This is a genomic window from Rhodanobacter sp. IGA1.0, from assembly GCF_040208325.1.
Lineage (GTDB): Bacteria > Pseudomonadota > Gammaproteobacteria > Xanthomonadales > Rhodanobacteraceae > Rhodanobacter > Rhodanobacter spathiphylli.
On record NZ_CP157948.1, the window covers coordinates 1526988 to 1753368 of the forward strand.

The 226381-nt window shown below is 66.3% G+C and carries 205 protein-coding genes, 10 tRNA genes and 2 other RNA genes (1 of these 217 running past the window's edge); 153 read left to right on the top strand and 64 right to left on the bottom strand.

The genetic code is table 11. The features are described 5' to 3' along the window. Positions 1-79: 79 nt before the first annotated feature. Positions 80-1609 (bottom strand): amino acid permease, encoded by a 1530-nt coding sequence (locus ABNK63_RS06870; RefSeq protein ID WP_007805079.1) that lies wholly within the window; start codon positions 1607-1609, stop codon positions 80-82. A 176-nt stretch (positions 1610-1785) separates the two neighbouring features. Here ABNK63_RS06870 and ABNK63_RS06875 point away from each other — a divergent pair, with 176 nt between their 5' ends. Beyond that, positions 1786-2331, top strand: a complete 546-nt coding sequence (locus ABNK63_RS06875) for an NUDIX hydrolase (protein ID WP_007805081.1) — start codon at positions 1786-1788, stop codon at positions 2329-2331. 6 nt (positions 2332-2337) lie between these two features. Here the strand turns inward: ABNK63_RS06875 and ABNK63_RS06880 are convergent, their stop codons facing one another. The 4 genes from ABNK63_RS06880 to ABNK63_RS06895 all read right to left on the bottom strand — a co-directional run bounded on the left by ABNK63_RS06880 (position 2338) and on the right by ABNK63_RS06895 (position 7423). Next, positions 2338-2859 (bottom strand): 3-hydroxyanthranilate 3,4-dioxygenase, encoded by a 522-nt coding sequence (locus ABNK63_RS06880; protein ID WP_007805084.1) that lies wholly within the window; start codon positions 2857-2859, stop codon positions 2338-2340. A gap of 109 nt (positions 2860-2968) precedes the next feature. Beyond that, positions 2969-3487 carry a fasciclin domain-containing protein gene (locus ABNK63_RS06885; RefSeq protein ID WP_343123501.1) on the bottom strand — a complete coding sequence of 173 codons (519 nt, stop codon included), beginning with the start codon at positions 3485-3487 and terminating at the stop codon, positions 2969-2971. A gap of 200 nt (positions 3488-3687) precedes the next feature. Next, on the bottom strand, positions 3688-5577 hold the full coding sequence (gene parE / locus ABNK63_RS06890) for a DNA topoisomerase IV subunit B (protein ID WP_350017024.1): 1890 nt from the start codon (positions 5575-5577) through the stop codon (positions 3688-3690). A 94-nt stretch (positions 5578-5671) separates the two neighbouring features. After that, entirely contained in the window at positions 5672-7423 is a 1752-nt protein-coding gene (locus ABNK63_RS06895; protein ID WP_350017025.1) for an N-6 DNA methylase, read from the bottom strand. A gap of 169 nt (positions 7424-7592) precedes the next feature. Here ABNK63_RS06895 and ABNK63_RS06900 point away from each other — a divergent pair, with 169 nt between their 5' ends. The 3 genes from ABNK63_RS06900 to ABNK63_RS06910 are packed head-to-tail and all read left to right on the top strand — an operon-like array spanning position 7593 to position 10001. Beyond that, entirely contained in the window at positions 7593-8813 is a 1221-nt protein-coding gene (locus ABNK63_RS06900) for a DUF6861 domain-containing protein (RefSeq protein ID WP_007805092.1), read from the top strand. Beyond that, positions 8813-9538, top strand: coding sequence for a hypothetical protein (locus ABNK63_RS06905; RefSeq protein ID WP_007805095.1), 726 nt, complete (start codon positions 8813-8815; stop codon positions 9536-9538). Before ABNK63_RS06900 ends, ABNK63_RS06905 begins: the two co-directional genes overlap by 1 nt. Before the next feature lie 40 nt (positions 9539-9578). Then, positions 9579-10001 (top strand): hypothetical protein, encoded by a 423-nt coding sequence (locus ABNK63_RS06910; RefSeq protein WP_007805096.1) that lies wholly within the window; start codon positions 9579-9581, stop codon positions 9999-10001. Between the two features lie 23 nt (positions 10002-10024). Here ABNK63_RS06910 and ABNK63_RS06915 read toward each other — a convergent pair whose 3' ends face one another. Both ABNK63_RS06915 and msrA read right to left on the bottom strand, forming a co-directional pair. Then, positions 10025-11869: an ABC transporter ATP-binding protein gene (locus ABNK63_RS06915; RefSeq protein ID WP_193385044.1), complete on the bottom strand. Its 1845-nt coding sequence runs from the start codon at positions 11867-11869 to the stop codon at positions 10025-10027. Between the two features lie 112 nt (positions 11870-11981). Next, the gene (gene msrA / locus ABNK63_RS06920) at positions 11982-12692 is read right to left on the bottom strand and encodes a peptide-methionine (S)-S-oxide reductase MsrA (protein ID WP_007805100.1); all 711 of its coding nucleotides are present in this window, start codon (positions 12690-12692) and stop codon (positions 11982-11984) included. Between the two features lie 186 nt (positions 12693-12878). Here msrA and ABNK63_RS06925 point away from each other — a divergent pair, with 186 nt between their 5' ends. Further along, positions 12879-13697 (top strand): arylamine N-acetyltransferase, encoded by an 819-nt coding sequence (locus ABNK63_RS06925; RefSeq protein WP_350017026.1) that lies wholly within the window; start codon positions 12879-12881, stop codon positions 13695-13697. Position 13698: 1 nt separating this feature from the next. Here ABNK63_RS06925 and ABNK63_RS06930 read toward each other — a convergent pair whose 3' ends face one another. From ABNK63_RS06930 to ABNK63_RS06940, 3 genes are read right to left on the bottom strand one after another with little or no spacing between them, the layout of a single operon-like run. Next, positions 13699-13962 carry an RNA-binding S4 domain-containing protein gene (locus ABNK63_RS06930; protein WP_056718792.1) on the bottom strand — a complete coding sequence of 88 codons (264 nt, stop codon included), beginning with the start codon at positions 13960-13962 and terminating at the stop codon, positions 13699-13701. Positions 13963-13990: 28 nt separating this feature from the next. Further along, on the bottom strand, positions 13991-14434 hold the full coding sequence (locus ABNK63_RS06935) for a barstar family protein (RefSeq protein WP_350017027.1): 444 nt from the start codon (positions 14432-14434) through the stop codon (positions 13991-13993). Further along, positions 14431-14871, bottom strand: a complete 441-nt coding sequence (locus ABNK63_RS06940; RefSeq protein ID WP_350017028.1) for a ribonuclease domain-containing protein — start codon at positions 14869-14871, stop codon at positions 14431-14433. Before ABNK63_RS06940 ends, ABNK63_RS06935 begins: the two co-directional genes overlap by 4 nt. 149 nt (positions 14872-15020) lie before the next feature. On the opposite strand from ABNK63_RS06940, the gene ABNK63_RS06945 reads away from it, so the two are divergent. Next, on the top strand, positions 15021-16574 hold the full coding sequence (locus ABNK63_RS06945) for an oligopeptide:H+ symporter (RefSeq protein WP_350017029.1): 1554 nt from the start codon (positions 15021-15023) through the stop codon (positions 16572-16574). Here ABNK63_RS06945 and ABNK63_RS06950 read toward each other — a convergent pair. Further along, a complete protein-coding gene (locus tag ABNK63_RS06950; protein ID WP_007805114.1) occupies positions 16559-17416 on the bottom strand; it encodes a DUF72 domain-containing protein in 858 nt (285 codons plus the stop codon). The genes ABNK63_RS06945 and ABNK63_RS06950 overlap by 16 nt on opposite strands. Then, positions 17413-18195, bottom strand: a complete 783-nt coding sequence (locus ABNK63_RS06955; RefSeq protein ID WP_350017030.1) for a phosphatase PAP2 family protein — start codon at positions 18193-18195, stop codon at positions 17413-17415. The genes ABNK63_RS06950 and ABNK63_RS06955 overlap by 4 nt, the downstream gene beginning before the upstream one ends. 160 nt (positions 18196-18355) lie before the next feature. On the opposite strand from ABNK63_RS06955, the gene ABNK63_RS06960 reads away from it, so the two are divergent. After that, positions 18356-20029 carry a serine hydrolase gene (locus ABNK63_RS06960; protein ID WP_350017031.1) on the top strand — a complete coding sequence of 558 codons (1674 nt, stop codon included), beginning with the start codon at positions 18356-18358 and terminating at the stop codon, positions 20027-20029. A 63-nt stretch (positions 20030-20092) separates the two neighbouring features. Next, a complete protein-coding gene (locus ABNK63_RS06965) occupies positions 20093-21718 on the top strand; it encodes an alpha/beta hydrolase-fold protein (RefSeq protein WP_350017032.1) in 1626 nt (541 codons plus the stop codon). 67 nt (positions 21719-21785) lie between these two features. On the opposite strand, the gene ABNK63_RS06970 is transcribed toward ABNK63_RS06965, so the two are convergent. Both ABNK63_RS06970 and ABNK63_RS06975 read right to left on the bottom strand, forming a co-directional pair. Next, positions 21786-22220: a VOC family protein gene (locus ABNK63_RS06970; RefSeq protein ID WP_007805122.1), complete on the bottom strand. Its 435-nt coding sequence runs from the start codon at positions 22218-22220 to the stop codon at positions 21786-21788. 178 nt (positions 22221-22398) lie between these two features. Next, positions 22399-24804 carry a DUF3772 domain-containing protein gene (locus ABNK63_RS06975; protein WP_007805123.1) on the bottom strand — a complete coding sequence of 802 codons (2406 nt, stop codon included), beginning with the start codon at positions 24802-24804 and terminating at the stop codon, positions 22399-22401. A gap of 172 nt (positions 24805-24976) precedes the next feature. Between ABNK63_RS06975 and ABNK63_RS06980 the strand changes: the two genes are divergently transcribed. After that, positions 24977-26818 carry an ABC transporter ATP-binding protein gene (locus ABNK63_RS06980; RefSeq protein WP_040672768.1) on the top strand — a complete coding sequence of 614 codons (1842 nt, stop codon included), beginning with the start codon at positions 24977-24979 and terminating at the stop codon, positions 26816-26818. Between the two features lie 31 nt (positions 26819-26849). On the opposite strand, the gene arsH is transcribed toward ABNK63_RS06980, so the two are convergent. After that, on the bottom strand, positions 26850-27614 hold the full coding sequence (gene arsH / locus ABNK63_RS06985) for an arsenical resistance protein ArsH (RefSeq protein WP_007805125.1): 765 nt from the start codon (positions 27612-27614) through the stop codon (positions 26850-26852). 73 nt (positions 27615-27687) lie between these two features. On the opposite strand from arsH, the gene ABNK63_RS06990 reads away from it, so the two are divergent. From ABNK63_RS06990 to ABNK63_RS07005, 4 genes are all read left to right on the top strand, one after another. After that, on the top strand, positions 27688-28191 hold the full coding sequence (locus ABNK63_RS06990; RefSeq protein ID WP_040672769.1) for an arsenate reductase ArsC: 504 nt from the start codon (positions 27688-27690) through the stop codon (positions 28189-28191). Next, positions 28188-29273, top strand: coding sequence for an ACR3 family arsenite efflux transporter (arsB, locus tag ABNK63_RS06995; protein ID WP_007805127.1), 1086 nt, complete (start codon positions 28188-28190; stop codon positions 29271-29273). Before ABNK63_RS06990 ends, arsB begins: the two co-directional genes overlap by 4 nt. Before the next feature lie 4 nt (positions 29274-29277). Continuing rightward, complete coding sequence (locus tag ABNK63_RS07000; RefSeq protein ID WP_007805128.1) at positions 29278-29649, top strand: metalloregulator ArsR/SmtB family transcription factor; 372 nt, start codon at positions 29278-29280, stop codon at positions 29647-29649. 124 nt (positions 29650-29773) lie between these two features. Further along, entirely contained in the window at positions 29774-33358 is a 3585-nt protein-coding gene (locus tag ABNK63_RS07005) for a DNA methyltransferase (protein WP_007805129.1), read from the top strand. A gap of 46 nt (positions 33359-33404) precedes the next feature. On the opposite strand, the gene ABNK63_RS07010 is transcribed toward ABNK63_RS07005, so the two are convergent. The 3 genes from ABNK63_RS07010 to ABNK63_RS07020 form a co-directional block, all read right to left on the bottom strand. Then, positions 33405-33812 carry a VOC family protein gene (locus tag ABNK63_RS07010; protein ID WP_350017033.1) on the bottom strand — a complete coding sequence of 136 codons (408 nt, stop codon included), beginning with the start codon at positions 33810-33812 and terminating at the stop codon, positions 33405-33407. Positions 33813-33925: 113 nt separating this feature from the next. Further along, positions 33926-34399: a cupin domain-containing protein gene (locus tag ABNK63_RS07015; protein ID WP_350017034.1), complete on the bottom strand. Its 474-nt coding sequence runs from the start codon at positions 34397-34399 to the stop codon at positions 33926-33928. A 9-nt stretch (positions 34400-34408) separates the two neighbouring features. Then, positions 34409-35206 carry an MBL fold metallo-hydrolase gene (locus ABNK63_RS07020; RefSeq protein WP_350017035.1) on the bottom strand — a complete coding sequence of 266 codons (798 nt, stop codon included), beginning with the start codon at positions 35204-35206 and terminating at the stop codon, positions 34409-34411. Positions 35207-35300: 94 nt separating this feature from the next. On the opposite strand from ABNK63_RS07020, the gene ABNK63_RS07025 reads away from it, so the two are divergent. Next, positions 35301-36740 carry a PLP-dependent aminotransferase family protein gene (locus ABNK63_RS07025; RefSeq protein WP_350017036.1) on the top strand — a complete coding sequence of 480 codons (1440 nt, stop codon included), beginning with the start codon at positions 35301-35303 and terminating at the stop codon, positions 36738-36740. A gap of 12 nt (positions 36741-36752) precedes the next feature. Here ABNK63_RS07025 and ABNK63_RS07030 read toward each other — a convergent pair whose 3' ends face one another. Both ABNK63_RS07030 and ABNK63_RS07035 read right to left on the bottom strand, forming a co-directional pair. After that, complete coding sequence (locus tag ABNK63_RS07030) at positions 36753-38012, bottom strand: mechanosensitive ion channel domain-containing protein (RefSeq protein WP_350017037.1); 1260 nt, start codon at positions 38010-38012, stop codon at positions 36753-36755. A 52-nt stretch (positions 38013-38064) separates the two neighbouring features. Continuing rightward, positions 38065-38517, bottom strand: a complete 453-nt coding sequence (locus tag ABNK63_RS07035; protein WP_007805135.1) for a PA2169 family four-helix-bundle protein — start codon at positions 38515-38517, stop codon at positions 38065-38067. A gap of 219 nt (positions 38518-38736) precedes the next feature. On the opposite strand from ABNK63_RS07035, the gene ABNK63_RS07040 reads away from it, so the two are divergent. The 8 genes from ABNK63_RS07040 (at position 38737) to ABNK63_RS07075 (ending at position 47577) form a co-directional block, all read left to right on the top strand. Further along, positions 38737-39162: a heavy metal-responsive transcriptional regulator gene (locus ABNK63_RS07040; protein ID WP_350017038.1), complete on the top strand. Its 426-nt coding sequence runs from the start codon at positions 38737-38739 to the stop codon at positions 39160-39162. Continuing rightward, a complete protein-coding gene (locus ABNK63_RS07045) occupies positions 39159-41870 on the top strand; it encodes a heavy metal translocating P-type ATPase (RefSeq protein WP_350017039.1) in 2712 nt (903 codons plus the stop codon). The genes ABNK63_RS07040 and ABNK63_RS07045 overlap by 4 nt, the downstream gene beginning before the upstream one ends. 109 nt (positions 41871-41979) lie before the next feature. Beyond that, positions 41980-42144: a hypothetical protein gene (locus ABNK63_RS07050; protein WP_193385045.1), complete on the top strand. Its 165-nt coding sequence runs from the start codon at positions 41980-41982 to the stop codon at positions 42142-42144. Between the two features lie 75 nt (positions 42145-42219). Next, on the top strand, positions 42220-43518 hold the full coding sequence (folC, locus tag ABNK63_RS07055) for a bifunctional tetrahydrofolate synthase/dihydrofolate synthase (RefSeq protein ID WP_350017040.1): 1299 nt from the start codon (positions 42220-42222) through the stop codon (positions 43516-43518). A gap of 64 nt (positions 43519-43582) precedes the next feature. Further along, a complete protein-coding gene (locus ABNK63_RS07060; RefSeq protein WP_007805139.1) occupies positions 43583-44596 on the top strand; it encodes an SPOR domain-containing protein in 1014 nt (337 codons plus the stop codon). A 24-nt stretch (positions 44597-44620) separates the two neighbouring features. Further along, positions 44621-45250 (top strand): CvpA family protein, encoded by a 630-nt coding sequence (locus ABNK63_RS07065; protein WP_007805140.1) that lies wholly within the window; start codon positions 44621-44623, stop codon positions 45248-45250. Positions 45251-45277: 27 nt separating this feature from the next. Then, positions 45278-46753 (top strand): amidophosphoribosyltransferase, encoded by a 1476-nt coding sequence (gene purF / locus ABNK63_RS07070; protein ID WP_007805141.1) that lies wholly within the window; start codon positions 45278-45280, stop codon positions 46751-46753. Positions 46754-46764: 11 nt separating this feature from the next. Continuing rightward, positions 46765-47577, top strand: a complete 813-nt coding sequence (locus ABNK63_RS07075) for a ferritin-like domain-containing protein (RefSeq protein ID WP_007805143.1) — start codon at positions 46765-46767, stop codon at positions 47575-47577. A gap of 132 nt (positions 47578-47709) precedes the next feature. On the opposite strand, the gene ABNK63_RS07080 is transcribed toward ABNK63_RS07075, so the two are convergent. Continuing rightward, positions 47710-47786 (bottom strand) — tRNA-Pro (locus ABNK63_RS07080). A gap of 164 nt (positions 47787-47950) precedes the next feature. Between ABNK63_RS07080 and hisS the strand changes: the two genes are divergently transcribed. The 4 genes from hisS (at position 47951) to ABNK63_RS07100 (ending at position 52191) form a co-directional block, all read left to right on the top strand. After that, positions 47951-49339 carry a histidine--tRNA ligase gene (hisS, locus tag ABNK63_RS07085; RefSeq protein ID WP_007805145.1) on the top strand — a complete coding sequence of 463 codons (1389 nt, stop codon included), beginning with the start codon at positions 47951-47953 and terminating at the stop codon, positions 49337-49339. A gap of 90 nt (positions 49340-49429) precedes the next feature. Continuing rightward, entirely contained in the window at positions 49430-49780 is a 351-nt protein-coding gene (locus tag ABNK63_RS07090) for a GIY-YIG nuclease family protein (protein WP_350017041.1), read from the top strand. A gap of 40 nt (positions 49781-49820) precedes the next feature. Further along, on the top strand, positions 49821-51767 hold the full coding sequence (locus tag ABNK63_RS07095; RefSeq protein WP_350017042.1) for an aromatic amino acid lyase: 1947 nt from the start codon (positions 49821-49823) through the stop codon (positions 51765-51767). A gap of 25 nt (positions 51768-51792) precedes the next feature. After that, positions 51793-52191, top strand: coding sequence for a DUF6165 family protein (locus ABNK63_RS07100; protein ID WP_007805148.1), 399 nt, complete (start codon positions 51793-51795; stop codon positions 52189-52191). A gap of 3 nt (positions 52192-52194) precedes the next feature. Here the strand turns inward: ABNK63_RS07100 and ABNK63_RS07105 are convergent, their stop codons facing one another. Continuing rightward, positions 52195-53247: a glycosyltransferase family 9 protein gene (locus tag ABNK63_RS07105; RefSeq protein WP_350017043.1), complete on the bottom strand. Its 1053-nt coding sequence runs from the start codon at positions 53245-53247 to the stop codon at positions 52195-52197. Positions 53248-53282: 35 nt separating this feature from the next. On the opposite strand from ABNK63_RS07105, the gene ABNK63_RS07110 reads away from it, so the two are divergent. The 8 genes from ABNK63_RS07110 (at position 53283) to ABNK63_RS07145 (ending at position 58403) form a co-directional block, all read left to right on the top strand. Beyond that, positions 53283-54014, top strand: a complete 732-nt coding sequence (locus ABNK63_RS07110) for a 3-deoxy-D-manno-octulosonic acid kinase (RefSeq protein ID WP_350017044.1) — start codon at positions 53283-53285, stop codon at positions 54012-54014. Then, a complete protein-coding gene (locus ABNK63_RS07115) occupies positions 54011-54769 on the top strand; it encodes an MBL fold metallo-hydrolase (RefSeq protein ID WP_350017045.1) in 759 nt (252 codons plus the stop codon). The genes ABNK63_RS07110 and ABNK63_RS07115 overlap by 4 nt, the downstream gene beginning before the upstream one ends. A gap of 94 nt (positions 54770-54863) precedes the next feature. Next, positions 54864-54953 (top strand) — tRNA-Ser (locus ABNK63_RS07120). A gap of 217 nt (positions 54954-55170) precedes the next feature. Continuing rightward, positions 55171-55267, top strand: an RNA gene (gene ffs, locus ABNK63_RS07125) — signal recognition particle sRNA small type. An 81-nt stretch (positions 55268-55348) separates the two neighbouring features. After that, entirely contained in the window at positions 55349-57016 is a 1668-nt protein-coding gene (dnaX, locus tag ABNK63_RS07130; RefSeq protein ID WP_007805156.1) for a DNA polymerase III subunit gamma/tau, read from the top strand. Then, positions 57016-57339, top strand: coding sequence for a YbaB/EbfC family nucleoid-associated protein (locus ABNK63_RS07135; protein ID WP_040672683.1), 324 nt, complete (start codon positions 57016-57018; stop codon positions 57337-57339). The genes dnaX and ABNK63_RS07135 overlap by 1 nt, the downstream gene beginning before the upstream one ends. A gap of 94 nt (positions 57340-57433) precedes the next feature. Continuing rightward, the gene (gene recR, locus ABNK63_RS07140) at positions 57434-58033 is read left to right on the top strand and encodes a recombination mediator RecR (protein WP_007805160.1); all 600 of its coding nucleotides are present in this window, start codon (positions 57434-57436) and stop codon (positions 58031-58033) included. Positions 58034-58058: 25 nt separating this feature from the next. After that, positions 58059-58403 (top strand): histidine triad nucleotide-binding protein, encoded by a 345-nt coding sequence (locus tag ABNK63_RS07145; protein ID WP_007805161.1) that lies wholly within the window; start codon positions 58059-58061, stop codon positions 58401-58403. A gap of 60 nt (positions 58404-58463) precedes the next feature. On the opposite strand, the gene ABNK63_RS07150 is transcribed toward ABNK63_RS07145, so the two are convergent. The 6 genes from ABNK63_RS07150 to ABNK63_RS07175 all read right to left on the bottom strand — a co-directional run bounded on the left by ABNK63_RS07150 (position 58464) and on the right by ABNK63_RS07175 (position 64068). Then, complete coding sequence (locus ABNK63_RS07150; protein WP_007805163.1) at positions 58464-59042, bottom strand: Slp family lipoprotein; 579 nt, start codon at positions 59040-59042, stop codon at positions 58464-58466. Between the two features lie 48 nt (positions 59043-59090). Next, positions 59091-61055, bottom strand: a complete 1965-nt coding sequence (locus ABNK63_RS07155) for a DUF3488 and transglutaminase-like domain-containing protein (protein WP_350017046.1) — start codon at positions 61053-61055, stop codon at positions 59091-59093. Next, positions 61052-62005 (bottom strand): DUF58 domain-containing protein, encoded by a 954-nt coding sequence (locus ABNK63_RS07160; RefSeq protein ID WP_007805168.1) that lies wholly within the window; start codon positions 62003-62005, stop codon positions 61052-61054. Before ABNK63_RS07160 ends, ABNK63_RS07155 begins: the two co-directional genes overlap by 4 nt. Further along, complete coding sequence (locus ABNK63_RS07165) at positions 62005-62946, bottom strand: MoxR family ATPase (protein ID WP_040672685.1); 942 nt, start codon at positions 62944-62946, stop codon at positions 62005-62007. Before ABNK63_RS07165 ends, ABNK63_RS07160 begins: the two co-directional genes overlap by 1 nt. A 70-nt stretch (positions 62947-63016) precedes the next feature. Beyond that, the gene (locus ABNK63_RS07170; protein WP_007805172.1) at positions 63017-63616 is read right to left on the bottom strand and encodes a Maf family nucleotide pyrophosphatase; all 600 of its coding nucleotides are present in this window, start codon (positions 63614-63616) and stop codon (positions 63017-63019) included. Further along, entirely contained in the window at positions 63613-64068 is a 456-nt protein-coding gene (locus ABNK63_RS07175) for a hypothetical protein (protein ID WP_040672773.1), read from the bottom strand. Before ABNK63_RS07175 ends, ABNK63_RS07170 begins: the two co-directional genes overlap by 4 nt. A 143-nt stretch (positions 64069-64211) precedes the next feature. Between ABNK63_RS07175 and ABNK63_RS07180 the strand changes: the two genes are divergently transcribed. The 41 genes from ABNK63_RS07180 to gyrA all read left to right on the top strand — a co-directional run bounded on the left by ABNK63_RS07180 (position 64212) and on the right by gyrA (position 109887). Then, entirely contained in the window at positions 64212-64724 is a 513-nt protein-coding gene (locus ABNK63_RS07180; RefSeq protein WP_083845909.1) for a YceD family protein, read from the top strand. 63 nt (positions 64725-64787) lie between these two features. Then, positions 64788-64982 carry a 50S ribosomal protein L32 gene (rpmF, locus tag ABNK63_RS07185; protein WP_007081784.1) on the top strand — a complete coding sequence of 65 codons (195 nt, stop codon included), beginning with the start codon at positions 64788-64790 and terminating at the stop codon, positions 64980-64982. Between the two features lie 157 nt (positions 64983-65139). Continuing rightward, entirely contained in the window at positions 65140-66114 is a 975-nt protein-coding gene (locus tag ABNK63_RS07190) for a beta-ketoacyl-ACP synthase III (RefSeq protein ID WP_007805180.1), read from the top strand. A 144-nt stretch (positions 66115-66258) separates the two neighbouring features. Further along, positions 66259-67206 (top strand): ACP S-malonyltransferase, encoded by a 948-nt coding sequence (gene fabD, locus ABNK63_RS07195; protein WP_040672776.1) that lies wholly within the window; start codon positions 66259-66261, stop codon positions 67204-67206. A 39-nt stretch (positions 67207-67245) separates the two neighbouring features. Further along, positions 67246-67989, top strand: a complete 744-nt coding sequence (gene fabG, locus ABNK63_RS07200; RefSeq protein ID WP_350017047.1) for a 3-oxoacyl-ACP reductase FabG — start codon at positions 67246-67248, stop codon at positions 67987-67989. 197 nt (positions 67990-68186) lie between these two features. Continuing rightward, positions 68187-68426, top strand: a complete 240-nt coding sequence (acpP, locus tag ABNK63_RS07205; protein ID WP_007805185.1) for an acyl carrier protein — start codon at positions 68187-68189, stop codon at positions 68424-68426. A gap of 242 nt (positions 68427-68668) precedes the next feature. Beyond that, positions 68669-69907 (top strand): beta-ketoacyl-ACP synthase II, encoded by a 1239-nt coding sequence (gene fabF, locus ABNK63_RS07210; protein WP_007805186.1) that lies wholly within the window; start codon positions 68669-68671, stop codon positions 69905-69907. 10 nt (positions 69908-69917) lie between these two features. Then, entirely contained in the window at positions 69918-71264 is a 1347-nt protein-coding gene (locus ABNK63_RS07215; protein ID WP_007805188.1) for an aminodeoxychorismate synthase component I, read from the top strand. Then, entirely contained in the window at positions 71264-72091 is an 828-nt protein-coding gene (gene pabC, locus ABNK63_RS07220; protein WP_350017048.1) for an aminodeoxychorismate lyase, read from the top strand. The genes ABNK63_RS07215 and pabC overlap by 1 nt, the downstream gene beginning before the upstream one ends. Continuing rightward, positions 72088-73122 (top strand): endolytic transglycosylase MltG, encoded by a 1035-nt coding sequence (mltG, locus tag ABNK63_RS07225; RefSeq protein WP_350017049.1) that lies wholly within the window; start codon positions 72088-72090, stop codon positions 73120-73122. Before pabC ends, mltG begins: the two co-directional genes overlap by 4 nt. After that, entirely contained in the window at positions 73119-73757 is a 639-nt protein-coding gene (tmk, locus tag ABNK63_RS07230) for a dTMP kinase (protein WP_350017050.1), read from the top strand. Before mltG ends, tmk begins: the two co-directional genes overlap by 4 nt. Continuing rightward, on the top strand, positions 73754-74689 hold the full coding sequence (gene holB / locus ABNK63_RS07235; protein WP_350017051.1) for a DNA polymerase III subunit delta': 936 nt from the start codon (positions 73754-73756) through the stop codon (positions 74687-74689). Before tmk ends, holB begins: the two co-directional genes overlap by 4 nt. Next, entirely contained in the window at positions 74686-75639 is a 954-nt protein-coding gene (locus tag ABNK63_RS07240; RefSeq protein ID WP_350017052.1) for a PIG-L family deacetylase, read from the top strand. The genes holB and ABNK63_RS07240 overlap by 4 nt, the downstream gene beginning before the upstream one ends. Before the next feature lie 221 nt (positions 75640-75860). Continuing rightward, positions 75861-78680, top strand: a complete 2820-nt coding sequence (locus tag ABNK63_RS07245) for an EAL domain-containing protein (RefSeq protein WP_350017195.1) — start codon at positions 75861-75863, stop codon at positions 78678-78680. Positions 78681-78764: 84 nt separating this feature from the next. Beyond that, entirely contained in the window at positions 78765-79118 is a 354-nt protein-coding gene (locus ABNK63_RS07250; RefSeq protein WP_007805201.1) for a PilZ domain-containing protein, read from the top strand. A 284-nt stretch (positions 79119-79402) separates the two neighbouring features. Then, positions 79403-79759 carry an NADH-quinone oxidoreductase subunit A gene (locus ABNK63_RS07255; protein WP_007805203.1) on the top strand — a complete coding sequence of 119 codons (357 nt, stop codon included), beginning with the start codon at positions 79403-79405 and terminating at the stop codon, positions 79757-79759. Further along, a complete protein-coding gene (locus tag ABNK63_RS07260) occupies positions 79750-80307 on the top strand; it encodes an NADH-quinone oxidoreductase subunit B (RefSeq protein WP_007805204.1) in 558 nt (185 codons plus the stop codon). Before ABNK63_RS07255 ends, ABNK63_RS07260 begins: the two co-directional genes overlap by 10 nt. A gap of 24 nt (positions 80308-80331) precedes the next feature. After that, positions 80332-81060 (top strand): NADH-quinone oxidoreductase subunit C, encoded by a 729-nt coding sequence (locus tag ABNK63_RS07265; protein WP_350017053.1) that lies wholly within the window; start codon positions 80332-80334, stop codon positions 81058-81060. Between the two features lie 2 nt (positions 81061-81062). Further along, the gene (locus tag ABNK63_RS07270) at positions 81063-82316 is read left to right on the top strand and encodes an NADH-quinone oxidoreductase subunit D (protein ID WP_007805206.1); all 1254 of its coding nucleotides are present in this window, start codon (positions 81063-81065) and stop codon (positions 82314-82316) included. Positions 82317-82337: 21 nt separating this feature from the next. After that, on the top strand, positions 82338-82907 hold the full coding sequence (gene nuoE / locus ABNK63_RS07275; protein WP_007805207.1) for an NADH-quinone oxidoreductase subunit NuoE: 570 nt from the start codon (positions 82338-82340) through the stop codon (positions 82905-82907). Next, positions 82907-84232, top strand: coding sequence for an NADH-quinone oxidoreductase subunit NuoF (nuoF, locus tag ABNK63_RS07280; protein ID WP_007805208.1), 1326 nt, complete (start codon positions 82907-82909; stop codon positions 84230-84232). Before nuoE ends, nuoF begins: the two co-directional genes overlap by 1 nt. Continuing rightward, positions 84229-86553 carry an NADH-quinone oxidoreductase subunit NuoG gene (gene nuoG, locus ABNK63_RS07285; protein ID WP_350017054.1) on the top strand — a complete coding sequence of 775 codons (2325 nt, stop codon included), beginning with the start codon at positions 84229-84231 and terminating at the stop codon, positions 86551-86553. The genes nuoF and nuoG overlap by 4 nt, the downstream gene beginning before the upstream one ends. 4 nt (positions 86554-86557) lie before the next feature. Beyond that, positions 86558-87586, top strand: coding sequence for an NADH-quinone oxidoreductase subunit NuoH (nuoH, locus tag ABNK63_RS07290; RefSeq protein WP_007805210.1), 1029 nt, complete (start codon positions 86558-86560; stop codon positions 87584-87586). Between the two features lie 7 nt (positions 87587-87593). Beyond that, positions 87594-88085: an NADH-quinone oxidoreductase subunit NuoI gene (nuoI, locus tag ABNK63_RS07295; RefSeq protein ID WP_007805211.1), complete on the top strand. Its 492-nt coding sequence runs from the start codon at positions 87594-87596 to the stop codon at positions 88083-88085. Positions 88086-88093: 8 nt separating this feature from the next. Further along, on the top strand, positions 88094-88738 hold the full coding sequence (locus tag ABNK63_RS07300) for an NADH-quinone oxidoreductase subunit J (RefSeq protein WP_350017055.1): 645 nt from the start codon (positions 88094-88096) through the stop codon (positions 88736-88738). After that, the gene (gene nuoK / locus ABNK63_RS07305) at positions 88735-89040 is read left to right on the top strand and encodes an NADH-quinone oxidoreductase subunit NuoK (protein WP_007805214.1); all 306 of its coding nucleotides are present in this window, start codon (positions 88735-88737) and stop codon (positions 89038-89040) included. The genes ABNK63_RS07300 and nuoK overlap by 4 nt, the downstream gene beginning before the upstream one ends. A gap of 4 nt (positions 89041-89044) precedes the next feature. Further along, positions 89045-91087 carry an NADH-quinone oxidoreductase subunit L gene (gene nuoL, locus ABNK63_RS07310; protein WP_350017056.1) on the top strand — a complete coding sequence of 681 codons (2043 nt, stop codon included), beginning with the start codon at positions 89045-89047 and terminating at the stop codon, positions 91085-91087. 13 nt (positions 91088-91100) lie between these two features. Further along, complete coding sequence (locus ABNK63_RS07315; RefSeq protein WP_350017057.1) at positions 91101-92609, top strand: NADH-quinone oxidoreductase subunit M; 1509 nt, start codon at positions 91101-91103, stop codon at positions 92607-92609. A gap of 12 nt (positions 92610-92621) precedes the next feature. After that, positions 92622-94076 (top strand): NADH-quinone oxidoreductase subunit NuoN, encoded by a 1455-nt coding sequence (gene nuoN / locus ABNK63_RS07320; RefSeq protein ID WP_007805220.1) that lies wholly within the window; start codon positions 92622-92624, stop codon positions 94074-94076. 77 nt (positions 94077-94153) lie between these two features. Next, positions 94154-94230, top strand: a tRNA-Met gene (locus ABNK63_RS07325). 197 nt (positions 94231-94427) lie between these two features. Continuing rightward, on the top strand, positions 94428-94958 hold the full coding sequence (rimP, locus tag ABNK63_RS07330; protein WP_007805221.1) for a ribosome maturation factor RimP: 531 nt from the start codon (positions 94428-94430) through the stop codon (positions 94956-94958). A gap of 118 nt (positions 94959-95076) precedes the next feature. Then, complete coding sequence (nusA, locus tag ABNK63_RS07335; protein ID WP_350017058.1) at positions 95077-96582, top strand: transcription termination factor NusA; 1506 nt, start codon at positions 95077-95079, stop codon at positions 96580-96582. A 131-nt stretch (positions 96583-96713) separates the two neighbouring features. Beyond that, positions 96714-99527 (top strand): translation initiation factor IF-2, encoded by a 2814-nt coding sequence (infB, locus tag ABNK63_RS07340; protein ID WP_350017059.1) that lies wholly within the window; start codon positions 96714-96716, stop codon positions 99525-99527. Between the two features lie 147 nt (positions 99528-99674). Next, a complete protein-coding gene (gene rbfA, locus ABNK63_RS07345; RefSeq protein WP_007805227.1) occupies positions 99675-100058 on the top strand; it encodes a 30S ribosome-binding factor RbfA in 384 nt (127 codons plus the stop codon). 27 nt (positions 100059-100085) lie between these two features. Then, entirely contained in the window at positions 100086-101012 is a 927-nt protein-coding gene (gene truB, locus ABNK63_RS07350; protein WP_007805229.1) for a tRNA pseudouridine(55) synthase TruB, read from the top strand. Between the two features lie 167 nt (positions 101013-101179). Continuing rightward, a complete protein-coding gene (rpsO, locus tag ABNK63_RS07355; protein WP_007513234.1) occupies positions 101180-101449 on the top strand; it encodes a 30S ribosomal protein S15 in 270 nt (89 codons plus the stop codon). 83 nt (positions 101450-101532) lie between these two features. Next, the gene (gene pnp / locus ABNK63_RS07360) at positions 101533-103641 is read left to right on the top strand and encodes a polyribonucleotide nucleotidyltransferase (RefSeq protein ID WP_350017060.1); all 2109 of its coding nucleotides are present in this window, start codon (positions 101533-101535) and stop codon (positions 103639-103641) included. A 127-nt stretch (positions 103642-103768) separates the two neighbouring features. Then, positions 103769-104824: a poly(R)-hydroxyalkanoic acid synthase subunit PhaE gene (locus ABNK63_RS07365; protein ID WP_350017061.1), complete on the top strand. Its 1056-nt coding sequence runs from the start codon at positions 103769-103771 to the stop codon at positions 104822-104824. Positions 104825-104836: 12 nt separating this feature from the next. Further along, a complete protein-coding gene (locus ABNK63_RS07370) occupies positions 104837-105904 on the top strand; it encodes a class III poly(R)-hydroxyalkanoic acid synthase subunit PhaC (protein WP_007805236.1) in 1068 nt (355 codons plus the stop codon). A gap of 51 nt (positions 105905-105955) precedes the next feature. Beyond that, positions 105956-106972: an S-methyl-5-thioribose-1-phosphate isomerase gene (mtnA, locus tag ABNK63_RS07375; RefSeq protein WP_007805238.1), complete on the top strand. Its 1017-nt coding sequence runs from the start codon at positions 105956-105958 to the stop codon at positions 106970-106972. A 302-nt stretch (positions 106973-107274) separates the two neighbouring features. Then, a complete protein-coding gene (gene gyrA, locus ABNK63_RS07380; protein ID WP_007805239.1) occupies positions 107275-109887 on the top strand; it encodes a DNA gyrase subunit A in 2613 nt (870 codons plus the stop codon). A gap of 66 nt (positions 109888-109953) precedes the next feature. Here gyrA and ABNK63_RS07385 read toward each other — a convergent pair whose 3' ends face one another. Beyond that, positions 109954-110442 (bottom strand): peroxiredoxin, encoded by a 489-nt coding sequence (locus tag ABNK63_RS07385; RefSeq protein ID WP_350017062.1) that lies wholly within the window; start codon positions 110440-110442, stop codon positions 109954-109956. A 134-nt stretch (positions 110443-110576) separates the two neighbouring features. Between ABNK63_RS07385 and ABNK63_RS07390 the strand changes: the two genes are divergently transcribed. Both ABNK63_RS07390 and ABNK63_RS07395 read left to right on the top strand, forming a co-directional pair. Then, complete coding sequence (locus tag ABNK63_RS07390; protein ID WP_007805243.1) at positions 110577-111029, top strand: Hsp20/alpha crystallin family protein; 453 nt, start codon at positions 110577-110579, stop codon at positions 111027-111029. Positions 111030-111097: 68 nt separating this feature from the next. Further along, positions 111098-111997, top strand: a complete 900-nt coding sequence (locus ABNK63_RS07395; protein WP_350017063.1) for a J domain-containing protein — start codon at positions 111098-111100, stop codon at positions 111995-111997. A 76-nt stretch (positions 111998-112073) separates the two neighbouring features. Here the strand turns inward: ABNK63_RS07395 and pilH are convergent, their stop codons facing one another. The 9 genes from pilH to ABNK63_RS07440 all read right to left on the bottom strand — a co-directional run bounded on the left by pilH (position 112074) and on the right by ABNK63_RS07440 (position 123147). Continuing rightward, positions 112074-112439, bottom strand: a complete 366-nt coding sequence (gene pilH / locus ABNK63_RS07400) for a twitching motility response regulator PilH (RefSeq protein ID WP_007805246.1) — start codon at positions 112437-112439, stop codon at positions 112074-112076. Between the two features lie 69 nt (positions 112440-112508). Further along, positions 112509-113507, bottom strand: coding sequence for an acryloyl-CoA reductase (locus ABNK63_RS07405; RefSeq protein ID WP_007805248.1), 999 nt, complete (start codon positions 113505-113507; stop codon positions 112509-112511). A 14-nt stretch (positions 113508-113521) separates the two neighbouring features. After that, complete coding sequence (locus ABNK63_RS07410) at positions 113522-114118, bottom strand: TIGR00730 family Rossman fold protein (RefSeq protein ID WP_007805250.1); 597 nt, start codon at positions 114116-114118, stop codon at positions 113522-113524. Positions 114119-114232: 114 nt separating this feature from the next. After that, entirely contained in the window at positions 114233-115657 is a 1425-nt protein-coding gene (gene lpdA / locus ABNK63_RS07415; protein ID WP_007805252.1) for a dihydrolipoyl dehydrogenase, read from the bottom strand. A 110-nt stretch (positions 115658-115767) separates the two neighbouring features. Then, complete coding sequence (odhB, locus tag ABNK63_RS07420) at positions 115768-116970, bottom strand: 2-oxoglutarate dehydrogenase complex dihydrolipoyllysine-residue succinyltransferase (protein WP_007805254.1); 1203 nt, start codon at positions 116968-116970, stop codon at positions 115768-115770. Between the two features lie 83 nt (positions 116971-117053). Beyond that, positions 117054-119894, bottom strand: a complete 2841-nt coding sequence (locus ABNK63_RS07425) for a 2-oxoglutarate dehydrogenase E1 component (protein WP_350017064.1) — start codon at positions 119892-119894, stop codon at positions 117054-117056. A 312-nt stretch (positions 119895-120206) separates the two neighbouring features. Further along, positions 120207-121157, bottom strand: a complete 951-nt coding sequence (locus ABNK63_RS07430; protein WP_007805256.1) for a GNAT family N-acetyltransferase — start codon at positions 121155-121157, stop codon at positions 120207-120209. 10 nt (positions 121158-121167) lie between these two features. Then, positions 121168-122364 carry a cupin domain-containing protein gene (locus ABNK63_RS07435; RefSeq protein WP_350017065.1) on the bottom strand — a complete coding sequence of 399 codons (1197 nt, stop codon included), beginning with the start codon at positions 122362-122364 and terminating at the stop codon, positions 121168-121170. A gap of 30 nt (positions 122365-122394) precedes the next feature. Further along, positions 122395-123147 carry a sulfite exporter TauE/SafE family protein gene (locus tag ABNK63_RS07440; RefSeq protein ID WP_350017066.1) on the bottom strand — a complete coding sequence of 251 codons (753 nt, stop codon included), beginning with the start codon at positions 123145-123147 and terminating at the stop codon, positions 122395-122397. A gap of 159 nt (positions 123148-123306) precedes the next feature. On the opposite strand from ABNK63_RS07440, the gene ABNK63_RS07445 reads away from it, so the two are divergent. From ABNK63_RS07445 to ABNK63_RS07455, 3 genes are all read left to right on the top strand, one after another. Then, positions 123307-125166 (top strand): assimilatory sulfite reductase (NADPH) flavoprotein subunit, encoded by a 1860-nt coding sequence (locus ABNK63_RS07445; protein WP_350017067.1) that lies wholly within the window; start codon positions 123307-123309, stop codon positions 125164-125166. Positions 125167-125241: 75 nt separating this feature from the next. Further along, a complete protein-coding gene (cysI, locus tag ABNK63_RS07450) occupies positions 125242-126927 on the top strand; it encodes an assimilatory sulfite reductase (NADPH) hemoprotein subunit (protein WP_350017068.1) in 1686 nt (561 codons plus the stop codon). Further along, positions 126924-127646, top strand: coding sequence for a phosphoadenylyl-sulfate reductase (locus tag ABNK63_RS07455; RefSeq protein WP_350017069.1), 723 nt, complete (start codon positions 126924-126926; stop codon positions 127644-127646). The genes cysI and ABNK63_RS07455 overlap by 4 nt, the downstream gene beginning before the upstream one ends. A gap of 145 nt (positions 127647-127791) precedes the next feature. Here the strand turns inward: ABNK63_RS07455 and ABNK63_RS07460 are convergent, their stop codons facing one another. Next, the gene (locus ABNK63_RS07460; protein ID WP_350017070.1) at positions 127792-128781 is read right to left on the bottom strand and encodes a LysR substrate-binding domain-containing protein; all 990 of its coding nucleotides are present in this window, start codon (positions 128779-128781) and stop codon (positions 127792-127794) included. A 307-nt stretch (positions 128782-129088) separates the two neighbouring features. Between ABNK63_RS07460 and cysG the strand changes: the two genes are divergently transcribed. From cysG to ABNK63_RS07520, 12 genes are all read left to right on the top strand, one after another. Then, positions 129089-130558, top strand: coding sequence for a siroheme synthase CysG (gene cysG / locus ABNK63_RS07465; protein ID WP_350017071.1), 1470 nt, complete (start codon positions 129089-129091; stop codon positions 130556-130558). A 61-nt stretch (positions 130559-130619) separates the two neighbouring features. Continuing rightward, positions 130620-131561 carry a cysteine synthase A gene (gene cysK, locus ABNK63_RS07470; protein ID WP_350017072.1) on the top strand — a complete coding sequence of 314 codons (942 nt, stop codon included), beginning with the start codon at positions 130620-130622 and terminating at the stop codon, positions 131559-131561. A 173-nt stretch (positions 131562-131734) separates the two neighbouring features. After that, entirely contained in the window at positions 131735-132352 is a 618-nt protein-coding gene (gstA, locus tag ABNK63_RS07475; RefSeq protein WP_007805274.1) for a glutathione transferase GstA, read from the top strand. A gap of 331 nt (positions 132353-132683) precedes the next feature. Next, positions 132684-132768: transfer RNA gene (locus ABNK63_RS07480), tRNA-Leu, on the top strand. Between the two features lie 90 nt (positions 132769-132858). Beyond that, the gene (gene tig, locus ABNK63_RS07485) at positions 132859-134151 is read left to right on the top strand and encodes a trigger factor (protein ID WP_350017073.1); all 1293 of its coding nucleotides are present in this window, start codon (positions 132859-132861) and stop codon (positions 134149-134151) included. 68 nt (positions 134152-134219) lie between these two features. Further along, positions 134220-134843 (top strand): ATP-dependent Clp endopeptidase proteolytic subunit ClpP, encoded by a 624-nt coding sequence (gene clpP, locus ABNK63_RS07490; RefSeq protein ID WP_200950346.1) that lies wholly within the window; start codon positions 134220-134222, stop codon positions 134841-134843. A gap of 109 nt (positions 134844-134952) precedes the next feature. After that, positions 134953-136245: an ATP-dependent Clp protease ATP-binding subunit ClpX gene (clpX, locus tag ABNK63_RS07495; protein ID WP_007805279.1), complete on the top strand. Its 1293-nt coding sequence runs from the start codon at positions 134953-134955 to the stop codon at positions 136243-136245. Between the two features lie 169 nt (positions 136246-136414). Further along, complete coding sequence (gene lon, locus ABNK63_RS07500) at positions 136415-138886, top strand: endopeptidase La (RefSeq protein WP_350017074.1); 2472 nt, start codon at positions 136415-136417, stop codon at positions 138884-138886. 341 nt (positions 138887-139227) lie between these two features. Further along, positions 139228-139500 carry an HU family DNA-binding protein gene (locus tag ABNK63_RS07505; protein WP_007511239.1) on the top strand — a complete coding sequence of 91 codons (273 nt, stop codon included), beginning with the start codon at positions 139228-139230 and terminating at the stop codon, positions 139498-139500. 19 nt (positions 139501-139519) lie between these two features. After that, positions 139520-139594 (top strand) — tRNA-Val (locus ABNK63_RS07510). Positions 139595-139604: 10 nt separating this feature from the next. Then, positions 139605-139681, top strand: a tRNA-Asp gene (locus ABNK63_RS07515). 139 nt (positions 139682-139820) lie between these two features. After that, complete coding sequence (locus tag ABNK63_RS07520; RefSeq protein ID WP_350017075.1) at positions 139821-141722, top strand: SurA N-terminal domain-containing protein; 1902 nt, start codon at positions 139821-139823, stop codon at positions 141720-141722. Positions 141723-141828: 106 nt separating this feature from the next. Here ABNK63_RS07520 and ABNK63_RS07525 read toward each other — a convergent pair whose 3' ends face one another. Then, positions 141829-142824, bottom strand: coding sequence for a transglycosylase SLT domain-containing protein (locus ABNK63_RS07525; RefSeq protein ID WP_350017076.1), 996 nt, complete (start codon positions 142822-142824; stop codon positions 141829-141831). 200 nt (positions 142825-143024) lie between these two features. Then, positions 143025-143789 (bottom strand): hydroxyacylglutathione hydrolase, encoded by a 765-nt coding sequence (gene gloB, locus ABNK63_RS07530; protein WP_350017077.1) that lies wholly within the window; start codon positions 143787-143789, stop codon positions 143025-143027. 247 nt (positions 143790-144036) lie between these two features. Here gloB and ABNK63_RS07535 point away from each other — a divergent pair, with 247 nt between their 5' ends. The 3 genes from ABNK63_RS07535 to dnaQ are packed head-to-tail and all read left to right on the top strand — an operon-like array spanning position 144037 to position 145893. Beyond that, on the top strand, positions 144037-144756 hold the full coding sequence (locus tag ABNK63_RS07535; protein WP_007805289.1) for a methyltransferase domain-containing protein: 720 nt from the start codon (positions 144037-144039) through the stop codon (positions 144754-144756). Next, on the top strand, positions 144749-145192 hold the full coding sequence (gene rnhA / locus ABNK63_RS07540) for a ribonuclease HI (protein ID WP_350017078.1): 444 nt from the start codon (positions 144749-144751) through the stop codon (positions 145190-145192). Before ABNK63_RS07535 ends, rnhA begins: the two co-directional genes overlap by 8 nt. Continuing rightward, the gene (gene dnaQ, locus ABNK63_RS07545) at positions 145189-145893 is read left to right on the top strand and encodes a DNA polymerase III subunit epsilon (RefSeq protein ID WP_007805293.1); all 705 of its coding nucleotides are present in this window, start codon (positions 145189-145191) and stop codon (positions 145891-145893) included. The genes rnhA and dnaQ overlap by 4 nt, the downstream gene beginning before the upstream one ends. A 356-nt stretch (positions 145894-146249) precedes the next feature. Here dnaQ and ABNK63_RS07550 read toward each other — a convergent pair. Next, positions 146250-146339: transfer RNA gene (locus tag ABNK63_RS07550), tRNA-Ser, on the bottom strand. A gap of 111 nt (positions 146340-146450) precedes the next feature. Here ABNK63_RS07550 and ABNK63_RS07555 point away from each other — a divergent pair. After that, positions 146451-147152 (top strand): protein phosphatase 2C domain-containing protein, encoded by a 702-nt coding sequence (locus ABNK63_RS07555; protein WP_007805295.1) that lies wholly within the window; start codon positions 146451-146453, stop codon positions 147150-147152. A gap of 71 nt (positions 147153-147223) precedes the next feature. On the opposite strand, the gene ABNK63_RS07560 is transcribed toward ABNK63_RS07555, so the two are convergent. The 3 genes from ABNK63_RS07560 to ppsA form a co-directional block, all read right to left on the bottom strand. Next, on the bottom strand, positions 147224-148612 hold the full coding sequence (locus tag ABNK63_RS07560; protein WP_007805297.1) for an outer membrane protein transport protein: 1389 nt from the start codon (positions 148610-148612) through the stop codon (positions 147224-147226). Positions 148613-148729: 117 nt separating this feature from the next. Beyond that, a complete protein-coding gene (locus tag ABNK63_RS07565) occupies positions 148730-149536 on the bottom strand; it encodes a TetR/AcrR family transcriptional regulator (RefSeq protein ID WP_350017079.1) in 807 nt (268 codons plus the stop codon). Between the two features lie 291 nt (positions 149537-149827). Beyond that, on the bottom strand, positions 149828-152200 hold the full coding sequence (gene ppsA, locus ABNK63_RS07570) for a phosphoenolpyruvate synthase (protein ID WP_350017080.1): 2373 nt from the start codon (positions 152198-152200) through the stop codon (positions 149828-149830). Between the two features lie 304 nt (positions 152201-152504). Here ppsA and ABNK63_RS07575 point away from each other — a divergent pair, with 304 nt between their 5' ends. Both ABNK63_RS07575 and ABNK63_RS07580 read left to right on the top strand, forming a co-directional pair. Then, positions 152505-153320: a pyruvate, water dikinase regulatory protein gene (locus ABNK63_RS07575; RefSeq protein ID WP_007805301.1), complete on the top strand. Its 816-nt coding sequence runs from the start codon at positions 152505-152507 to the stop codon at positions 153318-153320. Between the two features lie 37 nt (positions 153321-153357). Continuing rightward, positions 153358-153849, top strand: coding sequence for a DUF1249 domain-containing protein (locus ABNK63_RS07580; protein WP_350017081.1), 492 nt, complete (start codon positions 153358-153360; stop codon positions 153847-153849). A 107-nt stretch (positions 153850-153956) separates the two neighbouring features. On the opposite strand, the gene ABNK63_RS07585 is transcribed toward ABNK63_RS07580, so the two are convergent. From ABNK63_RS07585 to ABNK63_RS07595, 3 genes are all read right to left on the bottom strand, one after another. Continuing rightward, positions 153957-154033, bottom strand: a tRNA-Asp gene (locus tag ABNK63_RS07585). A gap of 36 nt (positions 154034-154069) precedes the next feature. Continuing rightward, positions 154070-154145: transfer RNA gene (locus ABNK63_RS07590), tRNA-Glu, on the bottom strand. A 9-nt stretch (positions 154146-154154) separates the two neighbouring features. Beyond that, a tRNA-Ala gene (locus ABNK63_RS07595) sits at positions 154155-154230 on the bottom strand. Between the two features lie 171 nt (positions 154231-154401). Here ABNK63_RS07595 and ABNK63_RS07600 point away from each other — a divergent pair. From ABNK63_RS07600 to ABNK63_RS07620, 5 genes are all read left to right on the top strand, one after another. Continuing rightward, positions 154402-156150, top strand: coding sequence for a cation:proton antiporter (locus tag ABNK63_RS07600; RefSeq protein ID WP_350017082.1), 1749 nt, complete (start codon positions 154402-154404; stop codon positions 156148-156150). A 194-nt stretch (positions 156151-156344) separates the two neighbouring features. Continuing rightward, positions 156345-157094, top strand: a complete 750-nt coding sequence (locus tag ABNK63_RS07605) for an FKBP-type peptidyl-prolyl cis-trans isomerase (RefSeq protein ID WP_350017083.1) — start codon at positions 156345-156347, stop codon at positions 157092-157094. Between the two features lie 166 nt (positions 157095-157260). Then, complete coding sequence (locus ABNK63_RS07610; RefSeq protein ID WP_007805309.1) at positions 157261-158604, top strand: UDP-glucose/GDP-mannose dehydrogenase family protein; 1344 nt, start codon at positions 157261-157263, stop codon at positions 158602-158604. Positions 158605-158618: 14 nt separating this feature from the next. Continuing rightward, positions 158619-158825, top strand: coding sequence for a SlyX family protein (locus ABNK63_RS07615; RefSeq protein ID WP_157581839.1), 207 nt, complete (start codon positions 158619-158621; stop codon positions 158823-158825). Positions 158826-158856: 31 nt separating this feature from the next. Further along, complete coding sequence (locus ABNK63_RS07620) at positions 158857-159465, top strand: DUF2058 family protein (protein WP_007805314.1); 609 nt, start codon at positions 158857-158859, stop codon at positions 159463-159465. Between the two features lie 72 nt (positions 159466-159537). On the opposite strand, the gene ABNK63_RS07625 is transcribed toward ABNK63_RS07620, so the two are convergent. Next, complete coding sequence (locus ABNK63_RS07625; protein ID WP_350017084.1) at positions 159538-161619, bottom strand: 3-hydroxyacyl-CoA dehydrogenase NAD-binding domain-containing protein; 2082 nt, start codon at positions 161617-161619, stop codon at positions 159538-159540. A 301-nt stretch (positions 161620-161920) separates the two neighbouring features. Between ABNK63_RS07625 and ABNK63_RS07630 the strand changes: the two genes are divergently transcribed. From ABNK63_RS07630 to recO, 11 genes are all read left to right on the top strand, one after another. Further along, entirely contained in the window at positions 161921-162415 is a 495-nt protein-coding gene (locus tag ABNK63_RS07630) for a hypothetical protein (protein ID WP_040672691.1), read from the top strand. A 12-nt stretch (positions 162416-162427) separates the two neighbouring features. Next, on the top strand, positions 162428-164998 hold the full coding sequence (locus ABNK63_RS07635; protein ID WP_007805320.1) for a bifunctional diguanylate cyclase/phosphodiesterase: 2571 nt from the start codon (positions 162428-162430) through the stop codon (positions 164996-164998). Between the two features lie 214 nt (positions 164999-165212). Next, positions 165213-165806 (top strand): RNA polymerase sigma factor RpoE, encoded by a 594-nt coding sequence (gene rpoE / locus ABNK63_RS07640; RefSeq protein ID WP_007805322.1) that lies wholly within the window; start codon positions 165213-165215, stop codon positions 165804-165806. After that, complete coding sequence (locus ABNK63_RS07645; protein WP_350017085.1) at positions 165803-166495, top strand: sigma-E factor negative regulatory protein; 693 nt, start codon at positions 165803-165805, stop codon at positions 166493-166495. The genes rpoE and ABNK63_RS07645 overlap by 4 nt, the downstream gene beginning before the upstream one ends. A gap of 191 nt (positions 166496-166686) precedes the next feature. Beyond that, positions 166687-168162: a Do family serine endopeptidase gene (locus ABNK63_RS07650; RefSeq protein WP_007805326.1), complete on the top strand. Its 1476-nt coding sequence runs from the start codon at positions 166687-166689 to the stop codon at positions 168160-168162. 199 nt (positions 168163-168361) lie between these two features. After that, on the top strand, positions 168362-170155 hold the full coding sequence (gene lepA, locus ABNK63_RS07655; protein ID WP_204111178.1) for a translation elongation factor 4: 1794 nt from the start codon (positions 168362-168364) through the stop codon (positions 170153-170155). A 101-nt stretch (positions 170156-170256) separates the two neighbouring features. Beyond that, the gene (gene lepB / locus ABNK63_RS07660) at positions 170257-171153 is read left to right on the top strand and encodes a signal peptidase I (RefSeq protein ID WP_007805329.1); all 897 of its coding nucleotides are present in this window, start codon (positions 170257-170259) and stop codon (positions 171151-171153) included. A 186-nt stretch (positions 171154-171339) separates the two neighbouring features. After that, a complete protein-coding gene (locus ABNK63_RS07665; protein ID WP_007805331.1) occupies positions 171340-171723 on the top strand; it encodes a DUF4845 domain-containing protein in 384 nt (127 codons plus the stop codon). Between the two features lie 3 nt (positions 171724-171726). Beyond that, entirely contained in the window at positions 171727-172386 is a 660-nt protein-coding gene (rnc, locus tag ABNK63_RS07670; protein ID WP_007805332.1) for a ribonuclease III, read from the top strand. 120 nt (positions 172387-172506) lie between these two features. Then, a complete protein-coding gene (era, locus tag ABNK63_RS07675; protein WP_007805334.1) occupies positions 172507-173439 on the top strand; it encodes a GTPase Era in 933 nt (310 codons plus the stop codon). An 81-nt stretch (positions 173440-173520) separates the two neighbouring features. Continuing rightward, positions 173521-174270, top strand: a complete 750-nt coding sequence (gene recO / locus ABNK63_RS07680) for a DNA repair protein RecO (RefSeq protein ID WP_007805337.1) — start codon at positions 173521-173523, stop codon at positions 174268-174270. Here the strand turns inward: recO and ABNK63_RS07685 are convergent. Beyond that, complete coding sequence (locus ABNK63_RS07685) at positions 174267-175013, bottom strand: response regulator (RefSeq protein WP_238530871.1); 747 nt, start codon at positions 175011-175013, stop codon at positions 174267-174269. The genes recO and ABNK63_RS07685 overlap by 4 nt on opposite strands. A gap of 45 nt (positions 175014-175058) precedes the next feature. On the opposite strand from ABNK63_RS07685, the gene ABNK63_RS07690 reads away from it, so the two are divergent. From ABNK63_RS07690 to ABNK63_RS07755, 14 genes are all read left to right on the top strand, one after another. Further along, on the top strand, positions 175059-177080 hold the full coding sequence (locus tag ABNK63_RS07690) for a hypothetical protein (protein ID WP_350017086.1): 2022 nt from the start codon (positions 175059-175061) through the stop codon (positions 177078-177080). Positions 177081-177129: 49 nt separating this feature from the next. After that, positions 177130-177729 carry a YdbL family protein gene (locus ABNK63_RS07695; protein WP_350017087.1) on the top strand — a complete coding sequence of 200 codons (600 nt, stop codon included), beginning with the start codon at positions 177130-177132 and terminating at the stop codon, positions 177727-177729. A gap of 76 nt (positions 177730-177805) precedes the next feature. After that, entirely contained in the window at positions 177806-179149 is a 1344-nt protein-coding gene (rlmD, locus tag ABNK63_RS07700) for a 23S rRNA (uracil(1939)-C(5))-methyltransferase RlmD (RefSeq protein WP_350017088.1), read from the top strand. A gap of 93 nt (positions 179150-179242) precedes the next feature. Further along, positions 179243-179764, top strand: coding sequence for a CYTH domain-containing protein (locus ABNK63_RS07705; RefSeq protein WP_007805346.1), 522 nt, complete (start codon positions 179243-179245; stop codon positions 179762-179764). After that, the gene (gene nagZ / locus ABNK63_RS07710; RefSeq protein WP_350017089.1) at positions 179758-180774 is read left to right on the top strand and encodes a beta-N-acetylhexosaminidase; all 1017 of its coding nucleotides are present in this window, start codon (positions 179758-179760) and stop codon (positions 180772-180774) included. Before ABNK63_RS07705 ends, nagZ begins: the two co-directional genes overlap by 7 nt. After that, positions 180771-181334 (top strand): hypoxanthine-guanine phosphoribosyltransferase, encoded by a 564-nt coding sequence (locus tag ABNK63_RS07715; protein ID WP_007805349.1) that lies wholly within the window; start codon positions 180771-180773, stop codon positions 181332-181334. The genes nagZ and ABNK63_RS07715 overlap by 4 nt, the downstream gene beginning before the upstream one ends. A gap of 161 nt (positions 181335-181495) precedes the next feature. Continuing rightward, positions 181496-182257 (top strand): S-methyl-5'-thioinosine phosphorylase, encoded by a 762-nt coding sequence (locus ABNK63_RS07720; RefSeq protein ID WP_350017090.1) that lies wholly within the window; start codon positions 181496-181498, stop codon positions 182255-182257. A 153-nt stretch (positions 182258-182410) separates the two neighbouring features. Further along, positions 182411-182614, top strand: coding sequence for a cold-shock protein (locus ABNK63_RS07725; RefSeq protein WP_007805352.1), 204 nt, complete (start codon positions 182411-182413; stop codon positions 182612-182614). 81 nt (positions 182615-182695) lie between these two features. Beyond that, a complete protein-coding gene (locus ABNK63_RS07730; protein ID WP_350017091.1) occupies positions 182696-183757 on the top strand; it encodes a N(4)-(beta-N-acetylglucosaminyl)-L-asparaginase in 1062 nt (353 codons plus the stop codon). Positions 183758-183769: 12 nt separating this feature from the next. Then, positions 183770-184522: a copper homeostasis protein CutC gene (locus ABNK63_RS07735; RefSeq protein ID WP_007805357.1), complete on the top strand. Its 753-nt coding sequence runs from the start codon at positions 183770-183772 to the stop codon at positions 184520-184522. Between the two features lie 282 nt (positions 184523-184804). Further along, positions 184805-186007, top strand: a complete 1203-nt coding sequence (gene fabV / locus ABNK63_RS07740) for an enoyl-ACP reductase FabV (protein WP_350017092.1) — start codon at positions 184805-184807, stop codon at positions 186005-186007. Between the two features lie 351 nt (positions 186008-186358). Then, the gene (locus tag ABNK63_RS07745; RefSeq protein ID WP_350017093.1) at positions 186359-186784 is read left to right on the top strand and encodes a hypothetical protein; all 426 of its coding nucleotides are present in this window, start codon (positions 186359-186361) and stop codon (positions 186782-186784) included. 25 nt (positions 186785-186809) lie between these two features. After that, positions 186810-187730, top strand: coding sequence for a histone deacetylase (locus ABNK63_RS07750; RefSeq protein WP_350017094.1), 921 nt, complete (start codon positions 186810-186812; stop codon positions 187728-187730). A 194-nt stretch (positions 187731-187924) separates the two neighbouring features. Continuing rightward, positions 187925-188218 carry a hypothetical protein gene (locus tag ABNK63_RS07755; RefSeq protein ID WP_350017095.1) on the top strand — a complete coding sequence of 98 codons (294 nt, stop codon included), beginning with the start codon at positions 187925-187927 and terminating at the stop codon, positions 188216-188218. Between the two features lie 210 nt (positions 188219-188428). Here the strand turns inward: ABNK63_RS07755 and ABNK63_RS07760 are convergent, their stop codons facing one another. Further along, positions 188429-188989: a sugar O-acetyltransferase gene (locus ABNK63_RS07760; RefSeq protein WP_350017096.1), complete on the bottom strand. Its 561-nt coding sequence runs from the start codon at positions 188987-188989 to the stop codon at positions 188429-188431. A 47-nt stretch (positions 188990-189036) separates the two neighbouring features. Further along, positions 189037-190200: a 3-hydroxy-D-aspartate aldolase BhcC gene (gene bhcC / locus ABNK63_RS07765; protein WP_350017097.1), complete on the bottom strand. Its 1164-nt coding sequence runs from the start codon at positions 190198-190200 to the stop codon at positions 189037-189039. Between the two features lie 368 nt (positions 190201-190568). Here bhcC and ABNK63_RS07770 point away from each other — a divergent pair, with 368 nt between their 5' ends. Together ABNK63_RS07770 and ABNK63_RS07775 are read left to right on the top strand one after the other, a co-directional pair. Further along, a complete protein-coding gene (locus ABNK63_RS07770; protein WP_350017098.1) occupies positions 190569-190835 on the top strand; it encodes a hypothetical protein in 267 nt (88 codons plus the stop codon). A 166-nt stretch (positions 190836-191001) separates the two neighbouring features. Next, a complete protein-coding gene (locus ABNK63_RS07775) occupies positions 191002-191655 on the top strand; it encodes a response regulator (protein ID WP_007805375.1) in 654 nt (217 codons plus the stop codon). Positions 191656-191724: 69 nt separating this feature from the next. Here ABNK63_RS07775 and ABNK63_RS07780 read toward each other — a convergent pair whose 3' ends face one another. Next, complete coding sequence (locus ABNK63_RS07780) at positions 191725-194937, bottom strand: Rne/Rng family ribonuclease (RefSeq protein WP_350017196.1); 3213 nt, start codon at positions 194935-194937, stop codon at positions 191725-191727. 428 nt (positions 194938-195365) lie between these two features. On the opposite strand from ABNK63_RS07780, the gene ABNK63_RS07785 reads away from it, so the two are divergent. After that, the gene (locus ABNK63_RS07785) at positions 195366-196271 is read left to right on the top strand and encodes an RluA family pseudouridine synthase (protein ID WP_056718620.1); all 906 of its coding nucleotides are present in this window, start codon (positions 195366-195368) and stop codon (positions 196269-196271) included. On the opposite strand, the gene ABNK63_RS07790 is transcribed toward ABNK63_RS07785, so the two are convergent. Further along, on the bottom strand, positions 196272-196613 hold the full coding sequence (locus ABNK63_RS07790; protein ID WP_350017099.1) for a 4a-hydroxytetrahydrobiopterin dehydratase: 342 nt from the start codon (positions 196611-196613) through the stop codon (positions 196272-196274). A gap of 155 nt (positions 196614-196768) precedes the next feature. On the opposite strand from ABNK63_RS07790, the gene ABNK63_RS07795 reads away from it, so the two are divergent. Beyond that, positions 196769-197377 (top strand): NfuA family Fe-S biogenesis protein, encoded by a 609-nt coding sequence (locus ABNK63_RS07795; protein ID WP_040672788.1) that lies wholly within the window; start codon positions 196769-196771, stop codon positions 197375-197377. Between the two features lie 72 nt (positions 197378-197449). On the opposite strand, the gene ABNK63_RS07800 is transcribed toward ABNK63_RS07795, so the two are convergent. Both ABNK63_RS07800 and ABNK63_RS07805 read right to left on the bottom strand, forming a co-directional pair. After that, positions 197450-197803 (bottom strand): cytochrome c, encoded by a 354-nt coding sequence (locus ABNK63_RS07800; protein WP_007805385.1) that lies wholly within the window; start codon positions 197801-197803, stop codon positions 197450-197452. An 18-nt stretch (positions 197804-197821) separates the two neighbouring features. Next, positions 197822-198145, bottom strand: a complete 324-nt coding sequence (locus tag ABNK63_RS07805) for a cytochrome c (RefSeq protein ID WP_040672697.1) — start codon at positions 198143-198145, stop codon at positions 197822-197824. A 191-nt stretch (positions 198146-198336) separates the two neighbouring features. On the opposite strand from ABNK63_RS07805, the gene ssrA reads away from it, so the two are divergent. The 9 genes from ssrA (at position 198337) to ABNK63_RS07850 (ending at position 205637) form a co-directional block, all read left to right on the top strand. Further along, positions 198337-198691: a transfer-messenger RNA gene (gene ssrA / locus ABNK63_RS07810) on the top strand. A gap of 163 nt (positions 198692-198854) precedes the next feature. After that, a complete protein-coding gene (locus tag ABNK63_RS07815; protein ID WP_350017100.1) occupies positions 198855-200075 on the top strand; it encodes an integrase arm-type DNA-binding domain-containing protein in 1221 nt (406 codons plus the stop codon). Between the two features lie 157 nt (positions 200076-200232). Next, positions 200233-200817, top strand: coding sequence for a hypothetical protein (locus ABNK63_RS07820; protein WP_350017101.1), 585 nt, complete (start codon positions 200233-200235; stop codon positions 200815-200817). 100 nt (positions 200818-200917) lie between these two features. Further along, positions 200918-201145 (top strand): AlpA family phage regulatory protein, encoded by a 228-nt coding sequence (locus tag ABNK63_RS07825; protein WP_350017102.1) that lies wholly within the window; start codon positions 200918-200920, stop codon positions 201143-201145. Then, positions 201142-201537 carry a CHC2 zinc finger domain-containing protein gene (locus ABNK63_RS07830; RefSeq protein WP_350017103.1) on the top strand — a complete coding sequence of 132 codons (396 nt, stop codon included), beginning with the start codon at positions 201142-201144 and terminating at the stop codon, positions 201535-201537. The genes ABNK63_RS07825 and ABNK63_RS07830 overlap by 4 nt, the downstream gene beginning before the upstream one ends. Continuing rightward, the gene (locus ABNK63_RS07835; protein ID WP_350017104.1) at positions 201534-203636 is read left to right on the top strand and encodes a DUF3987 domain-containing protein; all 2103 of its coding nucleotides are present in this window, start codon (positions 201534-201536) and stop codon (positions 203634-203636) included. The genes ABNK63_RS07830 and ABNK63_RS07835 overlap by 4 nt, the downstream gene beginning before the upstream one ends. After that, a complete protein-coding gene (locus tag ABNK63_RS07840) occupies positions 203633-204334 on the top strand; it encodes a hypothetical protein (protein ID WP_350017105.1) in 702 nt (233 codons plus the stop codon). Before ABNK63_RS07835 ends, ABNK63_RS07840 begins: the two co-directional genes overlap by 4 nt. A gap of 29 nt (positions 204335-204363) precedes the next feature. Next, entirely contained in the window at positions 204364-205035 is a 672-nt protein-coding gene (locus ABNK63_RS07845) for a helix-hairpin-helix domain-containing protein (RefSeq protein WP_350017106.1), read from the top strand. A 173-nt stretch (positions 205036-205208) separates the two neighbouring features. Further along, positions 205209-205637 (top strand): hypothetical protein, encoded by a 429-nt coding sequence (locus ABNK63_RS07850; RefSeq protein WP_350017107.1) that lies wholly within the window; start codon positions 205209-205211, stop codon positions 205635-205637. Between the two features lie 202 nt (positions 205638-205839). Here ABNK63_RS07850 and smpB read toward each other — a convergent pair whose 3' ends face one another. Beyond that, a complete protein-coding gene (gene smpB, locus ABNK63_RS07855) occupies positions 205840-206331 on the bottom strand; it encodes an SsrA-binding protein SmpB (protein ID WP_007805388.1) in 492 nt (163 codons plus the stop codon). A 141-nt stretch (positions 206332-206472) separates the two neighbouring features. Between smpB and ABNK63_RS07860 the strand changes: the two genes are divergently transcribed. Continuing rightward, positions 206473-206904, top strand: a complete 432-nt coding sequence (locus ABNK63_RS07860; protein WP_040672790.1) for a type II toxin-antitoxin system RatA family toxin — start codon at positions 206473-206475, stop codon at positions 206902-206904. Next, entirely contained in the window at positions 206897-207175 is a 279-nt protein-coding gene (locus ABNK63_RS07865) for an RnfH family protein (protein WP_350017108.1), read from the top strand. Before ABNK63_RS07860 ends, ABNK63_RS07865 begins: the two co-directional genes overlap by 8 nt. A gap of 27 nt (positions 207176-207202) precedes the next feature. On the opposite strand, the gene bamE is transcribed toward ABNK63_RS07865, so the two are convergent. After that, entirely contained in the window at positions 207203-207661 is a 459-nt protein-coding gene (gene bamE, locus ABNK63_RS07870) for an outer membrane protein assembly factor BamE (RefSeq protein ID WP_007805393.1), read from the bottom strand. 75 nt (positions 207662-207736) lie between these two features. Between bamE and fur the strand changes: the two genes are divergently transcribed. Beyond that, positions 207737-208159: a ferric iron uptake transcriptional regulator gene (gene fur, locus ABNK63_RS07875; protein ID WP_007805394.1), complete on the top strand. Its 423-nt coding sequence runs from the start codon at positions 207737-207739 to the stop codon at positions 208157-208159. Positions 208160-208460: 301 nt separating this feature from the next. Here the strand turns inward: fur and ABNK63_RS07880 are convergent, their stop codons facing one another. Continuing rightward, the gene (locus ABNK63_RS07880) at positions 208461-210059 is read right to left on the bottom strand and encodes an MASE1 domain-containing protein (RefSeq protein ID WP_007805396.1); all 1599 of its coding nucleotides are present in this window, start codon (positions 210057-210059) and stop codon (positions 208461-208463) included. Between the two features lie 93 nt (positions 210060-210152). Between ABNK63_RS07880 and ABNK63_RS07885 the strand changes: the two genes are divergently transcribed. Further along, positions 210153-210788, top strand: coding sequence for a response regulator transcription factor (locus tag ABNK63_RS07885; RefSeq protein WP_007805399.1), 636 nt, complete (start codon positions 210153-210155; stop codon positions 210786-210788). A gap of 24 nt (positions 210789-210812) precedes the next feature. Here the strand turns inward: ABNK63_RS07885 and recN are convergent, their stop codons facing one another. After that, positions 210813-212486: a DNA repair protein RecN gene (gene recN, locus ABNK63_RS07890; protein WP_350017109.1), complete on the bottom strand. Its 1674-nt coding sequence runs from the start codon at positions 212484-212486 to the stop codon at positions 210813-210815. Between the two features lie 125 nt (positions 212487-212611). Here recN and hrcA point away from each other — a divergent pair, with 125 nt between their 5' ends. The 5 genes from hrcA to dapB all read left to right on the top strand — a co-directional run bounded on the left by hrcA (position 212612) and on the right by dapB (position 218460). After that, complete coding sequence (hrcA, locus tag ABNK63_RS07895; protein WP_007805402.1) at positions 212612-213676, top strand: heat-inducible transcriptional repressor HrcA; 1065 nt, start codon at positions 212612-212614, stop codon at positions 213674-213676. A gap of 81 nt (positions 213677-213757) precedes the next feature. Continuing rightward, positions 213758-214291 (top strand): nucleotide exchange factor GrpE, encoded by a 534-nt coding sequence (grpE, locus tag ABNK63_RS07900; RefSeq protein WP_007805404.1) that lies wholly within the window; start codon positions 213758-213760, stop codon positions 214289-214291. 154 nt (positions 214292-214445) lie between these two features. Further along, on the top strand, positions 214446-216365 hold the full coding sequence (gene dnaK / locus ABNK63_RS07905; protein WP_007805408.1) for a molecular chaperone DnaK: 1920 nt from the start codon (positions 214446-214448) through the stop codon (positions 216363-216365). A gap of 111 nt (positions 216366-216476) precedes the next feature. After that, positions 216477-217604: a molecular chaperone DnaJ gene (gene dnaJ / locus ABNK63_RS07910; protein ID WP_350017110.1), complete on the top strand. Its 1128-nt coding sequence runs from the start codon at positions 216477-216479 to the stop codon at positions 217602-217604. 55 nt (positions 217605-217659) lie between these two features. Further along, the gene (gene dapB / locus ABNK63_RS07915; RefSeq protein WP_007805411.1) at positions 217660-218460 is read left to right on the top strand and encodes a 4-hydroxy-tetrahydrodipicolinate reductase; all 801 of its coding nucleotides are present in this window, start codon (positions 217660-217662) and stop codon (positions 218458-218460) included. A 33-nt stretch (positions 218461-218493) separates the two neighbouring features. On the opposite strand, the gene ABNK63_RS07920 is transcribed toward dapB, so the two are convergent. The 4 genes from ABNK63_RS07920 to ABNK63_RS07935 are packed head-to-tail and all read right to left on the bottom strand — an operon-like array spanning position 218494 to position 221725. Then, a complete protein-coding gene (locus ABNK63_RS07920) occupies positions 218494-218847 on the bottom strand; it encodes a hypothetical protein (RefSeq protein WP_007805414.1) in 354 nt (117 codons plus the stop codon). Then, positions 218840-220279: a radical SAM protein gene (locus ABNK63_RS07925; RefSeq protein ID WP_350017111.1), complete on the bottom strand. Its 1440-nt coding sequence runs from the start codon at positions 220277-220279 to the stop codon at positions 218840-218842. Before ABNK63_RS07925 ends, ABNK63_RS07920 begins: the two co-directional genes overlap by 8 nt. Then, positions 220264-221016: a prolipoprotein diacylglyceryl transferase family protein gene (locus ABNK63_RS07930; RefSeq protein ID WP_350017112.1), complete on the bottom strand. Its 753-nt coding sequence runs from the start codon at positions 221014-221016 to the stop codon at positions 220264-220266. The genes ABNK63_RS07925 and ABNK63_RS07930 overlap by 16 nt, the downstream gene beginning before the upstream one ends. A gap of 13 nt (positions 221017-221029) precedes the next feature. Further along, positions 221030-221725 (bottom strand): 2OG-Fe(II) oxygenase, encoded by a 696-nt coding sequence (locus ABNK63_RS07935; RefSeq protein WP_007805420.1) that lies wholly within the window; start codon positions 221723-221725, stop codon positions 221030-221032. 214 nt (positions 221726-221939) lie between these two features. On the opposite strand from ABNK63_RS07935, the gene carA reads away from it, so the two are divergent. The 3 genes in view from carA to greA are tightly spaced (each overlapping or abutting the next) and all read left to right on the top strand, a layout consistent with a single transcriptional unit that may run on beyond the window. Continuing rightward, positions 221940-223076 carry a glutamine-hydrolyzing carbamoyl-phosphate synthase small subunit gene (carA, locus tag ABNK63_RS07940; protein WP_350017113.1) on the top strand — a complete coding sequence of 379 codons (1137 nt, stop codon included), beginning with the start codon at positions 221940-221942 and terminating at the stop codon, positions 223074-223076. After that, entirely contained in the window at positions 223069-226296 is a 3228-nt protein-coding gene (carB, locus tag ABNK63_RS07945; RefSeq protein ID WP_350017114.1) for a carbamoyl-phosphate synthase large subunit, read from the top strand. Before carA ends, carB begins: the two co-directional genes overlap by 8 nt. After that, positions 226293-226381, top strand: the 5' portion of a protein-coding gene (greA, locus tag ABNK63_RS07950; protein WP_007805425.1) for a transcription elongation factor GreA. It continues 388 nt past the right edge of the window; 89 of the gene's 477 nt are visible here — the first part of the coding sequence; the start codon lies at positions 226293-226295; the stop codon falls past the right edge of the window. Before carB ends, greA begins: the two co-directional genes overlap by 4 nt.

The following is a 226381-nucleotide window of genomic DNA, read 5'->3' on the forward strand; positions in this document are numbered from 1 at the left end:
TTCGAAGGCGGACATCAGGCTCCGTCGACGGAACCCCTCAAACGCGGCGGCCGGCGTGGTGGGCGCCGGCCGCCGGGTGTCACTGCGCGCTCTGGCGCAATTTGCTGTTGCGGTAGCCGTAGAAGGCGTAGACCAGGAAGCCGATGACGATCCAGCCCACCAGCAGCGGCCAGCGCACCTTGAAGGCCTGCCAGAACAGGAACAGGCAGGCGAAGGCGCCCAGCGGGCAGACCACCCACGGCAGCGGCACGCGGAAGGCGCGCGGCAGTTCCGGACGGGTACGACGCAGCACCAGCACGCCGATGCACACGGTGGCGAAGGCGAGCAGGGTGCCCATCGAGACCAGGTCGCCGAGCACGTCCACCGGGAACAGACCGGCCAGGAGACAGGCGATCACGCCCACCAGGATGGTGCCGATGTACGGGGTGCGGTGCTTCGAATGCAGCTTGCCCAGCGCCTGGGGCAACAGGCCATCGCGCGACATCGAATAGAAGATGCGCGGCTGGCCCATCAGCATCACCAGGATCACCGAGCTCAGGCCGGCGAGTGCAGCGAACACCACCAGCACCTTCAGCGAGCCCAGCAGGTAGCTGGAGGCGGAGCCGGGGGCGACATTGCCGAGCACGTAGTTGATCGCGGTGGCGACCGGCTCGGGCGTGTTGAGCATGCGGAACGGCGTGGTGCCGGTCATGACCGCAGCCATCGCGATGTACAGCACGGTGCAGATCAGCAGCGAGCCGAGGATGCCGATCGGCATGTCGCGCTGGGGATTCTTCGCTTCGCCGGCGGCCGTGGAAACCGCATCGAAGCCGATGTAGGCAAAGAACACCAGGGTGGCGCCGCGATAGATGCCGCTCCAGCCGAATTTCGAACCGCCCTCGTTCGCCGGGATGAAGGGATGCCACAGGTCGGCATTGATGTAGTTGAACATCACGATCAGGAACAGCACGATCACGGTGACCTTGATCGCGACGATGATCGCGTTGACCGTGGCCGACTGGGTGATGCCCATGTAGCACAGCCAGCTGATCGCGCCGACGATGAGGATCGCCGGAAGATTGATCAGCGCGCCGGTGAACACCAGCTTGTGACCGCCTTCGGCGAAGGTCAGCGGAGCCGACGAGAGCGCTGCGGGCAGGGTGAAGTTCACGCCCGTCATCGAGCTGAGCATTCGCAGCATCTCGCCGAAATAACCCGACCAGGCGACCGCCACGGTCGATGCGGCGAACAGGTATTCGAGCACCAGCGCCCAGCCGATGAACCAGGCCACCACTTCGCCCAGGGTCGCGTAGGAGTAGGAATAGGCGCTGCCGGATACCGGCAGCATCGCGGCGAATTCCGCGTAGCACATGCCGGCCAGGCCGCAGGCAAACGCTGCGATCAGAAAGCTGAAAATGAGTGCGGGGCCGGCGAACTGGGCCGCCGCCGTGCCGGTGATGGCGAAGATGCCGGCGCCGATCACCGCACCGATGCCGAGCATCACCAGATGCCGAGCCGTCAGCACGCGCTTGAGAGTGACTTCGCCCTCGGCGCCGCCTTCGACGGGTTCGCCAGCGTCCACATGAGGCATTGCCTCGATCGTGTGAGTGGCAAATAGACCTTTTATCATCAACTTCCCCTCAGGTGATTTGCCCGCGTCCGCTCTGCGGCGGATGGATGAAACGGCTGGGCAATGGCGGGCCAACATAGCCCATGCGGCAAAGGTTGTACAAGCTTCACTCATGTTGCGGCGAAACATGCCGCGACCGGTTTTCAGGCAGTCGTTCGACTCATCGCGGGACATCCATGCAGCAGCCGATCATCATCATGTTCGAAGCTTTCCAGCGCTACCGTGACCAATGGCAGGGGGAGTCCGCGGTCGTCGCGCAGTTCGAAAGTTTTCTGCATGCGCAGGCGGATGGATTCGAGCGCAGCAACGCCGTGGGCCACTTCACCGGCTCGGCCTGGCTGGTCAGCGGCGATGGCAGGCGCGTGCTGCTGATGCATCACCGCAAGCTCGACCGCTGGCTGCAGCCGGGTGGTCATGCCGATGGCGACACGGATCTTGCCCGGGTCGCCCTGCGCGAGGCGGAAGAGGAAACCGGCCTGACCGGTCTTCGCGTCGAAGGCGACATCTTCGACCTTGATCGACACCGCATCCCCGCCCGTGCGAACGAGCCGGAACACTGGCATTACGACGTGCGCTACGTGGTGCGCGCGGGAACCGACGAATCGTTTGTGGTCAATGCCGAATCGCATGCGCTGGCATGGCGGCCGGTGGGCGAGGTGGCCGCTGACGAGACACTCGATGCGTCGCTGCGACGGATGGCGCGCAAGTGGCTGGAGCGGTAGCCCGCCCTACGCGTATTTTTCCGGCGCCGGATGGACCTGGCCGCATTCGCTGCAGGTGCGCGCATCGATTGAGCGGTAGAAGCGTTCGAACACCGGCGGGAAATCACTCTCGATGCTGTCGAGGGTGAAGTACTCCTCGTACAGCTTGTGGTTGCACTGCTCGCAGAACCACATCAGGCCATCCTTCTCGCCGGTCATGCGGCGACGCTCGATCACCAGCCCGATCGAGCCGGCGGCGCGGTTCGGTGAATGCGGCACGCGCGGGGGCAGGTAGAAGATCTCTCCGGCGCGCAGGGGGATGTCGCGGGCCACGCCGTCGTCCTGAACTTTCAGCGTGATCTCGCCTTCAAGCTGATAGAAGAATTCGGGACCTTCGTCGTAGTGGTAGTCGGTGCGCGCATTCGGGCCGCCCACGATCATGATGATGAAGTCGCCGTCGACGATGCACTTGTTGCCCACCGGCGGTTTCAGCAGGTGGCGGTGTTCGTCGATCCAGCGCTGCAGGTCGAGGGGCGGCAACAGGGCCATGCGCAATGCTCGCGGGGAACCAGCTCGCACCATAGCGCCGCCATCGTCACAAAAGAAGCCGCCCGGGCGACCCGGGCGGCTTCTTTTTGTGGCGATCGCAACTTCGCTGTTACGGCATCAGCACCTTGTCGATCACGAAGATCTCGCCGTTGGACTGGGCGACGTCGGCGATCGTGATATTCGCGACATTGCCCTTGGCATCGGTGACGGTCCACTTGCCGTTCTTGCCGGCGACGGTGATCGAGTCGCCCTCGACCGTCTTCAGCATCGCCTTGCCGGCGTGGGCCTTGGCCAGCTTGGCCAGGTCGTGCGCGGTGTATTTGCCCGGCACCACGTGGTAGGTGAGGATATTGGTCAGCGTGGCCTTGTTTTCCGGCTTCAGCAGATTGTCCACGGTACCGGCGGGCAGGGCAGCGAACGCCTCGTTGGTGGGCGCGAACACGGTGAACGGACCCGTGCCTTCGAGCGTCTCGACCAGGCCGGCGGCCTTCACCGCGGCGACCAGGGTGGTGTGATCCTTCGAGTTCACCGCGTTCTCGATGATGTTCTTCGTGGGATACATGGCAGCGCCGCCAACCATCACGGTCTTCTGCATGCTCATCGACTCCATCTGGCCGGCCATCGCCATCGGCACCACGGCAGCGGTGGCCAGAGCCATGGAAAGGCCTATGGCCAGGGCACGCATGCGGGAAAGGGTCTTCATGAATGTTCTCCAGGTTTTCCGCTTCGCGGATTGGAAGCAACTGGAGATACGCAGCTTGCATCGGAACGGATGCACGGGAGCCGCCTGGCACCCAGTGCAGGGAAGTCAGGCCAGCGACGCTCGGTTCAGACCTCGAGTGTGGCCAGGTCGCCTTTTTCTTCCAGCCACGCCTTGCGGTCACCGGCACGCTTCTTGGCCAGCAGCATGTCCATCAGTTTCGACGTGCCGTCGTCGTCGCCGATGGTCAGCTGCACCAGCCGGCGCGTATCCGGGTGGATGGTCGATTCGCGCAACTGCGGCGGGTTCATCTCGCCCAGGCCCTTGAAGCGGGTGGTGCTGACCGCGCCCTTCATCTTCTCGCGCTCGATCCGCTGCAGCATCGCTTCCTTCTCGCCTTCGTCGAGGCAGTAGAACACCTGCTTGCCCACGTCGACGCGGAACAGCGGCGGCATCGCCACGAACACGTGGCCTTCGCTGACCAGCCTGGGGAAATGTCGCAGGAACAGCGCCGACAGCAAGGTGGCGATGTGCAGGCCGTCGGAGTCCGCATCGGCCAGGATCACCACCTTGCCGTAGCGCAGGCCGGACAGGTCGTCCTTGCCCGGATCGCAGCCGATCGCCACCGCCAGGTTGTGCACTTCCTCGGACGCCAGCACCGAGGTCGATTCGACTTCCCAGGTGTTGAGGATCTTGCCGCGCAGCGGCAGGATCGCCTGGAACTCCTTGTCGCGCGCCTGCTTGGCGCTGCCGCCGGCCGAGTCGCCCTCGACCAGGAACAGTTCGGTGCGGGTGAGGTCGGTGGCGGTGCAGTCGGCCAGCTTGCCGGGCAGCTGCGGGCCCTGGGTGATCTTCTTGCGCACGATCTGCTTGGCGGCTTTCAGTCGCGCACTGGCGCGCTCGATCGCCAGCTGGGCGATGCGCTCGCCGGTGCCCACGTTCTGGTTCAGCCACAGGCTGAAGGCGTCGTGGATGACGTTCTCGATCATGCCGGCGGCCTGGCGCGAGGACAGCCGCTCCTTGGTCTGGCCGGCGAACTGCGGGTCCTGCAGCCGTGCGGACAGCACGAACGCGATGCGCTCCCACACGTCTTCCGGCGCCAGCTTCACGCCGCGCGGCAGCAGGTTGCGGATGTCGCAGAACTCGCGGATCGCGGTGGTCAGACCGGTGCGCAGGCCGTTGACGTGGGTGCCGCCCTGGGCGGTGGGAATCAGGTTGACGTAGCTTTCCTGCACCAGCTCGCCCTCGGGCAGCCAGGCCAGGGCGACCTCCATGCCTTCGGCATCGCGCGCCATCTGGTGCACGAACAAGTCGTTGGGCAGGGCTTCGTTGCCTTCGAGCTCGCCGCGCAGGTAGTCGCGCAGGCCGTCCTCGTAATGCCACTCGATGACCTCGCCGCTGGCTTCGTCGGTGAGCTTCATGTTGAGGCCGGCGCACAGCACGGCCTTGGCCCGCAACAGGTGCTTGAGCTTGCCCAGCGACACCTTGGGCGAGTCGAAGTATTTCGCCTCGGGCCAGAAGTGCAGGGTGGTGCCGGTGCGCTTCTTGCCGACCGTGCCGATCACTTCCAGCGGGCTGACCTTGTCGCCGTGCTCGAACGCCATCGCGTACTCGGAACCGTCGCGGCGGATGGTGACTTCCACCCGATCGGACAGCGCGTTGACCACCGACACGCCCACGCCGTGCAGGCCGCCGGAAAAGCTGTAGTTCTTGCCGCTGAACTTACCGCCCGCGTGCAGCCGGGTCATGATCAGCTCGACGCCCGACACGCCCTCCTCGGGATGGATGTCCACCGGCATGCCGCGGCCGTCGTCGCTTACCGACACCGAGCCATCGGCGTGCAGCACCACCTCGATCGCACTGGCGTGGCCGGCCAGCGCCTCGTCCACCGAGTTGTCCACCACCTCCTGCACCAGATGGTTTGGCCGGGTCGTGTCGGTATACATGCCCGGTCGGCGTTTCACCGGGTCCAGGCCGGACAGGACTTCGATGTCGGCGGCGTTGTAGCGACTGCTCATGCGTGTGTTTCGATGGAGAAAAGACGGCAAAGCATGGGGTGCGCAGGTGGCGACGGTCAAGCCGCGCAGACTCGGCCCGGCGGCATGGAAGGCATCAGGACCGCCCCGCTGGCGGTGCCAGGCCGAACAATGTCCAGATCCGCGCATCGAGTTCGCGAGCCAGCCGTTCGGCGTCGTCGCCGGGCAGCCGCTCGTGAATCTGCCGCGCCAGCGCCGCCGCCTCGGCGGACTCACGGCGGGCCGGATCGGGCAGAGGAAACTGTTCCACGTACTGGGTGATGAAGCGTCGGCGGCCAGCGTAGAGCTTGTTGTTGAAGCGGTGGTCGTAGAACGCCTCGATGAAGCCCGAGTTGGCCACGGCCAGCGCAAGCCACAGCAGATCCTCCTCGTGTTCGCGTTGGCACTGCAGCCAGTAGCACTCGCCGTTGACCACGCCGCCTTTCGTATCCATCCAGAACACGGGCTTTTCCGAGATGTCCGGAAAGACCAGTTTCGGGGCGCTCCATGCGGCCGGGTCCTGGGGAACCCACAGTTCGTACCAGCGACGCCCGGCTGCAATGAGGTAGCTGCGTGCCTCTAGCGTGTCGCGATGACGTTCCAGATAGGCGCGCGCGTTCGGGCAAAGACCAAGGTCGGCAGCTTCGCGCCGGCCGTTCACGACCACATGGGGATACAGGATTTCCCGGCGCCGCGATGGTGCCGGCGACATGTCGGCCTTGAACCGGCGCGCGGCGTGGCGCGTGATCAGGGGGCGCAGCAGTTCCGGCCGCCCATCGGGCAGGCCATCCCAGTCATCGCGGATGAAGACCTTGTCGGCGGTGGATTTTACGCCCACGCGGATCTTGCCGATATGGCGGAACGTGGCCCAGGTGTGTGCGGCGACCGTGGCCAGCCAGTGCTCGCCAGCCACGCTGGCCAGGCGCCAGACACCCTCCGTCGTATCGCCATGATCGAGCACGCCATGCCGGACGCGGAAGCGGCGACCGTCGGCGAGGCCCGCCACCTCGTCATCGCCGGCCGCCAGCGCGGACAGCGCATCCGCGGCTTCGGTCGTGGCGGGCTCGCGCGTTTCGTAGAGCGAGGAAAAGCCGATCGCGGCATCGGCAGTACCGTCCGGATTTGCGCCGCGCGCCAACAGGACGGCCGGCAATACCGCGGCGCCGAACGGCTTGCTGTCGCCCATGTCCCATACCTGCGTCAAACGGAAGCGCGACAACAGCTCGCGCCGCACCACCTGGCCAGAGCGGGTGCTCATGAAGCGGTTGGAGGTTATGACGCCCGCCACGCCGTCCTCGCTGAGTACCCGCGAAATGCCCAGCAGAAACGGGTAATACATATCCACCCGGCCGGTCAGGCCGAACTGTCGCGCCAGTTGTTGCGCCTGTTGCGCGCCCATGATCTGCGTGCGCACGTAGGGCGGGTTGGCGATGACCAGGTCGAAACGCTTTGTCGTCGTGTTGTTGGACAGGCGGCTGACCACGTCGAGAAAGTCGGCTTGCTCAAGCAGGATGTCCACGTCGGGATGATCGCGACGAAGGCGCTCGTTAGCCTGCGCCAGCGCTGGCTGGTCGATGTCGTAGCCGCGCACCTGCAGGCGTTTGCGCAGCGTGGCCGGCAGTGCCGTGATCAAGGCATCGAGCAGGGCGCCATCGCCGGCTGCCGGATCAAGCACGCGGATGCTTCCGCGCCGGGGCAGGGTGGCGACGCGCAGCATCTGTTGCGCGACGAAGTCGGCGAGGGCGGCCGGCGTATAGGTGGCACCCGCGGATTTTCGAATCTCCACGCCGGCGTAGCGCGGGCGTCGCATGAGCCGTTCGTCGGTATCGTCCATGTTGCGCGTGTCCATCGGCGGGATACCCGTGTGTCGTGATGCGTCGTGGCGCGGAGCCTGCCTGCGACGCCCTGGTCCGCCGTGCGCAGCATCACACAAGGATGACGCATGTCACGCCGACGAGGCATGGATGCACGTTATCCTCTGGCCTCGATGAGATTTTGTCGACCGGGGATCAGGGACGATGACGGGACTGCAAGGTGCATGGATCGAGCTGGAACGCTGGGCTGCGCGCGGAGTTTCCGCGGTAAGGGGTGATGCCGCCCTGATCGCGGCGCGCAGCTTCTGCCTCAGGGAGGCATTGACACAATCGGCCCAGCAGGCTGCCGAACAGATCGAGCACGACTTCCATGACTTGGACGTCGCCGCGATCGCCCGGGAGATCGCCCGCTTGCTGGCCGAATGCCTGGTGATCATGGTCGCAACCACTGGCATCGGCGCGCTGCTTGGTGGCGTCGCGGGATTCTTCGGCGGTTTCGGGGCGGGCGCCGCACCGGGTGCGGTGGCGGGCGCAGCGCTGGGAGCGGAAGCCGGCGAATGGATACTCGCCGCGCTGGGTCTGAAGGCGTTGGCCGAATTCGTCGTCGAAGGCCTGCCAGCTATCGGACGTACCTATTGGAGCGGGATTCGCGAGGCGTGGCTTGCCGCCGCTCCGCCATCGTTGCCTCAGGGGCAACCGCACATCAATGCCTTCGCCATCCGGCACGCGGCCAGCCTGCTTGCCCGTGGTCACGTGGCCATGTTCGTCCTCTTGCTGATGGCGATTGTCGCCTACGTCAGCAAGGGTCGCGGCAGCATGCGGGAACTCGCCGAAAAGGCCAGCCATGGTCGTCTGGGGCGCAAGTTCGGCGAATGGTTGTTGCGAAATGAGTCGAAGCTCAGGGCAGACCCGCGGTTGCGGCCTGCCCGTCAGGAGTCGACGGCAGGAGGGCCTGGGAGAGAGCAATCGCCCGATGATTTCGCGCGCGTTCGGCGAAACGCTCCACCAAGGAATACAAGAGAGACGCCAAAGCCGGAAACAAGGACGGAGAAAAGCGTATGGGAGATGCCTCCCCGGGACCGCGGAATCGCGATTGAATCCCGATTGGCGAAATCCGAATACAGTCCTGCCAATGGCTGGTATCGCGTGGGCGCTGAGCGGGGAGGCTATTTTCCGCTGGTGGACTTTCAGCAAGGAGATACGCTGGTCAGCCTGAAAACGGTGGACACCACAGGCGCCTCATGGCTGGGACGGCTGGAAAGCCACATCGATGATCTTGCCACCAATGGTGCCACGGTTGACGGCCAACCGGCGAACATGGTGCTCGATCTGCGGGTTCAGCCCGGCGGTGCGCAAGCGGCATCGGGACTTATCGATTACGGTCAGCGCCAAGGCGTCACCGTCATAGTCAAGGAATTCCATTGATGAACAAAAATGCTGAGCAAATCGAGCTGATCTTTGCGATGGATTCGCTCGCTGCCGACGATGCAGCCAACCGACTCATCGGTGCCCTGCATCTGCGAGACAAGTCGGTCACGCTCTACGAAGAGCCGATGCCGGCCCAGGCTGCCATCGGCAGGATTGCGATGGATGGAAAGCCGTCCTTCAAGATCGGGGCGGGCGCTCTATCGATTCACTTTTCGACCATGCGTGCGTTTCAACTGCAGTCAGTGACGGTCAGCATGGGTGAACCTTGCCCGCTTGCCGCCTGGCAAGAAGTCGTGGGCGCCTTGCTTGGTTGCGAAGGGTTTGTTCAGGCGTGTCTCGTAAACAGTGACTATTCGTTCTGGCAGAACGCGGCAGATCCGCTGCAGTATCAGGCCGCAGGCAGGAGCATGGCGGGCTTGCCGATGATTTCGAACGGATTGCCGGCGCCGCTGCAAAAGCTGGTCGTCGATACGTCCGGCAACCCTGGACGAAGAAGCCTCAAACCCGGTTACGTCGAAATGGTCGGTCATGTCATGTGGTTTGGTCCCCGTTTCTGGGCACTCAGGGGTACGTTTCGACGGGACAACTTGCTCGCATGCTCCGATTTTCGAACCAGCGAGATGCGTCATGGCGTACTGCGTATGGTTGCCGCGGAAATGCCTTTCAATGACGAAAGCAGCGGGCCAACCCAGGATCGTTTGCGAAAATTGTTGTTCGAGTGATGCCGGATGCCGACCTGGCGTTGCGGGAGGCGAGCATTCGATGGAATGCGTGATCGCTTCGCACAAGGGTGTGGATCGTCTTCTTTTCGGAATGTCCGCCTCGCAAGTCAGGGCGCTGCTGCATGCCAGGTTCAACGCATTCAAGCGCAGCCCGGATGCCGCGCATCCCACTGACCACTTCGTCGAAGCGGGGTTGTTCGCCAATTACGACAGGGCCGGACAACTCGAGGCGATCGAGCTTGCCTCGCCGGCAGCGGCTGGACTCTACGGCATCAACTTGTTGGGCATGGGTTTCGACGAGGCCGTGAAATACCTGAAGTCCAGGGACCCTCAGCTGCAGCGTGAGGTCGACGGCGCGATCTCCCTGGCGCTGGGGCTAAGCCTTTACGTTCCGTATGCGAAAGACGACCCGAAAGCCCCGGCGGAAAGCGTGCTCGTGTTTGCGCCCGGCTATTACGACTGAGTCGTCCCGCGGTCCTCACGACCTCATCGATACCCCTGCGCCTGCAGCGAGAACAGATGCGCGTAATGGCCGTCCTCGGCCATCAGCTGCACGTGGTTGCCGCGCTCGATGATGCGGCCGTCCTGGATCACGATGATCTGGTCGGCCATGCGCACGGTGGAGAAGCGGTGCGAGATCAGGATCGCGATGCGGCCGCCGGACAGTTCGCGGAAGTGTTCGAAGATGGTGGCTTCCGCTTGCGCGTCCATCGCGGCGGTGGGTTCGTCCAGCACCAGGATGTCGGCGCGCGAGCGCATGAAGGCGCGGGCCAGGGCGATCTTCTGCCACTGGCCGCCGGAGAGTTCCCGCCCGTCGTTGAACCACTTGCCGAGCTGCGTATCGAAACCGGCCGGCAGGCTGTCGATGAAATCGCTGGCCATGCCCTTGTCGCTGGCCTCGCGCCAGCGCACCTCGTCGTCGAAGTGGGTGACGTCGCCGGCGCCCACGTTCTCGCCCACGCGCATCTGGTAGCGCGCGAAGTCCTGGAAGATCACCCCGATGCGCTGCAGCAGCACGCCCTCGTCCCACTCGCGCAGGTCGGTGCCGTCGAGCAGGATGCGGCCGCGGTCGGGCGTGTACAGGCGCGTGAGCAGCTTGATCAGGGTGGTCTTGCCCGAGCCGTTCTGGCCGACCAGAGCCAGCGATTCGCCGGGGCGGATGTGCAGGTCGATGTCGCGCAGCGCCGACTCGCTGGCGCCGGGGTAGGTGAAGCTGACCTGCTCGAAGCGGATGCCGTCCTCGGGCTTCGCCCCGTGCTGCGCCATGCCGGTCGCCGGCGGCACCGGGGTTTCCAGGTACTCGTACAGCGTGGAGAGGTAGAGGTTGTCCTCGTACATGCCGCCGATCGCCGACAGCATCGCCGATACAGCCGACTGGCCCTGGCGGAACAGCGCCAGGTACATCGTCATCTGGCCCAGGGTGATGCGTGCCATCACGGTGCTGGCGGCGATCCACGCATAGGCGCCGTACAGCGCCAGCGTGCCCAGCAGGCCCAGCACGAAACCCCAGCTGTCGCGGCGCACGGCGAGGTCGCGATCGGCGCGGTACAGGGTGTGGAAGATGTCGCGATAGCGTTGCAGCAGCAGCGGGCCCAGGCCGAACAGCTTCACTTCCTTGGCGTGGTCCTCGCGCGCCAGCACGGTTTCCAGATACAGCTGCATGCGCGTTTCGGGCGAGCGCCAGCGGAACAGCCGGAACGCGTCGCCGGAGAACTTGGTCTCGGCGAAAAACGAGGGCAGGCCGGCCAGCAGCAGCACCGCCACCGCCCACGGCGAGAACTGGAACAGCAGGCTGCCGTAGCTGAGCAGCGAGATCGCGTTCTGGCCCAGCCCGAACGTGCGCGTCACCAGCGACAGCGGTCGGCTCGATGCCTCGCGCCGGGCGCGGGTGAGCTTGTCGTAGAACTCCGAGTCCTCGAAGTGCGCCAACTCCAGGGTCAGCGCCTTCTCCAGGATCATCACGTTGACGCGCTGGCCCAGCTGCGCCCGCAGCAGCGACTGGCACAGCGACAAACCGCGCTGCGCGCCGGCCAGCGCCGCCACCAGCAGGCCTTCCAGCGCCACCCATTCGAAGACCGGGCGCAGCGGCGCGTGGCCGTCTGCGGTCCAGAGGCGACTGGCGGTCACCACCGCATCGACGATGTGCGCACCGACCCAGGCGATGCCGGCCGGCAGCAGGCCGGCGATCAGGGTGAGCGCGGCCAGCGCGACGGTCAGCGCGTGGCTGGTGCTCCACACCAGCTCCAGCGCGCGACCGCTGTAGCGGAACACGCCCAGGAAGCTGCGGGCGAGTTCCTTCGGTGGAGCAGGAGGGGCGGCATGAGGCGGCACGTGGGGAGGATATCGGAAGCGCGCGATGACGCGCGAAGCTTCCGAGATGGGGGCCGTGCCGCCTCATGCAACCCGAGGCGGGAAGACATCGGCAATGCAGCGCCAGATCGCTTCAGTGCAGCTGGACTTCCACCAGATGTTGCGGAGCCTGGTAGAGCTCGGGAAACAGCTGCCGCAGGTGGGCGACCTTGGGCGCATCGTTGAACACGATGTACGGGTTGTTCGGATGCAGGTCGTAATAGTGCTGGTGGTAAGCCTCGGCCGGATAGAAGGCCTTGAGCGGCACCACCCGGGTGACGATCGGTGCGCCGAACGCGTTGATGGAGGTCAGCTGGGCGATGTAGCCGGTGGCGATCTTCCGCTGCTCGTCGTTGGCGTAGAACACCACCGAGCGATACTGCGTGCCGCTGTCGGGGCCTTGCCGATTGAGCTCGGTGGGGTTGAGCGCGACGGAGAAGAACACCTGCAGCAACTGGCCGTAGCTGACCCGGGATGGATCGAATTCCACCTTCACCGACTCGGCGTGGCCGGTGTCGCCGTTGCCGACCTCTTCGTAGTGCGCGGTATTGGCGTCGCCACCGGAATAGCCGGCGGTGACCCGCTGCACGCCCTTGATGCGTTCGAACACCGCCTCGATGCCCCAGAAGCAGCCGCCGGCGAACACGGCGACTTCGTTGTGCGCGGTCGAATGGGCGGCATCGACGGCGGGAGCGGGCAGGCGTGCCAGCTCGCCGGCAACCGCCGTGGGCTGGCAGGCGGCGAGGCCGGTAAGCAGGATGGCGCCGAGAAGCGGGAACAGGCGAAACGCACGATGGCGGAACATGGGCAACCTCGCGGAGGAAAGGCATGCACAGGCACGGCATGCATGGAGGGGTACGCACAACGGACGGCAACGGATGCCTGCCGTTTCTGCGCGCTCACCTGATGATTCGCCAACCGCTCACCCGCGGTTACATGCAGGCAGGCGACGCGCTGGCTACCATGGGCGTCGACCTGACCGGAGAGCGGCGTGCCTGAAGCCATCGACCTGAACGCCTATCTGCACCGCGTGGGCTGGACCGGCCCGATTGCCGTCGACCTGGCCACGCTGGGCGGGCTGGCCATCGCGCACGTGGCCTCGATCCCGTTCGCCAACCTCGACCCGCTGATGGGCCTGCCGGTGGAGCTGGGCCTGACGGCACTGCAGCGCAAGCTGGTGGACGAAGGCCGCGGTGGCTACTGCTTCGAGCAGAACCTGCTGTTCGAGGCCGTGCTGCGCAGGATCGGCTTCGAGGTCAGCGGCCTGATCGCCCGCGTGCTGTGGGGGCATCCGGAAGACCTGGAAACCCCGCAGACCCACATGCTGCTGCACGTCGTGCTGGCTGCCGAAAGCTGGCTGGTCGACGTGGGCTTCGGTGGCCACGTGCTGACCGGCGCGCTGCGCCTGCTTCCTGATGTCGAGCAGGCCACCGGCCACGAGCCGTTCCGCCTGCTGCAGCACGACGCCGAGTGGCGCATGCAGTCGCTGTCCCGTGGCGAGTGGCGAACGTTGTACCGCTTCGACCTGCACCCGGTGCCGATGGTCGATTACGTGGTGGCCAACCACTACGTGTCGACGCATGCCGCTTCGCGCTTCGTGGGCAACCTGCTGCTCGGGCGCACCACGGCGGAGCGGCGGCTGGGCCTGCTCAATTACGACTACACCGAGCGTCGCATCGGCCAGGAACCGGTGCGCCGCCGCCTGCATGACCTGGCCGAGTTGCGCGCGGTGATGGAAGGTGAATTCCTGCTGCGGCTTCCCGTCGATGCGGACTTCGATCGCCGGCTGGACGAACTGCCGCGCGGCTGATTCAACCGGGGCGGCGGGCCTGCGGGCGGCCGTCGTCGTAGCCTTCCGGGTCGGCCAGCACGTGGATCTCCACGTCGTCGATGGTGGCCACCTGGCCTGCGTGGATCTTGCAGGTCTTGCGCAGCTCGACCTTGCCGTCCACCGATACCGCGCCGGTGGCCACGATCGCCTTGCCGGCGCCGCCGCTGTCGCACAGGCCGACCAGCTTCAACAGCATGTTGAGCTCGACGTAGTCGCCTTCCAGTTCGAATTCGATGGTTTGCATGGGTTTGCCGTGGATGGATGGTCCGCGCTCAGGCGGGAGGGTGGGGGGGCTCGAACGCGCTGTCGGGCAGCGCCAGGAACGCGAACCAGGGACGATCGTGTTCTTCGCCGAAGGTGGCGGCATCGTCGAGCATGCCCAGCAGGATGTCGTAGTCGGCGCCGGCCGCTTCGCGCAATTCGTCGACGTGCTCGAACAGCAGCACGTAGCCCCACGACGGCATCCAGCCCAGGTCGCGCAGGCAGTCGGCCAGTGCGTCCCAGTTGTAGCCGAAGCTGGCGGGCAGCTGCAGCGACACGACCAGGCGGCGCAGCAGTTCGTCCTTGTCGCGACAGCCGGCCAGGTCGGTGCGGCACACGCACAGGTCGTCGCGGGTGGCGGCGCGATCGAGCCGGTCGATGTCGTCGGCGCCGACGAAGTACACCCCGCTCTGGCTGGGCCGGGTCAGGTCCAGGTCGAAACGCTGCGCACTCATCGCGCCACCTCGAAGCGGCGGAAGCTGCGGTAGTGGTCGTCGGTGTAGTACCACTCCGCCGGCGGCGTGCCGCCGGTGACGATGCGGCGCGCACCGCGGGTGCGTGCGCCCGGTGTCTCCACCGTGTATTCGTGGTAGTAGCCGCGCGGCTGTTTCGGCAGCAGGCCTTCGTAGTTGCCGAACACGGCGCCGTCCTGGCTGTGCTCGAACGGGCCGCCCCGGTTGATCCGCTGCACCATCTCGCGCGCCTGCGCCGGCAGCGAGGCGTCGCCCGAGGTGTCGCCCGCCTCGGCGCCTTGCGGCGCGCGCGTGGCAGCCTCGCCGCCCGCATGGGTCGGGGTGGGTGCCGTCGTGCGCGGCGTGACGGCGTGGCGGTTCCACATCGTCACCGCAAAAATGACGATCGCCAGCAGGAGCAGTGGTTTGAGTCGGCGCATGGGCTCGCGGAGCAGCAGAAGGCGCGGCGAGCTTAGCAGGCGCCGGAGCGTCGGCGGACTAGCCGGCTTCCTTCATCGCAGGAAATTACGCACACTCGGGCTTCCCTGGACGCAGCCTTTGCGCCGTCCGCCCGAATCCTGGAGTCTGGATGAGCACTACCCCCGACCACGCCACGGGCCGTTTGCCGCGGCAGATTGGCTACATCATCGGCAACGAAGGCTGCGAGCGCTTCTCGTTCTACGGGATGCGCAACATCCTCACGCCGTTCCTGATCACCACCTTGCTGCTGTACATGCCCGAGGGGCAGCGCATCCTGGCGGCGAAGGACATCTTCCACACCTTCGTGATCGGCGTGTACTTCTTCCCGTTGCTGGGCGGCTGGCTCAGCGACCGCTTCTTCGGCAAGTACAACACCGTGCTGTGGATGAGCCTGATCTACTGCGCCGGCCACGCCTGCCTGGCGATCTTCGAGCACAACCGGCTGGGCTTCTTCACCGGACTGGCGCTGATCGCGCTGGGCGCGGGCGGCATCAAGCCGCTGGTGGCGTCGTTCGTGGGCGACCAGTTCGACCAGTCGAACAAGCACCTGGCGAAGATGGTGTTCGACGCGTTCTACTGGATCATCAACTTCGGCTCGTTCTTCGCCTCGCTGCTGATGCCGCTGTTCCTGCGCCACTACGGCGCGGCGGTGGCGTTCGGCATTCCCGGTGGCCTGATGTTCATCGCCACCGTGGTGTTCTGGCTGGGCCGCCGGCAATACGTGATGGTGCCGCCGGGGCCGCCCGACCGGGATGCGTTCTCGCGGGTGGTCCGCACCGCCTTGCTGACGCAGCGGCCCGGCCAGGCGCGGCCCGGTTTGTGGGTCGCGGCGGCGGCCGTGGCGCTGGCGCTGGCTTCGTTCGTGCTGGTGCCGTCGCTGGGCTTCGTGATCTGCGCCTGCATCGCGCTGGTGCTGCTGATCGGCGGCGTGGGCGGCGGCGCGTGGCTGCAGATGGATCGCGCACGCGGCCTGCATCCGGATCACGCCGTCGATGGCGCGCGCAACGTGCTGCGGGTGCTGGTGATCTTCGCGCTGACCACGCCGTTCTTCTCGCTGTTCGACCAGAAAGCCTCGACCTGGGTGGTGCAGGGTGGCGAGATGACCATGCCTTCATGGTTCGTACCCGCGCAGATGCAGGCGCTGAATCCGCTGCTGGTGATGCTGCTGATCCCGTTCAACAACTTCGTGCTGTATCCGATGTTGCGCCGGCTCGGCTACGAGCCCACCGCGCTGCGCCGGATGACCACGGGCATCGCCTTCAGCGGGCTGGCGTGGATCGCGGTGGGCGGGTTGCAGATGGTGATCGATGGCGGCGATCCGCTGTCCATCGTGTGGCAGGTGCTGCCGTATGCGCTGCTGACCTTCGGCGAGGTACTGGTGTCGGCGACCGGGCTGGAGTTTGCCTACAGCCAGGCGCCGGCCTCGATGAAGGGTGTGGTGATGAGCTTCTGGAACCTCACCACCACGGTCGGCAACCTGTGGGTGCTGCTGGCCAACGCGGCGGTGCGCAACGACACGGTAACCGGGTCGATCGCCAGCAGCGGGCTCAGCATCACCGCCTTCCAGATGTTCTTCTTCGCCGCGTTCGCGCTGCTCGCCGCGCTGGCGTTCGGCCTGTATGCGCGGCGTTATCGCGAGGTGGATTACTACCGGCCGGCCTGACCTGCGGATTGCGCCGTGGCATCGACGCGCTTTTGCAGCGCCATCGCGGCGGCCGGGTTGCGGTGCTTGGCGGCGCTGATGAAGAACACGAACACGTCGCGCGGCGAGGCCTTTTTCTGCAGCGCCCCGACGTGCGGCAGTTCGGCGATGTCGTGGCCGACGGCCCAGTCGCGCGCATGCCCGGCCCAGCGATCCAGCTCGGCAGGCGCGTAGCCGGCAGGGTGGTCGTCTTCGCTGCGCATCAGCCGGGCGTAGCTGAAATCACCGGTGAGGTCGGCCAGCGACGGGTACTTCGGCGAATCGGTGAACACGGTGGGGATGCGGTGGCTGCGCGCCAGTTCCACGTACGCGGCGTCGAGGAAGCTGGGGTGGCGCACTTCCAGCACGTGGCGCAGCGGCCGGCCGTCGAGTTCGCGGGGCAGGGTGTCGAGGAAGGCGGCCAGGTCGTCGGCGTCGAACGGCCGCGACGGCGACAACTGCCACAGGATCGGCCCCAGCCGGTCGCCCATCTCGGCTAGGCCGCCGTGGATGAAGCCGTTGGCGCCCCTGGTCGCGTCGGCCAGGCGCCGGCTTTCCACCACGTAGCGCGGCGCCTTCAGCGAGAACACGAAACCTTCCGGCGTTTCCTTCGCCCACTTCCCGTAGGTGGCGGGCTTCTGCGCGCCGTAGAAGGTGCCGTTGATCTCGATCGCGCGCAGCTGGCGGCTGGCGTATTCCAGCTCGCGCCGCTGCACCAGCTTCGGCGGATAGAAGTTGTCGCGCCACGGCGCGTAGGTCCAGCCGCCGATGCCCACGCGGACGGTCGGGCCGTGATGAGTCCTGGTGGCAAACAGGTCGTTCATGGTGATGTCTCCGGCGGCGGTTGGCGCAGGGTTTCGGCGACCACGATGCACACCACCAGCCACGCCGCGCCCGCGGCATAACCGGCCATCACGTCGCTGAAGTAATGCACCTGCAACAGGATGCGGCTGATCCCGATCATCCCGATCAGCAGCACGGCGGCGGCGATGATGGCGCGGTGGAAACGCGGCGTCAGCCGCAACAGCACATAGGCCAGCATGCCGTAGAACACCATCGCGCCGAACGCGTGGCCGCTGGGGAAGCTCCAGCCCGGCTCGATGATGAAGCCGTGGTCATGCAGCGGCCGCACCCGCTGGAACAGCGCCTTGAGCCCGCCGTTGATCGGCAGGATGCCGAACAGCGCGATGATCCACGCGCCAGCCAGTCGCCGATGTCTGCGCCACAGCAAGAACACGGCGATCACGGCGGACAGCGGCGCCACCCACAGCAGGTCGCCCAGGTGGGTGAGCATGGCGATCGCGCGCAGTACCGGCGTCGGCAACTGCGCGCGCAGTTGTTCGGCCAGCCCGGTGTCGAAACCCGGCAGCCTGCCGCCTTGCTGCGCGTTGACCGCGAAGGCAATGGCGGTGAAGGCCAGGGCCAGCACCAGCGCCAGCAGCAGGCCGACGTGCCGGCGCAGCACCACCGCCGGCTCGCCCCGATGGCGTGCGCGGTGCTGCCAGCGCGCGTTGTGCTGCCAGGCCAGGTCGCCGGCCAGCAGGGCCAGCAGCAACAGCAGCGCCCACAGCAGCAGCGCGTGCGCCGCGATCCATTCCGGCATGGCGTCCATCGTATGTGCGTTTCCGTGTCCGCTTTCGAGCGCCCATGATCGACGCTCGCCGGCGTGGCGTCGAGCCGGGCGGACCCGACATGACTTCCAGTGCTGGCCTTGCGCCGGATTTGCCGCGATAGTTGGACGATCACCACCGGCGGAGTCTTCGATGTCCCAGCGACCCCTTTCCCTGCGTCTGGCGCTTTGCTGCGCGCTGCTTGTTTCCGCCACCGCGGCCTCGGCGCAGTCGCCCGCCGCGCAGTCGCCGCCGCCGGTGTCCACCGGCGACCGCGTGCGGCCGATGCTGCCAGCCCAGCTGCAGGATTTCGGCGCCTACGTCGACAGCGCGCGCAAGACCTTCGACGTGCCCGGCATCGCGGTGGCCATCGTCAAGGACGGCAAGGTGGTGATGGAGCAGGGCTTCGGCCTGCGCCAGATCGGCAAGCCGGACCAGGTCGATGCCCGCACGCTGTTCGCGATCGCCTCCAATACCAAGGCGTTCACCGCGGCAGCGCTGCAGCAGCTGGCCGACGCGGGCAAGCTGAAGATGGACGACCGGGTGATCGATCACCTGCCGTGGTTCCGCATGTCCGATGCCTACGTGACGCACGAGATACGCATCCGCGACCTGCTGGCGCATCGCAGCGGGTTGAGCCTGGGTGCCGGCGACCTGCTGTACTGGCCGCCGACTTCGTACAGCACGAAGGAGGTGGTGCAGCGGTTGGCGAACGTGCCGATCAAGAACGGCTTCCGCAGCGGCTACGCCTACGACAACATCCTGTTCGCGGTGGCGACCCTGGTGATCGAGCAGGCCTCCGGCCAGAGCTACGCCGACTACGTGCGCGAGCACCTGTTCCAGCCGGTGGGCATGGACGAGTCGCTGGTCGACATGACCTACCTGAAGCCGGGCATGGACGTGGCGATGGGCCACGCCAAGGCCGACTTCAAGGATCTGCAGCCGGTGCCGCCGATGGCGTGGCTGAACGATCCGGGCGCCGGCGGCATCTATTCCAGCGTGCACGACCTGGCCAAGTGGATGAATGTGCAGCTGGCCGGCGGCGTGTTGCCGGGCACGGGCAACGACGGCGAGCCGCAACGCCTGTTCTCCGACAAGGCGCACCAGGAGATGTGGAGCATGCTCACGCCGATCCGGGTCGGCAAGCCCTCGGTGCCCGCACTGGCGGCGCTGACGCCAAACTTCTCCGGCTACGGTGAAAGCTGGTTCCTGTCCGACTACCGGGGCCAGAAACTGGTGTGGCACACCGGCGGCTGGCCGGGCATGGTGTCGCGGGTGACCCTGGTGCCGGGGCAGAACCTTGGCGTGGTGGTCCTGACCAATGCCGAGTCCGGCGCCGCGTTCAACGCGGTGACCTATCGCGTGCTGGATGCATATCTGAATCCGGACCAGAAGACCGACTGGGTGGCCGTGTACGACAGCGCGGTGAAGAAGTCCGAGGCGAAGGCCGACGACAGTCTGGCGAAGCACGAGGCGTCGCGCGACAAGCACAGCAAGCCGTCACTGGCGCTGGCCAGGTACGCGGGCACCTATCGCGACCCGTGGTATGGCGACGTCGTCGTCAGCCACGAGAACGGCAAGCTGCGACTGCGCTTCTCCAAGACCGCCCAACTGGTCGGCACGATGACGCCGTGGCAGCACGACACCTTCACCGTGCGCTGGGACGACCGCACGCTGAACGCCGACGCCTTCGTCAATTTCGACCTCGATGTGGACGGCCATATCACCGAAATGCGCATGCAGCCGATCTCGCCGCTGACCGATTTCAGCTTCGACTTCCAGGACCTGCGCATGGTGCCGGTCGACGGGAAGTCGGACGCCGACTGATGATGATCTGCGGCCGGGGCAATCGCGCCCCGGCTGATGCTTGGCAACCCGGGGGACATCGAGATGCGTGATTTGCGTGGCGTTGCGGCGATCGTGTTGGGCTGCGGGCTGTTCGCCAGCGTGGCGGTGGCGCGTACCGAGGCGCCGGTGGCGCATAGCCAGTTCCATGTCCAGCTGGGCGGCACACTGACCCGGCCCACCTCGGGGCGCCTGCTGTTGTTCGCCGTGGATGCGAAGGCGGCTGTGGCGGCGGCCAGGGACGGCAAGGTCGAGCAGATCGATGCCAGCCCGTTCGGCGCCACCCACGCCTCGGTGGCCGCGCGCGAGGTTGACCGGCTGGTGCCGGGGCAGGGCGTGGACATCGACGCGGACGCCCTGGCCTTCCCCGCCGGCTGGTCGCAGCTGCCGCCGGGCGATTACCTGGTCCAGGCCGTGCTGGACGTGAACCACGACTACAACTACGGCGGACGTGGCGCGGGCGACCTGGTCAGCGACGTGGTGCGCATGCATCTTCCGGCCAGCACCACGCCGACCCTGCAACTGGCCCGCGTGTTGCCGGCGGATGCGGCGTGGACGCTGTCGCCGTCCACGCCCGAAGAAGTACGCAAGGCGCTGCCCGACGCGCGCAGCCACTCCCGCCCGATCGATTTCGTCAGTCCTTCGTTGAGCGCGTTCTGGGGGCGGCCGATCCACATGCGCGGCTGGGTCGTGCTGCCGCCCGGTTACGACACGAACACGGCGTCGCGTTATCCGGTGGTCTACAGCACGCATGGCTTCGGCGGCAATGCCGACCGTTTCACCGGCAGCATCGCCCGCGTGTGGCAGGGCATGAGCAGCGGACAGATGCCGCCGATGATCTGGGTGTTCCTGGACGAGTCCAGCGCCACCGGCACTCACGAGTTTGCCGACTCGGTCAACAACGGTCCGTGGGGGCAGGCGCTGACCACCGAGCTGATTCCGCAGCTGGAATCCCGCTACCGGATGGACGGCAAGGCGAACGGCCGTTTCCTCAACGGCCACTCCTCCGGCGGCTGGGCCACCTTGTGGCTGCAGACCCGCTACCCGAAGGTCTTCGGCGGCACCTGGTCGACCTCGCCGGATTCCAGCGACTTCCATGACTTCACCGGCGTGGATCTGTACGCGCCCCATGCCAACGTCTATCGCCGCGCCGACGGCACGGCGTATCCGTTGGTGCGCGACAAGGGCAAGGTGCTGGCCAGCTTCGAGGACTTCGCCAGGCTCGAACGCGTGCTGGGCGAATACGGCGGCCAGATGGCCTCGTTCGACTGGGTGTTCTCCCCGCGCGGAGCGGATGGCCGGCCGATGCCGATGTTCGATCGCGACACCGGCGCGGTCGATCCGGCGGTGGTCGCCTACTGGCGCGACCATTACGACATCGCCCACCTTGTCCAGCTCAACTGGCCGCAGCTGAAGGCCGATCTCGACGGCAAGATCCACCTCTATGTGGGCACCGCCGACACGTTCTACCTCGACGGCGCCGCGCACCGCCTGAAGGCGGTGCTGGACGGTTTGCACGCCAGCTCGGATTTCCATTTCCTGCCTGAGCGCACCCACTTCGACCTGTACGTCGTGGGCAAGGACCGCATGGGACTGCTCAAGCAGATCAGCTGGGAAATGTATGCGATCGCACGACCGGATTCGAAACTGAAACCCGTCGCCGCACCCTGACCGGTGCCGTTGCAGCATTGAGCGAAGGCCGGCCAAGCGCCGGCCTGCGGCTACCAGGCGCCGGGCGTCAACCCGGTGCGGGCTGCCACGGATCGTAGCTGCCGAAATACCACAGATGACCTTCCGGATCGTGGCAGCTGTAGCCGGCGCCGCCGTAGTCCATTTCGGAATAGTCGTCGACGATTACCGCGCCGGCGGCCCTGGCCTGCAGATAGTGCGCCTTGCAGTCGGTCACGATCACGCAGGCGCACTGGGTCTCGCGCCCGCCGATCTCGTCCGGTTGGGCGATGTGCCGGCCGAACGCGTTGTCGCGTACCTCGCCGAGCATGACCATGCCATTGCCGTGAGTGAGCTGGGCGTGCTCCACGCCGCCCTGGTCGTTTTCGTACACGGCGTTTTTCGTGAAGCCGAACGCCTTGCACAGCCAGTCGATGGCCGCGTGCGCGTCGCGATAGCGCAGGCACGGAATGATGGTGCTGCCCGAAACAGGGGTCGAGATCATGCTGCTGACTCCGTTGCGAAGAGTGCGCTCAGGCTAGCGCGATCGAACGGTCCGCGCTTCCGTCGGCTGTCGTTCCCCGTTCCGTTCGGACCGGGCGTAGCGCCGCAGGCGCGCACGCGGGGAGCGGCCAGGGACGGCCGCGGCGTTGAGGAGCGAGGAAGTCGAAGCGGCCAGCCGCTCACCCCTGGCCGTCGATGCTCTCGTCCAGCGGCGGCAACGTGCGGACCAGCATGCTTTGCGGGCTGCTCATCGGCAGTTTCTCGCTGCGCAGGCGTTCGAGGATCTCGAACAGCAGATCGCTTTTCACGCCGCCGACCTCGCGCGGGCTGCCCACGTAGGCCACGCAGTTGAAGGTCATCGCGCCGGCGGTGACGTTTTCCAGCTGCACGTACGGCGCCGGCGTGGCCAGCGTGCCCTGGTGGGCGCGCAGGATGCCCAGCACCAGTTCGCGCACCTTGCCCGCATTGGTGTCCAGCGGCATCGGCAGCTTGATCTGCACGCGGCCCAGGGCGTTGGCCTGGGTGACGTTGCGCACGTTCTGGGTGATCAGCTGCGAGTTCGGCACGATCACGGTGGAGCGGTCCCACATCTGGATCTCGGTGGCGCGCACGTTGATGCGGCGGATGTCGCCCTCGACGTCGCTGGACAGGCTGACCCAGTCGCCCACCTTCACCGGCCGCTCGACCAGCAGGATCAGGCCGGAGATGAAGTTCTGCACGATCGCCTGCAGGCCGAAGCCGATGCCCACCGACAGCGCGCTGACGATCCAGGCGATGCTCTTGAGATCCACCTGCAGTGCGGCCAGGGTCAGCACCACCACCAGCAGCCCGCCGAGATAGCCGAGCAGGGTGGTGATGGATTCCTGCATGCCCCGATCCATCGCCGACTTGGGCAGCAACTGCTCGCGCAGCCAGCGCTTGAGCACGCGCAGCACCAGCACGCCAGCCAGCAGCACCAGTACGGCGGTGATGATGCTGGCCGGGTTGATCGCCAGCTCGCCCAACTTCAGGTTGCCAAGGGTTTGCCGGGCGCTCACCAGCAGGTCGCCCGGGCCGGCACCGAACGGGGTCAGCACGGTGGCCAGCGCCACCAGCACCAGGCCCACGCGCACGATGCCCACCAGCAGCACGTTGGCTTGTTCCAGCTTGTGCGACGGCAGGGCCAGGCTGGCCTGCAGCCGCTGGCCGCCCCGGCCGCGTGGCGACAGCAAGGTGTTGATCAGGTCGGTCAGCAGGTGGACCAGCAGGTAGGTGGTGGCGAAAATCAGGCCGACCCAGAGCATCTGCCGGGCCAGGAAGAAGGCCATCGCGATGTAGCCGGTGGCCACGCACAACCCGCTGACCACCACGCCGAGCGAGGCCGCCACGACCAGCAGGCTGACCCATACGGGCCGTGGCACGGCTTCGCCGGCGTCCCGATCCGGTTCGCTGCGGCTGCGGCGCAGGCGCCACAGCGCGGCGCCGATCAGTCCGCTGATGAGCAGGGCGAACAGCCCGCGCGTGGCCACGGTGGCGGGCAGGCTGGTGCCGATCGTGCGGGTGGTGCGCTCGACCATGCCGGCCAGCAGCGCTGCGGCGGCAAGCAGCCACGGAAACGGGCGCAGCCACTGCGCGGTGAGGTCCGACAGCGCAGGCAGGCGCCAGGACGGACGCCGTACCGACAGCAGGGCGCGACCGAGTCCGGTGATGAAGGCGGCCAGGCAGACCAGCCGCACCATGGCGGTCATCAGGTTCTGCGTGTCGTCGTCGAGAACGTCGTTCCAGTTCAGTCCCGTGTACGCGAGCTGGGCGGCGAGCCCGGTCGTCAGCACGGCTGTCAGCGCCACCGCAGTGGCCATCGCGCTGCGCCGCAGGTGTCCGTCCGGCACATGGCGGGCGGCCAGCGCCAGCAACAGGCGCTCCAGCAGCCAGCGGCCCCCGGCGAGCAGCAGCACGGCTGCGGCCAGGCACCACAGCAGCGGTTGCCGGTTTGGCGGTTGCCAGGCCTCGCTGACCGCCCCGGTGAAGCGCGTGCCCAGGCGCTTCAGGCGCACCAGGTCATCGGGAAAGGTGCGCGCGGGGCCGGCCCAGAACGCACGGCTGAACGGCGTGGGCGTGCGCGAGGCCAGCCGCGCCTGGAACTGGTCGTTGCGCAGGCCGGTGATCTGCGCGGCCAGCTGCATCGCGTTCTGGTTGAGCAGCTGCGACTGCTTGATCTGTGCGTCGAGGTCGGCCTGCGCCTTGTCCAGCTTCCGGCGTTGTGCGGCCACTTCCGGCGCTTCGGCTGGCGCGCCCTTCGCCGGCGTCGGACCCAGCACGGCCAGTTGGGCCTGCAGGGCAGTCATCTGCGGCGCGAGGCTGGCGGTGAGCTGGCGCGACTGATCCTGCACGGCCAGCGCGGTGCTGCGCAGGTCGGCCAGTGACTGGTCGGCCTCGTCACCTTTTCTCAGGGCGGCCTTGATGTCGTCGAGCTGATTGCTGAGCTGGTCCATGGTCTGCGCCGGCGACGCAGCCGAGGCACCTGGCGGGTTGCTGTCCTGGGCGTGCAGCGTGGCGGCGCCGAAGATCAGCAACAGGGTCAGGAGCAGGCGAGGGAAGGCGGGCATCCGCGCATGATCGGAGCGCGTCCGCGGGTGGTCAATCACGGCGAGCCGGCCGGCGCTCGCTGGCGCGGCTGGCGTTCAGATTGGGCTGCCCCGGGCTTCGATAGTCGCTGCTCGTAAGCGCGCCGCCGACTTGCCGCACAATACATGCCCGCCAATACCCCGGTGCTTCATGATCTTCCGCTGGTTCGAATCCCTCATCGACGCCTTCAAGGAACCGGTCGACGGCATGCCGCCGCAGTCGGTGTGGCGCTTCTATGCGTTCTACCTGCGCCAGGCGTGGCCGGTGTTCGCCGTGGCGATCGTGCTGGGTTTCGTGGTGGCGATCATCGAGGTGTCGCTGTTCGGCTTCATCGGCAGCATCGTGGACATGGCCCGGGGCGCGCCGCCGGCAGATTTCTTCCGGCAGCACGGCAACGAACTGCTGTGGATGGGCTTCGTGGCGCTGATCGCGCGACCGCTGGCGATCGGTGCGCACGACCTGCTGGTGAACCAGGCCATCGTGCCCAGCCTGACCAATCGCATCCGCTGGCAGAACCATCGCTACGTGATCCGCCAGAGCCTGGGCTTCTTCCAGAACGACTTCGCCGGGCGCATCGCCAACCGCATCATGCAGACCGGCGGTGCGCTGCGCGAATCGGCGGTGCAGATCGTCGATGCGATCTGGTACGTCACCATCTATACCGGCAGCGCCATCGTGCTGTTTGCCCAGGCGGATTTCTGGCTGGCCGCGCCGCTGTTTGCCTGGGTGTTCGCCTATGTGGGCCTGCTGGCGTTCTTCGTGCCGCGGCTGAAGCAGCGCTCCTGGAAGGCCTCGGAGGCGCGCTCGAAACTGATGGGCCGGATCGTGGACGGCTACAGCAACGTGCTCACGCTGAAGCTGTTCGCCCATACGCGCCGCGAGGAAGCCTACGTGGCCGAGGCGATGATGGATCAGACCGACAAGCTGCGCCGGATGACCCGCATCACCACCGCACTGGACGCCAGCATCACCACCCTCAACGGCTTTCTGATCGTGGGCACTTCGGCGCTGGCGCTGTGGCTGTGGAGCGAGGGGCGGGTGACGGTGGGCGCGATCGCGCTGTCGACCGGGCTGGTGATCCGCATCAACAACATGTCCGGCTGGATCATGTGGGTGGTCAACGGCATCTTCGAGGACGTGGGCACGGTGCAGGACGGCATCACCACCATCGCCCAGCCGCGCGCGGTGCAGGACCGCGACGACGCCGTGCCGCTGGCGGTGACCAACGGCGCGGTGCGCTTCGAGCAGATCCATTTCCACTACGGCAAGCAGGGCGGGGTGATCGCCGGGCTCGACCTGGCCGTGCGCGCGGGCGAGAAGATCGGCGTGGTCGGGCCGTCCGGTGCGGGCAAGTCCACCCTGGTCAACGTGCTGCTGCGGCTGTACGACCTCGAGGCCGGGCGCATCCTGATCGACGGCCAGGACATCGCCCATGTCACCCAGGAAAGCTTGCGCTCGCAGATCGGCGTGGTCACCCAGGACACCTCGCTGCTGCATCGCTCGATCCGCGACAACCTGCTGTATGGACGTCCGGACGCCAGCGAGGCGCAGGTTGCCGAAGCGGTGCGCAAGGCCCGCGCCGACGAGTTCATTCCGAACCTCAGCGACGGCGAAGGCCGCCGCGGCTACGACGCGCTGGTCGGCGAGCGCGGCGTGAAGCTTTCGGGCGGCCAGCGCCAGCGCATCGCGATCGCCCGCGTGCTGCTGAAGGATGCGCCGATCCTGGTGCTGGACGAGGCCACCAGCGCACTGGACTCCGAGGCGGAAGCGGCGATCCAGGAAAGTCTCGACCTGCTGATGCAGGGCAAGACGGTGATCGCGATCGCCCATCGCCTGTCCACCATCGCGCGGATGGATCGGCTGGTGGTGCTGGACAAGGGGCAGGTCGTCGAGACCGGCACCCACGCCGAGCTGATCGCGCACGAAGGCCTCTACGCGCGACTGTGGCGGCGACAGACCGGTGGCTTCGTGGCGGCGGAGGATGCGCCGGTCTAGCCGGCGGTTTCGGCGGACGTCCGTCGCGGGCTCAACACGCTCCGCTGCTGCAGCAGGCCGGTTTGCCTGCCGTCGCCGCGCTTTCCAGCACGTTGGCCGCGGCCGTCAGCGCCTTCGCCGCGGCGGCGCCCTTGCGTTCGCTGTAGCGGCTGACCAGATAGTCGCTGCGCCCGCGCACCAGCAGGGTGAACTTGAACAGCTCCTCCATCACGTCCACCACGCGGTCGTAGAACGGCGAGGGTTTCATCCGGCCGTCGTCGTCGAACTCCTGCCAGGCCTTGGCCACCGAGGACTGGTTCGGGATGGTCAGCATGCGCATCCAGCGGCCCAGCACGCGCAGCGCATTCACCACGTTGAACGACTGCGAGCCGCCGCTGACCTGCATCACCGCGAGCGCGCGCCCTTGGGTGGGCCGCACGCTGCCGTCCTCCAGCGGCAGCCAGTCGATCTGGTTCTTGAACACGCCGGTGATCGTGCCGTGCCGCTCGGGGCTGACCCACACCTGGCCCTCGGACCACAACGACAATGCGCGCAGTTCCTGCACCTTGGGGTGGCTGGCCGGCACGCTGTCCAGGATGGGTAGTTCGTGCGGGTCGAACACCCGCGTCTCGGCGCCGAAGTGGCGCAGGATGCGCTCGGCTTCCAGCGCCAGCTTGCGGCTGAACGACTGCGGGCGCAGCGAGCCGTACAGGATCAGGATGCGCGGCGGGTGGCCGGCGTCGGCCGGCAGGGCCAGCTTGGCCAGGCTGGGGGTGTCCAGCACGTCGGCGGCGACATGGGGCAGGTCCGGGATCACGGCGATTCCTGTTGCGTTGGTTTGATGATTCTATAATCATGGAAATATGGAAGCCAATCCGGAACCGCCGCCCATGCACCCGTGTCGTGTCCTGTTCATCTGTACCGGCAATTCGGCCCGCAGCATCCTGTCTGAGGCCACCCTCAATCACCTGGGCGCGGGGCGCTTCGCGGCGTTCAGCGCCGGCAGACAGCCGACCGGGCGCGTCAACCCCCACGCGATCGAGCAACTTCAGGCCCACGGCATCGCCACCGAGGGACTCGCCAGCAAGTCGTGGGACCGCTTCACCGAAGCGGGCGCGCCGTCGCTGGATATCGTGATCACGGTTTGCGACAACGCCGCCAGCGAGGCCTGCCCGGTGCTGTTCGGCGATTTCGTGAAAAGCCATTGGGGCCTGCCTGATCCGGCTGCCGCCCGGGACGCGGACGCTGCCGCGGCATTCCGGCGTGCGTACGCGCTGATCGTGCGGCGGATCACCGCGCTGCTGCAGCTGCCGGTGGAAACGATGGGCCGCGACGCGCTGAAACAGGCGCTCCACCGCATCGGCAGCCTCACCGGCGAGGAAGCCGACGCATGAACCAGCCATCCGCCGCACTCGCCGCCGACGCGGTTGCTCCGGACGGCGCCCGCATCGGCTTCTTCGAGCGCTGGCTCACGCTCTGGGTGCTGCTGTGCATCGTCGCCGGCACGCTGCTGGGCCACCTGCTGCCCGGCAGCTTCGCGGCGCTGGGCGGCATGCAGGTGGCCCAGGTGAACCTGCCGGTGGCCGTGCTGATCTGGCTGATGATCATCCCGATGCTGCTGAAGATCGACTTCGGTGCGCTCGGCGGCGTGCGCCGCCAGTGGAAGGGCATCGGCGTCACGCTGTTCGTCAACTGGGCGGTAAAGCCCTTCTCGATGGCGCTGCTGGGCTGGATCTTCATCCGCCACCTGTTCGCCGGCCAACTGCCGGCCGCACAGCTCGACTCCTACATCGCCGGCCTGATCCTGCTGGCCGCCGCGCCGTGCACGGCGATGGTGTTCGTGTGGAGCAACCTGTGCAACGGCGAGCCGACGTTCACGCTGAGCCAGGTCGCACTGAACGACGCCATCATGGTGGTGGCGTTCGCGCCCATCGTGGCGCTGCTGCTGGGCATCTCCTCGATCACGGTGCCGTGGAACACGTTGCTGTTGTCGGTGCTGCTGTACATCGTGGTGCCGGTGGTGCTCAGCGTGCTGCTGCGGCGCCGGGTGCTGGCGCATGGCGGCGAGGCGCGGTTGCAGCAACTGCTGCAGCGGCTGGGGCCGGTGTCCCTGTTCGCGCTGCTGGCCACCCTCGTGCTGCTGTTCGGTTTCCAGGGCCGGCAGATCATCGCGCAGCCGGCGATCATCGCGCTGCTGGCGGTGCCGATCCTGATCCAGGTGTATTTCAACGCCGGCCTGGCGTACTGGCTCAATCGCCGCTTCGGCGTGCCGCACTGCGTGGCCGGTCCCTCGGCGCTGATCGGCGCCAGCAACTTCTTCGAGCTGGCGGTGGCCACCGCGGTGGGCCTGTTCGGTGTGCATTCCGGCGCGGCGCTGGCGACCGTGGTGGGCGTGCTGATCGAGGTGCCGGTGATGCTGTCGGTGGTGCGCATCGTCAACCGCAGCAAGCGCTGGTATGAAGCAGCCCGGGAGTAGCGTCATGCAGAACAAGCAAGCCATCACCATTCTCGCCGCGCTCGCGCAGGAGTCGCGGCTGGCGGTCTACCGGCTGCTGATTGAGCATGCGCCGGAAGGACTCGCCGCCAGCGCGATCGCGGAGCAGCTGGGCCTGCCCAACGCCACGCTGTCCTTCCACCTGAAGGAGCTGTCGCACGCCGGCCTGGTGAGCAGCCGGCAGAGCGGGCGCTTCATTTATTACGCGCCGGTGATCGAGGTGATGAACGACCTGATCGGCTACCTGACCGACCACTGCTGCAGCCAGTCCGGCGGCAGCTGCGCCCCGGCCACGCGCAAGAGCGCGCCGGCCAAGGGCGTGGCTGCGACCGGCAAGCGGCGGTCGGGTTCGGCCTGAGCTTCGGCGCTGGGCAGCGCAGGCGGCGAAGTGAGGGCAGGGCGCAGAACCGGATATCCTCGGCGGCGCAGCTATCGAAAGGAATGATCGTGAAGCACCTCCTCGCCGTCACGGTGAAGCACTCATGACGACCACCAGCATGGACGCCGCCGACGCCTTCATCGCCAAGTGGCGCGGCGTCACCGCCTCGGAGCTGTCCACCGCGCAGAGCTTTGCACTGGACCTGTGCCGGCTGCTCGGCGTGGAGGCGCCACATCCGGATGCCGAGCAGCAATACATGTTCGAGCGGCCGGTCACCTTCAGCCACGGCGACGGCAGCAACTCGGCCGGGCGCATCGACCTGTACAAGCGCGGCTGCTTCGTGCTCGAAGCGAAGAAGCTCAAGGCGCCCACCCACACCAAGGGCTTCGACGACGCGATGCTGCGTGCACGCAGCCAGGCCGAGCAGTACGCCCGCGCGCTGCCAGCCAGCGAGGGCCGCCCGCCGTTCCTGCTGGTGGTGGACGTAGGCAACCGCATCGAGCTGTATGCGGAGTTCAGCCGCTCCGGCGCCACCTACACGCCGTTCCCCGACCCGCGCAGCCACCGCATCGCGCTCGACGAGCTGCGCGAGGAAAAGATCCGCGCGCGCCTGCGCACGATCTGGACCGACCCGCTCGCGCTCGACCCCAGCCGCGAATCCGCCCGCGTCACTCGCGAGATCGCCGCGCGGCTCGCCACCCTCGCCCGCAGCCTGGAAGCGGCCGGACACCGCGCCGAGGCGGTCGCGCAGTTCCTGATGCGCTGCCTGTTCACCATGTTCGCCGAAGACGTGAAGCTGCTGCCGAGCGACAGCTTCCGCGACCTGCTGCTGAAACATGCCGACCAGCCCGACATCGCCATGCGCATGCTCGGCCTGCTCTGGCACGTCATGGACACCGGCGGCTTCAGCGGCGCCATCGCCAGCGAGGTACTGCGCTTCAACGGCAAGTTGTTCAAGCAGCCCGACACCTTGCCGCTCACCCGCGAGCAGGTCGCGCTACTGATCGAGGCGGCCAAGGCCAAGTGGGAGCACGTTGAGCCGGCCATCTTCGGCACCCTGCTCGAACGCGCGCTCGACCCCGGCGAGCGGCATAAGCTCGGCGCGCACTACACCCCGCGCGCCTACGTCGAGCGGCTGGTGCTGCCCACCGTGATCGAACCGCTGCGCGGCGAATGGAGCGACGCCCACGCCGCCGCGCTCACCCTCGCCGCCGAAGGCAAGGCCGACGAGGCGGTGGAGACCCTGCGCGCGTTCCACCATCGTCTGTGCACGGTCAATGTGCTCGACCCCGCCTGCGGCAGCGGCAACTTCCTCTATGTCACGCTGGAACACTTGAAGCGCCTCGAAGGCGAAGTGCTCAACGCGCTGGACGAACTCGGCTACCGCCAGACCGGCCTGGCGCTCGGCGGCGAACGCGCCGACGCGATGGGCGGCGAAACCGTCGACCCGCACCAGCTGCTCGGCATCGAGCTGAACCCGCGCGCCGCTGCCATCGCCGAAGTGGTGCTGTGGATCGGCTACCTGCAATGGCACTACCGCACCCGCGGCGACATCAACCCGCCGCAGCCGGTGATCCGCGACTTCCGCAACATCGAGAACCGCGATGCGGTGCTGGCCTACGACCGCATGGAGTACGTGCTCGACGAACGCGGCGTGCCGGTCAGTCGCTGGGACGGCGTGAGCATGAAGAAGTCCGCCGTCACCGGCGAGGACGTGCCTGACGACAGCAAGCGGTTGCCGCTGGAAAGATATGTGAATCCGCGCAAGGCGGCGTGGCCCGAAGCGGATTTCGTGGTGGGGAATCCGCCGTTTATTGGCGCCCGCCTTATGAGAACTTCGTTGGGCGATGGCTACACCGAAGCGTTACGCAGTGCTTGGCCAGATGTTCCTGACTCCGCGGATTTCGTCATGTACTGGTGGCACCACGCCGCCGTGCTGACCCAGCGCGGCGCACTGCAGCGCTTCGGCTTCATCACCACCAACTCGATCCGCCAGACCTTCAACCGCCGCGTCCTTGAAGCCGCACTCGGCTCCTCCCCCTGCTCGCAGGGGGAGGCTGGGAGGGGGTTGCCCCCGGTCGCCGCCAAGTCAAAAGCACCCCACCCCAACCCTCCCCTGCGAGCAGGGGAGGGAGCAAAAGCGCGGCCGCTGTCGCTGGTGTTCGCGATTCCCGATCACCCGTGGGTCGACGCAGCCGACGGAGCGTCCGTACGTATCGCGATGACGGTTGGCAGTGGCGAAGATGCGCTTGGCACTCTGTCGACCGTCACGAGCGAACGTGGCACTGATGACGAATCAGCGAATGTTTCGGTTGTCGAAAAACACGGCGTCCTTGCTTCCGACTTGACGCTCGGTGTTGATAAAACCCGGGCAAAGCCGCTCATGGCAAACACCGGGATGATCCACATGGGCGTGAAGCTTCATGGAATGGGGTTTGTTGTGACGCAAATGGAAGCCGAGGAACTCGGTCTCGATGCGATTCCCGAACTGAGGCGGCATATCGTCCCTTACCGCAACGGACGCGACCTCACGGACAAATCGAGAAACGCGCTCGTGATCGACCTCTACGGCGTCGAGCACGACGCCGTTCGTCGGCAATTTCCCGCCGTCTATCAGCGCGTCCTGAACCACGTGAAGCCGGAACGCGATCAAAACAAGCGCGAAACGTACAAACGAAACTGGTGGATCTTCGCCGAGCCTAGAAGTGAGATGCGGAAGGCGTTGGCCGGTTTGACCAGATACATCGCCACGGTTGAAACCGCGAAACATCGCGTGTTCCAGTTTCTGTCGGCCGAAATTTTGCCCGATCAAAAACTGAGGGTCATCGCGTCTGACGATGCACTGCACTTGGCTGTCTGTTCCTCGGAACCCCACGTTGCATGGGCAAAGGCGAATGGGAGCACATTGGAAGATCGCCCGGTCTACGTGAATTCACGATCCTTCCTTCCATTTCCGTTTCCCTGCACCACCGACGAACAACAAACCCACTTCCGCACCCTCGCCGAACAACTCGACGCCCACCGCAAACGCCAGCAAGCCGCGCACTCTGAGCTCACCCTCACCGGCATGTACAACGTGCTGGACAAGCTGCGCAGCGGCGAGCCGCTGACGGCGAAGGAGCGGGTGATCCACGAGCATGGCCTGGTCTCGGTGCTGCGCCAGCTGCATGACGAGATCGACGCGGCGGTGCTCGATGCCTACGGCTGGGGCGACCTGCTGCCGCTGCTGCGCGTGGCACACGGTAACGACGCACCTGCCGATGGCGCCAGCCGTGACGACGCGAAACGTGCCTTCGACGAGGCGATCCTCGAACGGCTGGTGGCGCTCAATGCCGAGCGCGCGGCGGAGGAAGCGCGTGGCCTGGTCCGTTGGCTGCGCCCCGCGTTCCAGCACCCGACCGCGCAGGCCGCACCGGAGCAGGCCGAACTTGCCGCCGGCCAGGCCGGCGACGAAGCCGCCGCGCCCGTCGCCGCGGCCAAGCCGCTGCCGTGGCCGAAGGACGCGGTGGCCCAGGTGCGCGCCGTGGCCGACGCCCTCGCCGCCAGCCCGGTCGCACTCGATGCGGACGCGCTCGCGACCCGCTTCACCGCCCGCGGCCCGTGGAAGAAACGCCTGCCGCAGCTGCTCGACATGCTGGTGGCGCTGGGCCGCGCCCGCGAACAGGACGGCCGCTACAGCAACCGCTGACGCTGCCGGCCGGCGGCGTCAGCGGCCACCCTGACAGCGGACGTCATCAATCCGCCGGAATGACCGCCGGGTCCATCCAGAACGCTTCCCACACGTGGCCGTCGGGATCGGTCAGGTCGCGGCCATACATGAAGCCGTGTTCCTGCACGGGATTGATGTCGGCCGTGCCGCCGTTCGCCGCGGCCGTATCGTTCATGGCGTCGACTGCAGCACGGTCATCGAGGGAGAGCGCCAGCATCACCTCGCTGGCGCCGGCGTCCGGTATCGGCCGCTCGGTGAAGGTGCGCCACTTGGCGTGGGTGAGCAGCATGACGTGGATGGTTTCGCTCCACACCATGCACGCGGCGGTGTCGTCGGTGAAGTGGGGGTTGTTGACGAAGCCGATGGCGGCGTAGAAGGCCATCGACTTTTTGAGATCGGCGACCGGCAGGTTCACGAAAATCATCTTGGACATGGGGGATTCCGGTGGTGAAGGCGAGGAGCGACGGTGCTCGTCATCCGAACGACGATCGGCGCGCGGTGATTTCGACACGGCGGGGAAGCCTGCTGTCGCCGCCGTGGCTGGGTTCAACGATCGCGGAGGTCCGGCATCGCCACGCCCAGTGAACGGCAGTGGCGTTCGTACTCCGCCCATTGGCTGCTGGCCGATGCACGTCCGGTCACCACGCCGCCGGGGCCGAGGAATTCGACCGTGCCTATCACGATCACCAGCGCCAGCATCGGCTCGTCGCCGACGATCTTCCACCAGTCGGTGTTGCCTGGTGGTTCGTAGACGTAATCGCCGGGACCGATCAGCTCGCCGGTGCACAGCTTGCGGGTGCCGCTGAGGTTGTACGCGTGGATCTCGCCGGTGTGGCGATGCAGCGGCATCACCGTGCCCGGTTCCATCCGCAGCAGTTCGACGAAACCGCGATCATCGGCGAAGAAGCGCAGCGGGCTGGACGACTTGCCGGGGCTGGAGGAGGGCACCCAGTGCCGCGCGGCGGCGGTGCTGAAGCGGGCGGGCAGGTAGTCGTGCAGGCGGGTGGATGGCGTGATCATGGCGGTGGCTCAGGCGGCGATGGCGGAAAGGTAGATTTGGAACGAGGCATCCACCGCGGCGCGGCCACCGCCGATGATGTTGCGGCCCCAGGTGAAGCCGTAGACGTCCTCGAACGCGTAGCCGGCCAGGCGTGCCTGCATGCCGCGGACGGCCTCGGGCGGCATCGGCGTGAAGTTCGGATAGCTGCGCATGAACGAGACGTGGCGACGGTTGCTCACCACGTGCGGCGCGTCGCCGGAAAACAGCGCGCCGCCGGGCCGCGGTCCGTCCTTCCAGTGCAGCGCCGTGCTGCCGGGGAAATGGCCGCCGCTGCGGATCAGGGTCACCGCATCGGACAGGCGGTACGCATCGCCGCGCCAGAACTGCACGTTCGGCGAGGGCCGGCGTACCCAGTCGCGGTCCGCCTCGTGCAGCAAGATCGGCACGTTGCCGAGCGCCTCGCTCCACTCCAGCATCGAGGCGTAGAAATGCGGATGCGAGATCGCGATCAGGTCCACGCCACCGCGCGCCTCCAACGCGGCGACGGCTTCGTCGGTGACCAGGCTCAGCGCTTCCCACAGGATGTTGCCCGCGTCGGTGGGCAGGTACAGCGCGCGCTGGTTGATCGCGAAATCCGGCGCCAGGCCGATGCCGAGCACGCCGGCTTCGTCCTGCATGCGCAGTGTGTGGGTGGCTTTCAGCGCCTTGTGCGTCGTCCACGTCTGGCCGTGCGCGCCGACGTACTGGCGCTCATCCTCGCAGACGGCGCAATGCGCGGGAGTGTCCGGGTACTGGGTGCCGCAGGTTTCGCAGATGGCTTTCGTCATGGTCTGGCCTCGCTTGGGGCGGGCGGCGCCCGCCATGCGGTGCAGACTCTAGGCATAATCTGGACCCTTGATTGATCCATTCGGGAGAGATTCGATGGAGCCAGTTTTCCCGTTCCCCGTGCAGCTGCCGCGCGGCGCAGGCACGCTCACGCAGGCGCTGCACCAGCAATTGCGCGCGGCGATCCTGGATGGCCGCCTGCCGCCGCACGCCGCGTTGCCGGCCACGCGCAAGGTGGCCGAGGCGCTGGGCGTGGCGCGCAATACGGTGGTCGCCGCCTACGACCTGCTGATTGCCGAGGGCTATGTGGTGCCGCGCCAGGGCGCCCGGCCGCAGGTCGCCGAATTCGCGCGGCGCCGGCCGAAGCCGGCGCGCGCGGGCGTGGACGCATCACGTTTTGCGCCGGCGTGGCGCACGCCGTTCCTGCAGCCGTCGCCGGCGCGCAGCCTGCCCGAGCGCAATTTCCGTCTCGGCATTCCCGATCATCGCCATTTCCCGCACGAGGTCTGGCGCCGGCTGATGGCGCAGACGCTGCGCAGGAGCGCGCGCGAATCGTTCGCCTATGCGCCGTCGCAAGGCATCCCCGCCTTGCGCGAGGCGATCGCGCAGCACGTGGCGTTTGCCCGCGCGGTGGCCTGCAGCGCCGACGACGTGATCGTCACCTCCGGCGCGCAGCAGGCGTTCGACCTGATCGCCCGCCTGTTGGTCACGCCGGGACAGACGAAGGTGGCGGTGGAGGAGCCGGGCTACCCGCCGGTGCGCGCCGCGTTCGCCGCCGCCGGCGCGCAGCTGGTGCCGTTGCCGGTGGATGACGAAGGTCTGTGCGTCGAGCGCCTGCCCGAGGACGTGCGCATCATCAGCGTCACCCCGTCGCACCAGTCGCCCACCGGCGTGGCGATGTCGCTGCGCCGTCGCGCGGCCTTGCTCGACTTCGCACGCCGCCACCACGCCGTCATCGTCGAAGACGACTACGACGGCGAATTCCGTTTCGGCGGTCGCCCGCTGGATGCCCTGCAGACGCTGGATCGCGACGCCCTGGTGTTCTACGTCGGCACCTTCTCCAAGAGCATGTTCCCCTCGCTGCGCAAGGGCTTCGTGGTGGCGCCGGCGTGGGCGCGCAACGGGCTGGTCACGGTCAAGCACTGCGTCGACTCGCATTGCGACAGCGTCACCCAGGCCGCGCTGGCCGCCTTCATCCGCGACGGCCACCTGGCGCGGCACGTGCGCCACATGCGGCCGATCTACGCCGCGCGACGCGAGGCCTTGCTCGACGGCCTGCAGCGCGGGCTCGGTGAATGGTTGCAGCCGATCCCCTCCGAAGCGGGTCTGCATCTGGCCGCGCGTCTGCGCGACCCGGCGCAGGCGTCGAAGCTCATGCCGGTGGTGTTGCGTGCCGCCGCCGGGGCGGAAGCCACCGCCGACTACGCGATGACACGCAACATCGAGCCGGCGGTGACCTTCGGCTACGGCGTGATCGACGCGGCGGACATTTCTGCGGCGCTGGCCGGCCTGCGCCGGTCGTTGCGAAAGCTCTAGGGCGTCACGCGGTCACGCCCGGAGCGGCGTGGCGCCAGCGTCGTCGTTGTGCGGACGCCGCGGTCCTTCATCCTCGGGCGAAGGGCTGTGCTGCGCGGGTGGTACGGCAGGATCGTGCGGGTCCGGAGCCGGCCCGCCGCGACTGAGTTCGCCGCGCCAGCGCGGCAAGGCGTCGGGGTAATTGGCCTGGATGAAGGCGATCAGGCCTTCGCGCACCAGGCAGCGCAAGTCCCAGCCACGACCGGAATCCGAGGTGCTGACCAGGGCGCGCAGCTGCATGGCGTGTTCGTCGGTGTCGGTCACCTGCAGGATGCAGACGCGGCGATCCCACAGTTCCGACTGGTCGCACAGCCGCGCCAGTTCCTCGCGCAGCGGCGCCAGCGGCGTGCGGTAGTCGAGCTTGAGATACACCGTGCCGATCAGCTGCGCGCTCTGCCGGGTCCAGTTCTGGAACGGGTTCTCGATGAACCAGTTCAGCGGCACCACCAGCCGCCGCTCGTCCCAGATGCGCACCACCACGTAGGTGCCGGTGATCTCCTCGATGCGGCCCCATTCGCCTTCGATGATCACCACGTCGTCGAGCCGGATCGGCTGGGTCAGGGCGATCTGCAGGCCGGCGATCAGGTTGCTCAGCACCGGTTTGGCGGCCAGGCCGATCGCCAGGCCCGCCACGCCGGCCGAGGCGAGCAGGCTGGTGCCGAGCTGGCGCACGCCGGGAATGGTCATCAGGATGATCGCGGCGCCAAGGATGATCACGATGACGTCGGCGGTGCGCCCGAGCACGCGTACCTGGGTCACCACGCGGCGCGCCTGCAGGTTGTCGGCCACGTCCATCGGATGATTGCGGATCGCGGCATCCTCGAACGCGCCGATGCAACGCACCACCAGCCAGGTACATGCGCCCAGCAGGGCGATCAGCGAAAGATGCTGCAGCAGGGCGAACAGCGGCGAGGCGCTGGCCGGCCAGCTGCGCAGGCAGATCGCGAAGGCCAGCAGGGGCAACACCCACTCCATCGGGCCGCTGGCGCGGCGCAGGATGTCCGACAGCACCGGTTGCCGTGTCGCCACGCGATCCAGCGCGGCGTAGGCCGCGACGCGAACGAGCAGGGCAAGCACCAGGCCGGCCGCCAGCGCCAGTCCAAGCCGCGCCCACGGACCCGCCGTCCAGGTCGAGAGGAAATCGCCAAGCATGGTGGTCAGCTTGCCGCCTTCGATGTGGAAGAAATGTCGGCTGGCGGCTGCGGATGGCACATGCGCAAAGAAGAAGGGCACCGTGAGGTGCCCTTCGTTCGTCGCCGGATGGCGAGTCGTCCAACTGGCGTGATCAGCTGGCGTGGAACGCCTGCTTGATGTCCCGCATCTGGTCATGGCCGCTGCGGACGGAGGTATAGACGTCGGCGATCACGGACAGCGTATGGGGCGAGATCTCGTCGTCCTTCATCGCGTCCTCGAATTTCGCCTTGATGTGATCCTCGCCGCGTTCGACCTCGTCGACCACCGCCTTGTTGTCGGCCTTGGTGAGGCTGGTGCGCAGGTTGACGAACATCCGGTGGGCCGAGGCCAGCACGGTGCCGTCATCCTCGGGCTTGCCGCCCAGCGAACGCACGCAGTTCTGCAGGGCCGACGCCGCGGTGCGGCGCTCGCCGGAGCGCGCGCGGAACAGCGAGACCAGCGGTTCGCTTTTCGCATCCTTGGCCGCTTCGGCGTAACCGTCGGCGCTGTCCAGGGTAGTTTCGATCAGGCTGTTGAGGGTCTTGATGTCGTGTTCGTTGTTCATGAGTTCTCCTTGCGGATTCCGATGTGGACCGTGGTGGCAGGGGAATCGCCGTGGACAAGTACACGGGAGGGCAGGTGACGGAAGCGCCACGGCTTTGTTCAGACCCGTGGCTTGCGTTCATCTTGATGGCGCGTTGTTGCGCGGGTGGGCGCGCGTTGGAGAAGGGCGCGCATCGGCTGCTTGACTCTTGACCTTGATCCATGGTCTAGACTTGCCCGCATGGATACCAAAGCTCCCTCCCTGACCATCGGTGCTGTCGCCAGGCGCGTCGGCGTGGCGATCGACACGATCCGTTATTACGAGCGCGAAGGCCTGCTGCCCGAACCCGAACGGCGCGCTTCCGGCTATCGCAGTTACGGCGAGGCCACGGTGGCGCAGCTGCGCTTCATCCGCCGTGCCAAGGATCTCGGCTTCACGCTGGAGGAGATCCGCGAATTGCTGGCGCTGTCGGCGGATCGCCAGCGCGGGGTGAAGGCGGTGAAGCGGCGGGCGGAAAAGCGGCTGGCGGCCATCGAGCAGCGCATCGCCGAACTGCAGCGCGTGCGCGATGGACTGGCGCAACTGGTGGCCTCGTGCCCCGGACACGGCAAGCCGGAGCAGTGTCCGATCCTGCGCGCGCTGAGCGACGACGAGGTGGCGGCATGAACGCGCAGGCGTGCTGCCACGACAGCGACAACACGCCTTCGACGGCGACCGACCCGGTCTGCGGCATGACGGTTGATCCGGCCACGTCGAGGCATCAGTCCGTGCACGACGGGCAGACCTTCCATTTCTGCTGCGGTGGCTGCAAGGCGAAGTTCGAGGCGGGGCCGGCGCGCTATCTGGTCGCGACTGCCACGCACGAGCATGACCACGCCGCGCACGGTGATGCGCATGGCGCACACCTGGTGAAGGACCCGGTCTGCGGCATGAGTGTGGACCCGCACACCGCGCAGCACCGCGCCGAACACGACGGTCATCCGTACCACTTCTGCTCCGCGCGCTGCCGCGAGAAGTTCGTGGCCGATCCGGCCAAGTACCTGGGCGAACGCCAGCCCGCGCCGGCCGCGCCAGCCGGCACGGTCTACACCTGCCCGATGCATCCGGAAGTGCAGCAGGTCGGCCCCGGCCATTGCCCGAAATGCGGCATGGCGCTGGAGCCGATGATGCCCTCGCTGGACGAGGACGATGGCGGCGAACTGCGGGCGATGACGCGGCGTTTCTGGTGGCTGGTGGCGCTGACTTTGCCGGTGTTTGCGCTGGCGATGGGGCCACATCTGTTCGGCTGGCATCTGCCCGCGCCGTGGGCTGGCGTGGCTGGCTGGGTCGAGGCGGTGCTGGCCAGCGTCGTGGTGCTGTGGGGCGGCGCGCCGTTCTTCGGGCGTGGCTGGCGCTCGCTCGGACTCTCCCTTCCGTCACTGCCGGATCGCGCCGGAGGCGGCTTGGCCGAGGCGCAAGGAAGAACGAGGGAGCGTATGTCGATACGCGACCGAGCGATGACGCAGCGCCACGGTCAAGCCGTCCCGGCCCACAGGGTTGCAAAGCAACGCGGTTCGGCAGTGACGGAAGGGAGAGTCCGCAGGCCGTGGTCGCCGAACATGTACACGCTGATCGCGTTGGGTACCGGTGTGGCGTGGTTGTACAGCGCGGTCGCGTTCGCGCTGCCGGGAATCTTCCCCGACGGTTTCCGCGACATGCATGGCCGCGTCGCGGTGTACTTCGAATCGGCGGCGGTGATCGTCACCCTGGTCACGCTGGGCGATTTCCTGGAACTGCGCGCGCGGCGGCACACCGGCGCGGCGCTCAAGGCGCTGCTGGGGCTGGCGCCGAAGATCGCGCGGCGGATTGCCGCCGATGGCAGCGAGGCCGACGTGCCGCTGGAGCAAGTGCAGGCCGGCGACGTGCTGCGCGTGCGTCCCGGCGAGAAGGTGCCGGTCGATGGTGTGGTGATCGACGGCCAGAGCCACGTCGACGAATCGATGCTCACCGGCGAACCGATGCCGGTGGTCAAGGCGAAGGATGATGCGATCACCGGCGGCACCGTGAACCAGGATGGCGCGCTGACCATGCGCGCGCAGAAAGTCGGCGGCGAAACCCTGCTGGCGCAGATCGTGGCGCTGGTGGCGGCCGCGCAGCGCAGCCGCGCGCCGTTGCAGCGCGTGGCCGACAAGGTCGCCGCGTGGTTCGTGCCGGCGGTGGTCGTGGCGGCCGTGCTGGCCTTCGCCGTGTGGGCGATGACGGGGCCGGAACCGCGCCTGGCGCATGCACTGATCGCGGCCGTGTCGGTGCTGATCATCGCCTGTCCCTGCGCGCTGGGCCTGGCCACGCCGATCTCGATCATGGTCGCCAGCGGGCGTGGTGCGCAGCACGGCGTGCTGTTCAAGGACGCCGGCGCGATCGAATCCCTGCGCGACATCGACACCCTGGTGGTGGACAAGACCGGCACGCTGACCGAGGGCAAGCCGGCACTGACCGAACTGGTGGTCCTCGGCAACCAGCCACGCGAACACTTGCTGGCGCTGGCTGCTGCGCTGGAGCGGCCGAGCGAGCATCCGCTGGCCCGCGCGATCGTTACTGCCGCCGATGCCGAAGGCGTGGCGGTACTGGCGGCCACGGCGTTCCGCTCGCTGACCGGCATGGGCGTCAGCGCGATGGTGGAGGGCCGCACGGTGGCGCTGGGCAATGCCAGGCTGATGGCCGAGTCGCGTGCCGCCATCAGCGACGATGCCAACGCTCGCGCGGAACAACTGCGTCAACACGGCGCCACGGTGATGTTCCTCGCCGTCGACGGCACCCTCGCCGCGCTGCTGGCGGTGGCCGACCGCATCAAGCCTGACACGCCCGCGGCCATCCAGGCACTGCACGCGGCCGGCCTGCGCATCGTGATGCTCACCGGCGACAACGCCACCACCGCGCAGTCAGTGGCGCGCACGCTGGGCATCGACGAGGTGCATGCGGACGTCTCGCCGGCCGACAAGGCCGCCGTGGTGAACCGGCTCAAGGCCGAAGGCCGCCGCGTGGCGATGGCCGGCGACGGCATCAACGACGCGCCGGCGCTGGCCGCTTCCGACGTCGGCATCGCGATGGGCGGCGGCACCGACGTGGCGATGGAGAGCGCCTCGGTGACCCTGGTCAGGGGTGAGCTGGGCGCGATCGTGCGGGCGCGCAAGCTGTCGCAGGCCACCGTGGGCAACATCCACCAGAACCTGTTCTTCGCCTTCGTCTATAACGCGGTGGGCGTGCCGCTGGCTGCCGGCGTGCTGTATCCGTGGTTCGGCATCACGCTGTCGCCGATGATCGCGGCGCTGGCGATGAGCCTCAGTTCGGTGTCGGTGGTCAGCAATGCCTTGCGGCTGCGGCGCGCACCGCTGTGAGGCCTGCGTCGTGACGATTGTCACCGGCGATGCTTGACGGTGGCGACTGTGGCCGGTGGCGTGTCCGTTCGATCATGCTCCCGCACCACGGTGGTGCCGGAGAGCATCCATGAACGTCATTCCCGAAACCCGCGGCACGCTCGACAGATACCTACCCCTGCTGCTCGGCCTGATGGCTGCGCTGTTTGTGGGCAGGGCGCTGAGGAAGACCCTGTGGAGCGCGTTCGCCCTGTACATGGCCTTGCACTACAGCGGCATTCGTCCGTTTGGCTGAGCGTTGCCCTAGACTTCGTGCCTACCGTTCGCGCACCGGCGCGAACGCTGCCACTCCCCAGCACAAAGTCACCGCATGAGCCGCACACTCGCCGAATGGCTGGCGTACCAGGAACGCGTCAACGTCCACAGCATCGAGCTGGGCCTCGAACGGGTCCGCGAGGTGTGGCAGCGGATGGGCGCACCGGCGCCGGCGCGACAGGTGATCACCGTCGCCGGCACCAATGGCAAGGGTTCCACGGTGGCCTTGCTGGAGGCGATGCTTCGCGCCGCGGGCCGCCGCGTGGGGGCATTCACCTCGCCACACCTGCTGGCCTACAACGAGCGCGTGCGCATCGACGGGGTGGATGCCGATGATGCGGTGCTGATCGCCTCGTTCGAGCGCATCGAGGCCGCGCGGGGCAGCATCCCGCTGACCTATTTCGAGTTCGGCACGCTGGCCGCGCTGGACCTGTTCGCGCGGGCCGGGCTCGATGTGGCCGTGCTGGAAGTGGGACTGGGCGGACGGCTGGATGCGGTCAACATCATCGACGCCGACGCGGCGATCATCACCACGATCGACCTGGACCACATGGACTGGCTCGGCCCGGATCGCGACAGCATCGGCCGCGAGAAGGCCGGCATCGCGCGGGCCGGGCGCCCGGCGATCGTGGGCGAGCTGGACCCGCCAGCGGGTCTGCTCGCCGCACTGGAAGCCTGCGGCGCCCGGGTCGAGCGGGCCGGCATCGATTTCAACGTCGAGCGCCATGCGGACGGCTGGCGCTGGCGCCACCGCGACGGCAGTGCGATGGAACTGCCCGATCCGGCCCTGTCCGCACCGGTGCAGTACGCGAACGCGGCGGCGGCGATTGCCGCGCTGCACGCCCTGGGCGACGAGAGGCTGACGCCCAGCGCGTTCTTTGCCGCGATCAGCGTGGGCCTGCACGAGGCGCGTGTGCCGGCGCGACTGCAGCTGATCAGCGGCGAGGTTCCGATCATGGTGGATGTCGGGCACAACCCGCAGGCCGCCCGCGCCCTGGCCGAATGGCTGGACGCGCGACCGTCGAGCACAGTGCGTGCCGTCTACGGCGCGCTCGCCGACAAGGATGCCGCGGGGGTGATCGCGGCGCTCGGCGACCGTGTCGATCACTGGCACCTGGCCGGACTGGACCAGGACAGTGCGCGCGGCATGAGCGTCGACGCGCTGGGCACCATCCTGCGACAGACCCTGCCGCAGGCCTCGTGCACGACGCACCCCAACGTGGCGGCGGCGTTGCAGGCGGCGCGTGCCGCCGCGAAAGCGGGCGACTGCATCCTCGCGTTCGGCTCGTTTTTCGTGGCCACGGCGGTGCTGGCTGAACACGCGGCCATGGCGGGCATCGTCGACGCCGGATGACCGTTGCCCGCGGCAGGTATAATCGCCGCGTTGTGCACTGCCTTTGCCGTCCTGGAGCGATAACTTGAAAACACGCCTGCTGGGAGCCGCCGTCCTGATTGCCTTGGCGGTTCTGTTCGTGCCGATGTTCTTTTCCAGTACGCCGCCAGCCCCCGGTGGCGACCAGGCCGTCAGCCTGGCGATTCCACCGGCACCCGATCGCGACCTGCAGACCCGCACCATGAGCCTTGCGCCTGACGCCGCCAGTGCCTCGGGCACGGTCGCGCCACCCGCCGAAACGGTGACGCCCGGATCGGGCGACCGGCTGGCCACGGTGAATATCGGCTCCAGTCGTCCGCGCGATGTGGAGACCGATCCGCAGGCCGGCCAGGCGCCGCCGCCGACCACGGTGACGATCGGTTCGGGCGCGTCGCCCAGCCAGCCGGTGATTCCGCAGCGTAACAATCCGGTGACGACGACCCCGCCGGCGGCGAGCAAGCCGCCCGCCTCCGTCGAACCGGCCAAGCCGGTGGCGGCCACCCCGAAGCCCGCGCCGACACCTGCCGCGGTCGGTCGTGGCAACTACACGCTCAACCTCAGCGCCTACGCCAGCGCCGCCGGCGCGGCCAGCCTCGAACGCCGCGTGCGCGCCTTGGGCTATCCGGTCAGCGGCCAGGCGATCACCCAGGCCGGCAAGCCGCGCACCCTGGTCACCGCCGGACCGTTCGAGACGCGTGCCGCGGCCGAGGCGGCCCGGCTGAAGATCACCCAGTCGATCCCCGGCGTGCCGGCGCGGCTGGAACAGGACGCCAGTCGCGACAGCGCTCCGGCCAGCGCACCCGTGGCCCGCGAGTCCGCCAGGGCCGGCGGCTGGGCGGTCCAGCTGGCGGCGGTCAGCGCCCAGGCCGACGCGATCGCACTGCGCGACAAGCTGCGTGCGAACGGTTTCGACAGCTTCGTCGATTCGGTGCAGGCCAGCGGCAAGCAGTTGTGGCGCGTGCGTGCCGGTCCGCAGACCCAGCGCGCCGACGCGCAGCGCCTGCACGACCAGATCAAGGCGAAGCTGGGCATCGACGGCAACGTCGTCCCGGTGCCCTGAGTTCAGCGGCAAGCTGGCGAACCCATGAACTGGACCGACTACATCATCCTTGGCGTGCTGGCCCTGTCCGTTCTGGTCGGTCTTTGGCGCGGGCTGGTTTCCGAGGTGCTGGCGCTGGTGATCTGGATCGCCGCGTTCTGGGTGGCGTGGAGTTTCGGCCCGGCGGTGGCCCGACATTTCGAGCACGTGATCGAGCTGCCTTCGGCGCGGATCATCGTGGGTTACGGCCTGTGCTTCGTCGCCGTGCTGATTCTGGGTGCGCTGCTGCGCTTCGTGATCAGCCGGCTGGTCGAAAGCACCGGACTGTCCGGTACCGACCGCCTGCTCGGCATGCTGTTCGGCCTGGTGCGTGGCGTGCTGCTGGTGACCCTGCTGGTGTTCCTGATCGGCTTCACCGCATTCACCCGCGACCCGTGGTGGCAGCAGTCCGTGCTGCTGCCGCAGTTCCAGCACGTGGCCGCATGGCTGGGCCAGCAGGTGCCGCCCGGCGTGCGCGACTACATCCATCCGCCAACCGTGCTCGATCGCCTGTCCGGCTTGCCCGCGACCCTGCCAGCCTCCATATCCGGCGCGTCACCCGCCCCGGCGGCGACCTCCATCCATCCGGCATCGCCGGCCGCAGCCAGCTCGGCCGCGCCGCCCCGGAATTTCTGAACACATCTCCCGAAGCAGGCAACAACCATGTGCGGAATCATCGGCATTGTCGGTACCACCGAAGTGGCATCGGCACTTTATGACGGACTGACGGTGCTGCAGCACCGCGGCCAGGACGCTGCCGGCATCGCCACCGTGGATGGCTCGCGGCTGCGCCTGCACAAGGGCAACGGCCTGGTCCGCGACGTGTTCGGGCAGAGCGCGATGGCGGGCCTGCGCGGGCGCATCGGCATCGGTCACTGCCGTTACCCCACTGCCGGCTCGGAAGGTTCGTCCGAGGCGCAGCCGTTCTACGTGAATTCGCCCTACGGCATCGCGTTTGCCCACAACGGCAACCTGGTCAACACCGACGCGCTGCGCCGCGAGATGTTCGAGGGCGATCGCCGCCACATCAACACCGAATCCGACTCCGAGGTGCTGCTGAACGTGCTGGCGCACGAGCTGCAGATCCAGGATCGCATGGCGTTGACGCCGGACCACATCTTCAAGGCGGTGGCCGGCGTGCATGCGCGGGCCCGCGGCGGTTATGCCTGCATCGCGCTGCTGCTGGGCTACGGCCTGATCGCGTTCCGCGACCCCAACGGCATCCGCCCGCTGGTGCTGGGCGAGCGGGTCACCGGGGAAGGCCGTGAGTACGCGGTGGCCTCGGAGTCGGTGGCCCTGGACATCCTGGGCTTCAGGCGCATTCGCGACGTGGCGCCGGGCGAGGCGGTGATCATCACCGACGACGGCCAGTTGCACAGTCGCCGCTGCGCCGAGGGCGCGACGCATACGCCGTGCATCTTCGAATACGTGTACCTGGCGCGGCCCGACTCGATGATCGAGGACGTCTCGGTGTACAAGGCGCGCCTGCGCATGGGCGAGAAGCTGGCCGAGAAGATCCTGCGCCTGCGCCCGGATCACGGCATCGACGCGGTGATCCCGATTCCCGACACCGCGCGCACCGCGGCCAGCGCGCTGGCCGGCGCGCTCGGCGTGCCGTTCCGCGAGGGCTTCGTCAAGAACCGCTACATCGGCCGCACCTTCATCATGCCGGGGCAGGGCGAGCGGGTGAAATCGGTGCGCCGCAAGCTCAACGCGATCGACCTGGAGTTCCGCAAGAAGAACGTGCTGCTGGTGGATGACTCGATCGTGCGTGGCACGACCTCGAAGCAGATCATCCAGATGGCCCGCGACGCCGGCGCCAAGAACGTCTATTTCGCCTCCGCCGCGCCGCCGGTGCGTTACCCGAACGTCTACGGCATCGACATGCCGTCCACCTCGGAGCTGGTCGCCGCCGGACACACGGAGCAGGAAGTGGAGCGGGTGCTGGGCGCCGACTGGCTGATCTACCAGGACCTGAAGGACCTGATCTGGGCGGTGCAGGACGGCAACGAGAACCTGCAGCAGTTCGACACCTCCTGCTTCTCTGGCGAGTACGTCACCGGCCTCGACCAGCGTTACCTGGAGCAGATCGAGATGCTGCGCTCGGACGACGCCAAGGCGGCACGGCGCGTCGTCTGAATCCGTGCCTCGTGACTGATCTCCACGCTGCTGCCAGGCGCTGCCTCGACGCCACCGACCCGGCCGAGAAGCTGCGCCTGACCCACGAGACCTGGCAAGCCTTTCTCGCCGGCGAGTTGCGTGCCGATCCCGACTCGCCGCCACCGGAGCCGATCGGCGCGCCCGGCCGCCCGGCGAAGCCGCAACTGGTCAATGCACGCCAGGTGCCGCAGCGCGGGCTGGGCAGCGCCGAAGGGCGGGCCGCGCTGGTGCATGCGGTGGCGCACATCGAGTTCAACGCGATCAACCTGGCCTGGGACGCGGTCTACCGCTATCGCGGCAAGCCCGCCGACTATTACCGCGACTGGGCCAGTTGCGCCCATGACGAGGCCCGGCACTTCGCCATGCTTGCGGCACGGCTGGCCGAGCTGGGCCATGCCTACGGCGACTTCGACGCGCACGACGGCCTGTGGGCGATGGCCGAGAAGACCGCCGCGCACGATACCGCCCGGATGGCGCTGGTGCCCCGCGTACTGGAGGCGCGCGGACTGGACGTCACGCCCGGCATGATCGAGCGCCTGCGCAAGCTGGGCGACGAGCGCACCGCGGCGATTCTGGAAGTGATCCTGCGCGAGGAAGTGGCCCACGTCGCCGCCGGCACCCGCTGGTACCGGCACTGCTGCGAGCGCGACGGCGTCGATCCGATCGACACCTTTTTCGTCCTGCTGCGCGACTACATGGGTGCGACCCTGCGCGGCCCGTTCAACCGGCCGGCTCGGCTGGAGGCGGGCTTCCTGGAAGAGGAACTGGATCGCCTGGCGGCGCTGTCGCCGGTGCCGGGCTGACCGGGCCGGCGGAGAGGCAAATAAAAAAACCGGCCTGAGGCCGGCGGCGAGGCCAAATAAAAAAGCCGGCCTGAGGCCGGCGGCGAGGCCAAATAAAAAAGCCGGCCTCAGGCCGGCTTTTTCATCGAATTTTGGTCGGGGTGACAGGATTCGAACCTGCGACTTCTACGTCCCGAACGTAGCGCTCTACCAGGCTGAGCTACACCCCGTGGGAAGCCGCGTATCTTAATCGCGGATCGGGAGCTTGGCAACAGGTTTGCGCGATCGGCCTGGCCACGACGCTGGGGAAGGCTGCTGGCGTTCTGTTAATCTTGACGGCTGCCGTCGCGCGGCCCCGCGCGACGGAATGTCCACCCTGTCAGTAGAGGATTCCATGGCGCTTACCCCGGCCCGCACCATGCCCGGCGTGCTCGAGCTGCTGCCGCTCGACCAGATCGCATTCCAGCGCATGCTCGACGTGATCCGCCGCAATTACGAGCGTTTCGGCTTCCTGGCCATCGAAACCCCGGTCATCGAGTTCTCCGACGTGCTGCTGACCAAGACCGGCGGCGAGACCGAGCGCCAGGTCTATTTCGTGCAGTCCACCGGCGCGCTCAACGCGGCCGGCAAGGTCGACGAAGGCATGCCGGAGCTGGCGCTGCGCTTCGACCTCACCGTGCCGTTGGCGCGTTACGTGGCCGAGCACGAGCGCGACCTGAGCTTCCCGTTCCGTCGCTACCAGATGCAGAAGGTGTACCGCGGCGAGCGGGCCCAGCGCGGGCGCTTCCGCGAGTTCTACCAGTGCGACATCGACGTGATCGGCAAGGACGCGCTGTCGGTGCGCTATGACGCCGAGATTCCAGCGGTGATCCACAGCGTGTTCCGCGAGCTGGACATCGGCCCGTTCACCATCCACATGAACAACCGCAAGCTGATGCGCGGCTACTTCGAAAGCCTGGGCGTGCTCGACGCCGAGCAGCAGATGTTGGTGCTGCGCGAGGTGGACAAGCTGGACAAGCGCGGCGCCGACTACGTGCGCGACACGCTGACCGGCGCCGCCTTCGGCCTCGACGCCGAGGTGACGGCGAAGATCCTCGCCTTCGTGCAGGTGCGCTCCACCTCGCTGCAGGACGCGCTGGACAAGCTCGATGCGCTGGGCCCCGGCCCGGAGGCGATGGAGCAGGGCCGCGCCGAGCTGAAGGAGGTGCTGAACCTGATCCATGCGTTCGGCGTGCCCGAAAGCGCGTACGCGCTGAACCTGTCGATCGCCCGCGGCCTCGACTACTACACCGGCACGGTCTACGAAACGACATTGAACGATCACCCGCAGATCGGCTCGATCTGTTCCGGCGGTCGCTACGAGAACCTGGCCGGCCAGTACACCAAGTCGCACCTGCCCGGCGTGGGCATCTCGATCGGCCTGACCCGGCTCTACTGGCAGCTGCGCGACGCCGGCCTGATCGACACGGCCAAGAGCACGGTCGACGTGCTGGTGACCCAGATGGACGAAGCGCAGCTGCCCGCCTACCTGGCGCTGGCCGGCGAACTGCGCGGCGCCGGCATCGCCACCGAGGTGGTGCTGGAAGGCGGCAAGCTGGGCAAGCAGTTCAAGTACGCCGACCGCGCCGGCATCCGCTTCGTGATCGTGCTGGGCGAAGACGAAATCGCCAAGGGCGTGGTCACGGTCAAGGACCTGCGCCGCGAGGACCAGTTCGAAGTGGCGCGCAGCGAGCTGATCAAGACGCTGCGCGTGGAGCTGGAGCAAGCCGCGGCGATGGGTTGATGGTGTTGCGGGTTGACGCAAAGCATCATCTTCCACAGCCGTCGTTCCCGCGAAAGCGGGAATCCACCTTGGTGTTGCGACGAAGTCAAAATGGATTCCCGCTTTCGCGGGAATGACGGCGAGAAAACAAACTTCACGGAGACATGGATGACTCCCAGGCAACCGGCCGTCTACATCATGGCCAGCGGCGAACGCGGCACGCTCTACATCGGCGTGACGGGAAACCTCAGGCTGCGTGTGTGGGAACACCGGGACGGTGTGGTTGAAGGTTTCACCAGGCGTTACGGCGTGAAGCAGCTGGTGTGGTTTGAGTTCCATCCCGACTTTCCGTCGGCGATCACGCGCGAGACGCAGCTCAAGCGGTGGAATCGCGCGTGGAAGCTGGAGTTAGTTGAAGCAGGCAATCCGCAGTGGCGGGATCTCTGGGAAGATTTGCTGTAGCACGGGCGCTCATCGTTATGAGTGTCAGGTAACGGAAAGTATGGATTTCCGCCTTCGCGGGAATGGCGCAACAAATGCGGAGCATTTTTCAGTGAGCAAGACGATTCTTCTCGACGGCAGCAGCCTGACGCGTGCGCAGCTGGTGGCGGTGGCGCGGCAGGGGGCGTCGGTGGCGCTGGATCAGGCGCAGCTCGCACGCGTGCAGCGCGCCGCGGATTTCCTCGCCGAAAAGGTCAGCTGCGGGGAGCCGACCTACGGCGTCACCACCGGCTTCGGCAGCAACGCCGACAAACTGCTGGGCGCGCACCGCGTGCGCGACGAGCTGCCGGTCAGCCACGCCGGCGCGCCGGAGGGCACGCTGATGGAGGAACTGCAGCACAACCTGATCATCACCCACGCGGTTTGCGTGGGTAAGCCCTTTGGCGAGGACGTGGTGCGGGCGATGTTGCTGATCCGCATCAACACCTTGATGCGCGGGCACTCGGGCATCCGCGTCAGCACGCTCGAAGCGTTGACCGCGATGCTCAATGCCGGCGTGGTGCCGGTGGTGCCGGAGAAGGGTTCGGTGGGCGCCAGCGGCGACCTGGCGCCGCTGTCGCATCTGGCGATCGTGCTGCTGGGCGGCGGCGAGGCGTTCCATCGCGGCGAGCGGATGAGCGGTGGCGAGGCGCTGAAGCGCGCCGGACTCCAGCCGATCCGCCTGTCGTTCAAGGAAGGCCTGGCGCTCAACAACGGCACCGCGCAGATGCTGGCCACCGGCGCGCTGGCGCTGGACACGCTGGAGGCCTTGCTGGATACGGCCGACGTGGCGGCGGCGATGACACTCGACGCGTTCGCCGGCCGCAGCGGCGCGCTGCGCCCCGAAGTGCACGCCCTGCGCCCGCATCCGGGGCAGGTGGACGTGGCGGCGCGCGTGCGCGAGCGGCTGGCCGGCTCGACCCTGCTCGACATTCCGTATCACCTGGTGCCGCGCTTCAAGTCGTGGACTGCCGAGGCGTGGAGCGAAGCGGACGACCAGGCGCTCAGCTTCGACATCGGCTGGGACTGGGTGCCGGCCAACCAGCGCCACGGTCGCGAGGCGTTCTACAGCCGCTTCCTGCCGTTCAAGGGCGGCAAGAAACACCAGCCACAGGATGCCTACAGCCTGCGCTGCATGCCGCAGGTGCATGGCGCGGTGCGCGATGCGTGGGCGCAGGCGTGCCGGGTGTTCGACATCGAACTGAACTCGGTCACCGACAATCCGCTGATCTTCCCCGACAACGACGACGCGCAGTTCATCGAGGAGCAGGTGATCTCGGCCGGCCACTTCCACGGCATGCCGCTGGCGCTGGCGATGAGCTACGTGAAGGCGGCGATCCCGGTGCTGGCATCGATCTCCGAGCGCCGGCTCAACAAGCTGGTCGACCCGGCCACGAATGATGGCTTGCCGGCCTTCCTCACCGGCAACGAGGATGGCACCGATTCCGGTTTCATGATCGTGCAGTACACCGCGGCGGCGCTGGTCAACGACCTGGCCACCCGGGCGCATCCGGCCAGCGTGTACTCGGTGCCGACCAGCGCGAATGCCGAGGACCACGTCTCGATGGGCGCCAACGAGGCGCGCCACGTGCTGGAGATGATGGAAGACCTCGGTCACGTGCTGGCCCTGGAGCTGTACACCGCGGCACAGGCGCTGGACTACCGCCAGGAGATGCTCAACGCGGCCCGCCGGCTGGCCACGCGCGGGGGCTGGCAGGCGCTGGCGGCGAAGATCGCCAACGCGCCACGCGAAGACCAGCCGCATCATCCGCAGTTCGTCGCCGAGGTGCAGCAACTGGCCGCGGCACTGGCCGGTGCGGGCGATTTCCACGCCGGCGCCAGCGTGCGCGAAGCCCATGCGACGTTGCGCGGGCAGATCGGCTTCATGCATCGCGACCGCGCGATGGACGGCGACATTCGCGCGGTCTGCGCACTCGTGCGGGATGGCGCGTTCCGCGCCGGCCACTGATTCGACTTTCCAGGAAATACATCTCATGAGCCTGATCCAGACCCCGGTGTCCTACGGCGAACTGATCGACAAGATCACCATCCTCGAAATCAAGTCGCGCCGCATCGCCGACGAGGCGAAACTGGCCAACGTGCGCAACGAGCTGGACCTGCTCAATGCCACCTGGGCCAACGATGCCGCCTCGCAAACCGATATCTCGGACGAGCGCGCCCGCCTGCTGGCGGTGAACGAGCTGCTGTGGGACATCGAGGACAGGATCCGCCTGAAGGAGCGCGCCCAGGCGTTCGACCAGGAGTTCATCGAGCTGGCGCGCGCGGTGTATTTCCGCAACGACGAACGGGCCGCGTTCAAGCGCGAGATCAATCTCAAGCTCGGCTCGCAACTGGTCGAGGAAAAGTCGTACCAGGATTACCGCGCGGTGTAATGCCTACAAAAGCCCGGTATCGCGCGCCGCAGCCTCGTAGCGTTCGACCACGTCGTCGACGCTGATCAGGTCCATCACGCCGGGCTTCTCGATCTTGCTGCCCCAGGGAAGCTCGCTGGCCGGCTTGCCCAGATACTTGTGCGCCGCCTCGTCGTATTTGTTCACGCACCAGCGGCGGTCGGAGTACGGTCCGGAGCGATCCGGATTGCTCGCGGCGTGCAGGCCCAGCACCTTCGTGCCCGCCGCGTTGGCCATGTGCATCGGGCCGGAGTCGGGAGTCAGCAGCAGCTGCGCCCGGCCCAGCATCGCCAGCAGCTTCTTCAGCGTGTCCTTGCCGGTGAGGTCGAGCGGCGGGCGCTGGCAGGCCGCCAGCACCGCATCGGCCATCGCCCGTTCGCCGGCGGAGGGCCCGCCGATCAGCGCCACGCGCCAGCCACGGGTGGCGGCATGATCCATGACCGCCGCGTAGCGCTCCGGCCGCCAGTTGCGCAGCGCGTGACTGGAGGTGGGACTGACCAGCAGGGTGGGCACGTCGCCGGGCAGCTGTTCGGCGGCCCACGCATGCGCCTCGTCCGGGATCGGTATGTCCCAGCGCACCCGGATCTGCTTCAGGCCGAGCGGCTCGCAGAAACTGCCGATCGCATCGAGCACGTGTTCGCCACTGCGCGCAGGGATGCGCTCGTTGATGACCAGCCCGTGCAGATCCTTCGAACGCGCGCGGTCATAGCCGACGCGGCGATCGGCGCAGATGCCCAGGCTCAGCAGGTTCGAGCGCATCGCCACCTGCATCTGCAGCAGGGCATCGAAGCGCCGTCCGCGCAGCGCTGCGTGCACCGCGCGCATGCCGGCCCAGCCGGCGGCCTTGTCGAAGGTGACGAACTCCACGCCGGGCAGGTCGCCGACCAGCTTGCGTTCGAGCTTGCCCACGATCCACGTCAGCGACGTGTCCGGCCATGCCTGCTGCAGGGTGCGCAGCAGCGGCACCACGTGGGTGACATCGCCGATGGCGGAGGTGCGCAGCAGGCAGATCGAGGCGGGTGTCGGGTTCGGGGTCATGGGGCCTGGGTTAGAATCTTGGGCATTCACCGGGCATGATGATGCAGGAACGAACCCACAACGATGCCGAAGGCGCGATTCTGTTCGACGCGACGGTGTCGTCACAAGTCGGGCATGAATGGTTCGCCGCGGATTACTGGGGCGAGCGCGGTGCGTTGCGGACGCAGTCGGGTGGCCGCGGTGGCGTCGCGATCATCACCACGCCGATCGGCGAGTGCGTGCTGCGGCATTATCGCCGCGGTGGCCTGGTGGCGGCACTGATGGGTGATCGCTACCTGTGGACGGGCGCCGCGCGCAGCCGTCCGTTTGCGGAATTCCGCCTGCTGGCCGAGATCGCCCGACTGGAGTTGCCAGGCCCGGCCGTGGTGGCCGCGCGCTATCGCCGGCATGGTCTGTTCTACAGCGCCGACCTGATCACCCGCCGCATCGCCGACGCGCAGACCCTGGCCGAATGCCTGGCAAGCGGGCGGATGGACGGCGAACTGGCCGAAGAAGTCGGCGCGCTGGTGGCACGCTTTCACCGCGCCGGCGTCTGCCACGCCGATCTCAATGCGCACAATGTGCTGGTGACGCCGGAGCAGCTGTACCTGATCGACTTCGATCGCGGACGCATGCGCATTCCCGCCGAAAGCTGGCAACAGGCCAATCTGCAACGCCTGCGCCGTTCGCTGCTCAAGCTGGGCGCTGCTGCCGCGGGCGAAGCGGCGTTCGAGGAAACCCTCTGGCAACCCCTGCTGTATCGCTACGGGCGTACGCTCAATCCATGAACTGGCATCTGAATTTTCTCGGCGTGGGCGCGGCGCACGCGGCGGAGCTCGGCTCCTCCGCGGCGGTGCTCGAGCGCGATGGTGTGCCCCTGCTGCTGATCGATTGCGGCCCCGACACGCTGGACCGCTACATGGCGACCTACGACGCGCTGCCGTCGGCCATCTTCATCACGCACACCCACATGGATCACGTCGCCGGGCTCGAGCGACTGTTCATCAAGTTGTGGTTCGACGAACACCTGCGCGGCAACACCCGCCTCTTCCTGCATGCCGGCCTGATGCCCTGGTTGCAGGCGCGGGTGGCCGATTATCCCGGGGTGCTGGCCGAGGGCGGCGTGAACTTCTGGGAAGCCTTCCGGCTGATCCCGTGCACGCGCGGATTCTGGCTGGACGGTTTGTGGTTCGACGTGTTCGCCACCCGCCACCACGTGCCGGGAACCTCGTACGGACTCGCCCTGGATGACTGCTTCGCCTATACCGGCGACACCCGGCCGATCCCCGAAGTGCTGACGCGCCATGCCGGTGGTGCGGCACTGATCGCCCATGACTGCAGCCTGGTCGGCAACCCCTCGCATACCGGCATCGACGACATCGAACGCGAATACCCCCGGGCACTGCGCCGGCAGATGATTCTCTACCACTACGGCAGCACCGGCGACGGCGCCGCACTGGCCGCCCGTGGTTATCGTGTGGCTGCCACGGGCGAGCGTGTTGCGCTGGCGCCGCCTTCTGCGCCTCGCGCTGATGCTGGCTGAGCGACCTGGTCGCTTGCCTGTATCCGAGCCTGCGGCTATCCTTCCGCTTCTTTGTCGGGCAACGCATGCCTGGCAGAGGCGGTTTCACCCATGCGGAGAGGTGTCCGAGTGGTTGAAGGAGCACGCCTGGAAAGTGTGTATAGGGTAAAACCTATCGCGGGTTCGAATCCCGCTCTCTCCGCCAGTGAGTGAAACCGTACGACGCAGGCTGAGGTTCGACAAATTCGTCTGGAACGAATTTGGACAGCCGCAGGCTGGCCCCTCGCGGAGCGAGGGGTGAGGTCCAGGATGGGCCGAGCAATCCCGCTCTCTCCGCCAGAATTCGAGTAGTGCGACAGCCTTGACGGGCTGGCGCAACAGCAAGACAACCAAGCGATATCGGTTGACGTCCATGGTGGCCCCGTCGGTCCCCCCGCGACGATAGTTCGCAAACTCCGCCAGGTCCGGAAGGAAGCAACGGTAGCGAATGATTCGGGTGCCGGGGTGTGGCTGGCGGGGCCGCCGCCATTTCGGGCGTGCCGTTACTGACTTGGCCGCCCCGACTTGGCACAATCGGTCTTTGCCCCAACGTTGGTAGCCATGTCCTATCAAGTACTCGCCCGCAAGTGGCGTCCGCGCAAGTTCGCCGAACTGGTCGGGCAGGAACACGTGGTGCGTGCGCTGACCAACGCGCTTGATACCGGCCGCATGCACCACGCGTACCTGTTCACCGGCACCCGCGGCGTCGGCAAGACCACCATCGCGCGCATCTTCGCCAAGTCGCTGAACTGCGAGCGCGGCCAGTCGGCCGATCCATGCGGCGAGTGCTCGGTCTGCGTGGCGGTGGACGAGGGGCGCTTCGTCGACCTGCTGGAGATCGATGCGGCCAGCAACACCGGCGTGGACGACGTGCGCGAGGTGATCGAGAACGCCCAGTACGCGCCGTCGCGCGGCCGCTTCAAGGTGTACCTGGTCGACGAGGTGCACATGCTGTCGAAGAACGCGTTCAACGCGTTGCTGAAGACGCTGGAAGAACCGCCGCCGCACGTGAAGTTCCTGCTTGCCACCACCGACCCGCAGAAGCTGCCGGTCACGGTGCTGTCGCGCTGCCTGAAGTTCAACCTGAAGCGGCTGCTGCCGGAGCAGATCTCCGGCCAGATGCGGCACATCCTGGGCGCCGAGAACATCAGCTACGACGACAGCGCGATCGGTGAGCTGGCGCGCGCCGCCGACGGTTCGCTGCGCGATGGCCTGTCCTTGTTGGATCAGGCGATTGCCTACGGCGGCGGTGCGTTGCATGCCGACGACGTGCGCACCATGCTGGGCAGCGTGGCGCGCGGACAGGTGCTGGGCGTGCTCGATGCGCTGGCCGCCGGCGATGGCGAGCGGCTGCTGGTCGAGTGCCGGCAGATCGCGTCGTATTCGCCGGATTTCGGCGGCGTGCTGGACGACATCGCCAGCGTGCTGCACCGCCTGCAACTGATTCAGCTGATCCCCGGCTATCGCCCCGACGAAGCCAGCGAGGACGACGGCGAGCTGGCGTCGCTGGCCGAACGCATCGCGCCCGAAGACGTGCAGCTGTACTACCAGATCGCCACCTCGGGCCGGCGTGATCTCGCGCTGGCACCGGATGCGCGCACCGGTTTCGAGATGGCCCTGCTGCGCATGCTGGCGTTCCGTCCCGGCGACGGCGCGCCGTCGGCGCGCGTCGAGCGACCGGCGAGCAGTCAAGCCGCCGCGCCGCGCCCGCCCGCGCCTGCGCGTGCTTCCGCGACGCCGGCACGTGCAGTGGAAGTTTCTGCTCCACCGGTAGCCGCTGCGCCCGCGCCCGCGGCAGCCGTTCCCGTGACACGCGACGCCGATGGCCTGCCCGATTGGGAATCGCTGATCGAGCGCGCCGGCCTGCGCGGCCCGTTCAGCGTGCTGGCGCAGAACGCCATCCTGCGTGAACGCGACGGCCAGACCCTGGTGCTGGCCCTGCAACCGGCACACATGAGCATGGCGGTCGAGCCGATGGTCAGCCAGATGGAGGAGCGCATCGGCAACGCGCTGGGCGAGCGCATCAAGCTGCGTTTCGTGAGCCAGAACCAGGCCGCCGCCGCGCAGACCCCCGCGGCTCGCGCCGCGCAGGCACGCAACAGCGCACAGGCCGCTGCCGAGCAGGCGATCGAGGACGATCCGCTGGTGCAGACGCTGAAGCGCGATTTCGGCGCACGCGTGGTGCCGCAATCCATCAAGCCCTTTGACAACGAATCCGGAGCCAGGTGATGAGAGGACAGATCGGTCAGCTGATGCAGCAGGCCCAGCGCATGCAGGAAGACATGAAGCGCGCGCAGGAGGAAATCGCCAAACTGGAAGTCACCGGCAGCGCCGGCGGCGGCCTGGTCAGCGTGGTGATGACCGGCGCCCACGAAGTCCGCCGCGTGCAGATCGACCGGCAGACCTTCGCCGACGATCCCGAAATGGCCGAAGACCTGGTCGCCGCCGCGATCAACGACGCGGTGAACAAGGTGGCCCAGGTCAGCAAGGATCGCCTCGGCGGCGTCACCGCCGGCATGAACCTGCCGGCCGGCTTCAAGATGCCGTTTTGAGGCTGGGAATGGGGAATCGGAACGTCAAGAGCATGAAACGCCTCGCTCCGCTTCTGCCATTCCCGATTCCCGATGCCCCATTCCCGGATATTGCATGAGCGGCTCCCCACTTCTTGCCGAACTGATCGAAGCGCTGCGCTGCCTGCCCGGGGTAGGCGGCAAGAGCGCGCAACGGATGGCCTTCCATCTGCTGGAGCGTGAGCGCGATCGCGGTCTGAAACTCGCGGCGGTGATGGAACAGGCGATGCAGCGCATCGGTCATTGCGAGCGCTGCCGCAATTTCAGCGAAGAACCCCTGTGCGCGCTGTGCGCCAGCGCCACGCGTGACCGCCAGGTACTTTGCGTGGTGGAGTCGCCGACCGATCTGGCGGCGATCGAGCAGGCCACCGGTTTTCGCGGCCAGTATTTCGTGCTGATGGGTCGCCTGTCGCCGCTCGATGGCCTGGGGCCGGAAGAGCTGGGCCTGCTGCAGCTGAGCCAGCGCCTGGGCGAGGGCGAGGTCGAGGAGCTGATCATCGCCACCAACCCCACCGTGGAAGGCGAAGCCACGGCGCATTACCTGGCCCAGCTGGCCCGCGCCGGCGGCGTGCGGCCGACCCGGCTGGCGCATGGCGTGCCGCTGGGCGGCGAACTGGAATACGTCGACCGCAGCACGCTGGCACACGCCTTCGGCGGTCGCCAGCTGCTGGACTGAAGCCTTGATCCCGAGGGAGCCCGACATGAGCGACACGATTTTCAGCAAGATCATCCGGCGCGAGATACCGGCGGACATCGTCTACGAAGATGACGAGGTGCTGGCTTTCCGCGACCTCAACCCGCAGGCGCCGGTGCACGTGCTGTTCATTCCCAAGCGGCCGCTGGCCACGCTCAACGACGCGGTGGCGGGCGATGCGGAACTGCTCGGCAAGCTGCTGCTGGCGGCGGCGAGCTACGCCAAGTCGGAGGGCTTTGCCGAGCAGGGCTATCGCACCGTGATCAACTGCAACGAGGATGGCGGCCAGACCGTGTTCCACCTGCACGTGCATCTGCTCGCCGGCCGCCGGCTGCACTGGCCGCCGGGCTGAGAGTGGAGCCAGAAAAACGCCGGCTGTGAGCCGGCGTTTTTCTGGATGCTTATTTCTTCCTCATTTCTTCGGCGGCGGGGGCGGGCGCACCACGATCACCCGGCGCGGATAGAAGCCGCCATAGGGGTAACCACCCCAGTACGGACCAAAGCCCGGGCCCCAGAACGGGTCATAGAAGCCTGGCGGATAGTTCACCACCACCGGCCGCTTCGGCCACAGGTAGACCACGTCGGCCTCCACCCGCGGGTAGGCGTAGTCGAACTCGCCGACCTTCTGCGACACCGTGCCGTGCAGGGTGCCGGTGACGGTCAGCTCGCGGCCGCGAACGAACACTTCCGGATCGTAGAAGCCATCGCGGCAGGCCACGAAGCGGCCGAGATTCTCGCCGTTGCTGCCGGCCGTGGGGCGCGCCTGGCTGTCGAGCGGGCGGGACAGCAGGTAGAAGCAGGTCTGCTGCGGACCCGGCTCGGTCTTGATGATTTCGCCGCCCCAGCGCACGTGCGTGCCGCCGGCGCCGCCTTGCTGTGCGCTTGCGGTGGACACGTCGGCGTAGGTGCCTTCCAGCGGTTTCGGAATCGTCGCGCAGCCTGCCAGCAAGGCCAGGGCTGCGGCGAGCGTCAGTGGGCGGTACAGGGACATGGGGATATCTCCAAACGGGGGCAGCGATGACGGCCGTCGATTCGACGGCTATTTGACCACGCGGGCGATACGGAAATCCCGTACCGACCGGATGAAGCGGCGCAATGGTTCATTTGGCGGTTCGGCATGGGCGTAGCGCAACTCAAGATAACTCCTCGTCAGCTCGGCCAGTTCCTCGCGTCGACCAGGCAATGCATCGGCAGCGCGGCGCAGGTAATCCTGCGGGCCTTCGCCGCGCCGGCGCGCGATGCCCTTGCGCGCCAGCTTGCGTTCCAGCTCGCGCATGGCCCCGCGCAACGGGTCACGCGGCTGTCGTCGGCGCAGTGCCCAGACCAGGCCGATCGCGACAAACAGCGTGCTGCTGATCGCCAGCAGCCAGCCCAGTGTCGCGGTATCCACGTCGCGAATGCCGAACGGCTGCAACAGGCCGCGCTGACGCAAGGCGTCGAACCCGATAACGCCCTGGTCCCACCAGCGGTTGACAATGTCCCAGCGGTTGCGCAGTCCCTGCAGCCAGTCGGTGCGGTACCAGGCCAGCTGGTCGCCGGCCGCGGCGGCTGCACCTTGCGACACGCGTTCCGGGCGCACCGCGCCGGTGGGGTCAACGCGCACCCAGCCACGACCGGGCAGCCACACTTCGCTCCAGGCGTGGGCGTCGGAGTTGCGCACCAGCAGGTAATTGGCGGCCTTGTTCCAGTATCCGCCCTGATAGCCGGTGACCACCCGGGCGGGAATGCCGGCGGCACGCATCAGCACGGTGAAGGACGAGGCGTAGTGTTCGCAGAAACCCTCGCGGGTGCCGAACAGGAAGTCGTCCATGGCGTTGCGCCCCAGCGGTGCCGGGGCCAGCGTGTAGCGAAAGCCGCCGTCGTGGAACAGCGCGAGCGCGGCACGCACGATGGCGCCGTCGTCGCCGCCGTGACTCTGGCGCCACTCCCGCCCCAGCGCCAGCGTCCGCGGGTTGAATCCGTCGGGCAATTGCAGCCAGCGACGCCGATGCGGGCCCAGCTCAGGCTCCAATCGATAGCGCGTGGCCGAACTCAGGCTGTAGCGGAGCGTGTCGTTGACCGGCTTGTCGGCGACGACCACCCGGTCGGAACGCATGCGGGCACCGGCTGGTGCGTCGATCGGCACATCGAGGGTGGGCAGCACGTTCTGCTGGCTGGCGACGAGGCTGACGTGATAGCTCGTGGAGCCGGCGACTTCCAGCTTCGACGGCGCCAGCGTGGCCAGGTCGCGGAACGTCCAGGTGAAGCCGTCGTAACGGGCCATGACGTAGGCGCGGAAATAACGCTGGGCGCGGACCGGCGGAGTGCCGTCGAAAGTCACCCGCATGGCGGGGCTGTCGTCCATCATCAGCTCGGCAAACTTGCCAGGCGACACGCTGTCGGCCAGGCCGGTGCTGGCCTGGTCGGGCGTGGGCGCGCCCCACAGCGGCGAGTCGAGTCGGGGAACCAGCAGGAAGGCCAGCAGCGCCAGCGGCAATGCCGCGCCGATCAACCCCAGGCCGGGCAGCAGCGAGCGCGGCAGGCTGTCCGTCACCTGGGCGGGTTCCAGTGCACGCAAGGTGGCCAGCGCCGGCAGCAGGCCCAGGGCGACGGCAACGGTGGCGACCATGCCCTGGCCGGACAGCAGCGCCGCCATCAGGGCGAAGCAGGCGAAGCTGATGCCGACCCTGGCGTCGCGGACGGTTTCGGTCTCCAGCAGCTTCAGCACCAGCAGGCCCACCGCCAGCGCGGTGCCCGGTTCCCGGCCGAAAACATTGCCGTACTGCAGGATCACCGCCAGTGTCAGCAAGGCCAGCATCGGCAGCTTCAGCCAACGCGGCACGCGGCCGGCGCGCTGTCGCCGCTGCCACCAGCGCCAGCCGAGCACCACGGCCAGCACCGCCACGAGCCACCATGGCATGTGCAGGGCATGCAGGCCGAGCACCATTGCCAGGGTCAGGCTGAGAAGGTCGAAGGCACGGGCGTCGACGGGATGGACGGGCGTGGCGGCGCGCAGGCGGCTCATGGCAATCGCGCCAGGGCGTTCATGCAGCGCGCGTAGTGCAGCGGCCCGTTGCTGCTGGTGATCTCGTCGCCGGGCAGCCACAGGCTGTAGCTGCAGCGCTGGGCCTCCGCCTCGTCCACCCAGCGGGCGAGACGGGCGATGCGCGCCTCGTTCTCCATGCCGCCAAGCTGGCGCCAGTCGAGCTGCCATTGCGGGCGGCTTTGCGGCTGCTCGAAATCCTTGACCAGCAGATTTTCGTGGCGCGCGCTGCTTTTCCAGGCGATGTGGCGGCGCGGGTCGCCGACCCGGTAGTCGCGCAAGGCGGCCAGTTCGTCGCCACGGTACAGCCGCATGTGGCGGGCATCACCCGCCGGCGCGCGGGGCGGCGGACCGGCGTCCTCCGCGCGCGGCCACACCAGCACGGCCTGCTCCGGTCGCAGCCAGCTCCATGCGCGGAACATCCCGAGCGGCCAGCTGCTCCATACCCGCATGCGCGGCATCGCCTGCCAGCCGCGCTTTTCGGTGGCCAGGGAAAGTTGCACTGCGGTGCCGCTGCGACCATCGAGCGCGAAGGCGATGGTGCCGTCGGCAAGTTCCACGCGAATCGATTGGCGCGGACGGGCGGAGTCGAATTCCAGGGTGAGCATGAGCGGGTCGCCGGCCACCGCATGTCCGGCGCGGACATGCGCCAGGCGCAGGCCGTCGAGGTTGCGGAATGCCACCAGCATGCTCGCCGCGCTGGCGGCGCCGAGCAGGCAGGTCAGCAGCAGGGCGGCGTTGTTGCTGTAGTTCAGCGCGCCGGCGAGCATCACCAGCAGCAGCACGGAGAAGCCCAGGCCGAAACCGGTCGGCACGATGTAGATGCGGCGCCGGTGCAGTTCGATCGGCAGGCTTTCCGGGCGGCGATAGCGGGTGAGTGCGGGCAGCCGGCCTTCGGCCCAGCGTTGCAGGCGTTGCATCACGCTGCGCATCAATCCACCGCGACCTCGGTCAGCAACTGCCGCGCCAGCGTGTCGCCATGGGCGCCACGTGCCGGCAGCAGGCGATGGGCGGCCAGCGGGACGAACAGCGCCTGCAGGTCTTCCGGCAGCACATGGTTGCGATGGTGGAGCAGGGCCCATGCTCGTGCCGCGCCCAGCAGGGCGAGGCCGGCGCGTGGCGACAGTCCCACCCGGATGTCGGCATGGCGGCGGCTGGCGCTCAGCAGGGCCTGCAGATAGTCGAGCAGGGCGTTGCTGGCGGTGATCGACTGCGACTGCCGATGCAGCTCGATCAGCGCCGCCGCATCCAGCTTCGGGCGCAACTGCGCCAGCAGGTCGCGCCGGTCGCTGCCGCCGAGCAGGGCACGTTCGGCGGCGGCGTCGGGGTAGTCCAGCGACAAGCGCAGCATGAAGCGGTCGAGCTGGGAATCGGGCAACGGGAAGGTGCCGTTCAGATCCAGCGGGTTCTGCGTGGCAACCACGAAGAACGGCTGCGCCAGCGGGTGGGTCTGGCCGTCCACGGTGACCTGGCCTTCGGCCATCGCCTCCAGCAGGGCGCTTTGCGTTTTCGGACTGGCGCGGTTGATCTCGTCGGCCAGCAGCAGGCCGGTGAAAATCGGGCCGGGGTGGAAGCGGAACTGCGCCGTCTCGCGTTCGTAGACGCTGACCCCGAGGATGTCCGAAGGCAGCAGGTCGCTGGTGAACTGCACGCGCTGGAAGTCCAGCGCGAAGGTGGCGGCCAGGGCGTGCGCCAGGGTGGTCTTGCCCACGCCGGGCACGTCTTCCAGCAGCAGGTGGCCGCCGGCGATCAGGCAGGCGAAGGCCAGTTTCACCTGCCGCGGCTTGCCGAGCAGCACCAGGTTGACCTGGGCCATCGCGGCATCCAGTCGCTGCTGCAGGGATTCTTCGTGAGGCTGGGTCATGGCGGACATCGTGGCAGGGTTCTTCGCTGGCGTGACGGGTGCCAGTGTAGCCGCCCCGCAGGGATGTTCCGGGACGGCCTCAGGGCAGGGCGACGCCGGCTTCGCGCAGCAGGCGCGCCAGTGCGATCAGGGGCAGGCCGATCAGCGCGCTGGGGTCGTGGTTGTCGATGGTTTCGAACAGGCTGATGCCGAGGCCTTCGCACTTGAAGCTGCCGGCACAATCCAGGGGTTGTTCGCGTTCCACGTAACGAAGGATTTCGTCGGCCTGCAGCGGGCGGAAGCGCACACGGGTCAGGTCGACATGGGTGTGCTGCCGATGCTGGCGGGTGTCGATCACGCACAGCGCGGTATGGAACAGCACCTCGCGCCCCGAGCTGGCGGCAAGCTGCGCGCAGGCATTCTGCGGGTTGCCCGGCTTGTCCAGCAGCCGGTCATCCAGCGCGGCGACCTGGTCCGAACCGATCACCAGCGAGTCCGGATGGAGCGCAGCCACGGCCTCGGCCTTGGCGATGGCCAGGCGCAAGGCGCGTGCGCCGGGCGCTTCGCCAGGCCATGTCGCCTCGTCGGTTCCCGGCGCGGCCTGTTCGAACTGCTGCAGCAGCAGCCGGCGCAGCAGTTCGGCACGGTAGCGCGAGGTCGAGGCCAATACGATGCGGGGTGAGGGGCCGGCCTGGATCATGGGTCCGATTCGCGCCGGATATGCTCGCGCATGGCGCTGTCGAGATCGGTCTGCGCCTGGTCGAGGGCCTTCAGCAGGGGTTGCAGGCGGCTGCGCGTATCGCGCATCGAGCTGGCGGCTTCATCCAGTTCCTGCTGGCTGGCCTGCGGCGAGCGATCCCTGATCCACAGGCGCTGCTGCAGCAGGGCGCGCAGGCCGGCGTCGACCGCATGTCGGGCCTCCTGCTCGCTGGCGGCGGGCAGGTCCGGGTTCAGCGACATCACCGCATGCGCCTGTTGCAGGCCGGCGCGGCAGGTCTTCAGGTCGGCTTCCAGGCGATCGGCCAAGTCGAGCAGGTTGGTCAGGCTGCTGCCGCGCAGGTTCTGGCGCCGTCGCAGCAGCAGCGCGCTGGCGGCAAGGCCGACCAGCAGCACCAGCAGCGCGACGAGGCCCAGGGTGAGGTAGGAGTTCAAGGGCAGCGGCTCGGGCGACAGGGAGAGCAAGTCTGCCGCATCAGGGGCAAATCAGGCAAAATGCGCCGCCGGCCGGCCATTTCGCGGGTTCGGGCGCCGCACCAGTTGACTTCAGGCGGCCTGGAACCTAACATTTCGCGATTATGTCCGTGACACTGCCAGAGTCCGTGGACGCCTGGCGCATGGTCTCGGCGCGGCGTTCGTTCGAGGGAACGCTTCCTGTGGCGTCCATGCCACGCCTGTGCGGGGCGTTGGCCGATACCGATGGATCGGTGCATTTCGAGCTGGATTTCGGGCGCGACGAGCTGGGCATCAGCTATGTCGACGTCCGTGCCACCGGATCGCTGAGCGTGACATGCCAGCGCACGCTGGAGCCGTTCGACTTGCCGGTGACGGTGGACACGCGGCTCGGCCTGATCAGACAGGAGCGCGAAGAGGCGGGATTGCCGCCCGATTGCGAGCCGCTGCTGGTGGCCGAGGATGGCCGGTTGAATCCGGTGGATGTGATAGAAGACGAATTGTTGTTGGCGCTGCCGCTGATTCCGATCAATCCGGACAGCAGCCTGCCCGACGAAGCGATCAGCCAGGAACCGGAGACCTCCGGCGAAGGGCAGTCGGAAAATCCGTTCGCGGTGTTGCGCGAACTGAAGAAGTAAACGCCGACCCGAGTCATCGGGTCATCAAGTCACAGATCATCAAGTTTCCGTTGGAGAACTACCATGGCAGTTGCCAAGAGCCGCCGTACCCCGTCCACCCGCGGCATGCGCCGCTCGCACGATTCGCTGAAGACCGTGCAGCTGTCGACCGATCCGACCAGTGGCGAGGTGCATCTGCGCCATCACGTCACCAAGGACGGTTACTACCGCGGCAAGAAGGTGATCGAGACCAAGGGTGCGGTGTCAGTCGAGGATTGATCTGCTTCGGGAGCCCTTCGGGGTTTCCGGACTTGGTCGGCAAAACGGCGCGGTGACGCGCCGTTTTGCGTTGTTGGACAGCCGGATGCCGGGCGCGGCGGTTGCACTGGTGCCGCCCAAGGCGTTCAATCCCCAGTTTACGTTGATGGACAGCTGAATGGCCCAGATCTACTCCCGCATCATTGCCACCGGCAGCGCGCTGCCGGAGCGCGTGGTAACCAACGCCGACCTGGAAAAGATCGTCGAGACGAGTGACGAGTGGATCCGCAGCCGCACCGGCATCCGCCAGCGTCATATCGCGGCCGACGGCGAAACCACCGGCGACCTGGCCTTCCGTGCCGCGCAGCAGGCACTGGAGGCAGCTGGCGTCAAGGCGTCCGAGCTGGACCTGATCATCCTGGGCACCACCACGCCGGACATCATCTTCCCGTCCACCGCCTGCCTGGTGCAGCATCGCCTGGGCGCCAACGGCTGTGCCGCGTTCGACGTCAACGCCGCGTGCTCGGGCTTCGTCTACGCGCTGGGCATCGCCGACAAGTTCATCAAGAGCGGACAGTCGAAGAAGGTGCTGGTGATCGGCGCGGAAACGCTGACCCGCATGGTCGACTGGACCGAGCGCGAGACCTGCGTGCTGTTCGGCGACGGCGCCGGCGCGGTGGTGCTGGAGGCCTCGGACGAACCGGGCATCCATGCCACCTGCCTGCATGCCGATGGTGGTCACAAGGAACTGCTGTACAACCCGGTGGGCGTCTCCGTCGGTTTCAGGGACGAGCCCAACCACGGCGTGCGCATCCGCATGGCGGGTCGCGAAGTGTTCAAGGTCGCGGTGAAGACGCTGGATTCGCTGGTCGAGGAAACCCTCGCCGCTGCCGGCATGAACGAGTCGCAGATCGACTGGCTGATTCCGCACCAGGCCAACCTGCGCATCATCGAGGCGACCGCCAAGCGGCTCAACATGTCGATGGAGCGCGTCATCGTCACCGTCGACAAGCACGCGAACACGTCGTCCGGTTCGGTGCCGCTGGCGCTGGATTACGCGGTGCGTTCGGGCAAGGTGCAGCGTGGCCAGAACCTGCTGCTGGAAGCCTTCGGCGGCGGTTTCACCTGGGCGTCCGCACTGCTGCGCTACTGATCCGGCAAGCGTTTCCATGCCGGTCACGATGCCGCCCTCGGGCGGCATCGCCTTTTTCGGGTCGGCGGATTCGCGAAATACAGCTGCGTATGGCGGGCCATGCATGGCACCATGTTCGCTTTCGTCGACGGGATTCGCCCATCCATGAGTTCAACCGCTTCCTCGCTCGCTTTCGTCTTTCCCGGCCAGGGTTCGCAGTCGGTCGGCATGCTGGCCGAACTGGCCGCTGTACACAGTGAAGTCCGGGCCGCCTTCGACGAAGCTTCGCAAGGCGCCGGTGTCGATCTGTGGAGCCTGAGCGCCCAGGGTCCGGAAGATCAGCTCAACCGTACCGAGAACACCCAGCCCGCGCTGCTCGCGGCCAGCGTCGCGGTGTGGCGGGTGTGGCAGAAGCTGCGCGGGGCGCAGCCGGCCCGCCTGTCCGGTCACAGCCTGGGTGAGTACAGCGCGCTGGTCTGCGCCGGAGCGATCTCCCTGCATGACGCGGCGGCGCTGGTGGCCGAACGCGGCCGGCTGATGCAGGCCGCGGTGCCGGCGGGCGTCGGCGCGATGGCGGCGATCCTCGGTGGCGACGATGCACAGATCGCCGCGGTGTGCGACGAGGTGGCACAGGGCCAGGTGGTGGCGCCGGCGAATTTCAATTCGCCCGGCCAGCTGGTGATTGCCGGCAATGCCGAGGCGGTCGATCGCGCGCTGGCCCGGCTTGCCGAGCTGGGCGTGAAGAAGGCGATCAAACTGGCCGTGTCGGTGCCGTCGCATTGCGCACTGATGTGCGAAGCGGCCGACAAGCTGGGCGAGCGGATGGCGACGGTCGACTGGAAGCTGCCGTCCGTGCCGGTCATCCAGAACGCCGAAGCGTGCAGCTACGGCAGCATCGAGGAGATCCGCGGCGCACTGCAGCGCCAGCTGTACATGCCCGTGCGCTGGACCGAATGCGTGCAGGCGCTGGCTGCCGGCGGCGCCACGCGCGTCGCCGAGTGCGGCCCGGGCAAGGTGCTGGCCGGCCTGATCAAGCGCATCGACAAGAGCATCGAGGCGCGCGCGATCGGCGCCCCGGCGGATCTCGATGCCGCACTCGCCGAGTGGGCCTGACCGCCCCTCGATCATCGAATTTCCGAAGGAACGTTGTTCATGAGCAAACCACTGCAAGGTGAAATCGCGCTGGTCACCGGCGCCAGTCGCGGCATCGGCGCGGCGATCGCCGACGAGCTGGCGGCGATGGGCGCCACCGTCATCGGCACGGCCACCAGCGACGGCGGTGCCGTCGCCATCGGCGAGCGCATGGCCGCCCACGGCGGCCACGGTCGCAAGCTGGACGTCACCGACGGCGCGGCCGTCGAGGGCCTGGTCGAGGCGATCACGAAGGAGTTCGGCACGGTCTCGATCCTGGTCAACAACGCGGGCATCACCCGCGACCAGTTGTTGATGCGCATGAAGGAAGACGACTGGCAGGCGATCATCGACACCAACCTCACCTCGGTCTATCGCACCTCGAAGGCGGTGATGCGCGGCATGATGAAGGCGAAGAAGGGTCGCATCATCTCGATCGCCTCGGTGATCGGCCTTACCGGCAACCCGGGGCAGGCCAATTACGCAGCGGCCAAGGCGGGCATCATCGCGTTTTCCAAGTCGCTGGCCCGCGAGATCGGCAGCCGCGGCATCACCGTCAACGTGGTGGCGCCCGGCTTCATCGATACCGACATGACCCGCGCCCTGCCCGAAGATGCGAAGCAGGCGATGCTGGGGCAGATCGCACTGGGGCGGCTGGGCGAGGCGAAGGACATCGCCAGCGCGGTGGGCTTCCTGGCCTCGCCGGCGGCCGCCTACATCACCGGAGAAACACTGCACGTCAACGGCGGCATGTACATGCCGTAGCGTGGGTTGACGCAGTTGTCGCCAGCAGCTTCGTTTTAGGCGACAATTGCGCTTTCGTGCCGGTCAGCGGGGGTCTCTTCCCCGTGATGCCGGCCCATCGTGGCAGCCTTGCGGTTTAGCCACTACAATGCGCCGGCCTTTTGCAGGCTTTGAGCCGGCACAGACAAATCAATTACTCCTTGAGAGGTATGGGCAACATGAGCACCATCGAAGAGCGCGTCAAGAAAATCGTCATCGAGCAGTTGGGCGTGAAGGAAGATGAAGTCACGGCGAACGCTTCGTTCGTTGACGACCTGGGCGCAGATTCGCTGGACACGGTGGAACTGGTGATGGCACTCGAAGAAGAGTTCGAGACCGAGATCCCGGATGAAGATGCCGAGAAGATCACCACCGTGCAGCAGGCCGTCGATTACATCAAGGCCCACTCCAAGGATTGATCGGCAGGGAATTGACCGCCGTTGCGCGGATGGGCTCGCCTGGCGCGGGCCGGTTCGTTCACACGGCGGTACCGAAGGCTGCGCCATCTTGGCGCAGTTTTCGTTTCTGCAATTTGTAACGTCCGATCCCGTATGGTCGCCGGGGAATCCGGCGACCCGGGTGAATCGCGGATCGGACGGGTCATGGCTTTGCCTGGGCTGTCGGCAGCGGCGGGCCCGCGCAATCACGTAAGGAAATCAGCATGAGCAAGCGACGTGTGGTAGTGACCGGCATGGGCATCATCTCGCCGGTCGGCAACGACATCGCCAGCGCCTGGGATCGCGTCGTCCAGGGCGTCAGCGGGATCGGCCCGGTCACGCATTTCGACACCTCCGCTTATTCCACGCGCATTGCCGGCCAGGTCAGCGGCTTCGATCCGGCTGACTGGATGGCGGCGAAAGACGTCAAGAAGATGGACCCGTTCATCCACTATGGCGTGGCCGCCGGCACCCAGGCCCTGCGCGATTCCGGGCTGGAGGTGACCGAGGCGAATGCGCCCCGCATCGGCGTGGCCGTGGGCGCAGGCATCGGCGGCCTGTACACGATCGAGGCGACCGCGCTGGAACTGGCCGCCAAGGGGCCGCGCCGCGTCTCGCCGTTCTACGTGCCCAGCTCGATCATCAACATGGTCTCCGGCCAGCTGTCGATCATGTTCGGCCTGAAGGGACCGAACATCGCCTGCGTGACGGCCTGCACCACGGGCACCCACAACATCGGCCTGGCCGCGCGGATGATCCAGTACGGCGATGCCGACGCGATGATCGCCGGCGGCGCCGAGTTCGCCACCACCGGTACCGCGATGGCCGGCTTCTGCTCGGCCAAGGCCATGTCCACCCGCAACGACGAACCGACCAGGGCCAGCCGTCCGTGGGACAAGGACCGCGACGGCTTCGTGCTGTCCGACGGTTCCGGCGTGCTGATGCTGGAAGAGTACGAGCACGCCAAGGCCCGCGGCGCCCGCATCTACGCCGAGCTGGTCGGCTTCGGCATGAGCGGCGACGCGTACCACATGACGGCGCCCAGCGAGGGCGGCGAAGGCGCGGCGCGCTGCATGCAGACGGCGCTGGACGATGCACGCCTGAACCCCGCCGAGGTGCAGTACGTCAATGCGCATGGCACCTCCACGCCGCTGGGCGACCTGGGCGAGGTGATGGCGGCGAAGAAGGTGTTCGGCGACCATGCCTACAAGCTGGCGATGAGCTCGACCAAGTCGACCACCGGCCACCTGCTGGGTGCGGCCGGCGGCGTCGAGGCGATCTTCACCATCCTGGCGCTGCGCGACCAGGTGCTGCCGCCCACGATCAACCTGGACAATCCCGGCGAAGGTTGCGATCTCGACTTCGTGCCGAACACCGCACGCGAGGCGAAGTTCGACGTGGCGATCTCCAACTCGTTCGGCTTTGGCGGCACCAACGGCACGCTGGCCTTCCGTCGCGTCTGACGCGCCACGCGTGACCTGCCATCGCCGCATCCTGCCCGGCCGGCGCGACCTGCTCGCGCCGGCCGCTTCATTTCCCGCGCGCTATCCCTGCCTGCTGGAAAGCGTGGTGCATGGCACCGCGCAGTCGCGCTACGACATCCTGTTCGGGTTTCCCGAAGACTCGCTGAGCCTGCACGCGGACGGGAGCCTGCGCGACCACGACGGACAGCCGCGGGAAGGGCGCTTCCTCGACGCGCTGGATGAGGCGTGGCGCGCGGCCCGCCTGCCGCCCGCAGGCGACGACCTGCCGTTCCACGGCGGCTGGGTGCTGCTGCTGGCCTATGAGCTGGCCGGCGAGATCGAGCCGGGACTGCGCCTGCGCCCGCCCGCCGAACTGCCCCTGGCGCTGGCGCTGCGCTGCCCGGCGGCGGTGATCGTCGACCATGCACGTGACTGCACGATCCTGGTCGCCGAGGCGGGGCAGGAGGATCTTCTCGACCGGCTCGAAGCGGATCTTGGCGCGGAACCCGCGGTCCCGCCGCTGGCCGCGCCGTGCGGCTGGGAAGAAGACGCGCCGGAACACTTCCTCGACGGCGTGGCGCGCATCCACGAGCATCTCCAGGCCGGTGACATCTTCCAGGTGAACCTGTCGCGGGCATGGCGTGCCCGTTACGCGCCGCCGCCCACCGCGGCCTCGCTCTACGCGGTGTTGCGCCGTGCCAACCCGGCGCCGTTCGCCGGCCTGCTGCAGCAACCGGGCTGGGCGGTGGTCAGCTCGTCGCCGGAGCGCCTGGTCGAAGTGCGCGGCGGCGTGGCGCAGACCCGGCCGATCGCAGGCACCCGCCCGCGCGTGGCCGGTGACGACGATGCGGCGCGCATCCGCGAGCTCAGCGCGCATCCGAAGGAGCGCGCCGAGCATGTGATGCTGATCGACCTGGAGCGCAACGACCTGGGTCGGGTCTGCGTGCCGGGCACGGTCGCGGTCGACGAGCTGATGGTGGTGGAGAGTTACGCCCACGTTCACCACATCGTCTCCAATGTACGCGGGCGACTGCGCAGCGAGGTGACGCCCGGCGAGGTGATCGCCGCCACTTTCCCGGGCGGCACCATCACCGGTTGTCCCAAGGTGCGCTGCATGGAAATCATCGCGGCGCTGGAAGACGCGCCACGCGGCGCCTATACCGGCGCGCTGGGTTATCTCGATCGCAACGGTGACCTCGACTTGAACATCCTGATCCGCACGCTGACCCTGCTGGGCAACGAAGTGAGCCTGCGCGCCGGCGCCGGCATCGTGGCCGATTCGGTGGCGGCCAGCGAGCTGGCGGAAACCCGCGCCAAGGCGCGCGGGCTGCTGCGCGCACTGGGAGTGCCGGACTGATGCCCGCGCGCATCCTGGTCGACGGTGAAGCGGCGCAGCAGGTTTCGGTGCTGGATCGTGGCCTGGCCTACGGTGACGGCCTGTTTGAAAGCATTCGCCTGGTCGGCGGCGTCGCGCCCCTGTGGTCGCGTCACATGCAACGACTGGCCGATGGCTGCGCGCGCCTGCGGATTCCCGCGGCCGACCCGCAGCAACTTTGGCGCGAGGCGTTGCAGGTCAGCGAAGGCATGCCGCACTCGGTGGTCCGCATCACGCTCAGCCGCGGCCAGGGTGAGCGCGGCTACGCGCTGCCGGTCCACGTGCGACCCACCCGCGTGGTGGCTGCATTCGCACCACCGCAAGTGGACCCGAACGTGTATTCGGAAGGCGTGTGCATGCGCGTCTGCACGATCCGCCTGGCGGAACAGCCCCTGTTGACCGGCATCAAGCATCTGAACCGGCTGGAGCAGGTCATGGCGCGGGCCGAGTGGGATGATCCGGCGATCGCCGAAGGCGTCCTGCTGGATAGCCACGAGCGGGTGATTTCGGCGACCATGGCCAATCTGTTTGCGGTGATCGATGGTCAGTTGCTGACGCCATCGCTGGACCGCTGCGGCGTGGCCGGGGTGGCGCGAGCCGAGGTGCTGGCGTGCTGCTCGGAGGCGCGAGTGGGTGAGATGACGCTGGCGATGCTGCACGCGGCGGACGAGTTGTTCCTCAGTTCGAGCGTGCGCGGCATCGTGCCGGTGCGTTCGCTCGATGGGCGCGACCATCGGCCCGGTGCACTCACGCGCCGGTTGCAGCAGCATTGGCAGGATCTGGGTTTCACGATGGAGCAGGCTGGATGAGTGACAAACGGATGCGCGGTCGCGCATGGCTCAAGCTGCTGGTGCTCCTGCTGCTGGCCGCAGCCGTTGCCGTGTTCTATCTCGGCAATGCCTATACGCGGTTCAATTCGACGCCGCTGAACGTGGCGGCCGGCGGTGGCAGCATAGAAGTGGCCCGGGGCAGCAGCTTCAGGGACATCGTCGCCGACCTGCGCCGGCAGGACCTGAGCACGGCCAACCCGCTGTACTGGCGGGCACTGGCGGCGCAGATGCGGGTGGCCGGCAAGCTGCATGCCGGCGAGTACGCCCTCGAGCCGGGCATCACGCCGCGCCAGCTGCTGGCCAACATGGCGGCAGGCCGGGTGCTGCAGCGCAATTTCACCATCGTCGACGGCTGGACCTTCGCCGAACTGCGCCAGGCGCTGGCCAGGGCGGAGAAGCTGCAGCACGACAGCGCCAACCTGGATGACGCCGCCGTGATGCAGAAGATCGGTGCGGGCGGCGAGGCGCCGGAAGGGCGTTTCCTGCCCGAGACCTACGCCTATGTGAAGGGTGACAGCGACCTGGACATCCTGCGCCGTGCGCACGCTGCGATGGTGAAGACGCTGGATGAGCTGTGGCCGGGCCGCGCGCCGGACCTGCCGCTGGCCACGCCGTACGAGGCGCTGATCCTGGCCTCGATCGTGGAGAAGGAAACCGGCCTTCCCGTCGAGCGGGCGCAGATCGCCGGGGTGTTCGTGCGACGGCTGCAGAACCACATGCTGCTGCAGACCGACCCCAGCGTGATCTACGGCATGGGTGCGAACTATGCCGGCAATATCCGCAAGAGCGACCTGACCACCGACACGCCGTTCAACACCTATACCCGGGCCGGCCTGCCGCCGACACCGATCGCCTTGCCCGGCAGGCCCGCGCTGGTCGCGGCCCTGCATCCGGCCGCCGGCGATGCGCTGTATTTCGTGGCGCGTGGCGATGGCGGCCACGTGTTTGCGCGCACCCTGGAAGAACACAATCGCCATGTCGACTGCTACCAGCGGAAGCGTTGCCGATGACCGCGCGAGGAAAGTTCATCAGCCTCGAAGGCGGCGAGGGTGCGGGCAAGAGCACCTTGCTGGCCGGCCTGCGCGAACACCTCGAACGATGCGGCGTGTCGCTGGTGCAGACGCGCGAACCCGGCGGAACCGCCGTGGGCGAAGCCGTGCGCGCGATCGTACTCGATCCGGTCCAGCGCGGCATGGCCGCGGAAACCGAACTGCTGCTGATGTTCGCCGCGCGTGCGCAACTGGTGCGCGAGGTGATCGAGCCGGCCCTGGCGGCGGGGCGCTGGGTGCTGTGTGACCGCTACGCCGATGCCAGCCATGCCTACCAGGGTGGCGGTCGCGGCCAGCCGACCGAACGCATCGCAGAGCTGGAACGCTGGGCCTGCATGGGCGTGCAGCCTGACCTGACCCTGCTGCTCGACCTGCCGGTGGCTACCGGGCGGGCCCGCGCTGCCGGTCGCGGCGACGCCGACCGCATCGAGGTCGAGGCCGATGCGTTCTTCGAACGCGTGCGTGCCCGTTATCGCGAGCGTGCTGCCGCCGAGCCGGAACGTTTCCGGACGCTCGACGCCGGCCAGTCGCCGGCCCAGGTGCTGGCTGCCGCCACGATGGCACTGGAAGATCTGCTGGCCGGGGCGCGGCCATGAGCGTGCTGCCCTGGCAGCTTCCGCACTGGGCGCGGCTGCAGGCAAGTCGCCAGCGCGGGGCGCTGGCGCATGCGCTGCTGGTTTGTGGTGCTGCCGGGCTGGGCAAGCGCGCGTTCGTCCAGCATTTCATACAGGGGCTGCTGTGCAGCGAGCCGGTGGACGGCGAGCCCTGCGGTCATTGCCGCAGCTGCCTGCTGATCGCCGCCGGTTCCCATCCGGACCTGGTCACCTTGAGTTTCGGGCTGCGCAAGGATGGCGTGCAGCGCAGCGAGATCGTGGTCGACCAGATCCGCGAACTGTCCGCGCGGCTGGCGATGAACAGCCAGTTCGGCGGCTGGCAGGTGGCGATCATCGACCCTGCCGACGCGATGAACGCGGCTGCCGCCAATGCGCTGCTGAAGACGCTGGAGGAGCCGGCCGCGCAGACCATGCTGATCCTGCTGGCCGATGCGCCCTGGCGCCTGCCGCAGACCATTCGCAGCCGTTGCCAGCGAGTCGAGTTCCAGCTTCCGGCTGAAGCCGACGCGCTGGCCTGGCTGCAGGACGAAGGCGTGCGCCATCCCGCGGAGGCGCTGGCGGCGGCTGCGGGCAATCCCGGCCTGGCCCGGGCCTGGGCCGGCGAGGGCGCACTGGAGCGCCGGCAGGAAGTGCGCAAGGACCTGGCGGCGCTGGCCGCCGGTCGGGGACAGCCGATCGAGGTCGTCAAGCGCTGGCTGGACAACGAGCCGGCACAGCGGCTGTGGTTCGCCGCCCAGGCCACCGCGGACGAGATCCGTGCGCGTTCATCAGCCAGCGCCGCGCCGTTGGCCAGCGCCATGGATGTCGAGGCGCTGGCGCACTGGTATGACGCGGTCAATCGTACTCGCGAGACCCTGCGCGGGCCGCTGCGTGGCGACCTGTTGCTGCTCGAACTGCTCGCGCAGTGGCGATGACCCCGGCTGGCGGCATCTTGCTGACGTCGGCGGCGATGGATGGCTTGCCGGAGTTGTCCGCACGGACCCGGTTGCTGGTGGTCGCGCCGCATCCGGATGACGAGACCATCGCCACCGGCCTGCTGATCCAGCGGGTACGTGCGGCGGGTGGCGAGGTGCGCATCCTGCTGCTGACGGCCGGCGACAACAATCCCTGGCCGCAGCGCTGGCTGGAGCGACGCATCCGCATCGGCGCCGACGATCGCAGGCGCTGGGGCCAGCGCCGTCGCGGCGAGATGTTGCAGGCGTTGCAGCAGCTTGGCCTGGATGATTCGAGCCTGCAGCCGCTGGACTGGCCCGACATGGGGCTGACCGAGCTGCTGTTGCAGTCGCCCCGAGCTGCCGTGGCGACGCTGGCGGCGGCCATCGATGCGTTTGGCCCCAGCCTGGTGCTGGCGCCGGCGCTGTCCGACCATCATCCCGATCACGGCTCGGCGCACGTGCTGGTGCGCCTGGCCCTGGCCGGACGGTCCGCCCCGCCGCCCCTGCTGGGCTACCTGGTGCATGGGGATCGTGGTGACGACTCTTTCGAAGTGGCCGGCAGCACCTTGCAGGTGGCCCGCAAGCTCGCTGCGCTGGAGGCACACTGCAGCCAGATGGCACTCAGCGGCACGCGCATGCGGCACCTGGCCGGCCGACCGGAATGCTGGGCCTGGCCAGCCCCGCCGCTGGCGGCCTTGCCCTGGCGGCCGCCGGCCTGGCTGAACCCGTGGCTGCGGCTCAGCGTGGTCAGTGCCGCGGGGGTGGAACGCTGGCGCTGGGCACAGGCCCCGCTGCAACGCGACGATGCCGGAAGCTGGCGCCTGCTGCCCTCCGCCGTGGCACGCGAGGCGCCGGTTTTCGCGCGCCTGACCCTGGCCTTGCCCACGCCGTGGATTTTCGATCACTGGGGGTGGTGCGAACTTTCCTGACCGGCTGCCCGTGCAGGACGGCTCTTGCGCGCCCCGGTTGACCGGGCTAGCTTGAGGCAGGGGGAAGATGACGGTGGCCTGGCCCGTCATCACGTCCGGTCACGCAATCCGGTGACGGCAATTCCAGTGGTTCCAGCAGCTGCCTGGAAGGGCAGACGTCATCGCAGCCGGTCCATCCGGCGGACATCCGAATGCACATATCGGAGCAGGGCTTGACGCAGGTGGCAGCCGATGCCGCCTCGGGCGAGAGTTTCCACGCCGCGTTGTCCGAGATCGGGCAGTTGCTGGTGCGTGCGCTGGAGCCGGCAGTCCTGTACGAGGCGGTGATCGAGGTTCTGCAGCGCCGGATCGGCGCGCGGCTGGTGATGGTGGGCGAGCTGGACCATCGCAGCGGCTGGCTGCAGCGCATCGCACCTGCCGATGTAGCTGCCGGGATGGCCGACATCTATCCCGAGCGCATCCCGTTTTCGGCGGCACAACCGGCCTTCTGGCGCGGCGAGCCGCAACTGGAAGCCGAGGTCCGCCACAGCGAACCCCTGCAGATGTTCCGGCCTGCCTACGCAAGGCACGAGGTGGGTGCCGCGCTGGCCGTGCCGGTGCTGAAGTTTGGCGAAGTCTGCGCGGCGCTGGTGATACGCGCCGCGCACGCCGATTATTTCTCGCCGCGGATGATCGAGCTGTTGCAGCAGGTGGCGATCAGCATCGGATTCGGTCTCGAAGCGCACGAGCAGCGCGCGCGCCTGCTGCTTTCGGTGCAGGACGAGGCGCGCCAGCGGCGTGCGCTGCGCCTGCTCAGCGAGATGATCAAGCTGGTCACCCACAGCGAAAGCGAACCGTCGCTGTTGTCCGGCGCCTGTCGCGTGCTGCGTGCCATCGGTGGCTACAGCGCTGCCTGGATCGGCCTGCTCGACACCGGTGATCCGGGTCGCCTGGTGCAGCAGGCGCACGAAGGGCTGGACGCCGGCCTGCTGCAGGACCTCCAGTCGAACCCGCTCGACCAGACCCCTGCGGGCGCCATGGTGGCCAGGGCGCTTGCACTGGGTCAGCCCCAGTCGAGCCATCCGGGCACGGCGCAGTCCGGATGTGCAGACGTGCAGTCGCTGCTGGCCCTGCCGCTGCGTGTGGCCGGGGCGATCGCCGGTTGCCTGGTCGTCGGCGCGGCCACGGCGGATGCCTTCGGCGACATCGAGATCCAGGCCTTCGCCGAGATGGCGGTAGAGCTGGGGCTCGGTATCCAGGTGCAGCGCGCCCAGGCGGCGCGACTGGCGGCGGAGCAGGAACTGCGCTTCAGCCTGCAGTATTTCCGCACGGTGCTGTCCAACCAGCACGCCGGCATCCTGGTGGTGTCCGAGGACGATCGCGTGGGCTTTGCCAACGAGGCCTTCTGCACCCTGTTCGGCCTGTCCGAATCACCCGCCGAGCTGGAGGGCAGGGCGGCGGACTGGCTCTACGCACGACTGCTTTCAACGTATGCCGATCCGCCATCCGCCGAGCGGCGAATCAGCCAGGTCCTGCAGCAGGACCTGCCCGTCAAGGGCGATGAAGTGACCATGGGCGACGGGCGCATCTTCCTGCGCGACTTCACCCCGGTGCGGGTCGGCGAGGTTGCCAGTGGACGCCTCTGGCATCACCGCGACATCACCCGGCAGAAGATGCACGAGGCACGCGTCGAGCGGCTGGCCTTCTACGACGTGGTGACCGGTTTGCCCAACCGTCGCCTGCTGTTCGAGTTGCTGGAACAGGCTCGTACCCGCGCCAGCACGCGAGGCAGCCTGCTTGCCGTGGGCGTGCTGGACCTGGATCGCTTCAAGAGCGTCAACGACACGATCGGCCATGGTGGCGGTGACCATGTGCTGGCAGAGGCCTCGGCGCGGGTCGTGGGCATGTTGCGCGAGGCGGACGTGCTGGCCCGCTTCGGCGGCGACGAGTTCGCCCTGGTCATCCCGGGGCTGGACAGCCGCGAGCAGCTCGACGTGATCAGCCGCTGCATTCTCCAGGTGCTGCGCGCGCCGTTCAACCTGATGGGCGAGCAGCTGTACCTGTCGGCCAGCATCGGCTGGACCCTGTTTCCGCTGGACGAATCGGATGCCGAGGGACTGGTGCGGCATGCCGACCTGGCGATGTACCAGGCCAAGGACGAGGGCAAGGATCGCGGCATGTTGTACGAGCCGGCGATGGAGCTCGAGCAGGTCCGCCTGCAGGCGATGCGCGAGCGGATCGCGCAGGCCCTGCAGCAGGATCAGCTGCTGCTGCTGTTCCAGCCGATCGTCTACATCGACGGCCTGCCGGGCTTGCATGGCGTGGCCGGCATGGAAGCCCTGCTGCGACTAAGCGACAGCGATCCGCTGGTCGAGCCGGGCAATTTCATGCACGTGCTGGACGACCCGCAACTGGCCCGCCCGATCGGCCGCTACGTGCTGGAAGAGGCGCTGCGCTGCTGCCAGTCGTGGATCCGCGCGGGCGTTTCGATCCCGGTGTCGGTCAACATCAGCACCCGTCACCTGCTGCACCCGGCCTTCTTCACCGACATCGACGCCGTGCTGGAGAACTACCCCGACGTGATGGACGTGGGCTTCGGCATCGAGGTGACCGAGACCGGGCCGAGCATGGACCACACCCGTGCCAAGGAAGTGATCGAGGAGTGCCGCCGCCGCGGCATCCGCGTGGGCCTGGACGACTTCGGCACCGGCAGCGCCTCGCTGAGCCACATCCAGAAGCTCGACATCGAACACATCAAGCTGGACCAGAGCTTCGTGCGCGACATCATCAGCGACGACCGAAACATGGCGATCGCCGCGGGGGTGATCACCACGGCGCGCATGCTGGCCAAGGCGGTGATCGCCGAGGGCGTCGAAACGTCCGACCAGGGCGACCTGCTGGCCTCGCTCGGCTGCCATCAGTTGCAGGGCTTCTGGATATCCCGGCCGATGCCGGCCGCGCAGGTGCCGGGCTGGGTCGCCGGCTGGGTTCCGCCGGGTTCCTGGGGCAGCCTGGTGAACGAGCGCCAGTCGCTGCTGGCGAGCCAGCAGGGCATTGCGTGACGACGCCCGGTGGTATGCGTCGCTGACAGCCTCTAAGATCCGTCCCATCGACCGGGCGTGTCACATGTCCGGCAGGAGCCAAGCATGAAACCCATGGGCGCCCGGCAGGGCATCATCTCGCTGAAAATCAAGGATGCGGCGTCGCTGTACAACGCGTACATGCCCTTCCTCAAGCACGGCGGCCTGTTCGCCGCCACCGCGCAGTCCTATTCGCTGGGCGACGAGGTGGTGCTGCTGGTGACCCTGGCGGAGGAAACCGAGCGCATCTCGGTGGTCGGCAAGGTGGTCTGGGTCAGTCCGGTCGGCGCCCAGGGCAATCGCACCGCCGGCATCGGCATCCACTTCAACGAGTCGGGCGATGCGGAAGCCGCCCGCAGCCGGATCGAGAACATCCTGGCTGGCACGCTCAACTCCGAGCGCCCCACGCACACGATGTGATGCGCGCGCGTCGTCGCGTCCGCGCCTTGTGACGGGCATCCGTGGTGCGGTTAGTCGGCACGCGATTGCCCGTCAAGGCTTGTTGTACCCCTTCGCACTGATACAATGGCCGGATTCGCGAATTCTTTTCGCGAGACGTCGGACGTCCGTGGCAGCAACGCCTGCGGACGGGGCCGAAAGCCCATGGCCTCAGCGGCCTGCCGAATCGAAATCGCCGGACCGTGAGTTGCCCGATCACACCCACGGTCACTGATGCGCCCAGCGGCGCGGAGGTAAGTTGCATCGTGCTTGCCGAATACTGGCCTGTCCTGTTGTTCATCGGCGTCGCTGCCGGCCTTGGCGTGGTGCTGCTGGCCATTGGCCTGCTGGCAGGCCCGCGTCGTCCCGAGGCGGAGAAGCTGGCGCCGTACGAGTGCGGCTTCGAGGCGTTCGAGGATGCCCGCATGCGCTTCGACGTGCGCTACTACCTGCTCGCCATCCTGTTCATCATCTTCGATCTGGAAATCGCCTTCCTGTTTCCATGGGCGGTGGTCTTCCAGCAGCTCGGCGTGATCGCGCTGATCGAGATGGGCCTGTTCCTGCTGTTGCTGGTCATCGGTTTCGCCTACGTGTGGAAGAAGGGAGCACTCGAATGGGAGTGATGGATTCCGTCAGCCGGGTGATGCACAACCCGGAGCCGTTGAACCTGGTCGACGACATCCTGCTGCCGGCCGGTGACAACCCGGTGGTGCAGCGCGGTTTCGCCACCACCAGCATCGATGCGCTGATGAACTGGGCGCGTACCGGCTCGATGTGGCCGATGACCTTCGGCCTGGCCTGCTGCGCGGTGGAGATGATGCACGCCGGCATGTCGCGACTGGACCTGGACCGCTACGGCGTGATCTTCCGCCCCAGCCCGCGCCAGTCCGACGTGATGATCGTGGCCGGCACCCTGGTCAACAAGATGGCCCCGGCGCTGCGCAAGGTCTACGACCAGATGCCCGAGCCGAAGTGGGTGATCTCGATGGGCAGCTGCGCGAACGGCGGCGGCTATTACCACTACTCCTATTCCGTGGTGCGTGGTTGCGACCGCATCGTGCCGGTGGACATCTACGTGCCGGGCTGCCCGCCCACGGCCGAGGCGCTGATTCACGGCATCCTGCAGTTGCAGAAGAAGATCCGCCGCACCAGCACCATCGCGCGCTCCTGAATGGCACACTCCGAAGGCGCAGCCATGACCGATACCCCCAAGACCTCGCTGGCCACCCAGCTGATCGCGCGATTCGGCGACACGCTGAGCATCAGCACGGTCCGCAATGAAACCGTCGCGGAACTCGCAGCGGCCGACCTGATCGCCGTGGCCACCGCGCTGCGCGACGAGCCGGCGTTCCGCTTCAGCGAACTGATCGACCTGTGCGGCATCGACTATCTCGGCTACGGCCAGACCGAGTGGGATACCGAGACCGTCTCCGGCACCGGCTTCTCGCGCGGCGTGGAAGGCGAGGCCCAGGGGCGCTTCGACTGGGCCGGTCGTCCCCATGGCGGAAACCGGCCGCGCCGGTTCGCCGCGGTGATCCAGCTGCTCTCGCTCGAACACAACCGGCGCCTGCGCCTGCGCGTGTTCTGCGCGGACGACAGCTTGCCGATGGTGCCGTCGCTGACCCTGGTGTGGCCGGGCGTGAATTGGTTCGAGCGCGAGGCGTTCGACCTGTACGGCATCATCTTCGATGGCCATCCCGACCTGCGCCGCATCCTCACCGACTATGGCTTCGTCGGCCATCCGTTCCGCAAGGACTTCCCGCTGATCGGCAACGTCGAAGTGCGCTACGACCCGCTGCAGAAGCGGGTGATCTACGAGCCGGTGTCGATCGAGCCCCGCGTGCTGGTTCCACGCACCATTCGCGACGATGCCGACCTGATGCAGGCCAAGGCCGAAGCCGCCGATCACTGGCGGGAGAATTGAGCATGCAAGAGATCCGCAACTACACGATGAATTTCGGCCCGCAGCATCCGGCCGCCCACGGCGTGCTGCGCCTGATCATGGAGATGGACGGCGAGACCATCGTCCGCGCCGATCCGCACGTGGGCCTGCTGCATCGCGGTACCGAGAAGCTGGCCGAGTCCAAGCCGTTCAACCAGTCGATCGGCTACATGGACCGGCTCGACTACGTGTCGATGATGTGCAACGAGCATGCCTACGTGCGCTCGATCGAGACCCTGCTGGGGATCGAGGCGCCGGAGCGTGCGCAGTACATCCGCACCATGTTCGACGAGATCACCCGCATCCTGAACCACCTGATGTGGATCGGTTCGAACGCGCTCGACCTGGGTGCGATGGCGGTGATCCTGTACGCGTTCCGCGAACGCGAGGAACTGATGGACGTGTACGAGGCGGTGTCGGGCGCGCGCATGCACGCCACGTACTATCGCCCCGGCGGCGTCTACCGCGACCTGCCCGAACAGATGTCGAAGTACCGCGAGTCGCCGTGGCACAAGGGCGCCGACCTGAAGCGCATCAACAGCTGGCGCGAAGGTTCGATGCTCGACTACCTCGAGGCGTTCACCGCCGACTTCCCGTCCAAGGTGGACGAGTACGAGGAACTGCTGACCACCAACCGCATCTGGAAGCAGCGCACCGTCGGCATCGGGGTGATCAGTCCGGAGCTGGCCCAGCAATGGGGCATGACCGGCGCGATGCTGCGCGGCTCGGGCGTCGAGTGGGACCTGCGCAAGAAGCAGCCGTACGCGAAGTACGCCGAGATGGACTTCGACATCCCGGTCGGCGTCAACGGCGACTGCTACGACCGTTACCTGGTGCGCGTGGAAGAGATGCGCCAGTCCAACCGGATCATCCGGCAGTGCGTGCAGTGGCTGAAGGCCAATCCCGGGCCGGTGATGGTGAAGAACTTCAAGGTCGCCCCGCCGTCGCGGGTCGAGATGAAGGAGGACATGGAAGCCATGATCCATCACTTCAAGCTGTTCACCGAAGGCTATTGCGTGCCGGCCGGCGAAACCTACTGCGCGGTCGAGGCGCCCAAAGGCGAGTTCGGCTGCTACCTGGTTTCCGACGGCGCCAACAAGCCGTTCCGCGTGCACCTGCGCGCACCGGGCTTCGCCCACCTGTCATCCATGGACACCATCGTGCGCGGCCACATGCTCGCCGACGTGGTGGCCATGATCGGTACCTATGACCTCGTGTTCGGCGAAGTGGATCGCTGAGCCGGCACGACGGAGAAACCCATGAAAGCCACCGGACATTTCGAGCAGGTCAGGAACGTCGACCCGTTCGCCGTACTCACCGAACACACCCGCCGGCACATCGATGCCTGGGCGGCCAAGTTCCCGCCCGACCGCAAGCGCTCGGCGCTGATCCAGGCGCTGTTTGGCGCGCAGGAGCAGAACCATGGCTACCTTACCGACGAGCTGATCACCGCGGTGGCCAAGTATCTCGAGCTGCCGGCGATCTGGGCGTACGAGGTGGCCAGCTTCTACTCGATGCTGGAAACCAGGCCGGTCGGCCGCAACAACGTGGCGATCTGCACCAACATCTCGTGCTGGCTCAACGGCGCGGAAGACCTGCTGCGCCACTGCGAGACCAAGCTCGGCATCAAGGCGGGGGAAAGCACGCCCGATGGCCGGATCTATCTGAAACTGGAAGAAGAGTGCATTGCGGCGTGCGTCTACGCACCGGCGATGACGGTGAACGGTCATTACCATGAGCGCCTGACCGTCGAGAAGATCGACGCGATCCTCGATGGCCTGAGCATGGATGGCCCTGCGCACGGCCACGACGCCGAGGGGAACCACTGATGGCTGTCGGACCCGCACCCCAGGACCACCAGGTCGTCTACACCACGCTGCATTTCGACAAGCCGTGGTCGATGGAAAGCTACGAGAAGGTCGATGGCTACAAGGCGTGGAAGAAGATCCTCGCCGAGAAGCCCGATCCGGCCTCGCTGGTCGACGAGATCAAGAAGAGCAGCCTGCGCGGCCGTGGCGGCGCGGGCTTCCCGACCGGCCTGAAGTGGTCCTTCATGCCCAAGGGCGACATGCAGAAGTACATCCTGTGCAACTCGGACGAATCCGAGCCGGGCACGGCGAAGGACCGCGACATCCTGCGCTACAACCCGCATGCGGTGATCGAGGGCCTGGCCATCGCCTGCTATTGCACCGGTTCCACCGTGGCCTACAACTACCTGCGCGGCGAATTCCATCACGAGCCCTACGAGCACATCGAGGAGGCGCTGAAGGAAGCCTACGCTGCCGGCCTGCTCGGCAAGAACGTGCAGGGCAGTGGCATCGACGTGGACATCTACAACGCGCTCGGCGCGGGCGCCTACATCTGCGGTGAAGAAACCGCGCTGATGGAATCGCTGGAAGGCAAGAAGGGCCAGCCGCGCTTCAAGCCGCCGTTCCCGGCCGGTTTCGGCCTGTATGGCAAGCCGACCACGATCAACAACACCGAGACCTACGCCTCGGTGCCGGCGATCCTGCGCAACGGCGCCGACTGGTTCCTCAATATCGGCAAGCCGAACAACGGCGGCCCGAAGATCTTTTCCGTCTCCGGCCACGTCAACAACCCCGGCAACTTCGAGATCCGCCTGGGCACGCCGTTCTCCGAGCTGCTGGCGATGGCCGGCGGCGTGCGCAACGGCCACAAGCTCAAGGCGGTGATCCCCGGCGGCTCCTCGATGAAGGTGCTGCCGGCCGAGATCATGCTCGACAGCACGATGGACTACGACTGCCTGCAGAAGGCCGGTTCGGGCCTGGGCTCCGGCGCGGTGATCGTGATGGACGAGACCACCTGCATGGTCAGGGTCTGCCACCGCATCTCGCGTTTCTACAAGGCCGAGTCGTGCGGCCAGTGCACGCCGTGCCGCGAGGGCACCGGCTGGATGCACCGGGTGCTGACCCGCATCGTCGAGGGCAGGGGCACCGAGGAGGACCTCCATCGGCTGAAGGCGATCGCCGGCCAGATCGAGGGCCACACCATCTGCGCGTTCGGCGAAGCCGCCGCGTGGCCGGTGCAGGGCTTCCTGGCCCGCTTCTGGAATGAATTCGAATACTTCGTGCAGCACGGTCGCTCGATGGTCGAGGACAAGCTTGCACAAGCCAACCCTGGAGTTGCTGCATGAGTGCGCAGCCGACCGGCACCGCGCCGGACCTGATCAACATCGAGGTCGACGGCAAGCCGACGCAGATCCGCAAGGGCGCGATGATCATCGAGGCGGCCGACGCGATCGGCGTTTCGATCCCGCGTTTCTGCTATCACCGCAAGCTGCCGATCGCCGCCAACTGCCGCATGTGCCTGGTCGACGTGGAGATGGGCGGCAAGCTGATGCCCAAGCCGCAGCCGGCGTGCGCCACCCCGGTGGCCGAAGGCATGAAGGTGATGACGCGCTCGGACAAGGCGCTGAAATTCCAGAAAGACGTGATGGAATTCCTGCTGATCAACCATCCGCTGGACTGCCCGGTCTGCGACCAGGGTGGCGAGTGCGAATTGCAGGACGTGGCGCTGGGCTATGGCCGCAGCGTGTCGCGCTTCACTGAGCGCAAGCGCGCCGTGGCCGATGAAAACATCGGGCCGCTGGTCGCCACCGAGATGACCCGCTGCATTCACTGCACCCGCTGCGTGCGTTTCACCAGCGAGATTGCCGGTACGTACGAGCTGGGCGGCATGAATCGCAGCGAAGACCTGCAGATCGGCACCTATATCGGCAAGACGATCGAGACCGAACTTTCCGGCAACATCATCGATGTCTGCCCGGTTGGCGCGCTGACCAACAAGCCGTTCCAGTTCAAGGCGCGTGCCTGGGAACTGATCGCCAAGCCGTCGATCGGCTATCACGACGCGCTCGGCTCCAACCTGTGGCTGCACGTGCGCCGCGGCGAAGTCATGCGCACCGTGCCGCGCGACAACGAGGCGGTCAACGAATGCTGGTTGTCCGATCGTGATCGCTACAGCCACCAGGGCATGTATGCCGGCGACCGCATCGGCAAGCCGGAGATCAAGCGCAACGGCCAGTGGCAGGTGGTTGGCTGGGAAGAGGCGCTGGAATTTGCCGGCGAGGCACTGAAGAAGGCGCCGGGCAGCGAGCTGGGCATGCTGGTTCATCCGGCCAGCTCGAACGAGGAAGGCGATCTGCTGATGCGGCTGGCCCGCGGCCTGGGCAGCGCCCACGTCGATCATCGCCTGCGTCAGCTTGATTTCGCCGACAACGCCGTGGCGCGCCCGTTCGGCTTGCCGGTGGCGGAAGTCGGCCAGATCCGCGCAGCGTTGCTGGTCGGTTCGGACCTGCGCCACGAGATGCCGCTGCTGAACCACCGCGTGCACCAGGCGAGCAAGAAGGGCGCCAGGATCTACGCGATCAATCCGGCGCGTTTCGATTTCAATTACAAGCTGGCTGGTGAGGCGATCGTTGCCCCGTCGGCCCTGGTCGACGCCCTGCTGACGCTGGCCAGGGCGGCAGTTGCCGCGGGCGCCCCGGCGCCGGCGGCGCTGGCCGACGCCATTGCTGCGGCAGCGGGCGATGACGCCGGCAACGACACGATCGCGGCGCTGAAGTCGGGCCCGGCGGTGGTGATCCTGGGTGAAGCGGCAGTAACCCATCCGCAGGCGTCCTGGTTGCGTGCCATCGCCCGTTTCATTGCCGACGCCACGGGCGCCGGCTACGACGAGTTGCCGGTGGGCGCCAATGCGGTGGGCCTGGCCCGGCTCGGCGTGGTGCCGGGCAATGGCGGGCTGGACGCGCAGGCGATGCTGGCGCAGCCGCGCAAGAGCTATGTGTTGTACGGCGTCGAGCCGCCGCACGATTTCGCTGATGGCGCGGCGGCCCTGAACGCCTTGCGCGCGGCCGAGCAGGTGGTGGCGTTCAGCGCCTACGCCAGCCCGGCGCTGCGCGAGGTGGCCGACGTGATCCTGCCGATCGCCTTGCTGCCGGAAAGCGAGGCCACCCTGGTCAACGTCGACGGCCTGGCCCAGGGCGTGGCCGCCGGCGCGAAGGCACCGGGGGAGGCCCGGCCGGGCTGGAAGGTGCTGCGTGCGCTGGGCGGCGCGCTGCAACTGGCCGGTTTCGAGTTCGACGATCTTGCCGGTCTGCGCGAAGGTATCGCCGGGCGGGCGGTCTCCGAACGCCAGGGTCTGGCGGCGCGCGTCACGACGGGCGGCCTGAGCCGTCTGGCGACCTGGCCGATCTATCGCATGGATGCCGTGCTGCGTCGCGCCACGGCGCTGAATGCGCATCCGCTCAATCGTGCCCCGGCGGCGCGCATGAATGCCGCCGAGGCGACCCGCCAGGGTCTTGCCGCTGGCGACACCGTACGTGTGGTCGAGGCCTCGTTGCCGCTGGTGATCGATGCCGCCGTGCCCGATGGCGCGGTCTGGATCGAGGCTGCGCATGACCTCACCGCCACGCTGCCGCCGTATGGCGCGCCCATCACCCTGAGCAAGGCTTAAGCAGATGCTTGATCAACTCATCCATCAGCTCGTCGTGCCGATCCTGTACATCCTGGCGATCGTGTTGCCGCTGGTGCTCGCGGTGGCGATGTTCGTCTACTGGGAGCGCAAGGTTCTCGGCTGGATGCACGTGCGCATGGGACCGAACAAGATCGGCCCGTTCGGCGTGCTGCAGGCCTTCGCCGACGTGGTGAAGCTGCTGATCAAGGAAGTGATCCTGCCGACCAAGGCGAACCGCTTCCTCTACTACATGGCGCCGATGATCGCGCTGGTGCCCGCGCTGGCGGTGTGGGCGGTGGTGCCGTTCAGCAGCTCGATGGTGCTGTCCAACGCGAACGCCGGCGTGCTGTACCTGCTGGCGATGACCTCGATGGGCGTGTACGGCATCATCATCGCCGGCTGGGCGTCCAACTCACGCTATGCGTTGCTCGGCGCGATGCGTTCGGCCGCGCAGGTGATCTCCTATGAGCTGGCGATGGGCCTGTGCCTGGTCTGCGTGCTGGTGCTGGCCGGTTCGCTGAACCTCACCGAGATCGTCAACGCGCAGGCCGGCAGCAAGGGCATCCTCGACTGGTTCTGGCTGCCGCTGCTGCCGGTGTTCGTGATCTATTTCATCTCCGGCGTGGCCGAGACCAACCGCGCCCCGTTCGACGTGGCCGAGGGCGAGTCGGAGATCGTGGCTGGCTTCCACGTGGAGTACTCCGGCTCGGCGTTCGCGCTGTTCTTCCTGGCCGAATACGCCAGCATGATCCTGGTCAGCTTCCTCGCCGCGATCCTGTTCATGGGCGGCTGGCTGTCGCCGTTCCCGGCCTCGTGGGGTTTCATCGGGCAGGGCGGTTTCCCGTGGCTGCTGCTCAAGGCCTTCCTGTTCTCCTTCATGTTCCTGTGGTTCCGCGCCACCTTCCCGCGCTATCGCTATGACCAGATCATGCGGCTGGGCTGGAAGGTTTTCATTCCCATCGCCATCGCGTGGGTTTTCGTGGCGGGCCTGATGAAGTACTACGGCCTGGTCAGCATCGGCACGGGGGCCTGAGGATCCAATGAATCGTATTTCCGCCTATTTCAAGAGCCTGCTGCTGATCGAGCTGCTGCAGGGCATGGCGCTGACCATGCGCTACATGTTCAAGCCCAAGTACACGATGCGCTACCCGATGGAGCACATCCCCAAGTCGAACCGCTTCCGCGGCCTGCACGCGCTGCGCCGTTACGCGAACGGCGAGGAGCGCTGCATTGCCTGCAAGCTGTGCGAGGCGGTGTGCCCGGCGCTGGCGATCACGATCGACTCGGCGCCCCGCGAGAGCGACGGCCAGCGTCGCACCACCCGCTACGAGATCGACCTGTTCAAGTGCATCTTCTGCGGCTTCTGCGAGGAAAGCTGCCCGGTGGACTCGATCGTCGAGACCTCGATCCACGAGTACCACTTCGAGAACCGCGGCGAGAACGTGGTGGACAAGCAGAAGCTGCTTGCCATCGGCGACCGCTTCGAACAGCAGATCGCCGCCGACCGCGCACAAGACGCGGCGTACCGCTGAGGCCCACGATGAATCCCCAACTGCTTCAACTCATCTGCTTCTACGCCTTCGGCTTCGTCACCGTGGCTGCCGCGCTGTCGGTGATCACGCTGAAGAACTCGGTGCACGCGGTGCTGGCGCTGGTGCTGACCTTCTTCAGCGCCGCCTGCCTGTGGCTGCTGCTGGAGGCCGAGTTCCTCGCCCTGGCGCTGATCGTGGTCTACGTCGGTGCCGTGATGGTGCTGTTCCTGTTCGTGGTGATGATGCTCGACATCGACCAGGAAAAAATGCGCGAGGGCTTCGTGAAGTTCCTGCCGATCGGCCTGTTCGTGGCCGCGATCATGCTGGCGGAAATGCTGGGCCTGATCGGCGTGCGCGCGATGCAGGCGCACGTGATGGGCGCCGATCCGGCGGTGGCCGCCGGCGTGTCCAACACCGCCTGGCTGGGCCGCGCGCTGTACACGAGCTTCCTGCTGCCGTTCGAGATTGCGGCGTTGATCCTCACCGTGGGTATCGTGGCCGCCGTGGCGCTGACCCTGCGCGAGCGTCGCGACGCCCGCTACGAGTCGGCCAGCCAGCAGGTCAAGGCGGACCCGAACCGTCGCGTGCGCATCGTGAAGATGGCCGCTGTCCGTCCCGACGAATCGACCGAATCACAGGAGCCGCAGCCATGATCACGCTTGCGCACTACATCGTGCTGGGCGCGGTGCTGTTCTGCATCGCCGTCGCCGGCCTGTTCATCAACCGCAAGAACGTGATCGTGCTGCTGATGTCGATCGAGTTGATGCTGCTTGCCGTGAACATGAACTTCGTGGCGTTCTCGCGCTTCCTCGGCGACGTGTCGGGGCAGGTGTTCGTGTTCTTCATCCTCACCGTGGCCGCGGCAGAAGCTGCCATCGGCCTGGCGATCCTGGTGCTGCTGTTCCGTACGCGCAGCACGATCAATATCGCCGACATCGACAGCATGAAGGGTTGATCCGATGCAGCTTTCAACATCCATCCTGCTGACGATTGCGCTGGCGCCGCTGGTGGGCTGCCTGCTGGCCGGGTTCTTCGCCCGCTTCATCGGCCGCACCGGCTCGCACAGCGTGACGATCCTGGGTCTGCTGGTGTCCTGCGCGCTGTCGTTCTACGTCCTGTACCAGCTCACCCTGGGCGGCGCGGCCGAGTACAACCAGAACCTCTACACCTGGTTCCAGATCGGTCCGTTCAACGCCAGCGTCGGCTTCATGGTCGACCGCCTGACCGCGATGATGCTGGTGGTGGTGAGCTTCGTGTCGCTGCTGGTGCATGTCTACACCATCGGCTACATGCGCGATGATCCGGGCTACACCCGCTTCTTCAGCTACATCTCGCTGTTCACCTTCTCGATGTTCATGCTGGTCATGAGCAACAACTTCATGCAGCTGTTCTTCGGCTGGGAAGCGGTGGGCCTGGTGTCGTACCTGCTGATCGGCTTCTGGTACAAGCGGCCGACCGCGATCTTCGCCAACCTCAAGGCGTTCCTGGTCAACCGCGTGGGCGACTTCGGCTTCCTGCTGGGCATCGCCGCGGTGCTCTATTTCCTGGGCACGCTGGATTACGCCACCGCGTTCAACGCGGCGCCGGGGCTGGTCGGCAAGACCCTGCAGATCACCGCGCACACGCAGTGGGACGCCGCCACGGTGATCTGCATCTGCCTGTTCGTCGGCGCGATGGGCAAGTCGGCCCAGGTGCCGCTGCACGTGTGGCTGCCCGATTCGATGGAAGGCCCGACGCCGATCTCCGCGCTGATCCACGCGGCGACCATGGTCACCGCCGGCATCTTCATGGTGGCGCGCATGTCGCCGCTGTTCGAGCTGTCCTCGACCGCGTTGAGCTTCGTGCTGGTGATGGGTGCGACCACGGCGCTGTTCACCGGCTTGATCGGCATCGTGCAGAACGACATCAAGCGGGTGATCGCGTACTCCACGCTGTCGCAGCTGGGCTACATGACGGTGGCGCTGGGCGTGTCGATGTATTCGGGCGCGGTGTTCCACCTGATGACCCACGCGTTCTTCAAGGCGTTGCTGTTCCTCGGCGCCGGCTCGGTGATCATCGCGATGCACCACGAGCAGGACATGCGCTACATGGGCGGCCTGCGCAAGTACATGCCGATCACCTGGATCACCATGTGGATCGGTTCGCTGGCGCTGGTGGCGATTCCGTTCACCTCGGGCTTCTACTCCAAGGACGCGATTATCGAGGCGGTCGGCGAGTCGCATCGCTGGGGCGCGCATTACGCCTACTTCTGCGTGATGGCCGGTGCACTGGTGACGGGGCTGTACACGTTCCGCCAGATGTACCTGACCTTCCACGGCAAGGAGCGCTTCACCGTGGCCGACCATCATGGCCACGGCCACGACGGGCATGACGATCATGGCCATCACGAGCCGGGCGTGCTGGCGCATGCGCCGAAGGAGTCGCCGTGGGTGGTGACCCTGCCACTGGTGCTGCTGGCGATCCCGTCGCTGCTGGTGGGCTTCTTCACGGTCGGCCCGATGCTGTTCGGCAACTGGTTCGGCAACGCGATCCACGTGGAGGAGGCCAACGACGTGCTGGCCGAACTCGGCCACGAGTTCCACGGCGCCACGGCGATGGCCCTGCATGGCTTCACCCAGCTGCCGTTCCTGCTGGTGGTGATCGCGTTCGTGACCTGCACCTACATCTACCTGTTCAATCCCGCGCTGGCCGGTCGGATCAAGTCCGCGCTGAAGCCGCTGTGGACGGTGCTCGACCGCAAGTACTGGGTCGACAACGTGTACTTCGCGCTGTTCGCCCGCGGTGGCGTGATGCTGGGCCGGGTGTTCTGGAAGGCCGGCGAGACGACGGTGATCGATGGCGCGATGGTCAATGGCTCGGTGGGTCTGGTGCACCGCATAGCCGCCACGACGCGCCGGCTGCAGTCGGGTTACCTCTATCACTACGCGTTCGCGATGATTCTCGGCCTGATCCTGCTGCTTGGCGGGTACTGGTTCATCGGCTCCGTGCCGGTCGGGCAATAAGGGAAACAGATCCATGTTCAATCATTTGCTCAGCCTGTTGATCTGGCTTCCCGTCATCGGCGCCATCCCGGTGCTGCTTGCCGGCTCGGCCCGTCCGAACCTGGCCCGCTGGCTGTCGCTGCTGGTGGCGGTGCTGACCTTCGTGGTCAGCCTGTTCCTGCTGGTGCAGTACGACCCCGCCGGCAATGCCATGCAGCTGGTCGAAAGCCATCTGTGGATCGCCTCGTGGGGCGTCCATTACGGACTGGCGGTCGATGGCATCTCGGTGGCGCTGATCGTGATGACGACCTTCGTCGGCATCCTGGTGATCGTGGGCGCCTGGGAAGTCATCCAGGACAAGCCGCACCAGTACATGGCCGCGATGCTGATGCTGGAAGGCCTGCTGATCGGCGTGTTCTGCGCCACCGACGCGCTGCTGTTCTATGCGCTGTTCGAGGCCATCCTGATCCCGATGTTCATCCTGATCGGCATCTGGGGCGGTCCGCGCCGGGTGTATGCCACGCTGAAGTTCTTCATCTACACGTTCTTCGGCTCGGTCTTCATGCTGATCGCGCTGCTGTACCTGTACCAGAAGGCGCACACGTTCGACCTGGCCACGCTGGCGGCGCTGCCGCTGACGTTCAGGGAACAGGCCTGGATCTTCTTCGCATTCCTGATCGCGTTCGCGATCAAGGTGCCGATGGTGCCGGTGCACACCTGGCTGCCGGACGCCCACGTCGAGGCGCCGACCGGCGGCTCGGTGGTGCTGGCGGCGGTGATGCTGAAGGTCGGCACGTACGGCATGCTGCGCTTCATCCTGCCGATCGTGTCGGATGCGGGCGCACATTTCGCGTGGATCATCATCGTGCTGAGCCTGGTCGCGGTGGTCTACATCGGCTATGTCGCGCTGGTGCAGGAAGACATGAAGAAGCTGGTGGCGTATTCGTCCGTGGCGCATATGGGCTTTGTCACGCTGGGCATCTTCATCGCGTTCGCGCTGGTGCACGAGCAGGGCAACACCGACATGGCGCTGCTCGGCATGCAGGGCGCGATGATCCAGATGATTTCGCACGGCTTCGTCTCCGGCGCGATGTTCACCTGCATCGGCGTGATGTACGACCGCCTGCATACCCGGGCGATCAAGGATTACGGCGGCGTGATCAACGTGATGCCGTGGTTCGGCTTCTTCTACGTGCTCTTTGCCATGGCCAACTGCGGCCTGCCTGGCACCAGCGGTTTCGTCGGCGAGTTCATGGTGATCCTGGCCAGCTTCAGCGCCAATCCGTGGATCGCGCTGTTTGCCGCCTTCACCCTGATCATCGGCGCGGGCTACACGCTGTGGCTGGTCAAGCGCGTGCTGTGGGGCGAGATCACCAACCCCCACGTGGCCGAGATGGAGGAAATCAGCGGCCGCGAAACCTTCGTGCTGGCGTCCTTCGCCGCCGCCGTGCTGGCGCTGGGCATCTGGCCGCAGCCGCTGGTCCACCTGATGGATGGCTCGGTGGCGCAGCTGGTGCAGCAACTCGCCATTCACAAGATTTGATCGGGACCGAACATGCCAACACTGAATGACATCCTGATCCTGCTGCCGGAGTTCTACCTGGTCGCAGCGGCGTGCCTGCTGTTGCTGCTGGACGCCTTCATGAAGCCCGCGCAGCGCCCGCTGCTGCACTGGTTGTCGATCGCCGTGGTGCTGGTTGCGATCTACTTGGTGATCGCCGGTCAGCCCACGGAGGCGAGGAGCGCCTTCGGCGGCATGTTCCTGCGCGACGGCGTGGCCGAGACCCTCAAGGTGTTCGCGCTGGCCACCACGGCGCTGGTTTTCGTCTACGCCCGTCCGTACCTGATCGATCGCAAGCTGCTGGGTGGCGAGTTCTACACGCTGATGCTGTTCGCGGTGATCGGCATCATGCTGCTGGTCTCGGCCGGCAACCTGGTCACGATCTACCTGGGACTGGAGCTGCTGTCGTTGTCGTCCTACGCGCTGGTGGCGCTGAACCGCGACGCGAAGCTGCCACCGGAAGCGGCGATCAAGTATTTCGTGCTGGGTGCACTGGCCTCGGGCATGCTGCTGTACGGCATGTCGATGGTCTACGGCGCTTCCGGCATGGGCGGTACGCCGACGCTGGACCTGGCGCAGCTGCATAACGTGATGAGCTACACCACGGCGCCGACGCTGCTGCTGTTCGGCCTGATCTTCATGATCGTCGGCATCGGCTTCAAGCTGGGTGCGGCGCCGTTCCACATGTGGATTCCGGACGTCTACCAGGGCGCGCCCACGCCGGTCACCACCTTCATCGCCTCGGGTTCGAAGCTGGCCGCATTCGGCATGGCCTGGCGCCTGCTCGATGGCGGCATGGGCGACCTGTCGCAGCACTGGCAGCTGATGCTGGCGGTGCTGGCGGTGCTGTCGCTGGCGATCGGCAACCTGGTCGCCATCGTGCAGACCAACCTCAAGCGCATGCTGGCGTACTCGACCATCTCGCACATGGGCTACCTGCTGCTCGGCCTGGCGGCTGCCGGCCCGGAAGGCTATGCGGCGGCGATGTTCTACGCGATCTGCTATGCGCTGATGGGCGTGGCCGCATTCGGCGTGATGCTGGCGATGAGCCGGGCAGGGTTCGAGTGCGAGGAAATCGCCGACCTGAAGGGCCTCAACCAGAAGTCGCCGTGGATGGCCTTCCTGATGCTGCTGGCGATGTTCTCGCTGGCCGGCGTGCCGCCGCTGTTCGGCTTCTGGGCCAAGGTGCTGGTGCTGGAAGCGGCGATCCACGCGGACATGCTGTGGCTGGCGATCGTCGGCGTCGTGTTCGCGATCATCGGCCTCTACTACTACCTGCACGTGGTCAAGGTGATGTACTTCGACAAGCCGGCCGAAGGCAGTCAGTTGCAGGCACAGGCGGACAAGCCGCTGCGCGTGGTGCTGTCGATCAATGCGCTGTCGCTGCTGGCGCTGGGCCTGTACTGGGGCCCGCTGCTGGGATGGTGCCGTCGCGCGTTCGGTCTTTGAATCGTCGACGGATACCATTGATGAACGATTGAGGCTTGCAAGAAACCGGCCACCCCGGTAAACTCTTCGGACTCTGATGCGGGGTGGAGCAGTCTGGCAGCTCGTCGGGCTCATAACCCGAAGGTCGCAGGTTCGAATCCTGCCCCCGCTACCAGATCTTTCTTGATGCAAGAAAGCCTCCTCGTGAGGCTTTTTTGTTGGGCGCACGGATGCGTCGTGCCTGGCGGCTTCTGCCGCCAAGCGCACCGGAAAGAGCTGCACGAGGAGGAACATCGGCGTGATAAGGAAATGGGCCGTTGGAGCCCATTTTTTGTTTCTGCCGTTCTGACGGAGCGAGTCGGGAAGACGATCATGGATACACAGGCACTGGCACAACGCTTCACCGGGGTACTGGCCGATCTGGGCCTGGAATGCCTTGGCGTGGAGTTCAATCCGTCGCATGGGCAGAGTACCCTTCGCGTCTACCTGGACCTGCTGGACAAGACGACCGGCGATGGCGAACGCCGCGAGGTGGGTATCGAGGATTGCGAATCCGCCAGCCGTGAATTGTCCGCCATGCTCGACGTGGAAGATCCGATTCCGGGCCACTACGTGCTGGAAGTGTCCTCGCCGGGTCTGGATCGTCCGCTGTTCACCGCCGAACAGTTTGCGCGGGTCGACGGACAGGAAGTGAAGTTGCTGCTGAAGGCGCCGCTGGAAGGGCGTCGCCGGTTGCGCGGCAAGCTGGTTTCGGTGGAAGGCGAGCACATCGTGCTGGAAGCCGAAGGCAAGACATTCGAATTCGATCACGCGCTGGTGGAAAGTGCGCGCGTGGTGCCGGACTGGGTGGCGCTGGGTTACGCGCCGCAGCCCAAGCGCGGCGGCAAGAAGCCGGCCGGTTGAGGCCAGTCGGAAACAAATTGAGAGTGCGGTCATGGATGGCCGCTTTTTGATCCTGGCGTTCAGGGATGAACGCAAAAGTTAACCTTCGGGTGCCGTCGGCATCTATGGAGCAGCTGCAATGAGCAAAGAACTTTTGCTGGTCGTCGACGCGGTCGCCAATGAAAAAGGCGTGCCGGAAGAAGTGATTTTCGAGGCGATGGAGGCCGCGCTGGCCTCGGCCGCGAAGAAGCGCTATCCCGACGAGGAGCCTGATGTTCGGGTGTCGATCAATCACGACACCGGCGAGTACGAGACCTTTCGTCGCTGGGAAATCATCGCCGATGACGGCGAGATGGAATCGCCGTCCTACCAGCTGCGCCTGATGGATGCGCTGGACGAGCGCGCCGATGCCCAGGTGGGTGAATACATCGAGCAGCAGGTCGAGAACGCCGAGTTCGGCCGCATCGCGGCGCAGGCCGCCAAGCAGGTGATCGTGCAGCGCGTGCGCGAGGCCGAACGCCAGCAGGTGGTCGATGCCTTCGCCGATCGCGTCGGCGAGCTGGTCACCGGCATCGTCAAGCGCGTCGAGCGCGGCAACATCTACCTCGACCTGGGCAGCAACGCCGAGGCGTTCATCCCGCGCGACAAGACGATTCCCCGCGAATCGGCCCGCGTCGGCGATCGCGTGCGCGGCTACCTCTACGAAGTGAAGTCCGAAGCCCGCGGGCCGCAGCTGTTCGTGTCGCGCGCGGCACCGGAATTCATGATCGAGCTGTTCAAGCTGGAAGTGCCGGAAGTCGGCCAGGGCCTGGTGGAGATCAAGGGCTGCGCCCGCGATCCGGGTGATCGCGCCAAGATCGCCGTGCTGGCCCACGACAGCCGCACCGATCCGATCGGCGCCTGCATCGGCATGCGCGGTTCGCGCGTGCAGGCGGTGTCGAACGACCTCAACGGCGAGCGCGTCGACATCATCCTGTGGCACGAGAACCAGGCGCAGTTCGTCATCAACGCGATGGCGCCGGCCGAAGTGCAGTCCATCATCATGGACGAGGAAAAGCACTCGATGGACATCGCGGTGGCCGAGGACAAGCTGTCCCAGGCGATCGGCCGTGGCGGCCAGAACGTGCGCCTGGCCAGCAAGCTGACCGGCTGGCAGCTCAACGTGATGACCCAGGACCAGGTCACCGCCAAGAGCGAGTCCGAGCAGGAGGCTGCACGCACCCTGTTCATGGACAAGCTCGAAGTCGACCAGGAAATCGCGGTCATCCTGGTGCAGGAAGGTTTTTCCAGCATCGAGGAAATCGCCTACGTGCCCAGCGCCGAGCTGCTGGCGGTCGAGGGCTTCGACGAGGACATCGTCGAGGAACTGCGCGCCCGCGCCCGCGATGCGCTGCTGACCGAGGCACTGGCGGTGGAGGAGGGCGTGGAAGAGCATCAGCCTTCCGAAGAGCTGCTGGCGCTGGACGGCATGGACGAGGCCACCGCCTATGCGCTGGCCGCCCGTGAAGTGGCCACGGTCGACGACCTGGCCGACCTGGCGGTGGATGACCTGATCGATATCGAAGGCATGGACGAGGATCGCGCGGCAGCGCTGATCATGGCTGCCCGGGCACCCATGATTGCGCGACTGGAGAAAGGCGGCTAACCGCGGACGGCAACACCCCGGATGGGTGTGCCGCGAAAGGCTTCTCGCAAGCCTTTCACCACGGATGGAGGTGGCGGTGGTGACAATGCCGCACAGACGATAAGCGCGGGAACGGCGGAGCAAAGAACACGATGTCGGACGTCACGATCAAACAACTCGCCCAGGTACTGGGCATGCCGGTCGACAAGCTGCTGACGCAGCTTGGCGAGGCGGGCATGAAATTCTCCGACCAGGAGCAGGTCATCAGCAGCACCGAGAAGGTGAAGCTGCTTGGCTTCCTGCGCCGCACGCATGGCAAGAGCGAGGCGGTGGCCGAGGTCGACGACAGCGCTCCTCGCCAGATCACCCTCAAGCGACGCACGGTCGGCGAGCTCAAGGTTGCCACGCCCGGCGGGCGCGGCGCCGCCGCCACGGCCAAGACGGTCAACGTCGAGGTGCGCGCCAAGCGGACCTACGTCAAGCGCAGCGTGATCGCCGAGGAAGCCAGCGCCGAGCCCGAGCGCGAGGATGCCGTGCGCAAGCTGCAGGAATCGCAGCAGCAGCGCGAGCAGGAAGAGCGCGAGCGCATCGAGGCCGAACAGCGTCGCCAGGCGGAAGCGCAGCAGCGCGCCCTGGACGACCAGCAGCGCAAGGCCGAACAGGAGCAGCGCGAGGCGGAAGCCGCCACTCCCGAGGTCGAGCCTGTCACGTCCGGGAAGGTCGAGGCGGCAGCCGAGCCGGAAGCCACCCCCGAGGCACCGCCCGCGGTGGCGGCGGCCGACGATGCGTCGACCGTGCAGCGCATCGATCAGCGCGAGCTGGGCATGATCCTGCCGCGCATCCACGAGCCGCGCAAACGCGAGAAGCTGGTCAAGCCGGCAGCGGCACCTGCAGCACCGGCCGCTGCTGCGGCAACGCCGGCCCGTACCGCGGCGGCGGCGACGCCTGCGGCGGCGGGCAGCGATGCCGCCCGCGGCAAGCCCAAGCATTCGCGCGAGCGCGCCGAACTGCCTGGCAACAAGGAAGATCGCGAGGCAGGCAAGCGTTTTGCGGGTGGCCAGATGCACCTGAGCGAGGCCGACCGTGCCCGCCGCTCTTCCTCCAGCGGCAAGCGTGGCAAGCCCGGTCGCAGCGGCGGTCGCGAGATGTCGCGCAGCAGCGCGCCGAGCGGTCCGCACGGATTCTCGCGCCCCACCGCACCGGTGGTGCGCGAGGTGGTCATCAGTGACAGCAACATCGTCGCCGACCTGGCCCAGAAGATGGCGGTCAAGGGTTCCGAGGTGGTCAAGGCGCTGTTCAAGATGGGCGTGATGGCGACCATCAACCAGACCGTCGACCACGACACTGCCGTGCTGGTGGTCGAGGAGCTTGGCCACACGCCGGTCGCGGACAACCAGAACAACGCCGAGGAGACGCTGGCGGCACACACCCAGAACGTCGAGCTGGAAGGCGAGAAGATCACGCGCCCGCCGGTGGTCACGATCATGGGTCACGTCGATCACGGCAAGACCTCGCTGCTCGACTACATCCGCCGCACCAAGGTGGCCTCCGGCGAAGCCGGCGGCATCACCCAGCACATCGGTGCGTATCACGTGGAAACGTCGAAGGGCGTGATCACCTTCCTGGACACCCCCGGCCATGCGGCGTTCACCTCGATGCGCGCCCGTGGCGCGCAGTCGACCGACATCGTGATCCTGGTGGTGGCGGCCGATGACGGCGTGATGCCGCAGACCGTGGAAGCGGTGAAGCATGCGCGCGCCGCCAAGGTGCCGCTGATCGTCGCGGTCAACAAGATGGACAAGGACGGCGCCAATCCCGACAACGTCAAGCAGGGCCTGGTGCAGTACGAAGTGGTGCCGGAAGACTGGGGCGGCGACGTCCAGTTCATCCCGGTGTCGGCCAAGACCGGTGCCGGCGTCGAGGATCTGCTCGATGCGATCTCGGTGCAGGCCGAAGTGATGGAGTTGAAGGCCGTTGCCGATGGCCGCGCTTCCGGCGTGGTGATCGAGTCCAGCCTGGACCGCGGTCGTGGCCCTGTGGCCACCGTGCTGGTGCAGCAGGGCACGCTGCGCAAGGGCGATTTCGTGGTCTGCGGCGTCGAATACGGCCGCATGCGCGCCCTGATCGATGAAACCGGCAAGCAGGTGACCGAGGCCGGTCCATCGATTCCGGTGCAGGTGCTGGGTCTGTCCGGCGTGCCGGAGACCGGTGACGACTTCGTCGCCGTCGAGGACGAGCGTCTGGCCCGCGAGGTCGCCGAGGAGCGTCAGCAGAAGCGCCGCGAGACGCGCATGGTCAGCAAGAGCAACAGGCTCGAGGACATCATCGCCAAGATGGGCCAGGGCGTGGAGCAGCAGACGCTCAACATCCTGGTCAAGGGCGACGTGCAGGGCTCGGTCGAAGCCTTGCGCGAGTCGCTGACCCAGATCGGCAACGATCGGGTGCGGGTCAACGTGGTGGCCTCCGGCGTCGGCGGCATCACCGAGTCCGACGCCACCCTGGCGGCGGCGTCCAAGGCACTGATCATCGGCTTCAACGTGCGTGCCGACGCGTCGGCACGCAAGGTGATCGAGACTGGCGGCCTGGACGTGCGCTACTTCTCGATCATCTACGACGTGATCGACCAGGTGACCCAGGCGGCCACCGGCCTGCTCGGCATGGAAGTGCGCGAGGACATCATCGGCATCGCCGAGGTTCGCGACGTGTTCCGCAGCTCCAAGTTCGGTGCGGTGGCCGGCTGCATGGTCACCGAAGGCACGGTCAAGCGCAGCAAGCCGATCCGCGTGCTGCGTGACAACGTGGTGATCTTCGAGGGCGAGCTGGAATCGCTGCGCCGCTTCAAGGACCTCGTCGACGAAGTGCGCAACGGCATGGAGTGCGGCATCGCCGTCAAGCAGTACAACGACGTCAAGCCGGGCGACCAGATCGAGTGCTTCGAGCGCACCGAGGTCGCACGCACGCTTTGACCTTGAACCCCTCTCCCCTTGGGAGAGGGGTTGGGGTGAGGGTCCACGACCTGCGTGAAGTTTCATACAGGGTCGTGAACCCTCATCCGCCCCTCGCGGGGCACCTTCTCCCAAAGGGAGAAGGGATATCGTCCTTCGGAGTTTTCTATGCCTTCCCGCGACTTCAAACGTACTGACCGCATCGGCGCCGAATTGCGGCGCGAGCTGGGCTTGCTGGTGCACGCGGCGGTGCGCGATCACGGCTTGCCGTCGGTCAGCGTGTCGGACGTGGAGATCACCCGCGACCTGGACTGGGCCACCGTGTGGGTCACCGCGATGCTGCCCGAGCAAGGGCTCCCCGCGGTGAAGGCGCTCAATGCCATCAGCCATGAGATTCGTCATTCGCTGGCACACAGCGGCATGCGCATGCGCCGGGTGCCGGAACTGAAGTTCAAGTACGACGATTCGGTCGACAAGGGCGAGCGGATCGAGTCGCTGCTGCGCGAGCAGGCCCGCACCATCGCGCCGCCGGACGGCGACGCCGAGGACTGAGCGGTTGCAAGGATCGTCGCTGAATCCATGAGTCGCCAGTCCCGCATCCAGTTCCGTGACCTGCACGGCATCGTCCTGCTCGACAAGCCGCTGGGCCTGAGTTCCAACCAGGCGCTGCAGGCCGTGCGTCGCCTGCTGCGTGCGTCCAAGGGCGGCCACACCGGCGCGCTTGATCCGCTGGCCACCGGGCTGTTGCCGCTGTGTTTCGGCGAGGCCACCAAGCTGGCCGGCAGCCTGCTCGGCGCGCGCAAGGCGTATCTGGCCGAATGCCGGCTGGGCATCAGCACCGATACGGCTGACAGCGAAGGCGAGATCGTTCGCCGGTTGCCGGTGCCGCCGCTCGACGCGGCGGCGATCGAGACGGCGCTGGCCAGGCTTCGCGGCCACATCCTGCAGGTGCCGCCGATGTATTCGGCGCTGAAGCACGACGGCGAGCGCCTTTACGCCAAGGCGCGCCGGGGCGAGGTGGTCGACGTGCCCGCGCGCGAAGTGGACGTGCACCGCCTGGAACTGCTCGAGCGCGACGGGGAAACCCTGCGACTGCTGGTGGAATGCGGTTCGGGCACCTATGTCCGCTCGCTGGCGGTCGACCTTGGCGAGGACCTCGGCTGCGGCGCCCACCTGACCGCATTGCGGCGGATCTGGGTCGAGCCGTTCCGCGAGCCGCAGATGGTGACCCTGGCGCAGCTCGAGCAGGCCGCGGAGCAGGGTGACGACGCACTGCTGGCATGGCTGTTGCCGGTATCGGCGGGCCTGTCGGATCTGCCGGTCCTGCACCTGGACGAAGCGCAGAGCATGGCGATTTCACGTGGTCAGCAGATCAGCCTGCCGGGGTTGCCGGAAGCCGGTCGCTGCGCGGCCTACGCCAGCGACGGTGCGCTGCTGGCGCTGCTGGAGAGCGATGCGGAAGGACGTGCCCGAGTCATTCGCGGCTTCAACCTGCCGCCGGACTGACCGATTTGCCCGCAAAACGCCTTGCGCACTTGTTGTAACAGCACTCCCATCAGTAGAATAGACAAGTTATTTCAACGCTTTCACTCAACTAGGCGAAGCTTGCGCTTGCGTCATCGCCGATGATGCAAGCGCAAGCTTCGCATCGCCTTATCAAGGAAACGTACTCCATGTCCCTTACCGCAGAACAGACCGGCAAGATCATCGCTGATTTCGGCCGCGTGCCGAACGACACCGGTTCGACCGAAGTCCAGGTGGCGCTGTTGTCCGCCCGCATCGACCACCTCACCGGCCACTTCAAGGAACACAAGCAGGATCACCACTCCCGCCGTGGCCTGCTGAAGCTGGTCAATCAGCGCAAGCGCCTGCTCAGCTATCTGAAGGATCGCGACCTTGCGCGCTATCAGACCCTGATCGAACGCCTCGGCCTTCGCCGGTAATTTCGTGCGTTCATCCGTGAACGCAAAGATCAAGAGGCGCCCATTCGTGGGCGCACTTCTCAATCAGATCAGGAATTAAGCACGTGGCAAAAGTAACCAAGTCATTCCAGTACGGTAATCACGAAGTCACACTGGAGACGGGCGAAATTGCCCGCCAGGCGTCCGGTGCGGTCATGGCCAGCATGGGCGGCACCGTGGTGCTGGTCACCGCTGTCGCCGCGACCAAGCAGAAGGAAGGCCAGGATTTCTTCCCGCTCACCGTCGACTACGTCGAGAAGTTCTATTCCGCCGGCCGCATCCCCGGCGGCTTCTTCAAGCGCGAAGGCCGTCCGACCGAGAAGGAGACGCTGACCTCGCGCCTGATCGATCGCCCGGTGCGTCCGCTGTTCCCGGAAGACTTCAAGAACGAAGTGCAGGTCATCGCCCAGGTCGTCTCGCTGAACCCGGAAGTCGACGGTGACATCGTGGCCCTGCTCGGCGCCTCTGCCGCGCTGAGCCTGGCCGGCATCCCGTTCAAGGGCCCGATCGGCGCTGCCCGCGTCGGTTACGCCAACGGCAAGTACCTGCTGAACCCGTCGCAGACCGAACTGAAGACGTCCGAGCTGGATCTGGTCGTCGCCGGTACCGCCGGCGCCGTGCTGATGGTGGAATCCGAAGCGCAGCTGCTGTCCGAGGACGTGATGCTCGGCGCGGTGATGTTCGGCCACCAGCAGATGCAGACCGCGATCCGCGCGATCGCCGAACTGGCCACCGAGGCCGGCAAGCGGTCGTGGGACTGGAAGGCTCCGGCCCGCAACGAGTCGCTGGTGGCCGCCGTCAAGGGCGCCGTCGGTGACCAGCTGACTACCGCGTTCCAGGTGCGCGACAAGCTGGAGCGTCGCGACGCGATCTCCGCGATCAAGTCCGACGTGCTGGCCGGCCTCAAGGCGCAGGCCGAAGAGAACGGCTGGTCCACCGCCGCGATGGCCAAGGAATTCGAGGAACTCGAATACCACACCATGCGCGACAGCGTGCTGAAGACCAAGGTGCGCATCGACGGACGCCAGCTGGACGACGTACGCGCGATCACCGCCCGTGTCGGCGTGCTGCCCCGCACCCATGGTTCGGCGCTGTTCACCCGCGGCGAGACCCAGGCGCTGGTCGTCATCACGCTGGGCACCACGCGTGACGCGCAGATCATCGACGCCCCCGGCGGCGAGTCGAAGGACCCGTTCCTGTTCCACTACAACTTCCCTCCGTTCTCGGTGGGTGAAGCGGGTCGTTTCGGCGCGCCTAAGCGTCGCGAGATCGGCCACGGCCGCCTTGCCAAGCGTGGCGTGCAGGCGGTCAAGCCGAGCATCGAGGAATTCCCGTACGTGGTGCGCGTGGTCTCGGAAATCACCGAGTCCAACGGTTCCTCGTCGATGGCCTCGGTGTGCGGTTCCTCGCTGGCGATGATGGATGCCGGCGTGCCGCTGAAGGCGCCGGTCGCCGGTATCGCCATGGGCCTGGTCAAGGAAGGCAACGACTTCGTCGTGCTGTCCGACATCCTGGGCGACGAGGATCACCTCGGCGACATGGACTTCAAGGTGGCCGGCAGTGCCGAAGGCATCTCCGCGCTGCAGATGGACATCAAGATCGACGGCATCACCGAAGAGATCATGAAGGTGGCGCTGGCCCAGGCCAAGCAGGGTCGCCTGCACATTCTCGGCGAAATGGGCAAGGCGCTGACCACCGCCCGCACCGAGATGAGCGAGTTTGCCCCGCGCCTGATCACCATCAAGATCCACCCGGACAAGATCCGCGAAGTGATCGGCAAGGGCGGCGCCACGATCCGCTCGATCACCGAAGAGACCGGCACCACGATCGACATCAGCGACGACGGCACCATCATCATCGGCTCGGTCAATCGCGAGGCGGGTGAAGCGGCGAAGAAGCGCATCGAGCAGATCACCTCCGACGTCGAGCCGGGCCGCATCTACGAGGGCAAGGTCGCCAAGCTGATGGACTTCGGTGCGTTCGTGACGATCATGCCGGGCAAGGATGGTCTGGTCCACGTGTCGCAGATCTCCGACGAGCGCGTCGAGAAGGTCTCCGACAAGCTGAAGGAAGGCGACATCGTCAAGGTCAAGGTGCTGGAAGTCGACAAGCAGGGCCGCATCCGCCTGTCGATGAAGGCCGTGACGGAAGACGAGCACGCGGCAAGCGTCTGAGTTTTTCGCTTCATCTGCAGCAACATGAAGAAGGCCCGGCTCATGCCGGGCCTTCTTCGTTGCGGGCGGTGATCCGCTGTCATGACCTTTTGCTAGGATGGCGGGAACCGCAGACGAGGACGCAACGATGGCTGATCCGGCGAGTGATTTCATGAAGGACTATCAGGCGCTGGCGCAGCAGTCATGGGATGCCTGGACACGGCAATTCCAGCAGCCAACCGCGGCCAACCCGTTTGCGCCCCCACCGTCGCAGGCGACGGGCACCGATACGCTGGAACGCACCCTGTCCGGCCTGAAGGGCTATTTCGACTGGATGCAGAACGCCGCCAGCGGAGGCGTGACCCATCGGCCGTCCAGTGACTGGCAGCAGCAGTTGCAACAGATGTTCGGTACCGGCAACCCGCCCTTTGCGCAGGCCTTCGGTGGCATCGACAGTGCGGGGGCGGAGAGTTTTGCGCGGCAGTGGCAGTCCTGGTCGCAGGCGGCCCAGCGCATGGGCCTGGGCGACATGCCGGGTGCGCATGGTCCGACGCCGGCATTCGGCCTCAATCGCGAACAGCAGATGCAGCAGCAGGAACTGGGCATGGCCCTGCTGGCATCCCTGCAGGCTTCCGCCAGATACCAGGAGCTGATCCAGAAGGCCAACACGCAAGGCATGCAGCGCCTGCAGGAAAAGTTGTCCGCGCACGCCGCGCCAGGACGCCAGGTTGATTCGCTGAAGGGCCTGTACGACCTGTGGGTGGACGCTTCCGAGGAGGCCTACGCCGACATCGCACTTTCCGCGGAATTCCGCGAAGCCTATGGCGAGATGGTCAACACGCAGATGCGCGTGCGCCAGCTGCAGCAACGACAGACCGAGCAGATGTGCCAGCAGCTCGGCGTGCCGACTCGCAGCGAGGTGTCGAGCCTGGGCCAGCGATTGCAGGCCTTGCGCCGCGAGTTCCGCGCCAGCCAGGCAGGTGCTTCCGGCGGTCATGCCGACGAACTCGTCGCCTTGCGTCGCGAGGTGGCTGCGTTGAAGCGTCAGCTGGGCGATCGCCCGGCCGCGAAGCCCGCGCAGGCGAAGGCTGCCGCGAAACCGTCGTCCGCCGCGAAGAAGGCTGCGGCAACGAAGAAGCCGGCCGCAAAGAGCACGCGCAAGTCTGTCCCCACATCCTCGGCCAGCGCGCGCAAGCGCAAGTAAGGGAGCGTCGTCATGCAGAGCCCGTTGCACATCGATCCGACGAAGGCCCTGGCCGACATGTCGGCCTTCCAGCGCAAGCTGGCCGCCGGCATGGCCAACCTGCGCAACATGCGCGAACCCGAGTACGCGAACACCCCCCGCGAGCTGGTCTACAGCGAAGACAAGCTCAAGGTCTGGCACTTCACCGGCCACGGCAAGGCCACCTCGAAGACGCCGTTGCTGATCGTCTACGCGCTGGTCAACACGGTGTGGATGACCGACCTGCAGGCTGACCGCTCGATGGTGCGCAATCTGCTGGAGCAGGGCGAGGACGTCTACCTGATCGACTGGGGCTATCCCGACGGCGCCGACCGCTGGCTGACCCTGGACGACTACATCAACGGCTACCTCGATCGCTGCGTCGATGCCGTGCGCGCGCGCCACGATCTGGATGCGATCAACCTGCTCGGCATTTGCCAGGGCGGCGCGTTCTCGCTGTGCTACACCGCGCTGCACCCGGACAAGGTGAAGAACCTGATCACCATGGTCACGCCGGTGGACTTCCACACGCCGGACAACATGCTGTCCAGCTGGTGCCGCAGCATGGATGTGGACCTGTTCGTCGACACCATGGGCAACATTCCCGCGGGACTGATGAACTACGTCTACCTCACCCTGAAACCGGTGCGCCTGAACCAGCAGAAATACATCGGCATGGTCGACATCCTCGACGATCCCGTCGAGCTGGAAAACTTCCTGCGCATGGAGCGCTGGATCTTCGATTCGCCCGACCAGGCCGGCGAGGCGTTTCGCCAGTTCATCAAGGATTTCTACCAGGGCAACAAGCTGGTCAAGGGCACGCTGGAAATCGGCGGCCGGAGCGTGGACCTGGGCATGATCACCCAGCCGGTGCTGAACATCTTCGCCGAGCAGGATCACCTGGTGCCGCCGGATGCGTCGCGTGCTCTGGGCAAGCACGTGGGCACCACCGACTACACCCAGGTCGCGTTCAGGGGCGGCCACATCGGCATTTACGTCTCCGGCCGTGCCCAGCGCGAGGTCCCGCCGGCGATCCACCAGTGGCTGCACCAGCGCCGCTGATCCCGGCCGCCTGCCGTGCGAAATCGTCGCGCGGCAGGCGATAATGGATGGATGACCGCATTCGACCCCACCCATGATTCCATCCGCGCCGTGCAGTGGCGTGGCGACCACCTGTGCCTGCTCGACCAGCGACTGCTGCCGGGCGAAGAGCGCTGGATCGAATGTCGCAACGCGGCGCAGGTGACTACGGCGATTCGCGACCTCGCCGTGCGCGGCGCGCCGGCGATCGGCATCGCCGCGGCGTGGGGCGTGGCGATGGCGGCACAGCAGGGTGTGACGCTGGAGCCGGTGCTGGCGGACTTGCGCGCGGCGCGCCCCACGGCGGTGAACCTGATGTGGGCGCTGGACCGCATGAAGCGGCGCATCGTTGCGGGTGCCGATGGCGATGCATTGCTGCGCGAGGCCCAGGCGATCCAGGACGAGGATCTGGCCGCCAATCGGAAAATGGGTGAGCTGGGTGCGGCACTGATCGCCCCCGGATCGGGGGTGCTGACCCACTGCAATACCGGTTCGCTGGCCACCGCCGGCTACGGCACGGCGCTGGGCGTGATTCGTGCCGGCGTGGCGGCTGGACGCATCGCTCGGGTATACGCCGGTGAAACACGACCATGGCAGCAGGGTGCGCGACTGACGATGTGGGAACTGGTGCGCGACGGCATCCCGGCCCAGCTGATCGCCGATTCCGCCGCCGCCCACCTGATGAAATCCGGTGCGGTGCAATGGGTGATCGTGGGCGCCGACCGGATCGCCGCCAACGGCGACACCGCGAACAAGATCGGCACCTACCAGCTGGCCATCGCCGCGAAGTACCACGGCGTGAAGTTCATGGTGGTGGCTCCGTCCTCCACGGTCGACATGGCCACGGGTACGGGCGAGGAAATCGAGATCGAGCTGCGTGATGCGGCCGAGTTGCTGAGCACGGCCGGCAGCCGCACGGTGGTCGAGGGCGCACAGGCGTGGAACCCGGTATTCGATGTGGCGCCCGCCGAACTCATCGATGCGATCGTCACCGAGCGCGGCGTGATCGAGCGGCCGAACAGCCTCGCCATGCAGGCGATGTTCGGCTGAAAAGTGCCTGGCTGGGTACTTTCCGGGAGGCCCCTGGTCACCTTCTGCAGGACCCGCGTGGCCGCTTGCGCGCACCTGTCGCAGCGGCTTCAGCGGCCTTGCTGCTGATCAATATGTAAGCAGTCGGAAGAGCGCTTGGCACAAATCATGAAGCCTGGCTGCAAGTTATTGATTTTGAAAGACTAAATCCTGTCGTTTTGAGGCCGCTTGTGCTAAAATCGACGGGTTGATTTCGGGTCGCTTGCGCATGCGCCGGAGGCGCGGCACCAGCGTCCTTTTTTTGTCATCAAGGAAGCCGATTCATGGCAGAACTCGCCAAAGAAATCATTCGCGTCAACATCGAAGACGAGATGCGCCAGAGCTACCTCGATTACGCCATGAGCGTGATCGTGGGGCGCGCTCTTCCCGATGTGCGCGATGGTCTGAAACCCGTGCATCGCCGCGTGCTGTTCGCGATGAGCGAGCTGGGCAACGTGTGGAACAAGCCGTACAAGAAATCGGCGCGCGTGGTCGGTGACGTGATCGGTAAATACCATCCGCACGGCGACCAGTCGGTCTACGACGCGATCGTGCGCATGGCGCAACCGTTCTCGCTGCGCTACATGCTGGTCGACGGCCAGGGTAACTTCGGCTCGGTCGACGGCGACAACGCCGCGGCGATGCGATACACCGAAGTGCGCATGTCGCGGCTCACCCACGAGCTGCTGGCCGACATCGACAAGGACACCGTCGACTTCGGGCCGAACTACGACGAGAGCGAGCACGAGCCGCTGGTGCTGCCGTCGCGCGTGCCAACCCTGCTGGTGAATGGTTCGGCCGGCATCGCGGTGGGCATGGCCACCAACATCCCGCCGCACAACCTCAACGAAGTCATTGCCGCGACGATCGCGCTGATCGATGAGCCCGCGCTGTCGATCGACCAGCTGATGCATTACGTGCCGGGTCCGGACTTTCCGACCAGCGGCATCATCAACGGCTCGTCAGGCATCATCGAGGCCTACCGCACCGGCCGCGGCCGCATCCTGGTGCGGGCCAGGGCGGAGATCGAGACCGAGGCCAACGGCCGCGAGACGATCATCATCCACGAGCTGCCCTACCAGGTGAACAAGGCGCGGCTGATCGAGAAGATCGCCGAGCTGGTCAAGGAAAAGAAGCTCGAAGGCATCAGCGAGCTGCGCGACGAGTCCGACAAGGACGGCATGCGCGTCGTCATCGAGATCCGCAAGGACGCGATGGGCGACGTGGTGCTGAACAACCTGTTCCAGCAGACCCAGCTGCAGGTCACCTTCGGCATCAACATGGTGGCCCTGCTGGACGGCCAGCCGAAACTGCTGAACCTCAAGGACATCCTCGAGGCGTTCATCCGCCACCGTCGCGAAGTGGTCACCCGCCGCACCATTTTCGAGCTGCGCAAGGCACGCGCCCGCGCGCACATCCTCGAAGGCCTCACCGTGGCGCTGGCCAACATCGACGAGATGATCGAACTGATCAAGACCTCGTCGTCGCCGGCCGAGGCGCGCGAGCGCATGCTGGCACGCAAGTGGCAGCCGGGCATGGTCGGCGCCTTGCTCTCCGCCGCCGGCGCCGATGCGTCGCGACCGGAGGACATGGACCCGCGCGAAGGCCTGAAGGCCGACGGTTACCAGCTGTCCGAGATCCAGGCCCAGGAAATCCTGGCGATGCGCCTGCATCGCCTGACCGGGCTGGAGCAGGAAAAGCTCTCCGACGAATACCGCCAGATCCTCGAGGCGATCCGCGCCCTGATCGAGATCCTGGAAAACCCCGATCGCCTGCTCGAAGTGATCCGCGAGGAACTCGAGGCGATCAAGGCCGAGTTCGGCGATGCCCGTCGCACCGAGATCCAGCATTCGCAGGAAGATCTCAACGTGCTCGACCTGATCGCGCCGGAAGACGTCGTGGTCACTCTGTCGCATACCGGCTACATCAAGCGCCAGCCGGCCAGCACCTACCGCGCGCAGAAACGCGGCGGCAAGGGGCGTTCGGCCTCCGCGCTGAAGGACGAGGATTTCGTCGAGCAGCTGTGGGTGGTCAACACCCACGACACCTTGCTGGCCTTCACCAGCACCGGTCGGGTCTACTGGCAGAAGGTCTACCAGATTCCCGAGTCGGGCCCGGGTGCCCGCGGCAAGCCGATCATCAACCTGCTGCCGCTGGGCGAGGGCGAGAAGGTGCAGGCAGTGCTGCCGATCCGCGAGTATGCGGAAGACCGTTTCGTGTTCTTCGCCACCCGGCACGGCACGGTAAAGAAGACCCCGCTGTCCGAGTTCGCCTTCCAGCTGCAGAAGGGCAAGTTGGCGATCAAGCTGCATGACGACGACGCCCTGGTCAACGTGGAACTGACCGACGGCAACAGCGACATCCTGCTGTTCGCCTCCAACGGCAAGGTCAATCGTTTCGACGAGAACACCGTGCGCTCGATGGGCCGCACCGCCTCCGGCGTGCGCGGCATGAAGCTGGTCGGCGGCGCCGAGGTGGTGTCGCTGATCGTGGCGGCCGAGGGCGACATCCTCACCGCTACCGCGCGCGGCTACGGCAAGCGCACCGAACTGGCCGAGTTCACCAAGAAGGGCCGTGGCACCCAGGGCGTGATCGGCATCCAGTGTTCCGAGCGCAACGGTGCGCTGGTGGGCGCGGTGCAGGTCACCGAGGCGCACGAACTGATGCTGATCTCCGACCAGGGCACGCTGGTGCGTACCCGTGTGGCGGAAGTTTCGCAGCTCGGTCGCAATACCCAGGGCGTCACCCTGATCAAGCTGCCTGCCGACGAAACCCTGGTCAGCGTGATGCGGCTGGATGCGGAAGAGGACAACGGCGAGGATGCCGAAGCCGTCGGCGCCGACGTGCCCGGTGGTGGCGACGAGGCGGCAACCGAGCCGGCGGCCGGCGAAGAGTAGGCCACCCTCCTGGCGACACGAGAAACCCCGGCATCGCCGGGGTTTTTTTTTGAGTCCGTGGCGGATTCAGCCGAGGCTGTCGACCGCCACCAGCATCGCCTCGGCGCTGGAAACACGCAGTTCACCGGGTGCCTCCACCCGCACCAGGCGCGCCACGCCATCCTCCGCATACAGCGCAAAGCGGCGCGTGCGCAGGCCCATGCCGAAAGCGCTGCCATCCAGCTCCAGCCCCAGGGCACGGGTGAAACTGGCGTTGCCGTCGGCCAGCATCAGCAAGCCGGCCGGAACCTGTTGCGAGGCGGCCCAGGCCTGCATCACGTAGCCGTCGTTCACCGCCAGGCACATCACGTCGATGCCCCGCTGCCGGAACTCGGCGAAATGCGCCGAGTAGCCGGGCAGGTGCCGGTTCGAGCAGGTCGGGGTGAACGCGCCCGGCACGCCGAACAGCAGCACCTTGCGTCCGGCGAACAGGGCCGCGGTCTGGGCCGGCTGGATGTCACCGTCGATGCACTGGACGGCTGTGTCGGGAATCGTGTCGCCGGGCTGAATGCTCATGCGGGTCTCGGGTCGGGAAGGGGGCATCTCATGCTAATCGCGCCGCGGCAGGCTGTCGCCTTGAATCGTCCGCGGCCGCACCTATTTTCTGTCTCAGGCGGTAATTGACCGCAACTCGTGCAAGGAGACAAACAATGAATCTGGGTCGTCATGGCATCTGGAACGCGGGCACCGGCCTGCCCGAAGAGATCCGTCAGGCCTTCGACCGCTTCCTGCAACCGGAAGACGGCGACGCCTCCAACGTGGTCACCAGCCAGTGGGCGCCGCGCGTCGACATTCGCGAGGACGAGCAGCGCTTCGTGATCCTGGCCGACATCCCCGGCGTGGACCCGGCGCAGATCGAGGTGAGCATGGACAAGGGCATCCTCACCATCAAGGGCGAGCGTGATGTCGTTGCCGCGGAAAAGGACGGCAAGTTCACCCGGGTCGAACGGGCGCGCGGAGCCTTCCATCGCCGCTTCGCCCTGCCGGACAGTGCCGATGCCGAGGGTGTCACGGCGACGGGCAAGTTCGGCGTGCTGGAGATCGTGATACCGAAGAAGGCGCAGGCGACGCCGCGGCGCATTACCATCAACGTGAACCACTGAGGATCGGGTGGCTGACCCCGCGGCGTGGTCGACGCGCCGCGGGTTTCGCGTGAGTCGGGGAGCGGTGAGTGGAATTCAAAGACTATTACGAGATCCTGGGTGTGAAGCCCGATGCCAGCGAGGCCGAGATCAAGTCGGCGTATCGCAAGCTCGCGCGCAAGTACCACCCGGACAAGAACAAGGAGGCCGGCGCCGAGGAGAAATTCAAGGCGGTCAACGAGGCCAACGAGGTGCTCAAGGATGCCGAAAAGCGGCGTTCCTACGATCAGTTGCGCGCCGGTGGTTACCGGCAGGGCGAGCAGTTCAGGCCACCGCCCGGCTGGCAGGGCCAACACGGCTTTGGTGGCGGCGACGACAGTGACTTCAGCGACTTCTTCGAGAGCCTGTTCGGGCGCGGCGGTGCCGCAGGTGGTGGCCATCGCGGCCAGCCGCGCCCGCGTCGCGGCCAGGACGTACAGGCCTCGGTGCAGATCGACCTGCAGACGGCGTTCGACGGTGGCCACACGCGGCTGGCGATGCACGATCCGGCCGGCGGCGAGCGCGTGCTGGAAGTGAAGATCCCGGCGGGCATCCAGCCCGGCCAGGTGATCCGCCTGTCCGGCCAGGGCCAGCCCGGCATGGCCGGTGGACCGAACGGCGACCTGTTGCTGGAGGTGGGCATCCGTGACGACGCCCGTTTCCGTCTGGACGGCCGCAACGTGGTGCATGTGCTGCCGATCACGCCGTGGGAGGCCGCATTGGGCGCTGCCGTGCCGGTGCCGACCCTGGCCGGAACGGTCGACCTGCGCATCCCGGCGGGTTCGCAATCGGGGCGCAAGCTGCGGCTGAAGGGCCGCGGCATGCCCGGCTCCCATCCCGGCGACCAGCTGGTGGAGCTGTCCATCCGCACGCCCCCAGCGGACACCGAGGAGCAGCGTGCCGCCTACGATGCGCTGCAGGCAGCCTTCGGCGACTTCAATCCGCGGTAGCGGCTACCTACCGGGTTGGCAGACAAGGAAACGGCGCCCTGAGGCGCCGTTTCCTGTTGTTGCTTTCGGTGATTGCTCAGCCCGGCAGGAATTCTTCCAGGGCCTTGATCAGCTCTTCCTCGCGGATCGGCTTGGTCACGTAGGCCTTGGCACCCTGGCGCATGCCCCAGACCTTGTCGGTTTCCTGATCCTTTGTGGTGACCAGGATGATCGGAATATGGGCCGTGTCGGCGTTCTTGCTGATCGTGCGGGTCGCCTGGAAACCGTTGAGGTTGGGCATGACCACGTCCATCAGGATCAGGTCGGGCTTCTCGGCCTTGGCCACTTCCACGCCGGCGGCACCGTCTTCGGCGGAAAGGGTTTCATGCCCGAGTTTTTCGACGATGCGCTTGATGCCAAGCAGCTGTGAAGGGGAGTCGTCGACGATCAGGATGCGTGCCATAGAAAAATAATCCCCTGCGAGTTTCGTTGATTCTAAGCCGTGGTGATGGTACTTCCAAGCGCAGTTTCTTCAAACCGTGCTGTCGATGCGCACCAGGGTACGTCCGAAGGATTCGCCTGCGAGCATACGCGCAAACACGCCCGGCAGCTCATCCAATCCTGCTTCGAGGGTGACGATGCGTTCCAGGTGCCGCGGTTTCCAGTCGCTGGCCAGATGCTGCCAGACGCTGTCGCGCAGGTCGCGGGCGGTACCCGCCGAGGCGATTCCGAGCAGGCTGGCGCCGCGGATGATGAACGGCATGACGGTGCTGTCGAAGGCGATGCCGCCGGCATTGCCGCAGATCGCCACGTTGCCGTACGGGCTGATCAGGGGCAGCAGGCCGCCCAGCATCGCGCCGCCGACGTTGTCCAGCGCGCCGCCGAAGCGGGCGGAGTCCATCGGCTTGCCGCTGAAGGCGAGCTGGTGGCGATCGACGCATTCGCGGGCACCGAGCGCGCGCAGCGCATCGAAGTGTTCCGCCTTGCCGCTGATCGCGTGCACTTCATAGCCGGCACGGCTGAAGATATCGATCGCCAGCTGGCCCACGCCGCCGCTGGCGCCGGTCACCGCGATCGGGCCCAGAGCCGGCGTCTGCCGGTTGTCCTGCATGCGCAACAGCGCGAGCGCCGCGGTGAAGCCGGCGGTGCCGATGATCATGCTTTCGCGCAGGCTCAGCGCGGCAGGCAGCGGAATCGTCCAGCGCGCGTCGAGCCGGGCATATTCGCCATAACCGCCGTCGCGTGTCTCGGACAGGCCGCTGCCGGTGCACAACACGGCGTCGCCCTCCCTGAACGCCGGGTCGGTGGAGGCTACCACCCGACCGGCCACGTCGATCCCGCCGTTCAGCGGATAACTGCGCAGGATGCGTCCCTTGCCGGTGCCGGCCAGGGCGTCCTTGTAGTTCACCGACGAGTAGGCGACCTTGATCAGGACTTCACCCGGCGACAGCGCGTCGGGTGTCATGTTCTCGATGCCGGCGCGATGGCCGGCGTCGTCGTGGTGGATGCGGAAAGCGCGGAAGCTGTTCATGGCGGGGTCCCCGGTCAGGCGTCGACGCTGCGCGTATCGATCCATTTCGGCACGTAGCTGCCCTGGTAAGCGGCCATCCAGTCGAACAGCTCCGCCATGCTGTCGCCGAACCAGATGCCGTCACGCTGTTCGGCCCGCACGAAGTTTTCCTCGACCATGTGCTGCATCATCTGGCGCAGGTCGCGATAGTAGCCGCGCACGTCGAGGAAGGCGCACGGGTAGCGGTGCAGGCCGAGCTGGGCCCAGGTCAGCATCTCGAACATCTCGTCCATGGTGCCGAAGCCGCCGGGCAGGGCGACGAAGGCATCGGACAACTCGTACATGCGCGTCTTGCGCTGGTGCATGGTCTCGACGACCACCAGCTCGCTCAGGCCCGGGTGCGCCACTTCCAGCTCCACCAGCTGGCGCGGAATCACCCCGATCACCTTGCCGCCGCCGGCGAGCACGGCGTCGGCCACCACGCCCATCAGGCCGACGTTGCCGCCACCGTAGACCAGGGCGATGCCGCGCCGCGCCATTTCGGTGCCGAAGGCATGGGCCTGTTCGGCGTATTCGGGATGTCTGCCGGAGCTGGAGCCGCAGTAGACGCAGAGGGCGGTGGGTTGGGACATGTAGAGGGACTCGTCTTCTTTCTCGTCATTCCGGCGCTGAAGGTTCCGGAAGTTCAAAAGACGCGGCCCGCCCATGTCGCCACGAGCGGGCCGCGTTATCGTCGTGCCGGGCGATCAATTGCCCTTGTGGATGGCGCGCTTGTCGACCGACAGGGCGGCCTCGTGCACGGCTTCGGACAGGGTCGGATGCGCGTGGACGATGCGCGCCAGGTCCTCGGAGGAGCCCTTGAACTCCATCGCCACCACGCACTCGGCGATCAGCTCGGAGACGCCCGGGCCGACCATGTGCACGCCCAGGATGCGGTCGGTCTCGGCGTGGGCAATCATCTTCACCTGGCCCACCGCCTCGTTCATCGCGACGGCGCGGCCGATGGCGGCGAACGGGAAACTGCCGACCTTGTACGGCACGCCCTCGTCCTTCAGCTGCTTCTCGGTCTTGCCGGCCCAGGCGATTTCCGGCTCGGTGTAGATCACCCACGGGATCGTGTCGTAACTGACGTGCCCGGCCTTGCCGGCGATCCACTCGGCGACCGCCATGCCTTCCTCGAAACCCTTGTGCGCGAGCATCGGGCCGCGTACCGCGTCACCCACGGCCCACACGCCGTCGACGCCGGTGTGGCAATGCTCGTCGACAATGATGCGGCCGCGCTCGTCCAGCTTCACGCCGGTGTCGTCGGCCAGCAGCCCGGCGGTATAGGCGCGGCGGCCCACGGCGACCAGCAGCTTGTCGACGACGAGCTGCTGCTCACCGTCCTTGTCGGTGTAGACCAGGTGCACGCCGTCCTTCTTCACCTCGGCCTTGCCGAGCTTGGCGTTGAGCCTGATGTCCAGGCCCTGCTTGGCGAATTCTTTCGCCGCGACCTTGGCGACGTCCGCGTCGGCGACGGAGAGGAACTCCGGCAGCGCCTCGATCACGGTGACTTCGGCACCGAGCCGGCGCCATACGCTGCCCAGCTCCAGGCCGATCACGCCGGCGCCGATCACGCCAAGGCGCTTCGGCACGGCGTCGAGCTCCAGCGCACCGGCGTTGTCGATGATGTTCTTGCCGTCGAATTTCGCGAACGGCAACTCGATCGGCACCGAACCGGAAGCCAGGATCACGTTGGTGGCGGCGATGGTCTGCTTGCTGCCGTCGTTGCCGGTGATCTCGACCTGGTTGCCCTTCAGCAGCTTGCCGGTGCCGAAGTAGCTGGTGATCTTGTTGGCCTTGAACAACTGGGCCACGCCGCCGGTGAACTGCTTGACGATCTTTTCCTTGCGTCCGATGAAGGTCTTGAGGTCGACCTTGGCATTCTCGACGGTGATGCCGTGCACGGGAAGATTGTGCGCGAGGTTGTAGAACTGCTTGGAGGAATCGAGCAGTGCCTTCGACGGGATGCAGCCCACGTTGAGGCAGGTGCCGCCCAGCGCCTGCTTGCCATCCTTGCCGACAAAGGCATCGATGCAGGCCGTCTTCAGGCCCAGCTGCGCGGCGCGGATTGCGGCGTGGTAACCGGCCGGGCCGGCGCCGATGACGATGACATCGAATTTTTCGCTCATTTTATTCACTCAGGGGAATAGGGAATCGGGAATCGGGAATCGTTGGAGCAGGGCGGGCTTCGCTTTGACGATTCCCGATTCTCCATTCCCGGCCTTTGATCGCATCGCGATCAAAGGCCCAGCAACATCCTTTGCGGATTCTCCAGCTGGTTCTTGATGTCGACCAGGAACAGCACCGCGTCCTTGCCGTCGATGATGCGGTGGTCGTAGCTGAGCGCGATGTACATCATCGGGGCGGCAATGATCTGGCCGTTCTCGACGATGGCGCGTTCCTTGATCGTGTGCATGCCGAGGATCGCGCTCTGCGGCGGATTGACGATCGGGGTGGACAGCAGCGAGCCGAAGGTGCCGCCATTGGTGATGGTGAACGTGCCGCCCTGCAGGTCGTCCAGCGACAGCTTGTTGGCGCGCGCCTTGACTGCGTAGTCGGCGATGCCCTTTTCGACGTCGGCGAAGCTCATGTCCTGCACGTCGCGCAGCACCGGCGTCACCAGGCCCTTGTCGGTGGACACGGCGATCGAGATGTCCTGGTAGCCGTGGTAGATCACGTCGTTGCCGTCGACCGAGGCGTTGACGAACGGGTAGCGCTTCAGCGCTTCGGCGGCCGCCTTGACGAAGAAGCTCATGAAGCCGAGCTTGATGCCGTGTTCCTTCTGGAACGCCTCGCCCAGCGTCTTGCGCATCTTCGACACTTCGCTCAGGTTCACCTCGTTGAACGAGGTCAGCATGGCGATCGAGTTCTTCGACTGCATCAGGCGCTCGGCGATGCGTGCGCGCATGCGGGTCATCGGCACGCGCTCTTCCGGACGCGAGCCCGGGGTCGGCTTCGCCGCCGGCACGGCGGGAGCCGCGGCAGGACGCGAGCCGGCGTTGACCACGTCTTCCTTGATGATGCGGCCGTCGCGGCCGGTGCCCGGAATGGCGGAGGTGTCGACCTTGTTCTCGGTGGCGACGCGCTGCGCGGCGGGCGAAAGCTCGGCGGCGGCCTTCGACGCGGCGGGGGCAGGCGCCGCGGCAGCGGGCGCCGGAGCAGCAGCAGGAGTCGCGGCAGCCGGGGCCGGCGCGGCGGCTGCGGCGCCTTCCTCGATGATCGCAATGACCTGCTCGCTGTTCACCGTGTCGCCGACGTCGTGACGGATTTCCTTCAGCACGCCGTCAACCGGCGAGGGCACTTCCAGCACCACCTTGTCGGTTTCGAGGTCGACCAGGTTCTCGTCGCGCTTCACCGCGTCGCCGGCCTTCTTGTGCCAGGTGGCAATGGTGGCGTCGGAGACGGACTCGGGCAGGACGGGGACTTTGAGTTCGATGGACATGTGAATCCTTGAGTTGGTGCGCTCGTCCAAGATCGCGAAGATCAAGAAGCGGCCATCCTGGCCGCACTGTTCGGGAAGACTGCTTATTCCGCCGAGTGGTCGGTGCCGACCGGCGCGACCAGCGCCTGTTCGACCAGTGCGGACTGTTCGGCGACGTGGGTGTTGTGGTGGCCAGCCGCCGGTGCCGGCGAACGGGCGCGACCGGCGTACGACAGGCTGTGCTTGACGCCGGTGCAGGCCTGCAGGTGATGGCGGATCTGGAACCACGCGCCCTGGTTCATCGGCTCTTCCTGGCACCAGATCACTTCCTTGGCGGAAGGATACTTGTCCAGTTCGGCGGTGACCTCGACGCGCGGGAACGGATACAGCTGCTCGACGCGCACGATCGCCACGTCCTTCAGTTCGCGCTTCTCGGCCTCTTCCAGCAGGTCGTAGTAGACCTTGCCCGAGCACAGCACCACGCGCTTGACCTTCTTCGCGGCCAGCTCGCGATGCTCGCCGATCACCAACTGGAAACTGCCGTTGGCCAGCTCGTCCAGGGTGGACACCGCCAGCTTGTGGCGCAGCAGCGATTTCGGGGTCATCACGATCAGCGGCTTGCGCACCGGGCGCAGCATCTGCCGGCGGATCATGTGGAAATCCTGCGCCGGCGTGGTCGGCACGCAGACCTGCATGTTGTCGAACGCGCAAAGCTGCAGGAAGCGCTCCAGACGCGCGGAGGAATGCTCCGGGCCCTGGCCTTCATAGCCGTGTGGCAGGAACAGTGCCAGGCCGCACAGGCGGTTCCACTTCGCTTCGCCGGAGCTGATGAACTGGTCGATCACCACCTGGGCGCCGTTGGCGAAATCGCCGAACTGGCCTTCCCAGATGTTCAGCGTGTCCGGGTCGGTGGTGGAGTGGCCGTACTCGAACGCCATCACCGCTTCTTCGCTGAGCAGCGAGTCGACCACTTCGACGTCGGCGCTGGCGCGCACGTTGGCCAGCGGCATGTAGGTATGGCCGTCCTTCTGGTCATGCAGCACCGCATGGCGGTGGAAGAACGTGCCGCGACCGGAATCCTGGCCGACCAGGCGCATGTCGTAGCCGGCGTCGACCAGGGTGGCGTAGGCGAGATTTTCGGCGAAGCCCCAATCGGCCGGCTGCTCGCCGGCGGCCATCTTGCGGCGGTCGTCGTAGATCTTCGCCACGCGCGCCTGCAGGGTGAGGTCGGCGGGCAGGGTGAGGATCTTGCTGGAGAGCTCCTGCAGCTTCTGCCGGGGCACGCCGGTGTCGACCGGGGTCGACAGCTTGCCGCCGATGAACTTCGCCCAGTCGACGTGGCCGTCGCGGACGGGCGACGGGTCGAGGTCGGTCATCGGCGCGCCCGCTTCCAGTCGTGCGCGATAGGCTTCGAACTGCTTCTGCGCCTCGCCGTCGGCCAGCACGCCCTGCCTGACCAGCTGCTGCTGGTAGAGGTCGCGCGTGGTCGGGCGCTTGCGGATGATCTGGTACATCACCGGCTGCGTCGCGGCCGGTTCGTCGGCCTCGTTGTGGCCGTGGCGACGGTAGCAGACCAGATCGATCACCACGTCGCGGCGGAACTGCTTGCGGAAATCGTAGGCGAGGCGGGTCACCAGGATCACCGCTTCCGGGTCGTCGCCGTTCACGTGCAGCACCGGCGCGTTGACCATCTTGGCCAGGTCGGTGCAGTACATGGTGGAGCGCGCGTCCTGCGGATTGGAGGTGGTGAAGCCGACCTGGTTGTTGATCACGATGTGCAGGCTGCCGCCGATGCGGAAACCACGGGCCTGCGACATGTTCAGCAGTTCCATGTTCACGCCCTGGCCGGCGAACGCGGCGTCGCCGTGGATCAGCACGGCCATCGACTGGGTGTGCGCGGTGTCGCGGCGGCGGGTCTGGCGCGCGTGCACCGAACCGGTCACCACCGGGTTGACGATCTCCAGGTGCGACGGGTTGAAGGCCAGCGCCACGTGCACGCCACCCTTGGGCGTCTTGACGTCGGCGGAGAAGCCCATGTGGTACTTCACGTCGCCCGAGTGGGCCGGGTCGTCGGGGTGGTCGAACTTGCCCTCGAACTCGTCGAACAGGGTCTTCGGCGGCTTGCCGAGGATGTTGACCAGCACGTTGAGGCGGCCGCGATGGGCCATGCCGATGACCAGTTCCTTGATGCCGTTGTCGCCGGCTTCGCGTACCACGTCGTCGAGCATCGGGATCAGGCTGTCGCCGCCTTCCAGCGAGAAGCGTTTCTGACCCACGTATTTCGTGTGGAGGTAACGCTCCAGGCCCTCGGCGGCGGTGAGGCCGTCCAGCACGCGCTGCTGGACGGCCTTGTCCAGGCCGCTCTGGCCGGCAGCCTGCTCCAGCCGGCTGTAGATCCAGTTGCGCTGCTCGTGGTTGCTGATGTGCATGAACTCGGCGCCGATCGTGCTGGCGTAGGTCTTCTGCAGGCGGGCCAGCAGGTCGCGCAGCTTCAGGCGCAGACCGCCGCCGGCGTAGTTGCCGGTGTCGAATTCGGTGTCGAGGTCGGCATCGGACAGGCCGTGGAAGGCCAGGCCCAGGTCGGGTGCCGTCATCTTCTCGGTCAGGCCGAGCGGATCGAGGTCGGCGGCAAGATGGCCGCGCGAACGGTAGGCGGTGAGCAGGCGCAGCACGCCGGCCTGCTTGCGCGCGTGTTCATCGCTGACTGGCGCGGCCGTGGCGCCGTTGTGGCGCTGCTTCTGCGCCGCTTCGATGCGTGCGATGGCCGCCGTGTGGGAGACGTCGCCGGACTCGCGACCCTTGAACGAGGAGAAATACGTGGCCCATTCGGCGGGAACCGACGAGGCGTCGGCCAGCCAGGCGTCATACAGCGATTCGACGTAATCGGCGTTGCCGCCTGCGAGTTGGGAAGATTCGAAGAACTCGCTGATCAGGTTTGTAGTCACGTCACCACCGGCAGGAAGGGATGCTTGAGCTCATCCGTGTCACGTTGAAGTCGCGGTTACCGGTCGGTTTTCAAGCCCGACAGGCCGCTGATACGGATGACTGGGGAGAATCCCCATGATTATAGCCTTTGGGTGCTGCGACGCGGCAAGCTGCAGGCGGCCTCGAACGGCCCGCGCAGGCGCCTGTCCGACCAAGGTCGTAGCCCGGTCTCGGCGTGGTCAGCTGTTTCATGCGGTTTGCACCGCATTTCGGCTGGTGGCCCAGGGCGCCTCCCCGGCCAGCTGCGGTTCAGTCCGCCCGCGTCAGTTCGCTCAGATATTCAGCGACTGCAGCTCGCTGGCCCGTACCGAGCGCTCCCACACCTCGTCGAAGTGCTGCTGCAGCGGCGCCTGGCTGGCGCGGTCGTGGCGGGCCGCGCGGCCCTGGGGGCGCGCGGCCTCGGGCAGGAACAGGTAGCCGCCGGCATCGTTGAGCAGATAGGCCGCGAGATAGGCCAGGTCGACGTCATCGACCGGCTTGCGGATCTGGATCGCGCTGGGCAGGCGTTGCGCCAGGGCGATCAATCGATGGTCACCGCGCAGCGCGGCGGCCGGGTCGTGCAGCAGGATGCGGATCTGCGCGCCACGGCCGGAGATCGCGATGCGTCGCAACTCGGCCAGTTCGTCCGGGCTGGCGTAGGCATCGCTGTCCAGCAGTGGCAGATGGATGTCCAGCCGATGGCGGGCATCGGCCAGCAACTGCAGGCGCGTCGCCGCCGTGTCGCCCCGCGTGCCGGCTGCGAGCGCGCCGCTGTCAGCCAGTGGCGTGGACACCTGTTCCGCCGCGGGCAGGGCCAGCTGCATCGCCTGATGGGGCAGGCCGGCGTCATCGAACGTCTGGCCGAAAGCAACGAAGCCTTCGCGCTCGTAGAAACCCCGGGCGCTGACCTGGGCGTCGAGCTTCACTTCCGGCCAGCCCTGGCTGCGCGCCCGGGAAATCATCTCGCGCAGCAGCGCCTGGCCGACGCCGCGCCCGCGCCAGTCACGCAGCACGGCCATGCGACCGATCTTGTGCTGCGGGGTGAGTCGGCCGCAGCCGATCGGCTGGCCATGCTCGTCGCGCGCCAGCAGGTGCCAGCAATCCCCATCGAGTCCGTCGCGCTCGCGCTGCTCGGGCACGCCCTGTTCGTGGATGAACACGGTTTCGCGCAGGTCGAGCAGGGCGGCTTGCTGTTCGGGGTTCGACCAGTCGGCGATCTCGATGTGGAAGTCCTGCAGTTTCATCGGTGCGTGCTCAGCGGCGTTGGCGGGATTTGCGCAGGATCAGGTGACCATCGTTGACCAGCGCCAGCAACAGCTGGCGTTCGGCGGCGCCGATCTTCCTGGCGGGGGTGTAGCTGCGCTGCTCGCACAATGCCAGCGCCAGCGCCGGCGTGGCCGGATAGGCGGCGCCGCTGACATACAGCGTGCAGCTCGACTTGTCGCGATGCCAGGCCAGCCGCGACCACGGGTGACGCAGTAGTTGCGCACCGCCGTCGAGCTGTTTGCGGAAGGCCTCGACGCTCAACGGCTTGTCCAATGGCGCCGGCACCTGCGCGTTGCGGTAGCGCGTGATGAAACGGCCGAACCAGTCGTGCAGCAGGTCGTCGCGCAGGGCCGCGGCGAACGGCAGCGTGCTCTTCAGGCGCTCCAGCGCGGCGCGGTCGATCTCGCCGGTGGCCCTGGCCGGTTTCAGGTCCGGGTCGGCATAGCGCAGCTCGTCCGGCAACTGTTCGGCGATGTAGTCGGCCAAGTCGCCGGTCAGCTCCGCCTGCGACGGCGCGCGCATGCCCACCGAGAAAGTCATGCATGGACCGCCGAACGCCACGCCGTCGTGCGGCACGCCCGGCGGCAGATACAGGATGTCGCCGGCATCGAGCAGCCATTCGTGGGTCGGTTCGAACTGCGCCAGCTGCTTCAGTTCCACGTCCGGACGAAAGGCCTTCGGTGCCAGCGGATCATCGCTGATCGCCCAGTGGCGCTGGCCCAGCCCCTGGATCAGGAACACGTCGTACTGGTCGACATGCGCGCCGACGCCGCCGCCCGGCTCGGCGTAGGACACCATCACGTCGTCCATCCGCCAGTTGGGCAGGAAGCTGAAGTGCTGCAGCAGGCCGGCCACATCGGCGTCCCACTTGTCGACATCCTGCACCAGCAACGTCCAGTTGCTGTCGGGAGTGTTCGCGAAATCCGCTTCGCCGAGCGGGCCGGGATGGACGTGCCATTGATCGCGCTTTTCGTCATGCACGATCAACCGGGCCAGGGCGGCAGGCTCGCAGGCCAGGCCGGCCAGATCGTCCGGCTGCAGCGGCGGCTGGAAATCGGGGAACGCCTGGCGGATCAGCAGCGGGCGCTTCTGCCAGTAATCGCGCAGGAAGCGGGCGGGGGACATGCCCAGTGGCTGCCGGGCCGAGCCGCGGACTTCGATGGGGAAAGCATGGAGTTTGGTCATGCCGCCATTGTAGCCGCGGCCGGGGGCGGATCAGCGCAGGGCCTGAGCCACCCCATGCAGTCCCAGTCCCAGCACGGCGGTGGCCGCCAGCAGGGTCGCCGCCCGCGGCGGCAGTCGCCGGGTGAGGGCGGCGCCCAGCGGCGCGGCGACGACGCCGCCCACGATCAGCCCGAGCACGGCGACGCCATGGCTGGCGCCGACATGCAGCAGGAAGCTGACGCTGGCGGCGGCGCTGACCGCGCACTTGGCCAGGTGCACGGTGCCGATCACCATGCGCGGGGTGGCGCCCCGGGCAACCAGCGCGGTCACCGTGATCGCGCTCCAGCCGCCGCCGGCGACGGCGTCGGCAAAGCCCGCGACCAGGCCGAGCGGTCGCGTCGCCGACGGAATTCGGTCATCGTGCTCGCCGGGTGCTCGCCTGCCGCGCAGCAGCAGGCACAGGCCCATGCCGAGCAGGTACGGCGTCAGCGCCATCCGCATCCATGCCGCGGGCACGTGGCTCAGCACCAGCGCGCCGATCACCGCGCCAGCCACGCCCGGCATCGCCAGGGCCCAGAACAGCCTTCGCCGCACGTTGCCAGCGGCCAGATGACTGAGGCCGGAGGCGCCGCAGGTGAAGGTCTCCGCGTAATGCACGCTGGCGCTGGCCGCCACGGGTGGCAGGCCGAGGCCCAGCAGCATGCTTGCCGCCGTGATGCCGTAGGCCATGCCCAGGGCGCCGTCGATCAGCTGGGCCAGCGCGCCCACCGCGGCAAAGGTGATGAATTCGGAGAATGCTGGCATGTGTCCGTGGCGCCTGGCGGGTCGGCGAAGTATTGGCGGCGGCCGTCAGACGCGGAAATAAGGCGTCGGCATATGCACATGGCAAGGCATCCTTTCACGGCCTTGCGTTGAGTCGATACTTTGGATGTCCAGACGTATGGACGTCCAAACAGGATTGTCGTGAACTCAGTCGCCGCGAGAAATGTTGCCGACGCCGAGCCGCCTGCGGACAGGCTTGCCCTGCTGGCCAGGGGCCTGGATGGACTGGGCGCGGCCCAGCTGTACTGGGTGGCCGCCTGGGTCGCTGCGCGGGCAGGGCAGCTCCAGCGCCATGGCGCGGCGGCGTCCGTCCCGGCGGCACAGGCGGGCGAGCGGCTGACCATCCTCTACGGCAGCCAGACCGGCAATGCCCGCCGCATCGCCACGGCGCTGGCCAGTCGCAGCGAGGCGCTGGGCCTGCCGGTGCGGCTGCTGCGCGCCGACGCCTACCCGCAACGCGAACTGGCGCAGGAGCGTCATTTGCTGGTGGTGGTCAGCACCCAGGGCGACGGCGAGCCGCCGGATGACACGCGTGGCCTGTTCGAGTTCATCACCGGCAAGCGGGCGCCGAAATTGCCGGCGCTGCAGTTCGCGGTGCTGGGGCTGGGCGACTCCAGCTATCCGCAGTTCTGCACGATCGGGCGCCAGCTGGACGAGCGGCTGGCAGCGCTGGGCGCCAGTCGTCTGCATCCCTTCGGCGAAGCCGACCTGGAGTTCGAGCTGGTCGCCGAACCCTGGTCGGAGCAGGTGGTGGAGCGCGCCCGGGACCTGCTCAGGCAGGTCGCCGCGCCCGGGCGGGTGACGCCGCTGCATGTGGTGCCGCCAGCCGGCGCGCATTCCCGCGAACAACCGTTCAGCGCGGTGGTGCTGGCCAACCAGCGCATCGTCAGCCGGGACAGCACCCGCGACATCCGCCACCTGGAGTTGTCGCTGGAAGGTTCCGGCCTGCGCTACCAGCCCGGTGATGCACTGGGCGTGTGGCCGCGCAATCCGCCGGCGCTGGTCGCGCAATGGCTCGACCTCCTGCAGCTCGATGGCGCAGGCGAAGTGAGCTGGAAGCATCGCCGTCAGCCGTTGCGGCAATGGCTGGAGCGCGATTGCGAACTCACCCGCCTGCATCGCGGCTTCATTGCGGCACTGGCCGCTGCCGGCGGGCACGCCGAACTGGCCGGGCTGCTGCAGCCGGAAAACGCGGCCCGGCTGGCCGCGGTGCTGGCCGACCACCAGCCGATCGACCTGCTGCGTCGCCATCCCGCGACCTGGCAACCCGAAGCCCTGCTGGCGGCATTGCGCCCGCTGGCGCCGCGGCTGTACTCGATCGCCTCCAGCCCGGCGGCCGTGGGCGAGGAGGTGCACCTGACCGTGGCGGTGGTGGAATACGAAGCCGATGGTCATGCCCACTGGGGCGCAGCCTCCAGCCTGCTGGCCGCCAGCGGGGAGGATGCCCGGCTGGAGGTCTTCGTCGAACCGAACGAGCGCTTCCGGCTGCCGGCCGACGACGCGCGCGACATCATCATGATCGGCCCCGGTACCGGCGTGGCCCCGTTCCGCGCCTTCTTGCAGGAACGCCGCGAGCGTGCCGGCAGTGGCCGCAACTGGCTGTTCTTCGGCAACCGCCATTTTGCCAGCGATTTCCTCTACCAGGTGGAGTGGCAGCAGGCGCTGAAGGACGGCTCGCTGCACCGGCTCGACCTGGCGTTCTCGCGGGATGGCGCCCTTTCTGAAAGTCCGCACGGGGATGCGCGGGGCGTTGCGAGGAACTCGCGGCAGACAAAAACCTATGTGCAGGATCGTCTGCGCCAACGCGGCGCCGACCTGTACGCCTGGCTCGATGGCGGTGCACACCTCTACGTCTGCGGCGACGCGAAACACATGGCGCGCGACGTGCACGCCGCCCTGATCGACGTGGCCGTGGCCCACGGCGGTCATTCCACCGATTCCGCCGAGGCCTGGCTCGGCGAGCTGCTGCAGCAGGGTCGCTACGCCCGCGACGTCTACTAGTTGATGCGCCCGTCCCTGGAAGCTTGAGTCAGGACACGGCCGGCCATGGCCGCACTTCAGATAAAGAACGCTCCGATGCTCTCCCATCTCGAAAAAATCAAGGCTGACAGCCGCCTCTTGCGCGGCGGCATCGCCGAGGGTCTGGCCGATCCGGTCACCGGCGCGATCAGCGATGACGACACCAAGCTGCTGAAATTCCACGGCAGCTACCAGCAGGATGACCGCGATCTGCGCGAGGACCGTCGGCGGCAGAAGCTGGAGCCGGCCTACGCCTTCATGTTGCGCGCGCGCCTTCCCGGCGGCGTGGTGACGCCGGCGCAGTGGCTGGTGTTCGATCGCATCGCCCGTGACTACGCCAGTGGCTCACTGCGCATCACCACGCGGCAGACCTTCCAGTGGCACGGCATCATCAAGCGCCAGCTGAAGCCGACCATCGCCGCGATTCATGACACGCTGGCCAGCACCATCGCCGCCTGCGGCGACGTGGTGCGCAACGTGGTCAGCACGGCCAACCCGGTCGAGTCCGCCGCACACGCCGAGGCGTACGCCTGGGCTACGCGGCTGTCTGCCGAGCTGGCCCCGAAGACGCGGGCGTATCACGAGATCTGGCTGGACGGCGAGCAGCTGGCCGGCGCGGCGGAGGTCGAGCCGCTGTACGGCGCGACCTATCTGCCGCGCAAGTTCAAGATCGGCCTGGCGATCCCGCCGCTCAACGACATCGACGTGTTTGCCCAGGACCTGGGCCTGATCGCGATCATCGAGCACGGCGTGTTGCGCGGCTTCAACATCGCCATCGGCGGCGGCATGGGCGCCACCCACGGCGACGCCAGCACCTATCCGCGGCTGGCCAGCGTGATCGGCTTCGTCGCGCCGGAGCAGTTGTTCGAGGTGGCCGAGGCGGTGATCGGCGTGCAGCGTGACTGGGGCGACCGCGCCGAGCGCAAGCATGCACGACTGAAATACACGCTGGACCGGCACGGCCTGGACACGTTCAGGGAGGAACTGGCATCGCGGCTGGGTTATGCGCTGGCTCCGCCACGCGAGCATCGCTTCGAGCACAACGGCGACCGCTACGGCTGGGTCGAGGGGCACGATGGCCGCTGGCATCTCACCTTGCACATCGAGTCCGGCCGCCTCGCCGATACCGGCGATCGGCGCTGGCTCAGCGGCCTGCGCGAACTGGCGAAGGTACACGCGGGCGATTTCCGCCTGACCTGCAACCAGAACGTGATCGTCGCCGGCGTGCCGGCCGCCGAGCGCGCGCGCATCGATGCGATCGTGCACGCGCACGGCCTCGGCGAGTACCGTGCGCAGAGCGGCATCCGCCGCCACGCGATCGCCTGCGTGGCCTTGCCCACCTGCGGCCTGGCGATGGCCGAGAGCGAACGCTACCTGCCGGCGCTGCTGCCGAAGCTGGAGTCGCTGCTGGCCCGCCACGGCCTTGCTGACGCGCCGATCCTGCTGCGTCTGTCCGGCTGCCCCAACGGTTGTTCGCGCCCTTACCTGGGCGAGATCGCCCTGGTCGGGCGCGGGCCGGGTCGCTACGACCTGCGGCTGGGTGCCGACTTCAGCGGACAGCGCCTGAACCAGGTGTATCGGGAGAACATCGACGAGGCGACGATCCTCGATGCGCTCGATCCGCTGTTTGCGCGCTACGCGGATGAACGCGGCGAGGGCGAGGGTTTCGGCGATTTCCTGCTGCGCGCCGGTATCGTGGCTACGGCAAAGCCACGGCATATTCCGCTGGCGGTGCTGGCATGAGTGCGGTGCTAGCCGCGGCCGTCTCGCCCGAACCGCAGGTATTGGCAGAACTGAATGCGCGGTTCGCCACGCTCGACGCCGAGCAGCGCGTGGCCTGGGTGTTCGAAAACATTCCGGGCGAACACGTGCTGTCGTCCAGCTTCGGCGCACAGGCAGCGGTGTCGCTGCATCTGCTGACCCGCCAGCGCGCCCGCCTGCCGGTGGTGCTGATCGACACCGGCTATCTGTTTCCCGAGACCTACCGCTTCGTCGACGAGTTGACCGAACGACTCGCGCTGAACCTCAAGGTCTATCGCGCGCCGCTCAGCCCGGCCTGGATGGAGGCACGCCACGGGCGGCTGTGGGAGCAGGGCGTGCCCGGGCTGGACCAGTACAACCGCTTGCGCAAGGTCGAGCCGATGCAGCGGGCGCTGGCCGAACTGGGTGCGGCCGGCTGGTTTGCCGGCCTGCGTCGTGGACAGTCGCGCAGCCGCCGGGCGATCGACTTCGTCGAGCATCGCCAGGGCCGCTGGAAGTTCCACCCGCTGGCGGACTGGAGCGACCGCGACATTGGCCAGTACCTGGCGCACCACCAGCTGCCTTACCACCCGTTGTGGCAGCGCGGCTACGTCTCCATCGGCGACACCCACACCAGCCATCGCTGGGAGCCCGGCATGGACGCCGAGGACACCCGCTTCTTCGGACTCAAGCGCGAGTGCGGACTGCACGGCATCGGGTAAGCCAGCCGACGTCGCCTTGCACCGGCCCGTCCGGCGCGGGCCGGTCGACCATCGCCGAGGCGCATCGCGACTTCATCGAGATCCAACTCGCCACCGCGCTGGAGGTAGCTGTCTTGCGGGGCGGGCGTCGTCCGCCGGCCAGGCCTCAGGCGGCGAGCGCGGCTTGCCGGCGCTCCCGCCAATGCGGCACCCCGGTCCATTCGCCGGCGGTGGCGTCGCCGGCCAGCACCCGCGCCACGTCGCGGCGGTCGAGATGCGGCGCGAACTGCGTGACGAACTCCAGCACGTACTCGCGCAGCACGCTCTCGCGACGCAGCACGATCCAGGTCGTGCATTGCGGAAACAGGTGATCGGCCGGCAGCACGGCCAGGTCGGTGTCGGCCGGCAGCATCGCCATCTCGGCCAGCACGCCGATGCCGAGCCCGGTACGCACGTAGGTCTTGATCAGGTCGGCATCGCCGGCGGTCATCGCGACATGCGGCTGCAGCTGGCGCGCCTCGAACGCGCGGCGCAGCGAGGAATCGGCCTTGACGGAAGAGTCGTAGCTGACCAGTGGGAGTTTCGCCAGGGCGTCCAGCGAGGGCGGCTGGCCGCTGGTGGCCAGCGGATGCTCCCGCGGCGCAAGGATCACCCGATGCCAGCGATAGGCCGGCAGCGCGATGCCGCTGCCGGGCGGCGCGCCGGCCGTGCTGATCACCGCCAGATCGACCCGGCCTGCCTCCAGTTGCGCCAGCACCTCGCTGTCGCGGCCCGGCTGCAGGTGCACGCTGACTCGCGGATAGCTCTGGCTGAGCATGCCGATCGCGGCGGGCAGGGCGAAGCGGGCCTGGGTGTGGGTGGTGGCGATGCGCAACTCACCGTGCGCCTCGTTGCGCAGGTTGGCGGCGATCGAGCGGATGTTGGCCGCTTCGGCCAGGATCGTGCGCGCCCGCTCCAGCACCTGCCGACCGGCATGGGTCACCGTGTCCAGGCTCTTGCCCTTGCGCACGAACAGCTGGAAACCCAGCTCGTCCTCAAGCTGCCGCAGCTGCTTGCTCAGGCCGGGCTGGGTGGCGTGCACGCGTTCCGCGGCGAGGGTGATGTTCAGGCCGGAGTCGGCGATGGCCACCAGGTAGCGCAGTTGGGTCAGGGTCATGGCGAAGTTCTCGTGTACGGTCGGGATCGTGGAGGCGAGGCGCGAACGAAACACGGATACATCGCGTGGCAGCCGGCGTGGTCAGGGCGGGCACAAGGCCGCGGGCCACCACCGGGGATGGGGCGTCAGGGGATGCGTGGCCTGGACGTGATTTCATGATCAGACGTCTATACGTCCATTTGATGGATTGGTCAAGTTTTCGGCAACATGCCGTGGCGGCATATGCGCGGTGGCGCAAGTCATTTGTCGTCGCCGCCGGCACCCGGATAGCGTGGTGGCATCGTCATACCTGCACCGGACGCATCGCATGAAGTTGTATCCCCTGTTCGCCGATCTGTCCCGTCGCGCCGTGCTGGTGGTCGGCGGTGGCCCGGTGGCCGAACGCAAGGTGGCGGCCCTGCTCGGCGCGCAGGCGCAGGTCACGGTGAACGCGCCCACGCTGACGCCGCGGCTGCGGCGGTGGGTGGCCGATGGCCGCGTGGCCCATCGCCACGAATCGTTCCGCGAGAGCTGGCTGGATCGGGTCTGGCTGGTGGTGGCGGCGACCCCGGATACCGAACTGAACCGCTTGATCGCGACCTTTGCCGAGTTGCGGCGGATCTTCGTCAACGTGGTGGACGACGCAGCCCTGTCGAGCTTTCACGTGCCGGCCGTGGTCGACCGCTCGCCGCTGACCATCGCCATCTCCAGCGGCGGCGAGGCACCGATGCTGGCCCGACTGGTGCGCGAGCGGCTGGAGGGCTTGCTGGATCACTCGCTGGGCGCGCTGGCCACGCTGGCGGCCGGCTTGCGCAAGCGCATCCGGGCACGGCACCCGGACATGGCTGCGCGCCGACGCTTCTACGAGAACCTGTTCACCGGTCCGGTGGCGGGCCTGCTGCGGCAGGGCCGGCCGGAAGCCGCCCGCCAGGCGGTGGAAGTCACGCTGCTGGCGCCGCCGGAGGCCCCGACCGGTTCGGTGGTGCTGGTGGGCGCCGGTCCCGGTGATCCGGGCCTGTTGACCTTGCGGGCGCTGCGCGCGCTGAACGAGGCGGACGTGATCCTGCACGACCGGCTGGTCAGCGCCGAGGTGCTGGAACTGGCCCGGCGCGACGCCGAGCGGATCGAGGTCGGCAAGCAGGCAGGCCATCATCACACCAGCCAGGACGCCATCCACGACCTGCTGCTGCGGCATGCGCGGGCGGGGCGGCGGGTAGTGCGGCTGAAGGGCGGCGACCCCTTCGTGTTCGGTCGCGGCGGCGAGGAGCTGGAGTTCCTGCGCGCTCACGCCGTTCCCTATGAAGTCGTGCCCGGCATCACCGCCGCCGTGGCCTGCGCGGCCTACGCGGGCGTGCCGCTGACCCACCGCCATCACGCGCAGTCGGTGTGCCTGGTCACCGCGCATGGCCAGTCGCCGGACCAGTCCCCGGACTGGGCGCTGCTGGCCCAGGAACGACAGACCCTGGCGGTGTACATGGGCGTGGCCGAACTGGGCGCGCTGCAGGCGGGCCTGCTCGCCCACGGCCGGGCGTCTGCCACGCCTTTCGCGCTGATCGAGAATGGCTCGCGCCCGGAGCAGCGCGTGGTCACCGGCACCCTGGCCAACCTGGTCGAGCGCGCCGCCTTCCATGCGGTAAGCTCGCCGGCCTTGCTGCTCTTGGGCGAGGTGGCGGCGCTGGCGCCTTCGCTGGCCTGGTTCGGCCAGCCGCCGCTGGGAGCCACGGTGCATGCCTTCCGCGCACAGGAGCGCCCACCGCCGACGCCCGACGTACTGGCCGCGCTGCATCGCGCCGGATGAACATTTTTGCCGCGACGGGCGCATGATGCCGGTCGACTTTCGTGTCTTCAGGAGTCCTCCCATGATCCACAACAGCATTCTCGACACCATCGGCAATACGCCAATCGTCCGCCTCCATCGGCTGGCGCCAAAACACGTCGAACTCCATGTGAAGGTGGAGGCCTTCAATCCGGCCGGGTCGGTCAAGGATCGACTGGCGCTGGCGATCATCCTGGACGCCGAACAGCGCGGCGTGCTGAAGCCGGGGCAGACGGTGGTCGAGGCCACTTCGGGCAATACCGGCGTGGCGCTGGCCGCGATCTGCGCGGCCCGTGGCTATCCGTTCGTGGCGGTGATGGCCGAGACGTTCTCGATCGAGCGGCGCAAGCTGATCCGCGCCTACGGCGGCAAGGTGGTGCTGACGCCCGCGGCTGCACGGGGCACCGGCATGGTCGACAAGGCGCTGGAGCTGGCGCAGAAGCACGGCTGGTTCTTCACCAACCAGTTCGAGAACCCCGCCAATCCGGCCTACCACCGGCAGACCACGGCTCCGGAAATCCTGCGTGACTTCGCCGGGCGCCGGCTGGACTACTTCGTCAGCGGCTGGGGAACCGGCGGCACGCTGACCGGTGTGGGCGAAGTGCTGAAGGTGGCGCGCCCGGACGTGCAGGTGGTCGCCACCGAGCCGACCGTGGCTGCCCTGCTGTCGGGCAAGGAATGGCAGCCGCACAAGATCCAGGGCTGGACCCCGGACTTCGTGCCGGGGGTGCTGAATCCGCAGGTGGTGGATCGCATCGTGCTGATCGACGACGTGCTGGCACGCGACACCTCCCGCGAACTGGCCCGGCGCGAAGGCATCTTTGCCGGCATTTCCTCGGGCGCCACGCTGGCCGCTGCGCTGGAAGTGGCGAAGGATGCGCCGGAAGGTTCGGTGCTGCTGGCGATGCTGCCCGATACCGGCGAGCGCTACCTGTCGACCTTCCTGTTCGAGGGTGTCAACGAGGGTTCGGACGAGGTCGAGTGATCGCCCGCCCGGTCATACGGGATCGCAGGTTCCTTGGTGCGGTGCTGCCGCGTGCGGGACAGGCCGGTGGTGACGTCGTATCCAGCAGTGATCATGGCGACTAACATGAAGGTCCGTCGCGCGGTCGCTCCCCGGGCTGCGCGACGCCCTCGTGTCCCCCATGGAGAAACCGGATGAAGCTGTATTACATGCCTGGCGCCTGCTCGCTCTCGCCGCACATCGTGGCACTGGAAGCCGGCCTGCCACTGCAACTGGTCAGGGTCGACGGCAAGACCAAGCGCACCGAGAGCGGCGACGACTTCCTGCAGGTCAACCCGAAAGGCTATGTGCCGACGCTGCAGCTGGACGACGGCGAAGTGCTGACCGAAGGTCCGGCGATCGTGCAGTATCTGGCCGACCGGAACCCGGCCAGCGGACTGGCGCCGGCCAACGGTACGCTGCCCCGCTACCACCTGCAGGAGATGCTCGGTTACATCAACTCCGAGCTGCACAAGACCTACAGCCCGCTGTTCAGCCCGGCCACGCCCGAGCCAGTACGGCAGGAACGCAAGGAGTACCTGCGCAAGCGTTACGCAACGCTCGATGCCGTGCTGGCGAAGCAGGAGTGGCTGCTTGGCGGGCAATTCACCGCCGCCGACGCCTATCTGTTCACCGTGACCAACTGGGCCAGGCATGTGGATCTGGATCTGTCGGAGTTCGAGTCGCTGACCGCGTTCCAGCAACGCGTGGCGGCGCGGCCGATGGTGCAGGCGGCGATGGAGGCCGAGGGTCTGCTCAGGAAGTCGGCGTAACCGGGCAACGTCCGCAAGGGCCGGCACCGCGAGGTGCCGGCCTTTTGCATGCGGCATCGTCCGGCCGTACTCCCGCAGCACGCATGCAGGGGCAGCGGTCCATGCGCGGCGAATCCGGCGATCATCGGGCGCTTGCCGACGGGTGGCGCCAATTGCCGGCGATGGCTTGTGCTACCGCACGACGCAACCGTAAAATGGTCCGCTTTCGTATAAGGTAATCATCGACTTAGGCGATCACGCCGGTTGATCTGGGGGCGACGGCGGGCCGCGAAGGCGGCTCGCATTGGCTTTGCATATCAGTTGGTTAGGGTCGTTTGACAAGGGTGGCAAGGCGAGAGTGGCGGAATTGGTAGACGCACCAGATTTAGGTTCTGGCGGTTAACCCCGTGGGGGTTCGAGTCCCCCCTTTCGCACCATGCCCCGTTGATTTCCCTTGATTTCCGGGCGACACAGCCGCCATGGCGCCGGTGCGGGCCCACAACATTCAGGTAGTACCAGGAGACGTCATGCAGGTTTCGGTTGAGAACATCGGCTCGCTCGAGCGCAAGCTCACGGTGAAATTTCCGGCGGAGCGGTTTGAGACGCAGGTCAGCGCACGCATCGCGGAAATGGGTCGCACGGTTCGCCTGAAGGGCTTCCGTCCGGGCAAGGTGCCCACCACGGTGATCAAGCAGCGCTTCGGCGACCAGGTTCGTGGCGAGGTTCTGTCCGACCTGATCGGCAGCACGCTGCGTGAAGCCGTGCAGCAGGAAAAGCTGCAGCCGATCGCGAACCCGTCGATCGACACCACGGGCAAGCCGGAGAACGGCGAGATCGCCTACACCGCCACCTTCGAGATCATGCCGGAGTTCCCCCAGGTCGACGTGGCCGCGCTCGAGATCAAGCGCCCCGTGGCCGAGGTCAGCGACGCGGACATCGACAAGATGCTGGAGACCCTGCGCCAGCAGCGTCGCAGCTTCGATGAAGTCGAGCGCGCCTCGGCCGATGGCGACTTCGTGATGTTCGAGTATTCCGCCAGCGCGGACGACTACCGTTTCCCCGCCGAAGGCCAGGAACGCGCCGGCAGCGTGCTCGGCTCGGGCACCCTGTTCAAGGCGCTGGACGAAGCGCTGACCGGCCGCAAGAGCGGTGAAAGCTTCGAGACCGACGTGCTGTTCCCGGAAGATTTCCGCAACGAGCAGCTGGCCGGGAAGAATGCCAAGGTCAGCTTCAGCATCATCAAGGTGCAGGAACCGAAGCTGCCCGAGATCGACGCCGAATTCGCCAAGCTGTTCGGCATTGCCGACGGCGATCTGGAGACCTTCCGCAAGGAAGTGCGGGCGAACCTGGAGCGCGAACTGAAGGCCGCGCTGATGGGCCGTCTGAAGTCGGAAGTGGCCGAGAAGCTGGCGGTGACCCACGCCGATCTGGACGTGCCGAAGCTGATGGTGCAGTCCGAGGCGCGCAACATGGCCGCCGGCAGCGTGCCACAGGGCCAGCAGCCGCCGCCGCAGCTGATCGAGGCCGCCATGCCGGTGGCTCGCCAGCGGGTGATTGCCGGTCTGCTGATGGGCGAAATCGCCCGCAAGCAGGAGATCAGGATCGATCGCAAGCGCGTGGCCGAGCAGCTGGCTGCGATTGCCTCGACCTATGAAGAACCGGAAAAGGTCATTGAACTGTACAACGGCGACCCCCAGTTGATGTCCGGGCTGCAGAATCGCGTGATGGAAGACCAGGTGGCGGAGTGGGTGGCGGAACACGCCACGACCACCCAGCTGGATCTCACGTTCGACGAGGTGATGCGTCCAGTCAGCGCCTGAGCAACCAGGCTGGAAAACCGGCCCGGGCAACCACCCGGGCTCATCAACGGAGAGCTGCAGACATGGCCATGGATACAATCCAGAACCTCAATTTGGTCCCGATGGTCGTCGAGCAGACCGCTCGTGGCGAGCGCTCCTACGACATCTATTCGCGCCTGCTGAAAGAGCGCGTGATCTTCCTGGTGGGCGAGGTCAACGACCAGGTCGCGAACCTGATCGTGGCGCAGATGCTGTTCCTGGAATCGGAAAATCCGGACAAGGACATCAACTTCTACATCAACAGCCCGGGCGGTGCCGTCACCGCCGGTCTGGCGATCTACGACACGATGCAGTTCATCAAGCCGAACGTCAGCACGATGTGCATCGGCCAGGCCTGCAGCATGGGCTCGTTCCTGCTGATGGCCGGCGCCAAGGGCAAGCGTTTCGCACTGCCGAATTCGCGCATCATGATCCACCAGCCTTCCGGCGGCGCGCAGGGTCAGGCCACCGACATCGAGATCCAGGCCCGCGAGATCCTTTACATCCGCGAGCGTCTGAACAAGCTGTACGTCGAACACACCGGCCAGCCGCTCGAGAAGATCGAGCTGGACATGGAGCGCGACCGCTTCATGAACGCGGTGGATGCGAAGGCGTATGGCCTGATCGACGAGGTGCTCGACAAGCGCGCTGGCGAAACGGTGAAATCGGCCTGAGTTCCGGTTTCCACACCACGGTCACGAGAGGGGCTCCGCGTCTGCAGGCAGACGCGGAGCCCTGTGTTATTCTCGCGGCGCATCCAGATTTACCAGCGGGACCGAGAGTATGAGTGACGACCGTCAGGGGCGATCCAGCGACAGCGGCAAGATTCTCTATTGCTCTTTCTGTGGCAAGAGCCAGCATGAAGTGCGCAAGCTGATCGCGGGCCCGTCCGTGTTCATCTGCGACGAATGCGTCGAGCTCTGCAACGACATCATCCGCGAGGAACTGGAAGAGAAGGCCGCTTCGGGCCGGACCCAGTTGCCGAAGCCGCGCGAGATCCGCGAATCGCTGGATCAGTACGTGGTCGGCCAGAGCCGCGCCAAGAAGGCGCTGGCCGTTGCGGTGTACAACCATTACAAGCGGATCGAATCGCGCCAGAAGAGCGACGACATCGAGCTGGGCAAGTCCAACATCCTGCTGATCGGTCCGACCGGCTCGGGCAAGACGCTGCTGGCCGAAACGCTGGCGCGCCTGCTCAACGTGCCGTTCACGATCGCCGACGCCACCACGCTGACCGAAGCCGGCTACGTGGGCGAGGATGTCGAGAACATCATCCAGAAGCTGCTGCAGAAGTGCGACTACGACGTCGAGAAGGCGCAGTCGGGCATTGTCTACATCGACGAGATCGACAAGATTTCGCGCAAGAGCGAGAACCCGTCGATCACTCGTGACGTGTCGGGCGAAGGCGTGCAACAGGCGTTGCTGAAGCTGATCGAGGGCACTCTCGCCTCGGTGCCGCCGCAGGGTGGCCGCAAGCACCCGCAGCAGGAATTCCTGCAGGTCGACACCAAGAACATCCTGTTCATCTGCGGTGGCGCGTTCTCCGGCCTGGACAAGGTCATCCAGCAGCGCTCCGAGACCACCGGCATCGGTTTTTCCGCCGAAGTGCGCTCCAAGGAGCGCACCGAGAACCTCGGCAAGGTGCTGGCCGAAGTCGAACCGGCCGATCTGGTGCGCTTCGGCCTGATCCCGGAGTTCGTCGGACGCCTGCCCGTGGTGGCCACGCTGGACGAGCTGGACGAGGCGGCGCTGGTGAAGATCCTCACCGAGCCGAAGAACGCGGTGACCAAGCAGTTCAGGAAGCTGTTCGAGATGGAAGAGGTGGAGCTCGAGTTCCGCCCCGAGGCACTGCAGGCGATTGCCCGCAAGGCGCTCAAGCGCAAGACCGGCGCCCGCGGCTTGCGCACCATCCTGGAACAGGTGTTGCTGGACACGATGTACGAGCTGCCCTCGCTGGAGCACGTCAGCAAGGTGGTGGTGGACGACGCCGTGATCGAGGGGCAGGCCGAGCCCTACCTGATCTACCGCGGCAACCTGCAGCAGCGCGTGGCGGGCGAGGGTGGCGACGCCGCCTGACTTTTCGCGCCACTGCATCGACGACGGCTCCGGTGGATCTTCCCGGGGCCGTTTCTTTTTCGGCTGACCGCGAACCTTGACTAGGTTGGCGGTCGCCTCCACTTGACGAGTTGGGATGCCCGGCGCAGTGTCGGGTTGAACGCACAATCGACCGAGGGACCCCTCTTTCATGGCCAAGAACGCCCCCCTTCCTGCTGCGCTGGACGCTCTGCCGGTATTGCCGTTGCGTGATGTCGTGGTTTACCCGCACATGGTGATTCCGCTGTTTGTCGGTCGCGACAAATCCATGCGTGCGCTGGAGCGCGCCATGGAGGGCGAGCGGCAGATCCTGCTGGTTGCGCAAAAAAGTCCGGATATCGACGATCCGGAGATTTCCGACCTGCACCAGATCGGCACGCTGGCCGGGGTGCTGCAACTGTTGAAGCTGCCCGATGGCACGGTGAAGGTGCTGGTCGAGGGCCAGTCGCGCGTGTCAGTCGAGGACTTCAGGGAACGGGACGGCATGCTGACCGCGCGTTCGCGCGTGATCGAGCCGGTCTACAACGCCAAGGAGCGCGAGCTCGACGTGGTTTCGCGCACGCTGATCTCGCTGTTCGAGCAACTGGTCAAGCAAAGCCGCAAGCTGCCGCCGGAAGTGCTGGCCAGCCTGTCCGGTATCGAAGATCCGTCGCGGGTCGCCGATTCGATCGCTGCGCACCTGTCCGTGCGCATGGCGGACAAGCAGAAGGTGCTGGAGACTGCTGACGTCGGCCAGCGGCTGGAACTGCTGATCGGCCTGGTCGACGGCGAGATGGACCTGCAGCAGGTGGAAAAGCGCATCCGCGGCCGCGTGAAATCGCAGATGGAGAAGAGCCAGCGCGAGTATTACCTCAACGAGCAGATGAAGGCGATCCAGAAGGAGCTGGGCGACAGCGAGGACGGCCCCAACGAAGTCGAGGAGCTGCAGAAGAAGATCGAGGGCTCGGGCATGCCCAAGCCGGTGCTGGCCAAGGCGCGGCAGGAGTTCAGCAAGCTCAAGCAGATGTCGCCGATGTCGGCCGAGGCCACCGTGGTGCGCAACTACCTCGACTGGCTGGTCGGCGTGCCGTGGAAGAAGCGCAGCAAGGTGCGCAAGGACCTGCAGCTGGCCCAGGAGGTGCTGGATGCCGATCACTTCGGCCTGGAGAAGGTCAAGGAGCGGATCCTCGAATATCTCGCCGTGCAGCAGCGCGTGTCGGTCATGAAGGGGCCGATCCTGTGCCTGGTCGGACCGCCGGGCGTGGGCAAGACGTCGCTGGGCCAGTCGATCGCCAAGGCCACCAACCGCAAGTTCGTCCGCATGAGCCTGGGCGGCGTGCGTGACGAGGCCGAGATCCGCGGGCACCGGCGCACCTATATCGGCTCGATGCCCGGCCGCATCGTGCAGAACATCAACAAGGTCGGCGCGAAGAACCCGCTGTTCGTGCTGGACGAGATCGACAAGATGTCGATGGATTTCCGTGGCGATCCGTCCTCGGCGCTGCTCGAGGTGCTCGACCCGGAACAGAACCACGCGTTCAACGACCACTATCTCGAAGTGGACCTGGACCTGTCCGAGGTGATGTGGATCGCCACCGCCAATTCGCTGAACATTCCCGGCCCATTGCTCGATCGCATGGAGGTCATTCGCATCCCCGGCTATACCGAGGACGAGAAGCTCGGCATCGCGCAGAAGTACCTGCTGGCCAAGCAGTTGAAGGCCAACGGCCTGAAGCCCGAGGAACTCAGCGTCACCGAGGAAGCGCTGCGTGACATCGTGCGCTACTACACCCGCGAGTCGGGCGTGCGCAACCTGGAGCGCGAGGTTTCCAAGATCTGCCGCAAGGTGGTCAAGGAACTGACCCTGGGGCAGGTCAGGAAAGCCAAGGGCAAGCCTGCGGCCAAAACCGCCAAGGGCAAGGCGAAGGCTGCTCCGGACAAGGTCAAAGTGACGTCGGACAACCTCGACCACTACCTGGGTGTGCGGCGGTTCGATTTCGGTCGCAAGGAACTGCAGAACGAGGTGGGGCTGGTCACCGGCCTGGCCTGGACCCAGGTTGGCGGCGAGTTGCTCAGCATCGAAGCGTCGGTGGTGGCGGGCAAGGGACGGCTGGTGCATACCGGCCAGCTCGGCGACGTCATGAAGGAATCGATCCAGGCGGCCTTGTCGGTGGTGCGCGCCCGTGCCGACCAGCTCGGCATCGACCCGGAGTTCCACCAGAAACTCGACGTGCACATCCACGTGCCGGAGGGCGCCACGCCGAAGGACGGACCCAGCGCGGGCATCGCGATGTGCACGGCACTGGTGTCGGTATTGACCAGGGTGCCGGTGCGGTCCGAGGTCGCGATGACCGGCGAGATCACCTTGCGTGGTCGGGTGCTGCCGATCGGCGGGCTGAAGGAGAAGCTGCTCGCGGCGCACCGTGGCGGCATCACCACGGTGATCATCCCCGAGGACAACAAGAAGGACCTTGCCGACATGCCGGCCAACATCACCTCGTCCATGCAGATCCATCCGGTGCGCTGGATCGACGAAGTGCTGGACATCGCCCTGGAGCGCCCGCTGCAGCCAAGCACGGCGAAGGCCGACACTCCCGCCGCCGTTTCCGGCGATTCGACGGAAGCCCATTCGCTGACCCACTAGGTTCAGCGTCAGCCAGGCCCGAGTACTCCAGGAACGCCACGCTCGCGCGTGGCGTTCTTTTGCGTGTTCGTCACCGTTCGGCGAAGTTCGCCCTAGTCGTTCGGTACTTGTTTTGCAAGCGGATCGACAACGTCCAGATCTTGCGAAAACGTTGCTGTGGCTTGTGTTGCGCCTTCCTGCAACGCACTGGTATAAAGGCGCTACCGCAGTCCCGGCGTTGTTCGTCAGCGCAGCGATGCGGGGTTGCGTCATGGCATCCTGCGAGCCAACCATCCATGCCGGCGCTGTCGGGTTCTCCGGAACGACCGCGCCGACGAAATCCGAACGAGGGAGTTTTCTCAATGAATAAAACCGATCTGATCAATGCCATTGCCGAGAAGGCCGAGTTGACCAAGGCCGACGCTGGCCGCGCTCTGGAAGCCTTTTTCGAGACCGTGCAAAAGTCGTTGAAGAAGGGTGAGGACGTTTCGGTTGTCGGCTTTGGCACGTTCACCGTGCGCAAGCGTGCTGCCCGCACCGGTCGCAACCCGCGCACCAACGAAGCGATCAAGATCAAGGCGTCGAAGGTGCCTGCGTTCAAGGCTGGCAAGACGTTGAAGGATGCCCTAAACTAAGCGGCTGACGCTTGGTTTCGGGTGCTTAGCTCAGCGGTAGAGCGTCGCCCTTACAAGGCGGTGGTCGTAGGTTCGATCCCTACAGCACCCACCAGAAAAAATGCGGAGTGGTAGTTCAGTTGGTTAGAATGCTGGCCTGTCACGCCGGAGGTCGCGGGTTCGAGTCCCGTCCACTCCGCCACAGTTCGCAAGGGCGCCCGTGTGGCGCCCTTGTCATTTGAGCGGTTCGTCCGCGTCCTGCGACACCGGACGGCACGGGCCGGTTTGCCGACTTGAGCCACGCGCGTCATGCGCTTTCACCATCTTGCGGGAAGATTTCGATGCTGCAGGCAATGCGTAACAAGATGCATGGATGGCCGTCCATCATCCTTCTGGGGGTTTGCGTCTTTGCGATGTCGCTGTTCGGCATGGAGAGTTACTTCATGTCGCACGACGAAGCCTACGTGGCCAAGGTCGGCAAGCACGAGATCGACCAGCGTGCGTTCCAGGACCGCGTGAACCAGGTGCGTCAGCAGCAGGTCGCCCAGCAGGGCGAGCAGTTCGATTCAAGCTCCTTCGAGAAGCCCGAGACGAAGTTGCGCATTCTCGACGGCATGGTCGACGAGCAACTGCTGCAGCAGGCCAACGAGGACTGGGGGCTGCGCGTGCCCGACCTGGCGGTGCGCGACTACATCGCTGCCATTCCCGCGTTCCAGGTCAACGGCAAGTTCGACGGCACCAGCTACCAGGCGTGGCTGACCAGCCAGTACAAGACGCCGGAAATGTTCGAGCGGGAAATTCGTTCGTCACTGGCGATCCAGTTGCTGCCCTCGGCGATCAACGCCAGCACCATCGTCAGCGACGCCCGTCTCGACCAGTTCCTGAAGCTGCAGAACCAGCGCCGTGACCTGCGCTACTTCGTGTTGCAGCGCCCGACGCTGGAGAACGGCACGGTGAGCGATGCCGAGATCGAGGCGTACTACAAGTCGCACCAGGCCGACTACATGAAGCCCGAGATGGTCTCGGTGAAGTACATCGAAGTGGTCGGTGCAGACCTGCCTCTGGTCGCGCAGCCCAGCGACGAGGATCTGCGCAAGCGCTATGCCAGCGAGAAGCAGCGTTTCGTGCAGCCGGAGCAGCGCCTCGTTTCCCACATCCTGATCAACGTGCCGACGAACGCCACGCCGGAACAGCAGAAGGAGGCGCTGGCCAAGGCCGACAAGATCGCCGCGGAAGCGACCCCCGCCGATTTTGCCAAGCTGGCCCAGCAGGATTCGCAGGACTTGGGTTCGCGCCGTCTGGGCGGTGATCTCGGCTGGCTCGAGAAGGGCGTCACCAACGAAGCGTTCGATTCGGCGTTGTTCGCGCTGCAGAAGGGACAGATCTCCAAGCCGGTGCTGTCGACCGACGGTTACCACATCATCTGGTTGCGCGATGTCCGCAGCGGCCAGTCGAAGCCGTTCGATGAAGTGCGCGACCAGCTGGTCAAGGAAGCGACGGCGGCCGATCGTGACCGCAACTACAACGACATCGCGGGCAAGATGTCCGACAACACCTATCAGAACCCCACTTCGCTGGAGCCTGCCTCGGTGGCGCTGAAACTGCCGATCAAGACCACGGCGCTGTTTTCGCGCCAGGGTGGCGAAGGCGTGGCGGCGAATCCGAAGGTGATCGCCGCGGCCTTCAGTGACGACGTGCTGGTGCAGGGAAACAATTCGGCCCTGATCGATCTGGGCAACAACCATTCGCTGGTGTTGCATGTCGACCAGCACGTTCCGGCTGCGGCCAAGCCGCTGGCCGAAGTGCGTGCCGATGTGCTGCAGAAGATTCTCGATGAGCGCATGGCTGCCGTCGAAAAGAAGCAGGCTGACGAAGCCCTCGCGCGCCTGCACAAGGGCGAAGCGATGGATGCGGTGGCCAAGTCGCTTGGCGCGACCGTCACGACGGTGAGCGAGGCGGTTCGGCATGCCCAGGTGCCTGCGCCCCTGCTGACCCGGGCCTTCCTGATGCCGCATCCGGCGGACAACAAGCCGCAGTTTGCCGCGGTGGACATGCTGGATGGCAACTATGCCCTGCTGGCGGTGGACAAGGTGCAGGACGGCGATCTGACCAAGCTGCTGCCGGAGCAGCGCGAGTCGTTGCGCCAGCAGATGGCACAGGCTTACGGTTACGAGGCAGCCCGCGAACTGATCGACCACCTCAAGGCGAAAACCGAGATCAAGATCAACAAGCAGAGGCTGTAAGCACCGGCGCTTCTGCATCGCTTGAAGGAAAAGGACGACCTCGGTCGTCCTTTTCCTGTTCCGGACAATGCGGCCCCGTGCCCGGGAAGGCCGGTCCGCGATGGCGTCAGTTCGGAGCGCTGATCTGCAGCGTCTGACCGGGCTTCAGCGAGTGGTTGCCGAGATGGTTCCAGCGCTTGAGCTGGTCCACGCTGACCGCGTAGGTGCGCGCGATCTGCCACAGGCTGTCGCCGCGCTTGACGGTGTGCTTCCGAAGCAGGCTTGCGTCGCCCGTGGAGCTGGGCGCCGGAGTATCGGCAGGAGGCGCACGCAGCAGGTCGCCGCCGTTGTTGCTGTCGGCAAGCTCGAGCGGAACGTCATTGAAACGGCGCGCATGTGCCGCGGGCATCATGAGATACGAAGCGGCCGCGGTATCGACCATGTTGCTGCCGAACGCCCCGTTAAGCCGCTTCAGTGCGTCCAGCGTCATGCCGGCGCGATCGGCAGCCTGCGCCATCGACATCGCGTGCGGCACATCGGCCTGGACCAGACGCTGCTCGCCGGGCAAGGTCGGCAAGCTGACGTTGAAGCGGGCCGGCTCGCGCACGACGCAGGCGATCGCCAGCAACTTGGTCAGGTGTTCGCGGGTCACCTTGCGCACCGGCAGCCGGGGAATCGCCGGCTGTTCGGGTGGCGTGCCATGCGTCCTGATGGCCTTGCGGATGGCGAACTCCCCCGCGTTGTAGGCATAGTCGACCACCCGCCAGTCGACAAACTGCTTGTGATATTGCTCCAGCAGTTTCATCACGGCATTGGCCGAGGCCGGTACGTCGAGGCGGCCGTCGTAGTGGCGGTCCACGCGCAGTCCCAGCGACCCGGCGGTGACCGGCATCAGCTGCCACATGCCGGCGGGACGATGCTTGCGCGCGGCAATCGGACGAAAGTGGCTTTCCACCCATGGCAGCAACACGAACTCGCCGGCCACGTCGTAGTCTTCGGCCACTTTCTGCACGTAGACCAGGCGTGGCAACACCGCTTGCAGCTGGCTCTCGAATTGTTTCGGATGGCGCGTGTATTGCCTGGCCCATCCCAGCACGGCCGGGTCGGCGTCGCAGCCCGGCATCGCGAAGCTTCCACGCAGTCGTGTCCAGACATCGGCGCCTGCTGGCTGTGCTGCGGGTGATTCGATGTCCGGCACCGGTGGCAGCGGTGCAGGTGCGGAAGAGGGGATTTCGACGGGACCGGCAGCCGGCTGCAACGGTGCGTTGGCACATGCCGCCAACAGTGCGCAGAGGGCCGCCGGCAGGATTCGGATGGCCAGCTTCATGCGCGAAAATCGTCCTTGGCATGGCGCAGGGCGGCGAAGCGCGCCACGCGATCTCCGCCGCAGCCTTGCCGCTGCGCCCAGTCAACGACACCGTTGGTGTCGACGCGCAGGAAGGGGTTGCAGGCCAGTTCGTTGCCAAGCCGAACCGGCAGGGTGGGACGGGAGCTTTTGCGCAGGCTGGCCACGTCCTGCATTCGTCTTGCCAGTTCGGCGTTGGCCGGTTCGACGGCCAACGCGAATCGTCCGTTCACCTCGGTGTATTCGTGTCCGGCACAGACCAGCGTGTCGGCGGGCAGTTGCGCCAGGCGATCCAGCGAGCCAAGCATCTGCGCCGGCGTGCCTTCGAACAGGCGGCCGCAGCCCATGCTGAACAGGGTGTCGCCGCAGAACAGCAGGCCGGCTCCCACGAAGGCGATATGGCTGAGGGTGTGCCCCGGAACCGCGATGACGTCGAATTGGATGGATGGCGCGCTCAGCTCGATGCGATCGCCATCGATCGCCGGCTGGAAAGGCTGCCCGATATCCGGGTGAACCGGTGCGTGGACAGGGACCCCGTGACGTGCACGCAGGGCGGACATCCCGCCGACGTGGTCGGGGTGATGATGGGTGAGCAAGATCGCGCGCAGCCGCAGCCCTCGCGCCGTCAGCGCCTGTTCCACAACGGCTGCATCGCCCGGGTCGACCACGACGGCGTTTCCGTCGTCGTCATGCAACAGCCAGATGTAGTTGTCGGCCAGGGCCGGTAACGGAAGGAGGTGCACGAGGGATCCGCTGCGTTGGGAAAGTCCCCAGGGCGTGGGAACTTGTTGTGGAACGACAGACGCGGCCGTCCCGGGCGCGCTTTAAGCGGTCGACTATAAATTGACGCTACGGCGGACTCGTTAGGCAGTCGTTAAGTACCCGGTCGACCGTTCAGCTGTGTGCGGCAGTTCCGCTCGACGAGCGACCTGCTGAGTCATGGCCGCAACCGTTACACTGTGTAAAGCAACAGATGCCGGACCGGTTTGCATGCAGCATCGCGATGACGAGGTCTACTCCAGCCCACCCATGCTTCGTTTGCTGGAAGAGCAGAGCCAGGCATTGAAGCCGGGGCTGCAGCGTTGTGTCGGCACGCATGGGCTGCTGCTGGATGCATCCCCCCGGTATCCCCGGCCGGCCTTGCCGTTGCTGGGTTGCTGGACCTCGCTGGCGGTGAGCGACGGCGGCTACGATGGCGACCTGCGTGCCAGGGCAGACGAACCGCTGCCTTTCGTCGACGATGCATTCGAACTTGTGCTGGTGCGGCAGGCGCTGGAACTGGCATCGCATCCCGCCGCGTTGCTCGATGAACTCGTTCGGGTGCTGGCGCCCGGTGGCACGCTGGCGTTGACCGGCGTGCATCCGCTGGGTTGCTGGTCGGCGTGGTTGCGCTGGCACGCCCGCGGCAGGTCGCCGGCGTTGCAGATGCCGTGGCGGCTGCGCCACCGCCTTGAGCGCGACGGCCTGCTGGTCGAGCGGGTGCTACGGATCGGCAGCATCTGGCCGGGCGCTGCCGCGCCGCGGCGCAGCCCTGCCGGAGTGTTCGGTGGAGGTTACCTGCTGGTGGCGCGGAAGCACCGGCGATCCGTGACGCTGCTGCGCTTGCTCCCGCAACAGGTGCGGGTGCCGGCGAACGGCCAGCTTTCTCCGGCGGCGCGCCGTGGCGCGTCGCTCCAGATTTTTTCAGGAATTGCAAAAGACGATGAGTGAAGTGGAAGCCTTTACCGATGGCGCATGTCTGGGCAACCCCGGACCCGGTGGCTGGGCCGCCCTGCTGCGCGCCAGGGGCAGCGAGCGCATGGTTGCCGGCGGCGAGCCGGCCACCACCAACAACCGGATGGAGTTGATGGCGGCGATTGGTGCGCTGGAGACCCTGACCCGGCCCTGCCAGGTCATCCTGACTACCGATTCCCGTTACGTGATGCAGGGCATCGAACAATGGATGCCGAAGTGGCGGGCCAATGGCTGGCGCACCGCGGACAGGAAGCCGGTGAAGAACCAGGACCTGTGGCAACGCCTGTCCGATGCCGTCGGCGCCCATCAGGTGCGCTGGAAATGGGTGAAGGGCCACAACGGCCACGCCGAGAACGAACGGGTCGACCAGGCCGCGCGCGAGCAGGCCGAGTCGATGAAGGGCCGGGCATGAGGCAGATCGTCCTCGACACCGAAACGACCGGCCTCGAAGTCCGCCAGGGACACCGGCTGGTGGAAATCGCCTGTGTGGAAATGGTCGAGCGCCGGCTCACCGGCCGGCACTACCAGACCTACCTCAATCCGGACCGGGCCATTGATGAAGGCGCCCGCCTGGTCACCGGCATCGAGGACGAGTTCCTGCTCGACAAGCCGCGTTTCCCCGAGGTGGTGGAGGAGTTCCTGGCCTTCATCGATGGCGCCGAGCTGATCATCCACAACGCCAGTTTCGACATCGGCTTTCTCGATGCCGAGCTTGCGCGGCTGGGCAACGGCGCCGGCAGGATCGGCGACCGCTGCACGGTGCTGGATACGCTGGCGATGGCCCGCGAGCGCTATCCCGGCCAGCGCAACAGCCTCGATGCGTTGTGCAAGCGCCTGGGCGTCGACAACTCCCGCCGCGACCTCCACGGCGGCCTGATCGATGCCCAGTTGCTGGCCGACGTCTATCTGGCGATGACATCCGGGCAGGTGGCGTTCGACCTGGGTTTCGAAGGCGCCGCCGAGCAGCATGACGTGATGGTTGTGGCGCCGGTGGTGCTGCATGCGCGGCCACGGGTCCTGCACGCATCGCCGGAAGAACTGGTCCTGCACGAGCAGAGGCTGGATGCGCTGGACAAGAGTGCGGGTGGGGTGAGTGTTTGGCGGGGAGCTTGATTGGTTGGCGGGGTAAGGGGTGTAGCGGTTAACCCTGGTCGATTTCCCACTGCCGTGTTACTACCGGAAAAGCAAGGCGCGTGCGAAGGACGATGCGGCGCCGCGCGGGTGGGATTGTTCGGCCCATCCTTGGGCCGAACCCCTTCGCGCTGCGCGCTACGGGGCCAGCCTGCGGCTGTCCAACAAGCTCCTGGCAAATTTGTCGACGACGAAGGCAGGATGCCGTAGTCGAACATCGGCATAGCCGATGGCCCGCAGGGCGAGGCGCAGGATGCGCCGAGTAACCCCGGTGGGCTCTCACCTAGCCGTCACCGCCAGAAAAGCAAAACGCCCCACGAGGGGGCGTTTTGCTTTTCTGGCGGAGAGGGTGGGATTCGAACCCACGGTACGCTTACACGTACGCCTGATTTCGAGTCAGGTACATTCGACCACTCTGCCACCTCTCCGGTGCGTTGCATGGTGGCTCATGCGAGCCGGGAATCATACGCGAGCGAACTTGCCGTGACAACAACCTTGTCTTCCGGCATGCTGCTACGGCTCGCCTCCATTGAATACCCATGATCGAATTCGGACACGGAACGCACGTCGGCCTGCGTCGTACGCGCAATGAAGACACTTATTATGCCGATGCTTCACTGGGCCTGTTCCTGGTGGCCGACGGCATGGGAGGCCACCAGCATGGCGAAGTCGCTTCGGCGCTGGTGCGCGATCAGGTCGTGCAGCAGGTCAGGGAGGGGAGCAGCCTGCTGGAGGCCGTGCGTGGCGCGGCCGGGAGCCTGCTCGAGTGCGCCCGCGACAGCTTCGACATCCTGCCCATGGGGACCACCATTGCCGCACTTCGGGTGGAGGGTGACAGCCACGAAGTGGCCTGGGTCGGCGACAGCCGGATCTACCAGTGGAAGCAGGGCCTGCGGCAGGTCAGCCACGATCATTCCCTGGTTCAGGCGCTGGTCGAGGCGGGACAGCTGGACCCGGCGCAGGCGGCGGAACATCCGCAACGCAATGTGCTCACTCAGGCGCTGGGTGTCACCGCCATCGAGCAACTGCACATCGGCATGGCGCGGGGCAAGCTCGAGCCCGGCATGAGCTTCCTGCTGTGCAGCGACGGGCTGACCGAAGGCGTCAGCGACACCACCATCGCGCAGAAGATGGCCCGCGCCGACCTCTCGGCACAGGAGTGCGTCGACCAGCTGCTGCTGTGTGCGCTGGACAGCGGCGGCGACGACAACGTCACGATCCTGATCGTGCGTTCGCGCTGAAGCGCGGACCGGTGATGGCACAAAAAAACGGGGCCGCTTTCGCGGCCCCTTTTTCCTGTTGGGCAACGTGATCAGAAACGATACGTGCCGGTGAGGCTGACGACGTCACCGTGGTCCTTGAACTTGCCGTCCATGGTGCCGTAGCCCAAGGCAGCCTGGTTGGTCTGCTTGACCCGGGCATCGCTGACGAACTGGTGCTGATAGCCGAAGTCCACCGCGAACTTGTCAGAGGCCTGATAACCGAGGCCGAAGCCCAGCAGGCGACGGGAGCCGTCGGGGATGCGCGGGTCGCGGCTGATGATGTTGGACGGGCTTTCGTCGTAGCCGATGCCGGCGCGCAGCGTCCACTGCGAGTTCAACTTGTAGTCGCCACCGATCGAGTAGACCCAGACGTTCTTGTATGCCTGCGGCAGGCTGACCAGAGTCTGTCCGTTGGACGTCAGTGTCAGCTGCTTGAAGTTGGACCAGTCGGTCCACTTCACGCCAGCGGCAACGCTGAAGTTGTCATTGAATGCATGCAGCCAGTCCAGGCTGGCGAATGCCGGCATGTTGAATTCGGCGCTGGCCTTGTCGCCATCGCCGTTGAGCGCGGGCAGGCCGGCGTTGGGGAAAACCACCGGAGCCAGCGCGATCAGATCCTTGGAGGCCTGGCTGCCGTACATGGCGTAGTTGCCGCTCAGGGTCTGCTTGATCTCGGAGTGATAGCTGAAGCCGATGCTGTCACGCGCGGTCGGCTTGAATTCGAAACCCGCGAAGTAGCCGAAGGCGAACTTCTTCTTCACGTCAACGTTGAGCTGCACGTCGCCGCTCTGCGGGGCACCCAGGATGGGCGCGCCCAGCAGGCCGGCAGCCGAACCGTAGGGATCGAGCATGGTGTTGAGCTGCGCCTTGGTGCGTTGACCGACGATGCCCGCACCGATCGAGAACTGGTCGTTGACCTTGAAGCCGGCCGAGAAGCTCAGCGCGATGGACTGCACGCTGGTCTTGGTGCCGAAGTAGCGGCCCTGCCAGGTCGGGTTGTACTCGCTGACCAGGCCGTAGGGCACGGTGACGCTGGCACCGAGTGCCAGACGGTCATTGACCTTGGTGGCAAATGCCATGTTCGGGAACGGAATGAACTTGCCGAAACCATCCGGGTTGTTGCCGGTGGTCGGGTTGCCCTGCTGGTCCTGGAACGAACCTTCGAACTTGGCGCTGGGGCGAATGCCGGTGCCGGTCAACTGGACCAGGGTGCCGTCGAAGAACGCCATCGCCGCCGGATTGTTGTAGACCGCCGTCGGATCGTTCGCGAACAGCGAGCCGCCCGCATTGGCGCGCGCCCAGCCAGCGGCGTTGTCGGTGGGCAGCTGGAAGGAACCGGCCTGCGCGCCCAGCGGCATGGCGAGTGCGCCGGCAACGGCCAGGGCGAGGCTGGCCTTGGTGCCGAGACGGGAGAGGTTTTGCAAGGTTTGACGGTCCACGTGGGTTCTCCTGTGACAAAAAGGTCCGGGATGGGACGCATCCGCGGCGATGGTTTCTGGTTTTGTGTGGTGATGATGGGGCAGCACGTATCGGGAAGGTGGCACGGTGTCGCTTGGTCAGGACGCAGGCCTCCCGTCCTGGATCCAGAGGGTGGATGGCGGAATGCCCTGGCGCCGTGAATCCGTATCGGCGGCCGGTGGTGTCGTGCGGGTGGCTTCGGCTGTCACCTGATCCTGTTGCAACACCTGCTCGATCACTTTGATCTGCTCCGTGTTTCCAGACGGGGCGGTGAGGATGGGGGACACCAGCGAGATCAGGCGCGCCAGCAGTTCGGTGTCGTTGATGGCCTCGCCCTTGCTGATGCTGGCGATCAGTTGCTGCATGTCTTCCCCGGCCAGCATGCCGGACAGCGCCTTCAGGGCGAAATGCAGGCGCAGTCCGAGTTCGCCCCGGGGCAGCGTGGGCAGGGCGCGCGCGAACGCCTCGAAAAAGCGCCCGGAAATCGATCGGTAATGCTGCTGCAGAAAATCCTGGATGAACGGCGAGGGGTCGCTGTAGACCCGGCCCAGCAAGCGCATGAAGGCCGGTCCCGAGGCGCTGCCATGGCTGAGCCGGAAAGCCGGCACGAACAGCATGGCCAGCACGGCGCGGGCATCCAGACCTTCCGGTCGCTGGCGCTCGCACGCACTCAGCAATTGCAGCCGCTCGCGGTTGAGGCGATCCAGTCGTTGCGACAACAGCTCCTGGACCAGCGCCTCCTTGCTGCCGAAGTGGTAGTTCACCGCGGCCAGGTTCGCACCAGCCCTGGCGGTGATGTGGCGCAGCGACATCGCTTCGTAGCCACCCTCGATGAACAGCCACTCGGTGGCCTCGAGCAGCCGCTTGCGGGTGTCACTGGGATTGGTTCGCTGCGTCGGACTCAAGAAGCTTGCCCCGTGATGGCCCAGCCAGGTAGCTGACGCCTGCTTCAAATCAAGGATTGAAACACGTGTATGGAAGCTACCGGTGGGCCGCAGGGCGGGCAAGCTGCAGTGCAAGATGCCGAAGAGATGACTGCGGGAAGGGGGCGTTGAAGCCGGCGATCCTTGCGGGCCGTGCACGGGCTTGATCCGGCGTATCAAGTCGGGAGCGCCAGACAGCAAAAGGGCCGGATGAGTCCGGCCCTTTTGCTGCACTGCATGGCAAATCGCGTCAGCGGATGGCCGACATCGTCCTCAGTCGGCCTTCTTCTTGGCCAGGCGCAGCCAGGTATCGACGACCGTGTCCGGATTCAGCGACAACGATTCGATGCCCTGTTCCATCAGCCATTCGGCCAGGTCCGGATGGTCGGACGGGCCCTGACCGCAGATGCCGATGTACTTGCCCTTGGCGCGCGCGGTCTTGATCGCCATCGCCAGCAGCTTCTTCACCGCCGGGTCGCGCTCGTCGAACAAGCTGGCGACGATGGACGAATCGCGGTCCAGGCCCAGGGTGAGCTGGGTGAGGTCGTTGGAGCCGATCGAGAAGCCGTCGAAGATGTCGAGGAACTCGTCGGCGAGCAGGGCGTTGGACGGCACTTCGCACATCATGATCACTTTCAGATCGTGCTCGCCCTGCTTGAGGCCGTTCTTCGCCAGCACGTCGATGACCTTGCGGCCTTCGCCGAGCGTGCGCACGAACGGGATCATCACCCACACGTTGGCAAGGCCCATCACTTCGCGCACGCGCTTGACCGCCTTGCACTCCAGTCCGAACGCCTCGGAGAAGCTCGGGTCGACGTAGCGGCTGGCGCCACGGAAGCCGATCATCGGATTCTCTTCGTGCGGCTCGTAGCGCGAGCCGCCGAGCAGGCCGGCGTATTCGTTCGACTTGAAGTCGGACAGGCGCACGATCACCGGCTTCGGATAGACCGAGGCGGCGATGGTGGCGATGCCTTCGGCCAGGCGGTCGACGTAGAACTCGACCGGACCGGCATAGCCGGCGATGCGCTCGTCGATCTTCGCCTTGGTCTCGGCGTCCTGCCTGGCGTATTCCAGCAGCGCCTTCGGATGCACACCGATGTGGCTGGCGATGATCATTTCCAGGCGAGCCAGGCCGATGCCGGCGTTCGGCAACTGGCCGAAGTCGAACGCGCGCTCGGGGTTGGCCACGTTCATCATGATCTTCAGCGGCGCCTCGGGCATGTCGCCCAGGTCGGCGGTGATCCGCTCGAACTTCAGGATGCCTTCGTAGATCGTGCCGGTGTCGCCTTCGGCGCAGGACACGGTGACGTCGGCGCCATCGGGGATCAGCTCCAGCGCATTGCCGGTGCCGACCACGGCGGGCACGCCCAGCTCGCGGGCGATGATCGCCGCGTGGCAGGTACGGCCGCCGCGGTTGGTCACGATGGCCGAGGCGCGCTTCATCACCGGCTCCCAGTCGGGATCGGTCATGTCGGCGATCAGCACGTCACCGGCCTGCACCTTGTTCATGTCGGACAGCGAACGGATCACCCGCGCCTTGCCCGCGCCGATCTTCTGGCCGATCGAGCGTCCTTCGGCCAGCACCTTGCCCTTCTCGCTGAGATGGAAGCGCTCGAGCTGGGTGGCGTGCGAACGGGACTTCACCGTCTCCGGGCGTGCCTGCACGATGTAGATCTTGCCGGTGTGGCCGTCCTTCGCCCACTCGATGTCCATCGGCCGGTCGTAATGCTTCTCGATGATCAGCGACTGGCGAGCCAGCTCCTGCACGTCCTCGTCGCTGATGCAGAACCTGTTGCGCAGGTCGGCCGGCGTGTCTTCGGTCTTGACCCGTTCGCCCGGGGCGATGGAGTAGACCATGCGCAACTGCTTCGCACCGAGGTTGCGGCGCAGCACCGCCGGCTTGCCTTCGCGCAGGGTGGGCTTGAACACGTAGAACTCGTCGGGATTCACCGCGCCCTGCACGACCATCTCGCCGAGGCCATACGAACCGGTGACGAATACCACGTCGCGGAAACCCGACTCGGTATCCAGCGTGAACAGCACGCCGGAGGCGCCCACGTCCGAGCGCACCATCAGCTGCACGCCGGCGGACAGGAACACGTCCTCGTGCTTGAAGCCCTGGTGCACGCGATAGGCGATCGCGCGATCGTTGTACAGCGACGCGAAGACTTCCTTGACCTTGTGCAGTACGTCGTCGATGCCGACCACGTTGAGGAAAGTTTCCTGCTGTCCGGCGAACGAGGCGTCGGGCAGGTCTTCGGCGGTGGCCGAGGAGCGCACCGCGACCGCGATGTCGTCGGCGCCGGCGTCCTTGCAAAGCTTGATGTAGGCCGCGCGGATCGCCTGTTCGAGTTCGGCGGGCAGGGCGGTGTCGACGATCCAGCCACGGATTTCCTTGCCGGCAGCGACCAGGGTGTCGACGTCGTCGACATCGAGCGACGCGAGCCGTTCCTGGATGCGTTTGGCCAGGCCGCTCTTTTCCAGGTACTGCTGGAACGCGTCGGCGGTGGTGGCGAAACCACCCGGCACGGAGACACCCAGTTTGGCCAGGTTGCCGATCATCTCGCCCAGCGAGGCGTTCTTGCCGCCAACCTTGCCCAGGTCAGTCATGCGCAGTTGGTCGAGCCAAAGCACCAGATCGTTCAAGGGTGTCTCCTTCTGAGGAAGCGTTGCGAAGAGTGGAATGGACGCGACATGCAGGCCCGGAGCGGGTTGCAAAGAACTGGTATTGTCCGCTGCGGATGGTGCGCAGCACAAGAAGACCATTGCAGGCAGATGCCATTCCAACCCGATACCAGTCAGCTGGCGGTAAATTTCTGGCAGCCGGGTTGGCGGTGGCGATCGAGCCGATGTCGTGCCGGTTCACCGGGTTGTGGACGCGTCAGAATGCATGCCGCAACCTGCTAAGGTGCGGCCAGACGCCATCCGCCATCCGCCATCAGGGCCACGCATGCATCGAACCGTATTCTTCATTTCGGACTCCACCGGGATCACGGCGGAGACCATCGGCAACAGCATCCTGGCGCAGTTCGAAGGCGTGCAGTTCGACAAGCACCGCTTGCCCTTCACCGACAACGCGCACAAGGCGGAGGCTGCCGCGCTGCGCATCAAGACCAACTATGCGCAGACCGGCCAGCGTCCGATCGTGGTCAACACCATGGCCGAACGCGCCCTGTGCGAGATCGTCGCCGCCAGCGGCGCGCTGATGCTGGACGTGTTTGCGCCCTTCATCGGCCCGCTCGAGGAGGAGCTGTCCACCAAGCGCTCGGGTGCGGTCAACCGGTCGCATGGCATGGTCGATTTCGACAAGTACGAGGCGCGCATCAACGCGACCAACTACGCGTTGTCGCATGACGACGGCATCGACGTGAACTATGCCGAGGCGGACCTGATCCTGGTCGGCGTGTCGCGCTCGGGCAAGACGCCGACCTGTCTCTACATGGCCTTGCATTACGGAGTCAGCGCCGCCAACTATCCGCTGACCGACGACGACCTCGAGAAGCTCGAATTGCCGGCGCGTCTGCGTCCGTACAAGGATCGGCTGTATGGCCTCACCATCGATCCGGTGCGCCTGGCGCAGATCCGCGAACAGCGCCGCGCCGGCAGCCGCTACGCCACCTTGCAGCAATGCCGCTGGGAGCTGGAGCAGGCCGATCGCCTGATGCGCCAGGCCGGCATTCCCAGCCTCAACACCACCCATGTGTCGATCGAGGAGATCGCCAGCAAGATCTTCGATCGCTTCGGCATCGAACGAACCATGTTCTGAAAACCCTGGCCCGCCCACTGGAGTTCGTGCATCCCCGATGAGTGCCGTACTGGACAACCGCCGCAGCCTGCTACCGGGACGATTCGAGTTCCTGATGGGGCTGTACGCCGAGAATTACCATCGCCTGACCCGACTGTTTCAGCCACAGCAGCTGGCGCCGGGGCGTTATGTGTCGAACGTGGACGACGGTCTCGACGTCCACCTTTCCGTGCAGGAGCGTCATCCGTACACGCTGGAACTGGAACTCACCTACGATTTCGTCGACATCGATACTGGCAGGCGTGCGCCGTCGGCACAGTTGCGCATGTATACCGACGCGCATGTGGCCGAGGCGCTGCATTGCCACCCCGGGCGGCACCTGTGGCAGGTGCTGGGTCCGTTTCCGCCGGCGCATTCGGTGTTTCAGCACCGCTTGCGGATGAACGGATTCCTGTCGCGCTGGCTGGAATACCTCGTCGAGCAGGGCCATTCCGTCGGCACGCTGGTGCCGCAGCCGCAGCCGCAGTCGAGCGAGGGCGCTCGGAAGTAGTGGCCTCGATCATGGGGCCGCCTTCCTGGTTCCTGCGCACACGCAGCAGCGCGCAAAATCACCACGCAGCAAAAAGCCCGCACTAGGCGGGCTTTTTGCTTGAATAGTGGCGGAGTGGACGGGACTCGAACCCGCGACCTCCGGCGTGACAGGCCAGCATTCTAACCAACTGAACTACCACTCCGCATTGTGTTGCTTCTTCCAGCTGTGCGAGCCAACTTGGCGTCCCCACGGGGATTCGAACCCCGGTGTCCACCGTGAAAGGGTGGTGTCCTAGGCCTCTAGACGATGGGGACAATTCAAGTTGGTGGAGCCAGGCGGGATCGAACCGCCGACCTCCTGCATGCCATGCAGGCGCTCTCCCAGCTGAGCTATGGCCCCGCCGCTGGAAGCCGAGAAGAATAGGTGCGCTCCGGAATTCCGTCAAGCTTTTTTTCACACTTTTCGATCACGGGGCGGCGGCTTGTCGACGATGCCCTCCTGCGCGCAGGCGAGTGCCGCCTTTCCTTCGTTTAAGCTGGAGCGATACCTCGGGTTCCAGAGAGTTGATGAATGCACGAAATCGGCTTCATTCGTGATCTTGCCATCGTGATGATCGTGGCGGGCGCCACCACGATCGTGTTCCAGCGGATGCGGCAGCCGGTGCTGCTGGGCTACATCCTGGCGGGCGTGCTGATCGGGCCGCATACGCCGGGCGTGCTGGTGGGCGATGCGCGCGCCATCGACGACATTTCCAATCTCGGCGTGGTCCTGCTGATGTTCACCCTGGGCCTGGAATTCAGCGTGCGCAAGTTGCGTGAGGTCGGCATCGGCGTGCTGGCCGTGGCGGTCGCGGAAGTGGGGCTGATGTTGTGGATCGGCTATGGCATCGGCGGTCTGTTCGGCTGGTCCGGCACGGACGCGCTGTTTCTTGGCGCGATCATTTCGTTGTCCTCGACGATGGTGGCCACGCGCACGCTGGCCGAGTCCGGGCAGCGCCAGCAGAAGTTCGCGCAACTGGTGACGGGCCTGCTGGTGGCCGAGGACATGCTCACCATCGTGATGCTGACCCTGCTCACGGCGGTGGCGATCGGTGGCTCGGTGCAGGCCGACACGGCGCTGGCCCTGGTCGGGCACCTGGGCCTGTTCGTGATCGTGGGAATGATCCTGGGCCTGCTGCTGCTGCCCCGCCTGGTCGATTACGTGGCGAGCTTCGATCGCGACGAGACCTTGCTGGTCAGCGTGCTCGGCATCTGCTTCGGCGCCAGCCTGTTCGCGGTGTGGATGGGTTTCAGTGTCGCGCTGGGTGCCTTTCTGGCCGGCGCGGTGGTGGCCGAATCGCGCAGCGTGGGGCGGGTGCTGCATCTGGTGGAGCCGTTGCGTGACATGTTCGCGGCGCTGTTCTTCGTGGCGATCGGGCTGAAGATCGATCCCGCGATGCTGTTGCAGTACGCCTTGCCGGCCCTGCTCATCGCGACCGTGGTGATCGTCGGCAAGACCCTGGCCTGCAGCCTGGGCATCTTCATCGTGGGCCACGATCCGCGCACGGCGCTGCGCTCGGGCCTGGGCATGGCGCAGATCGGCGAATTCTCGTTCGTCATTGCCACGCTTGGACTTTCGCTGGGCGTGGTCAGTGATTTCATCTACCCGATCGCGGTGGCCGTTTCCGTGCTGTGCATGGCCGCGTCGCCGTACCTGAACCGGTCCGCCGAGAGCCTGGCCAATGGCTTGCGCCGGGTGACGCCGCGCTCGCTGATCCTGCTGGCGAACAGTTACAACGGCTGGCTGGAGAACCTCAAGCCGGTCAACGAAAACGCGGCCATCGCGGCCATCTTCCGCCGCCTGCTCTGGCACATCGGCATCAACGTGTTGCTGGTGGTGGCGCTGTTCATCGTCGGTGCCTACGTCAATGCGCACAACTGGAGCTGGTTCTCGAAGCTCGGCATCGATCGGGAACTGCGCCACACGCTGATATGGGCCTGCGCGCTGTTCCTGTCGCTGCCCATGCTGATCGCCGTGTACCGCAAGGCCGAGGCGCTGGGCATGGTGCTGGCGGAGCTCGGCATCCGCGAGCGGTTTGCGGGCTCGTACACGCAGGCAATCCGCAACGTGCTGGCGCGGGTCATCCCGCTGGCCACGCTGCTGGCGCTGGCGCTGCTGGTCAGCGGACTCAGTTCGGCGATCCTGCCACCGCGCGGGATCGCCCTGTCGCTGGTGGTGCTGGTGGTGGCGGTGGCGGTGGTGCTGTGGCGGGGCCTGGTCAGGATGCATGCGCGGCTGCAGGCCGCCCTGAAGGAGACCCTCGAAAAACCTGATCCGTGAGATCGCGACGGTCTCCTGCGGGGGGGGCGGGGAGGGGGCCGGCACGGGGTGCCGGAATGAACCTTTATAGGGAATGACGGTCTGATCGCCCGATCGTTGCCAAGATCTGACAAGCACCGCACAATGCGAGGCCTGCCTCCATCGGGGGGGCCCGGCCGGCAGTGTCGGCACATCCATACATGAGGGAGTTACGAATGAAGCACTTTCTGCGTCCCACGCTGACGGCGGCCGCGATGGCTGTTGCGCTGGGCATGACGGCCTCCGTTGCCGCCCAGACGACTGGCGCTGCGGGCACCGTCGACAAGGCCAAGGCAAGCTACGTTGTGGGTTGGGAAATTGCTTCCCAGGTTCCGCCGATCATGCGCGACGAACTGGATCCGACCGCCGTGGCCAACGCGGTGAAGGCGGCGCTGTCCGGCCAGAAGCCGACCATGAGCGACACCGAAGCCAAGCAGGTGCACGATGCCTTCATGGCCAAGATCCAGGCCAAGTACCAGGCCGAGATGACCAAGCTGGCGGCCAAGAACAAGGCCGAAGGCGATGTGTTCCTGGCCAAGAACAAGAGCGCGCCGGGCGTGAAGACGACCGCGTCGGGCCTGCAGTACCAGGTGATCAGCCAGGGCACGGGCGCCCGCCCGGGTCCGAACGACACGGTGGAGATCAACTACACCGGTACCTTCATCAACGGCCAGGTGTTCGATGCCTCGGCCAAGCACAACCCGCCGGGCGCCGCGAAGATCCCGCTGGCCGGCGTGATCCCGGGCTTCCGTGAAGGTCTGCAGCTGATGCAGGTCGGTGGTCACTACAAGCTGTTCATTCCGTCCGCGCTGGCTTACGGTGCCGAGCCGCAGCCGCCGATGCCGCCGAACGCCACGCTGATTTTCGACGTGACCCTGGTCAAGACGGGTCCGACGCCGGCTGGCGCCGCTGCGGGCGGCAAGTAAGCGTTACGTAGCAGTTGCCGGAGGCGACTCCGGCGCGAGTTCCACGAAGGGGCGCGAAGCGATTCGCGCCCCTTCGTGTTTGCGGAAATCGCGATGGCCGGATCGAAGCGGTCGCGGCGGCGGTTAGAATGGACGTCCAACTTTTGCGGGAATCGTCACGACGATGATGAATGTCACTATCTTCGGTACCGGCTATGTCGGCCTGGTCACCGGTGCCTGCCTGGCGGAAATGGGCAACAAGGTGGTTTGCGTGGATATCGATGCGGGCAAGGTCGAGCGCCTGAAGCGCGGCGAGATCCCGATCTTCGAGCCCGGGCTTGAGGCAATCGTGCAACGCAACCACGCCGGCGGTCGGCTCGATTTCACCACCGACGCGGCGCCGGCGATCGCGCATGCCGAATTGATCTTCATCGCCGTCGGCACGCCACCGGACGAGGATGGCAGCGCCGACCTGCAGTACGTGCAGGCGGTGGCCCGCACCATCGGCCGCCACCTGGATCACTACGCCGTGGTGGTGAACAAGTCGACCGTGCCGGTGGGCACCGCCGATCGGGTGCGCGAGGCGGTGGCTGGCGAATTGAAGGCGCGCAACGCGACGGTGGAATTCGACGTGGTCTCCAATCCGGAGTTCCTCAAGGAAGGCGCCGCGGTGGAAGACTGCCTGCGCCCGGACCGCATCGTGGTCGGTTCCTCCAGCGCGCGCGCGGTGGCGGTGCTGCGCAAGCTGTACGCACCGTTCAACCGCAACCACGATCGCATGGTGGTGATGGACGAGCGTTCGGCCGAGCTGACCAAGTACGCGGCCAACGCGATGCTGGCCACCAAGATCAGTTTCATGAACGAGATCGCGAATATCGCCGAGCGGGTGGGGGCCGACGTGGAACTGGTGCGCCAGGGCATCGGTTCGGACCCGCGCATCGGCTACAGCTTCATCTACCCGGGCGCTGGCTACGGCGGTTCGTGTTTTCCCAAGGACGTGCAGGCGCTGGAACGCACCGCGCACGCGTACGGTTATGACGCCCGTCTGCTGGGCGCGGTCGAGGCGGTCAATCGCCAGCAGAAGGGCAAGCTGTTCGAGCTGGTCTCGCGCCACTTCGACGGCCAGCTGGCGGGCCGCACGATCGCGCTGTGGGGGCTGGCGTTCAAGCCCAACACCGACGACATGCGCGAGGCGTCCAGCCGGCGACTGATGGAGTTGCTGTGGGAAGCCGGCGCCAGCGTGCGTGCGTTCGATCCGGAAGCGCGCGCGGAAACGCAGCGCCTGTACGGCGATCGCGCGGACCTGGTGCTGTGCGGCGACGCCATGGAAGCCGTTCGCGGTGCCGACGTGCTGGCCGTGGTCACCGAGTGGAAGGCGTTCCGCAGCCCGGACTTCGCCGCCATCCGCGGGACGCTGGCCGAACCGGCGATCTTCGACGGACGCAACCTGTACGACCCGGCGGTGGTGGAGGAGGCGGGTCTGGCCTATTACGGCATCGGGCGCGGGCGCAGCCTGCAGTCATCGCCGTGAACGACCAGCGCGCCATGTTCGAGCAGCGGCTGGACGAGATGGAGGTCAAGCTGACCTTCATCGACGAGGCTGTCCAGGCGTTGACCACGGCGGACGCCGACCAGTCGCAGCGAATCGCTGCGCTGGAGCGCGCGTTGCGCGATCTGCGCGGCGAAATGGCATCGATGCGGGTCGCCCAGGGCAGTGACGCACACGACGAACCGCCGCCGCCGCATTACTGAAATTTGTATCCAACGATCACGGAATACCCGCATGGCCGATTCCCTGCGCGATCAGCTGCTCAAGAGCGGCATCGTCAAACAGGTTCAACTCGAGCGCCCCCGCGAGCCGAAGCGGCCGCCGTCGCCCGGCAAGCCGGCGCGTCATGGCGGCAAGCCTGGTGCCAATACCGGTGGCAAGTCTGCTGCCAGGCCTGGCAGCAAGCCGCAACCACCTGTGGCCGGCCGCAGCCAGCAGGACATCGACCTGGCCAGGGCTTATGCGTTGCGCGCGCAGACCGAGACGCGGGAGCGCAAGCAGATCGAGCAGGAAGTGGCCGAACAGGCCCGGCTGCGCCGCGAGCGCAAGCAGAAGATCCAGCAATTGCTTGATGGCAAGGCGCTGAACAAGACCGATGCGGACCAGCCGCGCAATTTCGAGTACGGCGGCAAGATCCGCCGGGTGCATGTGGACGCCCCGCAGCTTGCCGCGCTCAATGCCGGCGAGCTGGGCGTGGTCCAGCACGGTGGTCGCTACCTGCTGGTGGCGCGCGAGATTGCCGAACAGGTCCGTGCCATCGATCCGCACCTGCTGGCCTTGCTGGTCGACCCGACGGCATCGGGCGTCGGTGACGATGGCGTGCCGGACGACCTGATGTGGTGATGGCGACATGAGTCCATGAAAAAGAGCCCGGCGTGCCGGGCTCTCTGGTGGGGGTGACGCGTCATCCAGGGCTCAGTGGCTGGGGGAAGTCGGCAGTTCGAAGCCACCCTGCGCCAGCGTCGGATTGTCCCAGCCATTCTTCGGCTTGAATCGCTCGCCATGGCGTTGCGCCAGTTCCTCGAGCCTTGCCTTGAGCTTGTCGGCGCCTTCGCTGCGCGTGTACTGGATCGGGCCACCCCGGAACGGCGCGAAGCCGGTGCCGAAGATCACGCCGGCATCCAGCAGGTCGGCATCATCCACCACGCCATCGGCAAGGCAGGCGATCGCCTCGTTGACCATCGGCAGGATCATCCGGTCGGCCAGATCCGGTGGCGTCACGTACTCCTGGGGTACTTCGGGTTTCTGCGGCCTGCCGTCCTGCCAGACATACAGGCCCTGGCCATCCTTCTTGCCGCGCTTGCCGGCCTCCAGCTTGTCGTCCAGCCCCGGCGGCAACTCCAGTCCCAAGAAGGGCGCCAGTTCGCGGCCGACCGATGCGCACACGTCCAGGCCGACAGTGTCGGCCAGCTCGATCGGCCCCATCGGCATGCCGAACTTCTTCGCCGCGCGGTCCAGCACCGGGCCGGGCACGCCTTCGCTGTACAGGCGCAGCGCTTCCAGCAGGTAGGGCATCAGGATGCGGTTGACCAGGAACCCCGGCGTGCCCTTGACCGCCACCGGCAACTTGCCGATGGCCTTGCAGAATGCCAGTGCGCGCTTCTCGATCAGCGGATCGAGTCGGTCATGCCGCACCACTTCCACCAGCGGCATCTGCGCCACCGGATTGAAGAAGTGCAGGCCCAGGAAGCGCTGCGGCGCGGCCAGGTTCTTGCGCAGCTCGTCCAGCGGGATGCTGGAGGTGTTGCTGGCCAGGATCTCGTCGGCCGGGAACTGGGGCTCGATGGTGGCGTACAACGCCTCCTTGGCCCCGGCGTTCTCGTAGATCGCCTCGATGGCCAGGTCGGCCGCCGCCACGCCGCTGCCGTCGACATCGGCGCGCAGGCGCTGCATCGCCGCCTCCACCTTGTCGGCGGACTTCAGCTTCTTCTCGTACAGGGCGCGGGCACGATCCAGCGCCGGCTGGATGAACTTCATCTCGCGATCCTGCAGGGTCACGTTGAAACCCTTGAACGCGGCCCAGGCGGCGATGTCGCCGCCCATCACGCCGGCACCGACCACGTGCACGTGGCTGATTTGCGCGTCGACGCCGGCGCCCTGGCCCTTCAGGCGTTCCTGCAGGAAGAAGATCCGGATCAGGTTCTGCGCCGTCGGCGTGGTCGCCAGCTTCGCCACCGAGCGTGCCTCGAGCTTCAGTCGCTGGCTGATGCCGGAACCGCCACGCTTCCACACCTCGATCATCGCGAATGGCGCGGGGTAGTGCTCCTTGCGCACCTTGGCCGCGGTCTGCTTCAGCACGATCGGCGCCAGGATCTGCCGGGCCAGCCAGGTATTGGTGGCCCAGGCCCTGGCGCGGCGGGCGAACGGTCGCGTCGCGGGGCGACGCAGCAACAGGCGCGCCTCGCTCAGCAGCTCGTCCGGGCGTGCCAGCCGGTCGACCACGCCCAGGCCCAGGGCGCGCTTTGCCGACAGGGCCTTGCCGGTCAGCATCACCGGCAGCGCCTCGGTGGCGCCGATCAGGCGCGGCAGGCGCGCGGTGCCGCCCCAGCCGGGATGGATGCCCAGCATCACTTCGGGCAGGGCGATCCGCGTTTTCTCGTCGTCGACGGCGATGCGCTGGCGGCAGGCCAGGATCAGCTCGGTGCCGCCGCCCATGCAGGCGCCGTGCACGGCGGCCACGGTGGGGCAGGGCAGGCGAGCCAACGCCTCGTAGACGCGCTGGCCGTGCTCGATGTTCTCCAGCACCGTGTCGTGTTTCGCGTACTCGACGAATTCCTTGATGTCGGCGCCCACGGCGAAGCCCGAGGCCTTGGCCGAGTGGATCACCACGCCGGCCGGCTTCTCGATGGCCAGGCGCTCGACGATCTGCTCCAGTTCGTCCAGCACCGCGCGGGAAATCGCGTTGACGCTGCTGTTGGCGCGATCCAGGGTCAGCGTGACGATGCCATCCTCGCTTTCGCTGGTCTTCCAGTGGTTGAAGCGCAGTCCTTCGAACATGGGTCGATACGGTGTGGTGGAGGAGGCCTGAACCATACCGTCCCGACGCCATGATTGCGAGATGTGACACATCTGCTTGACCCTGCGCCGGTGCCGGTGTGAAATCGGTCATCATCCGTTGGCACCGAGGTTGCAGCGGGCGCGACGTGCAGGGCACGGGACGACGGGCTGACGGGCAGGAACAGGGATGCTCCGGCGCGCATCGGTCAACGTGGCAACCAGCGGGCTCCTTCCCGTCATTTATCCAGGCAGTCGCGGGCTGGCTGACTCCATGGCTTCATCGCCGCCGCACGGGGACGCAATGAATTCGACAATCGCCTCCGTTCCCGTGCAAGCCGGCAACGAGATCTTCGAACGCATCCTGGCCGCACCCAGCGGACTGGTGGTGCTGGACTGCCAGGACGTGCATGCCCTGATCGATCAGTTTCGCGCGATCGCGCGGCATACCGGCCAGGCCGTCTACCTCTGGCAACCCGATACCGGGCTGGGCAGCCTGCGCGACGCCCACGTGCGCGTGCCGGACTGTCAACGGCTGGGCAACGCGCTGCGCTACATGCAGCAGAGCATGCATTTCGGCGTGTACTTCCTGCTCGGACTCGAGCTGCCGCTGTCGGCGATGGACGGCACCCTGCTGCGCCAGCTGGCGCGCGCGCCCAAGGGACATCTGCGCCGGGTGGTCCTGATCGATGCGCCCGCCGCGCTGACCGAGCACCTGGGCGACCTGGCGACGCACATCGGCAGCCATGACAGCCAGCCCCGGCGCCTGCGCCTGCGCGACGGCCGCTGGCTGGTCTGAGGCGAGGACACGATGAACTCCGGCATCCTGGTGGTCGCAGCGCAGCGCGAACTGCGGCGCAACCTGTTCGACGCACTCGACCAGGCGGGTTACCCGCAGATCTACAGCGCGCGCGACGTCCCGCACGCGGCCATCCTGCTCGAAGGGCGGCCGCCGTTGCCGCCCCTGCAGCTGCTGGTGATCGTGCTGGCCGGCGACGCGCAGCAGGCACGCCACGCCTGCGAGCAATTGCGTCACCTTCCGGGGGCTGCCGAAACGCCGCTGATCGTGGTGCTGGCGGACGAGGCGACCTTCGGGCCGGCGGATCTTCCGCCCGGGATCGCTGACTGGCTTTCCGCCTGGAACATCTCCGACGAGCTCATTCCCCGCTGGCGGCGTTCGCTGGCGCCGGAAGGCACGCGTGCCCGTGTGCTGCCGCCCGTGCCCGAAGCGATGGCCGAGCCCGATGGCTACCGCTTCACCTTCGAGGAAGGCGACGGCGAATGGCTGATTGCCGACGCGCAGAGCGGCCGCCTGCTCGAAGTCAGTCCCACCGTGGGCAGGCACAGCCGCATCCACGTCGACCAGTGGCAGGGCCTGCCGCTGGCGCAGGTGCTGCGCTTCGAAGGCATCGCGATCAGCCAGGTGCTGGCCGAGGCCAACCGCAACTGGTACCCGTGCCAGCGCAAGTCGGCGCAAGGCGCGGACACCGGCCAGGCCAGCGTCCGGCGCATCCGGCATGCCGGGCGTGACGCGCTGGCGCTGATGTTCCGCAGCGATCGCGCCGACCTCCGGGCCGAGGCGGCGCTGTCATTGCTGTCGCGCATCTTTGCCTCGACCAGCGGCGTCGACGCCCAGACCGCCGCTGGCCGCCTGCTGTTCGACGAACTGGGGCTGGACTACCTGGCCGTCTGGTCGGCGCGGCACGAAGGGGCGGAAGCGCCCAACCAGATGCTGCAGTTGTGGAGTGGCGAGGACGTGGCCTGGCCGCCCGCGCAATTGCAGAGTTCGCTGCAACTGGTGCTGGCCGGCAAGTCGATCCTGTACCGCACCGATGCCAAGCGCCTGGCGCCGATCGACCCGTTGCTGCAACAGCTCGAACTGGCCGGCTTCGCCGGTCTGCCGCTGTACGACGAAAGACATACCGTGCTGGGCGCGATGCTCGCCGGCACGCGCCGCGGCTTCGGCGAGATGAGCATCATCGAACCGGTGTTGCGCTGCGCGGTCGCGCGCTTCGCCCAGATGCTGGAGCTGGGCCGCACCCGCGAACAGGGCCGCGCCGAGGGCCTGGTCGACGCCCTGACCGGGCTGCCGAACCGCCTGCTGTTCAACGATCGCCTGGAAACGATCATCCGCGAGGCCACCCGCAACGGCGAATGCTTCGCCGTGCTGTTCGTCGACCTCGACCGCTTCAAGGCGATCAACGACACCTACGGCCACGCGGCCGGCGACCAGGTATTGCGCACGGTCACCCAGCGCCTGTGCGGCAGCATCCGCGCCTCCGACACGGTGGCGCGGTACGCCGGTGACGAGTTCACCATCGTGCTGCGGCACATCGTCAAGAACGACGACGTGATGCGCGTGGCCGAGAAGATCGTCCAGGTGATGGAGACGCCGCTGTACCTGGAGGACGGCACCGAGCTGCAGGTGACCGCCTCGATGGGGCTGAGCTTCTTCCCGGACGACGCCGGCGACGCGGCAACCCTGCTCAAGCATGCGGACGAGGCGATGTACGCGGCCAAGCACCAGGGCCGCAACACCTTCCAGATCTACGAGATCAGCCCGGAATATGCCCAGCAGCATGGCATGGCGCTGAAGACCCGCCTGCGCCACGCCGAGGGCAATGGCGAGCTGCGCGTGGTCTACCAGCCGCAGGTCAACACCGAGACCGAGGACATCGTGGGGATGGAGGCGCTGGTGCGCTGGGAACATCCCGAGCTGGGCATGATCAGCCCGGCAGTATTCATCCCGCTGGCCGAGGAGACCGGCCTGATCGTCTCGATCGGCGAATGGGTGATGCGCACGGCCTGCCGCCAGGCGAAGGAATGGGAGCAGCGTTACGGCCTGCGCCTGCGCCTGGGGGTGAACCTGTCGGCGGTGCAGCTGATGGAGCCGCAGCTGCTGGACACGGTGGCCGCGGTGCTGCGCGATACCGGGCTGGACCCGACCCTGCTGGAAATGGAGGTCACCGAAAGCATCAGCATCAAGGAAGCGCCCAACCTGGTCGAGAACCTCAACGCGCTGCACCGGCTGGGCTGCCACATCGCGATCGACGATTTCGGCACCGGCGCCGCGTCGCTGGATTACCTGCGCCGGCTGCCGGCCGACCGCATCAAGATCGACCAGAGCTTCGTGCGCAACATCGGGGTGGACCCGGATGACGAGGCGATCGTGCGTGCCACCATCGAGATGGCTCACCGGCTGAACCGGGCCGTGGTTGCCGAGGGTGTGGAGATCGAGCAGCACCTGCAGTTCCTGCGCACGAACGGCTGCGACGAGTTGCAGGGCTACCTGTTCTGCCGCCCGCTGCCGCCGGTCAGTTTCGACAAGCTGCTGGCCGAACGGCAGCGCCTGCTGGAGGGGCGGGCGGCCGAGCTGGCTTGAGCGGAACGTCGGCGCCCCCATAACTGGCCGATACCCGTCACGGGTCGGGTGGCAGGTCCGGCATGACAACCAGCCAACGGGCTGTGCGTTAAGGTGGGGGCCGCTACTTCATGTTCCAGGTGAACTAGGGCGCCTGGGCGCGGTCTGAGCGCCGCGTTCAGTTCAAAACAAGCTCCCGCAGCGGATGACGGCATTGACGACGGATACGGCCCGGATGGGCGAAAACGAACTGGATCGCGCGCTGGTCGAGCGTGTCCAGCAGGGAGACAGGCGGGCCTTCGACCTGCTGGTGCGCAAGTACCAGCACAAGGTGATCGGGCTGGTCTCGCGCTATGTGCGCAGCCATGCCGAGTGCGAGGACATCGCCCAGGAGTCCTTCATCCGCGCCTGGCGGGCGATCGGCTCGTTCCGGGGCGACAGCGCCTTTTACACCTGGCTGTACAAGATCGCGGTGAACACCGCCAAGAACCACCTGGTGGCGATGGGGCGGCGCCCGCCCTCGGGCGACATCGACGCCGATGACGCCGAGTTCATGGCCGGCGCCGAGCGCATGCACGACAGCGCCACGCCCGAGCGCGAGCTGATGCGCCAGGAAATTGAACAATCGGTGTTTTCCACTGTCCAAGCGTTGCCCGAAGAACTGCGGACCGCCATCACGCTGCGCGAAGTGGATGGTCTCAGCTACGATGAAATCGCCGAAGCGATGGGCTGCCCGATCGGTACGGTGCGTTCGCGCATCTTTCGGGCACGCGAGGCGATCGACGAAAAACTGCGGCCACTTTTGTCGGACCGCGAGGATCAGACATGAATCAGGCAGGCATGAATCAGGACACCCGGGAAAGTCTTTCCGCGGGCATCGATGGCGAATTGTCGAAGGAGCAGCTGCGGTTCCTGCTGCGCCGTCTCGACCACGATGCCTCCCTGCAGGCCGCCTGGTCTCCCTACCACGTGGCGCGCGACAGCCTGCGCCGGGAATTCCCGGCCGTGGCCAGCGTCGACTTTGCCGACCGCGTGATGCGCGCGATCGAGCAGGAAGCGGCTGCGGTCACCGCGCCTCCCTCAAGGCGCCATCACTGGCTGCGCTGGTCCGCGGGTGGCGCGATCGCCGCCAGCGTGGCCGCCGCCGCGTTGATGGTGGGCCAGCCGCGCTCGGGCAGTGAGCTGGAACAGGTCACCGCCTCGGCCAACACCCCGCAGACCAGCACCGTCCCCAGCCTGGCCACGGCCGCCAAGCCGAGCGCGCCGGCGGCCGTGCCACCGTGGCTCAGCGGCAATTCGGCTGGACTGCTCAGCCAGCGGGCCTCGGCCACGCTGGGTTCGCCGTTCGGGCAGAGCCCGTCGAACTATGCGCGGCGACTGTCGGGCTACCCGTCGATGCCGCGTTACCGCACGCTGGAAAACAACGATGGCAGCTACCTGTTGCTGCTCGATCCGGAGCAGCAGCGGATCTCCGCGCCGGACGACGCGTCGCGCAGGGCATCCGCCGTCGCGCAATAGCCCGGGTCCGCGTGTCGTTCCCGCGGCCCGTTTTCGATGCACGCCACCAACCGGGTACCGCAAGGGCCGGCCGCTGCCGTGCGCGGGATGACCTGCGAAATGCCGGGCCCCGGCACTGCCGGGAACCCCCACATCGGAACCATCCAGTCCATTTCAGGCCGGTGCGGCTTGAGTCAACCTGAGGAGGAGCCATGAATCATTCCATCCTGCGCAGCCTGGCGTGTTGCGCCTTGCTGGGCGTCGCCAGTGTCGGCGTGGTGCAGGCGCAGGCACCGGGCAGCGCGGCGGCCCTGCCGGATTTCACCGGCATCGTGCAGAAGAACGCACCGGCCGTCGTCCACGTGGAAGCGAAGTACACCGGCGAACAACCCGACAGTTATGGCGGGCGCGGTCCGCAGATGATGCCCGGCCAGGGCGGGCCCGATGATCCGCAGGCCGAGATCCTGCGCCGCTTCTTCGGCATGCCGATGATGCCCTCGCCGCAGCAGCAGAAGCACACCTCGCTGGGTTCGGGCTTCATCATTTCCCATGACGGCTACATCCTCACCAACAACCACGTGGTCGATCACGCGGACAAGGTCACCGTGCGCCTGCAGGACCGGCGCACGCTCACCGCGAAAGTGATCGGTACCGACCCGACCTACGACATCGCCCTGCTCAAGGTCGATGCCGGCGGCAACCTGCCGGCAGTGGATCTGGGCGATTCGCGCAGCCTGAAGCCGGGCCAGTGGGTGCTGGCGATCGGTTCGCCGTTCGGCTTCGACTACACCGTGACCCAGGGCATCGTCAGCGCCGTGGGGCGCAACCTGGGCCAGCGCGACCAGCCGTACACCTCGTTCATCCAGACCGACGTGCCGATCAACCGGGGCAATTCCGGTGGTCCGCTGTTCGACCTGCAGGGCCGCGTGGTGGGCGTCAACTCGCAGATCTACTCCAACACCGGCGACTACCTGGGCGTGTCCTTCTCGATTCCCATCGATGTGGCGATGAGCGCCGTGCAGCAGCTCAAGTCCAAGGGCTACGTTTCGCGCGGCATGCTGGGCGTGACCATGCAGCCGGTCAATGACGACATCATCAAGGCGTTCAAGCTCGACAATGGCGCGGGTGCCGCGGTGGTCGACGTCAGCCCGGACAGCGGTGCGGCCAAGGCCGGCATCCAGCCTGGCGACATCATCCTGAGCTACAACGGCCAGCCACTGCAGCAGGCGTCGGACCTGCCGCCGCTGGTCGGCATGACCAAGCCGGGCAGCAAGGTGCCGGTGGAAATCCTGCGCAACGGCAAGAAGCAGACGCTCGACGTGACCATCAGCGAGGCCAAGCGTGATCGCAACGCGGTCAACAACCTGGCTTCGGCGCCGTCGTCCAGCCAGGCCGGTTCGGCCGCGCTGGGTCTGACCGTGCAGTCGATCGACAGCGACACGCGCAGCCAGCTGGGCCTGAAGGCGGGGCAGGGCGTGGTGATCGACGACATCACCGGCCCCGTGGCGGCGCAGGCCGGCCTGCGTGCCGGCGACGTGATCACCATGGTCAACCAGCAGAAGGTCGGCAGCGTGGCCGAGTTCGAGGCGGCCACGAAGAGCGTGAAGGCGGGCAGCACGGTGCTGTTGCTGGTGCGCCGGGGCGAGCAGAGCAACTTCGTGGGGCTCACGGTGCCGGCGGATCGCTGATGTGCCGCTGGCCGGCCCGCGGCGCACGGGCCGGCCAGCATCGAGCGGCGCCATCCCGTGGCGGGATGGCGCCGCTTGCCCGATCGCCTGATGGCGGCGATCCCATGCGATAATGCCGGGTTAGCGTTGCCTCGCGGCAGCGCCGCCACGCCGTCGCGTGGTGCCCAGCCCCAGCTCGACCACAGGCCGCCAGCGCTCCATGGAATTGATCCGCAACTTCTCCATCATTGCCCATATCGATCACGGCAAGTCCACCCTGGCCGATCGCATCATCCAGATCTGTGGCGGCCTGGCCGACCGCGAGATGGAAGCGCAGGTGCTGGACAACAATCCGATCGAGCGCGAGCGCGGCATCACGATCAAGGCGCAGTCGGTGTCGCTGCCGTACAAGGCGCGCGACGGCAAGACCTATCAGCTGAATTTCATCGACACCCCCGGGCACGTGGACTTCTCCTACGAGGTCAGCCGTTCGCTGGCGGCGTGCGAGGGCGCGCTGCTGGTGGTGGACGCCGCCCAGGGTGTCGAGGCGCAGTCGGTGGCCAACTGCTACACCGCGGTGGAAATGGGCCTGGAAGTGGTGCCGGTGCTGAACAAGATCGACCTGCCGACCGCCGACGTCGAAAAAGTGAAACTCGAAATCGAGGCGGTGATCGGCGTGGACGCCACCGACGCGGTGGCGATCAGCGCCAAGACCGGCCTGAACGTGGTCGAGGTGCTGGAGGCGATCGTCGCCCGCATCCCGCCGCCGCAGCCGCGCGACACCGACAGGCTGCAGGCGCTGATCATCGACTCCTGGTTCGACAACTACCTGGGCGTGGTGTCGCTGGTGCGCGTGATGCAGGGCGAGATCAAGTCCGGCGACAAGCTGCTGGTGATGTCCACCGGGCGCACCCACGAAGTGGGCGACGTCGGCGTGTTCACCCCCAAGCGCAAGAAGCTGGACAAGCTCGGCGCGGGCGAGGTGGGCTGGATCAACGCCTCGATCAAGGACGTGCACGGCGCGCCGGTCGGCGACACGCTGACCCATGCCGGCAAGCCGGCCGACAAGGCGCTGCCCGGTTTCCAGCACATGCAGCCGCGGGTGTTCGCCGGCCTGTTCCCGGTGTCGTCGGACGATTACCCGGCCATGCGCGAGGCGCTGGACAAGCTGCGCCTCAACGACGCCGCGCTGTTCTTCGAGCCGGAATCGTCCGAGGCGATGGGCTTCGGCTTCCGCTGCGGTTTCCTCGGCATGCTGCACATGGAAATCGTGCAGGAGCGGCTGGAGCGCGAATACGACCTGGACCTGATCACCACCGCGCCCACCGTGGTCTACGAGATCCTGAAAAGCGACGGCACCACCATGTTGCTGGACAACCCGGCCAAGCTGCCGACCAACACCAGCCTGGTGGCGGAGATCCGCGAGCCGATCATCATCGCCAACATCCTCACGCCGCCGGACTACATCGGCAACGTGATCACCCTGTGCGAGGAAAAGCGCGGCGTGCAGCGCTCGATCCAGTACCTGGCCAGCCAGGTGCAGATCAGCTACGAAATGCCGCTGGCCGAGGTGGTGATGGACTTCTTTGATCGCCTGAAATCCGTCTCGCGCGGCTACGCCTCGATGGACTACCACTTCGACCGCTTCGAGGCCGGCCCGTTCGTGCGCACCGACGTGCTGATCAACGGCGACCGCGTCGACGCGCTGAGCCTGATCGTGCATCGCAGCCATGCCGACCGCCGCGGCCGCGACCTGGTCGAGCGGATGAAGGACCTGATCCCGCGCCAGCAGTTCGACGTGGCCATCCAGGCCGCGATCGGCGCGCAGATCATCGCCCGTTCCACCGTCAAGGCGTTGCGCAAGAACGTCCTGGCCAAGTGCTACGGTGGCGACGTCAGCCGCAAGAAGAAGTTGCTGGAGAAGCAGAAGGAAGGCAAGAAGCGCATGAAGCAGGTGGGCCGGGTGGAAATTCCCCAGGAAGCCTTCCTCGCCGTACTCAGAGTGGATAAATGATTTCGGCCGGGAATCGGGAATCGGGAATCGGGAATCGGAGCCTCGGGCTCTTGCGATTCCCGATTCCCGATTCTCCACTCCCGGCTCCATAGGAGCCCCACATGGATTTTGATTTTTCGGCGATTCTGCTTGGCCTGACCGTGCTGTTCGGCGTGGTCTGGGGGCTGGACCGCCTGTTCCTGTACAGGAAGCGCAAGGCGCGGCTGGACGCGGCGGGCGAGGAGTACCACGAGCCGGCGGTGGTGGACTGGTCGCGCTCGCTGTTCCCGGTGGTGCTGGTGGTGCTGGTGCTGCGCTCGTTCGTGGCCGAGCCGTTCCGGATTCCGTCCGGCTCGATGATGCCGACCTTGGACGTGGGCGACTTCATCCTGGTCAACAAGTTCGCCTACGGCCTGCGCATGCCGGCGTTCAACGACAAGTTCGTCAGCCTGGGCGAGCCGAAGCGGGGCGACGTGGTGGTATTCCGCTTTCCGGGCTACCTGTGCCGGGATGACGGCAAGCTGGTGCGCAGCGGTGACATGAGCTGCAACGATCCGCATGCCAAGGTGCCGTCGCAGAACTGGATCAAGCGCGTCATCGGCCTGCCCGGCGACAGCATCGAGGTGCATGGCGACGAGCTGCTGGTGAACGGCCAGCGCGTCACGGCGGACGAGATCGGCCCCTACGTGGGCAATCCCCAGCGCAGCGTCGACGAGACCATGCTGAACATGGGCGCCACGGTATGGACCGAACACCTGGGCAAGCTCAACCACATGATCGCGCGCATGCCCGCCTACAACACGCCCAATTCCATCCCCAACGACCGCGTGCCGTCCAAGGTGCCGGCCGGCTGCTACCTGGTGATGGGCGACAACCGCAACGACAGCCTGGACAGCCGCTGGTGGGGCTGCATGCCGGAGCAGAACCTGGCCGGCAAGGCCTTCCTGATCTGGATGAGCTGGAAGGGCTGGGGCACCGGCGGCGTGGATTTCTCGCGGATCGGCACGGTCATCCATTGATGCGAGCGGCCGGCGCAGTCCGGCCGGCCAAAGCGTGACCGGGTCGAAGCCCTGCGCACGCCATCGCCACCGGCGCGCGAATCTGCAGGCATAATCGGCACGCCGGCGCGGGGCGGCCGGACATCCATCCAGCTCATCACCATCCATTGCAAGGCAAGCCGTTCGACGCGGCGTAGCGAGGGGACTATGAAATCGAAGCAGACCGGCGTCACCCTGATCGGATTCCTGTTCATTCTGGCCGTGTTCGGTTTCCTGGCCTACATGGCGATGAAGCTGGTGCCGTCGTATTCCGAGTACGGCGGCGTGGTCAAGGCGATGGAGCAGGTCGCCAGTGAAGGAACCAACGGCAAGTCGCTGGACGAGATCCGTCGCGACCTGCTGCGCAAGATGGATTTCCAGTACGTCGACGATGCCGTGGTGCGCCCGGAAGACATCACCATCAAGAAGGACGCCGGTGGTGCCAGCCAGCTGCAGGTGGCCTACGACAAGGAGATTCCGTTCATGTACAACATCTCCTTCCTGCTGCACTTCGACAAGAGCATTGCGCTGCAGGGCAATGTGGGCGAGTAACTTTTGGACCTGAACTACCGTTTCCGTGATCCCGCGCTGGCCCGGCTGGCGCTGACCCACCGCAGCATCGGCAAACCGAACAACGAGCGGCTGGAATTTCTCGGCGATGCGCTGCTCGGCGCGATCATTGCCGAGATGCTCTACGAGGCGCACCCCAAGGCCAGCGAAGGCGAGTTGTCGCGTCTGCGCGCGCAACTGGTCAACGGCCAGGCACTGGCCGTGGTGGCCCGCGAGCTGGAACTGGGCGAAGGCCTGCAACTGGGCCCGGGCGAGCTGAAGAGTGGTGGCTTCCGCCGCGAATCGATCCTCGCCGATGCCTTCGAGGCCACCATCGCCGCGGTCTACCTCGACGGCGGTTTCGACGCCTGCCGCGACACCGTGCGCGGCCTGTTCGCCGAGCGCATCGCCGCGCTGCGCCGTTCGTCGAAAGACGCCAAGACGCGGCTGCAGGAATGGCTGCAGGCCAAGGGCCTGCCGCTGCCGCAGTACGAGTTGCTCGCCAGCCACGGCGAAGACCACGCCAAGACCTTCGACGTCAGCTGCGCGATCACCGAGCCGATGGCCTTCGTCGCCGAGGCGCATGGCGGCAATCGCCGCGCCGCCGAACAGGACGCGGCCGAACTCGTGCTGAGCCAGTTGCTGGAGCAGCAGCGCTCCTCCTGAATCCGACGCTTCCGCGGTGCCGGGCGCTGCCAGAGCGACCGCCCCGGCCCGCGCCAGTCGCCAGGTGCCGCTGGCGGCGAAGCACTACACTTGCCATCCGACTTGCCGAGTACCTCAGTCATGAAACTCCCACTGGACCCCACCGACGGCAGCCTGCCGCACGACGACTTCCGCTGCGGCACGGTGGCGCTGGCCGGGCGTCCCAACGTGGGCAAGTCGACCCTGCTCAATGCGCTGATCGGGTTTCGCCTGTCGATCATCAGCCCGCGCCCGCAGACCACCCGTCATCGCATCCTGGGCATCAACACCAGCGAGGCCGGGCAGATCATGTATGTCGACACGCCGGGCCTGCACCGCGGCGCCAAGCGGGCGATGAACCGCAGCCTCAACCGCGCGGCGCGCTCGGCGATCAGCGACGTCGACCTGGTGGTCCAGGTGATCGAGGCCGGCCGCTTCACCGACGAGGACGAGGCACTCTACGCCGCCCTGGTCGAGCAGTCCTCGCCGCGCCTGCTGGTGATCAACAAGGTCGACCTCAACAAGGACAAGACGGTGATGCTGCCGTTCGTGTCCGGGCTGGTGGCCACCCACAGCTATGACGAGATCCACTACATCAGTGCGCTGAAGAAGCAGGGGCTGAAGGAGCTGGAGCAGGCGATCCTCAAGCGCCTGCCGGTGCAGCCACCGGTGTTCGGCGAAGACGAGGTCACCGACCGCAGCGAGCGCTTCCTGGCCGCCGAGATGGTTCGCGAGCAGCTGATGCTGCGGCTGGACCAGGAATTGCCGTACGCCACCACGGTGGAGATCGAGCGGTTCGAGGACCGCCCCGACGGCATCGCCGAGATCCACGCCATCATCTGGGTCGAGCGCGATGGCCAGAAGGCGATCGTGATCGGCAACGGCGGCGTCCAGCTCAAGGCGATCGGCAGCGCGGCCCGCCGTCACATGGAGCGCATGTTCGAGCGCAAGGTCTTCCTCAAGCTGTGGGTGAAGGTGCGCGAGGGCTGGGTCGACGACGAGAACATGCTGAAGAAATTCGGGTATACCGACTGACGTGGGAATGGAGTATGGGGAATAGGGAATCGTTGAAGCAGGTTCCCGCTCTTCCCATTCCCCATTCCCCATTCCCGGCTCATGCGCATCGAACAGCAACCGGCTTACGTCCTGCACGCGCGGCCCTATCGCGAGACGTCGCTGCTGCTGGAGTGCCTGAGTCGCGAGCATGGCCGGCTGGGCGTGGTGGCGCGCGGAGTGCGCGGCGAGCGTGCACGGTTGCGCCGGGCCCAACTGGAACCGTTCCAGGCGCTGCGCATGGATCTGCTGCTGCGAGGCGAGATGGCCACGCTGACGGCGGTCGAGACGGTGGGCACGCCGACCCGGCTGGGTGGCGATGCCGGGCTGGCCGGGCTGTATCTCAACGAACTGGTGGTGCGCCTCACCGGGCGGCAGGACCCTTCGCCGCCGTTGTTCGATGCCTATGCGCTCACCTTGCAGCGACTGGCAGTCGAGCCGTCGCTGGCGTGGACATTGCGCCGGTTCGAGCGCGACCTGCTGGAGGCGACCGGCTACGGCCTGCAGCTGGCGCACGATGCGGATTCCGGTGAATGTCTGGAGCCGCAGGCGAGCTATCGCTACGAGGTCGAGCAGGGCGCCGTGCGGTGCGCGGCCAGCAGTCCGCACGCCATCCTGGGCCGCGACCTGCTGGCGCTGGAACAGGATCGCATGCCCGACGCCGCCGGCCTCAAGGCGCTGCGCGACATGATCCGCCGGGTGATCCGCTTCCATCTGGGTGGCGCCGAATTGCGCGCCTGGCGGGTGCTGGCGATGGCGGTGTCGAAAAACCAGGCGGGTGCCGCGCCGCCACCTGCGGAAAGGCTCGACTAGCCGAGCGCCTGCAGGGTCGCCAGCAAGGTGCGGCGGAAGCGGGTCAGCGCGGGGGCGCCGACTCCGCGGCGCGGCAGTTGCTGCTGCAGCAGCATGGTCTGCCGGGACAAGGCACTGGCGCCGCAGAATCCGCACGATGAGCGCAGACGATGCAGGCGATCGCTGAAGCTGTCGCGGTCGAGGCTCAGCGTGTCCAGTTCCCGCGACAGCAGCACCAGTTCGTCGCGCAGCAGCAGGCGCAAGGCGTGCATGGTGGTGGCGTCGCCGGTGGTGTTCAGCGCTGCCTGGTCGTCCAGCACGCTGGCGCTGCGCTCGTCCATCGGCATCAGCGCCAGCATCTGGCGCAGCTGGCTCAGCCCGCAAGGCTTCAGCAGCACCTCGCTGAAACCGGCGTCCAGCAGCGACTGGCGATCACCGGGCGCCAGCTCGGCGCTGGTCGCCACCGCGATGCTGTCGGCCGAGCGGGCCTGCACGTCGTCGCGCAGCGTCTGCAGGATCTGCAGCGCGCCGGCGCCGGGCATGCGGCAATCCAGCAACAGCAGGTCGTACGATTCGGCCGTGGCACGTGCCAGCGCGGCCTGGCCATCCATGCAGGCCTCCGCATCGGCGCCCATCGAGGCCAGTCCATCGCACAGGAAACGGCAACTGCCAGGATCGTCGTCGGCCACCAGCACGCGCGGGCGGGGCAGCGGGCGGGGCGGATTGACGGGTTCGCAGACGGGGTCGGCAAGGCGGCTGGGCATGACGAATTCCATATCGTTCATCTTGATTTGGCAGAATGGCCCGACATGCGTCCGACTTCAAGCCATTTCCTGATCTGTTGCTGCCTGCTGCTGGGACTCGCCTGGGCCTTGCCCGCGCAGGCCGACGTGCTGCTGAGCGCGAAGTCGATCACCGCCCCGGGCATCCATCTGCAGGCGGTGACGCTGCGCATCGGCGAAGACGTCGCCGGCGGCCTGCATCTGCAGCTGGACGCGGCCCAGGCCGATATTCCCGCGATGGGCTGGCGGCGGCTGGGCCTGAGCGTCGACGGCAACCTGCAACGCGACGTCCGCCTGCGCTGGACGCTGGACGGCAAGCTGCGTCTGGCCGGCGCCCCGGGCGGCGCGCTCGGCGACGCGCAGTTCAACGTGCAGCTCAGCGAGGCGGCCAACACCTTGCTGGTCGATATCCAGCAGGGCAAGGCCAATGCCAGCGCATGGCTGCCGCTGGACCAGCCCACGCATGCCCAGATCAGCGTGGACAACCTGCCCACCGGCTGGCTGCAGGGTCTGCTCGGCACGGTGTGGTCGGGGCGGCCCACCGCCGGTCGCCTGAAAGCGGAACTGGCGCTGGACCTGCGCGACCAGGGCCTGCAGTCGTCCGGCGAGTTCACCCTCACCGACACGGGTTTCGACACGCCCGCCGGCACGCTGGCCGGGCAGGGGCTCGGTGGCAGCGGCCGCTTCAGCCTGGACACCACGAACGGCCCGGCCAGCATCGATCTGGATGCCAGCCTGCGTGGCGGCGAGCTGCTGCTGGGGCCGCTCTACGCAAGGCTGCCGGACCATCCGGTGCAACTGGGCCTGCATGCGGACGCCCAGCACGGCGGGTTCGACATGAGCCGCTTGCGGGTGAACGATGCCGATGCGCTGCAGCTCGACGGCGCTCTGTCCTTCGACGCCAGGGGCGAGTTGAAGAGCTTGCGGCTGGATCGCCTGCACGCGAATTTCCCGGCCGCCTACCAGCGTTATGGCCAGGCTTGGCTCAGCACGCTGGGCCTGCGTGACATGCGCGTCAATGGGCAGCTGAATGCCAGTCTCGATCTGCGGGCGGACGGCCCGCACGCCTTTGCCTTCAGCACCGACGGCATCAGCCTCGCCGATGCGGACAGCCGCCTGGCGGTCGACGGCCTGCAGGGCGGGCTGGACTGGGCGCGCGACGGCGAGCGCCCCGCCACCACGCTGGCCTGGCGCAGCCTGCAGTTCTACCAGGTGGTCAACGGTGCCGCCCGTTCGCGCTGGCAGAGCAATGGCGGCACGCTCGCCCTGCAGCAACCGCTGCAGATCCCGGTGTTCCACGGGCAGTGGCAGATCAGTCAGCTGGACTGGCGCCCGGCTGCGGCGCAGGGCCAACGCCTGGCCGCATCGATGACGGTGACCGGCGTCGACATGGCCGCCTTCAGCCAGGCGATGGGCTGGCCGGCGTTCCCCGGCACGCTGGCCGGCGCGATTCCCTCGCTGCGCTGGGTCGACGACCGTTTCGAACTGGAAGGCGGCCTGTCGGCAAACCTGTTTGGCGGCTTCGTCGACATCACCCGGCTGTCATTGCAGCAGCCGTTCGGCACCACGCCGGTGCTGACCGGCGACATCTCGCTGAAACAGCTGGATCTGGCCGCGATCACCAGCGTGTTCGACTTCGGCAGCATCACCGGCCCGCTGGATGGCGCGATCAACGACCTGCGCCTGGTCAACTGGAGTCCGGTGGCGTTCAACGCCAGCCTGCTGGCCGGCGAAGGCGGGCGGATCAGCCAGCGCGCGGTGAACAACCTCACCTCGGTCGGCGGCGGTGGCATCGCGGCTGGCCTGCAGGGTGCCGTGCTGAAACTGTTCAAGACCTTCGGCTACAAGCGCATCGGCCTCAACTGCACGCTGCAGGGCACGGTCTGCCGGATGAGCGGGCTGGAGGCCAACGACGGCGGCTACACTATCGTCGAAGGCAGCGGCCTGCCGCGGCTGCAGGTGATCGGCCACCAGACCCAGGTCGACTGGCCGACCCTGGTGCAGCGGCTGCACGACGCGATCCACGGGGAAACCCCGCAAATCCGCTGAGCGACATGCCCCGCCGCCTCATCCATCCATCTCACTGCTGGAGTTCCTCATGCGCAAGCGCCTCTACGTCATCCTGACCGCCCTGGCCGTGACGCTGGTCGGCTGCGTCACGATCAACGTCTACTTTCCCGAAGCGGCCGCGCAGAAGGCCGCCGACCAGTTCATCGGCAACGTGCTGGACCAGGCGACCCCCGCCGCGCCCGCGCCGAAGACGCCCAAGCCGGCAGCCGATGGTGCCCAGCCGTCGGCGATGCTGCTGGACCTGCTGATCCCGGCCGCGCAGGCCGCCGACGTGCCCGACATCCGCATCCAGACCGGCGCCACCGAGGCGATCCGCGCCCGCATGCATGCGCGCTTCCAAGGCACCCTGGGTTCGCTGCTCGACAGCGGCGCGGTGGGTTTCACCCGCGACGGCATGGTCGCCATGCGCGATGCCGCCAAGGTGCCGCTGAGCGCCCGCGCCCAAGCCAACGCCACGGTGGCCGACGAGAACCGCGACCGCGCCGCGCTGTACCGCGAAATCGCCCACGCCAACAACCACCCGGAGTGGGAGTCGCAGATCCGCGCCACCTTCGCCAAAAGCTGGATCGAGAAGGCGCGCGCCGGCTGGTATTACCAGGACGCTGGCGGCGCCTGGCAGAAAAAATGAGCCGGGCGGGGTGTCGCGGGGCGTGAGGCGGGCCGATCTGGGATAATCGCCGGTCAGCCATCAGCCATGCGATCCCATGTCCCGATCCAACTCCGTTTCGCCCAAACCCTTTGAAGCCATGATCACCGACCTCGGACATGACGGCCGGGGCGTGGCGCGGATCGACGGCAAGACGGTCTTCGTCAGCGGCGGCCTGCTTGGCGAAACGGTGATCGCGAAGCTGCGCAAGCGTCATCGGCATTTCGACGAAGCCGAAGTGGTCGAGGTGATCACCGCCTCGCCGCACCGGGTCGAGCCGCGCTGCCAGCACTTCGCGCTGTGCAGCGGCTGTTCGCTGCAGCACCTCGATGCGTCCTCGCAGATCGCCGCCAAGCAGCGCGTGCTGGCCGAGAATTTCGAGCGCATCGGCAAGGTCACGCCGCAGTCGTGGTTGCCCCCGCTGACCGCCGAGCCCTGGGGCTACCGGCGCAAGGGCCGGTTGTCGGTGCGCAACGTGGCCAAGAAGGGCAGCGTGCTGGTCGGCTTCCGCGAAGAGCAGAACCCGCGCTTCGTCACCCCGATCCAGCGCTGCGAAGTGATGCACCCGTCGCTGGGCCCCAAGGTGGGTCTGCTGGCCGAACTGCTGGGCACGATGGACGCCGTCGACACCATTGCGCAGATCGAGTTCGCCGCCGGCGACGACCTGATGGCGCTGGTGTTCCGTCACCTGCAGCCGCTCAGCGAGCGCGATCTGGCCGCGCTCACCGCCTTCGGCCAGCACCACGGCTTCGCGATCTACCTGCAGCCCGGCGGTGTCAGCAGCGTGCATCCGCTGTGGCCGGAACAGCCGCGGCTGGCCTTCCGCATCGCCAGCGACGATCCGCGTTTCGCCGACGTGGAACTGGAATTCCAGCCGCTGGATTTCGTGCAGGTCAACGCCGGCATGAACCAGTTGATGATGGCCCGCGCGATGGAGCTGCTCGATCCGCAACCGACCGATCGCGTGCTCGACCTGTTCTGCGGCCTGGGCAATTTCACCCTGCCGATCGCGCGCCGGGTGGCCGAGGTGGTTGGCGTGGAAGGCGAGCACGGCCTGGTCGAACGCGCCGCGCAGAACGCCGCGCGCAACGGCATCGACAACGCGAAGTTCCACGTCGCCAACCTGTTCGAGGACCAGCGCCATGCCGACTGGGCGAAGCAGCCGTGGGACAAGCTGCTGCTCGATCCACCCCGCGCCGGCGCCGACAAGGTGCTGGAGTACCTGCCGCGCAAGCAGACACATCGCATCGTCTACGTCTCCTGTCATCCCGCCTCGCTGGCGCGCGACGCCGGCATCCTGGTCAACCAGCACGGTTTCCGGCTGACCTCGTCCGGCGTGATGGACATGTTCCCGCACACCGCGCATGTGGAATCCATCGCGGTATTTGAGCGGTCTTCCTGATCGCGAAAGTCAAACGGGCGGCCATCCATGGCCGCACTCCTCAATAAAAGCCGTTTCGTTGCAGGCGTTGTCGCTGGTTGAAATCCGGATTCCATGGCTATCGAGATCGAACGCAAATTCATGTTGGCCAACGACAGCTGGCGCGAAGGCATCGAGCGCAGCGAGCCGATGGCCCAGGGCTACCTGGTCGGGGCGCAGGCGCTGCGCGAAGGCCATGCCCGCGCCTCGGTGCGTGCGCGCCTCGCCGGCGACACGGCCTGGCTCAACATCAAGGCGGCCACGCCCGGCATCGCGCGGGCCGAATTCGAGTACCCGATACCGGTGGACGATGCGCGCGCGCTGCTGGCCAGCCTGTGCGACGGCGTGCTGGAGAAGGTTCGCCACCATGTCCGCGTCGATGGCGTACTGTTCGAGATCGATGAATTCCATGGCGACAACGAGGGCCTGGTCGTGGCCGAAGTCGAACTGCCCGCGGTCGATGCACCGTTTCCGCGGCCGTCGTGGCTGGGCCGCGAGGTCAGCGCGCTGACGCGCTACTACAACGTCAACCTGATCGCGCACCCGTACCGGCAATGGTCGCCGGCCGAGCGCGCTGCCGAGGATGCTGCATGTTGATGATCGGCGTGGCCGCGCTGGAACTGGCCGAACACGAAAAACCCTGGTTGCGCGCGCCATGCGTCGCCGGCGTGCTGCTGTTTGCGCGCAACTACCAGTCGCGCGAACAGCTGATCGCCTTGTGCGAATCGATCCGCGACGTCGGTGGCGATCACCTGCTGATCGCGGTCGACCAGGAAGGCGGCCCGGTGCAGCGCTTCCGCGACGGCTTCACCCGCCTGCCGCCGCTGGCGGCGATCGGCGCGGTCTACGAGCAGGATGCCGACGAGGCGATCCGGCTGGCCGAGGAGCACGCCTGGGTGATGGCCAGCGAGCTGCGCGCCAGCGGCGTGGACTTCAGCTTCGCCCCGGTGGTCGACCTGGCCCGCGGCAACGCGGCGATCGGCCTGCGCGCGTTCCACGCCGATCCGGCGATTGCCGCCGAACTGGGCCAGGCCTATGTGCGGGGCATGCACCTGGGCGGCATGGCGGCGGTGCTCAAGCATTTCCCGGGGCACGGTTCGGTCACCGGCGACACCCACAAGGTGGCGGCGATCGATCCGCGCAGCCTGGATCAGATCCGCCACGACGACCTGCGCCCGTTCGCCGAATGCATCGAGGCGCGCGTCGAGGCGGTGATGATGGCCCACGTCACCTACCCGAGAGTGGACAGCCAGCCGGCCGGCTATTCGAAAATCTGGATCGAACAGATCCTGCGTGGCGAACTGGGTTTCGCCGGCGCGGTGATCAGCGACGACATCAGCATGGCCGCCGCCGGTGCGGCCGGCAGCGTGGGCAAGCGGGTGAGGGCGCATCTCGATGCCGGCTGCGACCTGGTGCTGGCCTGCTTCCCCGACGTGGTCGACGAAGCGATCGCCGCGATGCCTGCGCGCACCGACGCCATGCCCGCGACACTGGCCGCCCTGCGCGGCGCCATCGGGCCGACCTGGGCCGGCCTCACCGACAACCCGCAGCGCGACCGCTTCGTGGCGCGCATCACGGCACTCCACGCCGATCAAGGAACCGCATGAACACTCCCACTCCCGCCCTGGCCGACGCGCTGGCCAACGCCGACCTCCTGTTCGCCGGTGAGGCACTGGCGCCGGTGATCACCGACATGGGCCGTCGCATCGACGCCGCGCTGGACGGCGAGCGCGCGGTGTTCCTCACCGTGATGAACGGCGCGCTGATCTTCGCCGGCCAGCTGGCGCTGGCGATCCGCACCGACGTGGAATTCGACTACGTGCACGCCACCCGTTACCGCGGCGCCACCTCGGGCAAGGAACTGCACTGGCTGCGCGAGCCGATGGTGTCGCTGCAGGGCCGCGTGGTGCTGCTGGTCGATGACATCCTCGACGAAGGCCACACGCTGAAGGAAGTGCGCGACGACTGCTACCGGCGCGGCGCGAAGAAGGTCTACATCGCCAGTCTCTGCACCAAGCGCCACGACCGCCTGGTCGAAGGCATCAGCTCCGACTTCAACGGCGTCGAACTGCCCGATCGCTACGTGTTCGGCTACGGCATGGACTACTACGAACAAGGCCGCAACCTGCCGGGCATCTACGCGCTGAAAGAAGAAAGCGCGGAGTAGGCTCTTAGCTCCTCCCCCTGCTTGCAGGGGGAGGTTGGGAGGGGGTGCTCTTGATCTGAAACTTTCAAGAGCGACCCCACCCCAGCCCTCCCCTGCGCGCAGGGGAGGGAGCAGAAGCGGCGACGCATCCTGCCCTCACCCCGCTGCAATGGATCTCCCCCATGACGAATTCCGACCAGCCCCCCATCCACCTCGCCGTCATCGGCGGCAGCGGCCTGTACAACTTTGCCGGCCTGGAAAACGCCACGCGCCACAGCGTGGACACGCCCTACGGCCCGGCCTCCGGCGACGTGGTGATCGGCGACTTTGCCGGCCGGCGCATCGCCTTCCTGGCCCGCCACGGCGAGAGCCACACGCTGCCGCCGCACCGGGTGAATTACCGGGCCAACCTGTGGGCGCTGCACAGCCTCGGCGCACGGCGGGTGCTCGGGGTGAACGCGGTCGGCGGCATTCGCGGCGACATGGGGCCGCGGGTGATCGTGGTGCCCGACCAGATCATCGACTACACCCACGGCCGCTCCACCAGCTTCTGCGACGTCGAAGGCGCCGAGGTGAAGCACATCGACTTCAGCGAGCCGTACACCGAATCGCTGCGCCTGCAATTGCTGGCGGCGGCGCGCGCGGCCAACGTCGAGGTGATCGGCGGCGGCTGCTACGGCGCCACCCAGGGCCCGCGGCTGGAAACCCGCGCCGAGATCGCCCGCATGAAGCGCGACGGCTGCGACCTGGTCGGCATGACCGGCATGCCCGAGGCGGCGCTGGCGCGCGAGCTGGAGCTGGAATACGCCTGCCTGGCGCTGGTGGCGAACTTCGCCGCCGGCTGCGGCGACGAGGCGGAAATCAGCATCGAGGAAATCTTCGCCCACCTCGCCGCGGCCACCGCCGAGGTGCCGCGCATCCTGGAAAAAATGCTGCAGGCCTGAATTTGCCGGCGGAGTTTGTGCACCGGCAAGACATATTCGTATTGCAATGGGCCTTCACATCTTGCTATTTTCCTCGCGGTCAGGGCGGCGAACCGGGGGGATGAGTCGCGCGCAACCTGGCGTACTCACTCCATGTATCCAGAGGTTCTCGCAATGAGTTTCGGTACGGTCAAATGGTTCAACGATGCCAAGGGGTTCGGGTTCATCGCACCCGAGGATGGCAGTGCGGATGTGTTCGTCCATTTTTCGGCGATCAACACCAAGGGCTTCCGCAGCCTGCAGGAAGGTCAGCGCGTTCAGTTCGAAGTGACCCAGGGCCCCAAGGGTGCCCAGGCGTCGGCGGTTGAAGCTGCCTGATCTGTCCGGTAAACGTTGCATGGCAAGAATGAAACCCCGCATCCTGTGCGGGGTTTTTGCTTTGGTGAGCCGGAGAAAGTCATGACCGATCGCAGGCGTTTCCTCAAGGGCTCCCTGCTGGGAGTTTCCGCGTCGATGCTGGGATGGGGCGGCAAGCTCGCGGCCGGGCCGATGCGGCGCGGTGCCGCCGACGCCAACCATGCAGCGAAGGCGTCCGCCGCACGCGTCGTCTCGACCTGGGACTTCGGCGTCGCCGCGAACCAGGCTGCGTGGGCCATCCTCGGCAAGGGCGGCCATGCACTGGACGCGGTGGAAGCCGGCGCGCAGGTGCCGGAGTCCGACCTCAGGAACCACAGCGTGGGCAAGGGCGGCTATCCCGATCGCGACGGCCACGTCAGCCTCGACGCCAGCATCATGGATGCCGACGGCAGCTGCGGCGCAGTCGCCGCGCTCGAACACATCGAGCATCCCATCTCCGTGGCGCGACGGGTGATGGAACGCACGCCGCACGTGCTGCTGGTGGGCGAGGGCGCGCTGCAGTTCGCGCTGGAGCAGGGTTTCAGGAAACAGGATCTGCTCACGCCGGAGGCCGAGCAGGCCTGGCACGAATGGCTGAAGACGGCGAAGTACCAGCCCTCGATCAACAGCGAAGTGCACGACTACGGCCGCACCGGCCGGCCCGGCGGCGCCCACAACCACGACACCATCGGCATGCTGGCGATCGATGCGCACGGCCGCATGTCCGGCGCCTGCACCACCAGCGGCATGGCCTGGAAAATGCGCGGCCGCGTCGGCGACAGCCCGATCATCGGCGCCGGCCTGTACGTCGACGGCGAAGTCGGCGGCGCCACCTCCACCGGCGTGGGCGAGGAAGTGATCCGCAACGCCGGCAGCTTCCTCGTCGTCGAACTGATGCGCCAGGGCCGCTCGCCCCACGAGGCCTGCAAGGAAGCGGTGATGCGCATCGTCAACAAGCGCCGCGAGGCATCGAAGACCCTGCAGGTCGGTTTTCTCGCGATGAACCGCAACGGTGAAGTCGGCGCCTACGCGATCCAGCACGGCTTCACCTACGCCGTGTGCGATGCGCAGAAGCAGGACGCGCTGATTCCGTCGCAAAGCGTCTACACCACGAGCTACTCGTGATGCCGGCGACTCATGATGCTTGAAATCGCCGCCAACTCGGTCGCCTCCGCACTCGCCGCGCAGGACGGCGGAGCAGGGCGGGTCGAACTGTGCAGCGCGCTGGAACTGGGCGGACTGACGCCCTCGCACGCGCAGATCGCGCTGGCCCGCGAGCGCCTGCGCATCCCGCTGTACGTGCTGATCCGCCCGCGCGCCGGCGACTTCCTCTACAGCGACCTCGAATGCGAGACCATGCAGCGCGACATCGAAACCTGCGTGGCGCTCGGTTGCGACGGCGTGGTGCTCGGCATGCTCGACGCCGACGGCCAGGTAGACATGCCCCGCTGCCGCGCCCTGATCAACGCCGCCGGCACGCTGGGCACCACCTTCCACCGCGCCTTCGACCTCAGCCGCGACCCTTCGCGCGCGCTGGAAGACATCATCGCGCTCGGCTGCGAACGCGTGCTGACCTCGGGCGCACAACCCAGCGCCGTCGAAGGCGCCACCCTGATCCGCACCCTGGTCACCCAGGCCAACGGCCGCCTCGCCGTGATGCCCGGCGCCGGCATCACCGCCCGCAACATCGCCGCGCTGGCCGCTGCCACTGGCGCCCACGAATTCCACGCCTCCGCCAAACACCGATTGCCCTCGGGCATGCAGCATCGACCACCACGGCTGGCCGACATGCAAGGCGGCGAACTGCGCAGCGATGCAGAGCAGGTACGAGCAATGGCACGGGCATTGGCTCCTCCCCCTGCTTCGCAGGGGGAGGCTGGGAGGGGGTGAAGCTCTTGATCTGAAGCCTCAAGAGCAACCCCACCCCAACCCTCTCCTGCACGCAGGGGAGGGAGCACGACCGGCAGCACGAAAGCATCCCCCAACCCGTTCCCCCAGAGCGCAGCATCGAAGTCGAAGGGCCACCGCGAAGCCTCGACTCCGCGCCTTCGACGCACGCCCAGCCCGAACATAATCCCGGTAGCGCGAGTGCCAACCACTCCCTACGGCAGCGCACGGCCGCCCCACTTGGTTAAGATGCCGGTTTATGCATTTGCCAGCAGGAGCCGTCGCGTGATCATCAAGCCCAAAGTCCGTGGATTCATCTGTGTCACCGCCCATCCGGTCGGCTGCGAACGCAACGTGCTCGAGCAGATCGCGATCACCGAAGCCGCCGGCCACAGCAAGGGCCTCGGTCCCAAGCGCGTGCTGGTGATCGGCGCCTCCACCGGCTACGGCCTCGCCTCGCGCATCACCGCCGCGTTCGGCTACGGCGCCGCCACGCTGGGCGTGTTCTTCGAGAAGCCCAGCAGCGAAGACAAGACCGGCACCGCGGGCTGGTACAACTCCGCCGCCTTCGACAAGGCCGCCAAGCAGGCCGGTCTGTACAGCAAGTCGATCAACGGCGACGCCTTCGCCCACGAGACCCGCGCCAAGGCCATCGAGATCATCAAGAACGAGATGGGCGGCCCGATCGACCTGGTCGTCTACTCGCTGGCCTCGCCCGTGCGCAAGATGCCGGACACCGGCGAAGTGGTGCGCTCGGCGCTGAAGACCATCGGCGAGCCGTTCCACAACACCTCGGTCGACACCAACAAGGACATGGTGATCGAAGCCACCGTCGAGCCGGCTACCGAGCAGGAGATCAAGGACACCGTCACCGTGATGGGCGGCGAGGACTGGGCGCTGTGGATCGACGCGCTGAGCGCCGCCGGCGTACTCGCCGAGCACGCCAAGACCATCGCCTACAGCTACATCGGCACCGAGATCACCTGGCCGATGTACTGGCACGGCACCCTGGGCCAGGCCAAGCAGCACCTGGACAACACGACGAAGCAACTGCGCGGCCGCCACCCCGGCCTCGAAGCCTACGTGGGTGTGATGAAGTCCGTCGTCACCCAGGCCAGCGCCGCCATCCCGGTGATCCCGCTGTACGTGTCCATCGCCTTCAAGATCATGAAAGAGCAGGGCATCCACGAAAACCCGATCGAACAAGCCAACCGCCTGTTCCACGACCGCCTCTACCGCGCCGACGGCGCCGCCCCCGCCACCGACGACGAAGGCCGCGTGCGCTTGGACGACTGGGAGCTGCGCGACGACGTGCAGGACGCCTGCAAGACCCTCTGGCCCACCGTCACCACCGAAAACCTGCGCGAGATCACCGATTACGCGGGGTACAAGCACGAGTTTCTGAAGCTATTCGGGTTTGATCGCGATGACGTCGACTACGAAGCCGAGGTGGAGGCGGATCGGCGGTTTGATTGTTTGGAGGGGTGAGGGGGAATTGGCAACTACTGAAGTTTGACTTCAATAGTCCGCGAATTACCCCGGGGCACGCTCTGATCCAGTTCTTTTGGAAGGGGTAAAATAATGCGATCACTTGTCGTTTTTGCTGGTGCTTGGGCTCGCGTGGTGTTTCAGAAAAAAATACCCGATGGCTCTTGATTTTAGAAAGAGACTTCCTGAGTCGATAACTAATAAGTGGCAACGGAACACTTCCATTTCTGTTGGGTGATCTCAGTGAGTGGATTGGTTAAAGAATACGAAGCAGGGATCAGAGTGTCATTTAATCATGCAGAGTAAGTGGGAAGACTCTGGACACCGTTTTTAACTCAAGGAGGAGCGATTATGGTTAAGGTGTATGTTTGGCTTCCAGATGCTGACCACGTGGGGCATGCAGCAATTACTGTGGCGAACCGTTACATCAGCTTCTGGCCTGACGGGGCGGCGGGGAAGAAGGATCTGAAGATTAAGACGAGTCAGCCTGGGCTGTTTATGGAGAGTCTGAAGGAGGATATTCGCTATGAAGGTAATCGGTTCCCCGTGACAGTCGAAATACAAGGGCTGGATGAAAATTCGATCTTGTCGTACGTCGCCTCGCTTGAGGGCGGCATGCCACGGTACCAACTTGCAAAGAATAACTGCTCGCATATTGTGGCGAGAGCGTTGAGCGAAGGCGCCAAGTGCAAGCCTTCATTCACTCCTCACGCAGGTCAATACGGCAAACTAGGCAGAGTGCTTGGTATCGGTATTGGACGCCTGATCAGGTATTGAAATTTGCCATGGAGCTCAAGTCGCGATGAAGGTTTTCTACGACGATGCCTATAATATCGACCTTGGGCTATTGAATTTCATTCATCCTTTCGATGGAAGGAAATTTCGCAAGGTGGCAAATGCCGTGGCTGGTATGGAGAACATGTCCATCGTTGGTCCAGATGGCCCCATCTCGATGCGCGAAGTTGACTCGTTTTCAGATGCGCTTTTGAAACTTCTTCTCAGGAAGAAGAGATACATCCTGCGGGCATTGGAGGTTCCTTACCTGCCGCTTGTTCCTATGTCTTTTGTGGACAACCGCATACTTTCGCCCATGCGTTGGGGGGTGGCAGGCACTTTGAAGGCCGCCAGGGAGGCGTTGCTCGGTACTTGCTGCTGGAATCTGGCAGGTGGCTACCATCATGCGAGCCGCGCTTCGGCGGAAGGTTTCTGCATCTACAACGATATTGGCATCACGGTCGACGTCTTGGTCCGTGAAGGACTGCTCGCGGACGATGCACGCATTCTGATCATTGACATCGACGCCCATCATGGAAACGGGAACGCCTACGTCTTCATGGAAAGGAGTCAGGTTACGATTCTTGATATCTATAATGGCGCCATCTACCCGATGAATGGTTATACGAGAGAAAGGGTGAATATCAATATTCCTCTGGAATCCGGTACTGGCGGAGTGTTGTACCTGGAGAGGCTCAAAGAAGGATTGTCGCGTCTGGACGAATCCTGTGATCTCGCGTTCGTCGTGGCGGGTACGGACGTCCTGAGTTCAGATCCATTAGGTGGGCTGAATCTGTCCATCGATGATTGCGTTCGGCGGGACATGATGGTTTTCGAGAAGCTACGGTCTATCTCTGCGCCGTCGGTATTCCTTGGAGGAGGCGGTTATTCGAGTGATAGCGCCACTGCAATGATCGGCAGTCTGAAAGGGTTGGGTAATGCGAGATAGCCCAGAAACAAAAAAGGGTCAGGTTGAGCTGGCCCGGGTTTGACGGACACCTTTGAACGGGGACAATCCCCTGGGAGGTGTCAGATGGTCAAGCGTCAACGATTCACCGCAGAGTTCAAGCGTGAGGCGGTCAGGTTGCTCGATGCGGGCGAACGGCCGGCGGGTAGCGTCTGCACAATCCAGGGAAGGTTCCCATGTTCAGGGCGATCGCATCGCAATGGCTGACCAACGATCTCGGCATCGAGGTATCGAGCAGGGATCGCAACAGCATTCAGTACAAGGATGGGGACCACCTACTGTTGCTGTATTGCGACACCCTCGTGGATGAGCATGGGCGTTTCGGGGCCGCCATTCTTCTGCCGCACGATGCCCACTGGCAGCCGCCGTTCGAACAGGAGCGGATCGACAGCGTTGTGCGGGCCAGGATTGAAAAGAACCTGCGGGAGGCCTGGGCTGCGGTCGACTACCGGGTGACCATCGAGAGCTGATCTCATGCCATCCCACATGGACGTGGTACGAGTGGAAGGCGTCATGGCTTCCGGAGCATCCCCGGTTTGATCCTCGCAACAGGGAAGCGACGCCTTGCGGGAAATGGCTACGGCGACAAGGTCACCGATCTCAACAACATCCCGCGCCAGCACTGAAGTTCATCCGCCCCAGCCAGCGGACATCCGGCGCGCTGCCTTGTGTGGCTGCGATCAGTCGCTGCCGATCGGGCGAATGGCCCGCGCCGGGTTGCCCCCGACGAGAGTATTCGCGGGGACATCCCGGGTGACCACCGAGCCTGCCGCCACCACCGAGTTTTCGCCTACCGTGACCCCGCCGACGATGGTCGCGCCGGTGGCGATCCACACGTTTCTCTCGATCACGATGGGTTTCCCGATGGTGGTGCTGCGACGCTTCGACGGGTCCAGTGGATGGCTGGTCGTGATCAGGCTGACGTTCGGCCCGATCATCACCTCATCCGCAATGTCGAGCCCGCCGAGGTCGTGGAACGTGCAGTTCTGATTGATGAAGACATGGCGCCCGACGCGGATTTCATTCCCGCCGGCGGTGTAGAACGGAGGAATCAGCAGGAAGCTCTCGTCCACCTGCTTTCCGATGAGTTCGCTGAACAAGGCGCGGATCTTGTCCGCGTCCTCGAACGTCAGGCGATTGAGCGTGGCGGTAATCGCCATGGCGCGCTTGACGTTGGCCAGCATGGCCGCCGATTCCGGCGTCCCGCCGTGGATTGTCCTGGTGCCGCGCTCATTCGACATGCTTCATTTCCCCCGGGCCATGCTTGAACTTGCGCTTCGTTGCATCCTCAATAGCTCATGCCGCGGGCCGACACCGGCCAGACCACCTCGACCTTGCCGCGGCGCACGCCGACGTACCAGTCGTGCAGGTTGCAGGTCGGGTCGCAATGGCCGGGAACGAGCCTCAGCTTGTCGTTGATGCGCAAGACCCCGTGCACGTCCGCGATCACGCCGTGTTCGTCCGAGGCACCGAGGTAGCGCACGTCGTCGCGGCCGTGAATGACGGGCAGGCCGCTGTCCAGCGACATCGACTTGAGCCCGGCATCGCACACGGCGTGGCCGGGCTTGGCGCGGCTCATCACCGAGGTCAGCACGAACAGCGCGTTCTCCCATTCGCCCTGGTCGAGGCGCCGGCCGTCGCTGTCGCGGATGCGTCCGTAGTCCGCGTCCATGAAGGCGTAGCTGCCGCATTGGAGTTCGTTGTAGACGCCCGATCCGGACTCGAACGGATACGACCCGGTGCCGCCGCCGGTGACGAGTTGCGGGGGCAAGCCGGCTGCGTTCAGGCCATCGACGATGATCCTCACCATGGCGATGGCCTCGTCGAGCCTGGCCTTGCGGTCCGCGTAGTTTTCCAGATGCTGCATGGCGCCTTGGTAGGCCTGGATGCCGCCGAAAACCAGCGCCGACGCTGCGTCGATGGCCCTGGCGATCGCGATCGCCTCGCCAGCGCTCGCCACCCCGCAGCGGCCCGCGCCGCAGTCGATTTCGACCAGGCATTCGAGGGTGCTGCCGTGTGTTTGCGCGGCGGCGGAAAGCTCGGCCACGTTGGCTTCGTCGTCAACGCAGACGATGATGCGCGCGCCGTGATGCGGCAGGCGGGCGAGGCGATCGATCTTGGCCGGGTCGCGCACCTGGTTCGACACCAGGATGTCGCGAATGCCGCCACGGGCGAAGGCCTCGGCTTCGGACACCTTCTGGCAGCACACGCCCACCGCGCCACCCAGGCGCTCCTGCAGCTTCTGCACGTCGACCGACTTGTGCATCTTGCCGTGGCTGCGGTGGTGCATGCCGTGCGCTTTCGCGTAGTCGCCCATCTTCACGATGTTGCGCTCCAGCGCATCGAGATCGAGCACCAGGCAAGGCGTCTGGATGTCCGCCGCGTCCATGCCGGGCAGGGCCGGGATGTCATAACCGACATCGCCGTGGCTGGAACTCGTCTTCTCGTGCACGAAGCTCTCCGCAGTTTTCGGATGGCAGGTGGGGATGTCGGGATGTCTGACGATGATGACACCGCTGTGCCTGGTTCACGATCGGTTGCCGGGGATGGCCCTGTTCACGGTTGCCGTCCGGACTCAGTGCTTCCTGTGGGATAGACCCTTGGGCACCGCTGCAGGGCAATGTGGCCACGTCATTGCGCATTCACCGGAAGCTGGTGCGGTTTCAAGAGGCTGCTGCGGTGTTTTGCGCACACTCATCGTGGGCGTCGGCTGACATCATCCAAGGCGCCACCATGTCACATTCGTTCGAGTCGGGCACGGCATTCACTGACTGATCGGCCGCATGTCTTCGGGCTTCACTGCGAAAGGGAGTGATGGTGATGGTGACGATCCTGTTGAAGCCATTGGCAAACGGGGGCTGGAGCATCTGCCGCCTCCACATTACCTTGTTCAGCGATCTGCAGTTGGGCGCTGCGATCAAGCTTGCACGCGAGATGGCACGAGACGAGTTTCAGCGCCTCGGCAGGGAAACTCGTGTGGAAATGCCCGGACCCAGTTCCACCCTCGTCCTGGCCAGCTACACCCATGGCGTCGTCACGCCCGCGCAGGGGGCCACCGGTCAAGGCCGGGACGTGCTGGCCGCCTGAGCCGGTTGACGGAGCCGGATACGCTGACTGCAGGGCGCGCGAAGGGGAGCGCGCGTCCAGGACCGGCTGAGCGCAGGATCGCGCCCATGGTTCATGGGCATGCGGCCACTTGCATTGGCGTACCATGCAGCCTAATTTCAAGCAGCCCAACCAAGGAGGGAGTCAAGTGATCAATGTGGTCCTGGTGGACGATCACGAGCTGGTGCGCACCGGCTTTCGAATGATCCTGCAACAGCAGTCGGACATTCACGTTGCGGGCGAGGCAGGCACCGCCGAGGAGGGGCTGCGGCTGATCCGCACCCTGACTCCGGACATCGCCCTGGTCGACGTGCACATGCCGGGCATGAGCGGGATCGAACTGACCGAGCGGGTGTGCCGGTCGAAACTGTCCACGCATATCGTGATCGTGACCGTCGTGGACGATGCGCGTTTTCCCAAGCGCCTGCTTGACGCGGGGGCGCTGGGCTACCTGACCAAGGGATGCAGTGCGGACGAACTGGTTTCGGCGGTGCGTCAGGTTGCCGGCGGAAGGCGCTATCTTGCCCCCGCCGTTGCCCAGCAGCTGGCACTGGCTACCCTCGATGGCAGCGCTTCGCCCTTCGACACGCTGTCCAGCCGCGAGCTGGAAGTGGCGATGATGCTGGTTCGGGGCAAGCCGCTGACGATGATCGGCGAGCAGCTCAATTTGAGCCCCAAGACCGTTTCCACCTACAAACAGCGCCTGATGGAAAAACTCCACGTGGACCACGTGTTGAGCCTCGCCCATCTGATGACGGTGCATGGCCTGATCGATACGCCGAATCACCACGTAGGCAACTGAAGCTCCGGCAACGAGCCCGGCGCGAGAACAAAAAAAACCGGACTTTCGTCCGGTTTTTTCATGGCTGCATCAGCCTTGCGCGTCGTTCCTGTCGTGCAGGACTGGGGCGGGCCCTTCCTTGTCTTCGATGGCCTTGTCCGTCACCGGGGCGGGATGTGAAGGCATGCCCAGCAGGTCACCTTGCTTGGGCATCGGCAGGGAGGCAGGGGCAGCCTCGGCGGCAGCCACCGGTGCCACTTGCTGCACCGCCACCGGTGAGGGGGGCGTGCCGATTGCAGCCGGCGTGATGCCGGTCGAATCGGTGTTCGGGAACCCGGAGGCCACCGGCGCAGCCGGTGCCGACTTCTCGACCGGGGCCGACGTCACCGTCGTAGCAGGGGTTGCCATTGTCGCAGCCGCAATCTCCGGGGCGGCCTCCCCGAGGTGTCGGGTCGGCTGCGCGGCGACGGCGTCACTTGCCGCACCTGCGTGCGTGGATGGCTGGCTGAAGGCTGGCTTCACCGCTGGTGTTTCAGAAGCCTCGACGTCAACGTCTCCAGCCGACATCTTTTCCTGGTCGGGCTTGGCTGCCGGCATGCCGGACGGGGCCATTGCGGACCGTGTTTCGGCCACTTCAACCTTGACGGCGTGCTGTTCGGTACCGTCGTCTGCCGAAGCCGATTCGTCCTGGAGCGGAATCGGTGGCAGAGCAGGCAGGTTGAAGGCAGTTGCGCTGATCACGGCTGCGGACGCTTCCGGCCTCGACAGGCTTTCTGTCGCATCGGGTGCAGGGCTCGCATTGGCCGGGCGCTCGCGCACCGACGCTCTGGCCTGATCCGCGGCACCCGTCTTGACGTTGGCGGCATCCGCGGAGACGCGGTCGGCAACTGGCGGCTTGTTGGCTGCCTGAGCCGTGACAGACGTGGGCGCCAGGGTGCTTTCCTCGCGATCCTCGTCGTCCAGCGCCTCGGCCTGCTCGCTGCTGATATCGGTTCCGTTGGCACCGGCTTCGTCATGACGGCGACGACGACGACCACCGCGGCGACCGCGTCGACGCCGTGACTGGGCACCTTCGGTATCCGTCGCGCCTTCTTCGGATGAGGGCGTGGCGGCCTCGGCAACTGGCGTCACCAGCAGTTCGGCTTCCTTGGCTGCTTCGTCGATCGGGGAGGCAGCAGGACGCTGGTTCTCCGCGACGCGTGGCTGGCGCTCACCTTTCGGCTGCTGCTGCGGATTGGGCTTGCGCTCGGTACGGGGCGGAGCGTTCTCGGCGGGCGGCTTCGGCTGGCGTTCCGCCCTGGCCGACTGGGCCTGCGCCTGTGGCGCCGGACGCGACTGGGATTCGTTGTTGCGCTGGCGATTGCTGCGTGCCTGCTGCTGGGCTGCCGACTTCGGCGAGCCTTGCGGCGGTGTCGTTTCGCGACGGGGCTGGCGGGACGACGCGACATTGGCGCCGGTGCCATTGCGGGCGCCGCGTTCGTCGCGACGACCGCGGTTGCCGTTCTCGTTGCCGTTGTCGCTGCGCGCCGGAGCAGGGGAGGTCGCCGCCGGTGCTTCCGGGCCGCGGAACCAGCCCAGCAAGCGGGCAATGACGCCGCCGGCGGGTGCGCTGCGTGCCGCAGCGGGTTCTGCCGCGGCGCGGCGTGGTGCGGCCGGCCGACTGCTTGGGGCCGGAGCGGCCGCGACTTCCTCGCGCACCGGGGCCGGGCTTGCCGGAAGCACGCCGCTGACTGCGGGCTGCTCACCGCTGCCAAGGGCCTGACCCATCTTCGGCAATTCGGCGGTTTCCACCGCGGTCAGCATTTCGTAGCTGGGCTTGCTGTGCTCGCCCATGTCCGCTTCGCGGATGCGCTGGATCTCGATGTGCGGAGTCTGCAGCTTTTCGTCGGCGATGATCATCACGTGCACCTTGTGGCGCAGTTCGATCTCCACCACGCTGGCACGCTTCTCGTTGAGCAGGAAGTTGACCACGCTGGAAGGCGCCTGCACCAGCACCTGGCCGGTGTTGTCCTTCATCGCGTGTTCTTCGATCAGGCGCAGGGTCGACAGCGACAGCGATTCCACGCCGCGGATATGGCCGTGGCCTTCGCAACGCGGGCAGGTGATCTGGGTCGCTTCGCCGAGGCTGGGGCGCAGACGCTGGCGTGACATCTCGAGCAGGCCGAAGCGCGAGATGCGGCCGATCTGCACGCGGGCGCGATCGAGCTTCAGCGCTTCCTTCAGGCGGTCTTCCACCTCGCGCTGGTGGCGCGGGCTGTCCATGTCGATGAAGTCGATCACGATCAGGCCGCCGGCATCGCGGATGCGCGCCTGGCGGGCGATTTCCACCGCGGCCTCGCAGTTCGTGTTGAAAGCGGTTTCCTCGATGTCGCTGCCCTTGGTCGCCTTCGACGAGTTGACGTCGATCGCGGTCAGCGCCTCGGTCTGGTCGATCACGATCGAGCCGCCCGACGGCAGGCGGACCTGGCGGTCGAACGCGCTCTCGATCTGGGTTTCGATCTGGTAGCGGGTGAACAGCGGGGTGTCGTCGCGGTAGAGCTTGAGCTTGCGCAGGGCGTTCGGCATCACCTGCTGCATGAAGTCGCGGGCGTCGTTGTAGAGCGACTCGTCGTCGATCAGGATCTCGCCGATGTCGCTGCGCAGGTAGTCGCGCAGGGCGCGAATGAACAGCTTCGATTCCTGGTAGATCAGGAACGGCGCCCTCTGCTTGCCGGCCGCCTCGGAGATCGATTTCCACAGCTGCAACAGGTAATCGAGATCCCACTGCAGCTCTTCGGCATCGCGACCCAGGCCAGCGGTGCGCACGATCAGGCCGACGTCGTCCGGCACGGTGACGTGATCCAGGGCTTCCTTCAGGGCCTGCCGGTCTTCACCCTCGATCCGGCGGGAGACGCCGCCAGCCTTCGGGTTGTTCGGCATCAGCACCATGTAGCGGCCGGCCAGACTGATGAAGGTAGTCAGGGCGGCGCCCTTGTTGCCACGCTCTTCCTTCTCCACCTGCACGACGACTTCCTGACCTTCCTTGATCAGTTCGCGGATGTTCGCCTTGTGCGGGTCCAGGCCGGCGGTGAAGTATTCGCGCGAGATTTCCTTGAGCGGCAGGAAGCCGTGGCGTTCGGCGCCATATTCAACGAAGCAGGCCTCAAGTGAAGCCTCGACACGGGTGATTCGACCCTTGTAAATATTGGACTTTTTCTGTTCCCGCGAAGGGATTTCGATGTCCAGGTCGTACAGGGTCTGGCCATCGACAATGGCCACGCGCAACTCTTCACGCTGAGTCGCGTTGATCAACATACGTTTCATGGTGGTAATCCTCGGCTTGGCCGCGCGTCGCGTGCCGCGGTGGCGCCACAGTGGCGGCCTGCCGGGGATCGCGCCGCTGCGGTTAAGCGGCAAAAAAAACGGCACCGTTTCCGGCGTCGGGATGATTCGGTCAGCTGCGCCTGCCGCCCCGATGCCGCATGGCATCGGACAAACGACGGCCCAACCGTTACGATGAAAGGGAGTCGCGACCGGTCGCCAGAAGGCAACCGGGGGCAATCCTCGCCGACGTTACGGGCGGGCACTCGACCCGATCCAGACTTCGATGGGCAGAATGTAGCGCCCGCCGAGTATCCTATTTCAGCAGGTTTTTTTCAATGCAGACGGCAACTTCCCATGACGCACCTCACGGTGTACGTCAAGTCGAGATCGGTCCCGAACGGGATGGTCAACGTATCGACAACGCGCTGGTGACCCTGCTCAAGGGTGTCCCCAAGAGCATGATCTATCGGCTTTTGCGTACGGGTCAGGTGCGCGTCAACGGCAAGCGGGCCAAGCCCGATACCCGTCTCGCAGAGGGCGATACGCTGCGTATCCCGCCGGTTCGGGTCGCCGAAAGGCCCGAAGGACATGCCCCCGCCGGGGGGCTGGTTGCCGCGGTCGCCGATGCGGTGATCTTCGAGGACAAGCACTTCCTGGTGATCGACAAGCCCTCGGGCGTGGCCAGTCACGGTGGCAGCGGGGTCAGCCACGGCGCCATCGAACTGCTTCGCGCGGCCAGGCCGCAGGAGCATCTGGAACTGGTTCATCGGCTGGATCGCGATACCAGCGGTGTGCTGGTATTCGCCCGGACTCGCGCCGGGCTGACCGGTCTGCAGGCGGCGATTCGCGCCGGCGAGGTCACCAAGCAGTACCTGTGCCTGATGCTCGGCCACCCGTCCAAGGCAAAGTTCGACGTGAACGCGCCATTGTTGAAATCGGTGTTGCAGGGTGGCGAACGCATGGTGCGGGTCGCCGACAGCGGCAAGCCTTCGCTGACTTTCTTCCGCGAGATGGAGCAATACCCCAGCGCGCGCCTGATGCAGGCCACCCTGGGCACCGGCCGCACGCACCAGATCCGGGTGCATGCGGCACATGTCGGCCACCCACTGGCCGGTGATCCGAAGTACGGCGACCGCGAAATGAACAAGCGCTATCGCGAGATGGGGCTGGAACGGCTGTTCCTGCACGCCTCCCACATGAGCTTCGACCTGGATGGGCGGGCCTACAGCTTTTCCGCACCGCTGCCCGATGACCTGAAGAACTTTCTCGACGTCCTTGCCGTCAAGGGCAAGCGGCTCGTCTATACCCGCGACAAGTCGCGCACCGACTACTGATCAGCTCGCCAGCAGCGCCTCGACCCGCGCGGCACAGATGAAATCGTTGAGGGACAGCCCACCCACGTCATGGGTCGACCACAGGATTCGGCAATGGCCGTAGCCTGCTTCCAGGTCCGGGTGGTGATCTTCCTGGTTGGCCATGTAGCCGACCGCGTTGATGAAACCCAGTGTGTGGTGAAAATCCTTGAACGTGAAGTCCTTCACGATGGCCCGGCCGTCATCGTCCAGGCTCCAGCCGGGCAGTTGTTGCAGCAGATTGGCGATCTCGGGCGCCTGCAGTGCGTGTTCCTTGCCCTTGCGGGGCTGGCAATGTCTGGTCGAGAGCTCGTTGGCGTTCATGCAGGTCTCCATCGGTGTTCGGAATAGCGGACGCGAAGCGTCGAAGTTGTGCGCGCAAAAGTCAAAGCGCGCATGAAACCTGAAACAGGACTAAAATGGTGCTGTTTCGTCGGCGCGGTCCGGCCGGCATCGACATGGGCGGTTCTGGAGCAGGCATGATTGATATTTCCGAGCGCGCGCAGCAGCACTTTCTGCGCCTTCTCTCACAACAGGGCATCGAAGGACTGGGCATTCGCCTGCGGGTGACTTCGCCGGGTACGCCCGCGGCAAACTGCGAACTGGAGTTCTGCGAGCCGATCGACCTGGCCGGCGGGGAATGGACGATCGAGTGCGCCGGTTTCGACTTTCATGTGGACGGCGAGAGCGCCAGCTGGCTTGACGGTGCCAGCATCGACTTCGAGCCGAACGCGACCGGTGGCCAGCTCAATATCCGGGCACCGAAGATCAAGGGTGATATCCCTGGCGCAGAAGCGGGGCTGATCGAGCGTGTGCGCTACGTGCTGGAGGCCGAGATCAACCCGAAGCTCGCTTCGCATGGCGGCCGGGTCAGCTTGCTGGAGATCGACGCCAATGGTGTGGTGCTGCTCCAGTTCGGCGGTGGCTGCCATGGTTGCGGGATGGTCGACGTAACCCTGAAGCAGGGGGTCGAAAAGACCCTGCGCGAGCGGGTGCCGGAAATCACCGCGGTTCGCGACGCCACCGATCACGCCGGCGGCGAGAAGCCCTACTACAGCAAGGCCGAGGGCAAATCCGCGATTGCCTGAACCGGTCGGTGCGCCATGACGAAAAAAGGCCCGCTCAAGCGGGCCTTTTTCGGACTGCAGGGAAGAATCGGCTTACTTGTCGCCGCCGATGTGACCCTGCAGCGTGTCGAGCTTGCTCGGCAGCCCCGAAAAATACGCGGACACGTCTTCGATGTCCTGGTCGGAGAGCGTGGCGACCATGCCCTTCATGATCGGGTTGTCGCGATCGCCATTCTTGTATTCGTGCAGCACGCGCTGGAGATACAGATTGTATTGTCCTGCCAGGCGAGGGTACTGGGGATCTACCGAATTGCCATCGGTGCCATGGCAGGCGAAGCAGGTTGCAGCTTTCTGCTTTCCGTTCTCGGCATTGCCGTTGGCCAGCAACTGGGTGGACGCGAACGCCAGCACGGCGCCGACGGAAAGCAGGGTAAGCACACGGTTCATGCGTGAAATCCTTGGCGACTACTGGGCGAGACTGGAAAGGTAGGCGGCGATGTTCCGGATGTCCGCATCCGACAGGCTCTGGGCCTGCGCGCCCATCGTGGGATGCTTGCGGTCGCCAGCCTTGTAGCCACTCAGCGCGTTGACGATGTACTGCTCGTTCTGGCCGGCGATCTTCGGCACCGGATACTGCGGATAGGCATTGGTGTAACCGGGCACGCCGTGGCAGCCGGCACAGGTATAAACCAGCTTGCGGCCAGCAGCCTTGTCGCCTTCGGCGTGGGCGCTCGCGGTGGCGAACAGGGCAGAGGCCACAACCAGGCCCAGCAAATGCAATCGAGTCATCGAGGTCTTTCCCACGAGTGCGACGGATACGGGATCTTGCAAGCCACCAAGTATAGACGTTGCGTTAACGACCTAACAACACTCCACTTGACGATGATCAAGGATTGCACGGCTCGCATGCGGTACATCGTCCGGGTATTGGTGTTGCGTGCCGCGTCCCCATATACTTCGAGTGTCAGATCGTTTTCCCCGGGGGTGTCCTGGCTTCGACGGGGGTAGTGAGATGACTTGGTGCATGCCGAGGGGGCAGCTTTCCTCGTTAATCCAGCAGCAAACTCATAGTTGCCAACGACGACAACTACGCTCTCGCCGCTTAAGGCGTAAGCCCCGAACCCACTTGTGCTCATGCTCGTCGGTGTAGGGTCATTATCATGAGATCGCCGAACGCTGCCGCCTGGCGGTTCTAGGCTAAATCAATCAGGCTGGTTCCGCGGTGCGTTTTGCCCACCGTACTTGTCGCGGAACGAGATCGAACGGCGAGCTAAGCATGTAGATCCGGGCATTTAACGCCTTCGGACGCGGGTTCGACTCCCGCCACCTCCACCATTTCAAGCTCCAACGCAGTCCAACGAAGGCCGGCAACCCTAGCAACAGCAAAGGTTCCGGCCTTTTTTGTGCCCAATACAGTCCAATGCGATACGTTGCAATCTGCCCCCAGCCGGGGGCATGATCGGGGGCATATTCCATCTATCGCATAGGCGATGCCCCCATGCCCCTGAGTGATCCGGCGATCCGCACGGCCAAGCCAGCCGACAAGCCGCGCCGTCTTTTCGATGGTGGCGGGCTGTACCTGGAGGTCTCGCCAGCCGGCGGCAAGCTGTGGCGGTTGAAGTATCGTCACGGGGGCAAGGAGAAGCGGCTGGCGCTGGGGGCATACCCTGATACTGGCCTGAAGGATGCCCGCGACAAGCGGGATGATGCTCGCAAGCTACTGGCCGCTGGCGTCGATCCGGGCGAGCAGCGCAAGGCGGCGAAAGCTGCTGGCGAGGAACGGGCAGCGAACAGCTTTGAAGTGGTGGCGCGCGAGTGGCACGCCAAGCAATCGGCGACATGGGTCGAGCTGCACGCCAGCCGGATCATGCTGCGATTGGAGAATGATGTGTTTCCGTGGCTGGGCAGCCGACCGATTGCCGACGTCACGGCAAAGGAACTGCTGACGACCGTGAACCGCATTGTTGACCGTGGCGCAGTCGAGTCCGCGCACCGCGTGTTGCAAAACTGCGGGCAGGTGTTGCGCTATGCCATCGCCACCGGCCGCGCCGAACGCAATCCGGCTGCCGACTTGCGCGGAGCATTGCCGCCGGTCAAACAAACACACCTTGCCGCCATCATCGAACCGAACGCTATCGGTGGACTGCTGCGCGCGATGGATGCCTATAACGGCTCGCTGGTGACGAAATGCGCCCTGCGGCTGGCACCGCTGGTATTCGTGCGACCGGGTGAGCTACGGCAAGCCGAATGGGCAGAGTTCGATCTGGACGGCGCGCAATGGAATATTCCCGCCGAGAAGATGAAGATGCGCGAGCCGCATCTAGTCCCGTTGGCACCGCAAGCCGTGGCGATCCTGCGCGAGCTGCAACCGCTGACCGGGCGAGGGCGCTATGTTTTCCCCAGCGCGCGCAGTCCCCAGAGGCCCATGAGCAATAACGCGGTGTTGTCCGCCTTGCGCCGTATGGGCTATACCACTGACGAAATGAGCGGCCACGGTTTCCGCGCGATGGCGCGCACTGTGTTGGACGAAGTGCTGCATTTCCGCCCCGACTACATCGAACACCAACTGGCGCACGCGGTGAAAGACCCGAACGGCCGCGCGTACAACCGCACCGCGCACCTGCCGGAACGTCGCAAGATGATGGCAGGATGGGCGGCCTATCTGGACACGTTGAAGGAAGGCGGCAACGTCGTACCGATGGCACGCAACGTAAGCTGATCGACAACCGTTGAACGCCGCGCCTAGGACGGCCATCCGAAAACCGGGCACCTTCCCCAGCTGGTGCGGCACGTATGCAAGGACGCGTGGGATGTGCGAGATGGCAGCTAAACGTATAAGGGCAACGCTCCAAACATGTGATTCCTGCGGAAAAGCATTGGACTGCACCGAAGGAAGTCCGCAGCTTGAAAAGTACTGGAAGATACAGGTTGGTCTGTACTACTGCGATGCATGCTTGTTACTTCGTTCGGGTGACTTTCCCTCGCGCGAAAAGGTGGAACGCCTGTTCGCCCTTCGCCTTCGTCACGTTCGCGGTATCAATATCGAAGCATTGGAAAAAAAGGTTAACGAGGCGCATGGCCGTATACATTCGGAGCAGGTCAAAAAAGCGCTGGAAGAGATGGACGCCGCAGTTGACTTATTCCGACTGGGTGAGCGATTAGCTGCGATGGAGGCGGCCCAGTCCGCCTGGAATACAGCTAACGGCCTGCACAACGCGCTGGCGACAATGCCCGATATCGTGGCCGGACGTCGCGCGAAAAGGCAGCGATCAAAAGCTGGGATTAGTAGTCGCGAACAACGCCAAGCCGAGCGCCAGCCAGAGTGGGATAAGTGGCAGGCAGAGGTCGATAGGGTAAGGGCAAACCATCCCTGTCTAAGGAAGTCTCGGGTATTCGAGGTGGTCGCTGCCACCTTCAACGTTACGCGGCCTGCGATCGCCAAGCGTGTCGCTTGGTGTTGAAACGGAACGCCGTCGTTTCAAAATCGCAATCCATATCGTACACAGGCCTGCTCCAAGGCCGTCCGCTGCAATTCGGTGGCGACGCACTATGGACGATGCGATGCACCAACTTCCTGAAACCGGCTTCATTCGTCTTACGGCGATAGTTGGCAAACCTGCTACTGATTCTGTGCCAGCAGTCCCTGCCATCTTTCCCGTCTGTCGTTCGACGTGGTGGGCGGGCGTCAAAACTGGCCGCTATCCGCAACCCGTCAAGCTGGGCGAGCGAATCACGGCATGGCGAGTTGAAGATATCCGCGCGCTGATCGAAAAAGGGGGCGCGGCATGATTCGTCACCTTCCGAAAGCGAAACCCCACAGCGGCAATCTAAGGGCATGGATTGAGCGCAAAGATGGTCGGGGTTTTCCGTCTCGCCCTTCAGGTAGCACGAAGCCCGCGCGTTTTCCCGACAACTGGCGCGAGCACATGCCCGATCCAGCCGCGTACTACGGCCAGCACGTCGCCAAGCTGGGCAAGATGAACGGCACCGGCTGGGCGCAAGGCGTCTGCCCCTTCCATGACGATCGCAATAAAAGCCTGAGCGTCTGTATCACTGGCGAGCGGGGCGGATGGCGTTGCTTTGCCGGTTGCGGCGGTGGCGATCTTATCGGCTTCCATTCCCGCTTGCGTGGCCTGGACTTTAAGGCGGCGGTGCGCGATCTGCTGGGCGGTGGCGCATGAATGCCGTGTTGAAGGTCGAGACACCGAAACAAGCGGCGGCGCGTCTGGCTGCTGGTGCGTTGCGCGATGGATACAAGGCGCAAGCATTGCACGTCTATGCCGACGCCAGCGGCGATCCGGTTTACTGGCGCATCCGCTGCAAGCACCCCGACACTGGCGGCAAATGGGTGAGGCCGATGTACTGGAATGGCACCGGCTACGCGATAGGCGAGCCGCCAGCGCCAGCGGAAGGAAAGCCCCTGTATCTACTGCCCGAACTGCTGGCCGCTGACCCTGCTGTCACGGTTGTAATTGTCGAGGGCGAATGGTGCGCCGAGCATCTGCATAAGCTGGGCTTGGTCGTCACAACGTCCGGCAGCGCGGCCAGTGCCAGCGGTGCGGACTGGACGCCACTGCGCGGCTGTCACTGCGTGCTGTGGCCCGACCACGATGCACCGGGCAGCAAGTATGCCGACGAGGCGGCGGCGATCCTGCGAGCATTGGATTGCACCGTGGAAGTTATCGACGTTGAACCGCTGGGCTTGCCCGACAAGGGCGACGCGGTGAACTGGCTGGCGCTGCACCCGGACGCCATGGCGGCGGACGTGCTGGCGCTGCCGAGGCTGGCCGCGTGCGTGGTGGCCGAACCATCCGCACCGTCTATCTTTGCCAGCGCACCGGAGCCGCTCCGCCGTCCGCTATCGCCCGCGCTGGAATATCCGTTGGACGCGTTGGGCTCCCTACTGGGCGACGCGGCAAAGCGTATCCATGCCGTTGTGCAAGCGCCTGCCGGTCTGTGCGGTCAATCCATCTTGGCGGCGGCATCGCTGGCCGTGCAATCGCATGCGGACGTTTCCATATCTGGCAGCGTGGAACCGCTGAGCTTGTGGCATGTATCCATTGGCGCGTCCGGCGAGCGCAAAAGCGCGGCGGATCATTGGGCACTGCGCGCGCACGTCGAATTTGAGCGCGAACAGGCGGAGGCGTGGCGCCTGGTGCTGGCGGCGCACGAAATCGACATGAGCGCATGGAAAGCGGCCGAGCGCATTGCGTCCCAATCGAAAAAGGGGGGCTGTGCCGAGACGATCCGCACAGCGTTGCATGAACTGGGCGCACCGCCAGAAGCTCCGCTGCTGCCGTGGTTGTTGCTGAGCGAGCCGACGATGGAGGGCCTGCACAAGGCGTACCAGTACGGCCGCCCTAGCATCGGCTTGTTCAATGACGACGCGGGCGACTTTCTGGGCGGGCACGCCATGAACAAGGACAACCGCACGAAATCGGCAGCGAGCTTTTCCAAGCTATGGGACAACGGCCGCTTTGATCGTGTGCGTGCAGGCGATGGTGCAGCGAAGTATCACGGTCGACGGCTGGCGCTCCATTTGATGGTGCAACCGATTATTGCCGAGTCGGTGCTGTCCGATGACGTGCTGACCGGACAGGGGTTTCTGGCCCGCTGTCTGCTGGCGTGGCCGGCGTCGACCATCGGTACCCGTGAATATCAGGACGTCGACCTGAGCCACGATCCCAACCTTGCCCGCTACTGGCTGCGCATGCGCGACCTGCTGGCGACGGCACCGCCATTGCGGGAAGGAACCCGCAACGAATTGCAGCCGCGCGTGTTGACGTTGGCACCGGACGCCATGACCTATTGGGTCGACGTCAAGAATGCGATTGAACAGACCATGCTGGGCGACTATGCCGGCATCCATGCATGGGCGAGCAAGGGCGGCTCTCAGGTGGCGCGCATCGCGGGCGTGTTGACCGTGACGGAGAACCCGGATGCGGGCGTTATCCATCGCGACGCTATCGAACGCGCGACAACCCTTTGCATGCATCACCTGGACGAAGCGGCCCGCATTGTCGGCACGGCCAGCGCACCGGCACCGATCAAGCACGCCGAGCTGCTGCGCGCGTGGTGTTGGGAAACGAGGCGCACGTTGCTGTATTCCAGCGACGCGCTGCGCAATGGCCCGAACCCGATACGCACGGTGACCGCGTTCAACGCTGCTGCCGATCAATTGGAATCGACCGGCTGGGCGGCATGGGTGGAAGGCGGCGCAGAACTGGACGGCAAACACCGGGCGCGCGTCTGGCGCATCCGGTCGGAGAGTGACCAATGAGCGCACTGGCCGAATTGCAAAAGCGGGCGCGTGCCCCTGCGAATCTTGCGAATCTTGCGAATCGGTCAACCTTTGCCGCCCTTGATTCGCAGGATTCGCAGGATTCGCAATGGTTCAATCCTGAAACGGCATTTTCAGGCAGGGGCGCCAGCACGCGCCATGTCCCTGCTGTGAGGGTTCTCACGCGCGATGACCTGCTGGCGCTGGCTGCTGCGGAGTGGATCGACCCCGCCCACGTTCACCGGCTGCATGATCTGGACGTTGCCGCGTGCATCGGCTTGGACACGCGCCAGCTTGCCGCCTATCTGGCGATGCTGGCCGATACCGCCGACCGTCGCGCCGGACGCGTACCGGCTGGCGATACGGCGGCGATCCACTGCGAACAGTGCGGCCCGGTCTGGATACACCCCGATGTTGCGGCGGTATTGCCCGCAGTCGGCGGCTGGCCACGTGCGCTGGGCTGTCCGTGGTGCTTCATCCGGAAGGCTGGCGGTTACGTCCCGCGTCCGACAGTCATTTGTGAGGGCTGCGCGCACTTCACCCCGGACACGATCAATCCGCCGGCAGGCATGGGCACCTGTAGCATCGGCAAAGGCATGCACTACCCGATGGCGGTGCACGGCTGCCAGAATATTCAGCCGCTACGACCCTGCTGTGAGGGTCGAAAATTTACGAATGCTGAAAATTGTCAGGCATGATTATTCTCACGTCCTGACTGGTAGCTGTCATGAATGAACACATTCATATCGTTGATGGCGTGATGCGGGCAAGTGAGTCATTCGATGACATCACGACAGGCTGGCATTTCTGCGCCACGATGCAACAAAGGACTCCCGCGTCGATCCTGCGGCGACACTTGGAATTTTGGCCAAAGGAAAAGGGCACGCCGCCGAATATTTGCCCGGAGGGTTGGGAGGGGATATGGCTCATGGCAAGCAGTCCTATGCCGGAGTTGCCGGGCTGGGATGATTTTCGCAGCTTCAGTGACCGTTCGATGGCATCGGAAGTGGGGTCAATACCCGCAGACGGCGGGGACTATTTACCGTTCCTGCTGGCCTTGCATGATCTAACAAGTGGTACCCCATGCCCATACAGTTCGTTAGAGGAATTGATCCGCGCCACCGGGATTCGCGGTACCCCACATGCACGATATGTGGAAAGACTTGGAGGCTTGCCCGGCTGCATCGGCTTTGGAGCGGTGCGTGCCATTTTTTTGGTGGTTTGGCGTTACGACTACGCGGAGCGGCTATGGGCGGCCGGATTTAGAACGGTGCAAAGCCTTATAGACTCGACAGATGAAGAACTTCGTTCAGCGCATTCGTTCAGCAAATCAGGGCTGCAGACCATACGGCGGGCTGCCAAAAAGTCCCTGCTACCACTTGCGGCCGAGTTCGTGTAACAAAGTTGGAACTGACCCGATTCCGTGACGCATGGAATGGCGGACACCTGCCGATCTTCTGTGCGATGGTGGCGGCACTACGCGATTAGCGGGAAGGGCTGGTCGAAGTGGGTGATGGGGCGCAGCATGTTCGAAGTGAGCTAAGTCGATCCGCTGAGGCGGAAGGGGAACACATGAAGCAAGTGACGTTTGTCGTAATGGCTGTATTAGCGCTGGCAGCTTGCGCGACGAAGCCAGTAAGGCCCAGCGAAGCACTACAAGTCCCGCAAGATCGACTGATTGCGTATCAGTCGCCCATCACTGGGGGCGGGGAAATAACGGTCGTTCGCGACAAGGGCATGACTGGCGGAGGATGCTATGCGGGTATTTTTGTTGGCGGTGAGCTGGCAGCGAAGGTAGGCACGGGCGAGAAAGCTAGTTTCCAATTGCCAGCAGGGCGAGCCGTGGTTAGCGCGAAAGCAGTGGGCGCTGGGCTGTGCGGAATTGGGGCGCAGGATCGCGGCGAAAGATCGACAGAGATCCATGTTGAATCCGGCCAGCATCGAATCTACCGACTGGCGCTGTCATCGGCTGGGGAAGTGAGCATCAACCCGATCAACTGACCTGATACAAATGATTGCCAGCGCGAAGAAGAATCAGTGTAGCCGGCCAGACATGGGGGCATATTTGGGGGCATCTGTGCCATTGTGAATTTCAAAATCGTTACAGCACAAGGCTTGCCGGCGACAGTTCAATAGACGCCACCACCAACAAGAAAACCCCCGAGCGATCGGGGGGGTTTTTCTTTGGTGCCTTGCCGAAGTTTCAGGCTGCGCGGTTGTGCGATCGCATGGTGCGCTGCTTTTCGATCTGCCAGTCGCGCTGCTTCTCGGTGTCGCGCTTGTCGTGTTCCTGCTTGCCGCGGGCCAGGCCGATCTCGACCTTCACCTTGTTGCCTTTCCAGTACATCGCGGTCGGCACCAGGGTGTAGCCCTTGCGTTCGACGGCACCGACCAGCTGATCGATCTCCTTCCGGTGAAGGAGCAGCTTGCGCGTGCGCCGGTCCTCGGCGATCACGTGGGTGGAAGCACTGATCAGCGGAGGGATCGAGGTTCCCACCAGGAATATCTCGTTCTTCAGTACCACCGCATAGCTGTCGCCGAAATTGATGCGACCTGCACGCAGCGCCTTCAATTCCCAGCCCTGCAACGCGACTCCAGCTTCGAAGCGCTGGTCGATGTGGTACTCGAAACGGGCGCGCTTGTTCAGCGCGATGGTCCCGCCTCCCTTGTTGTCCTTTTCCTTGCTCTTGGCCATGTCCGCTAAACTTCGGGCCTCTGGGCGGCCGCATTGCCCGTCGCGCCCATCGGGGCGACGCTTTGTTGAGATTGCGTCCAGGCAGGACGCTCACTTGATCTTTCGCATTCACGGATGAATGCACAAGCCGAAGAGGTTGTCGTGATCGAAATCCGTCGCAGCGCGCTGGTGAAATATTCGCCAGCGCAGATGTTCGACCTGGTCAATGAAGTTGAAGCATACCCAAAGCGCTTCTCCTGGTGTGCCGGTGCGGAAATTCTGGAGCGCTCGGAGCATGTGCTGGTGGCGCGACTCGATCTCAAGTTCGCGGGCTTCCGGCAGAGCTTCACGACGCGAAACACGATCGACCCGCCGCGGCGTCTGCAGATGGATCTGGTAGACGGGCCGTTCCGCAGCCTCGAAGGCGTATGGGATTTCACCGCGCTGGGTGAGGCGGGGTGCAAGGTCGCTTTCGCGCTGGACTTCGACTATGCCGGTCGGCTTGGTGGCAGCGCCCTGAAGCTGGGCTTCCAGGGGCTGGCCGGGCGCATGGTGGATGACTTCTGCCGGGAGGCCGGACGCGTTTATGGATGAGGCCACGATCCGGGTGGAAGTCATTTGCGCTGGATCGGAGCATGCCCTGCGACGCCGGGTCGATCTGGTCCAGGGTGCCACGGTGGCCCAGGCCATTGCCGCTTCGGGGATGGCCGGGGCACTCCCCGAGGGAACGATCAGTCCCGAACGTCTGGGCCTGTTTTCACGCAAGGTGGCGCCGGATCACGTACTTCGCGACGGCGACAGGGTCGAGATATATCGCCCCTTGTTGCTCGATCCGATGGAGGCACGTCGGCGACGTGCCCGTTGAGCCAGGTGCAGTCAGGCCGTCGTCCGATCAGTGGCCGTCGTTGCTGCCCTGTCCGAAACCGCCGTTGTCCTTCTTGGCATCCGGCGAGGTGTTCTTGTCGCCTTCGGTTTCGTTGGCCGGATAGCCGGCGTTGTACTTCTTGCTGTCCTTGACCAGTTGCTGGGCATCCTGCGCAAAGAAGTCGCCTTCGGTACGCACCAGGATGTCGTTGTTGAAGGTCAGCGTGAACGTGCGCACCTTCATCGGGGCGCCACGATGCGAAAAAGTCGAAACGTAGTCCCAGCGGCTCTGATCGAACGGGCTGTTCACCGAGGGCGTTCCCATCAGCACCAGCACCTGATGCTTGGTCATTCCGGGCTTGAGCTGATCCACCGTTTTCTTGTCCAGCAGATTGCCTTGCTGCACGTCGGGCTTGTAGACGATGTGGCAGCCGGCGACAGAGAGCGCCAGCATGGTGAAAACCAGCAGGGTAATCAGCTTTTGCATGCGTGTTGCGTCCGGATCGTGAAGGTGTCGGATGATACACTACCGGCCCGAAAAGGCCGTGTGCGAGGATGAGGCATGGAACAGGAAACCAGAGAGCTGCGCAGGGTTGGCCTCAAGGTGACGCATCCGCGCATGCGCATCCTGCAGATTTTCGACGAGGAGGGCGTGCAGCATCTCAGCGCCGAGGACGTCTACAAGAAGCTGCTTGCCCACCAGGAAGACATCGGACTGGCCACCGTCTACCGGGTGCTGACCCAGTTCGAGGCGGCCGGCATCATCGTCAAGCACAATTTTGAAGGTGGCCAGGCCGTCTACGAACTTGACCGCGGCAAGCACCACGATCACATGATTGATGTGGACAGCGGAAAGGTCATCGAGTTCGTCAGCGAGGAGATCGAGCGTCTCCAGCATGAAATTGCGGCCAAGCACGGCTATGTGATCGAGGATCACAACCTGGTGCTCTATGTAAGGCCCAAGCAGCGTTCCCGCAAAGGCTGAGCAGACCGCCGCGACGTCCATCTCTGCCGTCATTTCTCCGAAAGGGCAAACGACAGGCATAAAAAAGCCGCGAGGAGGACTCCTGTCCGCCCGCGGCTGCTCCTCTACCTGTCGATCGGCAAGCGAATGGCTCGCTGTTGCCTCATGACTCTCGCCAGGTAGCGGCGAAACGGCATCCTGCCGTTTTTTCAGGGCCGCCGTCCCCACGGCTACCCTGATCCGTCATCTTGCGATGACGGCTCCCCCACATCGATGAATTGATCGTAACGAGAGCTTCACGTTTGCGGTATCAGAAAAATTCCTAGGACACTCGCTGATCTTCCACCGCACATGTGCTGCTTCGCAGCAAGATGCGCAGATGGACACCGGTAGCGGCGGGACGCAGCCGGAACTGCCCACCCAGTGACGTGACGCGGTCACGCATGCCTTGCAGCCCACGACCGCCACGCGGCAGCCGGCTGGGCAGGCCTGCACCATCGTCGCGGACGTCCAGCAGGGCCACGGCGATGCCCTGGCGTTCGCCAATGCGCAGGCGCAGCCGGAACTCGCTAGCCCGGGCATGCTTGACGGCGTTGGTGGCACTCTCCTGCACCAGCCGATAAATGGCGGTGCGGGTGTCGTCGTCCAGCAGGCGCGGATCGCCATGCAACTGGGTGTGATACGTCATCCCGGCCGCATTCAGCAGGTCGCGAATCGGCCCCTCATCGAGCGCGCGCAGCAGCCCGAACTCGTCCAGCACGGCCGGGCGCAGGTCGTCGAGCAGTCGATGCAGGGCCCGCCGCATGTGCGCGAGGATGGTGTTGATCGAGGTACTGATGTCCTCCATCCCGGCCTGGTGCAGGCGTGCCTGGGCCAGCTTCACGTGGGTCTGGATCGCGGTGATGTTCTGGCCGAGCTCGTCATGCAGTTCGGCGGCCAGATGGCGGCGCTGGTTTTCGTCGGCCTGCAGGTTGCCGCGCGCGGCGTCCCGCAATTGATGGGCCAGCTGGTCGAGGCGGCGGTTGACGGCGCCGAGGTAGACATTCTGCTCGGCCACCCGCGCGCTGCTGCGGCGCAGGGCGTCCGTGGCCGAGCCGAGCATCAGCGCGCCGGTGCCTGCCACGGCCAGGAACAGGTAGGCCGCGGCCGTCGTGGGGGCGTGGCCGAGGTGCTGATCCACCAGGGTCATGCCCAGGCTGGTGGTCAACATGGCCAGGCTGGCTCCTCGCCAGCCGTGGCGGAAAGCGAAGAACAATACCGGGGCCAGCGAGAGTACCCGGGCGAACTGCGGTTGCGGCGCGGCCTGTTCCGACAGCACCAGCAGGATGGTCATCGACGGCAGCATGACCAGCAGGCCGTCCATGACCAGACTGGCCAGCGCGCGCTGCTCGATTCGCGTGCGCAGGACCATGATCATCAACGGCACGATCAGGAGGATGCCCAGATACTGGCTGAGCAACTCCTCGCCAAGCATGCGAGCCAGCAATTCGGGGGAGCTCGGGGTGCTGACCATCGCCAGCAGGGCGGCGTCGACGGCGGTCGTCGCGGAGACCACCAGAACCACCGACAGCATCAGCCGGGTCACTTCCTGCGGGCTTTGCAGGCTGGCATGCAGGTTGAACCGGCGCAGCAGCCACAGGCCACCGGCCATTACCAGCGGCTCCGGCACCTCGCCAATGGCGAAGCTCAGCCAGCCCAGTGGCATGCCATGGGCGAGCGCGATGCCGGTGGTCGCGGCCAGCTCGGCGCCCAGCAGCCAGCCCCAATAACGCACCGGTGTCAGCAGCAGGGTGCCGAAACGCAGGCCGTAAGGCAGCATCCAGTAGGGCTGGACGGTCGACCACAGCAGCAGCCAGAGCAGCAGATAGCCCGCGGCAATGATGGGCCCGGAGTCAGGCAGGTGCAGGAGTTTCGATCGCATGGATGAATGTTACATGCGCGCCCCGTGCGGGTGTTCAGGGGCGCGAGCGGCCGGAATGTACAGAAGGGCTCCCGCTCTGTGTAAAGTAGGCGGATGTACAGCATTGTTCTGGTTGATGACCATGCCATCGTTCGCGAGGGCTTCAAGCGGCTGATCGAGATGGAGTCCGATCTCGATGTGGTGGCCGAATGCCGCAGCGCCGACGACGCCGTCGAAGCCGTGGGGCACTGGCGCCCCGATCTGGTGGCCCTGGACCTGTCCCTGCCGGATGGCAGCGGCCTGCCGCTGATCGAGCATCTTCGCAGCGTGCATCCGCAGGCCCGCATTGTGGTGCTGAGCATGCATGACGGCGAGCCTTACGTATCCGAAGCGCTTCGTCGCGGCGCCAGTGGTTACGTCACCAAGGGTGTCGCTCCCGAAGAACTGGTGGCGGGCCTGCGCGCGGTGATGCAGGGCGAGTGCTTCCTGAGCTCGGACCTGCGCCAGCGTCGCGCGGAGCGGCCGAATGAGGCGCTGGACCCGGTCAACCGGCTCACCACGCGGGAGCGCGAAGTGTTCCTGCTGCTGGCTGGCGGCCTCACCCCGAAGCAGGTGGCGGCGGAGCTGGGCATCGGCCAGAAGACCGTCTACATCCACCGGGCCAGCCTGATGGGCAAGCTGGGAGCGGGGTCGGAACTGGACCTCTACCGCATGGCCAGCGAACGAGGGTTGCTGTCACCGGCGGGCTGACGGGTCACTCGCGTCGGCATCAGCTCAGTCCGTCTGTGCGCGGTCCAGCATCTGCCTGGCGTGGGCCCTGGTTTCCCGGGTGATCTCCAGACCACCCAGCATGCGCGCCAGCTCGTCGCGGCGGCCGGCGGCATCGAGTTTCTCGATACGGGTGCGGGTGGAGTCGTCATCGCTGTGCTTGCTGACCCGCAGATGGGCGTGCCCCTGCGCGGCAACCTGCGGCAGATGGGTGACACACAGAACCTGTCGCTGCGCGCCCAGCGCCCGGAGTTTCTGTCCGACCACCTCGGCGATCGCCCCGCCGATGCCGGTATCGACTTCGTCGAAGATCATGCTGCCGACCGTGTCCTTGCCCAGCGTGGCGACTTCGATGGCCAGGCTGATGCGGGCCAGCTCGCCACCGGAGGCGACCTTGCGCAGCGCGCGCGGTGGTTGGCCCGGATTGGCACTGACCAGGAACTCGCAGCGTTCGCGACCTTGCGGGTCGGGCTCGCCGGCGACAGCGGGTTCCAGTTCGACCTGCAATTGGCCGCCGGCCATGCCCAGTTCGTTCATCAGGGCGCTGACTTCCTCACCGAGCCGACTGGCAGCGAGCGAGCGGGCCTCGCTCAGCCTGGCGGCGGCGTCGGCATGGGCCAGCTCCAGCCGCCGGCTTTGCGTGGCCAGCGCTTCAAGCGCATCGCCGGCGCCTTCCAGTTCGTCGTGTTCGGCACGCAGGGCGGCCAGCTTGTCATGCAATTCCGCAGCCGGCAGCCGGTGCCGCCGTGACAGTTCGTGCAGCCGGGCCAGGTGGTTGTCCACTTCGCTGAAGCGTTCCGGATCGAGATCGACGTCCTGCGCGTATCGTCCCAGACCATCGGCCGCCTCGGCCAACTGGATGCCGGCGTTGTCCAGCAAGTCGAGCAGGGGGGCGAGCTTGTCGTCGAGTGCGGCAAGCTTGGACAGCTCCGCGTGGGTGCGGCCCAGCGCGCGGCGCAGCGCGAATTCGCTGTCGCCATCGAGCAGCTCCAGCACGCTGGTGCTGCCTTCAGCCAGTCGACCGGCATTGGCCAGCCGCTTGTGACTTGATTCCAGCTCGGCGAGTTCGGTCGCCGGCAGGGACCATTTTTCGAGCGATTCGATTTCGTGGCGAAGCAGTTCGAGGCGCTGGTCCCGGTCGTCGCCGCCGCTGAGCTTGCGCATGCGCGCCGCCAGCTCGCGCCACTGCATGGCGCTTTCGCGCACCTGCACCAGCAGGTCGTCATGGCCGGCATAGGCGTCGAGCAGGGCCAGCTGATGGGGACGGGAGAGCAGTGCCTGATGCTCGTGCTGGCCATGGATCTCGACCAGCAGGGCGGCCAGTTCGCCGAGTTGGCGGGCGTTGGCCGGACGGCCGTTGATCCAGGCCCTGGAACTGCCCTCGGCACGGATCACCCGGCGCAACTGGCAGCCACCATCCTCGTCCAGTTCCTCGCGGGCCAGCCACGCCCGCGCCTCGGCCAGATCGGTCAGGTCGAACTCGGCCGCCAGTTCGGCACGGTCGCTGCCGGCGCGGACCATGCCGCTGTCGGCGCGGGCCCCGGCCAGCAGCATCAGGGCGTCGACCAGCAGCGACTTGCCGGCACCGGTTTCGCCGCTGACCACGGTCAGGCCGGGGCCGAAGGACACTTCGGCGGCTTCCACAACGGCAAAATGGCGGACGTAGAGCGAAGTAAGCATGGCTGGCTTGATCGGGGAGTGACGGGATTGTAGCGGGAGCCGTTGGGCTGCTGGGATACGTTTCACTTGCAAGGCGCGGGCGCAGACCTTATTTCTGTGTGGTCTCACGGACTGCAACACTCAGCATGACGAATCGGCACGGCCATGACCTCGATGCACGCGCGCGCAACCTGTTGCGCACGCTGATTGCGCAATACCTGATCGACGGCGAACCGGTCGGCTCGCGCACGCTGTCGCGTTCCTCCGGCCTGGATGTCAGTGCCGCCACCATCCGCAACATCATGGCGGATCTGGAAGAAGCGGGCCTGGTTGCTTCGCCGCACACCTCGGCAGGGCGGGTCCCGACGCCCCGCGGGCTGCGCCTGTTCGTCGACAGCCTGATCGAACTGCAGCCGCTGCCCCAGGCCGAGATGGCCCGCCTGCAGCGCGAATTGCCGCCGGGACCAACCACCACGCGCGACCTGCTGGGCAATGTTTCCACCTTGCTGTCCGCGATGACCCGGTTCGCCGGCGTGGTCACCGTGCCGCGCCAGGCCGATTTCCCGCTGCGACATATTGATTTCGTGTCGTTGCCGGATGCGCGGGTGCTGGTGATCCTGGTCTTCAGCGACAACCAGGTGCAGAACCGCATCGTGCAACTGGCCAAGCCGCTGGATGCCGGCGAGCTCGAGCGCGCCGCCAACTATCTCAACAACCACTTTGCCGGTTTCCGCATCCACGATATCCGCGCCCACCTGCTGGCCGAGGTGCGCAAGGCCGGCAGCGAATTGAACCGGCTGCTGGCCAGTACGGTCGAGCTGGCCACCGCCTCGTTCGGGCCCGACGGTCCGAGCGGGCCGGACATGCTGGTCAGCGGCCAGACCAATCTCATGGGCTATGCCGAGCTGGCCGACATGCAGCGCATGCGCGAGCTGTTCGAGGCATTCCAGCAAAAGAACGAACTGCTGCAGTTGATGGAAGTCTGCGCCCGGGCCCCCGGCATGCGCCTGTTCATCGGCGAGGAGTCGGGCTTTACCGCGCTCGATGGTTGCAGCGTGGTGACCGCCAGCTACGGCGCGCAGGGGCGGGTGCTGGGTGCGGTGGGCGTCATCGGCCCGACCCGGATGGCCTACGAGCGGGTGATCCCGGTAGTGCAGGCCACTGCCGGATTGCTCAGCGACGCCTTGAATCGGGCGGCCACGACCCTATAACCGCTGCGGGAGACGGGGTTTCTCGCAAGAATCATGGGCGGTCGGCACTCGTGCCGGCCATGACAACCGTTTGGAGTGAACATGCAGAACAACGATCCGCATTCGTCGGGCGACGCGCCAGCCGAGGACTATTCCGCTGACGCAGCCAATCCCGAGCTGGAGGCCCTGCAGGCGCGTGTGGCCGAGCTGGAGGCCAGCAATGCCGAGCTGCGCGAGACCGTCTTGCGCGAGCACGCCGAGCTCGACAACCAGCGTCGCCGCCTGCACCGCGACCTGGAGCAGGCCCGCCGTTTCGCCAACGAGAAACTGCTCGGCGAGTTGCTGCCGGTGTACGACGGACTCGAGAGCGGCCTGGCGGTCGAGGCGGCCGACGTCGCTTCGATGCGCGAAGGTCTTGGCCTGACCCTGAAGGCGCTGCTGAAGGTCGCCGAGAACCATGGCATGTCGCAGGTTGATCCGCTGGGTCAGCCGCTCGACCCGGAACGCCACCACGCCGTGAGCATGGTCGACGCTGCGGGCCAGGCGCCGGGCACGGTGGTCAGCGTGCTGCAGAAGGGTTACGTGCTGAATGACCGCCTGCTGCGTCCCGCCCTGGTGGCGGTAGCCAGGGACTGATCGGTCACCACGCTGGCGCCCGCCTGAATGGCGCGCCGGCGAAACACTGGGAACACGTCTTCGGGGCATGGCCGGCATTGAATCGCCAGAGCAGACCCCCATCTGAAAATCATCGCGGCCGCGGGGGCCGCAAAAAAATCTGGAGAGATTGAACATGGGCAAGATCATCGGCATCGACCTGGGCACCACCAACTCCTGCGTGTCCGTGATGGACGGCACGACCACCAAGGTCATCGAGAACTCGGAGGGCGACCGCACCACGCCGTCCATCGTCGCCTTCAACAAGGACGGCGAAGTGCTGGTGGGCGCCTCGGCCAAGCGCCAGGGCGTGACCAACCCGAAGAACACCTTCTACGCGGTGAAGCGCCTGATCGGCCGCAAGTTCACCGACGCCGAAGTGCAAAAGGATCTCCACATCGTGCCCTACGGCATCGTGGCGCACGACAATGGTGACGCCTGGGTGCAGACCTCCGACGGCAAGAAGATGGCGCCGCAGGAGATCGCCGCCAAGGTGCTGATGAAGATGAAGAAGACCGCCGAGGACTATCTCGGCGAGACGATCACCGAGGCGGTGATCACCGTCCCGGCGTACTTCAACGACAGCCAGCGCCAGGCCACCAAGGATGCCGGCAAGATCGCCGGTCTCGACGTCAAGCGCATCATCAACGAGCCGACGGCAGCTGCGCTGGCTTATGGCCTCGACAAGAAGGGTGGCGATCGCAAGATCGCGGTGTACGACCTGGGCGGCGGCACCTTCGACGTGTCGATCATCGAGATTGCCGAGGTCGACGGCGAGAAGCAGTTCGAGGTGCTGGCCACCAACGGCGACACCTTCCTGGGTGGCGAAGACTTCGACATGCGCGTCATCGACTATCTGGTCGAGGAATTCCAGAAGGAGCAGGGCATCGATCTGCGCAAGGACCCGCTGGCGCTGCAGCGCCTGAAGGACGCCGCCGAGCGCGCCAAGATCGAGCTGTCCTCGAACCACCAGACCGACGTGAACCTGCCGTACGTGACGGCCGACGCCTCGGGTCCGAAGCACCTCAACATCAAGCTGACCCGGGCCAAGCTCGAGGCGCTGGTCGAGGATCTGGTCAAGCGCACCATCGATCCGTGCCGCACCGCGTTGAATGACGCCGGCCTGCGCGTGTCCGACATCGACGACGTGATCCTGGTCGGCGGTCAGACCCGCATGCCCAAGGTGCAGGAAGCGGTGAAGGACTTCTTCGGCAAGGAACCGCGCAAGGACGTCAACCCGGACGAGGCCGTCGCCGTGGGCGCGGCGATCCAGGGCGGCGTGCTGGGTGGTTCGGTCAAGGACGTGCTGCTGCTCGACGTCACCCCGCTGTCGCTGGGCATCGAGACGATGGGCGGTGTGATGACCAAGCTGATCGAGAAGAACACCACGGTGCCGACCAAGGCCTCGCAGACCTTCTCCACGGCCGACGACAACCAGACCGCGGTGACCGTGCACGTGCTGCAGGGCGAGCGCGAGCGCGCCAGCGCGAACAAGTCGCTGGGCAAGTTCGACCTGCAGGGCATCGAGCCGGCACCGCGTGGCATGCCGCAGATCGAGGTCACCTTCGACATCGACGCGAACGGCATCCTGCACGTGTCGGCCAAGGACAAGAAGACCGGCAAGGAGCAGAAGATCGAGATCAAGGCCGGCTCTGGCCTGTCCGAGGAAGAGATCGCCCGGATGGTCGCGGACGCCGAGGCGAACAAGGAAGAGGACAAGAAGTTCCACGAGCTGGTGGCTACCCGCAACAAGGCCGACCAGCTTGTCCACGCCACCCGCAGCGCGCTGAAGGAACACGGCGACAAGGTGCCGGCTGACCAGTTGAGCAGCATCGAGGGTGCCTTGTCCGACCTGGAGAAGGTCAAGGACGGCGACGACAAGGCGGCGATCGAATCCAAGGTCGAGAAGCTGGAACAGGTGGCACAGGCGCTGTATGCAGCGGCGCAGGGTGGCGCCCAGGCTGACGCCGGTGCACAGTCCGCACCGGGCGGCGGTTCGGCCCAGCCCGATGACGTGGTGGATGCCGAGTTCACCGAAGTGAAAGACGGCAAGTAATTCGGCATCGTCATCGGCGTTGCCGATGGGCCAGCCCGCGCCGGGAATCTCCCGGCGTGGGCTGTTTGCTGAATGCAGGACAGGGGCGCGACAGGCAGTGTGGATGCATCAATGAGCAAACGTGATTACTACGAAGTGCTGGGCGTGGAGCGCAGCGTCAGCGAAGTCGAGCTGAAGAAATCCTTTCGCCGGCTGGCGATGAAGTACCACCCGGATCGCTGCCCGGACGATCCCGCGGCGCAGGACAAGTTCAAGGAGGCCAAGGAGGCCTACGAGGTACTGTCCGACACCCAGAAACGCGCCATGTACGACCAGCACGGTCATGCCGCGTTCGAGCACGGCATGGGCGGTCGAGGCGGCGCGGGTTTCGGTGACGTGGGCGACATCTTCGGCGACATCTTCGGCGACATTTTCGGTCGTGCCGGCGGCGGACGCGGGCGCCCGCGTCGCGGTGCCGACCTGCGCTACATCATGGAACTGGACCTGGAAGAGGCCGTGTTCGGCGTCAGCCGGCAGATCGAGATACCCAGCCAGGTCAACTGCCACCACTGCAACGGCAGCGGCTCGGAGGATGGCAAGGTCAGCAAGTGCAAGACCTGCCACGGCCACGGCCAGGTGCGCATGCAGAACGGCATCTTCTCGATCCAGCAGGCCTGCCCGCATTGTGGCGGCAGTGGTCAGACCATCGAGAATCCCTGCAGGAAATGCCACGGCGAAGGCCGCATCGAGGAGACCCGCACGCTGTCCGTGCAGATTCCCGAAGGCGTCGACAATGGTGATCGCATCCGCCTGACCGGGCAGGGCGAGGCGGGTCCTTCCGGGGCCCCGTCCGGTGACCTGTACGTGGAAGTGCAGGTGCGCGAGCACGCGATTTTCCAGCGCGAGGGCAACGATCTCTATTGCGAGCTGCCGATCCGCTTCTCGCAGGCGGCGCTGGGCGCCGAACTACCCGTGCCGACCCTGGATGGCGAGGTGCCGATCAGCATCCCGTCGGAAACCCAGACCGGCACCCAGTTCCGCCTTCGCGGCCGCGGAGTCAAGTCGGTGCGCAGCGGTCGTCATGGCGACCTGATCTGCCGGGTCGTGGTGGAGACGCCGGTGCGCCTGACCAAGCAGCAGCGCGAGTTGCTGGAATCACTGGAGGCTACGTTCGACGGCAGCGAGGCCAGCAAGCACACGCCGCGCGCCAACGGCTGGGTCGATGGCGTGAAGAAGTTCTGGTCGAAAGTCACCGCGTGATTTCTGCTGGCCGCAGGCCAGCATCCAATGATCGAGCCACTGGAGTGCGTCGCTGATGACCCGACCCGTCCGTCTTGCCATCAACGGCGCCTCCGGCCGCATGGGTCGTGCCTTGCTGGATCTTGTCGGCAAGGATCCCCGCTTCGCGCTGGTGCATGCGGTGGTGGCCCCCGGTTCGCCGCACGATGGCCAACTGGTGGCGCCACTCACCGACAGCGTCCTGCGCCATGCGCATGACTGGGCGCAGGCGCCGCTGATCGACGTGGTCATCGACTTCAGCAGCCCGGCAGCCCTCTCATCGGCGCTCGATCATTGCCTGGCGCGCGGCATCGGCCTGGTCAGTGGTACCACCGGCCTCGACGCCGCGCTGGAGGCGCGCCTCGCCGACGCCGGCAAGCATGTCGCCCTTCTGCGCGCGGCCAATTTCAGCCTGGGCGTGGCGGTGCTGGCGCGACTGCTGCGCGAAGCCGCTGCCGCGTTGCCGGCGTGGGACCTGGAGATCGTCGAAGCACATCATGGCCGCAAGCAGGATGCTCCCTCGGGCACTGCCCTGGCACTCGGCCATGCCGCCGCCGGCGCGCGGCAAACCACGCTGGAAGCTGCGGCGGTCTGCAGCCGCGAAGGCCGGACCGGCGAGCGCAGCGAGGGCAGCATCGGTTTCGCGGTGGTGCGTGGCGGCGATATCGTCGGTGAGCATTCCGCGATGCTGATCGGGCAGGGCGAACGGCTGGAGCTGATTCATCGTGCCACCGATCGTTCGATCTTTGCGCGGGGTGCCTTGCAGGCGGCGTACTGGCTGGTCGGCCGCGGTGCCGGGCACTGGCAGCTCGAGGATGTCATCGCGACGCAGCGGTGACTTGCGTCGGTGGCTCGATCGGCTGGTGACAGCTCAGTGATAGGAGCTGATCAGGCCGAAGCAGGCGGCGACCAGCAGGAACGCGACGGCAATGATCGACAGCAGGCCGAGCAGCATGCCCTTGCCGGTGCGTGGCTTGTTGCCGTTGAGCAGGACGACGCCCCATACGACGATTGCCAGCGGCGGAAGCAGGAAGCCGCCCAGGACGGCGCCAAGGCTGTTCGTCGTCAGTATCAGCGTCGTCACCAGCACTTCGCCAACGATCATGACCAGCCAGGCCAGGCCGACCCCGGCCGCCAGCGAGCCATCGGAAGCCTCCGGTTCGCGCGGCATGGGCGGCGGCGGTGATGGCGCGGAGGTCGGCGGTTCCAGACGCATCTCACTCATGCGATGTCTCCTCGATGGCGCGGCCCTGTTCGATCTCGCGGCGCAGCTTCGCCAACGTGGCAGCCTTGTCGTCGCGGTAGAACAGGTTGAAGGTATCGAACGGAATGATCCGTCCGTCGGGCTGGGCGATGTGCACGCAGGATTTCTTCACCGCGCGCAGGTCGAAGCCGTGGGCGTCGATGAACTGCATGATCAGCACGCGGAACACGTTGCGGTAGCCGAGGTCGGACGGCGCCTGCACCTGCGGCAGGCAGCACAGCAGGTCGGCCAGCGAGCAGGCCTGCGATTCGGGAGAGTGGTTGGTGGCGAACAGCTCGAAGACGGGGGCGCGCAGCTCCTCGTCGCGCTCCACCACGATGGTGTTGCGGCCCTTGCTGACCAGGGTTTCCGGTGAGACGAAGCGGGTCAGCGGCACGACCTGGTCGCCCATCTTCAGCGCGTAGGCCATCGCCAGGCAGTCCGGATTGCATGGCACCGGAATCAGGTCGTCGGGCTGGAACAGCGGACTTTGTTCGAGGATGCGCCGGCGCACCTCGCTCAAGGTCAGCCGGTTGTGTTCCGCGTCGTAGCCTTCCAGACGGCCGGCCGCCTGGATCGGCTGAAAGGTTACCCCGCGCACGCACGGCTGGGTCAGCGCGAAGTCGATGATTTCGCCCAGCTCGCCGTCGTTGAGGCCCTTCTTCACCGTGACGACCAGCGTGGTGGAGATGTCGTGCCGGTTGAGATGTTCCAGCGCCTTCAGCCGCACGTCGCGCAGCTTCGCGCCGCGCAAGTCCCTGTGCACCTCGTCGTGCAGGGAATCGAACTGCAGGTACAGCTCGAAGCCGGGCTGGTATTCGGCCAGTCGCGCGGCGAACTCCGGCTCCTTGGCGATGCGCAGGCCGTTGGTGTTGACCATCAGGTGCCGGATCGGACGCGCCTTCGCGGCATCGAGGATCGCGAAGAAATCCGGGTGCAAGGTCGGTTCGCCGCCGGAGATCTGCACCACGTCAGGCTCGCCCTCGTTGGCCACCACCGCGTCGAGCATGCGCTCGACCGTGGGCAGATCGCGAAAGCCGGGACGGTGCGGCCCGCTGTCGGCGTAGCAGATCGGACAGCGCAGGTTGCACTGGTCGGTGATCTCGACCAGGGTCAGGCAGGAGTGCTGCATGTGTTCCGGACACAGGCCGCAGTCGTACGGGCAGCCGTAGTGCCGGGGCGTGTTGAAGCGCTGCGGCAGCTCCGGCGGCTTGATGTACAGCTCGCGGCACTGGCGGTAATACGCGGCGTCGTCGGCGATCAGCACGCGCTCGCGGCCGTGGTGTGGGCACCATTTTTCCAGGTAGACGCGTTCATCCTTGATCAGGATCTTCGCCTCGACCCGGCGCAGGCAGGTCGTGCAGATCGACACCGCGCTGTCGTAGAACAGATATGGCCTTACCTTGGCTCCCATGCACCGCTTCCCCTGGCGAACAACGCCCGCAGGATACGTGGAATGTCGCGGGCGTAGTAAGCCAGCCCGGCCACGCACAGCCATTGCAGCCCGGACAGCCCACCGGGATAGGTGTAGAACACCGGCTTGATGAACTCGACCAGCAGGCGGAACAGCAGGTAGCCGATCATGAACGCGCGGAAGCGGTCGCCCGGCCGGGTCAGCGCCTCACGACGCCGGTGCAGCAGCACGTACTGGGCCAGCAGGAAGCCGATCTCGTAGAGCTGGGTGGGATGGCGCGGCAGGCCATCGCCGAAGTCCACGCCCCATGGCAACGTCGTCGGCACGCCGTAGGTATGGTCGCCCAGGCCCGCCAGGAAGCAGCCGATCCGTCCGATGCACATGCCCAGGGTCAACGGCAGCACGAAGGCATCGCCGGTGGAGTTGTCGACTCCAGCGACCTTCTTGGCCAGCTCCACGCCGGCAAGGCCGCCGAGCAGGGCGCCGATGATCGATTTGCCTTCCAGCAGGTGGTGCAGGTCGGGGAAATCGGCGAACGCGGTCAGCGGGTCGTCCAGCCAGAACGACAGCTTGGCGCCCAGCGCGGCGCCGACGATCGCACCCACCGCCACCCAGACCAGGTGGTCCTCATGCCGGAATGCCGCCGGCGCCAGTCGACGCCGTGTCCACAGGAAGGTGCGAAAGCCGATCGCGTAGGCCAGTGCCTCGAACGCCGTGTGCAGCGCGACGGGCGACATGGGCAGGGCGAGTTCAGTCGCGATGCGAAGCGTTGCGATCACGGCCCGCCCCGACCTTGCGGTCCAGGCTGCCGAAGATCTTCTTGAAGGCGCGCGAGAACTTGCCGCGCCTGGTCTTGCGCAGTTTCTCCTCTTCGCTGGTCAGCCATGCGACCTGGATCACCCGTCGTTCGCCTTCATAGGGCAAATGCCCGTGGAAGGAGTTGTCACAGCGCTTGAACACGGCGAACTCGCCATAGAGCGGCGTCAGCTCCGGAACGATCACGCTGTCGATGTCATCGATGCGGTGCAGGAAGCGCAGGCAGCCCTCGCTGGTGTCGGGCCACTGGGGGTTGAGGTAGATCAGCGCGGTGGCGATCTTGGACCGGCTGTCGGTATGGATGGTGCCGTGGCGCTTGTTGAGCAGCCGGCACAAGGTGACCAGCGTGGGGTAGCGCCCGAGGTCGTCAATGCCCAGGCGCCGGCCGATGGCGCTGGCGAAGTCCGGTGCGGTCATGTCCCGGATCAGGGCGTTGACGCTCGGTCCGCAGTCGGCCGGGTCGTAAGGGAAGAAGCCGGCGCTGGCGTATGTGGGGAAATCCCGGTCCAGGTCGCTGCGCACTTCGTCAGGCAACTGGCCGTGCGCCACCATGAACGGGAAGGGGGCGTGCTGCACCGTGGTATCCGGGCGATCGAGACGAGCGGGATCGAGCAGGACGGCAGCACTCATGGGGCATCGTTCTCCGGCAAAATGTGGCCTAGTGTAGCGCCGGCCGACTGACTGCAAAGCTCCGGGCATGACTCCAGTTCATGTCCTGCAAGGTGGACAGAAACGGCGTCGCCACTTATCATTTCCAGCCGCCCAGATCCTTTCCCTCACAAGCTCCACAAGCCAGCAATCGTGCGGCTTGCGGACTTTGCTGCATCAAAAAGGCGGTTACCGTATGCCTATTCCTGCCCTGCTGGCCCTCGAAGACGGCAGCGTGTTCCATGGCCACGCTGTCGGAGCCACCGGCGAAACGGTTGGCGAAGTGGTTTTCAACACCGCCATGACCGGTTACCAGGAGATCCTCACCGATCCCTCGTACTCCCGCCAGGTCGTCACGCTGACCTATCCCCACATCGGCAATACCGGCATCAATGCCGAAGACGTGGAATCCACCGCGGTGCACGCCGCCGGCCTGATCGTGCGCGACGTGCCGCGCCGGGCCAGCAGCTGGCGCAGCACCGAGGGCCTGCCCGATTACCTGAAGCGCCATGGCACGGTCGCCATCGCCGGCATCGACACCCGCCGGCTGACCCGCATCCTGCGCGACAAGGGCGCGCTGGCCGGCTGCATCATGGCGGGCGAACAGGTCGACGCCGAAGCGGCGCTGGCCAAGGCGCGTGCATTCCCCGGCCTGAACGGCATGGATCTGGCCAAGGTGGTCAGCACCGCCAAGGCGTATGTCTGGAATCAGGGCGTGTACGACCTCGATCGCGCTGCATTCAACCAGCCCGCGCTGCGCTTCAAGGTGGTGGCCTACGACTTTGGCAGCAAGCTCAACATCCTGCGCCTGCTGGCCGAGCAGGGCTGCGAGGTCACCGTGGTGCCGGCGCAGACGCCTGCCGCTGAGGTGCTGGCGATGCAGCCCGATGGCGTGTTCCTGTCCAACGGCCCCGGCGATCCGGCGGCCTGCGATTACGCCATCGCGGCAACCCGTGCCCTCCTCGATGCGAAGATCCCGCTGTTCGGCATCTGCCTCGGCCATCAGCTGATGGGGCTGGCGCTGGGCGGCCGGACGGTCAAGATGAAGTTCGGGCACCACGGTGCCAACCACCCGGTCAAGGATCACGACGACGGCCGCGTGCTGATCACCTCGCAGAACCACGGTTTCGCGGTCGATCCGGCCACGCTGCCGGCCAATGTGCGGGTGACCCACACCTCGCTGTTCGACGGTTCGCTGCAGGGTTTCGCGCTGACCGACCGTCCCGCGTTCTGCTTCCAGGGTCATCCCGAAGCGAGTCCCGGGCCGCTCGATGTCGGCTACCTGTTCCAACGTTTCGCCACCCTGATGCAGGAGGCCCGCACGCATGCCTAAGCGCACCGATATCAAGAGCGTCCTCATCATCGGTGCCGGTCCGATCGTGATCGGCCAGGCCTGCGAGTTCGACTATTCCGGCGCGCAGGCATGCAAGGCGCTGAAGGAAGAGGGCTACCGGGTGATCCTGGTGAACTCCAATCCCGCCACCATCATGACCGACCCGGATACCGCCGATGCGGTCTATATCGAGCCGATCAACTGGCAGACGGTGGAGCGCATCATCGCCAAGGAGCGCCCGGACGCGGTGCTGCCCACGATGGGCGGCCAGACCGGCCTGAACTGCGCGCTCGACCTCGCCGACAACGGCGTGCTGGAGAAGTACAACGTCGAACTGATCGGTGCGAAGCGCGAAGCGATCCGCATGGCCGAGGACCGCGAGCTGTTCCGCGTGGCGATGGCCGAGATCGGGCTGGAGTGCCCCAAGGCCGAAATCGCGCGCACCTTCGAGCAGGCGCTGGAAACGCAGGCCAAGGTCGGCTTCCCCACCGTGGTCCGGCCCAGCTTCACCCTGGGTGGCTCCGGCGGCGGCATCGCCTACAACCGCGAGGAGTTCGAGGAGATCGTCAAGCGCGGTCTGGAGCTTTCGCCGACCAGCGAAGTGCTGGTCGAGGAGTCCGTGCTGGGCTGGAAGGAATTCGAGATGGAAGTTGTCCGCGACACCGCGGACAACTGCATCATCGTCTGCTCGATCGAGAACCTGGACCCGATGGGCGTGCACACCGGCGACTCGATCACGGTGGCACCGGCGCAGACGCTCACCGACAAGGAATACCAGCGCCTGCGCGACGCCTCGATCGCGGTGCTGCGCAAGATCGGCGTGGACACCGGCGGTTCCAACGTGCAGTTCGGCATCAATGCCGAGGACGGCCGCGTGGTGGTCATCGAGATGAACCCGCGGGTGTCGCGATCGTCCGCGCTGGCATCGAAAGCCACCGGCTTTCCGATCGCCAAGGTCGCCGCGAAACTCGCCGTCGGCTACACCCTGGACGAATTGAAGAACGACATCACCGGCGGCCTGACCCCGGCTTCGTTCGAGCCGTCGATCGACTACGTCGTCACCAAGATTCCGCGTTTTGCGTTCGAGAAGTTCCCGGCTGCGGACGCCCGCCTGACCACGCAGATGAAGTCGGTGGGCGAGGTGATGGCGATCGGCCGCAGCTTCCACGAATCGCTGCAGAAGGCCTTGCGTGGCCTGGAGATCGGCAAGACCGGCCTCAACCCCACCGGCCTGGACCTCGGCACCGAGGACGGCCTGGCCGTGCTCAAGCGCGAATTGCGCGAGCCGCGCCCCGACCGCGTATTCCACCTGGCCGACGCGTTCCGTGCCGGCCTGTCGCTGGAGGAAGTGTTCAACCTCAGCCGCGTCGACCCGTGGTTCCTTGCCGCGTTCGAGGACATCGTGCTGACCGAAGCCGAAGTCATTGCGCGGGGCATCACCGCGCTGGACGAACCACGCCTGCGTGAGCTGAAGCGGCTGGGCTTTGCCGACGCACGCATCGCCGAACTGCTGAACACCGACGAAGCCGCCGTGCGCCATCTGCGCCACACGCTGGGCGTGCGACCGGTCTACAAGCGGGTGGATTCCTGCGCGGCCGAGTTCGCCACCAGCACCGCGTACATGTATTCGACCTACGAGGAAGAATGCGAAGCCGAGCCGACCAGCCGCGACAAGATCATCGTGCTCGGTGGTGGCCCGAACCGGATCGGGCAGGGCATCGAGTTCGACTACTGCTGCGTGCATGCCTCGCTGGCGCTGCGCGAGGATGGCTATGAAACCATCATGGTCAACTGCAACCCGGAAACCGTCTCAACCGACTACGACACCTCCGACCGGTTGTACTTCGAGCCGCTGACGCTGGAAGACGTGCTGGAAATCGTCCATGTCGAGAAGCCGAAGGGCGTGATCGTGCAGTACGGCGGGCAGACGCCGCTGAAGCTGGCACGGGCGCTGGAAGCCGCTGGCGTGCCGATCATCGGCACCAGCCCGGATTCGATCGACCTGGCCGAGGATCGCGAGCGCTTCCAGCAGATGATCGAGAAGATCGGCCTGAAGCAGCCGCCGAACCGCACCGCCCGCAACGCCGACGAGGCGCTGGCGCTGGCCCGCGAGATCGGCTATCCGCTGGTGGTGCGCCCCAGCTACGTGCTCGGCGGCCGCGCGATGGAAGTGGTGCACGACGACGCCGACCTGTCGCGCTACATCCGCGATGCGGTGAAGGTTTCGAACGATTCGCCGGTGCTGCTGGACCGCTTCCTCGACCACGCGGTGGAAGTCGACGTGGACGTGATCGCCGACGCCGAGGGCACCGTGCTGATCGGCGGCATCATGGAGCACATCGAGGAGGCCGGCGTCCATTCGGGCGACTCGTCGTGCTCGCTGCCGCCGTACTCGCTGAGTACCGAGATCCAGGACGAGATGCGCCGCCAGGTCAGCGCGATGGCGAAGGAGCTCAAGGTCATCGGCCTGATGAACACCCAGTTCGCGATCCAGGGCGACACGGTCTACATCCTGGAAGTGAACCCGCGTGCCTCGCGCACCGTGCCCTTCGTGTCCAAGGCCACCGGCGTGCCGCTGGCCAAGGTCGCCGCGCGGGTGATGGCGGGTCGTTCGCTGGTGAGCCTCGGCGCCACGCGCGAGGTGATTCCGTCGTACTACTCGGTGAAGGAGGCGATCTTCCCGTTTCTGAAATTCCAGAACGTTGATCCGATCCTGGGTCCGGAGATGCGCTCCACCGGCGAGGTCATGGGCGTGGGGCGCAGCTTCGGTGCCGCGTTCGCCCGTGGCCATGAGGCGGCGGGAATCCGGACGCTTACCGTGGGCAAGGCGTTTCTTTCCGTGCGCGACAGCGACAAGGATCGCCTGCTGACGGTGGCGAAGGAAATCATCGGACGAGGCTTCACCCTGGTGGCGACCTCGGGCACGGCCGGCTACCTGGCCGACCATGGCGTCGCCTGCGAACGGGTCAACAAGGTGCTGGAAGGCCGGCCGCATATCGTCGACCTGATCAAGAACGGCGAGATCGCGTACATCGTCAACACCACCGAGGGCAAGCAGGCGATCGCCGACTCGTTCTCGATCCGGCGCGAGGCCCTGCAGCATCGCGTCACTTATTCCACGACCGTGGCAGGCGCCCGTGCGCTGGTCCATTCGCTCGATTTCCACAGCGATGGCGAAGTGCACAGCCTGCAGGAACTGCACAAGGAGCTCGGCGCATGAGTCGTCCCCCCATCACCAAGAGCGGTTCGGAACGTCTGCGTGGCGAACTCGAGCGGCTGAAGTCGGTCGATCGCCCGCGCATCAT

Bases quoted from the DNA above. Each gene is read 5' to 3' on its own strand.
- mtnA (WP_007805238.1), top strand. From the start codon at position 105,956: ATGACCGCATTCGACCCCACCCATGATTCCATCCGCGCCGTGCAGTGG.
- ABNK63_RS07090 (WP_350017041.1), top strand. From the start codon at position 49,430: ATGGATTCCCGCTTTCGCGGGAATGACGGCGAGAAAACAAACTTCACG.
- ABNK63_RS07300 (WP_350017055.1), top strand. From the start codon at position 88,094: ATGAATCCCCAACTGCTTCAACTCATCTGCTTCTACGCCTTCGGCTTC.
- ABNK63_RS07000 (WP_007805128.1), top strand. From the start codon at position 29,278: ATGCAGAACAAGCAAGCCATCACCATTCTCGCCGCGCTCGCGCAGGAG.
- ABNK63_RS07460 (WP_350017070.1), bottom strand. From the start codon at position 128,781: ATGACCCTGACCCAACTGCGCTACCTGGTGGCCATCGCCGACTCCGGC.
- ABNK63_RS07695 (WP_350017087.1), top strand. From the start codon at position 177,130: ATGCGCAAGCGCCTCTACGTCATCCTGACCGCCCTGGCCGTGACGCTG.
- ABNK63_RS07930 (WP_350017112.1), bottom strand. From the start codon at position 221,016: ATGTCGCCCGTCGCGCTGCACACGGCGTTCGAGGCACTGGCCTACGCG.
- lon (WP_350017074.1), top strand. From the start codon at position 136,415: ATGGCCAAGAACGCCCCCCTTCCTGCTGCGCTGGACGCTCTGCCGGTA.
- ABNK63_RS07020 (WP_350017035.1), bottom strand. From the start codon at position 35,206: ATGACGAAAGCCATCTGCGAAACCTGCGGCACCCAGTACCCGGACACT.
- cysK (WP_350017072.1), top strand. From the start codon at position 130,620: ATGATCCACAACAGCATTCTCGACACCATCGGCAATACGCCAATCGTC.
- ABNK63_RS07370 (WP_007805236.1), top strand. From the start codon at position 104,837: ATGCAGAGCCCGTTGCACATCGATCCGACGAAGGCCCTGGCCGACATG.
- nuoI (WP_007805211.1), top strand. From the start codon at position 87,594: ATGAATCGTATTTCCGCCTATTTCAAGAGCCTGCTGCTGATCGAGCTG.
- truB (WP_007805229.1), top strand. From the start codon at position 100,086: ATGAGTCGCCAGTCCCGCATCCAGTTCCGTGACCTGCACGGCATCGTC.
- ABNK63_RS07190 (WP_007805180.1), top strand. From the start codon at position 65,140: ATGGCCCAGATCTACTCCCGCATCATTGCCACCGGCAGCGCGCTGCCG.
- nuoF (WP_007805208.1), top strand. From the start codon at position 82,907: ATGGCTGTCGGACCCGCACCCCAGGACCACCAGGTCGTCTACACCACG.
- ABNK63_RS07270 (WP_007805206.1), top strand. From the start codon at position 81,063: ATGCAAGAGATCCGCAACTACACGATGAATTTCGGCCCGCAGCATCCG.
- cysI (WP_350017068.1), top strand. From the start codon at position 125,242: ATGCTCTCCCATCTCGAAAAAATCAAGGCTGACAGCCGCCTCTTGCGC.
- infB (WP_350017059.1), top strand. From the start codon at position 96,714: ATGTCGGACGTCACGATCAAACAACTCGCCCAGGTACTGGGCATGCCG.
- grpE (WP_007805404.1), top strand. From the start codon at position 213,758: ATGCAGAACAACGATCCGCATTCGTCGGGCGACGCGCCAGCCGAGGAC.
- ABNK63_RS07815 (WP_350017100.1), top strand. From the start codon at position 198,855: ATGCCCCTGAGTGATCCGGCGATCCGCACGGCCAAGCCAGCCGACAAG.
- ABNK63_RS07610 (WP_007805309.1), top strand. From the start codon at position 157,261: ATGAATGTCACTATCTTCGGTACCGGCTATGTCGGCCTGGTCACCGGT.
- ABNK63_RS07410 (WP_007805250.1), bottom strand. From the start codon at position 114,118: ATGTCCCAACCCACCGCCCTCTGCGTCTACTGCGGCTCCAGCTCCGGC.
- hrcA (WP_007805402.1), top strand. From the start codon at position 212,612: ATGACGAATCGGCACGGCCATGACCTCGATGCACGCGCGCGCAACCTG.
- ABNK63_RS07720 (WP_350017090.1), top strand. From the start codon at position 181,496: ATGACGAATTCCGACCAGCCCCCCATCCACCTCGCCGTCATCGGCGGC.
- ABNK63_RS06990 (WP_040672769.1), top strand. From the start codon at position 27,688: ATGCACCCGTGTCGTGTCCTGTTCATCTGTACCGGCAATTCGGCCCGC.
- ABNK63_RS07620 (WP_007805314.1), top strand. From the start codon at position 158,857: ATGGCCGATTCCCTGCGCGATCAGCTGCTCAAGAGCGGCATCGTCAAA.
- ABNK63_RS07365 (WP_350017061.1), top strand. From the start codon at position 103,769: ATGGCTGATCCGGCGAGTGATTTCATGAAGGACTATCAGGCGCTGGCG.
- ABNK63_RS07250 (WP_007805201.1), top strand. From the start codon at position 78,765: ATGAAACCCATGGGCGCCCGGCAGGGCATCATCTCGCTGAAAATCAAG.
- ABNK63_RS06965 (WP_350017032.1), top strand. From the start codon at position 20,093: ATGCGTGATTTGCGTGGCGTTGCGGCGATCGTGTTGGGCTGCGGGCTG.
- purF (WP_007805141.1), top strand. From the start codon at position 45,278: ATGTGCGGAATCATCGGCATTGTCGGTACCACCGAAGTGGCATCGGCA.
- ABNK63_RS07575 (WP_007805301.1), top strand. From the start codon at position 152,505: ATGCATCGAACCGTATTCTTCATTTCGGACTCCACCGGGATCACGGCG.
- ABNK63_RS07850 (WP_350017107.1), top strand. From the start codon at position 205,209: ATGAAGCAAGTGACGTTTGTCGTAATGGCTGTATTAGCGCTGGCAGCT.
- ABNK63_RS06975 (WP_007805123.1), bottom strand. From the start codon at position 24,804: ATGCCCGCCTTCCCTCGCCTGCTCCTGACCCTGTTGCTGATCTTCGGC.
- ABNK63_RS07690 (WP_350017086.1), top strand. From the start codon at position 175,059: ATGCGTCCGACTTCAAGCCATTTCCTGATCTGTTGCTGCCTGCTGCTG.
- ABNK63_RS06950 (WP_007805114.1), bottom strand. From the start codon at position 17,416: ATGAACGACCTGTTTGCCACCAGGACTCATCACGGCCCGACCGTCCGC.
- ABNK63_RS07045 (WP_350017039.1), top strand. From the start codon at position 39,159: ATGAACGCGCAGGCGTGCTGCCACGACAGCGACAACACGCCTTCGACG.
- ABNK63_RS06900 (WP_007805092.1), top strand. From the start codon at position 7,593: ATGACGGGACTGCAAGGTGCATGGATCGAGCTGGAACGCTGGGCTGCG.
- ABNK63_RS06955 (WP_350017030.1), bottom strand. From the start codon at position 18,195: ATGCCGGAATGGATCGCGGCGCACGCGCTGCTGCTGTGGGCGCTGCTG.
- carB (WP_350017114.1), top strand. From the start codon at position 223,069: ATGCCTAAGCGCACCGATATCAAGAGCGTCCTCATCATCGGTGCCGGT.
- recN (WP_350017109.1), bottom strand. From the start codon at position 212,486: ATGCTTACTTCGCTCTACGTCCGCCATTTTGCCGTTGTGGAAGCCGCC.
- clpP (WP_200950346.1), top strand. From the start codon at position 134,220: ATGGATACAATCCAGAACCTCAATTTGGTCCCGATGGTCGTCGAGCAG.
- lepB (WP_007805329.1), top strand. From the start codon at position 170,257: ATGGATTTTGATTTTTCGGCGATTCTGCTTGGCCTGACCGTGCTGTTC.
- ABNK63_RS07800 (WP_007805385.1), bottom strand. From the start codon at position 197,803: ATGAACCGTGTGCTTACCCTGCTTTCCGTCGGCGCCGTGCTGGCGTTC.
- rpsO (WP_007513234.1), top strand. From the start codon at position 101,180: ATGTCCCTTACCGCAGAACAGACCGGCAAGATCATCGCTGATTTCGGC.
- ABNK63_RS07005 (WP_007805129.1), top strand. From the start codon at position 29,774: ATGACGACCACCAGCATGGACGCCGCCGACGCCTTCATCGCCAAGTGG.
- nuoH (WP_007805210.1), top strand. From the start codon at position 86,558: ATGCTTGATCAACTCATCCATCAGCTCGTCGTGCCGATCCTGTACATC.
- ABNK63_RS06930 (WP_056718792.1), bottom strand. From the start codon at position 13,962: ATGCAAACCATCGAATTCGAACTGGAAGGCGACTACGTCGAGCTCAAC.
- ABNK63_RS07605 (WP_350017083.1), top strand. From the start codon at position 156,345: ATGAAGCACTTTCTGCGTCCCACGCTGACGGCGGCCGCGATGGCTGTT.
- tig (WP_350017073.1), top strand. From the start codon at position 132,859: ATGCAGGTTTCGGTTGAGAACATCGGCTCGCTCGAGCGCAAGCTCACG.
- ABNK63_RS07615 (WP_157581839.1), top strand. From the start codon at position 158,619: ATGTTCGAGCAGCGGCTGGACGAGATGGAGGTCAAGCTGACCTTCATC.
- fabF (WP_007805186.1), top strand. From the start codon at position 68,669: ATGAGCAAGCGACGTGTGGTAGTGACCGGCATGGGCATCATCTCGCCG.
- ABNK63_RS06970 (WP_007805122.1), bottom strand. From the start codon at position 22,220: ATGATCTCGACCCCTGTTTCGGGCAGCACCATCATTCCGTGCCTGCGC.
- ABNK63_RS07015 (WP_350017034.1), bottom strand. From the start codon at position 34,399: ATGATCACGCCATCCACCCGCCTGCACGACTACCTGCCCGCCCGCTTC.
- ABNK63_RS07405 (WP_007805248.1), bottom strand. From the start codon at position 113,507: ATGAACAGCTTCCGCGCTTTCCGCATCCACCACGACGACGCCGGCCAT.
- ABNK63_RS07520 (WP_350017075.1), top strand. From the start codon at position 139,821: ATGCTGCAGGCAATGCGTAACAAGATGCATGGATGGCCGTCCATCATC.
- ABNK63_RS07805 (WP_040672697.1), bottom strand. From the start codon at position 198,145: ATGACTCGATTGCATTTGCTGGGCCTGGTTGTGGCCTCTGCCCTGTTC.
- dapB (WP_007805411.1), top strand. From the start codon at position 217,660: ATGACCCGACCCGTCCGTCTTGCCATCAACGGCGCCTCCGGCCGCATG.
- ABNK63_RS07760 (WP_350017096.1), bottom strand. From the start codon at position 188,989: ATGTCGAATGAGCGCGGCACCAGGACAATCCACGGCGGGACGCCGGAA.
- ABNK63_RS06895 (WP_350017025.1), bottom strand. From the start codon at position 7,423: ATGGACACGCGCAACATGGACGATACCGACGAACGGCTCATGCGACGC.
- ABNK63_RS07160 (WP_007805168.1), bottom strand. From the start codon at position 62,005: ATGCGCAGCGTGATGCAACGCCTGCAACGCTGGGCCGAAGGCCGGCTG.
- ABNK63_RS06905 (WP_007805095.1), top strand. From the start codon at position 8,813: ATGAACAAAAATGCTGAGCAAATCGAGCTGATCTTTGCGATGGATTCG.
- ABNK63_RS07935 (WP_007805420.1), bottom strand. From the start codon at position 221,725: ATGAGTGCTGCCGTCCTGCTCGATCCCGCTCGTCTCGATCGCCCGGAT.
- ABNK63_RS07040 (WP_350017038.1), top strand. From the start codon at position 38,737: ATGGATACCAAAGCTCCCTCCCTGACCATCGGTGCTGTCGCCAGGCGC.
- ABNK63_RS07750 (WP_350017094.1), top strand. From the start codon at position 186,810: ATGAAGGTTTTCTACGACGATGCCTATAATATCGACCTTGGGCTATTG.
- ABNK63_RS07555 (WP_007805295.1), top strand. From the start codon at position 146,451: ATGATCGAATTCGGACACGGAACGCACGTCGGCCTGCGTCGTACGCGC.
- ABNK63_RS07145 (WP_007805161.1), top strand. From the start codon at position 58,059: ATGAGCGACACGATTTTCAGCAAGATCATCCGGCGCGAGATACCGGCG.
- pabC (WP_350017048.1), top strand. From the start codon at position 71,264: ATGCCCGCGCGCATCCTGGTCGACGGTGAAGCGGCGCAGCAGGTTTCG.
- ABNK63_RS07100 (WP_007805148.1), top strand. From the start codon at position 51,793: ATGAGCCTGATCCAGACCCCGGTGTCCTACGGCGAACTGATCGACAAG.
- ABNK63_RS07455 (WP_350017069.1), top strand. From the start codon at position 126,924: ATGAGTGCGGTGCTAGCCGCGGCCGTCTCGCCCGAACCGCAGGTATTG.
- odhB (WP_007805254.1), bottom strand. From the start codon at position 116,970: ATGTCCATCGAACTCAAAGTCCCCGTCCTGCCCGAGTCCGTCTCCGAC.
- ABNK63_RS06940 (WP_350017028.1), bottom strand. From the start codon at position 14,871: ATGCGCCGACTCAAACCACTGCTCCTGCTGGCGATCGTCATTTTTGCG.
- ABNK63_RS07845 (WP_350017106.1), top strand. From the start codon at position 204,364: ATGAATGAACACATTCATATCGTTGATGGCGTGATGCGGGCAAGTGAG.
- cysG (WP_350017071.1), top strand. From the start codon at position 129,089: ATGAAGTTGTATCCCCTGTTCGCCGATCTGTCCCGTCGCGCCGTGCTG.
- rbfA (WP_007805227.1), top strand. From the start codon at position 99,675: ATGCCTTCCCGCGACTTCAAACGTACTGACCGCATCGGCGCCGAATTG.
- ABNK63_RS06870 (WP_007805079.1), bottom strand. From the start codon at position 1,609: ATGATAAAAGGTCTATTTGCCACTCACACGATCGAGGCAATGCCTCAT.
- ABNK63_RS07115 (WP_350017045.1), top strand. From the start codon at position 54,011: ATGAACTGGCATCTGAATTTTCTCGGCGTGGGCGCGGCGCACGCGGCG.
- ABNK63_RS07840 (WP_350017105.1), top strand. From the start codon at position 203,633: ATGAGCGCACTGGCCGAATTGCAAAAGCGGGCGCGTGCCCCTGCGAAT.
- ABNK63_RS07885 (WP_007805399.1), top strand. From the start codon at position 210,153: ATGTACAGCATTGTTCTGGTTGATGACCATGCCATCGTTCGCGAGGGC.
- ABNK63_RS07095 (WP_350017042.1), top strand. From the start codon at position 49,821: ATGGATTTCCGCCTTCGCGGGAATGGCGCAACAAATGCGGAGCATTTT.
- ABNK63_RS06910 (WP_007805096.1), top strand. From the start codon at position 9,579: ATGGAATGCGTGATCGCTTCGCACAAGGGTGTGGATCGTCTTCTTTTC.
- nuoG (WP_350017054.1), top strand. From the start codon at position 84,229: ATGAGTGCGCAGCCGACCGGCACCGCGCCGGACCTGATCAACATCGAG.
- ABNK63_RS07010 (WP_350017033.1), bottom strand. From the start codon at position 33,812: ATGTCCAAGATGATTTTCGTGAACCTGCCGGTCGCCGATCTCAAAAAG.
- ABNK63_RS07390 (WP_007805243.1), top strand. From the start codon at position 110,577: ATGAATCTGGGTCGTCATGGCATCTGGAACGCGGGCACCGGCCTGCCC.
- pilH (WP_007805246.1), bottom strand. From the start codon at position 112,439: ATGGCACGCATCCTGATCGTCGACGACTCCCCTTCACAGCTGCTTGGC.
- ABNK63_RS07315 (WP_350017057.1), top strand. From the start codon at position 91,101: ATGTTCAATCATTTGCTCAGCCTGTTGATCTGGCTTCCCGTCATCGGC.
- smpB (WP_007805388.1), bottom strand. From the start codon at position 206,331: ATGGCCAAGAGCAAGGAAAAGGACAACAAGGGAGGCGGGACCATCGCG.
- recO (WP_007805337.1), top strand. From the start codon at position 173,521: ATGCGCATCGAACAGCAACCGGCTTACGTCCTGCACGCGCGGCCCTAT.
- ABNK63_RS06960 (WP_350017031.1), top strand. From the start codon at position 18,356: ATGTCCCAGCGACCCCTTTCCCTGCGTCTGGCGCTTTGCTGCGCGCTG.
- fur (WP_007805394.1), top strand. From the start codon at position 207,737: ATGGAACAGGAAACCAGAGAGCTGCGCAGGGTTGGCCTCAAGGTGACG.
- ABNK63_RS07835 (WP_350017104.1), top strand. From the start codon at position 201,534: ATGAATGCCGTGTTGAAGGTCGAGACACCGAAACAAGCGGCGGCGCGT.
- ABNK63_RS07165 (WP_040672685.1), bottom strand. From the start codon at position 62,946: ATGTCCGCCATGACCCAGCCTCACGAAGAATCCCTGCAGCAGCGACTG.
- ABNK63_RS07865 (WP_350017108.1), top strand. From the start codon at position 206,897: ATGGATGAGGCCACGATCCGGGTGGAAGTCATTTGCGCTGGATCGGAG.
- ABNK63_RS07790 (WP_350017099.1), bottom strand. From the start codon at position 196,613: ATGAACGCCAACGAGCTCTCGACCAGACATTGCCAGCCCCGCAAGGGC.
- era (WP_007805334.1), top strand. From the start codon at position 172,507: ATGAAACTCCCACTGGACCCCACCGACGGCAGCCTGCCGCACGACGAC.
- ABNK63_RS07580 (WP_350017081.1), top strand. From the start codon at position 153,358: ATGAGTGCCGTACTGGACAACCGCCGCAGCCTGCTACCGGGACGATTC.
- ABNK63_RS07110 (WP_350017044.1), top strand. From the start codon at position 53,283: ATGATGATGCAGGAACGAACCCACAACGATGCCGAAGGCGCGATTCTG.
- ABNK63_RS07770 (WP_350017098.1), top strand. From the start codon at position 190,569: ATGGTGACGATCCTGTTGAAGCCATTGGCAAACGGGGGCTGGAGCATC.
- ABNK63_RS07925 (WP_350017111.1), bottom strand. From the start codon at position 220,279: ATGGGAGCCAAGGTAAGGCCATATCTGTTCTACGACAGCGCGGTGTCG.
- ABNK63_RS07385 (WP_350017062.1), bottom strand. From the start codon at position 110,442: ATGAGCATTCAGCCCGGCGACACGATTCCCGACACAGCCGTCCAGTGC.
- nuoE (WP_007805207.1), top strand. From the start codon at position 82,338: ATGAAAGCCACCGGACATTTCGAGCAGGTCAGGAACGTCGACCCGTTC.
- ABNK63_RS07180 (WP_083845909.1), top strand. From the start codon at position 64,212: ATGTCCGTGACACTGCCAGAGTCCGTGGACGCCTGGCGCATGGTCTCG.
- nuoK (WP_007805214.1), top strand. From the start codon at position 88,735: ATGATCACGCTTGCGCACTACATCGTGCTGGGCGCGGTGCTGTTCTGC.
- dnaJ (WP_350017110.1), top strand. From the start codon at position 216,477: ATGAGCAAACGTGATTACTACGAAGTGCTGGGCGTGGAGCGCAGCGTC.
- ABNK63_RS07050 (WP_193385045.1), top strand. From the start codon at position 41,980: ATGAACGTCATTCCCGAAACCCGCGGCACGCTCGACAGATACCTACCC.
- dnaQ (WP_007805293.1), top strand. From the start codon at position 145,189: ATGAGGCAGATCGTCCTCGACACCGAAACGACCGGCCTCGAAGTCCGC.
- ABNK63_RS07635 (WP_007805320.1), top strand. From the start codon at position 162,428: ATGAACTCCGGCATCCTGGTGGTCGCAGCGCAGCGCGAACTGCGGCGC.
- ABNK63_RS07795 (WP_040672788.1), top strand. From the start codon at position 196,769: ATGATTGATATTTCCGAGCGCGCGCAGCAGCACTTTCTGCGCCTTCTC.
- msrA (WP_007805100.1), bottom strand. From the start codon at position 12,692: ATGTTCCGCCATCGTGCGTTTCGCCTGTTCCCGCTTCTCGGCGCCATC.
- ABNK63_RS07665 (WP_007805331.1), top strand. From the start codon at position 171,340: ATGAAATCGAAGCAGACCGGCGTCACCCTGATCGGATTCCTGTTCATT.
- ABNK63_RS07745 (WP_350017093.1), top strand. From the start codon at position 186,359: ATGGTTAAGGTGTATGTTTGGCTTCCAGATGCTGACCACGTGGGGCAT.
- arsB (WP_007805127.1), top strand. From the start codon at position 28,188: ATGAACCAGCCATCCGCCGCACTCGCCGCCGACGCGGTTGCTCCGGAC.
- rnhA (WP_350017078.1), top strand. From the start codon at position 144,749: ATGAGTGAAGTGGAAGCCTTTACCGATGGCGCATGTCTGGGCAACCCC.
- ABNK63_RS07435 (WP_350017065.1), bottom strand. From the start codon at position 122,364: ATGACCAAACTCCATGCTTTCCCCATCGAAGTCCGCGGCTCGGCCCGG.
- fabD (WP_040672776.1), top strand. From the start codon at position 66,259: ATGAGTTCAACCGCTTCCTCGCTCGCTTTCGTCTTTCCCGGCCAGGGT.
- rpoE (WP_007805322.1), top strand. From the start codon at position 165,213: ATGGGCGAAAACGAACTGGATCGCGCGCTGGTCGAGCGTGTCCAGCAG.
- ABNK63_RS07735 (WP_007805357.1), top strand. From the start codon at position 183,770: ATGATGCTTGAAATCGCCGCCAACTCGGTCGCCTCCGCACTCGCCGCG.
- ABNK63_RS07105 (WP_350017043.1), bottom strand. From the start codon at position 53,247: ATGACCCCGAACCCGACACCCGCCTCGATCTGCCTGCTGCGCACCTCC.
- ABNK63_RS07730 (WP_350017091.1), top strand. From the start codon at position 182,696: ATGACCGATCGCAGGCGTTTCCTCAAGGGCTCCCTGCTGGGAGTTTCC.
- clpX (WP_007805279.1), top strand. From the start codon at position 134,953: ATGAGTGACGACCGTCAGGGGCGATCCAGCGACAGCGGCAAGATTCTC.
- ABNK63_RS07025 (WP_350017036.1), top strand. From the start codon at position 35,301: ATGGAGCCAGTTTTCCCGTTCCCCGTGCAGCTGCCGCGCGGCGCAGGC.
- hisS (WP_007805145.1), top strand. From the start codon at position 47,951: ATGGCGCTTACCCCGGCCCGCACCATGCCCGGCGTGCTCGAGCTGCTG.
- ABNK63_RS07705 (WP_007805346.1), top strand. From the start codon at position 179,243: ATGGCTATCGAGATCGAACGCAAATTCATGTTGGCCAACGACAGCTGG.
- ABNK63_RS07525 (WP_350017076.1), bottom strand. From the start codon at position 142,824: ATGCCGGGCTGCGACGCCGACCCGGCCGTGCTGGGATGGGCCAGGCAA.
- ABNK63_RS07150 (WP_007805163.1), bottom strand. From the start codon at position 59,042: ATGTCCCTGTACCGCCCACTGACGCTCGCCGCAGCCCTGGCCTTGCTG.
- ABNK63_RS07715 (WP_007805349.1), top strand. From the start codon at position 180,771: ATGAACACTCCCACTCCCGCCCTGGCCGACGCGCTGGCCAACGCCGAC.
- ABNK63_RS06945 (WP_350017029.1), top strand. From the start codon at position 15,021: ATGAGCACTACCCCCGACCACGCCACGGGCCGTTTGCCGCGGCAGATT.
- ABNK63_RS07600 (WP_350017082.1), top strand. From the start codon at position 154,402: ATGCACGAAATCGGCTTCATTCGTGATCTTGCCATCGTGATGATCGTG.
- fabG (WP_350017047.1), top strand. From the start codon at position 67,246: ATGAGCAAACCACTGCAAGGTGAAATCGCGCTGGTCACCGGCGCCAGT.
- parE (WP_350017024.1), bottom strand. From the start codon at position 5,577: ATGAGCAGTCGCTACAACGCCGCCGACATCGAAGTCCTGTCCGGCCTG.
- lepA (WP_204111178.1), top strand. From the start codon at position 168,362: ATGGAATTGATCCGCAACTTCTCCATCATTGCCCATATCGATCACGGC.
- gyrA (WP_007805239.1), top strand. From the start codon at position 107,275: ATGGCAGAACTCGCCAAAGAAATCATTCGCGTCAACATCGAAGACGAG.
- rimP (WP_007805221.1), top strand. From the start codon at position 94,428: ATGGATACACAGGCACTGGCACAACGCTTCACCGGGGTACTGGCCGAT.
- ABNK63_RS07630 (WP_040672691.1), top strand. From the start codon at position 161,921: ATGAATTCGACAATCGCCTCCGTTCCCGTGCAAGCCGGCAACGAGATC.
- ABNK63_RS06935 (WP_350017027.1), bottom strand. From the start codon at position 14,434: ATGAGTGCGCAGCGTTTCGACCTGGACCTGACCCGGCCCAGCCAGAGC.
- ABNK63_RS07825 (WP_350017102.1), top strand. From the start codon at position 200,918: ATGCACCAACTTCCTGAAACCGGCTTCATTCGTCTTACGGCGATAGTT.
- bamE (WP_007805393.1), bottom strand. From the start codon at position 207,661: ATGCAAAAGCTGATTACCCTGCTGGTTTTCACCATGCTGGCGCTCTCT.
- ABNK63_RS07260 (WP_007805204.1), top strand. From the start codon at position 79,750: ATGGGAGTGATGGATTCCGTCAGCCGGGTGATGCACAACCCGGAGCCG.
- ABNK63_RS07625 (WP_350017084.1), bottom strand. From the start codon at position 161,619: ATGTTCGAAGGACTGCGCTTCAACCACTGGAAGACCAGCGAAAGCGAG.
- acpP (WP_007805185.1), top strand. From the start codon at position 68,187: ATGAGCACCATCGAAGAGCGCGTCAAGAAAATCGTCATCGAGCAGTTG.
- ABNK63_RS07265 (WP_350017053.1), top strand. From the start codon at position 80,332: ATGACCGATACCCCCAAGACCTCGCTGGCCACCCAGCTGATCGCGCGA.
- ABNK63_RS07240 (WP_350017052.1), top strand. From the start codon at position 74,686: ATGACCCCGGCTGGCGGCATCTTGCTGACGTCGGCGGCGATGGATGGC.
- ABNK63_RS07880 (WP_007805396.1), bottom strand. From the start codon at position 210,059: ATGCGATCGAAACTCCTGCACCTGCCTGACTCCGGGCCCATCATTGCC.
- ABNK63_RS06885 (WP_343123501.1), bottom strand. From the start codon at position 3,487: ATGGCGATGGCCGGCCAGATGGAGTCGATGAGCATGCAGAAGACCGTG.
- rpmF (WP_007081784.1), top strand. From the start codon at position 64,788: ATGGCAGTTGCCAAGAGCCGCCGTACCCCGTCCACCCGCGGCATGCGC.
- ABNK63_RS07780 (WP_350017196.1), bottom strand. From the start codon at position 194,937: ATGAAACGTATGTTGATCAACGCGACTCAGCGTGAAGAGTTGCGCGTG.
- ABNK63_RS06880 (WP_007805084.1), bottom strand. From the start codon at position 2,859: ATGGCCCTGTTGCCGCCCCTCGACCTGCAGCGCTGGATCGACGAACAC.
- rlmD (WP_350017088.1), top strand. From the start codon at position 177,806: ATGTCCCGATCCAACTCCGTTTCGCCCAAACCCTTTGAAGCCATGATC.
- ABNK63_RS07535 (WP_007805289.1), top strand. From the start codon at position 144,037: ATGCAGCATCGCGATGACGAGGTCTACTCCAGCCCACCCATGCTTCGT.
- lpdA (WP_007805252.1), bottom strand. From the start codon at position 115,657: ATGAGCGAAAAATTCGATGTCATCGTCATCGGCGCCGGCCCGGCCGGT.
- ABNK63_RS07155 (WP_350017046.1), bottom strand. From the start codon at position 61,055: ATGAGCCGCCTGCGCGCCGCCACGCCCGTCCATCCCGTCGACGCCCGT.
- nusA (WP_350017058.1), top strand. From the start codon at position 95,077: ATGAGCAAAGAACTTTTGCTGGTCGTCGACGCGGTCGCCAATGAAAAA.
- ABNK63_RS06875 (WP_007805081.1), top strand. From the start codon at position 1,786: ATGCAGCAGCCGATCATCATCATGTTCGAAGCTTTCCAGCGCTACCGT.
- ABNK63_RS07505 (WP_007511239.1), top strand. From the start codon at position 139,228: ATGAATAAAACCGATCTGATCAATGCCATTGCCGAGAAGGCCGAGTTG.
- ABNK63_RS07755 (WP_350017095.1), top strand. From the start codon at position 187,925: ATGTTCAGGGCGATCGCATCGCAATGGCTGACCAACGATCTCGGCATC.
- ABNK63_RS07035 (WP_007805135.1), bottom strand. From the start codon at position 38,517: ATGAACAACGAACACGACATCAAGACCCTCAACAGCCTGATCGAAACT.
- ABNK63_RS07650 (WP_007805326.1), top strand. From the start codon at position 166,687: ATGAATCATTCCATCCTGCGCAGCCTGGCGTGTTGCGCCTTGCTGGGC.
- recR (WP_007805160.1), top strand. From the start codon at position 57,434: ATGAGCGGCTCCCCACTTCTTGCCGAACTGATCGAAGCGCTGCGCTGC.
- dnaX (WP_007805156.1), top strand. From the start codon at position 55,349: ATGTCCTATCAAGTACTCGCCCGCAAGTGGCGTCCGCGCAAGTTCGCC.
- ABNK63_RS07645 (WP_350017085.1), top strand. From the start codon at position 165,803: ATGAATCAGGCAGGCATGAATCAGGACACCCGGGAAAGTCTTTCCGCG.
- gstA (WP_007805274.1), top strand. From the start codon at position 131,735: ATGAAGCTGTATTACATGCCTGGCGCCTGCTCGCTCTCGCCGCACATC.
- ABNK63_RS07430 (WP_007805256.1), bottom strand. From the start codon at position 121,157: ATGAAACTGCAGGACTTCCACATCGAGATCGCCGACTGGTCGAACCCC.
- carA (WP_350017113.1), top strand. From the start codon at position 221,940: ATGCCTATTCCTGCCCTGCTGGCCCTCGAAGACGGCAGCGTGTTCCAT.
- nuoN (WP_007805220.1), top strand. From the start codon at position 92,622: ATGCCAACACTGAATGACATCCTGATCCTGCTGCCGGAGTTCTACCTG.
- mltG (WP_350017049.1), top strand. From the start codon at position 72,088: ATGAGTGACAAACGGATGCGCGGTCGCGCATGGCTCAAGCTGCTGGTG.
- tmk (WP_350017050.1), top strand. From the start codon at position 73,119: ATGACCGCGCGAGGAAAGTTCATCAGCCTCGAAGGCGGCGAGGGTGCG.
- ABNK63_RS07135 (WP_040672683.1), top strand. From the start codon at position 57,016: ATGAGAGGACAGATCGGTCAGCTGATGCAGCAGGCCCAGCGCATGCAG.
- folC (WP_350017040.1), top strand. From the start codon at position 42,220: ATGAGCCGCACACTCGCCGAATGGCTGGCGTACCAGGAACGCGTCAAC.
- ABNK63_RS07685 (WP_238530871.1), bottom strand. From the start codon at position 175,013: ATGCCCAGCCGCCTTGCCGACCCCGTCTGCGAACCCGTCAATCCGCCC.
- ABNK63_RS07065 (WP_007805140.1), top strand. From the start codon at position 44,621: ATGAACTGGACCGACTACATCATCCTTGGCGTGCTGGCCCTGTCCGTT.
- nagZ (WP_350017089.1), top strand. From the start codon at position 179,758: ATGTTGATGATCGGCGTGGCCGCGCTGGAACTGGCCGAACACGAAAAA.
- dnaK (WP_007805408.1), top strand. From the start codon at position 214,446: ATGGGCAAGATCATCGGCATCGACCTGGGCACCACCAACTCCTGCGTG.
- ABNK63_RS07170 (WP_007805172.1), bottom strand. From the start codon at position 63,616: ATGATCCAGGCCGGCCCCTCACCCCGCATCGTATTGGCCTCGACCTCG.
- holB (WP_350017051.1), top strand. From the start codon at position 73,754: ATGAGCGTGCTGCCCTGGCAGCTTCCGCACTGGGCGCGGCTGCAGGCA.
- ABNK63_RS07830 (WP_350017103.1), top strand. From the start codon at position 201,142: ATGATTCGTCACCTTCCGAAAGCGAAACCCCACAGCGGCAATCTAAGG.
- ABNK63_RS07920 (WP_007805414.1), bottom strand. From the start codon at position 218,847: ATGAGTGAGATGCGTCTGGAACCGCCGACCTCCGCGCCATCACCGCCG.
- nuoL (WP_350017056.1), top strand. From the start codon at position 89,045: ATGCAGCTTTCAACATCCATCCTGCTGACGATTGCGCTGGCGCCGCTG.
- ABNK63_RS07725 (WP_007805352.1), top strand. From the start codon at position 182,411: ATGAGTTTCGGTACGGTCAAATGGTTCAACGATGCCAAGGGGTTCGGG.
- ABNK63_RS07440 (WP_350017066.1), bottom strand. From the start codon at position 123,147: ATGCCAGCATTCTCCGAATTCATCACCTTTGCCGCGGTGGGCGCGCTG.